The 225,693-nt window shown below is 58.9% G+C and carries 222 protein-coding genes, 1 tRNA gene, 1 pseudogene and 1 riboswitch (1 of these 225 only partly in view); of the genes and pseudogenes, 144 read left to right on the top strand and 80 right to left on the bottom strand.

Going from position 1 to position 225,693, the window contains the following annotated elements; translation table 11 throughout:
• Positions 1–1,076 carry the 5' portion of a metallophosphoesterase family protein gene (locus F1529_RS16885; RefSeq protein WP_083787473.1) on the bottom strand. Its footprint begins 493 nt before the window's first position, so only the first 1,076 of its 1,569 coding nucleotides appear in the window; the start codon lies at positions 1,074–1,076; its stop codon lies beyond the left edge, outside the window.
• Positions 1,077–1,313: 237 nt separating this feature from the next.
• On the opposite strand from F1529_RS16885, the gene rpmB reads away from it, so the two are divergent.
• The 13 genes from rpmB to F1529_RS16820 all read left to right on the top strand — a co-directional run bounded on the left by rpmB (position 1,314) and on the right by F1529_RS16820 (position 11,824).
• Positions 1,314–1,550, top strand: coding sequence for a 50S ribosomal protein L28 (gene rpmB, locus F1529_RS16880; protein ID WP_007149468.1), 237 nt, complete (start codon positions 1,314–1,316; stop codon positions 1,548–1,550).
• Positions 1,551–1,573: 23 nt separating this feature from the next.
• Entirely contained in the window at positions 1,574–1,741 is a 168-nt protein-coding gene (gene rpmG, locus F1529_RS16875; protein ID WP_007151127.1) for a 50S ribosomal protein L33, read from the top strand.
• A gap of 354 nt (positions 1,742–2,095) precedes the next feature.
• The gene (locus tag F1529_RS16870; RefSeq protein ID WP_230457827.1) at positions 2,096–2,326 is read left to right on the top strand and encodes a Flp family type IVb pilin; all 231 of its coding nucleotides are present in this window, start codon (positions 2,096–2,098) and stop codon (positions 2,324–2,326) included.
• Positions 2,327–2,363: 37 nt separating this feature from the next.
• Positions 2,364–2,798, top strand: a complete 435-nt coding sequence (locus F1529_RS16865) for a TadE/TadG family type IV pilus assembly protein (RefSeq protein ID WP_196220425.1) — start codon at positions 2,364–2,366, stop codon at positions 2,796–2,798.
• Between the two features lie 54 nt (positions 2,799–2,852).
• Positions 2,853–3,710, top strand: a complete 858-nt coding sequence (gene cpaB / locus F1529_RS16860) for a Flp pilus assembly protein CpaB (RefSeq protein ID WP_155136684.1) — start codon at positions 2,853–2,855, stop codon at positions 3,708–3,710.
• 31 nt (positions 3,711–3,741) lie between these two features.
• On the top strand, positions 3,742–4,872 hold the full coding sequence (locus F1529_RS16855; RefSeq protein ID WP_230457826.1) for a type II and III secretion system protein family protein: 1,131 nt from the start codon (positions 3,742–3,744) through the stop codon (positions 4,870–4,872).
• Between the two features lie 4 nt (positions 4,873–4,876).
• Positions 4,877–6,067, top strand: coding sequence for a hypothetical protein (locus F1529_RS16850; RefSeq protein WP_007148821.1), 1,191 nt, complete (start codon positions 4,877–4,879; stop codon positions 6,065–6,067).
• 68 nt (positions 6,068–6,135) lie between these two features.
• A complete protein-coding gene (locus F1529_RS16845) occupies positions 6,136–7,305 on the top strand; it encodes a CpaF family protein (protein WP_007151324.1) in 1,170 nt (389 codons plus the stop codon).
• Complete coding sequence (locus tag F1529_RS16840; protein ID WP_007151440.1) at positions 7,292–8,212, top strand: type II secretion system F family protein; 921 nt, start codon at positions 7,292–7,294, stop codon at positions 8,210–8,212. Before F1529_RS16845 ends, F1529_RS16840 begins: the two co-directional genes overlap by 14 nt.
• Complete coding sequence (locus tag F1529_RS16835) at positions 8,205–9,080, top strand: type II secretion system F family protein (RefSeq protein WP_290519263.1); 876 nt, start codon at positions 8,205–8,207, stop codon at positions 9,078–9,080. Before F1529_RS16840 ends, F1529_RS16835 begins: the two co-directional genes overlap by 8 nt.
• A gap of 14 nt (positions 9,081–9,094) precedes the next feature.
• The gene (locus F1529_RS16830; RefSeq protein ID WP_039926501.1) at positions 9,095–9,784 is read left to right on the top strand and encodes a tetratricopeptide repeat protein; all 690 of its coding nucleotides are present in this window, start codon (positions 9,095–9,097) and stop codon (positions 9,782–9,784) included.
• A complete protein-coding gene (locus tag F1529_RS16825) occupies positions 9,781–10,050 on the top strand; it encodes a hypothetical protein (protein ID WP_007149057.1) in 270 nt (89 codons plus the stop codon). The genes F1529_RS16830 and F1529_RS16825 overlap by 4 nt, the downstream gene beginning before the upstream one ends.
• On the top strand, positions 10,028–11,824 hold the full coding sequence (locus F1529_RS16820; RefSeq protein ID WP_155136678.1) for a hypothetical protein: 1,797 nt from the start codon (positions 10,028–10,030) through the stop codon (positions 11,822–11,824). The genes F1529_RS16825 and F1529_RS16820 overlap by 23 nt, the downstream gene beginning before the upstream one ends.
• Before the next feature lie 437 nt (positions 11,825–12,261).
• Here F1529_RS16820 and F1529_RS16815 read toward each other — a convergent pair whose 3' ends face one another.
• A complete protein-coding gene (locus F1529_RS16815) occupies positions 12,262–13,449 on the bottom strand; it encodes an acyl-CoA desaturase (RefSeq protein WP_155136675.1) in 1,188 nt (395 codons plus the stop codon).
• A gap of 142 nt (positions 13,450–13,591) precedes the next feature.
• Positions 13,592–15,568, bottom strand: a complete 1,977-nt coding sequence (locus tag F1529_RS16810; RefSeq protein WP_155136672.1) for a hydantoinase/oxoprolinase family protein — start codon at positions 15,566–15,568, stop codon at positions 13,592–13,594.
• A 124-nt stretch (positions 15,569–15,692) separates the two neighbouring features.
• Between F1529_RS16810 and mutM the strand changes: the two genes are divergently transcribed.
• Both mutM and F1529_RS16800 read left to right on the top strand, forming a co-directional pair.
• Entirely contained in the window at positions 15,693–16,502 is an 810-nt protein-coding gene (mutM, locus tag F1529_RS16805) for a bifunctional DNA-formamidopyrimidine glycosylase/DNA-(apurinic or apyrimidinic site) lyase (RefSeq protein WP_155136669.1), read from the top strand.
• Between the two features lie 176 nt (positions 16,503–16,678).
• Positions 16,679–17,059, top strand: coding sequence for a hypothetical protein (locus F1529_RS16800; RefSeq protein ID WP_007148517.1), 381 nt, complete (start codon positions 16,679–16,681; stop codon positions 17,057–17,059).
• Positions 17,060–17,137: 78 nt separating this feature from the next.
• Here the strand turns inward: F1529_RS16800 and F1529_RS16795 are convergent, their stop codons facing one another.
• A complete protein-coding gene (locus F1529_RS16795) occupies positions 17,138–17,899 on the bottom strand; it encodes a TetR/AcrR family transcriptional regulator (protein WP_230457825.1) in 762 nt (253 codons plus the stop codon).
• Positions 17,900–17,990: 91 nt separating this feature from the next.
• Positions 17,991–19,142: a radical SAM family heme chaperone HemW gene (gene hemW, locus F1529_RS16790; RefSeq protein WP_155136666.1), complete on the bottom strand. Its 1,152-nt coding sequence runs from the start codon at positions 19,140–19,142 to the stop codon at positions 17,991–17,993.
• 144 nt (positions 19,143–19,286) lie between these two features.
• Between hemW and F1529_RS16785 the strand changes: the two genes are divergently transcribed.
• On the top strand, positions 19,287–19,736 hold the full coding sequence (locus F1529_RS16785) for a YaiI/YqxD family protein (RefSeq protein ID WP_007149403.1): 450 nt from the start codon (positions 19,287–19,289) through the stop codon (positions 19,734–19,736).
• On the opposite strand, the gene F1529_RS16780 is transcribed toward F1529_RS16785, so the two are convergent.
• The 4 genes from F1529_RS16780 to F1529_RS16765 form a co-directional block, all read right to left on the bottom strand.
• Positions 19,727–20,446, bottom strand: coding sequence for a hypothetical protein (locus F1529_RS16780; protein ID WP_155136663.1), 720 nt, complete (start codon positions 20,444–20,446; stop codon positions 19,727–19,729). The genes F1529_RS16785 and F1529_RS16780 overlap by 10 nt on opposite strands.
• A gap of 86 nt (positions 20,447–20,532) precedes the next feature.
• Complete coding sequence (rdgB, locus tag F1529_RS16775) at positions 20,533–21,123, bottom strand: RdgB/HAM1 family non-canonical purine NTP pyrophosphatase (RefSeq protein ID WP_155136660.1); 591 nt, start codon at positions 21,121–21,123, stop codon at positions 20,533–20,535.
• Positions 21,124–21,255: 132 nt separating this feature from the next.
• The gene (metW, locus tag F1529_RS16770) at positions 21,256–21,846 is read right to left on the bottom strand and encodes a methionine biosynthesis protein MetW (RefSeq protein WP_155136657.1); all 591 of its coding nucleotides are present in this window, start codon (positions 21,844–21,846) and stop codon (positions 21,256–21,258) included.
• Positions 21,839–23,062, bottom strand: a complete 1,224-nt coding sequence (locus F1529_RS16765) for a homoserine O-acetyltransferase (RefSeq protein WP_155136654.1) — start codon at positions 23,060–23,062, stop codon at positions 21,839–21,841. Before F1529_RS16765 ends, metW begins: the two co-directional genes overlap by 8 nt.
• A gap of 263 nt (positions 23,063–23,325) precedes the next feature.
• On the opposite strand from F1529_RS16765, the gene F1529_RS16760 reads away from it, so the two are divergent.
• Together F1529_RS16760 and F1529_RS16755 are read left to right on the top strand one after the other, a co-directional pair.
• Positions 23,326–24,627, top strand: a complete 1,302-nt coding sequence (locus tag F1529_RS16760; RefSeq protein ID WP_155136651.1) for an MFS transporter — start codon at positions 23,326–23,328, stop codon at positions 24,625–24,627.
• An 85-nt stretch (positions 24,628–24,712) separates the two neighbouring features.
• Positions 24,713–25,327: an outer membrane beta-barrel protein gene (locus F1529_RS16755; protein ID WP_155136648.1), complete on the top strand. Its 615-nt coding sequence runs from the start codon at positions 24,713–24,715 to the stop codon at positions 25,325–25,327.
• Between the two features lie 71 nt (positions 25,328–25,398).
• Here the strand turns inward: F1529_RS16755 and trmB are convergent, their stop codons facing one another.
• The 8 genes from trmB to ftsY form a co-directional block, all read right to left on the bottom strand.
• Complete coding sequence (gene trmB, locus F1529_RS16750; RefSeq protein ID WP_155136645.1) at positions 25,399–26,118, bottom strand: tRNA (guanosine(46)-N7)-methyltransferase TrmB; 720 nt, start codon at positions 26,116–26,118, stop codon at positions 25,399–25,401.
• A 287-nt stretch (positions 26,119–26,405) separates the two neighbouring features.
• Positions 26,406–27,185, bottom strand: a complete 780-nt coding sequence (locus F1529_RS16745; RefSeq protein WP_155136643.1) for a thiazole synthase — start codon at positions 27,183–27,185, stop codon at positions 26,406–26,408.
• Between the two features lie 57 nt (positions 27,186–27,242).
• Positions 27,243–27,440, bottom strand: a complete 198-nt coding sequence (gene thiS, locus F1529_RS16740) for a sulfur carrier protein ThiS (RefSeq protein ID WP_007148846.1) — start codon at positions 27,438–27,440, stop codon at positions 27,243–27,245.
• An 8-nt stretch (positions 27,441–27,448) separates the two neighbouring features.
• Positions 27,449–27,817, bottom strand: coding sequence for a DUF423 domain-containing protein (locus F1529_RS16735; RefSeq protein ID WP_007151521.1), 369 nt, complete (start codon positions 27,815–27,817; stop codon positions 27,449–27,451).
• A 410-nt stretch (positions 27,818–28,227) separates the two neighbouring features.
• On the bottom strand, positions 28,228–29,091 hold the full coding sequence (rpoH, locus tag F1529_RS16730; protein WP_007149640.1) for an RNA polymerase sigma factor RpoH: 864 nt from the start codon (positions 29,089–29,091) through the stop codon (positions 28,228–28,230).
• Between the two features lie 267 nt (positions 29,092–29,358).
• A complete protein-coding gene (gene ftsX / locus F1529_RS16725; protein ID WP_155136640.1) occupies positions 29,359–30,411 on the bottom strand; it encodes a permease-like cell division protein FtsX in 1,053 nt (350 codons plus the stop codon).
• The gene (gene ftsE, locus F1529_RS16720; RefSeq protein ID WP_007150059.1) at positions 30,401–31,087 is read right to left on the bottom strand and encodes a cell division ATP-binding protein FtsE; all 687 of its coding nucleotides are present in this window, start codon (positions 31,085–31,087) and stop codon (positions 30,401–30,403) included. The genes ftsX and ftsE overlap by 11 nt, the downstream gene beginning before the upstream one ends.
• Positions 31,088–31,173: 86 nt before the next feature.
• On the bottom strand, positions 31,174–32,358 hold the full coding sequence (gene ftsY, locus F1529_RS16715) for a signal recognition particle-docking protein FtsY (RefSeq protein ID WP_155136636.1): 1,185 nt from the start codon (positions 32,356–32,358) through the stop codon (positions 31,174–31,176).
• Between the two features lie 219 nt (positions 32,359–32,577).
• Between ftsY and F1529_RS16710 the strand changes: the two genes are divergently transcribed.
• The 6 genes and pseudogenes from F1529_RS16710 (at position 32,578) to F1529_RS16685 (ending at position 38,708) form a co-directional block, all read left to right on the top strand.
• Positions 32,578–33,930, top strand: a complete 1,353-nt coding sequence (locus F1529_RS16710) for a pitrilysin family protein (protein ID WP_155136633.1) — start codon at positions 32,578–32,580, stop codon at positions 33,928–33,930.
• On the top strand, positions 33,927–35,369 hold the full coding sequence (locus tag F1529_RS16705) for a pitrilysin family protein (protein WP_155136630.1): 1,443 nt from the start codon (positions 33,927–33,929) through the stop codon (positions 35,367–35,369). Before F1529_RS16710 ends, F1529_RS16705 begins: the two co-directional genes overlap by 4 nt.
• The gene (gene rsmD / locus F1529_RS16700; RefSeq protein WP_007151586.1) at positions 35,359–35,976 is read left to right on the top strand and encodes a 16S rRNA (guanine(966)-N(2))-methyltransferase RsmD; all 618 of its coding nucleotides are present in this window, start codon (positions 35,359–35,361) and stop codon (positions 35,974–35,976) included. The genes F1529_RS16705 and rsmD overlap by 11 nt, the downstream gene beginning before the upstream one ends.
• A gap of 170 nt (positions 35,977–36,146) precedes the next feature.
• Positions 36,147–37,052, top strand: coding sequence for a metal-dependent hydrolase (locus F1529_RS16695; RefSeq protein ID WP_155136624.1), 906 nt, complete (start codon positions 36,147–36,149; stop codon positions 37,050–37,052).
• A 113-nt stretch (positions 37,053–37,165) separates the two neighbouring features.
• Positions 37,166–38,374, top strand: a pseudogene (locus F1529_RS16690) (NnrS family protein).
• Positions 38,375–38,411: 37 nt separating this feature from the next.
• Positions 38,412–38,708 (top strand): hypothetical protein, encoded by a 297-nt coding sequence (locus tag F1529_RS16685; protein WP_155136621.1) that lies wholly within the window; start codon positions 38,412–38,414, stop codon positions 38,706–38,708.
• A 12-nt stretch (positions 38,709–38,720) separates the two neighbouring features.
• Here the strand turns inward: F1529_RS16685 and F1529_RS16680 are convergent, their stop codons facing one another.
• A complete protein-coding gene (locus F1529_RS16680; RefSeq protein WP_155136618.1) occupies positions 38,721–39,524 on the bottom strand; it encodes a mechanosensitive ion channel family protein in 804 nt (267 codons plus the stop codon).
• Entirely contained in the window at positions 39,517–42,252 is a 2,736-nt protein-coding gene (locus F1529_RS16675; RefSeq protein WP_155136615.1) for an ATP-binding protein, read from the bottom strand. The genes F1529_RS16680 and F1529_RS16675 overlap by 8 nt, the downstream gene beginning before the upstream one ends.
• Positions 42,253–42,467: 215 nt before the next feature.
• On the opposite strand from F1529_RS16675, the gene F1529_RS16670 reads away from it, so the two are divergent.
• The 5 genes from F1529_RS16670 (at position 42,468) to F1529_RS16650 (ending at position 46,561) form a co-directional block, all read left to right on the top strand.
• Entirely contained in the window at positions 42,468–42,875 is a 408-nt protein-coding gene (locus F1529_RS16670; protein WP_155136612.1) for a CBS domain-containing protein, read from the top strand.
• Positions 42,876–42,996: 121 nt separating this feature from the next.
• Positions 42,997–43,488, top strand: a complete 492-nt coding sequence (locus tag F1529_RS16665) for a DUF962 domain-containing protein (protein ID WP_007150117.1) — start codon at positions 42,997–42,999, stop codon at positions 43,486–43,488.
• Between the two features lie 53 nt (positions 43,489–43,541).
• A complete protein-coding gene (locus F1529_RS16660) occupies positions 43,542–44,336 on the top strand; it encodes an AraC family transcriptional regulator (RefSeq protein ID WP_155136609.1) in 795 nt (264 codons plus the stop codon).
• 2 nt (positions 44,337–44,338) lie between these two features.
• On the top strand, positions 44,339–45,205 hold the full coding sequence (locus F1529_RS16655) for an enoyl-CoA hydratase-related protein (protein WP_155136606.1): 867 nt from the start codon (positions 44,339–44,341) through the stop codon (positions 45,203–45,205).
• An 84-nt stretch (positions 45,206–45,289) separates the two neighbouring features.
• Entirely contained in the window at positions 45,290–46,561 is a 1,272-nt protein-coding gene (locus F1529_RS16650) for an O-acetylhomoserine aminocarboxypropyltransferase/cysteine synthase family protein (RefSeq protein WP_155137690.1), read from the top strand.
• Here F1529_RS16650 and F1529_RS16645 read toward each other — a convergent pair.
• Positions 46,558–47,523: an AraC family transcriptional regulator gene (locus F1529_RS16645; RefSeq protein WP_155136603.1), complete on the bottom strand. Its 966-nt coding sequence runs from the start codon at positions 47,521–47,523 to the stop codon at positions 46,558–46,560. The two genes, F1529_RS16650 and F1529_RS16645, sit on opposite strands and share 4 nt — an antisense overlap.
• 162 nt (positions 47,524–47,685) lie before the next feature.
• On the opposite strand from F1529_RS16645, the gene F1529_RS16640 reads away from it, so the two are divergent.
• The 6 genes from F1529_RS16640 to F1529_RS16615 all read left to right on the top strand — a co-directional run bounded on the left by F1529_RS16640 (position 47,686) and on the right by F1529_RS16615 (position 53,182).
• Complete coding sequence (locus F1529_RS16640) at positions 47,686–48,987, top strand: NAD(P)/FAD-dependent oxidoreductase (protein WP_155136600.1); 1,302 nt, start codon at positions 47,686–47,688, stop codon at positions 48,985–48,987.
• A gap of 1 nt (position 48,988) precedes the next feature.
• Positions 48,989–49,894 (top strand): bile acid:sodium symporter family protein, encoded by a 906-nt coding sequence (locus tag F1529_RS16635; RefSeq protein ID WP_155136597.1) that lies wholly within the window; start codon positions 48,989–48,991, stop codon positions 49,892–49,894.
• Positions 49,876–50,814 carry an SDR family oxidoreductase gene (locus F1529_RS16630; RefSeq protein WP_155136594.1) on the top strand — a complete coding sequence of 313 codons (939 nt, stop codon included), beginning with the start codon at positions 49,876–49,878 and terminating at the stop codon, positions 50,812–50,814. Before F1529_RS16635 ends, F1529_RS16630 begins: the two co-directional genes overlap by 19 nt.
• On the top strand, positions 50,811–51,605 hold the full coding sequence (locus tag F1529_RS16625; RefSeq protein ID WP_155136591.1) for an SDR family oxidoreductase: 795 nt from the start codon (positions 50,811–50,813) through the stop codon (positions 51,603–51,605). Before F1529_RS16630 ends, F1529_RS16625 begins: the two co-directional genes overlap by 4 nt.
• An 8-nt stretch (positions 51,606–51,613) precedes the next feature.
• Positions 51,614–52,357, top strand: a complete 744-nt coding sequence (locus F1529_RS16620) for a sulfite exporter TauE/SafE family protein (protein WP_007149082.1) — start codon at positions 51,614–51,616, stop codon at positions 52,355–52,357.
• A 234-nt stretch (positions 52,358–52,591) separates the two neighbouring features.
• Entirely contained in the window at positions 52,592–53,182 is a 591-nt protein-coding gene (locus tag F1529_RS16615; RefSeq protein ID WP_155136588.1) for a GNAT family N-acetyltransferase, read from the top strand.
• Between the two features lie 296 nt (positions 53,183–53,478).
• Here F1529_RS16615 and F1529_RS16610 read toward each other — a convergent pair whose 3' ends face one another.
• The gene (locus F1529_RS16610) at positions 53,479–54,612 is read right to left on the bottom strand and encodes an alpha/beta fold hydrolase (RefSeq protein WP_155136585.1); all 1,134 of its coding nucleotides are present in this window, start codon (positions 54,610–54,612) and stop codon (positions 53,479–53,481) included.
• Positions 54,613–54,805: 193 nt separating this feature from the next.
• Between F1529_RS16610 and F1529_RS16605 the strand changes: the two genes are divergently transcribed.
• A complete protein-coding gene (locus tag F1529_RS16605; protein WP_007149500.1) occupies positions 54,806–55,039 on the top strand; it encodes a hypothetical protein in 234 nt (77 codons plus the stop codon).
• A gap of 89 nt (positions 55,040–55,128) precedes the next feature.
• Here the strand turns inward: F1529_RS16605 and F1529_RS16600 are convergent, their stop codons facing one another.
• Positions 55,129–55,836, bottom strand: a complete 708-nt coding sequence (locus tag F1529_RS16600) for a YHYH domain-containing protein (RefSeq protein WP_155136582.1) — start codon at positions 55,834–55,836, stop codon at positions 55,129–55,131.
• A gap of 283 nt (positions 55,837–56,119) precedes the next feature.
• Between F1529_RS16600 and F1529_RS16595 the strand changes: the two genes are divergently transcribed.
• From F1529_RS16595 to F1529_RS16575, 5 genes are all read left to right on the top strand, one after another.
• On the top strand, positions 56,120–56,731 hold the full coding sequence (locus F1529_RS16595) for a hypothetical protein (protein ID WP_155136579.1): 612 nt from the start codon (positions 56,120–56,122) through the stop codon (positions 56,729–56,731).
• On the top strand, positions 56,731–57,315 hold the full coding sequence (locus tag F1529_RS16590; RefSeq protein ID WP_155136576.1) for a hypothetical protein: 585 nt from the start codon (positions 56,731–56,733) through the stop codon (positions 57,313–57,315). Before F1529_RS16595 ends, F1529_RS16590 begins: the two co-directional genes overlap by 1 nt.
• An 86-nt stretch (positions 57,316–57,401) precedes the next feature.
• Positions 57,402–57,674, top strand: coding sequence for a hypothetical protein (locus F1529_RS16585; RefSeq protein ID WP_039926490.1), 273 nt, complete (start codon positions 57,402–57,404; stop codon positions 57,672–57,674).
• Positions 57,671–57,928 (top strand): hypothetical protein, encoded by a 258-nt coding sequence (locus F1529_RS16580; protein WP_155136573.1) that lies wholly within the window; start codon positions 57,671–57,673, stop codon positions 57,926–57,928. The genes F1529_RS16585 and F1529_RS16580 overlap by 4 nt, the downstream gene beginning before the upstream one ends.
• A gap of 13 nt (positions 57,929–57,941) precedes the next feature.
• A complete protein-coding gene (locus tag F1529_RS16575) occupies positions 57,942–59,555 on the top strand; it encodes a PepSY domain-containing protein (RefSeq protein WP_155136570.1) in 1,614 nt (537 codons plus the stop codon).
• A 244-nt stretch (positions 59,556–59,799) separates the two neighbouring features.
• Here the strand turns inward: F1529_RS16575 and F1529_RS16570 are convergent, their stop codons facing one another.
• From F1529_RS16570 to F1529_RS16560, 3 genes are all read right to left on the bottom strand, one after another.
• Positions 59,800–61,086, bottom strand: coding sequence for an OmpP1/FadL family transporter (locus F1529_RS16570; RefSeq protein ID WP_155136567.1), 1,287 nt, complete (start codon positions 61,084–61,086; stop codon positions 59,800–59,802).
• Positions 61,087–61,337: 251 nt separating this feature from the next.
• On the bottom strand, positions 61,338–61,964 hold the full coding sequence (gene ycaC, locus F1529_RS16565; RefSeq protein ID WP_007149077.1) for an isochorismate family cysteine hydrolase YcaC: 627 nt from the start codon (positions 61,962–61,964) through the stop codon (positions 61,338–61,340).
• 56 nt (positions 61,965–62,020) lie between these two features.
• Entirely contained in the window at positions 62,021–62,887 is an 867-nt protein-coding gene (locus tag F1529_RS16560; protein ID WP_155136564.1) for a pirin family protein, read from the bottom strand.
• Between the two features lie 102 nt (positions 62,888–62,989).
• Between F1529_RS16560 and F1529_RS16555 the strand changes: the two genes are divergently transcribed.
• The gene (locus F1529_RS16555) at positions 62,990–63,895 is read left to right on the top strand and encodes a LysR family transcriptional regulator (protein WP_155136561.1); all 906 of its coding nucleotides are present in this window, start codon (positions 62,990–62,992) and stop codon (positions 63,893–63,895) included.
• Positions 63,896–63,908: 13 nt separating this feature from the next.
• On the opposite strand, the gene F1529_RS16550 is transcribed toward F1529_RS16555, so the two are convergent.
• Entirely contained in the window at positions 63,909–64,931 is a 1,023-nt protein-coding gene (locus F1529_RS16550; protein WP_155136558.1) for an AraC family transcriptional regulator, read from the bottom strand.
• Between the two features lie 184 nt (positions 64,932–65,115).
• On the opposite strand from F1529_RS16550, the gene F1529_RS16545 reads away from it, so the two are divergent.
• A complete protein-coding gene (locus F1529_RS16545; protein WP_155136555.1) occupies positions 65,116–66,615 on the top strand; it encodes an NAD(P)/FAD-dependent oxidoreductase in 1,500 nt (499 codons plus the stop codon).
• Between the two features lie 25 nt (positions 66,616–66,640).
• Complete coding sequence (locus tag F1529_RS16540) at positions 66,641–67,468, top strand: alpha/beta hydrolase (protein ID WP_155136552.1); 828 nt, start codon at positions 66,641–66,643, stop codon at positions 67,466–67,468.
• Positions 67,469–67,513: 45 nt separating this feature from the next.
• Here the strand turns inward: F1529_RS16540 and F1529_RS16535 are convergent, their stop codons facing one another.
• Positions 67,514–68,425, bottom strand: a complete 912-nt coding sequence (locus tag F1529_RS16535) for a fatty acid desaturase (RefSeq protein WP_155136549.1) — start codon at positions 68,423–68,425, stop codon at positions 67,514–67,516.
• A gap of 106 nt (positions 68,426–68,531) precedes the next feature.
• Between F1529_RS16535 and F1529_RS16530 the strand changes: the two genes are divergently transcribed.
• Positions 68,532–69,542 (top strand): AraC family transcriptional regulator, encoded by a 1,011-nt coding sequence (locus tag F1529_RS16530; RefSeq protein WP_007149931.1) that lies wholly within the window; start codon positions 68,532–68,534, stop codon positions 69,540–69,542.
• Between the two features lie 144 nt (positions 69,543–69,686).
• On the opposite strand, the gene F1529_RS16525 is transcribed toward F1529_RS16530, so the two are convergent.
• Positions 69,687–69,763: transfer RNA gene (locus F1529_RS16525), tRNA-Arg, on the bottom strand.
• 418 nt (positions 69,764–70,181) lie between these two features.
• Between F1529_RS16525 and F1529_RS16520 the strand changes: the two genes are divergently transcribed.
• The 6 genes from F1529_RS16520 to F1529_RS16495 all read left to right on the top strand — a co-directional run bounded on the left by F1529_RS16520 (position 70,182) and on the right by F1529_RS16495 (position 76,114).
• Complete coding sequence (locus F1529_RS16520) at positions 70,182–70,511, top strand: multidrug efflux SMR transporter (RefSeq protein ID WP_007150444.1); 330 nt, start codon at positions 70,182–70,184, stop codon at positions 70,509–70,511.
• A 162-nt stretch (positions 70,512–70,673) separates the two neighbouring features.
• A complete protein-coding gene (locus tag F1529_RS16515) occupies positions 70,674–71,363 on the top strand; it encodes a response regulator transcription factor (RefSeq protein ID WP_007148755.1) in 690 nt (229 codons plus the stop codon).
• 10 nt (positions 71,364–71,373) lie between these two features.
• A complete protein-coding gene (locus F1529_RS16510) occupies positions 71,374–72,465 on the top strand; it encodes a FecR domain-containing protein (RefSeq protein WP_196220424.1) in 1,092 nt (363 codons plus the stop codon).
• Between the two features lie 3 nt (positions 72,466–72,468).
• On the top strand, positions 72,469–75,063 hold the full coding sequence (locus tag F1529_RS16505; protein ID WP_007151427.1) for a CHASE2 domain-containing protein: 2,595 nt from the start codon (positions 72,469–72,471) through the stop codon (positions 75,061–75,063).
• 224 nt (positions 75,064–75,287) lie between these two features.
• A complete protein-coding gene (locus F1529_RS16500) occupies positions 75,288–75,746 on the top strand; it encodes a cytochrome c5 family protein (RefSeq protein WP_007149004.1) in 459 nt (152 codons plus the stop codon).
• A 35-nt stretch (positions 75,747–75,781) separates the two neighbouring features.
• Positions 75,782–76,114, top strand: a complete 333-nt coding sequence (locus F1529_RS16495; RefSeq protein WP_007150859.1) for a cytochrome c5 family protein — start codon at positions 75,782–75,784, stop codon at positions 76,112–76,114.
• Between the two features lie 162 nt (positions 76,115–76,276).
• Here the strand turns inward: F1529_RS16495 and rep are convergent, their stop codons facing one another.
• The gene (gene rep / locus F1529_RS16490) at positions 76,277–78,298 is read right to left on the bottom strand and encodes a DNA helicase Rep (protein WP_155136542.1); all 2,022 of its coding nucleotides are present in this window, start codon (positions 78,296–78,298) and stop codon (positions 76,277–76,279) included.
• A gap of 73 nt (positions 78,299–78,371) precedes the next feature.
• Here rep and rsuA point away from each other — a divergent pair, with 73 nt between their 5' ends.
• Complete coding sequence (gene rsuA / locus F1529_RS16485; protein ID WP_155136539.1) at positions 78,372–79,103, top strand: 16S rRNA pseudouridine(516) synthase RsuA; 732 nt, start codon at positions 78,372–78,374, stop codon at positions 79,101–79,103.
• A 52-nt stretch (positions 79,104–79,155) separates the two neighbouring features.
• Here the strand turns inward: rsuA and F1529_RS16480 are convergent, their stop codons facing one another.
• Complete coding sequence (locus tag F1529_RS16480) at positions 79,156–80,094, bottom strand: IS110 family transposase (protein ID WP_370457064.1); 939 nt, start codon at positions 80,092–80,094, stop codon at positions 79,156–79,158.
• Between the two features lie 523 nt (positions 80,095–80,617).
• The gene (locus tag F1529_RS16475; protein ID WP_039926485.1) at positions 80,618–81,682 is read right to left on the bottom strand and encodes an acyl-CoA desaturase; all 1,065 of its coding nucleotides are present in this window, start codon (positions 81,680–81,682) and stop codon (positions 80,618–80,620) included.
• A gap of 147 nt (positions 81,683–81,829) precedes the next feature.
• Here F1529_RS16475 and F1529_RS16470 point away from each other — a divergent pair, with 147 nt between their 5' ends.
• The 4 genes from F1529_RS16470 (at position 81,830) to F1529_RS16455 (ending at position 85,667) form a co-directional block, all read left to right on the top strand.
• Positions 81,830–82,858, top strand: a complete 1,029-nt coding sequence (locus tag F1529_RS16470; protein WP_155136536.1) for an AraC family transcriptional regulator — start codon at positions 81,830–81,832, stop codon at positions 82,856–82,858.
• Between the two features lie 269 nt (positions 82,859–83,127).
• Positions 83,128–83,616, top strand: coding sequence for an NUDIX hydrolase (locus tag F1529_RS16465; protein WP_039926484.1), 489 nt, complete (start codon positions 83,128–83,130; stop codon positions 83,614–83,616).
• A gap of 73 nt (positions 83,617–83,689) precedes the next feature.
• Complete coding sequence (locus tag F1529_RS16460; protein ID WP_155136533.1) at positions 83,690–84,445, top strand: SDR family NAD(P)-dependent oxidoreductase; 756 nt, start codon at positions 83,690–83,692, stop codon at positions 84,443–84,445.
• Positions 84,446–84,467: 22 nt separating this feature from the next.
• Positions 84,468–85,667 carry an acyl-CoA dehydrogenase family protein gene (locus F1529_RS16455; RefSeq protein ID WP_155136530.1) on the top strand — a complete coding sequence of 400 codons (1,200 nt, stop codon included), beginning with the start codon at positions 84,468–84,470 and terminating at the stop codon, positions 85,665–85,667.
• A gap of 306 nt (positions 85,668–85,973) precedes the next feature.
• On the opposite strand, the gene F1529_RS16450 is transcribed toward F1529_RS16455, so the two are convergent.
• Complete coding sequence (locus F1529_RS16450; RefSeq protein WP_155136527.1) at positions 85,974–86,933, bottom strand: helix-turn-helix transcriptional regulator; 960 nt, start codon at positions 86,931–86,933, stop codon at positions 85,974–85,976.
• A gap of 148 nt (positions 86,934–87,081) precedes the next feature.
• Between F1529_RS16450 and F1529_RS16445 the strand changes: the two genes are divergently transcribed.
• Both F1529_RS16445 and F1529_RS16440 read left to right on the top strand, forming a co-directional pair.
• Positions 87,082–92,154: an autotransporter domain-containing protein gene (locus tag F1529_RS16445; protein WP_155136524.1), complete on the top strand. Its 5,073-nt coding sequence runs from the start codon at positions 87,082–87,084 to the stop codon at positions 92,152–92,154.
• A 10-nt stretch (positions 92,155–92,164) separates the two neighbouring features.
• A complete protein-coding gene (locus tag F1529_RS16440; protein WP_155136521.1) occupies positions 92,165–92,794 on the top strand; it encodes an OmpA family protein in 630 nt (209 codons plus the stop codon).
• A 106-nt stretch (positions 92,795–92,900) separates the two neighbouring features.
• Here the strand turns inward: F1529_RS16440 and F1529_RS16435 are convergent, their stop codons facing one another.
• Both F1529_RS16435 and F1529_RS16430 read right to left on the bottom strand, forming a co-directional pair.
• Positions 92,901–94,388, bottom strand: coding sequence for a YifB family Mg chelatase-like AAA ATPase (locus F1529_RS16435; RefSeq protein WP_370457063.1), 1,488 nt, complete (start codon positions 94,386–94,388; stop codon positions 92,901–92,903).
• A gap of 293 nt (positions 94,389–94,681) precedes the next feature.
• Complete coding sequence (locus tag F1529_RS16430) at positions 94,682–94,930, bottom strand: accessory factor UbiK family protein (protein WP_039926478.1); 249 nt, start codon at positions 94,928–94,930, stop codon at positions 94,682–94,684.
• Between the two features lie 311 nt (positions 94,931–95,241).
• On the opposite strand from F1529_RS16430, the gene glnK reads away from it, so the two are divergent.
• The 4 genes from glnK (at position 95,242) to F1529_RS16410 (ending at position 98,745) form a co-directional block, all read left to right on the top strand.
• Positions 95,242–95,580, top strand: coding sequence for a P-II family nitrogen regulator (gene glnK / locus F1529_RS16425; RefSeq protein WP_008930504.1), 339 nt, complete (start codon positions 95,242–95,244; stop codon positions 95,578–95,580).
• 73 nt (positions 95,581–95,653) lie between these two features.
• Complete coding sequence (locus F1529_RS16420) at positions 95,654–96,901, top strand: ammonium transporter (RefSeq protein WP_370457062.1); 1,248 nt, start codon at positions 95,654–95,656, stop codon at positions 96,899–96,901.
• 313 nt (positions 96,902–97,214) lie between these two features.
• Positions 97,215–98,411 (top strand): class I SAM-dependent rRNA methyltransferase, encoded by a 1,197-nt coding sequence (locus tag F1529_RS16415; protein ID WP_155136518.1) that lies wholly within the window; start codon positions 97,215–97,217, stop codon positions 98,409–98,411.
• Positions 98,412–98,421: 10 nt separating this feature from the next.
• Positions 98,422–98,745, top strand: a complete 324-nt coding sequence (locus F1529_RS16410; RefSeq protein ID WP_155137676.1) for a potassium channel family protein — start codon at positions 98,422–98,424, stop codon at positions 98,743–98,745.
• Positions 98,746–98,827: 82 nt separating this feature from the next.
• On the opposite strand, the gene F1529_RS16405 is transcribed toward F1529_RS16410, so the two are convergent.
• From F1529_RS16405 to F1529_RS16395, 3 genes are all read right to left on the bottom strand, one after another.
• Entirely contained in the window at positions 98,828–99,211 is a 384-nt protein-coding gene (locus tag F1529_RS16405) for a nuclear transport factor 2 family protein (protein ID WP_155136515.1), read from the bottom strand.
• Between the two features lie 27 nt (positions 99,212–99,238).
• Positions 99,239–100,204 (bottom strand): nitronate monooxygenase family protein, encoded by a 966-nt coding sequence (locus tag F1529_RS16400; RefSeq protein ID WP_155136512.1) that lies wholly within the window; start codon positions 100,202–100,204, stop codon positions 99,239–99,241.
• A 150-nt stretch (positions 100,205–100,354) separates the two neighbouring features.
• Positions 100,355–100,972, bottom strand: a complete 618-nt coding sequence (locus F1529_RS16395) for a TetR/AcrR family transcriptional regulator (RefSeq protein WP_155136509.1) — start codon at positions 100,970–100,972, stop codon at positions 100,355–100,357.
• Between the two features lie 137 nt (positions 100,973–101,109).
• Here F1529_RS16395 and F1529_RS16390 point away from each other — a divergent pair, with 137 nt between their 5' ends.
• Positions 101,110–101,553, top strand: coding sequence for a GAF domain-containing protein (locus F1529_RS16390; RefSeq protein ID WP_370457061.1), 444 nt, complete (start codon positions 101,110–101,112; stop codon positions 101,551–101,553).
• Between the two features lie 23 nt (positions 101,554–101,576).
• On the opposite strand, the gene F1529_RS16385 is transcribed toward F1529_RS16390, so the two are convergent.
• Complete coding sequence (locus tag F1529_RS16385) at positions 101,577–102,272, bottom strand: PadR family transcriptional regulator (protein WP_155136506.1); 696 nt, start codon at positions 102,270–102,272, stop codon at positions 101,577–101,579.
• Between the two features lie 119 nt (positions 102,273–102,391).
• Between F1529_RS16385 and F1529_RS16380 the strand changes: the two genes are divergently transcribed.
• From F1529_RS16380 to F1529_RS16370, 3 genes are all read left to right on the top strand, one after another.
• Positions 102,392–103,576 (top strand): oxygenase MpaB family protein, encoded by a 1,185-nt coding sequence (locus F1529_RS16380; RefSeq protein WP_155136503.1) that lies wholly within the window; start codon positions 102,392–102,394, stop codon positions 103,574–103,576.
• A 64-nt stretch (positions 103,577–103,640) separates the two neighbouring features.
• On the top strand, positions 103,641–104,639 hold the full coding sequence (locus tag F1529_RS16375; protein WP_155136500.1) for a putative solute-binding protein: 999 nt from the start codon (positions 103,641–103,643) through the stop codon (positions 104,637–104,639).
• Positions 104,640–104,662: 23 nt separating this feature from the next.
• Entirely contained in the window at positions 104,663–105,094 is a 432-nt protein-coding gene (locus F1529_RS16370) for a hypothetical protein (protein WP_155136497.1), read from the top strand.
• Between the two features lie 2 nt (positions 105,095–105,096).
• Here F1529_RS16370 and F1529_RS16365 read toward each other — a convergent pair whose 3' ends face one another.
• The gene (locus F1529_RS16365; RefSeq protein ID WP_155136494.1) at positions 105,097–105,459 is read right to left on the bottom strand and encodes an STAS/SEC14 domain-containing protein; all 363 of its coding nucleotides are present in this window, start codon (positions 105,457–105,459) and stop codon (positions 105,097–105,099) included.
• 73 nt (positions 105,460–105,532) lie between these two features.
• Here F1529_RS16365 and creB point away from each other — a divergent pair, with 73 nt between their 5' ends.
• The 5 genes from creB to F1529_RS16340 all read left to right on the top strand — a co-directional run bounded on the left by creB (position 105,533) and on the right by F1529_RS16340 (position 110,287).
• Positions 105,533–106,210, top strand: coding sequence for a two-component system response regulator CreB (gene creB / locus F1529_RS16360; RefSeq protein WP_370457060.1), 678 nt, complete (start codon positions 105,533–105,535; stop codon positions 106,208–106,210).
• A complete protein-coding gene (gene creC / locus F1529_RS16355; RefSeq protein ID WP_155136491.1) occupies positions 106,207–107,613 on the top strand; it encodes a two-component system sensor histidine kinase CreC in 1,407 nt (468 codons plus the stop codon). Before creB ends, creC begins: the two co-directional genes overlap by 4 nt.
• Before the next feature lie 214 nt (positions 107,614–107,827).
• A complete protein-coding gene (creD, locus tag F1529_RS16350; protein WP_155136488.1) occupies positions 107,828–109,204 on the top strand; it encodes a cell envelope integrity protein CreD in 1,377 nt (458 codons plus the stop codon).
• Positions 109,201–109,443, top strand: a complete 243-nt coding sequence (locus F1529_RS16345; RefSeq protein WP_155136485.1) for a hypothetical protein — start codon at positions 109,201–109,203, stop codon at positions 109,441–109,443. The genes creD and F1529_RS16345 overlap by 4 nt, the downstream gene beginning before the upstream one ends.
• A gap of 163 nt (positions 109,444–109,606) precedes the next feature.
• On the top strand, positions 109,607–110,287 hold the full coding sequence (locus tag F1529_RS16340; RefSeq protein ID WP_155136482.1) for a hypothetical protein: 681 nt from the start codon (positions 109,607–109,609) through the stop codon (positions 110,285–110,287).
• A 63-nt stretch (positions 110,288–110,350) separates the two neighbouring features.
• Here F1529_RS16340 and F1529_RS16335 read toward each other — a convergent pair whose 3' ends face one another.
• Positions 110,351–111,001: a TetR/AcrR family transcriptional regulator gene (locus F1529_RS16335; protein WP_155136479.1), complete on the bottom strand. Its 651-nt coding sequence runs from the start codon at positions 110,999–111,001 to the stop codon at positions 110,351–110,353.
• A gap of 138 nt (positions 111,002–111,139) precedes the next feature.
• Here F1529_RS16335 and F1529_RS16330 point away from each other — a divergent pair, with 138 nt between their 5' ends.
• Positions 111,140–112,348 (top strand): efflux RND transporter periplasmic adaptor subunit, encoded by a 1,209-nt coding sequence (locus F1529_RS16330; RefSeq protein ID WP_155136476.1) that lies wholly within the window; start codon positions 111,140–111,142, stop codon positions 112,346–112,348.
• A gap of 13 nt (positions 112,349–112,361) precedes the next feature.
• Positions 112,362–115,427, top strand: a complete 3,066-nt coding sequence (locus tag F1529_RS16325; RefSeq protein WP_155136473.1) for an efflux RND transporter permease subunit — start codon at positions 112,362–112,364, stop codon at positions 115,425–115,427.
• A gap of 280 nt (positions 115,428–115,707) precedes the next feature.
• Here the strand turns inward: F1529_RS16325 and F1529_RS16320 are convergent, their stop codons facing one another.
• Both F1529_RS16320 and F1529_RS16315 read right to left on the bottom strand, forming a co-directional pair.
• Positions 115,708–116,934 (bottom strand): PhoX family phosphatase, encoded by a 1,227-nt coding sequence (locus F1529_RS16320; protein ID WP_155136470.1) that lies wholly within the window; start codon positions 116,932–116,934, stop codon positions 115,708–115,710.
• A 175-nt stretch (positions 116,935–117,109) separates the two neighbouring features.
• Positions 117,110–117,592, bottom strand: coding sequence for a cupredoxin domain-containing protein (locus tag F1529_RS16315; RefSeq protein ID WP_155136467.1), 483 nt, complete (start codon positions 117,590–117,592; stop codon positions 117,110–117,112).
• 40 nt (positions 117,593–117,632) lie between these two features.
• Between F1529_RS16315 and F1529_RS16310 the strand changes: the two genes are divergently transcribed.
• Positions 117,633–118,694 (top strand): transporter substrate-binding domain-containing protein, encoded by a 1,062-nt coding sequence (locus tag F1529_RS16310; RefSeq protein ID WP_230457824.1) that lies wholly within the window; start codon positions 117,633–117,635, stop codon positions 118,692–118,694.
• Between the two features lie 149 nt (positions 118,695–118,843).
• Here F1529_RS16310 and F1529_RS16305 read toward each other — a convergent pair whose 3' ends face one another.
• The 4 genes from F1529_RS16305 to F1529_RS16290 form a co-directional block, all read right to left on the bottom strand.
• Positions 118,844–119,536 (bottom strand): hypothetical protein, encoded by a 693-nt coding sequence (locus tag F1529_RS16305; protein ID WP_155136464.1) that lies wholly within the window; start codon positions 119,534–119,536, stop codon positions 118,844–118,846.
• Positions 119,526–120,977, bottom strand: a complete 1,452-nt coding sequence (locus tag F1529_RS16300) for an ATP-binding protein (protein ID WP_155136461.1) — start codon at positions 120,975–120,977, stop codon at positions 119,526–119,528. Before F1529_RS16300 ends, F1529_RS16305 begins: the two co-directional genes overlap by 11 nt.
• Positions 120,978–121,016: 39 nt before the next feature.
• Entirely contained in the window at positions 121,017–121,484 is a 468-nt protein-coding gene (locus F1529_RS16295; protein ID WP_156496819.1) for a response regulator, read from the bottom strand.
• Between the two features lie 244 nt (positions 121,485–121,728).
• Positions 121,729–122,151, bottom strand: a complete 423-nt coding sequence (locus F1529_RS16290; RefSeq protein ID WP_155136458.1) for a PaaI family thioesterase — start codon at positions 122,149–122,151, stop codon at positions 121,729–121,731.
• A 164-nt stretch (positions 122,152–122,315) separates the two neighbouring features.
• Between F1529_RS16290 and F1529_RS16285 the strand changes: the two genes are divergently transcribed.
• From F1529_RS16285 to F1529_RS16245, 9 genes are all read left to right on the top strand, one after another.
• Positions 122,316–122,615 (top strand): hypothetical protein, encoded by a 300-nt coding sequence (locus F1529_RS16285; RefSeq protein WP_063519014.1) that lies wholly within the window; start codon positions 122,316–122,318, stop codon positions 122,613–122,615.
• Positions 122,616–122,725: 110 nt separating this feature from the next.
• A complete protein-coding gene (locus F1529_RS16280) occupies positions 122,726–123,967 on the top strand; it encodes a TolC family protein (protein WP_011589746.1) in 1,242 nt (413 codons plus the stop codon).
• A gap of 216 nt (positions 123,968–124,183) precedes the next feature.
• Positions 124,184–125,416 carry an efflux RND transporter periplasmic adaptor subunit gene (locus F1529_RS16275; RefSeq protein WP_230457823.1) on the top strand — a complete coding sequence of 411 codons (1,233 nt, stop codon included), beginning with the start codon at positions 124,184–124,186 and terminating at the stop codon, positions 125,414–125,416.
• Positions 125,417–125,427: 11 nt separating this feature from the next.
• Complete coding sequence (locus F1529_RS16270) at positions 125,428–128,565, top strand: efflux RND transporter permease subunit (RefSeq protein WP_155136452.1); 3,138 nt, start codon at positions 125,428–125,430, stop codon at positions 128,563–128,565.
• 326 nt (positions 128,566–128,891) lie between these two features.
• Positions 128,892–129,188 (top strand): hypothetical protein, encoded by a 297-nt coding sequence (locus F1529_RS16265; protein WP_155136449.1) that lies wholly within the window; start codon positions 128,892–128,894, stop codon positions 129,186–129,188.
• 135 nt (positions 129,189–129,323) lie between these two features.
• Positions 129,324–130,190, top strand: a complete 867-nt coding sequence (locus F1529_RS16260; protein WP_230457822.1) for a transposase — start codon at positions 129,324–129,326, stop codon at positions 130,188–130,190.
• A gap of 362 nt (positions 130,191–130,552) precedes the next feature.
• Entirely contained in the window at positions 130,553–131,443 is an 891-nt protein-coding gene (locus tag F1529_RS16255; protein WP_155136446.1) for a DMT family transporter, read from the top strand.
• Between the two features lie 151 nt (positions 131,444–131,594).
• Positions 131,595–132,743: a zinc-binding dehydrogenase gene (locus tag F1529_RS16250; protein ID WP_155136443.1), complete on the top strand. Its 1,149-nt coding sequence runs from the start codon at positions 131,595–131,597 to the stop codon at positions 132,741–132,743.
• A 122-nt stretch (positions 132,744–132,865) separates the two neighbouring features.
• Positions 132,866–133,288, top strand: a complete 423-nt coding sequence (locus tag F1529_RS16245) for a tetratricopeptide repeat protein (protein WP_155136440.1) — start codon at positions 132,866–132,868, stop codon at positions 133,286–133,288.
• Between the two features lie 60 nt (positions 133,289–133,348).
• Here F1529_RS16245 and F1529_RS16240 read toward each other — a convergent pair whose 3' ends face one another.
• Positions 133,349–134,329 (bottom strand): SDR family NAD(P)-dependent oxidoreductase, encoded by a 981-nt coding sequence (locus F1529_RS16240; RefSeq protein WP_155136437.1) that lies wholly within the window; start codon positions 134,327–134,329, stop codon positions 133,349–133,351.
• A gap of 189 nt (positions 134,330–134,518) precedes the next feature.
• Between F1529_RS16240 and F1529_RS16235 the strand changes: the two genes are divergently transcribed.
• The 3 genes from F1529_RS16235 to F1529_RS16225 all read left to right on the top strand — a co-directional run bounded on the left by F1529_RS16235 (position 134,519) and on the right by F1529_RS16225 (position 136,026).
• Positions 134,519–135,070, top strand: a complete 552-nt coding sequence (locus tag F1529_RS16235) for a TetR/AcrR family transcriptional regulator (protein ID WP_255446692.1) — start codon at positions 134,519–134,521, stop codon at positions 135,068–135,070.
• A gap of 61 nt (positions 135,071–135,131) precedes the next feature.
• A complete protein-coding gene (locus F1529_RS16230; protein ID WP_155136431.1) occupies positions 135,132–135,605 on the top strand; it encodes an NYN domain-containing protein in 474 nt (157 codons plus the stop codon).
• Between the two features lie 94 nt (positions 135,606–135,699).
• Complete coding sequence (locus tag F1529_RS16225) at positions 135,700–136,026, top strand: hypothetical protein (RefSeq protein WP_155136429.1); 327 nt, start codon at positions 135,700–135,702, stop codon at positions 136,024–136,026.
• A 34-nt stretch (positions 136,027–136,060) separates the two neighbouring features.
• Here the strand turns inward: F1529_RS16225 and F1529_RS16220 are convergent, their stop codons facing one another.
• Complete coding sequence (locus F1529_RS16220; RefSeq protein WP_155136426.1) at positions 136,061–136,429, bottom strand: DUF6164 family protein; 369 nt, start codon at positions 136,427–136,429, stop codon at positions 136,061–136,063.
• Between the two features lie 98 nt (positions 136,430–136,527).
• The gene (locus F1529_RS16215; RefSeq protein ID WP_155136423.1) at positions 136,528–137,028 is read right to left on the bottom strand and encodes a DUF2938 domain-containing protein; all 501 of its coding nucleotides are present in this window, start codon (positions 137,026–137,028) and stop codon (positions 136,528–136,530) included.
• Positions 137,029–137,092: 64 nt separating this feature from the next.
• Here F1529_RS16215 and F1529_RS16210 point away from each other — a divergent pair, with 64 nt between their 5' ends.
• Both F1529_RS16210 and F1529_RS16205 read left to right on the top strand, forming a co-directional pair.
• The gene (locus tag F1529_RS16210; RefSeq protein ID WP_370457059.1) at positions 137,093–137,533 is read left to right on the top strand and encodes a helix-turn-helix domain-containing protein; all 441 of its coding nucleotides are present in this window, start codon (positions 137,093–137,095) and stop codon (positions 137,531–137,533) included.
• A gap of 52 nt (positions 137,534–137,585) precedes the next feature.
• Positions 137,586–137,798, top strand: a complete 213-nt coding sequence (locus F1529_RS16205) for a hypothetical protein (RefSeq protein ID WP_155136420.1) — start codon at positions 137,586–137,588, stop codon at positions 137,796–137,798.
• A 51-nt stretch (positions 137,799–137,849) separates the two neighbouring features.
• Here F1529_RS16205 and F1529_RS16200 read toward each other — a convergent pair whose 3' ends face one another.
• From F1529_RS16200 to F1529_RS16190, 3 genes are all read right to left on the bottom strand, one after another.
• Complete coding sequence (locus F1529_RS16200) at positions 137,850–138,668, bottom strand: MipA/OmpV family protein (protein WP_155136417.1); 819 nt, start codon at positions 138,666–138,668, stop codon at positions 137,850–137,852.
• On the bottom strand, positions 138,665–139,432 hold the full coding sequence (locus tag F1529_RS16195; protein ID WP_155136414.1) for a DUF1223 domain-containing protein: 768 nt from the start codon (positions 139,430–139,432) through the stop codon (positions 138,665–138,667). The genes F1529_RS16200 and F1529_RS16195 overlap by 4 nt, the downstream gene beginning before the upstream one ends.
• Before the next feature lie 193 nt (positions 139,433–139,625).
• The gene (locus F1529_RS16190; RefSeq protein WP_155136411.1) at positions 139,626–140,573 is read right to left on the bottom strand and encodes an alpha/beta hydrolase; all 948 of its coding nucleotides are present in this window, start codon (positions 140,571–140,573) and stop codon (positions 139,626–139,628) included.
• Positions 140,574–140,670: 97 nt separating this feature from the next.
• On the opposite strand from F1529_RS16190, the gene F1529_RS16185 reads away from it, so the two are divergent.
• The 3 genes from F1529_RS16185 to F1529_RS16175 all read left to right on the top strand — a co-directional run bounded on the left by F1529_RS16185 (position 140,671) and on the right by F1529_RS16175 (position 144,017).
• Positions 140,671–141,216, top strand: coding sequence for a TetR/AcrR family transcriptional regulator (locus F1529_RS16185; RefSeq protein ID WP_007150516.1), 546 nt, complete (start codon positions 140,671–140,673; stop codon positions 141,214–141,216).
• A 185-nt stretch (positions 141,217–141,401) separates the two neighbouring features.
• On the top strand, positions 141,402–143,525 hold the full coding sequence (locus tag F1529_RS16180; RefSeq protein ID WP_155136408.1) for a patatin-like phospholipase family protein: 2,124 nt from the start codon (positions 141,402–141,404) through the stop codon (positions 143,523–143,525).
• A 231-nt stretch (positions 143,526–143,756) separates the two neighbouring features.
• Positions 143,757–144,017 carry a hypothetical protein gene (locus F1529_RS16175; RefSeq protein ID WP_007149947.1) on the top strand — a complete coding sequence of 87 codons (261 nt, stop codon included), beginning with the start codon at positions 143,757–143,759 and terminating at the stop codon, positions 144,015–144,017.
• A 188-nt stretch (positions 144,018–144,205) separates the two neighbouring features.
• Here the strand turns inward: F1529_RS16175 and F1529_RS16170 are convergent, their stop codons facing one another.
• Entirely contained in the window at positions 144,206–144,706 is a 501-nt protein-coding gene (locus F1529_RS16170) for a lactoylglutathione lyase family protein (protein ID WP_007150956.1), read from the bottom strand.
• Positions 144,707–144,818: 112 nt separating this feature from the next.
• Here F1529_RS16170 and F1529_RS16165 point away from each other — a divergent pair, with 112 nt between their 5' ends.
• The 4 genes from F1529_RS16165 (at position 144,819) to yghU (ending at position 148,725) form a co-directional block, all read left to right on the top strand.
• A complete protein-coding gene (locus tag F1529_RS16165) occupies positions 144,819–145,709 on the top strand; it encodes a LysR family transcriptional regulator (protein ID WP_155136405.1) in 891 nt (296 codons plus the stop codon).
• A gap of 168 nt (positions 145,710–145,877) precedes the next feature.
• A complete protein-coding gene (locus F1529_RS16160; protein WP_155136402.1) occupies positions 145,878–146,834 on the top strand; it encodes an MBL fold metallo-hydrolase in 957 nt (318 codons plus the stop codon).
• A gap of 58 nt (positions 146,835–146,892) precedes the next feature.
• Complete coding sequence (bla, locus tag F1529_RS16155) at positions 146,893–147,753, top strand: subclass B3 metallo-beta-lactamase (RefSeq protein WP_155136399.1); 861 nt, start codon at positions 146,893–146,895, stop codon at positions 147,751–147,753.
• 105 nt (positions 147,754–147,858) lie between these two features.
• Positions 147,859–148,725, top strand: a complete 867-nt coding sequence (gene yghU / locus F1529_RS16150) for a glutathione-dependent disulfide-bond oxidoreductase (RefSeq protein WP_155136396.1) — start codon at positions 147,859–147,861, stop codon at positions 148,723–148,725.
• A gap of 213 nt (positions 148,726–148,938) precedes the next feature.
• Here yghU and F1529_RS16145 read toward each other — a convergent pair whose 3' ends face one another.
• The 3 genes from F1529_RS16145 to F1529_RS16135 form a co-directional block, all read right to left on the bottom strand.
• Positions 148,939–150,393, bottom strand: a complete 1,455-nt coding sequence (locus F1529_RS16145; protein WP_155136393.1) for a YdiU family protein — start codon at positions 150,391–150,393, stop codon at positions 148,939–148,941.
• 45 nt (positions 150,394–150,438) lie between these two features.
• Entirely contained in the window at positions 150,439–151,641 is a 1,203-nt protein-coding gene (locus F1529_RS16140) for an integrase arm-type DNA-binding domain-containing protein (protein WP_155136391.1), read from the bottom strand.
• A gap of 200 nt (positions 151,642–151,841) precedes the next feature.
• On the bottom strand, positions 151,842–152,855 hold the full coding sequence (locus F1529_RS16135) for a putative solute-binding protein (protein ID WP_039926465.1): 1,014 nt from the start codon (positions 152,853–152,855) through the stop codon (positions 151,842–151,844).
• A gap of 302 nt (positions 152,856–153,157) precedes the next feature.
• Here F1529_RS16135 and F1529_RS16130 point away from each other — a divergent pair, with 302 nt between their 5' ends.
• Complete coding sequence (locus F1529_RS16130) at positions 153,158–154,546, top strand: cytochrome ubiquinol oxidase subunit I (RefSeq protein WP_039926464.1); 1,389 nt, start codon at positions 153,158–153,160, stop codon at positions 154,544–154,546.
• On the top strand, positions 154,546–155,544 hold the full coding sequence (locus F1529_RS16125; protein ID WP_155136387.1) for a cytochrome d ubiquinol oxidase subunit II: 999 nt from the start codon (positions 154,546–154,548) through the stop codon (positions 155,542–155,544). Before F1529_RS16130 ends, F1529_RS16125 begins: the two co-directional genes overlap by 1 nt.
• A gap of 333 nt (positions 155,545–155,877) precedes the next feature.
• Here the strand turns inward: F1529_RS16125 and F1529_RS16120 are convergent, their stop codons facing one another.
• From F1529_RS16120 to F1529_RS16105, 4 genes are all read right to left on the bottom strand, one after another.
• Positions 155,878–156,552 (bottom strand): type 1 glutamine amidotransferase domain-containing protein, encoded by a 675-nt coding sequence (locus F1529_RS16120; protein ID WP_155136384.1) that lies wholly within the window; start codon positions 156,550–156,552, stop codon positions 155,878–155,880.
• 70 nt (positions 156,553–156,622) lie between these two features.
• A complete protein-coding gene (locus F1529_RS16115) occupies positions 156,623–157,780 on the bottom strand; it encodes an iron-containing alcohol dehydrogenase (protein WP_155136378.1) in 1,158 nt (385 codons plus the stop codon).
• Between the two features lie 125 nt (positions 157,781–157,905).
• Positions 157,906–158,514: a TetR/AcrR family transcriptional regulator gene (locus F1529_RS16110; RefSeq protein ID WP_155136376.1), complete on the bottom strand. Its 609-nt coding sequence runs from the start codon at positions 158,512–158,514 to the stop codon at positions 157,906–157,908.
• Positions 158,515–158,548: 34 nt separating this feature from the next.
• Positions 158,549–159,571 (bottom strand): hypothetical protein, encoded by a 1,023-nt coding sequence (locus tag F1529_RS16105; RefSeq protein ID WP_155136371.1) that lies wholly within the window; start codon positions 159,569–159,571, stop codon positions 158,549–158,551.
• 156 nt (positions 159,572–159,727) lie between these two features.
• On the opposite strand from F1529_RS16105, the gene F1529_RS16100 reads away from it, so the two are divergent.
• Entirely contained in the window at positions 159,728–160,648 is a 921-nt protein-coding gene (locus F1529_RS16100) for a glutathione S-transferase family protein (RefSeq protein WP_155136368.1), read from the top strand.
• 11 nt (positions 160,649–160,659) lie between these two features.
• Positions 160,660–160,875 (top strand): VF530 family DNA-binding protein, encoded by a 216-nt coding sequence (locus F1529_RS16095; protein WP_196220422.1) that lies wholly within the window; start codon positions 160,660–160,662, stop codon positions 160,873–160,875.
• 202 nt (positions 160,876–161,077) lie between these two features.
• On the opposite strand, the gene F1529_RS16090 is transcribed toward F1529_RS16095, so the two are convergent.
• Positions 161,078–161,893 carry an arylamine N-acetyltransferase gene (locus F1529_RS16090; protein ID WP_230457820.1) on the bottom strand — a complete coding sequence of 272 codons (816 nt, stop codon included), beginning with the start codon at positions 161,891–161,893 and terminating at the stop codon, positions 161,078–161,080.
• 248 nt (positions 161,894–162,141) lie between these two features.
• Here F1529_RS16090 and F1529_RS16085 point away from each other — a divergent pair, with 248 nt between their 5' ends.
• Both F1529_RS16085 and F1529_RS16080 read left to right on the top strand, forming a co-directional pair.
• Entirely contained in the window at positions 162,142–163,323 is a 1,182-nt protein-coding gene (locus F1529_RS16085; protein WP_196220421.1) for a GGDEF domain-containing protein, read from the top strand.
• A 139-nt stretch (positions 163,324–163,462) separates the two neighbouring features.
• Positions 163,463–165,259, top strand: a complete 1,797-nt coding sequence (locus tag F1529_RS16080) for an amidohydrolase family protein (protein WP_155136356.1) — start codon at positions 163,463–163,465, stop codon at positions 165,257–165,259.
• 61 nt (positions 165,260–165,320) lie between these two features.
• Here the strand turns inward: F1529_RS16080 and F1529_RS16075 are convergent, their stop codons facing one another.
• Together F1529_RS16075 and F1529_RS16070 are read right to left on the bottom strand one after the other, a co-directional pair.
• Positions 165,321–166,211, bottom strand: a complete 891-nt coding sequence (locus tag F1529_RS16075) for a haloalkane dehalogenase (RefSeq protein WP_155136353.1) — start codon at positions 166,209–166,211, stop codon at positions 165,321–165,323.
• A 125-nt stretch (positions 166,212–166,336) separates the two neighbouring features.
• On the bottom strand, positions 166,337–167,290 hold the full coding sequence (locus tag F1529_RS16070; RefSeq protein WP_155136350.1) for an aldo/keto reductase: 954 nt from the start codon (positions 167,288–167,290) through the stop codon (positions 166,337–166,339).
• Between the two features lie 275 nt (positions 167,291–167,565).
• Between F1529_RS16070 and F1529_RS16065 the strand changes: the two genes are divergently transcribed.
• On the top strand, positions 167,566–168,462 hold the full coding sequence (locus tag F1529_RS16065) for a recombination-associated protein RdgC (RefSeq protein ID WP_155136347.1): 897 nt from the start codon (positions 167,566–167,568) through the stop codon (positions 168,460–168,462).
• Positions 168,463–168,620: 158 nt separating this feature from the next.
• Here the strand turns inward: F1529_RS16065 and F1529_RS16060 are convergent, their stop codons facing one another.
• Positions 168,621–169,187, bottom strand: a complete 567-nt coding sequence (locus F1529_RS16060) for an ATP-dependent zinc protease (protein ID WP_155136344.1) — start codon at positions 169,185–169,187, stop codon at positions 168,621–168,623.
• 248 nt (positions 169,188–169,435) lie between these two features.
• Between F1529_RS16060 and F1529_RS16055 the strand changes: the two genes are divergently transcribed.
• The 6 genes from F1529_RS16055 to F1529_RS16030 all read left to right on the top strand — a co-directional run bounded on the left by F1529_RS16055 (position 169,436) and on the right by F1529_RS16030 (position 174,153).
• Positions 169,436–170,149, top strand: a complete 714-nt coding sequence (locus tag F1529_RS16055) for an alpha/beta fold hydrolase (protein WP_007149884.1) — start codon at positions 169,436–169,438, stop codon at positions 170,147–170,149.
• Positions 170,146–170,361: a DUF1653 domain-containing protein gene (locus F1529_RS16050; RefSeq protein ID WP_155136341.1), complete on the top strand. Its 216-nt coding sequence runs from the start codon at positions 170,146–170,148 to the stop codon at positions 170,359–170,361. The genes F1529_RS16055 and F1529_RS16050 overlap by 4 nt, the downstream gene beginning before the upstream one ends.
• Before the next feature lie 201 nt (positions 170,362–170,562).
• Positions 170,563–171,915 carry a DEAD/DEAH box helicase gene (locus F1529_RS16045; RefSeq protein ID WP_155136338.1) on the top strand — a complete coding sequence of 451 codons (1,353 nt, stop codon included), beginning with the start codon at positions 170,563–170,565 and terminating at the stop codon, positions 171,913–171,915.
• 277 nt (positions 171,916–172,192) lie between these two features.
• Positions 172,193–172,810, top strand: coding sequence for a paraquat-inducible protein A (locus F1529_RS16040; RefSeq protein ID WP_155136335.1), 618 nt, complete (start codon positions 172,193–172,195; stop codon positions 172,808–172,810).
• On the top strand, positions 172,800–173,324 hold the full coding sequence (locus F1529_RS16035) for a paraquat-inducible protein A (RefSeq protein WP_155136332.1): 525 nt from the start codon (positions 172,800–172,802) through the stop codon (positions 173,322–173,324). The genes F1529_RS16040 and F1529_RS16035 overlap by 11 nt, the downstream gene beginning before the upstream one ends.
• The gene (locus F1529_RS16030; protein ID WP_155136329.1) at positions 173,311–174,153 is read left to right on the top strand and encodes an intermembrane transport protein PqiB; all 843 of its coding nucleotides are present in this window, start codon (positions 173,311–173,313) and stop codon (positions 174,151–174,153) included. Before F1529_RS16035 ends, F1529_RS16030 begins: the two co-directional genes overlap by 14 nt.
• Before the next feature lie 77 nt (positions 174,154–174,230).
• Here the strand turns inward: F1529_RS16030 and F1529_RS16025 are convergent, their stop codons facing one another.
• The 4 genes from F1529_RS16025 to F1529_RS16010 all read right to left on the bottom strand — a co-directional run bounded on the left by F1529_RS16025 (position 174,231) and on the right by F1529_RS16010 (position 177,177).
• Positions 174,231–174,626 carry an endonuclease domain-containing protein gene (locus F1529_RS16025; RefSeq protein ID WP_007150906.1) on the bottom strand — a complete coding sequence of 132 codons (396 nt, stop codon included), beginning with the start codon at positions 174,624–174,626 and terminating at the stop codon, positions 174,231–174,233.
• Positions 174,627–174,779: 153 nt separating this feature from the next.
• Entirely contained in the window at positions 174,780–175,532 is a 753-nt protein-coding gene (locus tag F1529_RS16020; protein WP_155136326.1) for an SDR family oxidoreductase, read from the bottom strand.
• A gap of 100 nt (positions 175,533–175,632) precedes the next feature.
• The gene (locus F1529_RS16015) at positions 175,633–176,310 is read right to left on the bottom strand and encodes a histidine phosphatase family protein (protein WP_007150275.1); all 678 of its coding nucleotides are present in this window, start codon (positions 176,308–176,310) and stop codon (positions 175,633–175,635) included.
• A gap of 3 nt (positions 176,311–176,313) precedes the next feature.
• Positions 176,314–177,177, bottom strand: coding sequence for an SDR family oxidoreductase (locus tag F1529_RS16010; protein WP_155136323.1), 864 nt, complete (start codon positions 177,175–177,177; stop codon positions 176,314–176,316).
• 106 nt (positions 177,178–177,283) lie between these two features.
• Between F1529_RS16010 and F1529_RS16005 the strand changes: the two genes are divergently transcribed.
• Positions 177,284–178,216: a LysR family transcriptional regulator gene (locus F1529_RS16005; RefSeq protein ID WP_155136320.1), complete on the top strand. Its 933-nt coding sequence runs from the start codon at positions 177,284–177,286 to the stop codon at positions 178,214–178,216.
• A gap of 239 nt (positions 178,217–178,455) precedes the next feature.
• Complete coding sequence (locus F1529_RS16000) at positions 178,456–180,348, top strand: amidohydrolase (RefSeq protein WP_155136317.1); 1,893 nt, start codon at positions 178,456–178,458, stop codon at positions 180,346–180,348.
• 124 nt (positions 180,349–180,472) lie between these two features.
• Here F1529_RS16000 and F1529_RS15995 read toward each other — a convergent pair whose 3' ends face one another.
• Positions 180,473–180,952, bottom strand: coding sequence for a helix-turn-helix domain-containing protein (locus F1529_RS15995; protein WP_155136314.1), 480 nt, complete (start codon positions 180,950–180,952; stop codon positions 180,473–180,475).
• A gap of 116 nt (positions 180,953–181,068) precedes the next feature.
• Here F1529_RS15995 and F1529_RS15990 point away from each other — a divergent pair, with 116 nt between their 5' ends.
• From F1529_RS15990 to F1529_RS15960, 7 genes are all read left to right on the top strand, one after another.
• Complete coding sequence (locus F1529_RS15990; RefSeq protein WP_155136311.1) at positions 181,069–181,794, top strand: SDR family oxidoreductase; 726 nt, start codon at positions 181,069–181,071, stop codon at positions 181,792–181,794.
• 209 nt (positions 181,795–182,003) lie between these two features.
• Complete coding sequence (locus tag F1529_RS15985) at positions 182,004–182,591, top strand: 2-hydroxychromene-2-carboxylate isomerase (protein WP_155136308.1); 588 nt, start codon at positions 182,004–182,006, stop codon at positions 182,589–182,591.
• A 156-nt stretch (positions 182,592–182,747) separates the two neighbouring features.
• The gene (locus F1529_RS15980) at positions 182,748–183,404 is read left to right on the top strand and encodes a glutathione S-transferase family protein (RefSeq protein WP_155136305.1); all 657 of its coding nucleotides are present in this window, start codon (positions 182,748–182,750) and stop codon (positions 183,402–183,404) included.
• A 313-nt stretch (positions 183,405–183,717) separates the two neighbouring features.
• Positions 183,718–184,563, top strand: a complete 846-nt coding sequence (locus tag F1529_RS15975; RefSeq protein WP_155136302.1) for a hypothetical protein — start codon at positions 183,718–183,720, stop codon at positions 184,561–184,563.
• Positions 184,564–184,958: 395 nt separating this feature from the next.
• On the top strand, positions 184,959–185,411 hold the full coding sequence (locus F1529_RS15970; protein ID WP_155136299.1) for a hypothetical protein: 453 nt from the start codon (positions 184,959–184,961) through the stop codon (positions 185,409–185,411).
• A 118-nt stretch (positions 185,412–185,529) separates the two neighbouring features.
• Positions 185,530–185,979, top strand: a complete 450-nt coding sequence (locus F1529_RS15965; RefSeq protein ID WP_155136296.1) for a hypothetical protein — start codon at positions 185,530–185,532, stop codon at positions 185,977–185,979.
• Between the two features lie 19 nt (positions 185,980–185,998).
• A complete protein-coding gene (locus F1529_RS15960) occupies positions 185,999–186,766 on the top strand; it encodes a hypothetical protein (protein WP_155136293.1) in 768 nt (255 codons plus the stop codon).
• Positions 186,767–186,823: 57 nt separating this feature from the next.
• On the opposite strand, the gene speE is transcribed toward F1529_RS15960, so the two are convergent.
• Positions 186,824–187,684, bottom strand: a complete 861-nt coding sequence (speE, locus tag F1529_RS15955) for a polyamine aminopropyltransferase (protein WP_155136290.1) — start codon at positions 187,682–187,684, stop codon at positions 186,824–186,826.
• Positions 187,685–187,967: 283 nt separating this feature from the next.
• Here speE and speA point away from each other — a divergent pair, with 283 nt between their 5' ends.
• From speA to F1529_RS15925, 6 genes are all read left to right on the top strand, one after another.
• Positions 187,968–189,848 carry a biosynthetic arginine decarboxylase gene (gene speA, locus F1529_RS15950; RefSeq protein ID WP_155136287.1) on the top strand — a complete coding sequence of 627 codons (1,881 nt, stop codon included), beginning with the start codon at positions 187,968–187,970 and terminating at the stop codon, positions 189,846–189,848.
• A 227-nt stretch (positions 189,849–190,075) separates the two neighbouring features.
• Positions 190,076–190,420 (top strand): Rieske 2Fe-2S domain-containing protein, encoded by a 345-nt coding sequence (locus F1529_RS15945; protein ID WP_007151020.1) that lies wholly within the window; start codon positions 190,076–190,078, stop codon positions 190,418–190,420.
• Positions 190,420–190,875, top strand: coding sequence for a DUF4112 domain-containing protein (locus tag F1529_RS15940; protein ID WP_155136284.1), 456 nt, complete (start codon positions 190,420–190,422; stop codon positions 190,873–190,875). Before F1529_RS15945 ends, F1529_RS15940 begins: the two co-directional genes overlap by 1 nt.
• A gap of 694 nt (positions 190,876–191,569) precedes the next feature.
• Positions 191,570–192,499: a metal-dependent hydrolase gene (locus tag F1529_RS15935; RefSeq protein WP_050760134.1), complete on the top strand. Its 930-nt coding sequence runs from the start codon at positions 191,570–191,572 to the stop codon at positions 192,497–192,499.
• Between the two features lie 57 nt (positions 192,500–192,556).
• Positions 192,557–193,405 (top strand): SDR family NAD(P)-dependent oxidoreductase, encoded by an 849-nt coding sequence (locus F1529_RS15930; RefSeq protein ID WP_155136281.1) that lies wholly within the window; start codon positions 192,557–192,559, stop codon positions 193,403–193,405.
• A gap of 2 nt (positions 193,406–193,407) precedes the next feature.
• Positions 193,408–194,937: an NAD(P)/FAD-dependent oxidoreductase gene (locus F1529_RS15925; protein WP_155136278.1), complete on the top strand. Its 1,530-nt coding sequence runs from the start codon at positions 193,408–193,410 to the stop codon at positions 194,935–194,937.
• Positions 194,938–195,098: 161 nt separating this feature from the next.
• On the opposite strand, the gene F1529_RS15920 is transcribed toward F1529_RS15925, so the two are convergent.
• On the bottom strand, positions 195,099–195,767 hold the full coding sequence (locus F1529_RS15920) for a DUF523 domain-containing protein (protein WP_155136275.1): 669 nt from the start codon (positions 195,765–195,767) through the stop codon (positions 195,099–195,101).
• A gap of 35 nt (positions 195,768–195,802) precedes the next feature.
• On the opposite strand from F1529_RS15920, the gene F1529_RS15915 reads away from it, so the two are divergent.
• On the top strand, positions 195,803–196,756 hold the full coding sequence (locus F1529_RS15915) for a 2-hydroxyacid dehydrogenase (RefSeq protein WP_155136272.1): 954 nt from the start codon (positions 195,803–195,805) through the stop codon (positions 196,754–196,756).
• A 154-nt stretch (positions 196,757–196,910) separates the two neighbouring features.
• Here the strand turns inward: F1529_RS15915 and F1529_RS15910 are convergent, their stop codons facing one another.
• A complete protein-coding gene (locus F1529_RS15910; protein ID WP_230457819.1) occupies positions 196,911–197,720 on the bottom strand; it encodes an SDR family NAD(P)-dependent oxidoreductase in 810 nt (269 codons plus the stop codon).
• 128 nt (positions 197,721–197,848) lie between these two features.
• Between F1529_RS15910 and F1529_RS15905 the strand changes: the two genes are divergently transcribed.
• Both F1529_RS15905 and F1529_RS15900 read left to right on the top strand, forming a co-directional pair.
• Entirely contained in the window at positions 197,849–198,817 is a 969-nt protein-coding gene (locus F1529_RS15905) for a ketopantoate reductase family protein (RefSeq protein WP_155136269.1), read from the top strand.
• A 19-nt stretch (positions 198,818–198,836) separates the two neighbouring features.
• Positions 198,837–199,256 (top strand): secondary thiamine-phosphate synthase enzyme YjbQ, encoded by a 420-nt coding sequence (locus tag F1529_RS15900; RefSeq protein WP_039926455.1) that lies wholly within the window; start codon positions 198,837–198,839, stop codon positions 199,254–199,256.
• 260 nt (positions 199,257–199,516) lie between these two features.
• On the opposite strand, the gene F1529_RS15895 is transcribed toward F1529_RS15900, so the two are convergent.
• The 3 genes from F1529_RS15895 to F1529_RS15885 all read right to left on the bottom strand — a co-directional run bounded on the left by F1529_RS15895 (position 199,517) and on the right by F1529_RS15885 (position 200,961).
• Positions 199,517–200,215, bottom strand: coding sequence for a DUF2057 domain-containing protein (locus F1529_RS15895; RefSeq protein ID WP_155136266.1), 699 nt, complete (start codon positions 200,213–200,215; stop codon positions 199,517–199,519).
• 90 nt (positions 200,216–200,305) lie between these two features.
• A complete protein-coding gene (locus F1529_RS15890) occupies positions 200,306–200,644 on the bottom strand; it encodes a hypothetical protein (RefSeq protein ID WP_155136263.1) in 339 nt (112 codons plus the stop codon).
• Positions 200,641–200,961 (bottom strand): BPTI/Kunitz domain-containing protein, encoded by a 321-nt coding sequence (locus F1529_RS15885; protein ID WP_155136260.1) that lies wholly within the window; start codon positions 200,959–200,961, stop codon positions 200,641–200,643. The genes F1529_RS15890 and F1529_RS15885 overlap by 4 nt, the downstream gene beginning before the upstream one ends.
• A 160-nt stretch (positions 200,962–201,121) precedes the next feature.
• Between F1529_RS15885 and F1529_RS15880 the strand changes: the two genes are divergently transcribed.
• Entirely contained in the window at positions 201,122–201,805 is a 684-nt protein-coding gene (locus F1529_RS15880) for a hypothetical protein (protein WP_155136257.1), read from the top strand.
• Between the two features lie 349 nt (positions 201,806–202,154).
• Here F1529_RS15880 and F1529_RS15875 read toward each other — a convergent pair whose 3' ends face one another.
• The gene (locus F1529_RS15875) at positions 202,155–202,688 is read right to left on the bottom strand and encodes a mechanosensitive ion channel domain-containing protein (protein ID WP_155136254.1); all 534 of its coding nucleotides are present in this window, start codon (positions 202,686–202,688) and stop codon (positions 202,155–202,157) included.
• 3 nt (positions 202,689–202,691) lie between these two features.
• On the bottom strand, positions 202,692–203,333 hold the full coding sequence (locus F1529_RS15870; protein ID WP_007148722.1) for an MBL fold metallo-hydrolase: 642 nt from the start codon (positions 203,331–203,333) through the stop codon (positions 202,692–202,694).
• Between the two features lie 177 nt (positions 203,334–203,510).
• On the opposite strand from F1529_RS15870, the gene F1529_RS15865 reads away from it, so the two are divergent.
• Positions 203,511–204,341 (top strand): mechanosensitive ion channel family protein, encoded by an 831-nt coding sequence (locus F1529_RS15865; protein WP_155136251.1) that lies wholly within the window; start codon positions 203,511–203,513, stop codon positions 204,339–204,341.
• A gap of 97 nt (positions 204,342–204,438) precedes the next feature.
• On the opposite strand, the gene F1529_RS15860 is transcribed toward F1529_RS15865, so the two are convergent.
• Entirely contained in the window at positions 204,439–205,803 is a 1,365-nt protein-coding gene (locus tag F1529_RS15860) for a cytochrome P450 (protein ID WP_155136248.1), read from the bottom strand.
• 315 nt (positions 205,804–206,118) lie between these two features.
• Between F1529_RS15860 and moaB the strand changes: the two genes are divergently transcribed.
• The 4 genes from moaB to cobU all read left to right on the top strand — a co-directional run bounded on the left by moaB (position 206,119) and on the right by cobU (position 209,114).
• Complete coding sequence (gene moaB, locus F1529_RS15855) at positions 206,119–206,631, top strand: molybdenum cofactor biosynthesis protein B (protein WP_155136245.1); 513 nt, start codon at positions 206,119–206,121, stop codon at positions 206,629–206,631.
• A gap of 32 nt (positions 206,632–206,663) precedes the next feature.
• Positions 206,664–207,905, top strand: a complete 1,242-nt coding sequence (gene glp / locus F1529_RS15850; protein ID WP_370457057.1) for a gephyrin-like molybdotransferase Glp — start codon at positions 206,664–206,666, stop codon at positions 207,903–207,905.
• Positions 207,906–208,017: 112 nt separating this feature from the next.
• Positions 208,018–208,596 (top strand): alkylphosphonate utilization protein, encoded by a 579-nt coding sequence (locus F1529_RS15845; protein ID WP_155136242.1) that lies wholly within the window; start codon positions 208,018–208,020, stop codon positions 208,594–208,596.
• Entirely contained in the window at positions 208,596–209,114 is a 519-nt protein-coding gene (gene cobU, locus F1529_RS15840) for a bifunctional adenosylcobinamide kinase/adenosylcobinamide-phosphate guanylyltransferase (protein WP_155136239.1), read from the top strand. Before F1529_RS15845 ends, cobU begins: the two co-directional genes overlap by 1 nt.
• Positions 209,115–209,340: 226 nt before the next feature.
• Here cobU and F1529_RS15835 read toward each other — a convergent pair whose 3' ends face one another.
• Positions 209,341–209,937, bottom strand: a complete 597-nt coding sequence (locus F1529_RS15835; protein WP_155136236.1) for a histidine phosphatase family protein — start codon at positions 209,935–209,937, stop codon at positions 209,341–209,343.
• A 55-nt stretch (positions 209,938–209,992) separates the two neighbouring features.
• Positions 209,993–211,048, bottom strand: a complete 1,056-nt coding sequence (gene cobT / locus F1529_RS15830; RefSeq protein ID WP_370457056.1) for a nicotinate-nucleotide--dimethylbenzimidazole phosphoribosyltransferase — start codon at positions 211,046–211,048, stop codon at positions 209,993–209,995.
• 112 nt (positions 211,049–211,160) lie between these two features.
• On the opposite strand from cobT, the gene cbiB reads away from it, so the two are divergent.
• From cbiB to F1529_RS15775, 12 genes are all read left to right on the top strand, one after another.
• Positions 211,161–212,090 (top strand): adenosylcobinamide-phosphate synthase CbiB, encoded by a 930-nt coding sequence (gene cbiB / locus F1529_RS15825; RefSeq protein WP_155136233.1) that lies wholly within the window; start codon positions 211,161–211,163, stop codon positions 212,088–212,090.
• The gene (gene cobD, locus F1529_RS15820; RefSeq protein ID WP_370457055.1) at positions 212,087–213,094 is read left to right on the top strand and encodes a threonine-phosphate decarboxylase CobD; all 1,008 of its coding nucleotides are present in this window, start codon (positions 212,087–212,089) and stop codon (positions 213,092–213,094) included. Before cbiB ends, cobD begins: the two co-directional genes overlap by 4 nt.
• A 72-nt stretch (positions 213,095–213,166) precedes the next feature.
• Positions 213,167–213,382, top strand: a riboswitch (cobalamin riboswitch).
• A gap of 133 nt (positions 213,383–213,515) precedes the next feature.
• Positions 213,516–215,369 carry a TonB-dependent receptor domain-containing protein gene (locus F1529_RS15815; protein ID WP_196220420.1) on the top strand — a complete coding sequence of 618 codons (1,854 nt, stop codon included), beginning with the start codon at positions 213,516–213,518 and terminating at the stop codon, positions 215,367–215,369.
• Positions 215,370–215,397: 28 nt separating this feature from the next.
• Positions 215,398–216,279, top strand: a complete 882-nt coding sequence (locus F1529_RS15810; protein WP_155136230.1) for a cobalamin-binding protein — start codon at positions 215,398–215,400, stop codon at positions 216,277–216,279.
• Complete coding sequence (locus F1529_RS15805; protein WP_290516622.1) at positions 216,266–217,246, top strand: iron ABC transporter permease; 981 nt, start codon at positions 216,266–216,268, stop codon at positions 217,244–217,246. Before F1529_RS15810 ends, F1529_RS15805 begins: the two co-directional genes overlap by 14 nt.
• A 51-nt stretch (positions 217,247–217,297) precedes the next feature.
• Complete coding sequence (locus tag F1529_RS15800; RefSeq protein WP_155136227.1) at positions 217,298–218,062, top strand: ABC transporter ATP-binding protein; 765 nt, start codon at positions 217,298–217,300, stop codon at positions 218,060–218,062.
• A 44-nt stretch (positions 218,063–218,106) separates the two neighbouring features.
• Complete coding sequence (locus tag F1529_RS15795; protein WP_155136224.1) at positions 218,107–219,471, top strand: cobyrinate a,c-diamide synthase; 1,365 nt, start codon at positions 218,107–218,109, stop codon at positions 219,469–219,471.
• Positions 219,464–220,075: a cob(I)yrinic acid a,c-diamide adenosyltransferase gene (gene cobO / locus F1529_RS15790; RefSeq protein ID WP_155136221.1), complete on the top strand. Its 612-nt coding sequence runs from the start codon at positions 219,464–219,466 to the stop codon at positions 220,073–220,075. The genes F1529_RS15795 and cobO overlap by 8 nt, the downstream gene beginning before the upstream one ends.
• A 228-nt stretch (positions 220,076–220,303) precedes the next feature.
• Positions 220,304–221,755: a cobyric acid synthase gene (locus F1529_RS15785; RefSeq protein ID WP_155136217.1), complete on the top strand. Its 1,452-nt coding sequence runs from the start codon at positions 220,304–220,306 to the stop codon at positions 221,753–221,755.
• 332 nt (positions 221,756–222,087) lie between these two features.
• On the top strand, positions 222,088–222,492 hold the full coding sequence (locus F1529_RS17640; RefSeq protein ID WP_230457818.1) for a hypothetical protein: 405 nt from the start codon (positions 222,088–222,090) through the stop codon (positions 222,490–222,492).
• A 48-nt stretch (positions 222,493–222,540) separates the two neighbouring features.
• A complete protein-coding gene (locus tag F1529_RS15780; RefSeq protein WP_370457054.1) occupies positions 222,541–224,148 on the top strand; it encodes an alkyl/aryl-sulfatase in 1,608 nt (535 codons plus the stop codon).
• Between the two features lie 187 nt (positions 224,149–224,335).
• The coding region (locus F1529_RS15775) for a DUF1254 domain-containing protein (RefSeq protein ID WP_155137641.1) at positions 224,336–225,693 on the top strand (1,358 nt) is incomplete at its 3' end.

Raw genomic sequence — 225,693 nt, 5'->3', positions numbered from 1 at the left:
AGGTTGGCGGGGCTGCGGCCATCCTGGTCGGTCCAGATGGGGTAGTGCTGGATCAGTATAATGAAGTCCAGTTCGCCGCGGGCACGCCGCAGTGCCGCTTTAGCAAGGTCGATCTCCAGGTTGATCAGTTCTTCGGCCAGGGTGAAGTCATCGATCAAGGCTCCTGCACTGCTGACAAAGAAATGCACCCGACCGATGTCAAAGCCATAGTAGGTACTGCCGGGGTTGGGGTTGAGGTTGTTCAGTAGTGGGTCAGGGTGAGTCAGGCGCGATTTGAAGGCCTTGCCGGATTGCAGGCCGTCGCCATCTTTGGACTCATGGTTGCCCGCCGCCGCCATGGTGATGGTGTTGGCCAGCAGGGGTTCCACCAAATCAAACCACGTGTCCCATACCGATTGCTCGCCGTCAGCATAGGAAAGATCGCCGGCGATGATAGCCAGGTCACGGGGTTGTTTGAGGATTTCTTCGGTAACCCGTTGGGCGCGAACGCTAACCCCTTGATCGCCGTAATGCACAAACGACCAGTTCTGGGTGTTGATGGGTGTTAACTGGTAAACGGGAGACCAGCCTCCGGAAGGGGAACCGACGCGGTAGCGGACGGGTTTATCCGGATCAAGCCCGTCTATTTTGATGCGGTGGGTTTGGGCGTCTACCCCGAAGGTGGCTTCAGAGCTGGCCTGGCGCTGATGGAGAAAAACAGGCGTGTTTTGCTGTCCTTCCAGCAGGGGTTCCTGGTCGTATTCGAGCCGCTGCGCCGGCGCATGGCTGGTGTCGGTAAACCAGGTAATAGACCGGGAGGTAAGGCTGCTCTCCTCAATGCTGGCGTGAACCCCCCGGGGCGGGAAGGGCGCAGGGGGTTCCGGGGGCTCCACCGGTGGATCAATGTCCGGCCCGGGATCGGGTTCCGTGGGCTGGTTCGGGCTCGCGATGTTATCGGAAGGCGAGCTGCTGCTGCCTCCACCACACCCCGACAGTACGGTGGCAGCGCCAGCCAGTCCTGCAAGGAAGGTTCGGCGGGAGGTGGAGTTCGGTCCAGCAGGGGCGGCCCCCGGGCTGTTTGATCGATAAGCGGGCATGGCAAAGGTGTCTTGTCTGAATGAGGACCCCATCAGTAACGGTAAAATATGAATATCGAGTGAATTTATTGTTCCGCTTACCAATCAACACATTAGGCTGCTTTTGTGGGGGCAGGAGGCGGGTTGGCAGGGAGCGTCAAGCAAAGAATACTTGAATCCTGATCGCCGTACTGGTATAAAACGCGCCTTTTCCGGGGCTCTACCGTCCCCCCGCAAGAAGATTTACGGAGCAAGACAATGTCCAAAGTTTGCCAGGTGACCGGTAAGCGCCCTGTAACGGGCAATCGCGTTTCCCACTCGAACATCAAGACCAAGCGTCGTTTCGAGCCGAACCTGCACCACCACCGTTTCTGGGTTGAGTCCGAGAAGCGTTTCGTGCGTCTGCGGGTGAGCTCTAAAGGTATGCGCATCATCGACAAGAAAGGTATCGACTCTGTATTGTCCGATATCCGTTCTCGCGGCGATCGCGTTTAAGGCTAACAGAAGGAGTTAAACCCATGGCCGGTCCTATTCGTGAAAAAATCCGCCTGGTGTCCTCTGCTGGCACTGGTCATTTTTACACCACCACCAAGAACAAGCGTCTCCATCCTGAAAAGATGGAAACCAAGAAGTATGATCCGGTCGTGCGTAAGCATGTGGCCTACAAGGAAGCGAAGATCAAGTAATGATCTTCTAGCTTGCCTGCCTGGCAGCGGACATAAAAGAACCCGGGATTTCCCGGGTTTTTTTATGTCCGGAGAAAAGTACACGCAAGATAAGCTGATTTGCATATCAAATCTGCGCGGGAAAAGCCCGTCTATCGTCTTTCCTGTCCCGCACAGAGGTTTGACCTGCGTCACAAAACGGCGCCGGTGCTAGCTTTACAGGACCGGGAGGTTTTGCAACAAAAGGCTACATGCCCGGCGTTGTGAAGGACATCACAGTTGCATAGGATTGAACCGTAAGTTCATATTTGCGCATATGTAATGGTTTTGGGATAAGTTTGGCAACCCGCACAAAGAGCGTGCACGGAGAGCACTATGAGTACTTTGACTATGATTTCTCAATTTATCTTTGCCCGTCTTTACACCCAGTTGCCAGGTCGCGCGCGTAAGCAGCGTGGTGCCAGTGCACTGGAGTACATTGTTCTGGCTGCGGCTATCATTGTGATAGTTGGTGTTTTGGCAACGGTGTTTGGTGGCGAATCAAATCCGCTTTCAGATGCATTTTCTGGGCTTTTTACTAGCGCACAAGATGTTGGTGGCGAATAGCAGGCAGAGCAGGAGGGCTGCGCATTTAAGTGAGCGCGTGGCAGGGGCAGTGGCGCTGGAGTTTCTGCTGCTATTCCCCTTCGTTGTCGCCATGTTATATGGCGCGGCGGTATACGGCCTGACATTCTTTGCCCAGTACCGGATGCAGGATGCGGTGGACAATGCGGTATCCACCGCCTTGTACATTGATCGCTCTGCGTTACAAGGGGCCGCCCTGGGGGCGTCGGTGACGCAGCGCGCCAATTCGGCGTTGGCCGGGCTGGTGACACAGCTACCGCCAAGCCTCAGGGGGCTGGATGCCAGCGGTGCCTGCAATCTGGAAACAGTGGGGGGGATAGAAATGCTCCACTGTCGCCTGGTTTACCCGAATTATCAGACCAATCCGGTGGTACCGGCGTTGAGCTTCGGTATGTTGGGGGAGTTTCCTCCCTTGCCGGACCGGCTGGATGCGGAGGCGCGGGCAGCATTCTGATTCTGCGCGCCCGCCACAAGAACCAGAAACAGACAGGGATGTTCCGGAGAGAACATGGGATCAAGACTGCTGTACATGTTGCCGGCGCTGGCAGTGGCGCTGGTGGCATTGATTTTGGCATTGGTGGGATTGAGTCGCGATCCGACACCGGCGTTGGTGGTGAAGGATGAGGGGGCGGATACAACGTCGTCCACTCAGGAGGCGCCCAGCTATCGCTATTGGGTGGTGACACAAAGCCTGAATGTCGGGGATACACTCGATGAAGAGTCCCTGGCGGTGGTGTCATCCCCTGCGCCAATTGCCAATGTGCTGACCGCCGATGAAACGGTGGTGGGCAAAGAGCTTCGCCAGTTTGCCCGTCCGGGTGAGCTGCTTTCCCGTAATCATCTTGAGCCAGGCGGCACGCTTCCCGGTGCCTTGCCCACGGGGTTCCGTGCGGTGGGCGTTGCTGTGGATGATGTGGTCATGGCGGGCGGCTTGTTGCAGCCCGGCGACCTGGTGGATGTGGTGGTGGCGTTTCGCAAGGCCGAGCGGGATAACCCGGCGGCGCTGGTGCTGCTGCGCAATATTCAGGTGCTGGCGGTAAAAGGCGCCATGGCCGCCGCCAGCAGTGAGCAGGACCGTGAGGCCCAGCGCCGTAACAATACGGTGGTGCTGGCGGTGCCCAGGGATAAAGTGCCTCCGCTGCTCCTGGCGGCGGAAGAAGGGTCGATGCGCCTGGCGGTGGTTGCCAGCGACGACAAGGACACCAACAAAGAGGCTGTGGCCAGCGCCAGCGATGGCAAAGGCAAACCGGTCTATTACAAGGATCTGTTCCCGGTCACCCGTGCGCCAGCGCCAAAGGCCAAGTCGCCGGGACAGCGAGTCGAAGTCTATGAAGGATCTGACTCAAGGAGCACTTATGTGCGTTAAGGGTGGGATGAAAGGGGCCGCTTGGGCGGTAATGGCAACGCTGCTGTGGCTGACGGCCACGGTCTCGAATGCACAGGACCTGACCGACTCCATGCGTTTGGCGCCCGGGGATCAGAAGGTGCTTACGTTCCCGGCGGCGGTGTCAAAGGTGGCGACCTCGGATCCGGGGGTGGCGGCACTGACTGTCACCGGCAGTGCCGAATTGTTGCTGACGGCCAAAGCCGAAGGGTCAGCGGTGCTATCGGTGTGGTTGCGCAATAGCAGCAAACCGCTGCGCAGCACGGTGGTGGTGGCGACAACCCTGGGGGATGCCTTGCCGTTCGGGACCCAGGTGCAAACGGATATCCGCGTGCTGGAAGTCAGCCGCTCCGAACTGAATCAGTTGGGCATGAGTTACAGCAACAGCTTTAACGGTGGACAGTCTGCGGTGGGTATTGCCGCCCCAGGCTCTGGATTCCAGGTGCCGGGGGCGGTGCCCACGCCGCTGGGCACCGAAGGCTTCAACCTGTTCGGCTTCGGCGCCAACTCCGTGCTGGCGATCAATGCTCTGGAGGCCGGAGGGTTTGCCTATACCCTGGCCGAGCCGTCGTTGACCAGCCTGTCCGGGCAAAGCGCCAGCTTCCTGTCCGGTGGTGAATTCCCGGTGCCCACCCGTAGCACCACCGATGGCGTGCAGATCGAATTCAAGGAATTCGGGATCGGCCTGAGCCTCACCCCCACCGTTATCGACAAGAGTCAGATTATTCTCAAGGTGGCGCCGGAAGTCTCCGAGCTGGATTTTTCTGCCGGGGTGGAAACCGGCGGTGTGGCGGTACCGGGCCTGCGGGTACGCCGGGCGGAAACCACCGTGTCACTGGCACCGGGGGAAACCTTCATCATTAGTGGTCTGGTGAGTCGTAACACCATTAACAGCAGTGACCGCTTGCCCGGTATCGGCAACATTCCATTGCTTGGCGCTTTCTTCCGCTCCTCGCGGATCCAGAAAGACGACAAGGAGCTGGTGATGGTGGTGACACCACATCTGGTCACGCCGCAGGAGGCCACCAGCCCGCCGGTGACCTTGCCGGGTGCTGGCTATCACTCCAGCAGCATGGGCTGGCTGGATATGGCCACGGAAAGCCGTCGCGGCTCCCAACCCATCCGCCATGGACTGAGCTGGTGATGCTATGAGTGACCACGACATTGTTCTTTCGGTTGTTGATGACGATGGCATCGAGGCCTGGCTGGAGCGGGTTGTCGAAGAACCTTTTCGGCTGGAACAGGTCAGCCGTTCCGACCTGACCCGGGTGCTGCGTCTACTGGAGGCCACCACCGCCCATGTGGTGATGGTGGAAATTTCTGAAGCGGATATGGACCAGTCTTTGGCCATTATCACCGCGCTGACCAGCGCCCGCCCCTGGGTCACTGTGATTACCGTATGCGCCCGGGCCAATCAGGAACTGCTGTTGCAGGCCATGCGCGCCGGTGCCCGGGATTGTTTCGTTGCCGGTACCGATGCCGGTGATGTCCGTGAGCGCTTGCGCCGCCACCAGTTATTGCGGGTGGGCCATTACGGTGACGAGGTACGTTCCGGCACCAATAATCTCACGCTGGTGGCCTCGGCGAGTGCCACGGTGGATACCCGCTTCCTGACGCAGAATGTGGCGCTGGCGCTGAACCGGCTGTTTCCCGGAGAGCGCTGCCTGGCCATTGATACCCAGCCGGGTGAGCGGGGGATTTTCTATCTGGATGTACATAACGAGTACAACCTGGAAAACCTGCTGGCCAGCCCTGAAACCCTGGATGAAACCCTGATCGGCACGGCGCTGGAAGAATACCGTCCTGGGTTACGGTTGCTTGCTGGTGGCGTGGACAGCGGCAACCTGCAGGGCGATCGCAGTGCGGACCTGTTCATTGCCCTGAATCACCTGATGCAGATGTTCGATCGCATCGTGATCAATGTGGGAACGCTGGAAAGTCGCCACTGGGTGCGTGCGCTGGGTATCCATGCCCGGCACCTGTTGGTGGCCATGCATCCTTTGGTGGATCAGGCCCATGCGGTGCGCAGCCTGGGTAACGACTGGCGCTCCCATCTGGGCCGCGAGAGCCAGGTGAGTCTGGTCGTCGATGGTGTGGACAGCCATGTACCGCCGGGATTGGACGAACTGGCAGACACGGCCGGGGTGCCGCTGCTTGGTGGCCTGCCGATGGATTGGCGGTACCGGCTGTTGGCCATGAACAGTGGGCTGCCGATCCATGAGCAGTCGCCGCGGTGCCGTTACAGTCGCACCTTGCAGGCGCTGGTCGGCAAGCTGGAAATGCAGCAGGACGATGTCACCAGTTCGAGCTGGTGGCAGCGCGTGCGCAGTAATGGGTAGCTGGCCTGCGCAATGAGCGTGGCGCCTGGCCCGAATAACAGTCAACGCAACGGATAGCAGGAGCAGTTGTGGCCGGACGGATCGATGCGGAATACCAGCAGCTCAAGGATCGCACCCATCGGTGGGTCGTAGAGCGCCTGGATGAAGAAGGGATCGAGGTCGGCAATGCCGGCAGCGACCAGCTGTCGGATTTTGTCCGTACCACCGTGGGTCAGTATATCGCCCTGAACCGGGTCCCTCTTTCCACCCAGGATCTCAATCAGCTTGCCCGCGATGCGCTGGATGAAGTCACCGGCTTTGGCCCGTTGGAGCCCTTGCTGGCGGATGAACAGATCAATGACATCCTGGTGAACGGCCCTGACAGTGTGTTTATTGAAGTGTCCGGGGTGCTGCAAAAGGCGTCGGTGCGTTTTATCGATGACGACCACGTGGTGAGAGTGATTCGTCGCATGCTGGCGCCGCTGGGGCGGCGGCTGGACGAATCCAGCCCCATGGTGGATGCCCGCCTGCCGGATGGCTCCCGGGTGAACGCCATTATCCCGCCGCTGGCGCTGGATGGTCCCAGCATCAGTATTCGTAAGTTCACGCGCAACCATCTGAGCGCCCAGGAACTGATCGATTCAGGTTCGCTGACCGAGGCCTGCCTGGACATCATGATCAAGGCGGTGGAGTCGCGCCGCAATATTATTGTCAGTGGCGGTACCGGTACCGGTAAGACCACCATGCTGAACCTGATCAGCCAGTACATTCCCCGCCCGGAACGCATCCTCACCATTGAGGATTCGGCGGAGCTGGTACTGAACCACCCCCATGTGGTGCGGTTGGAAACGCGCCCGGCAAACACCGAGGGAAAGGGGCGCATCAGTGCCCGTGAGCTGGTGATTAACGCCCTGCGGATGCGCCCGGACCGGGTGATTCTGGGTGAGGTGCGTTCCAATGAAGTCATTGAATTGCTGCAGGCCATGAACACCGGCCACGAAGGCTCCATGAGCACCATCCACGCCAACAGTTCCCGCGATGCGCTGGTGCGTATTGAGACATTGCTGGCGGTGAGTGGCTATGACGCCAGTGAAACGGCTATTGGCCGGCTGATCGGTTCTGCCCTGGATATTATTATTCAGCTTGAGCGAACGCCGGATGGCCGTCGCCGGGTGAGTGAAGTGGTGGCGTTAACGCCCACCAGCGATGACCTTTATCACATGGATTACCTGTACCGGAGCAATGATGAGCGCGGTTGAACTGCTCGGCATGGCACAGGTGCTCGGCATCATTGCCGTGCTGACGGTGTTGTTGCAGCTGGTCTGGTTCCGTTACCGGCAGCGCAGCCTGGTCAGCGACCGGGTGCGCCAGCGGTTACAGCAACGCACCGAGCTGGGTCAGGAGCTGGGGCAGACACGGGTGGTCAGCGGGCCGCTGGAGCGTCTGTTGCTGCGCGCAGATATTCGTTTGTCGCGTACCCAGTTGACGCTGATGGGCATTGTCATCTTTGTCATGCTGGCGCTGGTGCTGGCGTCGTCCGGTTTTATTGCGGCCGCCGTGGTCGCCCTGTTCATTATGGCGAGCCTGTGGCTGTACTGGCGTTTCCGGTTTCAGCAACAGCGCCGTGCCATTTTTGAATCCCTGCCGGGCATCATGGATTCGACCCTGCGTTACATGGGGGCGGGCCGCTCTCTGGAAGCGTCGTTGCTGGAGTCGTTTCAGGATGCGCCGCCGGTGTTTCAACCGCTGACATTCCGGCTGCGCAGTGCGGTGGAATCCGGGCGTGACTACACCGGCTTGTTTGATGATTTTGCGCGGCTTTATCGGGTGCCGTCACTGGTGCTGGTATCCATTGCCTTGCGCACCTCCGCCCGCTTCGGCTCATCCATTCGGCCGGTTCTGCAGCAAGTGGCCAATTCCCTGCGTTCGCAACAGGAACTGCGCCGTGAGTTTCTTGCGTCCACCGCAGAAACCCGTTTTACCGCAGGAGCCTTTACGCTGCTGCCCTTGGGTATGGCGGTGTACATGATGCTGATTAATGAAAAATATGCCGATGTGCTTTTGCGCACGGACACCGGGCACACCATGCTGATTATCGCCGGTGTGCTGCAGGGCATCGGTGTGGTGATTATCTGGCGCATGGTGCAGGGGGTGGGGCGTGAGTGATCTGTTTCTGGCGCTGTCCGTCGTCCTTGTGCTGGTGGCGCTGTGGCTGCTGTTGTTCAAGGCGCGGGAATGGGAAATGCGGGCACGAGTTCATGCCCGGTTGCACGACACTGCGGGTGTCCGTGCGGAAAATGACAGTGGCGGTTTCTGGCTGTGGCGTATTTCCGGGGCGTTGACAGAGTCTTCCCTGGCGGCCAGTGATTACGAAGATATTCGCCTTGCGCTGAAAGGCATGGGCAAAACCCGTGAACAGTCCCAGGTGATTTATTTATTGTCGTGTTGGTTGTTGCCGGTGTTGGTGGCGGCCATCGGGTTTCTGTTTTTCGGCGCGCTGGGCGGGCTGTTGATGTCGGCGGCAGGATTTATTCTGCCGCGCAGAACCATTCGTGGCATGGGGGCGCAGGCGGAAATGCGCCAGAACCTGGAAGCAGTGGAGCTGTGTCACATGACGCGCATGCTGATGGAGGCGGGGCTGTCACTGGAGCGCGTGCTGCGCATTATTGGTGTGCAGGGCAGGCCGTTGCTGCCAATCCTGATTGCCCGTATTGACCGGTTTAACCGGTTAATGAAATCCGGTGCGGAACGCACCCAGGCGCTGGATGAGCTGGGTGAAAATAAACGGATTCCGGTGCTGCGCAGTTATGTGGTGCTGATGAAACAGAGCAGCCAGTTAGGGGCCGGTGTATCGCACAGCCTGGACCAGATTATCGACGAAGCACAGAACGTGGAGCGCAACCGGATCCGGGAAGAAACCAACCGGATCGGGGCAAAAATGACGGTGATCATGATGGCTTTCATGCTGCCGGCGTTATTTATTCTGATTGGTGGCCCGGCGGTGGTGTCCATTGCCGAGGCGTTGACACGATGAAAGGGAGCAGGGACATGCGTGGCAGTAATTGGGGAGGTCTGTGTGCTGGGGCGCTGCTGACAGTGCTGGCGGGCTGCGCCCACCAAAGCGCGCCTGCACAGGCGAGCGGTACCGTGGATGTGTCTGGCATTGTCTGCAAGGATGCGCTGCAGCCAGAGCAAAGGGTGGACCTGGAAATGGTCGATACCCTGATGGCCAAAGGGCGCAACTATGCGGCGTTGGCGCAGCTGGAGAATGATCCGATGAACGCCATCGATCACTGGTTGCGTTACGGGCAGTTACTGGCGGCGTCCGGCAAACTGGAAGAATCGGAAGAGGTGTATCGGGCCATGGCCAACCGTTGTGGTGATGGCCGCAGTGAACATGGTCTGGGCATGGTGTTGCTGAAGCGCCATGAGGTCATGTCGGCAATTTCACATCTGGAAAAAGCCCGTGATATGGCACCAGCCACATCCCAGGTGCGCAACGATTACGGTTATGCGTTGTTGCTGGTTGGCCGTTATGACGATGCGGCATTTGAATTGCGCACGGCCTTGGAGCTGGCGAATGGCCAGGGGCCGGTTCGCCAGAATCTGGCAGTGGCCTACCTGATGAGTAATAACGAAAAAGGCATCCAGGAATTGCAGTCTCAATACGGTTTTTCCGAGGACGAAATGGCCTATGCGGAGAAACTCAGTCAACAGTTCGGGAGGGTCGCACCATGAATAAATGGCTTCTTGTGCTTCTTCTGCCGGGCCTGGCCGTGGCGGCCGAGCCCGAGCAGAATTATAGCTTCGGTGTATCCGATCAAGTGGTAAACAATGTGCCGGAAACAGTGACCGACTGGTTGCTGAACCAGCAGCGGGACTCTCGTCCGGCCGCAAAAAGTGAGCTCTCGGCGCCTATCTATGTGGATACCCAGCGTCGCCTGGCGGATTCATTCCGCACGGCCATACCGGACACCTTCGGTGAACAGACCCGCGACGAGTAATCGCCGGCGCCAGCAGGGCGCCCTGACGGTGATTACACCGCTGCTGTTGTTGATTGTCGTCATCCTGTCGGTGATGGCACTGGATGGCGCGCGCCTGTATATGCTGCGCGGCGAAATGCAGGCGCAGGTGAATGTGGCGGCGCAGGCGGGGGCATCGGCTACGCAAAGTTGTGGCGGCCAGGCGCCTGCCACGGCTACCGTCAGGCAGCGTGCGTTGGCTGCCGCACGGGCCCAGGGGTATACCGGTACGGATGACAGCCTGTTGATACAGACAGGTTTGATCGATAGGAGTGATGAAGACAATATCCTGACGTTTCAGGCGGTGAACTTTATCGAGGAAAGTAACGCTGTGCTGGTGTCTTATACCCGTAGCGAGCCCATTTCCATATTGTTGCCTGAATCGGTATTCGGCACCCTGGATATTACGGTCAATGCTGCCAGCCGCAAAGAAGTGACAGCGACGGTTAGCGCTGCCGGAGGTACTGTCGGGGTCGGTGGCGATGGCTCACTGTTGGGCTCACTGTTGGGTGTGGTCTTGAATCAGCCGGGCTTTTCTCTGGATCCAACCAGCCTGGATAGCCTGGAAAACGCCACCGTGCAGCTGGGAGATTTATTGTCCACGTTGGCGGTGGATGATCTGACGGAGCTGCTGGGGCTGGATGCCGATCAATTGGCATCGGCTATTGCTGATGTGGGTGGCGTTGCCGCACCGGTTGCTTCTTTGCTGGATGATATTGCTACCTCGCAAGGTATTGAAACCATCAAGGTCAGTGATGTCATTGAGGTGGTTGAGGCGACCTCAGTACCGGAAGACAGTGAGTTTCCGGTCTATGATCTGGTGATCAGCCTGGTGCTGAATCTGGCTGAGCAGCAACAGGCTGGTCAGGGAGGCGTGCTGGATCTGCCATTGAATATCAATGACCTCAATATCCCCCTGATTGCGGATATTGAAACGGTGGATCTGGGGCTACACGTGGGGGAACCTCCCACCGTGGCTATCGGGCCGGCGAGGCAGGATGCTGACGGTAACTGGAGGACACAGTTTTACGCACCGGATGTGACTTTGCAGTTACGAGCAAGAGCCGAGATTCTGCCGATCAATATATTGGGGCTTGTGACGTTTTCTCTGGCCGATCTGGAAATTCCCCTGGCAGTGAACGCCGGTGGCGGTCGTGGGTACCTGGTCGCAGCTGATTGTGCGGCAGGTTCTTCCAATACCGTGGAATTTACTGTCGAGCTGGAACGGGAAGTGGCCCGAATCGTGACAGGAAGCCTGGATAGTGATGGCGAATTGCAATCTTCGCCTCTGGATGCGGATGTGGGTCGACTCAGCCTCTTGTTCGGTTTGTTGTCGATTGATCCACTATTGCATCTTGATGCCGAACTGGATGGCACCGTACCGGGAGCAGAGGAAACGGTGGTTCTGGATCCTCGCTATGATCTTTATTGTGACCCGGTGGCTGGCTGTGCTGAGGTGGGCTATGAGGATCTGGGAAGTGGCTTGGCCGGTCTTAATCTTGGGCTCACGGTTAACGCAAGTTTGCTGGAGGGGACGCTGGGAGGGATATCACTTGGTCAGGTGCTGAATCCCGTGATCGATTTGATTGAGGATCTGCTTTCGGATGTGGTCGTCAGTCTGGGCGATGCTTTGATCAATCCTCTTCTGCGCACGTTGGGTGTGGGCTTGGGAGGAATTTCGGTGAATGTCTCAGCGGCAAATCAGGATGCCATTCAGGTGATTGAGAACATCACTGTTGCGTCTGCACAGGGCTGAGCATGTAAACCGGTATTCAATGCTGGCCGACCAAGAAAGGTTCATCACGGATTAGAGTGAATAACACGCTTCTTGCCGTTTGGTTAGCTTATAGCGAATCCCTCCGCACTTTGTTGCCAAACGCTCGACGCCGGATGCCTGACGTAGACCCCCATAGCCTGAGTGGCTGTCGCTATTGCGGTATTTCTTTTGAGGGCTCCAGGGCCATTATTCAGGGAATCATTGAGACATTCGTTTTGCGAAGATCGCATAGCGGCCATGGTTTGAAATGCAAGCGTCCGTCGTCGGGCATCTGGCGCCCAGCGATTGTCGAGGTTGGATAAAGAGGTAACGCCTGAAATCGACTCATCACTCCATTCCGCGATGAACCAAAAAAACGGGGAAAATGCTTGGAAAGAGATGAATGAAAAACGGCCGCATTAGCGGCCGTTTTCGTTTCAGGCAGTAGCGTGCCGGTAATGAGGTAACCGGTCGGCGAATTCCTGTAGCGCGTGGATGCCGGATTCGCGGGCGTCGTAGCACCACTTCTCCAATGCGTCCACCATTTCCGATGAGCTGCGGCTGGTCTGCGTCCAGATATCCTGCAGGCGCAGACGGAACTGGTAAATCGCTTCCAGGGTTTCGTTGTTCTCGGTCAGGCTTTTCAGGCGCAGTTCCTGATTGGGCTTGATCAGGGTGAGGTCCCGGTGCAGCAACGCCTTGGCGCGGCCGTACAGGTCGCGGGTGGCGTCACAGGCGCGGGCCTGTTCCTGTTTGAAGACCGGCGTAATCACGGTCTTGCGGTAATGGCGCATGACCTGAAAGCGGTGTTGCATGACGCCGCGAAGCGCGTCCAGGTCGATCCCGCGGGCGCTTTTTTCCAGGGCCGGTTTCGGGGCGACTTTCTTCACCTTGGCCAGTCTCAAAATCTCGAACAGGCGAATCCAGGCCCAGCCGGCATCGAATTCAAAGCGGCGTACGGATAGCTTGGCGGAGTTGGGGTAGGTGTGGTGATTGTTGTGCAGCTCTTCGCCGCCAATCAGGATGCCCCAGGGGGAGATATTGCGCGACGCATCGGCGCACTCGAAGTTGCGGTAACCCCAGTAGTGGCCCAGGCCGTTGATGACGCCGGCGGCGAACAGCGGGATCCAGATCATCTGAACGGCCCACACGGTAATGCCGGCGGCGCCAAACAGCAGCAGGTCGATGACCGCCATCAGGGCAATGCCGCCCATGGGGAAACGGGAATAGACGTTACGTTCCACCCAGTCGTTCGGGCAGCCAGCGCCATACTTCTTCAGGGTCTCTTCGTTTTCCGCTTCTTCGCGGTACAGTTCGGCCCCTTCGCTCAGTACCTTGCGAATGCCTTTCACCACCGGGCTGTGCGGGTCCTCTTCGGTCTCGCACTTGGCGTGGTGTTTGCGGTGGATGGCGGTCCACTCCAGGGTGTTCTGGGCGGTGGTGAGCCACAGCCAGAAACGGAAGAAATGCTTGAGCACCGGGTGCATGTCCAGCGCCCGATGCGCGGAATAGCGGTGCAGGTAAACGGTGACGCTGACAATGGTCACGTGGGTCATGGCCAGGGTGATCAGCACCAGGGCACCGAGACTCGGAGCCAGCAGGCCCTCACTCAGATAATTCAGCATAGATGTCGCACAGTAAAAAGACGGAGCCGCTATTGTGCCCTACCCGGGATGACGGACATAAGACACTAAACGGGTCAAATTCGGACTTTACGGCCAATCAGGGTCCCAAAGGTGCTTGCTGACTGACGAATGGGCACTGCTGTTATGCCTTCCGTTGCAGCAACAGGTGCCCCTGGGAATCGACGGAGGCATGCCAGTTTGCGGCCAGCCAGGTGGTGCCCACGGCTTCGTAGATCAGGGCAGGACCGGCGATACGCTGCCCGGCGCCCAGTGATTCGCGGTTATACACGGCCACTGGGGTGTCTATGCCGGGCAAGGTGATAAGGCGTTCTGCTGACGCTGACCGGGTATGGCGATCTGGCTGGGCAGGCGGGTTGTTTTGGGCCTGGCTCTGGACGCGCAGGTTGACCTGCTCAACGGGGAGCCCCAGCTGGTGACCGAAGCGTTGCTGGTGGGCGGTGTGGAAGCCGGTTTCCCGGTCGGCCAGCGTGGGCTCCCAGTTAATCTGCAGGACGGAAGATTGCCCCCGGTAGCACATGTCCACAAACACCCGGTGGCGAATCCGGTCTGCGCTGACGCCTTCGGCAATGAGCTCTGCCTGGCCCTGCTGTTGCAGTTGCGCAATGCGTTCGTGCAACAGGGGCTCGTCTACCTGTTCTGGCAGTGCCTGCAGCATTTCCCGTTTGCGCGGGGCGTAGACCAGCCCTTCGGCAGACAGGACGCCTGCCCGTTGCGGAACAATGGCCTGGGTCATGCCCAGGTTGTCGGCCAGCGCGCAGACATGCAGGCCGCCGGCGCCACCGAAGCTCATCAGTGCGAAGTCCGCGGGGTCGAAGCCTTTCTGGATGGAGATCACCCGCAGCGCCTGGGTCATGTGTTCGTTGGCCAGCGCCAGCACCCCGTCGGCGGCTTGCTGGCGAGTCAGGCCCAGGGCCTGGGCGAGCCTGTCCATGGCCTGTTCCGCGGCGGGCACATCCAGCGCCAGTGAGCCGCCGAGGGCAAAGTCCGGCTGCAGCCGGCCCAGCACCACATTGGCATCGGTGACGGTGACCTGTTGCCCGCCTTTGCCGTAGCAGGCGGGGCCGGGGTCGGCACCAGCGGATTGCGGCCCCACGTGCAGCAGGCCCGCGTCATCCACATAGGCCAGCGAGCCGCCGCCGGCGCCGATGGTGTGCATATCTACCATGGGAACGGCTACCGGATAGGGGCCAATGTGGCCCTGCTGGGTCAGGCGGATATCGCCATCAAGCAAGGCCACATCGGTGGAGGTGCCGCCCATGTCGAAGGTCATCAGCTGCGGTTGCTGCAGCTGCTGCCCTAGCCGCTGGGCAGCGGCGAGCCCACCGGCAGGGCCGGACAGCAGCAGGTTGACGGCCAGATCGGCCGCCTGCTGTGAGGCAATGGTGCCACCGTGGGATTGCATGATAGCCAGTGGCGCGGGGGCCGTGGCCTGTTGCAGGCGTTGCAGGTAGTCGGCGACGCGGGGGGCCAGCCAGGCATTCAGCCAGGTGGCCATGCCCCGTTCGTATTCGCCCCGGGTGGGCAGTATCTGGTGCGATGGGCTCACCGCAAAGCCGGCATCACACAAGGCGTCATTGAGCCGTTGTTCGTGTTCCGGGTTCAGGTAGCTGAACAGCAGGCACAGGGCGATGGATTCCGGGTCCAGCTCGCGGACGGCGCTCAACAGGGTGGCAATGTGGCCGTCGGTGAGCGGGGTCACGGGGTGGCCGGCGGCATCCAGCCGTGCCGGGCAGCCGAGCGCGGGCAGCAGGCTGACCGCAGAGGCGTTGCTGGGGGGCGTCAGATTGTAGAGTTCCGGGCGGTTCTGGCGGCCAATGCGGAGGATATCCTCCAGCCCTTCATTGGTAATCAGCAGGGTGCGGGCGCCCTTGCCTTCCAGGGCCGCGTTGGTGGCTACGGTGGTGCCGTGCACAATCGCCAACTGCCCGCTGGCCATGGCATCACTCAGGCCCAGGTCCCTGATGCCCTGCAGGATGGCGCGTTCCGGGGATGAGGGTGTGGACAGCACTTTGTGGATGCGCGGTTCACCGTCGCCCAGTAGAACAAAATCAGTAAAAGTACCGCCGGTATCGACGCCGAGCCAGTAAGTGAGAGACATGAGAGTAAATTAATAATGAATAATTGAAAAACGAGTTGCGGAAGCAGTGTAGCCTAAGACATGCATGCTTTTGGATGTTGTGTTGGTTTTCGCTATTCATTATTAACTATTTATTGCCTTTTTTATGCCTGAATTACCTGAAGTGGAAACCACCCTGCGCGGCGTTCGTCCACATGTGCAGGGACGTATTTTGACGTCGGTCACGGTGCGTGAGCCGCGCCTGCGCTGGCCGGTCAGTGAGGCCCTTTATGCATTGCGTGATTGCCCCGTTGTGGCCCTGCGCCGGCGGGCCAAGTACCTGTTGATTGAGCTGGAGCACGGGCAGGTGCTGATTCATCTGGGCATGTCCGGCACCCTGCGGGTGGTGGATGCGACCTTGCCATTGCGCAAACACGACCATGTGGACCTGCTGCTCGATAGCGGCAAGGCACTGCGCTTCAACGATCCGCGCCGGTTCGGCACGGTGCTGTTCCAGGCCGGCGAAGAGCCACACAGCTTGTTGCAGTCGCTGGGGCCGGAGCCGCTCAGTGAGGCGTTCAACGGTGAGGGGATGTTTGCCCGCTCCCGGGGGCGCAAGGTGGCAGTGAAGAGCTTCATCATGGATAACGCCACGGTGGTGGGGGTGGGCAATATTTACGCCCAGGAAAGCCTGTTCATGGCGGGTATCCATCCATCACGGGCGGCCGGGCGTATTTCCCTGGCGCGCTATCAGGCGCTGGCGGAGGCCATCAAGGTGGTGCTGGCCCGGGCGATTGAAGCGGGCGGGACGACTCTGAAGGATTTCACCCGCGCCGATGGTCAGCCCGGGTATTTTGCCCAGTCACTGAATGTGTATGGCCGCGCTGGCCAGCCCTGCCTGCAATGCGAAGCCATCCTGAAGGCGGATCGGCATGGCCAGCGCAGTACGGCCTATTGCCCGCAATGCCAGCGGTGACGGGGGGAAGGGTGGGGGGATCGCCTCGCGTCGGTGCTGATCAATGATTGAGCGCCTGACCTATTGCTGGCCTAAGAACAAAGGTGTAGATTGTGATGCAATTGTCGGAATATTAACGACTTAGCTGAAACAATGTCAGCGATACTTTAACTATAAAAATACAAGAGGGACTCACCATGAAGCGAGCAAAGCGCCCGGTAGTGGCATCCGTACTCGCCTCCACCATGCTGTTTGCTGCCATGGCGCCCGTCACGGCACAGGCGGCTGAATCAAAGCTGGATCGGCCGGGGGAAATGGCAATGATCGGCGACGCGGTTTTTGCGCGCCCATTGCTGCTGGTTTCCACGGTGGTGGGGGCTGGCCTGTATGTGGTTACGCTGCCGTTCAGTCTGCTGGGGGGCAATCCGGGAGAAGCCGGCGAAGTGCTGGTGATGAACCCGGGCAAGAATACCTTCGTTCGTTGTCTCGGTTGTACGCCGGCTCAGCATGAGAGCCTGAAGGCGGAAAAAGAGATGCAGAAAAGCGCAGAACAGGAAGCGGTGGCCAGCGCGGAATAACCGCCGGCCATTGTTCACCACAAAAAAGCCCCGCACTTGCGGGGCTTTTTTGTGGGCGAGTAAACGGTCGAGCCGGGGTCAGGCGCTGCCAAGCTTGAGGCAACTGCCTTTTTCCTTGCACAGATCCGCGAACAGGTAATCGCAGAGGCTGGTGACTTTGCTGCTCAGTGCGCCGTCATCAAAGGGGCTGTCGTCAAGCGGTTGCCACTGCATGGCATTGAGCTGCAGCTGTACGTTGCGCAGTAGCAACCTGTGAGGGTCTTTCAGGTCGTACATATCCAGGATGCCGTCGGCATGGATCAGCGTATGCATGCCCATGGCCATGGACCACTGGCCGATGCTGAATGTCAGCGGGTCCTGACCATGGTCTTCCAGTTCGTTATTGCCAATGGCATCGCGAACGACCTGTTCTACCATCCTGCCAATGGGCTGGGTGGCGGTCAGGAACTGCTCCCGACGGCTGGGTGACGACGCCAGCCAGACGACTTCTGTCATGATGTACTGTTCGAGCCGGAAGTGTTCAGGGTAGTGCTGGGCAAACAGTGAGTAGGCCAGGGAAAACCCCAGCATCTTGTCGCGACTGGACAGGTCGGAATGGGCGACTTTCTCGAAGTATTCCCGCCGTGTGGTGGTCAGCTCGGTGCAGACCGCGATAAGCAGGTCTTCCTTGGACGCGAAGTGGTGATAGAGCGTACCAGTGGCAAAATTGCAGCTGCGGGCAATGGCCGCCATCTGCACGCCCAGCAAGCCTTCATCGCAAAGCTGCTGTCGGGTTGCCTCAATAAAGAGCTGTTCTCTTTCTGCTAGCGCCTGTTCGCGCCCGCTGCGTGTTTTTGTCATAGTCATAATCTTTTGTGATCCCGCCATTCAGTGTGAATAGCCTTGCAATAGGGTTCAAGCGCTTTTGTCAGCGTGTAGACGGGCGTGCCGTTTACAAAAGCGCCGCCGCCAGTTTTTCCAGCAATCCGTTCAGGTGGCGCAAACCATTATCGGTACAGGCCAGCCGCTGGTCTGTGATGGCGAGCAACCCCTGCTGCTCCAACGGGGTCAGTGCGTTTTGCCATTGTGCGACCGGCTCTCCGGTGGCTTGCGCCAGCGTTTGCCAGGTGATGCCGTCCACCAGACGCAAGCCGTTTAACAGGGCCTCGAACAGGCGATCTTCGCGGGCAATGGGCTGGTGCTGACGGCGGGCATGGGCGGCGTCGGCCAGGTAGTCCTCGGGTTTTCGGGTTTTCTGGTACCGGTGCACGTGACCCTGCGAGGCCTGGGTGATCTTGCCGTGGGCGCCGGCGCCAATTCCGAGATAGTCCCCGAATTGCCAGTAATTGAGATTATGCCGGCAGCGGCGTCCAGATTGCGCGAAGGCGGAAATTTCGTAGCGTTGGTAGCCGTGCTGAGCGAGCAGGGCGAAGCCGGCCTGTTCGGTGTCGGCCATGGCGTCGCTGTCTGGCTGGACCGGCGGCGCGCGGTAGAAAACGGTATTAGGCTCGATGGTCAGCTCGTACCAGCTCAGGTGCGTGGGTTGCAGGGCAATGGCCTGCTGCAGATCGTCCAGGGCCTGGGCGTGGCTCTGCCCGGGTAGCGCATGCATGATATCCAGATTGAAATTGTCGAAGCCGGCGGCCCGCGCCTGGTGGGCGGCGTCGATGGCGGCGCTGGCATCGTGGATGCGCCCCAGCGCTTGCAGATGCGCGTTATTGAAACTCTGGACTCCGATAGACAGGCGGTTGATGCCCGCGTCGCGAAAGCCTTCGAAGCGGCCGGTTTCCAGGGTGCCGGGGTTGGCTTCCAGGGTGATCTCGGCGTCTGCCTGCAGGGTCAGCCGCTGGCGAATGCCCTGAAAGAGTTGCCGGTAAAAGTCGGCGGACATCAGGCTGGGGGTGCCGCCGCCGATAAACACCGTTTCCACCGGACGGTCACCGATCAGCGGTAAATCCTGTTCCAGATCGGTAAGCAGGGCCTGCAGGTAGGCGGCTTCCGGAATCTCGCCCCGCTCATGGGAGTTGAAATCGCAATAGGGGCATTTACGCACGCACCAGGGGGTGTGGATGTACAGCGAGAGCGGCGGGTTGGTCAGGGGCATGGAAGGGCAATGAATAATGAATAGTGAATAATTAATAGCGACAGATAAAAAACAGTGCCGGGTTGGAGTATGGTAACAGAGTCGGGTGACTAGGGGTTTTTCTTTAGTTGTTCACTATTAATTGCTCATTATTAACTGCCATTTATGCATATCTGGGTTGATGCGGATGCGTGCCCGCGTCCGGTGAAAGAAGTGTTATTCCGTGCTGCACAGCGGGCGCAGGTTCCCTGCACGCTGGTGGCGAATCAGCATATCGCCGTACCACGTACGCCGTTGATCCGTTCCATTCAGGTGGGGCAGGGCTTTGACGTGGCGGATAATGAAATCGTGCAGCGCTGTGAGGCCGGCGATCTGGTGGTGACCCAAGACATACCGTTGGCCGCTGAAGTGGTGGAAAAGGGCGCCGAGGCGGTGACGCCTCGTGGTCACTGGCTGGACAAGGATACCGTGCGCGAACGCCTGAATATGCGTGATTTCATGGAAGAAATGCGTTCGGCGGGGATGCAGACCGGCGGCCCGGCCAGCTTCTCCAGTCAGGACAAGGGGCGGTTTGCCAATGCGCTGGACCGGTGGCTGGCGCGGGCTCAGAAGTAACCCATCACCCCGACCTGTCCCCAGCTGAGGTCACCACCGCCGTCGCGGCGCACATCTTCTCCTGCCCAGCTGTGCTGCCAGCCGGCCCACAGGTTGACCGACCGGTGGCAGTGCCAGGTCAGCATCACACCCACTTCGCGGTGATTGGGGCCGTCATAGTCCTCGCTGGCGTAACCCTGATCATAGGCTTGCGTCAGCCGCAGTTGCGCGATGCCGGTTGCCCAGAGCTGCTGTTCCCCTACCAGTGATAGCGCATAGAAAGCGCCGTCGGCCTGCTTGCTCCAGGTGCCGTCTGCGCGCAGGGCCAGCCAGGGCTGCAGATGGGTGGCGATACCGAAGCCGGCTTCCACGTCATCAGGGGTGTCCAGTGCCGGGTCGTCCGCGTGGAATTGCAGGTAGGTCACGTTGAGGTACGGTTCCCAGCGGCCGATGCCCGGCGCGTATTCCGCGAACAGGTTGTTCTCCCGGTAGTCGCTGCTGCCAGCGCCCCAGGCTTGCCAGACTCCCAGGGCCCCGTGGTCTTTTGTCAGGTCGCCGCCCAGGCTATGCAGGCTGTGGCCATCGAGATTGTCGCGGCCTTCGCTCACATAGCGGCTGTGCCATTGCGTCTGCAGGCTGCCGTGTAGCGGGTTGGCCTCACTCAGGGCGGCAGGCAGTAGCAGGGCAAGGCAGAGGTAATGTTGCGGGGTAGGGCGGCGTGGGGTTGGCACCGAGCTAGCTCCTTGCTGACGGTAAACCCTGATTTTATCAGAGGGGAGCGAAGGCGCGGTGAAGGCGCTCACTCCCTGCGCGGTCGTCAGGCTTTCAATGCTTCGATCAGGAGAGCCATGGCCTTGCCCCGGTGGCTGATGGCATTTTTTTCCTCTGCGGGCAGCTGCGCGGCGGTGCAGCCTTTTTCTTCCACAAAGAAATGGGGGTCGTAGCCAAAACCTTGCTCGCCCTGGGGTTCCAGTACGATGCGTCCGTTCCAGCTGCCCTGGCAGATTAGTGGGGTGGCGTCGTCTTCGTGGTGCATCAATACAATCAATGCTACGTAGCGGGCCTGGCGAGCCTCTTCCGGAATCTCGGTGAGCATCTCTACCAGCAGGGCGTTGTTTTTGGCGTCGGTGGCACCGACCCCGGAAAAGCGGGCGGAGAAGATGCCGGGGCTGCCGTTCAGCGCGGCGACCTCTAGCCCGGAATCGTCGGCGATGGCGGGCAGGCCGGTGTGCTTGCAGGCATTGCGGGCCTTGATGATGGCGTTTTCCACAAAGGTGCTGCCGGTTTCTTCGGCTTCCGGCACATCGAACTCACTCTGGGCGACCACTTCAATGTTGAGCGGGGCCAGCAGGTGCTGCATTTCGGCGAGTTTCTTGGCGTTGCCGGAGGCGAGAACGAGTTTTTCCATGGGGAACTCCAGATGTGGTTAGCTGCGAGTATCTAGCCGCGAGCCACGAGAAAAAGATAAAAGAGTGGGAACCTGGACTACGAGTTCTGCACTGCCTAACTTCGTAGCTCGTAGCTCGTAGCTCGTAGCTGCTTAGCTTTTCACCCGATAAATAGCGATTTCCCCGAACAGATTTGGCCACCATTTGCTGAGCACGCTGGTGCGGTGATTACGGTTAATCACCTGGCGTTCGAGGATACGAATGCCGTGCTTTCGGCAGTGGGTTTCAAAATCCTGCACGGTGCACAGGTGAATGTTCGGGGTGTTGTACCACTCGTAGGGCAGCGCGGACGACACCGGCATGCGCCCTTTCAGGCCCAGGTAGGCGCGGACTTTCCAGTGGCCGAAGTTGGGGAAAGTGATAATCGCTTCGCGACCGACGCGGACCATTTCGTTGAGGATCTGGTCCGGGCGCAGCACCGCTTGCAGGGCCTGGGTCATCACCACGTAATCAAAGCGGTGATCCTGGAAATTGCCCAGCCCGCCGTCCAGATCCTGCTCCAGCACATTCACGCCCTTTTCAAAACAGGCGGCCAGGTTGTCCTGGTTGATTTCCAGGCCATAGCCGGCGGTTTGCTTGTGCGTTTTCAGGTGGGCCAGCAGGGTGCCGTCGCCGCAACCCAGATCCAGCAGGGTTGCGTTGTGGGGAATCCAGTCGCTGATTAGCTGCAGGTCATCACGCATCGGTGCTGGCCTCCACGTTTGTTGCCCTGTTTTCAGTCTCGTTGGCGCTGTTTTCCACCTCGTTGGCGACCCTGTGCATGTAGGCGCCGAACAGCTTGGTGTACTCGGGAATGTCCAGCAGGAAGGCGTCGTGGCCCTTGGGCGTGTCGATTTCCGCGTAACTCACATTGCGGCCGGCGTGGACCAGGCCGTTGACGATTTCCCGGCTGCGTTCCGGCGCGAAGCGCCAGTCCGAGGTGAACGACATGACCAGGAAGTTGCAGCTGGGTTTGGCCAGGGCCTGCTCCAGTGAATGGTCAAACTCCCGGGCCGGGTCGAAATAGTCCAGCGCCTTGGTCATCAGCAGGTAGGTGTTGGCGTCGAAGTTGCGCGAAAACACCTCGCCCTGATGGCGCAGGTAGGATTCCACCTGAAACTCCACATCGAAGCCGAAATGGAAACGCCCGGCGCGCAGGTCGCGGCCGAACTTCATGCGCATGGCGTCGTCGCTCAGGTAGGTGATGTGGCCGACCATGCGCGCCAGAATTAGCCCCTGGCGTGGGTAGGTATCGTGCAGGTAATAACGCCCGCCGTGGAAGTTCGGGTCGGTCAGAATCGACTGTCGCGCCACTTCATTGAAGGCGATGTTCTGGGCAGACAATTTCGGTGCGGCGGCGATGACCACTGCATGGCTGAGGCGTTCCGGGTAATCGATGGACCACTGCAGGGCCTGCATGCCCCCCATGCTGCCGCCGATGACCGTCGCCCAGTGCGGAATGCCGAGCACATCGGCCAGCCGTGCCTGGCTGTTCACCCAGTCCTTCACCGTCATCATGGGAAAATCCGGGCCCCAGGGTTGGCCGGTCTCCGGATTGATGGATGCCGGGCCTGTGGAGCCGTGGCAGCCGCCCAGGTTGTTCAGGCTCACTACGAAGAAACGGTCCGTGTCGATGACCTTGCCGGGGCCGATACAGGTATCCCACCAGCCCGGGCGTTTGTCGTCCGGCCGGTGATAGCCAGCGGCGTGATGGTGGCCGGACAGGGCATGGCAGATCAGCACCGCGTTGGACGCGTCGCTGTTCAGGGTGCCGTAGGTTTCATAAACCAGATCATAGGTCGGCAGCGTGCGGCCACATTCCAGCTCCAACGGGGTGTCGAAGTGGTGAACCTGTGGCTCGATCAGCCCTACGGAGCCGGCGGCGGCATGGGGCAAGACGTCGGGATTCTGTTGCGACATGATGACTCGCTAGCAAGAGATGTCGCAAAGTCTAAAGCCCGCCCGGTGGGGGCGCAATCAAAGCCCGGCCGTTGCCATGGTATCCTGCCGAATCGGGCACGGTATTTTCGCGGTTCTGTGCATCCAGTATGCCGGATGCTTTCACACAAAACCCCTGCGCGCCGCAAAACGGGGAAAGCGTCTCGGAATAGCGGCAGCATTTCAGGCCGCGTGTTTTTCGTCAGGCATCCGGCATTCGGCGTCTAGCGATTATCAGGAAGGGTATGAAGAAAGAATCGGTAGTGGACGCGTTGTATGAAAAAGTGGCCAACGATGAAGATGCGCGCACCTGTACGGACATTAGTGAGGACGCTTGCCGGGAGGTGCCGGGCAACTTCTTTCGCATTATCGCCGCCAATACCCTGACCAAGGTTGGCGACCTGTTGATCAACCCGAAAACCGTGCTGGCCTGGCTGATCAGTGCGGTGGGCGCGCCGGGCTCTCTGGCCGGCTTGCTGGTGCCGATTCGCGAGTCCGGCTCGCTGATCCCTCAATTGATGATCGGGGCGCTGGTGCGGCGCTATCCCGTACGCAAGGGTTTCTGGGTGCTGGGAGCGGCGCTGCAGGGATTGTCCGTGCTGGGCATGGCGCTGGTGGTCTGGTTGCTGGATGGCCTGGCCGCGGGGTGGGGGATTGTCGGCCTGCTGGTGCTCTTTAGCATCAGCCGGGGCTTCTGTTCCGTGTCCATGAAGGATGTGCAGGGCAAGTGCATTCCCAAATCCCGCCGTGGCCGGCTCACCGGACTGTCGGCCACGCTGTCCGGAGCGCTGACCTTCGGGCTGACGCTGCTGATCTTCCGTGGCGACAGCGACCCTTCCGTCCTGTTCTACAGTGCACTGCTGGCCGGTGCCGGTGCGGCCTGGTTGGTGGCCGCGCTGGTGTTTCTGTCCGTGGATGAATATCCCGGTGCCAGCGAGGGCGGTAGCAACGCCCTTCGCGAGGCCTGGAATAGCTTGTCCCTGTTGAAGGACGATGCGCCTTTTCGGCGTTTCGTAATCACCCGTGCCTTGCTGATGGCGTCGTCATTGGCGTCGCCGTTTCTAGTGTTGCTGGCGAAAGAGCAGTCCAGCCTGGCGTTGCTGCTGGGGAGTTTCGTGTTGGCGTCGAGCCTGGCCAGTGCGGTGAGTGCCACGGTGTGGGGCTATATGGCGGACAGCTCCAGCCGCACCGTGATGGTTCGCGGTGGCGCGCTGGCGGCGTTGGTGTGTGTGGTGGCGGGCGCGGTGTCGGTGTCCGGTGTGCAGGCAGAGGGGATGCACTGGTTGTACCCGGTGGCTTTTTTCATCCTGGCTATTGCCCATGCCGGCGTGCGTATCGGCCGCAAGACCTACATGGTGGACATGGCGGGCGGCACCAAGCGCACCGATTACACTGCGGTGAGCAATACCGTGATTGGCGTTCTGTTGCTGGCGGTTGGCGGTATCAGTGCGGCGGTGGCCATGCTGGGGAACGACTGGGCGTTGCTGGTGCTGGGCACGATGGGGGCGATGGGGGTTGCCAGTGCGACATCTCTCAAAAGCGTGTAAGCAATATCGCAACGATAAGAAAAAGATTTTCCATCTGCCGTTTAGCTATTAGTCTTGCCGCCTTTGCCAAAATAAGGGGGGAATCATGAAAAAAACGCTAGTGATGTTGCTGGTAACCTTGGCCACCGGAAATTCCTGGGCTGCCGAAGATAGCCTGAAAGGAGGCTTTCTTGTGGGTGGAGGCTTTGCGCGGGATACCGGCAATTTTGCTGATGAGCTGGAAGATGTACTGGGTAGCGGCTTCAACGTAGAAGATGATGGTGCCAGTACCGGCCCAGACCTGTACCTGGGGTATGCTTTTAGTGGCGCGTCTTCTATTCGGGTTGGGTATCGCCAATTCGGGGAGCAATCCGGAGAGGTGTTCACTGGTGGAATGAAGATAGGCGAATATGAGGTGGATGCCGATGGTCTGTACCTGGCTGCTGATATCATGTTCCCACTTGCGGACACCGTTTATTTGGGGGGGACATTGGGTTTGCAGAACTGGGATGGCGAATCCACTACTACCACTGCCCTCGGAACGTCTAAAGGCAGCAGCGATGGTCGGGATTTTTTCTATGGCCTGCGTGGTAAATTTCTCTTCAATCAGGGCAAAGGCGGTATTTTCGCCGGTTACACCTTCTACAGTTTTGAAGATGAAATGGGTGAAGAGCTGGAATACAACAGCTTAAGCTTGGGGGTGGAAGGCTACTTCCGCTGAGATCGAGCAAAGAAAAACCGCAGCCCACGCTGCGGTTTTTTTTGCCCGTTTGTAGAACGAATTCTTTCCTGTTAAGCGCTTTTCTCGAACAACAAGTCCCAGACCCCGTGGCCAAGTTTTTCCCCGCGGCGCTCAAACTTGGTTTCCGGGCGCCAGCTCGGGCGCGGCGAGAACCCGCCAGGCCCCGCCATATTGTTGAAGCCCTCGGCCGTGTTCATCACTTCCATCATGTGTTCGGAATAATTTTCCCAGTCCGTGGCCATATGCAGGATGCCGCCTGGCTGTAATTTGCGCTGCACCAGTGCCACCCAGGCGGGCTGGACGATACGGCGCTTGTGGTGCTTCTTCTTGTGCCAGGGGTCGGGGAAGTAGAGTTGCACCCGTGCCAGGCTGTTGTCGGGAATACACAGTTCAAGAATCTCTACCGCATCGTCACAGTAGCTGCGCAGGTTATTCAGGCCCTGCTGCTCGATTTCCATGAGCAGGGCACCTACGCCGGGACGGTGCACTTCGATACCGATAAAGTCCTTGTCCGGGTCGGCGGCGGCCATTTGTGCCAGCGACTGGCCCATGCCGTAACCGATCTCGAGCACCCGGGGAGCATCACGGCCGAAAACATGTTCGGGATCCAGCGTGCCCTGATCCCGCTCCAGCCCGAAGCGGGGCCACAGGGTGTCCAGAGCATTGCGCTGCCCGGCGGTCAGGCGGCCCTCGCGCAGGACAAAGCTGCGCACCTTGCGCATGACCTTGCCGGTTTCCGGATCTTTATCGTGGTTGATGAAATCGAGCATGGGGCCGGACTACCGTAGTGAAAGAGGCGGATGAAAGGGTGACGCTGTAGCAGTGGATTATAACAAAAAGGACCGGGTGGCGGTGAATGTGCCCTCTTCACGCCACCTTGATCAGGGATGGGTAAAGTGAACACAGAGATTCAATACAACTCTGCCTGAAGTGCACGAGCATCAACGGTTCAACACTTCCCCTTGGCGCCAACTCCCCCCAGAGTGGCGCCGTTTTTTTGCCTGCCGTGCAGGCGCGTTTAACATCGATCGTCTGGCATCCGGCGTTTGGCCTTTTATTAGCGGCTCAGGCCATCCAGCGGCGAAGAAGCCGAGGCGTAGGCCTTGCGCGGCATGCGCCCGGCCAGGAAGGCTTCGCGGCCGGCTTCGATGGCTTTCTTCATGGCGGAGGCCATCAATACCGGCTTTTGGGCATGGGCCACGGCTGAATTGAGAAGCACGCCGTCACAGCCCATTTCCATGGCCAGCGCCGCATCGGAGGCGGTGCCCACGCCGGCGTCCACGATGATGGGGACCTTTGCTTCTTCCATGATCAGCTTGATGTTGTGCGGGTTGAGAATACCCAGCCCGGAACCGATCAGGGAACCCAATGGCATCACCGCTACGCAGCCCATGTCTTCCAGTTCTTTTGCCACGATGGGGTCGTCGTTGGTGTAAACCATTACCTTGAAGCCGTCGTCGATCAATTCGCGGGCGGCGTGCAGGGTGTGGGTAATGTTCGGGTACAGGGTTTTCTGGTCGCCGAGCACTTCCAGTTTCACCAGGTCGTGGCCATCCAGCAGTTCCCGCGCCAGCTTGCAGCACCGCACCGCATCTTCGGCGGTAAAACAGCCGGCGGTGTTGGGAAGGATGGTGTATTTGTCCGGGCTGACGAAATGCAGCAGGTTGGGCTCGTCCGCGTTCTGGCCAATGTTGGTACGGCGAATGGCGACGGTGACGATTTCTGCGCCGCTGGTTTCGATGGCGTCGCGGGTCTCGTCAAAATCCTTGTATTTGCCGGTACCGATCAGCAGGCGGGAGGAGTAGGTGTTTCCGGCAATGGTAAGCAGATCGGACATTCTGGCCTCGATAATTCGGTGAGTAGTTTGCTGTCAGGGCAATTCGGGTGGTGCGGGTCAGCCGCCGCCGATGGCATGCACGATTTCCAGCACGTCACCTTCGTTCAGGGTGAAGTCGGCATGTTGGCTTTTCGGGATGATGTCCCGGTTCACTTCCACCGCCAGTCGACGGCCAGTCAGTTCCAGCTGGGCCACCAGGTCGGCAATGGTGTTGCCATCCAGGGAGAGCGTATCGCCATTCACAATGAGCTTCATGATCTTTATCAAGCGTGTTTGAAAAGGGACCAGGCCAGCATCAGCCAGCCGATGATCAGGGCGGTGCCGCCTAGCGGGGTAATGGCGCCAAGCCATTTCTGCCCGCTTAACACCAGTACGTACAGGCTACCACTGAATACCAGCATACCGGCAAACAATACCCACCCGGCAGTGACCATGCTGGAGGCGCCGAACGTTTTCGCCAGTAAACCCACCAGCAGCAGCGCCAGCGCATGAAAGAAATGGTATTCGCTGGCGGTGGCCCAGGTGGCGAGCAGGGATTCGTCCACGCGGGCTTTCAGTCCATGGGCACCGAAAGCGCCGAGCATGACGGCAAGGGCGCTGTTGAGGGCGCCGAGTACAAGCAGGGTTTTCATTCATTGCTCCGCAGTGGCGGTCGTAGAAGGGTGCCGCCTCGGGTTGCGTAGTGTACCGGAATTCCGTCGCCGTCGGGATATTCAAGGCCGCTGTAGGAGTACCTCTTGAGGTGCGAACCGCGCGTCAGCGTGGGAATCGACCGCAGGGCGATCAGGAATAACAGGGCTCGACAGATTTATACAAGAACGATTGCGATAAGCTTGGACTGTTGTCGCCTCGTTGCACTCGGTTCGCACCTCAAGAGGTGTTATTCGCTTCACTCCCCCCTTCGGGCCGCACTGCAATACGTGCGTTACTTCGCTACGCTCGTTCCTACAGGGAGCTACAGGAAAGCGCTGGGGCCTGAAAAAAGCCCCTCGAAAGGGGCTTTTAGCGTGTTGCTTGTTGCGTGAAGCATGCAGCGTCTCTTTTACGCTGCGATGGCGTTACGCAGCTTCTTGATGGCGTTGTTTTCCAGCTGGCGAATCCGTTCGGCAGACACGCCGTACTCGTCGGCCAGTTCCTGCAGGGTGGATTTCTGGTCCGCCAGCCAGCGGCGTTCCAGAATGTCGCGGCTGCGTTCGTCCAGTGCCATCAGGGCTGAGCTCAGCTGGCGACTTTCGCGCTGCTGCTTGTCCTGTTCCGCAAGCAGATCGGCCGGGTCACTATTGTCGCTGTGTAGATAGGCGGCGGGTGACACCACGGTGCTGTCGTCGTCATCGTTGGTGGGGCCATCGAAGCTGGCGTCGTAGGCGCCCAGACGGCCTTCCATTTCCTTGACCTGCGTGGCGGTAACGCCCAAATCGTCGGCGACCCGCTGGGCCTCTTCCATGGTCAGGCGGCCCAGCCGTTTTTTCTGGCCACGCAGGTTGAAGAACAGCTTGCGCTGGGCCTTGGTGGTGGCCACTTTCACGATGCGCCAGTTCTTGATCACGTATTCGTGGATTTCGGCCTTGATCCAGTGCACCGCAAAGCTCACCAGACGGACCCCTTTAGTGGGGTCAAAGCGCTTTACGGCCTTCATCAGGCCCACGTTGCCTTCCTGCACCAGGTCGCCCAGTGGCAGGCCGTAACCGGTGTAGCTGCGGGCGATGTGGGCGACAAAGCGCAAGTGAGACAGGACCAGGCTGCGTGCCGCATCCAGGTCCTGATCGTAATACAGTCGTTCGCCAAGGCGTTGTTCTTCCTCTGCGCTGAGTACCGGCACGGCGTTAACGGCTCGCATGTAGGCGTCCAGGTCGTTACCCGGTACGGCTAATGTGAGCGCCTGTGCGCGTTCTGAAAGGTGTGTCATGCGCGTGTTCTCCTCGTTGGCGTCGCTCGTTGACGAGCATCCCAATCCGTTTGAGTCCTGATATTAGCACTCGCATTCATAGAGTGCTAATAGGCGAAAAAGTTCCGTTTGATCGACTCAGTTGATCGCTGCTTAAGAGCATGCATCGCCCGTGTTAAGCACGGATGAACAGAGTATTAGAGGGGTTTGGGGCGATCAGGTTCCCTGGGCGTCAATTTGTCAGGCTACCCGCTTCCAGGCTTGAAGCCGGGCTGCGGGGCCTTTGCCTCAGAAATTCGGCTCGATATCGCCCAGGTGGCGGCCCACGGCCAGCCAGGCGCCCAGCAGGCCCAGTACACCGCTGAACAGGGGCAGGATGATCAGGCTGGATGCAGCCATGGAGGTCAGTGATTGCTCGCTGCTATAAAGCATCAGCAATTCATCAATGGGCCCGCCCAGCCACCACAGCGCAACCTGCACCAGAATGACTGCGGTGAGGCCGCCCGCGAAGCCGAAGCAAAAGCCGGTATAGAGGAAAGGACGACGGACGAAGCCGTCGGTGCCGCCGACAATCTTGACCACCACAATTTCTTCCCGCCGGCTTTCGATGGCCAGGCGGATGGTGTTCACCATGACCAGCACCACGGCGGCGGCCAGCGCCAGGGTGAGGGCGGAAATGAGTCGCTCTCCCAGCTCGATGAGGGCGTGCAGGCGGCGTACCCATTCCACGTCCAGCTGCACCAGATCCACACCATCAGCGTCGCCCAGGCGGTTCTCCAGGGCGCGCAGGGTCACCGGGTCGGTGCTGTCCGGGAAGACCACAATCAGCGGGGGAAGCGGGTTGTCCGGCAGGGCTTCGAGTACATCACCGAAACCGGACAGGGCCTTGAACTCCGCCAGCGCCTGGGCGCGGGTAATCACCTCGGTGCGGGTGATATTTTCGGTGCCTTTCCATTCCTCGGCCAGCGCCCGCTGGCGGGCCTCGCTAATATCCATGTCCAGGAACACGGACAGATGGGCATTGCCGTCCCAGCCCCGGGTGATGGCGCGGGCATTGTCCAGCAGCACGGCCAACCCGGCGGGCAGGGCCAGGGCGATGGCGATGACCAGAATGGTCATGGCGCTGCTGGCGCGGGCGGCATTGAGGCGTTGCAGGGCGTCGCGCAGGGAGTCGCGATGGTGCTGGCGCCAGCTGATAAAACGGTCTCTCAGGGAGGTCTGGGCGCTGTGAGCGCCGGCCACCCGACGTGGCCGTTCCGTTTTCTGGCGGCCGGGTTTGACCGGAGTGGCGCTGCGGGCGCCCCGGTTGCTTTTGCCCTTGTTGGTGTTGTTAGGCGCCATGGGCCTCTCCTGATTCGTCGCCGTCATGGATCAGGCGGCCTTCGCGCAAGGTCAGCAGGCGGTGGTTGTAGCGGGCGATCAGGCTCAGGTCGTGGGTGGCGATCAAGACCGCCACGCCGACCCGGGCGAAATCCTTGAACAGGTCCATGATCTCTTCGGACAGGGCCGGGTCCAGGTTGCCGGTGGGCTCATCGGCCAGCAGCAGCGGGGGTTTGTTGACCACTGCCCGGGCGATGCCCACGCGTTGCTGTTCGCCGCCGGAGAGCATGATCGGGTTGAGCTTTTCCTTGTCCAGCAGGCCCACCTTGTCCAGGGCGGCGCGTACCCGTTTGCCGATGTCGGCACGGGCATAGCCGGCGATGATCAACGGCAGGGCCACGTTATCAAAGACACTGCGGTCGAACAGCAGTTGGTGGTTCTGGTGAACCATGCCGATCTTGCGACGCAGCAGGGGGATGTGGCGATTACTGAAACCGTTCAGGTTCTGGTTATCAATCAGTACCTGCCCCTGTGTAGGGCGCTCAATCATCATGATCAGTTTCAGCAGGGTGGACTTGCCCGCCCCGGAGTGACCGGTGAGAAACGTCAACTGCCCGGCGGGGAGTGTGAACCCCACTTTGCTGAGCGCGTCTTTCCCGTTCGGGTAGCGTTTGCTGACCCGGTCAAACTGAATCATGGTGTCTCGCTTAGGCTCGACCGCTTCACGTAACACGCAGCAGGCTTGCACGCGGCGTGTTGCGTGAAGCCTGGGGCGTGCGGCGTTTAACCGGTCACATCTTCAAACAGTGCCTGCACAAACTCTTCCGCATGGAAGGGGCGCAGGTCTTCCAGTCGTTCCCCGACGCCGATAAAACGAATCGGCAGGCCAGTGCGTTTGGCCAAGGCAAACAGGATACCGCCTTTGGCGGTGCCGTCGAGCTTGGTGAGAGCCAACCCGGTCACGCCGGCGGCATCACGGAACTGTTCTGCCTGGTTGATGGCATTCTGGCCGGTGCCTGCATCGAGTACCAGCAATACCTCGTGGGGGGCATCCGGGATCAGTTTTTTCATCACCCGGGTCACCTTGGTGAGCTCTTCCATCAGGTTGCCACGGGTATGCAGGCGCCCGGCGGTGTCGGCGATCAGAATATCGGCACCGCGTGATTGGGCGGCCTGCACTGCGTCATAGACCACCGAGGCAGAATCGGCGCCGGTGTGCTGGGCCACCACGGGAATGTCGTTACGCTCGCCCCATACCTGCAGCTGCTCCACGGCGGCCGCCCGGAAGGTGTCACCGGCGGCCAGCATCACGCTCTTGCCTTCGGCCTTGAAGCGGCAGGCCAGCTTGCCGATGGTGGTGGTCTTGCCGACCCCGTTCACACCCACCATCAGGATCACGTAGGGCTTTTTGCTGCCGTCGATCTGCATGGGCTGGTCCACCGGAACCAGCAACTTGCGCAGTTCGTTCTGCAGGGATTCGTAGAGGGCGTCGGCGTCTACCAGCTCTTCGCGGGTTACCTGGTCGGTGAGGGCCTGAACGATCACGTCGGTGGCTTCCACGCCCACATCCGCCACCAGCAGCTGGGTTTCGATTTCCTCGAAGATCTCGTCGTCGATTTCCTTGGCGCCCACCAGCAGGTCGGCCAGGCCCTTGCCCAGTCCCTTGCGGGTCTTGCTCATGCCCTGCTTCATGCGGGTCCAGAAACCGCCGTCGCCGTCCTCATCCTGAGGGCTTTCCTCGGGGGCGGCTGGCGCAGAAGGTATGGGCTCCGGCGCTGCTGCTGGTGGCGGTGTGGCAGGCTCCGCGGGTGCCGGGGCGCTTTCTGCCGCGGGCTCGGGCGCTGCGGTGGGTGCCTCGTCGGCATCCACACCGGTAAACATGCGCTTCCAGAAACCGGTCTTCTTTTCTTCCGGTTTTTCGTCCGGTTGCGGGCGGTTGTCGTCGTCGCGGGAAACTTCGTCGCTCATGATCAGTCGTATCCAATCAAGAAGGGTGACCCTTCTTTTGCAATGAGGCTGCAAGAGCAGGGCGATAACCCGGTATGCTATGCCGGAGAAAAAAAGGACCTGCTTGCAGAGTTGCCGTTCGCGGGGGCGAACGCGCCGCTATCCTACCATTATGGGGAGAGGGGAGCAGCTTCGGGTTTGTGGTTCTCAACACAGGTGTGCCCCCAATAGAGGTATTTCATGAAAAGACTGATAACGGTACTGGCGCTGGGTCTGTGGTCGCTGACTGCCCAGGCGGCGCTGCCGACCCATGCCTTTACGCTGGATAACGGCCTGAAAGTGCTGGTGCGCGAAGATCACCGCGCGCCGGTGGTCACCGTGATGGTGTGGTTCAAGGCGGGCAGCATTGATGAAGCCCCTTTTGAGACTGGGCTGGCCCACGTGCTGGAACACATGATGTTCAAGGGCACCGAGAAGCTGGGCCCCGGCGATTTTTCCAGGCTGGTGTCCCGCTACGGGGGCAGCGATAACGCCTTTACCAGTTATGACTACACCGCTTACTTCCAGCAATACGAAGTGTCGCGCCTGCCGTTGGCGCTGGAGCTGGAGGCGGAACGCTTGGGGCACCTGGAAATTGACGACGCGGAATTTGCCCGCGAGCTGGATGTGGTGATGGAAGAGCGGCGCATGCGCACGGACGATAACCCCAATGCGCTGGCCTGGGAAAAATTCCAGGCGGTGGCCCGTCCGGGGACTGGCTATGCCCACCCGATTATTGGCTGGCGTTCGCTGCTGGCCCAGCTGCAGCCGGAGCAGGCGCGTAGCTGGTACCAGCGGTTCTATGTGCCGGGCAACGCCACCCTGGTGATTGCCGGGGATGTCACCCGCGAGCAGGTGGAGCCTCTGGTGGAGAAATTCTTTGCCGATCTGCCGGCCGGGCAGACCCCGCCACGGCCAAAACAGACGGTGAATCCGCCGGCCGGTGAGCGCCGTCTGGCGTTGAGTCTGCCGGTTAAAGTGCCCTCCCTGTACATGATGTACAACGTTCCGTCGCTGGTCACGCTGGAAGACAAGAGTGATTTCTACGCCTTGACCATGCTGGCTGGCGTGCTCGATGGCGGCATGAGCGCGCGTATCGAAACGGATCTGGTGCGTGGCGAACGGTTGGTGGCCGGCGCCGGTGCCAGCTACAGCGGGATTCAGCGGGGCGATGGTACCTTCACGTTGACCGCCGCTCCCAGCCCGGACGTGACTCTGGAGCAAGTGGAAAAAGCGCTGCTGGCGCAGATCGAACGGCTGCAAACCACGCTGCCCACCGACGCGGAAATGGCGCGGGTGCGGGCCGGGGTGCTGGCGGGCCAGGTGTACGAAAAAGACTCGGTGATGGGTCAGGCCATGGAGCTGGGGATGCTCAGCACCCTGGGGCTGGATATTGACCTGTCCGCCCGCTTTGCCGACAACCTGGAGGCAGTTACCGCCGAAGACGTGCAGCGCGTGGCACAGCAATGGCTGGTGCCAGAACGCCTGACCGTGGGCACGGTGAAACCGAAAGCGCCGACCTCTGATCAACCGCAAGCGGAGCCGCAACCATGAAGATGAATGCTTTCCGACTGGCCTGTTTGCTCGTTCTGGGCGCGCTGCTGAGTGCCTGTGCCGGGACCTTTTCGGGGGCTTTCCCCCGCACCGAAGCGCAGGTGGCAGCAACCGACCCGCAAGCGCCAGCGCTGGATATCCAGTCCTGGCAAACCGGGGACGGGGCGAAAGTCCTGTTTGTGGCCAGCGATGCGCTGCCCATGCTGGATATTCGTCTGGTCAGTGATGCCGGCTCCGCCCGCGATGGTGCGCACCCGGGCCTGGCGTCACTCACCAGCGCCTTGCTGGGCGAAGGCGCCGATGGCATGAGCGTGGACGATATCGCCCGCGGATTTGAAGATCAGGGCGCCAGCTTTTCCTCGTCCAGCTACCGGGATATGGGGGTGATCAGCCTGCGTACCCTGTCCGAGGCGCAGTACCGTGAACCGGTATTGGCGCTGTTCAATCAGGTGATCGGTAGCCCGACGTTTGAGCAGGACACCCTGGCGCGAATTCGTACCCAGATGATGCAGGGGCTGCGTATGGAAACCCAGGTGCCCGGCCCGCAGGTGAGCAAGGCGTTTCAGGCCACGGTGTTTGCCGGTCACCCCTACGGCCAGCCCAGTGATGGCACCCTGGAGAGTCTGCCGGCCATTGCCCGTGATCAACTGCAGAATTTCTACCGCACCTACTACGCGGCGGGTAACACCGTGATTGCCATGGTGGGTGATCTGGACCGCGCCCAGGCGGAGAAAATTGCCGCGGACATCAGCGCTGCGTTGCCGGAAGGTCAGGCGGCGCCGCCGCTGGAGCGGGCTGCGCCGCTCGCCGAGCGCCAACGCCAGCACATTACCTTTCCCTCCGCCCAGACCCATATCCTGCTCGGCAATCAGGCCACCTGGCGGGGCAACCCGGACCATGTGGCCCTGTATGTGGGCAATCAGGTGCTCGGCGGTGGTGGTTTTGCCTCCATTCTCACCGACGAAGTGCGGCAGAAGCGTGGCTACGTGTACGGTATCAGCAGCCATTTCGGCCCCATGGCCGCCGGTGGCCCGTTTCAGGTGCGCCTGCAGACGGGTAACGACAATGCCGACGACGCGCTGACCCTGACCCTGGATCTGATCGACCAGTTTGTGCAGGACGGCCCCACCGCGGAACAGCTGGAAGAAACCCGCGCCAGCATTCTTGGCAGCTTTGCCCTGGGCACGGCGGATAACAGCGACATCATCGGCCAGCTTGGCGCCATCGGTTTCTACGACCTGCCGCTGGATTACCTGCAGTGGTTCAACCAGCAGGTGCGCACGGTGACGGCGGAGGAGATTCAGGCCGCGTTCCAGCGCAACCTGACCCCGGACAATCTGGCCATCGTCAGCATCGGTCCCAAGGCGCCACAGATTCGTCCGGCCGATAGCGACGCTGACGCGGCCGCCGCCGAGGAGCCCGCCGATCGTGCCCCGTAAGCGTTCAGGTAAACGCCCCGTCGCCAGCGCCGGGGCGGCGCAGAAAGGCCAGGTGCGGATTATCGGTGGTGAACGGCGTGGCCATCGGCTGCACTTTGTGGACCACGGTGGTGATTTGCGCCCGTCTTCGGATCGTATGCGCGAAACTCTGTTCAACTGGTTGCAATTCGAGTTGCCGGGGCTGCGGGTGCTGGATCTGTTCGCGGGTTCCGGTGCGTTGGGGGCGGAAGCCCTGAGCCGGGGTGCCCGGGAGGCGGTGTTGGTGGAGAAGCAGCGTGACCGGAGCGCGGACCTGAACCGTCAGTTAACGCCCCTGTTCGAGGGGCGCATTACGGTGCATTGCGCCGATGCCTTGAGTTGGCTGCCTGCGCAACGGGAAGCATTTGATTTGGTTTTTATCGACCCGCCTTACGATCTGGGCTTGGTGACGCCGGCCTGTGAGGCGCTGGAAGCCCACGGGCTGCTGGCAGACGGGGCGATTATCTATGTGGAAAGTCGCCGCCAGGGCGAGGTGCCGGCGGTGCCTGCACACTGGGTGTTGTCGAAAGAAAAAAGCGGCGGCGATATTCATGCGCGGTTGTACCGGCGGGAAACCGGCGCGGTTTGACCCGTGCCGTGGCGGGATGGCGTGACGGCACAGTAAACCGGCGCCCGCGCACAGGCCTCATCTCATTGAGCCGGGCATGGGCAGGTTGCGCCAGCAAAATGGCACAACCTGCACTAGTGTGCCAGTTGTGACTGACAAATACTGTGTCCATGAGCAACGAGGACACCGCCATGAATGCCAATGCAGCCACTGCTATAACCACAGGGCAACGCGATCAAACGGCCAAGCGTCAGCCGCCGAAAAAAGTGAATAAAAGTGATATTCAGCCCCGCAAGATGGATTTTCAATTTGATCCGGCCATGCCCCGTTACTGGTTCGACAATGACCAGTTCAAGACCATGCTCTTGACGGCGTTGTCCTGCACTTTTCCTGAAGGTGAGCGCTTCTTCGTCCGTTCCGTGCGCCATTTCCAGAAGAACCTCACCGATCCCTTGCTGCGTGAGCAGGTGAAAGGGTTTATCGGCCAGGAAGCGCATCACGGCAATGAGCACGATGCCTTCAATGCGTTTATGGAATCCAAGGGCGTGCCCACCGGCAAGGTGGATGCCTATGTGAAGGATGGCCTGAAATTCATGGCCAAGTGGTTGTCGCCGGAGCGGCAGCTGGCCAAGACCTGCGCGCTGGAGCATTTCACCGCCATGCTGGCGGAAATGATTCTGGAACATCCGGAATTTATCGAAGGCATGGACGAGCGCATGGTGCCGCTGTGGTTGTGGCATGCGGTGGAAGAAAGCGAACACAAATCCGTGGCCTTTGATGTGTACCGCGATCAGGTGGACAGCTATTGGGTGCGGACGTCGGAAATGGCATTTACCACGGTGGAGTTTATTGGTTTTACCATTCTGCATTACAACCAGTTGCGCGCTGAAATGGATGATCCCACTGACTGGAAATCCGTGCGCCAGGGGCTCAACTGGCTGGTGGGCAAACCCGGCTGGCTGCGCAAGCTGGGCAAATCCTACCTGGCCTATTACAAACGCGATTTTCACCCTTCCAAGCGTGATAGTGCCCACCTGCGACAGCAGGGCCTGGAAAAACTGGCGCGGCTGATGAAGCGCCCGCAATTGCTGTCCTGATTCTCGCCTGACTGGCCGGGTCGTGATCCCGGTCAGTTTTACCGCGTTATTACCATCATGCTCGCCTGCAACCGGGTATATTCGAGGGTGTCTGTTCCGGCAGGGAGAGTCCGATGGCACCGTCAGATTCCACATCCGATACCCCCGACGCGCAAGCCCGGCAGTCCCCGCGTGGATTGCAGGCGCCGCTGTTTGCGTTTCCGTTTCGTCTGTTTTTTCTTTCCGCAGCCTTAATTGCAGCCGTGCTGGTGCCGTTGTGGGTGTTCCTGCTGACCCGGGGAGGCCTGGATAATCTGGTTTTGCCTCCCATGCTGTGGCACCAGCACGAAATGCTGGCGGGCTTTCTCAATGCGGCCATTGCCGGTTTTCTGCTAACGGCGGTGTGCAACTGGACCGGGGCGCGCCCGGTGGCAGGCGGGCGGTTACTGGCGGTGTGGTTGCTGTGGCTGGCCGGCCGGTTGGCAATGACGTTTGCTGGCACCTGGCCCATGGCGGCCAGTGTGATCGATCTGGCCTTTATGCCCGTGCTGGCCTAGTTGGCAGGTATCCGCATCTGGCATGCCCGCCAGTATCGGCAGCTGGTGCTGATGATGGTGCTGGCGTTCTGCTGGGTGCTGGATCTGTTGTTTCATTTGTCCGGGTCGCCGCATTATTTGCATGCCCTAGTGGTGCTGGCGGCGGTGCTGATCTTGATTATCGGTGGGCGCATTACTCCGGCGTTTACACGCAACTGGCTACAGGCTCGCGGCCGGGACAGTGCCCGGGTGCGCACTATCCCCTGGATGACGCCGGTGGGCTTGGGCCTGGCGCTGATGGTGGCCGTGCTGGTGGCGCTCGATATCAAGGGGACGCTGCTGGCAGTGCTGGCGCTGGCGGCTGCGCTCATGGCGTCGTTGCGGTTGGCGGGTTGGTCGTCCTGGCAGATCCGGGATGAGCCGTTGTTGTGGATTCTGCACCTGGGGCATGTGTGGGTGGTGCTGGGCTTTGTACTGCTGGCGCTGGCCCAGTGGCATTGGGTGGCCCCGACCAGTTGGTTGCATGCCTTGGGGGCGGGCGCCATGGGCACCACCATCATGGGCGTCATGACCCGTGTGGCGGTGGGGCATACCGGCCGTGCCGTGGCGCTGCCGCCCGGCGGAATCCTGCTGTATGCGCTGGTGCTGACGGCGGGTGGCTTACGGGTATTGACGGCGCTGGGCTGGTTGCCCTGGTTGTCCGGGGTGTGGCTGTCTGCGGGGCTATGGAGCCTGGCCTTTGCCGGCTTCCTGCTGCTTTATGGGCCGGTGCTGACGCGCCCGCGAGTGGATGGCAAGCCGGGATGATAGGGTAGGCAGAACAGTAACGGCCGGAGGAAAGAGTATGCACTGGCTGAAACGATGGCTTGCCGCCTGGCGCCAACGGCGTGGGGTGGCGCAGGAAACGGAGCGTCCGCAATCGGAGGGCGACAGCGCGCCCGGGCCGGCACTGGGTGAGCACCACGCAGCCCATGGCAGTGATGAAGACCCGGAGCCCTTGCACCGGGGGCGGCGGCGTTTGAAAGAAACCTACACCAGTCACTGGGACCTGGATTATATGCCCCGTGAGGAGCTGGAAGAGGTGCTGTCCGGCGAGGCCGACAAGCCCGCCAGTGATGATGGCAACAAGGATACTGAATAACGGCCCGGCAGATTATGCGGGCCGTGCCACCTGCATTTCAGTAAAGCGTTTGGAGACCCGCACTACGATATCGCTCTGAAATGCTTTCTCGTAATGCACATCCAGCACATAGGCCTTGGCGCGCAGCCGAATCGCCAGCCGGTAGCCCACTTCGATTTCTTCAATGGCAAAGGTGACCGGTTTTTTCAGGTAGGCGTAGCGGCTGGTGACGATGATTTCCTCCACGATGGCCTGGGCCTGTTCGATGTTGGCATCCAGGGCGACGTGGAAATCGGTGACGACCATCATGTCCAGCTCGCCGGCATTGCCGGAGGCGACCACGTCGGTGATAAAGCGTGAATTGGGGATGGTGACCAGGTTGTCGTCCAGGGTTTGCAGGCGCACGGTGCGCAGGCCGATGGAGACAATTTCGCCGTAGACATTATCGAAGCTGACCCGGTCGCCCACGCGGAAAGGACGATCGAACAGCAGGAGCAGGCCGGCCACCAGCGAGGCGGCAATGTCTTTCAGGGCAAAGCCCAGCGCCACGGCGATGGAACCCCCGGCGGCGAGCATGAATTCCTTGGGGGGTTGCAGCACCCCGATCACCAGCGCGATGGCGCCGACGGTGTAGAGCACAAAACCGATCAGGGTCGTGATCTGCAGAATCAGGAAGCGCCGGGTGGGCATTTTCTCGGTGATTTTCTGGCTTGCCTTGCTGATGCCCCAGTTCAGCGCCCACAGCACCAGGCCGCCGATAAACAGCAGCATCAATGCGTAGACATTGAACAGTTCCACCACGACGGTCAGGTCGTTGACGATATTTCCATCATTCATTGAGCAGGTTCTTCCGTGTCAGGTAACTGATCACCTGCTGGTACCACAGGGGCACCAGGCGGTAGCGGCTGTCTTCATCCTTGTGCAGAAAGCCGGCATCAAAGCCGCCTTTCAGGGCGTAGCGCACGATGTTCTCTGGCAAATGGGTGACCGCAGTGATTTCGTGGCTGGTCAGGTTTTCGTGGGTGGCAATGGCCGCGTACACAAACAGGGAGTTATCGCCCATGCCGTCGAGCAGGCTGGCAGAAGGTGGATTGGGCAGCCCCACGGTGACTTGTCGGCCCTTCACTTTGACTGAGGTCAGGAACAGCCGTAATGCCACCATGGGGTTACCGCGGCTGGCGTCCCACAGCAGGCTGAAATAGCGTTGTTCCGCGTTACGCAGATTGCCGGCCTCCGGCCCGCGCGAGGACAGCAACACTTCGTCGTAGCGTAGCTGGAAGTTGCTCAGGTGGTTGCGGCTAAGGATCAGTGAGCGAATGTCAGTCTGCCCCCAGTGTTTTACCCGGATCACATTGCGGAACTGGTATTCGCGGCCGAAGACGTTACACAGGTAGGCCCAGCTCTGGTTGTTGATCAGCAGTACCCAGAACACATTGTCCAGCCGCGCATTGACCAGATTCAGTACCGTGCGCCAGCCTTCCAGTCCGCCCAGCTGGGCCAGGAAAAAGTTCTGTGCTTCATCCAGAACCACCAGCGTGGGTTGGCGGTGTTCGTCTTCCTTGACCAGAGCGGCGGGGCCGTCGTTGACCAGATCCGAGCCCAGCGCATCGCCAATTAACCGGTGAATGGCTTCCGGTGTGCAGGTTTTCGCTGGCACTTTCAGGTGCAGGGTCTGCAGGGATTCACAGCTTTTCTCCAGCACCGCGTTGAGTTTGCCCAGCGAAACACTTTTGCCGCAGCCTTTCTCGCCGGCCACGACCAGTGCGTTCTCATCGGTCTTGTCTTCGTGCCAGCGCTGGATGCTTTTCTCCATGGCCGCCACCAGCCCGGTATCGATAAACGGGGTTTTGCTCGCATCGTCCGGCAGGGCGGAGGCAAACCAGCGCTCGTAGGACTGCGCCGCCGGTTGTTCAGCATCATCGGTCTCGTCTTCGTCGGTGGCCACCGTGGCACGGAATCGGAACCAGCGGGCCTTGAGGCGCATGTACCAGTCGAAGTCAGCCAGCACCCGGTCCACAAAGCCGACCAGAAAGCTGATCAGGGCGATGGGCAGCATCATCGGCGCAAACAGCCAGAAGAGCCGGGGGTGCAACAGGCGGGTAATCAGCGGGTCCAGCCGCGAGGGCATCAGGGTTTGCAGGCAGACCTGATAGTCCTGGTGACGCAATGCCAGTAACCGCCCCAGCCCCCAGTAAATGGCTACCAGCAGTACCCCGAAAAACAGGTAGTACATCAGCGATGGCCCCAGGCTTTCCCAGACCACAATGACCGGCACCCAGGGGACAATCATCCAGCGCGCCAGATTACGGGCGTGGCGTGTTACCTGTTGGGTCTGTCCACCGCCCAGGTAGGCATTGGCGCTTTGCGCAACGCGCATGACCAGCCATTCGCCGATCAGGCACAGCAGGCCGTAGATCACATATAGCTGCGCCAGAGGTAACAGCCATAACAGAATTTTGCTGGAGGGGGTGTCCAGCAACGGGTCCAGGCGCCCCAATACCAGCCAGATCAGGATCCACGGCAGAATCGGCGCCAGCCCGCTGATCAGGCGGCTGGCATTGAGCAGCCAGCGGCGCTCGCCACTGAGTTGCACCACCCGGTCATGTAGTGACAGGGCCCAGCGGCGGGTGCGCTGGGCAAGATGAATCAGTAACCAGAAGCCCACCACCCCGAGAATCAACGCCAGGATATTTTGTACCACCGGCATGAAGCCGCCGTTGCGGATAGGGCCATTCAGGTCGTAGCGCATCAACGCAACGATATCGAGCACGCGCAGGCCGATGCGCTGGCTTTCGTGCTGTAACAGCAGTGGGGCCTGGCCAAGGCCGCCCAGGTTGTTGATCTGCTCCAGCAGCGGGCGGTTTTCCCACAGTTCCGAGCGCAGCGCGCGGACGTCTTTCTGAATATCCAGCCGTGTCTTGAGCAGGCTGCGCCAGGCGGTGGAACGGGCGCCACTGGGGGCGCGCAATGCGGGTAGTTGCAGCCACAATTCATCCAGCGTTTGCAGGGCCTCTGCGGGGGCGCTCTGTAGCTGGCCCAGCACCGCCCACACCTGCTGAATGTGCCGCTGCAGTACCTGGCTCGCCTGGTGAATGGAGGGATCCGTCTCCGGGCTATCGGCCAGTGTCTGCAGTTTTGTATGGTGCGTTGCCAGGTTCAGAAAGGCCTGGCGCTGGGGGAAGTTGAGACCGAAAAACGCCTGCCGCAAGGTGTAGAGCGATTGCTCCAGCGTGTTGACCTGTTGGGTCAGGGTGTCGATATCGTTCTGCAGGGCCGGACATTTGCTGTCGACCACAGCAAGCGGTTGCGGCTCGATCAGGGGCAGTAACGGCCGCTGGTTCAGGGGGCGCCCCAGCAGGGTGTTGAGCTGGTGTGGGGTGGGGACGTCGCCATCGAAAATGGATTGCAGGGTGTAGCGGTCCGTACGCAGTTGCTGACGCTGCTGTTTCAGCTGGGCCAGTGTCAGCTCTGCCGCATCGCAGGCCGCATTTTCGGCGGCTTGCAGCGGGGAGATAATCAACAGGGCCAATAGCCCGAAAGCCAGCCAGACGCGGGGCGATACCATTCGCTGTTCCTCTGCTCCATGTGGGCCTGCGGTCAGGCTTCTTGTTGTCTTGGGAGCCATTGTAGGAAGGCGATGCCTGCATTGTATAGCGATTGCAGGAATTGATCGTTGGGATGGGCAAGAACCGCAGGCAGAGGCTCCTCGGGGGGTGCTATAGTCAAAACCATGAATCTGGACTGTTCCGGTAGTGGCCGGGCTGGCAGAAGGAGAGCGATATGCAAGAGATGACGGTACGTGCCCTGATGGCAAAGCACCCCATGGCAATCAAGACCGGCACCGAGCTGACCGAAGTGGTGGACGCGCTGTTGCAGCACAAGTTCACCGGGCTGCCGGTGGTGGATAGCCAGAACAAGGTGGTGGGGTTTGTCTCCGAACAGGATTGCCTGCGCAAGCTGCTGATTTCCAGTTATCACTGTGAAGGGGCGCTGGTGGTGGAAGACTTCATGCACGATCAGCCGCTGACGGTGAAAGAAGACGATTCGGCGGTGAACGTGGCGGAGCTGATGATCACGGAAAAACCCAAAATCTACCCGGTGGTGGATGCCCAGGGCATCCTGACTGGCCTGCTGACCCGCGAGCAGGTGCTGCGCGCGCTGAAGGACAGCCGCCGGGGCTGCGACTGACAGTCTCGTCTGCCTGCTTCCCAGGGGCCACCGCGCGGGATAACCCCTTCGTACAATTCCCGGGTGTGAGCTGCCGCTAAGCTGTGTGGCAGCTCAAAACAACAACTCGGGAGAGCTGTCCATGCGTGATCTCAATACCTTTCTGGCGGACTATGGCGATAGCCACCGCAATCCGGTCAATCAATGGGTACACATCCTCTGTGTGCCGGCCATTTTTGTGTCCACCCTGGGGCTGTTCTGGCTGATACCGCTGGGGCACTGGCTGGGGCTGGACGGCAGCCTGGCGTACTGGGTCAACGGTGGTACCTTGCTGGCCGCGATCTGCATGCCGTTCTATCTGCGCATGTCCGTGGGTATGACGGCGTTGATGGGGGTGTGGCTGGCCCTGTCCCTTGCCGCCGTGGTGGCGGTGGATCGCAGCGCCCTGTCGTTGGGCTGGAGTGCGGCGGCCTTGTGGTTGCTGGCCTGGGCCGTACAAGTGTGGGGTCACAAGGTAGAGGGCAAAAAGCCGTCGTTTGTGGATGATCTGGTGTTTCTGCTGGTCGGCCCCATGTTCGTCAGCATCGAGCTGGCCCACAAGCTGGGGCTGCGCCGCTCCGGTGTGGTGAATTGATCAGGCGCTGATGAACGTTGCCTGCCCGGCCCCGGGCGGGCACTATTTCCGGCATGTCCCAATCGTCGCCGGCTTCCGATCCTCGTCTGCTGACCCCGCTGTTTCTCTGGCGGGGCGGTTGGCTGATGGCGCTTTCCTCGCTGCACAACCAGCCCCACCAGCATGTGGCGGCGTCGTTACTGGTCGGGCTGGAAAGGGATATTCGGGTCACCCGTGACGGCCGGGTGCTTTGTGCCCGGGCCGTTCTGGTGCCCCCGGAGTGCCAGCAAAGTCTGCACAGCGATGGCCCGGTGGCTATTCTGCATCTCGACCCGGACGAGCCGGCCTGGCGATCCCTGGCCCTGCAGCAGCCGTTGTCGGCGGCGCACCAGCAGTGGCTCAGCGATACCTTGCGTGATTTATCGCGGGCGGCTCAGCCCGAAACCGGGGTGGTGACGTTTGTGCAGCAACTGCGGCAGCTGGCCTCTCCGTCGCCGCTGGATGCGCGCATTGCCGCCAGCTGTGCCTGGCTGCGTGATGCGCCGGAGCCGGCGCCCACCATGACCCATCTGGCGCAGCAGGCCGGGCTGTCCGAATCCCGCTTTCGCCACCTTTTCCGGGAGAAGATGGGGGTGACGTTGAAGCGTTACCAGCTGCATCTCAAGTGTCAGCGTGCCCTGTCGCTCTGGCAGAGCGGGATGAATTTTACCGAGCTGGCGGTGCTCGCCGGCTTTTACGATCAGCCTCACCTCAACCGGACACTTCGTGCCATGTTCGACGCCTTGCCGTCGGGGTATGCTCGGGGTCAAACGGTGCAGGTAGTGCCTCTGTCGATACCTGCTGAAAACCGCACAACCCCTGTGGAGTGACCATGGATTATCAGGACATCAAGACCGATCTGGCCGAGCAGATTCTGACCATTACCCTCAACCGCCCCGACCGTCTCAATGCTTTTACCCTGCGGATGAAAGACGAAGTGGTGCATGCGCTGGCAGAAGCGGACCGCAACGATGACATCCGCGCGGTGATTGTTACCGGCGCGGGCAAGGTGTTTTGTGCCGGCATGGAAATGCAGCCGGAAGATGGCGGTCACCTGTTCGGTTATGACGATGCGGAGGGGATGGATCCGCCGCTGGAAACCATTCGCGATTCCGGTGGTGAACTGTCGTTGGCGATTTATAACTGTCGCAAACCGGTGATTGCGGCCATCAATGGCGCTGCGGTGGGTGTGGGTATCACCATGACCCTGCCCATGGATATCCGTCTGGTGGCGGCCAACAGCAAGATCGGTTTTGTCTTTACCCAGCGGGGGATTACCCCGGAGGCCTGTTCCTCCTGGTTCTTGCCCCGAGTGGTGGGTATTCAGAAGGCGCTGGAGTGGGTAATCAGTGGCGACATTTTCATGGCCGAAGAAGGCGAGAAGGCTGGCCTGTTCCACAGTGTGCATGACAAGGGTGAAGTGCTGGACGTGGCGCGCTGTATAGCCCGCAAACTGATTGCCAAAAGCTCCCCGGTGGCCGTGGCGCTGGCCAAGCAGATGTTGTGGCGCAACCCCAATTTCTCCCATCCGGCGGAAGCCCATGTGGTGGAATCGAAAATGATTTACTGGTCCAACGAGTTCTGGGACGGCAAGGATGGTTTCACCGCTTTTCTGGAAAAACGCGATCCGCGTTTTGAGACCTCTCTGGCGGATGTGCCCAAACAGTTTGATTTCTGGAACGAACCCCCGATTAAATAGAGTGAACGATTTTTTCAGGCCGCCGTTTGGCGGCCTTTTTGCGTGTGTGTCGCCAGGCGACAATTTGATGTGAGGCAGGGAATGATGAAAAGAGAAACAATAGCCATTCATGGCGGTTTTGCCGGTGATCCGCAGACCCATGCGGTGGCTGTGCCCATGTACCAGACCACCAGCTACTACTTTGACGATACCCAGCATGGTGCCGATCTGTTCGATCTGAAAGTGCCGGGGAATATTTACAGTCGCATCATGAACCCGACAAACGGGGTGCTGGAAGAGCGTGTTGCGCAACTGGAGGGCGGCATTGGTGCGTTGGCCATGGCGTCAGGTATGGCGGCGATCACCGCGACGATCCAGACACTGGCGAAGGCCGGGGACAATATTGTTTCCACCAGTCAGCTTTATGGCGGTACCTATAACTTGTTCGCGCATACCTTGCCGAATCAGGGCATTGAGGTGCGCATGGCCGATGGCCGTAATCCCCAGGCGATTGCGGATGCCATTGATGAAAAAACCAGGATGGTATTCTGCGAATCCATCGGTAACCCGGCGGGCAACGTGGTGGACATGGGAGCCTTGGCCAAGGTCGCCCATGACGCGGGTGTGCCGCTGGTGGTGGATAATACGGTGGCAACCCCCGCATTGTGCCGGCCTTTTGAACACGGCGCCGATATCGTGGTGCACTCGCTGACCAAGTATATGGGCGGCCACGGCACGACCATTGCCGGTGCCATCGTGGATTCCGGCAAATTCCCCTGGAAAGGCAATCCGCGCTTTCCGCAGTTCAATGAGCCGGACCCCAGCTATCACGGTGTGGTGTACGTGGAAGCCATGGGTGAGGCCGCGTTCATCGGTCGTGCCCGGGTTGTGCCCTTGCGCAATATGGGCGCCGCGTTGTCGCCGATGAATGCGTTCCTGATTATGCAGGGCATTGAAACGCTGAGCCTGCGTATGGAGCGCCATTGCGAGAATGCCATGAAAGTGGCTGCGTACCTGCGCGATCATGCCAAGGTAAGCTGGGTCAATTTTGCCGGGCTGGAAACCGACAAGGATTATGCATTGGCGCAGCAATACATGGATGGCGGCGTGCCCTCGTCGATTCTCAGTTTTGGTGTGGAAGGTGGCCGCGAGGCGGGAGCGCGTTTTATTGATGCGTTGCAGTTGGTCAAGCGGTTGGTGAACATTGGCGATGCCAAGTCGCTGGCGTGTCACCCGGCCACGACCACGCACCGACAGTTGAATGATGAAGAGCTGAAAAAGGCGGGTGTCAGCGCAGACCTGGTGCGTCTGTCCATTGGTATCGAGCATGTGGACGATATCCTGGCAGACATCGAACAGGCGCTGTTGGCCGTTTAAATTTGTGCACGAAACTGGGCCGGCGTCATGCCGGTCCAGCGTTTGAAGGCTTTGGCAAAGGCGCTTTCATCGGAAAAGCCCAGTTTGTCGGCAATATCAAAGAGTTTTAACCCTTCCTTCAGCGACTGTTCTGCCATGCCCTGCAGCAGTGAATCGCGCAGCAGCTTGAAGCTGGTGCCTTCTTCGCTGAGTTTGCGGATCAGGTGGCGGCCGCTCATGGCCAGTTGCTCGGCCACTTTTTCCTTGCCCCAACGGGGATTCTGGCGCAGCAGGTCGCGCACACTCACACTCAACGACTGACTCCCCAGTTGCTCCAGCAGCTGGTCGGCCAGGGTGCGCAAGTGCTGGCACAGGGCCGGGTTGGCATAAATGAGTGGCAGCGATAGCGCAGAGGCGGGAATGCGCAAGGCATTATGGGGAGCGGAAAACGCCACGGGCACGCCCAGTAGCGCCTCATAGCGTGCCGGGGTATCCAGTGCCGGGTGGACAAAGGTAATGCTGTCGGCGTGGACCTGCTCGCCGGTGGACCAGCGGGTGAGCTGCAGCAAGGAGGCCAGCGCGGCTTCCACCCGCTCCGCCAGCCGGGTGGTGTATTGGGGCTGGTAGCGGATTTCGCACACATCACCTGCCACGGCATATTCAAAGGTGCCGCCCTCGCCAACAATGGGGTAGTAATCCATCAACGAGTCCAGTGCTTCGGCCACGGTGTCGCAACTCATCAGCACCATGCCAACGGTGTCCAGATGCCCTACCTGTATGGCCTGGCCGAACTGGATGCCAATCAGCGGATCGTTTGCCTGCTGGCAAAAGGTTTCCCAGATCTCCCCCTGCAACTCCAGGCTCACCCGTTCCTGCTCGGCAAAGGCGTTCTTCAGGGGCGCAGGCAGGGAGAATCCCAACTGCTCTGCGGCCTGACTGATGGCCTGGGTAAAGCGTACCGTGACGGTGGGGGTATGCGACATGGGTGTGAGTGAGGTCCCGAATTAACCGTGACAAAGTCCTGAAATAGCCGTGTGTCTATTGCTGGCCGACCCTAGAGTAGCAAGCATACCAAACTCTGTGCTCCGCTTCGCTTGTCGGGCACCGGTGACCGAATAAAAAAGACACAATAAAACGGGATAGCTATGTACGCAGTGATAGGGGCCGGCCCCATGGGGCTGGCCACGGCCAGAAACCTGAAGAAATACGGTATTCCTTTTGTCGGTTTTGACCTGAATACCGATGTGGGTGGCCTGTGGGATATCGATAACCCGCACAGCACCATGTATGAGTCGGCCCACCTGATCTCGTCGAAGGCGATGACCGAGTTCCGGGAATTCCCTATGGCCGATGAGGTGGCAACATACCCCCATCACCGCGAAATGAAGCGTTACTTCCAGCAATACGCTGCGCATTTTGGACTCTATGAGCACTACGAGTTTTCCACCCGGGTGGTCCAGGTGTTGCGTGATGGTGATGAATGGCTGGTGACCACCGAGGTAAACGGGGAAGAACAGTGTCGCCGCTTTTCCGGTGTGCTGATTGCCAACGGTACCTTGCATACGCCGAATCTGCCCAACCTGCCGGGCCGCTTTGATGGCGAATTGATGCATTCCTGTGAGTACCGCCATCCGTCCCGTTTCGATGACAAGCGGGTGCTGGTGGTGGGTTGCGGTAATTCGGCCTGTGATATCGCTGTGGATGCGGTGCACCGGGCGGCCAGTGTGGATATGTCCGTGCGCCGGGGTTATTACTTCCTGCCCAAGTTTATTGGCGGCAAGGCCACCGATTCCATTGGCGGCAAAATCAAGTTGCCCCGCGCGCTCAAGCAAAAGGTGGATGATCGCCTGATCCGCATGATCATCGGCAAGCCCAGCGACTACGGTTTGCCGGACCCGGATTACAAGCTGTATGAGTCCCACCCGGTGATCAACTCGCTGGTACTGCATCATATTGGCCACGGCGACATTGCGCCGCGTGGGGATATCTCTGCCGTTTCAGGCAAGACCGTGACTTTTGCCGATGGGCAATCACGGGAGTATGACCTGATTCTCATGGGTACCGGTTACAAGCTGGACTATCCCTTCATCGACCCGGCCGAGCTGAACTGGAACAACAGTGATGCCCCGCAGCTTTATCTGAATGTGTTCAATCCGGTGCACCGTAACCTGTTCATGATGGGAATGGTGGAGGCTGCGGGTCTGGGTTGGGAAGGGCGTAACGAGCAGGCCGAAATGGTGGCGCTGTATATCCGTGCCAGCCAGCAGGGGGCGCCCGCCGCAAAAGCCCTGGAAGAAACCGTACGCCAGCAGGCGGAAAAAAATCTGGATGGCGGTTACGCCTATCTGAAACTGGCGCGCATGGCGTATTACGTCAACAAGGACTGCTATCGCAAGGCGGTCAACACTCACATTGCCGAACTGAAAAAATTGAAGACGGAGGTGTGAGATGGAAATACACTTCGGAAGTGAAAATCTGCTGATCCTGAACGTCATTCTGGCGTTCATGATGTTTGGTGTTTCCCTGTCGCTTACCGGCGATGATTTCCGGCGGGTGCTGAAGCGCCCGGATGCTCCCATCGTTGGTCTGCTTGCCCAGTTTGTACTGTTGCCGGCGGCCACCTGTGTCACCACCTGGTATTTCGAAGTCGATCCGGAACTGGCACTGGGGATGATACTGGTAGCGTCGTGTCCCGGCGGTTCGTTTTCCAACATCATGACCTGGCTCGGGCGAGCCAATGTGGCTGTGTCGGTGAGCATGACAGCGGTGTCCAGCGTGGTGGCGATTGTTATGACGCCGTTCAACTTTTCGCTTTATGGCTGGCTGAACCCGATTACCCGACCCATCCTCACCGACATCCAGATGGACAGCATGAACATCCTGATTCTGGTGGCGCTGGTGCTGGGGCTGCCGCTGTTGGTCGGCATGTTGATGGGCAAGGCGTTTCCGGTATTTGCGGAAAAAGCCCAGAAGCCCATGCGTTATGTCACCTTGCTGGTGCTGTTGCTGTTCGTGGGTGTGGCGTTCGGCAATAACATGGATGTGTTTCTGGCCACGGCGAACCGTATTGTCGGGCTGGTGGTGCTGCAGAACTTTCTGGCGCTGGGGTTGGGGGCCATGGCCGGCATGATTACCGGGCTCCCCAGGGGAGATCGGCGTGCCATCACCATGGAGGTGGGTATTCAGAACTCCGGCCTCGGGTTGGCCATTCTGTTTACCTTCTTCCCGGACGCCAGTGAAATGATTTTGATCGCTGCATTCTGGGGTGTCTGGCATCTGATCAGTGGCTTGTTGCTGGCCTGGTGGTGGTCACGAAGCCCGGCGCAGGAGGACGCATGTCGCGACGCATTCTGATCACCGGCGCCGCTGGCTATATTGGCAGCCAGCTGGCCCGGCAGCTGCAGCAACATCATTACGTGGTGGGCGTGGATATCCGCGAGGATGAAAGTGCGGATTTCCCGTTTTATCAAATGGATATTCGTGATGCGAAGCTTGCCCTGCTGATGAAAGAGCATGGCATTCATCAGGTGGTGCATCTGGCCGCAGTACTGGAAGATTCCGGTGACCGAGCGCGTGATTTCGATATCGATGTGAATGGTACGCGCAATGTGCTGGATGCCTGTGTGGCCAGCGGTGCGACGCAATTGGTGGTGACCAGTTCCGGAGCGGCCTACGGCTATTATGCCGATAACCCGGCCTGGCTGGATGAGCAGGACCCCTTGCGGGGTAATCCGGAATTTCCCTATTCGGATCACAAGCGCCAGGTGGAAGAGTTGCTGGCGGATTACCGGGAAAAGTATCCCGCCCTGAAGCAGCTGGTGCTGCGCCCCGGCACCGTGCTGGGCGCGGACACTCGTAACCTGATTACCCGTCTTTTCGAGGGGGAACGGTTGCTGGCCGTGGCCGGTTCGCCGTCGCCGTTTGTTTTTATCTGGGATCAGGATGTGGTGGGTATTATCGAGCAGGGAGTCAATCAGGATCGTAGCGGTTGCTTCAATCTGGCCGGGGATGGCGCCCTGTCCATTGATACGCTGGGCGACTTGTTGGGCAAGCCGGTGATTCATGTGCCGGCCTGGCTGATTCGCAGCGGGTTATGGATCGGTAATCGACTGCGGTTGACCCAGTATGTGCCGGCGCAGGTGAATTTTCTGCGCTACCGGCCGGTGCTCAGTAATCGCCGGCTGAAAGAAGAGTTTGGCTATATTCCCCGCAAGACTTCCGAGCAGGTCTTCCGCTTTTTCATGGCAGCGGCCCGGCAGCGGGGGCAGTTATGAAAACGGTACTGATTACCGGGGCGGCTTCCGGTCTGGGGTGGGCCTTGAGCCGGCAGGCGTTTGCGTTGGGTCACCGGGTGATCCTGGTGGACATGAATGCTGCGTTGCTGGCATCGCGCGCCGATACGCTGGCCGCTGAAGATCCTGCCCGCGTCACCTTTCGGGATCTGGACGTCACCGATGGCGATGCCGTGCAGGCGTTGGTGAATTGGGTGCAGGATAACGAGCTTTCGCTGGATATTCTGGTCAATAACGCGGGCATTACCCACCGGTCGCTGGCGGAAAAAACCCGCATGGCGGTCTTTCGTAAAGTCATGGCGGTGGATTGGCAGGCACCGGTGGAGTTGGCGATTGGCTTCTTGCCGCTGCTGAAAAAAAGCCGTGGCGGCATTATCAATATTGGTTCCATGGCGGGCTGGATGCCGGTGTTGGGCCGTGCGGGTTACTGCAGTGCGAAAAGTGCCTTGAGCCAGTTTTTTGAAGTGTTGCGCGGCGAAGTGGCCCGTGATGGCGTCCATATTCTGATGGCGTACCCGAGCTTTCTGGATACCCCGATTGAAACCAACGCCCTGGGGCATGATGGACGCCCGGCCAGCCATAAACGCTCCATGGTCGGCGATATGCGCAGCCCGGAATGGATGGCTGAATTGGTGTTTGACGCTTACGCAAAGAAGAAGAAACGTTTGTTCCCGGATCGCTTCACCTGGTTTGCCAGCTTGCTCTGGCGACTGCTCCCGGATCTTTATCAGCGCATGATGCAGCGTAAATTCGCCAGCGAATTGAACCAGTAGGAGCCCCCGTGACGGACCTGATGACCTTGCCCTGGCTGTTGCTGGGGTTATTCATATTCTTTGCCTTTACCACCGAAGCCATGACCGGTTTCGGCAGTATCGTGATTGCCCTTTCCCTGGGGGCGTTGTTTCTGCCAATCCCGGAGATTCTGCCGGTATTGGTGCCGCTGAATATTGTCATGAGTGCGACCTTGAGCTGGCGTCATCGTCAGCATATTCACTGGCCCACCCTGTGGCGGCTGATTCTGCCGTTGATGGTGCTGGGTACACTGACGGGGTATGGCTTGCGTCCGTGGATGGGCGATCAGTTGCTGAAAAATGGTTTCGGGCTGCTGGTGGTGTGGTTCAGTAGCCGTGAGTTGTGGCGCATGTGGAAGGGCATCAAGGTGGCGCCCCATGGTAGCTGGTGGTCGCGCTGCTGGATGTTTCTGGCCGGGATCACCCATGGCCTGTTTGCCTCCGGTGGGCCGCTGCTGGTGTATGCCCTGAGTGGCCTGTCACTGGAAAAGAAAGCCTTCCGCGCCACCCTGATTCTGGTCTGGCTGTCGCTGAACAGCCTGCTCACCGTTGTGTTCCTGATCGATGGCACCCTGCTGCCGGCGGCGCCACGTATCGGGCTGCTGGTGCCCGTGGTTATTGCGGCGATACTGCTGGGTGAATGGCTGCATCACCGGGTGAATGAAGAGCGTTTCCGCCAGGCGGTGTTTATGGTGCTCTGGTGCACCGGGCTTATTCTTGCCTGGCCGGGGTGAATGTTGAGTTGAAAGTGTAAAGTTTAAAGTTCAAAAGCGCGAAGAATGTGTTTTGTATCGGGAAGGCCGTGCCCGCGTTCCCGTTTAGCGTAAAGCGCGGAGCAAAATATTATCCGGTTAGCGCTGTGCCAGCTTCGCGTTTGAACTTTTCACTTTTAACTCGTCTCCTCATCGCCACCAGGGCCCTGCCGTGGTATTCATGTGACTCCTTGTCGTAGACATTCAGGAGCGCCCATGTCCGCAGTGGAAATTCGTCCGGTTACCGGTATTGCCGTCGAACCCTGGCTGGATGCACTGGCGCAATTGCGTATTGAGGTGTTCCGGGATTACCCCTACCTCTATGACGGCGATCTGGAATACGAGCGCGGTTACCTGGACCGTTATGCCCAGTCTGACCGTAGCGTGCTTGTGCTGGCGCTGGAATATAACCGGCTGGTCGGTGCGGCAACGGCGCTGCCCTTGCGCGAGGCGGATGAAGCGTTTCAGACGCCGTTTCGGCAACTGGGGGCTGAGCTGGATTCGGTGTTCTATTTTGGGGAGTCGGTGTTGCTCAAGCCCTACCGGGGCGAGGGAGTGGGCCACCGGTTCTTTGACCTGCGTGAGCAATATGCGGCGGATTTCGGGTTTCGCCATACCGCCTTTTGCGCAGTAGCGCGGGAAGAGTCGCACCCCGCTCGCCCTGCGGATTACCAGCCGCTGGATGCATTCTGGCGCGCCCGGGATTACTTTCCGCAGAACCAGCTTGTGGCCCATTTCGACTGGACCGATGTGGGCGACACTGCCCCCAGCCGCAAAGCCATGCAATTCTGGCTGCACTCGCTGTAAAGCCCTGCTGGTCTATTGTTGCATATACCCCATTTGGGCGATTTGATATTGTTTTGACATCCCTATACTTCCTGTTTATTTGGGGAAATAGGGGAAATCAAATGCATCGTTATTACCGTTGGTCGCTCTGGCGTGAGCGCGCTATCCGCAATGGCATCATTATCCTTCCACTGGCGTTATTTGCGCTGGCTGTGGCGGTCCTGGTCGCTGGCTGACCCGGGCGGGCTCGCTGAAAGCGCAGAGCTGGAAAATATAACAAGCCTGCACTGCGTTTTTTGGCTGGTCTTGCCGTACTTTCAGGTGGCGGCTGATTCGTCCAGCCACCGCTGTACCCGTGCGTAGGTGCGGGTTTCCTCAATCATGGTCATGTGGCCCATCTGGTAAAACAGTTCCCGGGTCAGATGGTCCGCTTGCGGGTAGAGATGCTCCGCCAAAGCGCTATCAGTGGTTACCAGCCAGTCGCCCCGGGGCTGGGCATGGTTGGGCTCACTGACGCTGCCGGCGATAAACAGTTGCTGAACCTGCGGGTCCAGGGGCACCTTGCGGGTGGGGCGCGGGTCGTCCAGTGGGCGGTCCCGCCACTGGTCTTCCAGCACATAGCCAAAGCGCAGGTCACGGATGCCGTCTGAGCGCAGGTTGGCCAGGCGCATCAGGGGGCGGGAGTAGGGTGTGCGGCCCAGCAGGCGATTGGCTTCGTTACCAAACCGTTCCAGCAGGGCGCCTTGATGGGGAGAGCCGAGGCAGGCCAGGTGGCTGACCCGGTTGACCCAGCTGTCATCCCGCTCGCGCCCTTGATGCAGGGCACTGCGTGCCACCAGTCCGCCCATGGAATGGCCGATCAGGATCACGCGCTCGGGCAGCGCCGTGTGGGCCAGCAGCCCGGCCAGCTTGCGGCCATTGTCGGAAATATGCAGGCCGGTGTTGTAGCGCAGGTAGCGAATATCCGCGTTGAGATGCTGGCGCGCCCATTGGCAGAAGGCATCAGCGGCGGGACTATTCCAGCAGGCTTCATTCATGCACAGCCCGTGCAGGAAGATGACCAGCGTATCGGCCTCCGGTGACGGGGGCGCTTTGGGGAGCAGCGTCATGGGCAGGGCATAGCGGTTGTTCTGCTCGACCAGTAGCTGACCGAAAATGCCGTTGATGATGCTTTGCAGGTCCAGGCTGTCGCGCAGTTCCCGTTGTGGGTCCGCGAGCAGGTCGGCCATGCCGGCCAGGTTGCCGGCCTGGCGAAAGCCGTAGCGGATCAGGTTGTACACCATGGGAGCGGGGGTGTAATCGTGCCCGCGCAGGCTGAAGGGGTTGGCCACGGCGCCGTGAATATCCTGTACGACCTGGGTTATTTCGTTGCCGAAACGGGTGACCAGTTGTGCCAGACCGCCCACGTTCCTTCCCATGGTGCGGCCTGCATGCCTGCCGAGTTTTTTCATTTGTTCTCCTTGTTATGGGGGTATCTTACCCGGCGGAAGGCGCTGAGAAAGGAAAAACACTATGCCAATTGGCGCGCGCCCATCTGTAACTCTTCGTAAAATGGCCGCTAAATGTGCGAATCCGCTTGGCCAAGTGCCAGGAACATGCTTAGAGTGCTCACTGTCCGAATCAGTTAATTCAAGGAGTGATTCTATGCGTACTTTCGGTAAAGCGGCATTGGCCGCCATTTTCGCCTCTTCTGCCCTGCTGGCAGCCTGTGACGCCAACGATGGTCCGGTTGAGGACGCTGGCGAGAAGGTAGACAAGGCGGTAGAAAACATCACCCCGGATCAAGGGCCGATGGAAGAAATGGGCGAAGATATGGATAACGCCTATGAGAACGCCGAAGAGTCTGCTGAAGACATGAAAGACGCTGCCCAGCAGTAAGCCTGTCATGCAGTGAGCGCACCGTCTGCGGACGGGTGATGCGACAATCAAAACCCCGGCCTTGTGGTCGGGGTTTTGTCGTTTTGGGGTCAGGGATGTGCGGCCAGCGGGCAATGGCTTAACAGCTGTTTCAGGGCGTCGGCTTCCTGGAGTGTGACCATCAATTGGTAGCGTTGCTTGATCCGTTCCCAGTGCTGGCCGTATTCGCACCAGTAGCGGCGGTTATCGGGAAGCCACTGGTCCGGGCTGCGGGCGCCTTTGCTGCGGTTGGCGCTGGCGGATACCGGGATCAGGTTGTCCGGGTCGTTGGCAAATTGTCGGCGCAACCGCTCGTCCCAGTGGTCGCCGCCGTGACCGTGGGCATGGCGCAGAGGAACAAAGTGATCCATGTCCAGATCGCCGGCCCGGGTGAAGGTCTGGTTGGTGTAGGGGTCGTACCAGCGGCCGCTGGCCACGGTGCAGTGGTCCGGGCTGGTGAAGGTCACTGCAATTTCACTGGTGGCGATCAAGACTTCTGCCCGGGTGTCCTGGCAATCCCGGTCTGCGTCTATCCAGTGGGGCCAGTGGTCCCGGTCATAGAGTCCGCTGAAGGCGCGTTGGGTGTCAGCGGCCTCCTGTTCAGCCTGTTGCTGTTGGCGGTGCAGGGTGAGGCAGGGCTCCCGGTGGCAATGGTAGTCGCCGGTGCGACGGTCGGTGTGCCCGCCCTGTTGATCGAGCCCGCCGGGGTGGGCCTGAAGGGGCGCTGCGGGGGCAAGCAGGGCAAGGCAAAGCCAGAGCGAGAAGGGGCGTAGGTGCAAAGGGATAGATCCTGTCTGTGGTGACGCAGGAGAATAAGATATTCATGCATTTTGTTGTAGGTGAAATGATACAGCGATTGAAAGTGTGAACTGATTCCAAAACCTGTATCAGGAAGATACAAAACGGCTACGTGGCTACACGGAAATCGGACCGTTTTGTTCTGGGGTGGGCGCGGCTGCCTCGTTAGAGTTAGCGGTGCCGGGCTGAATCTGTTTCACAGCGGCGCCGGCTTCACTTTTTATGCATTGTCTTTGAGTAGTGGCTATGCAGGAGTTGCAGTTTATGGGCACACAGCAGGGCGCGGGGAAGTGGCGTCAGCAGGAGTTGGGGCTGGAAGCGGTGGAGACACGGCTGCAGGCCCTGCAGGAGTACCTGGCCGTTTACCGGGCGAGCTTTGCCTCGTCGGGCAGTGCGGATAGCCATGCCCGGGTGCGGGTGTTGCGCCGGGATGTGTCTCGTCTGCGGGCCTGGGGCTGGTACCTGATCGCGTGTCGCGATGGGGCTCGCTGGTTGCCTGTTGTGCAGTGGTTGGCGCGGGTTTTCTCTGTGCTGGTGGTGCCGCAAAGGCACCGTTCCCGGCGCCAGCAGCGCACGCGCACCATGCGGCATTTGTCCAGTTACAGCCTGGTCGAGCGCGCCTATGCGGCACAGGAAGATGATATCCAGGGGCGTTTGTTGACCTTGCGTCTGGCGCAACGTCAGAACCCCAATGACCTGCGGGCCCGGGAAATCAAGAGGCTCGAGCGTCAGGTCGACGAGGTGGTGCTGCTGCGATTGGCCGGCCTGCCGGAGGCCCGGCAACTTACGGTGATTTGCCATCTGCTGACGTGGACCATGGCCCTGCGTTCCTGCCTGGGCCTGCGGCTTCCCCTGGCGGATGTGGCGGACCGTTGATGCAGGCAATGACGATGTTGTCTCCCGCGCTGGATAGTTTGCCACGGGTTTTTACCCTCTCGGATCTCAAGCAGCTGCAACCGGAGGAAGCTGGTGGCGCGCTGGATACCGTGCTGCGCTGGCTGGAGGCTGGAGTGGTCAAGCAGGTGGCGCCGCCGCGACCGGTATTCTACAAGGTCGTGCTGGGCGAGCCGCTCACCGATGAAGACCGTTGCCGGGCATTGCTGCGGGCGTTTCCGTCGCTGGTCATGGTGGCCGGGTCGGCACTGTGGCGGCAGGGGTTGAGTCGTCAGCAGGACAGCGTGCTGGAATGCTGCGTGGCAGAAACCGAACTGAGTTGCCATTTGCCGGATGTGCGCCTGCACTGGCGGCCGCCGGCCTGGTGGTCGGCGATTCGCCGGGCCGGGGGGATGGCCGGTGATTACCACGGTGTGCCCATGCTCAATGCGGAGCTGGTGCTGGCGGATGCGTCCACGTTTTCCGGTGTATGGATGCCGGATCGCGAATCCGTGGATTGGGATCGCCTGTCCACGGCGCGTCTTAGCGAGGCCAGTGATTATTTGCGCGAGCTGCGCCCCCGCTGAGCCGGTGGGTGCCCTGGGCACCTTGACGAAAACACCCTGCTACTATTAAATGAGAACCATTATCATGGATTAATGGTTCTCTCCCTATGCTGGTTGCCGTTCTGGCCACACTTGCCAGTGTGTTGCTGTTTTATCTGTCGGATCGCCAGCAACGCTGGCTGGATCAGCCCCTTCCTGTCTTTACCCGCGTAATCGCGCTGGCCCTGCTGGCCGGCGGGCTGTGGCTGTTGTCACTGCAGTTGGGTGTCAGTGTGGGCCTGTTTGTGGGGTTGTGGGTGTTCACGCTGCCGGCCCTGCTGGTGCCGCTGCTGGTCAGCCATTACCGCGATAGCTATCAGCGCCGGGGGGGCAATCGATGAGAGCCTTTTTGGCGTTTTTGCTGAGCCTGCCGTTGTCGGTAATGCTGATGGGGTTGTTGGCGGCGGCGGTACCGGCGCCCTGGCAGTCCTGGCTGGTGTTGCAATTGTTGGGGGTGACCTTGTTGTGGATGCTGCTGGTGGTGCTGGTGGCGCTACCTGAGCGTACCTGGCCCCCGCTGGTGGCGTTGCTGGTAATGAATGGGGTCGCCTGGATGGCGCTGCAAACTACCGCCTTGTATGGGGGTGGAGCATGAAGGGAGGTGGAGCATGAAGGCGGACCGCTTGCGACGCTTTATCGACCTGCATGCCTGGCTGGGCATGGCCAGTGGCCTGGCTCTATTTGTGGCGTTTTTTGCCGGCGCCCTCAATGTGTTCCATCACGAACTGCATCACTGGCAGGCGCCGCAGGCTTCGGAGGTGGCATCGCAAGACGCCATCGATGGGCAAGCGCTTCTGGACCGTGTGACCGACCAATACCCGGATGCGCGTAAGCGCCTCTTTTTCCTGCCGGAGGAAGACCCGGCGGTAATGTGGTTTCAGTCCAGCGCTTCTGGTGTGGGAGAGGGGGGTGCCGGGGAGTGGCTCACCGCCCATGCCACGGATTTCGACGAGGCGGGCAAGTATGTTGAAAAGCCTCGCTCGGCGCTGGCGGATTTCATCAACCAGCTGCATTACCAGTTAGCGATTCCCAGTGGCGGCCTGCCCATCAACCTGGGCATGACCTTCATGGGGCTGATCTCGATTCTGTACGGCGCCGCCCTGTTCACCGGCCTGGTGATTCATTGGCCGAAACTGCGCAAGGAATTCTTTGCCCTCAAGCACGAGGGCAACATGCGCCGTTACTGGAAGAACATGCACAACCTGATCGGTGTGGTCAGCTTGCCCTTCCACTTGATCATGTCGGTGACCGGCGCCGCCATGGGCGCCTTTACGCTGGTCGCCGTGGTGCTGGGAACCCTGGTATTTGGCCCGCAGCTGCGTGGGGTTATTGAAGAGGAAACGGCGGTATGGCCCCCGGTGCAAAGCCAGGGTGAAAGCGTTGCCATGGTGCCGATGGCGGATTATCTGTCTGCTGCGGCCGATGCGTTGCCTGAGATGAGTGTGGATTGGGTGGAAATTCGCGGTTACGGCGATGCGGCCGGCTGGGTGGATGTGGCCGGTTCTGTGCCGGGGTATGTGGGGCATCACGCGCATGTGGTGCTGGACCCCGCGATGGGAGTCTTGAACGTGATCGCTCCGGGGCAGCGCAGCTTGAACTTCGATTCGTTCTCGCCGGTGTATTCCCTGCATTTTGGCGATTACGGCGGGATGCTGGTGAAATGGCTGTACTTCGCCATGGGCTTGCTGGGGGCGTTGTTGTTTGTGTCCGGTAATGTGCTGTGGTGCGAGCGTCGCAGTGATCGCCAGGGGCCAAGCCGTGGATCGGCGTTTCTGTTGCGCCTGACTCTTGGGCTTTGTTTTGGCGTTGTGATCGGCGTGGCGTGCAGTTTCCTGGTCAGCAAGGGGCTGCCGTATACGCCCTGGGCGGCCTGGGTTGCTACCGCGGAGCGAGCAATTTGTGGTGTGGTGGTTGTGCTGCTGGTGCTGTGGAGTTTGCGTGCTTCGCCGCTGCGGTTCAGTGGCCTGATGCTTATGGTGGCGCCGTTGTGTTACCTGGCGGTGCCGCTGTTGCAGGTGGTGCTGGAGGGTGGTCACGCTCTTGAGGCCGATAACCTGTTGATCAACGGTCTGTTGCTGCTGGTGGCGTTATCCCTGTGGGTGGTGCGCCGCCAGTTTCGCAAGCGTGTGCGTCTGGCTGAGCCTCATCCGCTCTGGGTGGGCAAGGTGACCGAGGGGCACCCCAGGCATCTCACCGAAACGGAACGGGAAGCGGTGAGCTGATTCGGTTGCCGATCAAGGGCTAATGCGGCGTTGCGTATTGGTTAAGTGGCCAGTGCTCAAAGGCTTGTCTTCATCGCTGCGGATTTGTCGGTTTACGGCTAAGCCTAAATCGACCTACCAGAGAGGGTGAAGAGTCATGTTTGGCGTTGGGTGCGTTGCGTGAACCGTGTTGCAGCCGCAGGGCGACATAAAAAAACGGCGCCCTGGGGCGCCGTTTTTTTATGTGACATTAGCGCATCTGAAATCAGAAGCGGTACGTCGCCTGCAGGGCCAGGCCGTGAGCGCTGTTTTCGAAATCGGCGCTGTAGGTGTCCTGGGATACGCGGCCTTTCTCTTCATTGATGTAGGCGTAGGCTGCATCAAAGGTCAGGTCAGCCGTGGGGCTCCAGCCGGCGCCCAGAGTGTAGATATCACGATCGCTCACCGGGATGCGCACGGTACGATCCGCATCGCTGGTGGGAGACTTGTCGGTGGCATAGCCGGCGCGAACCACCCACTTCGGGTTCAGTTGATAGGCACCGCCAACGGCGAAGGACCAGGTGTCCTCCCAGTTCAACTCTTCGGTGATGGTGCCGAATTGAGCCTGCAGAAGAGGGTTTACGCCACTGTTTTCTACTTCAATGCCTTCCAGTCGGCTCCAGCGAGTCCAGGTGGCGCCCATATACAGGTCCAGATTGTCTGTAGCCTGGAAGCTGACAGAGGTATCCACGGATTCCGGCATGGTGATGTCCAGCTCGGCATCGTATTCGCCATCCAGCACAGTGCCCAATGGGGAGCCGCTCACGGTGGTGTCGCCCTCCAGGGAGAAATCCATCTTGGAGTGATAGGTCAGGCCCCAGTCGAGACGGTCGTTGACCGCAATCAGCGTGCCCAGGTTGAAGCCGTAGGCAATATCGTCCCCTTCAATTTCCACGTCGCTGTCTGCTGCGTTAACGAAGGCGGGATTGATCTGTGCAAAGGCAGCGCCGGGAACCTTGCTGGTCAGTTCGCCGGAGATGTGGTTGATGGTCGGGCCAAAGCCCACAGAGACGCTATCGTTAAAGGCGTAACTGATGGTGGGCTGGATGGTGACAACCTGCACCATGCTGGTGACGCCTTGGTAGCGGCCCTGGAAGCTGTCTTCGTAGTCACTCTCTACGCCAAAGGGGGCGTACACGCCAATGCCGGCATGCAGTTTGTCGCTGATCGGGCTGACGTAGTAGCCGAAAGGAATGGTGGTAAAAGGCACCATGTCGCCATCGTTTGTGCCAGATACGGGGAGACCGGGGGCTAGCTGTCCTTCGGCATTGCTGATGTCAGTGCTGGCATCAATAAAGGCCAGGCCGCCGCTCACTTCGGCGCGGTCCAGGCGGCTCATGCCGGCAGGGTTGCCATACAGGGTGCTGGCGTTGGCAGCGGTAGAGGCGCGGCCTGCGTAGGCAGAACCGGCGCTGCTGGCGCTCTGTTCGTTCAGGGCCAGGCCATTGGCCATGACCTGGGTAGACGCAGCAGCAATCGCGGCTGCCAGCACGGCTTTGTTTGAATACTTCATGGTAACTTTCCCGAGTTATGATTTTGCCGGCGCAAGTTAACATTCAGTCACAAAATATTACAGGTTGTTTATCGTCATAATTAACGGTAAATCGTGCAAAAAACGACTATTTTCGGGAAACATGGTGTTTATTTCTGTGAAGAAGGTTCATGGATGAACGGTATGTTTACCCTGAGATGTGCAGATCTTCTCTTGCGGTGAGGTCTGCTGGCCGCCCTGTCAGGGGCGGCCAGCCGGTCGCTGCCTGTGGTCTATTTCCCTTCGGTGAGGGTGCTGTAGCTGGTGATCAGATTGCGGTAATCCGGGATGTGGTTGGAGAAAAGTGCCCCCAACCCGTCGATATCATTGCGCCAGTCACGGTGTAGCTCGCAGGCTGCGCCAAACCAGGTCAGCAGCTGGGCGCCGGCGGCGCTCATGCGGTCCCAGGCGGCGTCCCGGGTCATGGCGTTAAAGGTCCCGGAGGCATCGGTGATCACGAACACCTCGAAGTCTTCCTCCAGGGCCGAGAGGGCCGGGAACGCCACGCAGACTTCGGTGACCACGCCGGCAATGATCAGCTGTTTCTTGCCGGTGGCCTTTACCGCGGCGAGGAAGTCCTCGTTATCCCAGGCATTGATCTGTCCGGGGCGGGCGATATAGGGCGCATCGGGGAACATCTCCTTGAGTTCTGGCACCAGTGGACCGTTGGGGCCGGTTTCAAAGCTGGTGGTGAGGATGGTCGGCAGTTCGAAATACTTGGCCATGTCGGCCAGTGCCAGCACGTTGTTCTTGAACTTGTCCGGATCAATGTCGCGCACCAGAGACAGCAGGCCGGCCTGATGGTCGACCAGTAGTACCGCTGCATTGTCCTTGTCGAGTCTCTTGTATTGCTTACCCATGGTCTTTCTCCTGCGTGTGATGGGTGGCGCTGGGCGCGCCACCCGTTGGTTAAGGGTTAGGCCGGGATTTGGCCAAAATTGCCGCTTTGGAAATCGCGTATCGCCTGTTGAATCTCTTCCCGGGTGTTCATCACGAAAGGACCGTGACCCACCACGGGTTCATTCAGTGGTTCACCAGCAATCAGCAGCAGATCGCTGTCCGCCTCGGCGTGGAGCTGTACTTGCGTGCCCTTTGCGTCGAGCACCACCATCTGTGCCGCAGCCGCCCGGGTATGTTCGTTGACCTGAACATCGCCTTTGCGCGTGATGACCGCGGTGTTCCAGCCTTCGGGCAGGTCCAGCGTCACCGTGGCATGCGCCCGCAAGTGGATATCCCATACCTGCATGGGCGAATAGGTGCTGGCCGCGCCTGCGTGTTGTTGGAATTCCCCGGCGATGACGCGCACTTCCCCGGCGTTATCCGCCAGTGGTGCTACCGGGATCTCATCACTGCGGATGCCCTGATAGGACGGGGCGGTCATCTTGTCCGCGGCGGGCAGGTTCACCCACAGCTGGATCATTTCCAGTTCTCCGCCCTGATAGGTGAAGGCGGGGGAGTGAAACTCCTCGTGGAGGATGCCGGCACCGGCGGTCATCCACTGCACGTCACCCGGCCCAATCACGCCGCCTTGTCCGGTGGAATCCCGGTGAGCCACCTCGCCCTGGTAGACGATGGTCACTGTTTCAAAGCCGCGATGTGGGTGCTCACCAACGCCGCGAGGCTTGGTGGCAGGGGGGAAGCGTGCCGGCCCTGCGTAATCCAGCAGCAGGAAGGGGCTCAGCTGTTTGCCGTGGCTTTCGTAGGAAAACAGGGAGCGAACCGGGAAGCCGTTTCCTACCCAGTGCGGGGCGGGTGCGGAATACATACCGAGAATCTTTTTCATGGCGGGTTCCTCCGTTTTGGTCATGGGTGAATATTATGCGTGGAACGGATGGGCGGATAGATGGCAAAATTACAACTCAGCGTTGCAAAAATGGGACGATAGATGGTGGACCTTAACGACCTGTTCTACTTTGCCAAGGTGGTGGAGTTCGGTGGTTTTGCCCCGGCCAGCCGGGCGATCACGGTGCCCAAGTCAAAACTGAGCCGACGGGTGGCCGGGCTGGAGGAGCGGCTGGGGGTGCGACTGATCAATCGCTCAAGCCGGCAGTTCTCGGTGACCGAGGTCGGGCAGCAATACTATGAGCACTGCAAGGCCATGCTGGTGGAGGCCGAGTCGGCTCAGGAAGCCATTGATACAGTGACGGCGGAACCCCGTGGGGTTATTCGTCTGGCTTGCCCGATTACGCTGCTGCATGTGCATATCGGCTCTTTCCTGGCCGACTTCATGAAGCAGTACCCGGAAATCACCGTGCATCTGGAAGCCACTAATCGGCGCGTGGACGTGATTAGTGAAGGGGTGGATGTGGCGATCCGGGTTCGCCCGCCGGGTCTGGAGGACAGTGATTTGGTGGTGCGGGTGTTGTCTGACCGGCGGCTGGCACTGGTGGCCAGCCCGGAGCTGGTGGCGCAGTACGGTATGCCGGGCCATCCGCAAGAGCTGTCCAGCTGGCCGAGTCTCGGGCTGGGAACGCCGCGCCCGGATTTTCGCTGGTCCCTGCGCGGGGAAGATGGGAGTGAGGTTCGAGTGTTTTACCAGCCTCGTTATGTGACCACCGACATGATTGCCCTGCGCCGTGCGGCGGTGGCAGGTGTGGGGGTAGTGCAGCTGCCGGTTCTCACCGTGCAGCACCAGCTGGAGCGCGGTGAGTTGGTGCAGCTACTGCCCCGCTGGGCGTTGGCGAAAGATATTATCCATGCGGTGTTCCCGTCACGCCGGGGCATGCTGCCGGCGGTGCGTACACTGATTGATCGCCTTGCCGATTATTACGATTCCTTTGATGAGCTGTAAGCGCGTCGTCTGTCTAGGCCTGGCTCAATAGCTGGCGGCGATAGGCCCGTGGCGTTGTGCCGAGCCATTGGCGGCAGGCCCGGTTGAAGGCCGATTGCTCGGAGTAGCCCAGCAGCCCGGCGACCTGGCTGAGCTTCAGGTTGGGCTCCATCAGATATTCACGCAACAGTTTCAGGCGCACCTCTTCCAGCAATTGTTCATAGCTGACCCCTTCATTGGCCAGGCGGCGCTGCAGGGTGCGTTTATGCATGGACAGGTGTGAGGCAATGGCGGCGCTGGTGCACTGAGCGGTGGGGAGCAGGGTGGTGATCAGGCGGGTGACATCTTCGCTGAGCGTGATGGCGTTGGGGGCTTGCTGGGAAGCCAGATAACGCTCCGCCAGCTCCCAGGTATGGTGGTCGGCGCTGGATAGTGGCATGGCAAAGGCTGCCGCAGGCAAATAAAAGCCGCACCAATCCTGTTCGAAATAGGCGTCGCAGCGGAACACGTCGTGATACGCATCAAGCTCAGCCTGGCGTGCGTGCATGAAGTGGACACTATATAGGCGGAAAGTGTCCCCGCAGAGCAGCTTCATGACCTGTAGAGAGTTCGACAGGCTCAACTCATAGGCCTGAGGGCGATAGCCCCCGGAGCTGCTTTCATCAATGGTGAACTGAAAGCGGATACAGGGCTGCCCCTGGTGTTCGCACAAGGTGTTGCTGATGCCCAGGGCCGGGCTGTGCAGGTGCAGATAGCGGGCAATGCTGTCGATGGCGTCGCCTACCGTGGCCGCACTGCGCGCGATCACGCTAATCGGGCCAAGAATATCCATGCCCTGATACTCCGCCAGCTTGAGGCCGAGTTGCGGATAATTAAGGGTTTGGACGGTGTCTTCGAACAGCGCGGTCAGGTTGCGATAAAGCAGGAAAGAACTGTCATCCCGCCGTTCCTCCGGCGGAATATGGTAACGCTCCAGCAAGGGCAGAGGGTCGCCACCCAGTTGGCGCACCAGTTCGTCGAACCCCCACAGGTTGGTGGCGCGAATCAGGTCACTCATGGTGCGGCCGGGTGTTTGGGCGGTTGCCCTTTGATGATGTCGCTCGTTGCATATGGCGGGCTCAATAACGGACGACTTTGTCGCGTTATGTCAAAAATATGTCCACATGCGTCAATATTGTCAAGGGTGGCTTCTGAAATAGTGACTGGCATCAATATCCAATACTCACAACAAGGAGGCCGCCATGAGCGCCCAGCACTACGACATCGTGATCATTGGTGCCGGACTTTCCGGTATCGGAACCGCTTGCCACATCGCCCGCCAGTTTCCCAATAAGAGCATGGCCATTATCGAGCGACGGGAAAAGGTGGGGGGCACCTGGGATCTGTTCCGTTATCCCGGTATCCGCTCGGACTCCGACATGGCCAGCTTCGGTTTTGAGTTCAAACCCTGGTACTCCGAGAAGGTATTGGCCAAGGGCGGAGATATCCGTGAGTACGTGGCGGAAACGGCCCGGGAGTTCGGCCTCTACGAGAAAGTGCAGTACGGCTTGAAACTGGATAACGCTGACTGGTCCAGCAATGAGCAGCAATGGACACTCTATACACAGCATGAAGCCAGCGGCGAAAGCCGTGAATTCACCTGCGGGTTCATGGTGAATTGCGCTGGGTACTACAACTATGACCAGGGTTACCGGCCACACTTCGCCGGAGAAGAGAACTTCAAGGGCCAGATTATTCACCCGCAGCAATGGCCGGAAGAGCTGGACTACAGCGGCAAGAAAGTGGTGGTGATTGGCAGTGGTGCCACGGCGATTACGCTGGTGCCGGCGATGGCGGAAAAAGCGGCCAAGGTGACCATGTTGCAGCGTTCGCCCAGCTACATTATGGCCATGCCGGATACCGATAAAGTATCCATGGCGATGAATAAAGTGCTGCCGAAAAAGTGGGTGTTCAGCATGACCCGTGGGCGCAATATCCTGATTCAGCGCGGCCTGTATCTGGCCTGCCAGCGCTGGCCAGAGCGTGCCCGCAAACTGCTGATCTCCCACATGCACAAGCAGGCGCCAAACATCGATGTGCGCCACTTCAGCCCGAGCTATATGCCGTGGGATCAGCGCCTGTGTGCTGCGCCGGATGGAGACTTCTTTACCAGCCTGCGTTCCGGCAAGGCGGATATCGCTACCGATCATATCGAGCGTTTTGATGAAACCGGAATCGTTCTGAAATCCGGGCAGCACCTTGAGGCGGATATTATTGTTTCTGCCACGGGTCTGGATGTGCAGTTAATGGGTGGGCTGGAATTGAAACTGGATGGTGAGCCGGTCGCACTGCCCAGGAAGATGACCTACAAGGGTATCCTGATTCAGGATATTCCCAATTATGGCTGGATCTTCGGTTATACCAATGCGCCCTGGACGCTCAAGAGTGACATTGGTGGGCAATACCTGTGTCGCCTGTTTGCCTACATGGAAAAACAGGGTTTCAGCGCGGCGACGCCCGTGGACCATGGCGACAACATCACCGATTCCGGCATGCTGGATGGTTTTGCTCCGGGTTATATCAGTCGTGCGAAAGATCGCATGCCTCGCCAGGGCAAAGAGGCGCCCTGGGCGGTGACCATGCACTATGGCAAGGACAAAAACACCCTGGTCAATCAGGCCGTGGATGACGGCATTCTGGCTTTCTCTTCTCCTGCCGCCGCAGGCCGTGACAATGTTGAGCCGATCAAGGCAACGGCCTGAGCTGGGTCGGTATAAGGAGGCCATCATGACGAACAGTGATAACAACAAGGCTCCGGTGCTGCTGGTGCACGGCATGTGGAGCGATGCGAAGACCCTGCAGGACGTTCGTGATGCTTTTGATGATGCAGGCTACAGCGTGGAGGCGCTGACTCTGCCCTATCATCGCAGCAAGCAGGAGCACAGCTCATCCAGTCTGGCGGCGTTGGCCAGCGCTCGGCTGGAGGACTATGTGGATGCCATTGTTGAGGCGATACAGCATCAGTCCCGGCCGCCTATTCTGGTGGGCCATTCCATGGGCGGCTTGCTGGCGCAGTTGGCGGCAGCCAAGGTGCCTTGCGAGCGATTGATTCTGTTGTCGTCAGCGGCGCCGGCAGGGATTAATGGGCTGGGCATCTCGGTGATTCGGACTTTGGGGCGCAATATGCTGCGTTTCCCGTTGTGGAAAAAATTCACCGAGATGCGGCTGGCCAATGTGCAGTATGGCGTGGCGAATCGTCAGACGCCGGAAGTGCAGCAGGACATTACCGACAGCAGTACTTATGAATCCGGCATGGCGACCTTCCAGATCAGCATGGCGCCATTGCTGGGCCGCCGTTCCGCGGCCCATGTGGAGGTGAGCCGAATCCAGTGTCCGGTGTTGATTATGGGGGGCACGGAAGACCGCATCACGCCCTTGCGGGTGCAACGTAAAATTGCTCAACGGTTTGGTGATCAGGCCAGGCTGGTGGAAGTGCAGGGGTGTTGCCATTGGAGTGTTGGTGGCCGCTATTTCCCGCAAATCCGGGCGACCATGCTGGATTGGGTGGCCTCAGCGGATGCCCCCGCGGTGGCCGGGCGCGCGTCTGCGGCCTGAACTTGCATGGCCCACCCTGATGGTTACAGGGTGGGCCGTGGCATCTTAGGCGGCCTTGTCGGCTACGGGCTGACGGGAAAAAATACCGATAATCGGGGTGCCCTGGGCCTGCAGAATAGGCTCAATATCCCGGTGTAATGCGTGGTACTGGTAGAACGGCACCCGCGGGAACAGGTGATGGATGGAGTGCAGGTTCTGGCCCAGCCAGAACCATTCCAGTGGTTTCATCCAGCGCGGCATGATCAGGCTATTGGTATTGCGATAACGCTCATTCACCTTGTAGGGATGATGGGGGCGATAGGCAAACCAGTAGGCAGTGAACAGGCCGCCAGTGTAGTACCCCAGCAGGATGACGGCCGCGGTGCCGGGTTGGTCCACCATGAGCAAAAAGGCAACCCGCCAGCCGACGGAAAGTGCCAGCTCGCTGCTATAAATCAGCTTTTCCTTCAGTGACGCGCTGCCCCAGCTGTGTTGCACAAAAAACGTATTCTGTACCCACTGAAAGCGCAGGCCTGCGGCCAATAAACCCACCAGCCCTTTCTGCATGCCGCTGATAATAAAGTCCGGATCCTTGTCCGGCTGGTTGGTATAGCGGTGGTGGGTGAAATGCTCGATGCGGTGCGAGGCGTAGGGAATCGCAATAATGGGCGCCACCAGATACCCGCACAAATCGTTGACCCACTTGCGGCGGTCATTCTGCCCGTGAATATTGCCGTGGGCGGCCTCGTGCAGCGGTGTGTAGGACATGTAGGTGAGGGCAGCGACCAGTAGGTAGGCGCCCCAGGCCGGCAGGGTGCCATCGGCAAACAACGCGAGTGTGGCAACGAAAGCGATCAACACACCCGCCGTCAGTAAAATTGTCGGCCAGGCGGTTTTCCCCATATAGTGCTTGGCACAGGCAATGGCCTGCTTGTTCAATGCTGCCGCATCCATGGTGTTGCCTCTTGTTGGTCTCATCAGGGTAAACACTACGTCGACAGCGAAAAAACCAGAATAGCCACCGTGGCCAATCACCCTGCAGAAGTGGCCAGGGAGTGACAGGGCGGAACCAGCGGAACGGGCAATGCAGCACTCAGATGACAAATTGCACCCGGTGGCCATCAGTCAGGTCATGCTTAACTTTGCCTTGCGCAACGGCATCGACCAGCAGACCTGCCTGCTCGGCACCGGCATCTCGGAAACCGAATTGTCCAGTGGTGAAGGGTTGGTGACGCGGACCCAGGAAATGCGCCTGATCGAAAACCTGATGCTGGCTCTGCCGGAAGAGGGAGTGGGTGGCTTTGAACTGGGCCTGCAATACAACCTGGCCACCTTCGGTGTGTGGGGCTTTGCCCTACGTACCTGCAAGACCCTGCGCGATGCTGTCGCCCTGGGGCTGCGTTACCTGCCGCTAAGCACCGCCTACTGCCGCATTACTGTTTGCGAGGACGGTGACGCGTTCGGTGTGATCTTCGACCCGGACCCGATCCCCCCACACCTGCGCCAGTTTCTTCTTGAGCGCGACATGGCGACGGCCCTCAACCTGGTACGGGAAATTACCTTTCAGGGCGTGGAATTCAGAGGTGTCGAATTCACCGGTGAGCCGGATGTTGCCGCCTCGGCCATTGAGGCCCTGTGCGGCATGGCTCCCGGCATTCATGCCAGCGCCAATCGTATTCTGGTCAACCGGGCGGGGGCCAGTCAGCCATTCCCCGGCTACGACCCGGTGCTCACCCGCATGCTCGAACAGCAATGCCAGCAGCGCATGGACACCGTGGAAAACAGCGGCCTTGCCGGCAAGGTGCGCCAGAAACTGCTGGGGGAGCTGGGCCTTGGGGCCACCCTCAACGATATGGCCAGTGCGTTGGCCCTTTCCACCCGCAGCCTGCGCCGCAAGCTGGAGCAGGAGGGCACCAGCTACCGGGACCTGGTCGAAGAAGAGCGCCGCCAGCTGGCCCTGCAACTCCTTGACAGCACCACCATGAAAATCGAGGAGCTGGCGGCCCATTTGGGGTATACCGATGCGGGCGGTTTCGTGCGTGCCTTTCGGCGCTGGGAAGGGTGTTCGCCCAGCGCCTATCGCGAAAAGGCGTGAGGTTGTGTTCACGGCACGCGCGGCGTCGAACGCCCGGCAAAGTGCGGGGGATTCGCGATAAGCCAATCAAGCGGAGAGAAGGGTGTTTGTCACTCTAATGCGCGACGAATAAAAAAGGCCTCCCGTTTGGGAGGCCTTTTTATCTGGTACGCCCGAGAGGATTCGAACCTCTGACCTTTGCCTCCGGAGGGCAACGCTCTATCCAGCTGAGCTACGGGCGCAAAACTTTGACGTTCATATTAAGGGGTGTTGGCTAGCGTCACCACCTGACAGCGCGCTGCGCTGCTAACGCTCCCGGCGTTCGCCGGTCCGGCGAATTGCCCTGCATGGCAATCCGCGCTTCGCCGGGGGAAGCATGCTTCCCTTTTTCCGGCTACGCCCAGCTGAGCTACGGGCGCAAAACTTGAAGAACTTGGGGTTCAACGGGCGCGAATGATAGCGGGTTGCGGCGGTCTCGTCCATGGATTGGGTGCATCCTGTGGCGGGATCGCTATAATCGGCGCGCCGGGACCCTCTCCCGGTATCTGAATATGAGCAGGCTGTCTCTTTGCGGGTTTCCGACAGTACTGTTTTCCTGACGAGCCCGTGCCTGCCTCCGGTCACCGTACCGTGGTGGGCAAGTGTGTTGGAGAAAGCAGGATGAATCTGTATTGGGTGGTGTTGCTACTGGCCGTTATCGTGGAAATCGCCTGGGCCATGAGCCTCAAATGGATCCAGATTAACCCCGGGGTGCTGTCCATTGGCTCCTCGCTGGTGCTTACCGGTTTGAACATGCTGATGCTGTCTTATGCCATGCGCGGTATCCCCGTGGGCACGGCGTATGCGATCTGGACCGGGCTTGGTGCGGTGGGGATCACGCTGCTGGGGATCGTTTTTTTCAAGGATCCGGCCAATGCCTCGCGACTGGCCTTTATGGCGCTGATTGTGGTGGGTGTCATCGGCCTGAAATTGACCAGCGGGCCGGCCTGAGCGTCGCGCCAGCGGCATGGCAGGCGGTGAAGCATTGGACGTGGCCCCGGTTTTGGTGTCGAATCGTTCGTTTCGGCATTTTACAATCTTTTCCCGCTAATCCGTTGGTAGATCGGTACCCTTTGCGGGCAGATGTCGGCCTGCAACAGATGGAGTTTAACCGTGCGCATTGCTTATCTCGAAGATGACATGGCTCAGGCAGAGCTAGTCACTCACTGGCTTAAAGAGGCTGGCCATAACTGTATTCACATGGCCAGTGGCCGTGAATTCATGTCCCTGTTACGGCGCGACACTTTCGACATTCTGGTGCTCGACTGGGAAGTGCCGGACATGAATGGCTACGCCGTGCTGGAAGAAGTACGTGCCAGTGGTAACCGCACCCCGGTGTTGTTTGCGACCCAGCGTGATGATGAGTCATCGATTGTTGGCGCGCTCTCCCAGGGGGCGGATGACTACATGGTGAAACCGACCAAGCAAGCGGAATTGCTGGCCCGTATCAGCGCTCTCGGGCGCCGGGCAGGGGTATCGGAAATGGATGAAGAAACCGCCCTGAGTGTGGGGCCCTGGACCGTGGACCGGTCCCGTCGTCAGATCCTGTTGGATGAAGACGCAATCAAATTGACGGACAAGGATTACGAGCTGGCCTGCTATCTGTTCCAGAATGTAGGCAAGCTGATGAGCCGTGCGCACCTGTTGGAGAAGGTTTGGGGTATCATGACCCCGATCGAATCGCGCACCGTTGACGTGCATATCAGTCGGATTCGACGTAGCCTGCATATTCGCCCTGAACGTGGCTATCGAATTAAAACGGTGTACCAGCACGGATATCGTCTGGAGCCGATTGAAGAATAAGGACACATCTATGAGGGTCTGGTTGAGCACAGCCATGCTGCTGTGCCTTCTATCAACGGCCTGGGCCGGGGATGATTGGCATTACACCTTGCGTCCTGGCGATTCTCTATGGAAAGTCTGTCAACAGTTTGCCCAGTCTCCGCAAACCTGCTGGGGCGAACTGGCTCGTTATAACGGGCTGGACAACCCCCATTCCCTGCGCCCCGGTAATACCTTGCGGGTGCCGATCAGCTGGCTGAAAGAAAAGCCCATTCCCGCCACCGTGGATGCGGTTACCGGTGAAGTCATGTTGTACCCGGCCAGGGGCGGGGAGCCCCGTCAGCTGCAAAACGGTGATGCGGTGGCATTTGGTGATGCCCTGGAAACGGCTGCGAAAAGCAGTGCCCGCCTGCGCTTTGCCGATCAGTCCGAAGTCTATATCAAACCAGCCAGCCTGCTGGTGGTGACCCGTTATCGCCGCTTCCTGGATCAGCAGAATGAACGCACCGAGCTGCGTTTGCAGCGCGGTAATATTCGTAACAGCGTCACCCCCCGGCAAAGCGATGAAGCGTCTTTTGAAGTCTATACGCCTGGCGCCGTGGCGGCGGTGCGTGGCACGGAATATTACCTGGGTGTGGATGGCGCCGAGACCACGCGTAACGAAGTGATCGACGGGCGCGTGGATGTGGGCGCGCGCGGCACCGATCGCCAGATCGAGGGCGGCTACGCTACTCTGGCCCGCCTGGATGAAGCGCCCATCGAACCGGTGGAGCTGCTGCCGGCGCCAGCCATGGAGGTGAGCGCCTCGCACACCGATGTGGTGGCGGTATGGCCGACCCAGTCCAAGGCCCGTGCCTATCTGCTGGAGCTCTATAGCCAGCCAGCAGGTCGGTTATTGACCCAGGCCCACCTGTCTACTGGCCATTGGCAAAAAGATCTGCCCACCGGGGATTATCGTCTGCTGGTGAGGGCGATAGATGAAAACGGCCTGCGGGGCCAGGAAAGCTGGCACGCGTTTAGCGTAACCCCGGCACCGCCACCCCCTGAGCCCGAGCCGGAAAAAGAGTCGCATTGGGATCTGTGGGCCTTCGTCGGCGCGGCGGCTTTGCTGCTGGCACTATAAATCATGCGCAATCGTCTGAGCCCGGACCAGCGTCGTTATCTGGCAGAGCATGTATCGGTGTTGTGCCTGGTGGTGGGGCTGTGTGCACTGCTGACAATCAGCGGTGCGCTCTCCTTTGTCGACCGCTATATCTACGACAACCTGCTGCAAACGCTTCCGGATGATCCGTCCCAGGACGTGGTGATCGTCGGTATCGATGAATACAGCCTGCGTGAAATTGGCCGCTGGCCCTGGGATCGCAAAGTCCACGCACAGTTGATTGACCGGTTGACCGACATGGGCGCCCGTGCGGTGCTCATGGACCTGATTCTTTCCGAACCGGACCGCAATAACCCGGATTCCGACCTGGCCCTGGTACAGGCCATGGCGGCTAACGGGCATGTCTACCTGCCGGTACATGTAGAGCAATTGCGCGCCGGCGGGCAGCTGATCGAAGTGCTGCCCTATTCGCCGTTTGCCCGCGCCGCGGCCGGGCTGGGGCATGTGGACTTGGAGCTGGATACCGATGGCGTGGCCCGCTCGGTCTATATGCGCTCGGGGATTGGCCAGGCCTGGTGGCCCCATATCACCCAGACATTGCTGGTGCAGGAAGGCATCCTGTCTGAACAGGTCTTCCCGGCGGACAAGGGGGAAGAGTTTTCCGGGCTGGCCAATGTGCGGCGCTATCATCGCTATATACCTTTTGTCAGTGGGCCAAACAGTTACCCCCAGGTGTCGGCGGTGGAGCTGCTGGAAAACTTGATTCCCGAGCAACTGATCCGTGACAAGATCGTGTTGATCGGCGCCACCGCCGCCGGCCTGGGCGACATGCTGCCGACTCCCATGGCAAGCAAGGGCGAGCTGATGGCCGGGGTGGAAATCAATGCCAATCTGCTGGATGCCCTGCGCGCGGACCGGCTGGTGCGCGACCTGCCCATGCCCAGCGCACTGGTGCTGGGAGTGGTGCTGGCGTTACTGGCGCCCTTGCTGCTGCCCTATGTGTTGCCGCGCTGGAGCATGCCGTTGGTGTTTGCCGTGCTGTTGCTGTGCATGCTGGTGAGCATGGCCACGCTGATTTCCCTGCGGTTGTGGTTCCCGCCGTCTGCGGCCATGGCGTCCGCGATCATGGCCTATCCGCTGTGGACCTGGCGGCGGCTGGAATACTCCCTGTCCTATATGCGTAATGCCCTGGAACGGTTGTCGGAATACAGTGACCTGAACCAGCGCCTGACGCAGCCGTCCACGCTGGAGCAGATGGGGCGCATGCTGGAGCAGGTGCTGCCGGTGCGTTCCTGGCGTCTACTGGGCGGTGAGAAGCCCTTGCGTGGCGGCGACAGCCTGCCGGCGGCAACCTGGAAGGGCGCGCTGGCGCGCCAGTACCGGTTCCGCCACGAAGGTCGTCGCTATGAGCTGGATCTGGTCTGGGACCAGGCGCTGCACGCGGATACCTACGATTACTGGGTGCGCGCCATGCTGGTCCGTATCCGTACGCGGGCGCCCAATGTGGGGCCGCGCTATGAGGTACTGGAAAAGCACATCGAACGGTTGCGTCGGGAAGAGGAACGCCAGGAAGCCCTGACCCGTTTCTTCCAGGTCACCCTGGCGCAGATTCGCGAAGGGGTGGTGATCGCCGACGCCTGTGGGGTGATTGTTTACGCAAATCCCCAGGCGGCTTTCCTGCTGGGCCTGGAAATGGGCGCCCTGGATGCCGGGCAGCCCATGGTCACGGAGCTGGACCGGGAACTGGAACTGCGCGAGCAAAGCTGGGATGCCCTGCTGTGCCGGACCCTCGGTGAAGGCCGCACCCAGGTGGAGTGTCGCAACCGTCAGGGCACCGACCTGTATCTGGATATGTTGCTGGTGCATGCCGGCGACAACCCGGGCCGGATGATGATCATTTCCTTCAAGGACATCAGCGATGTGAAGCAGGCCATGCGGGCCCGTTCCGAAATGCTGGATTTCCTCTCCCACGACCTGCGCTCGCCCATGGTATCGGTGCTGGCGCTCACGGAAAAAATGCGCCAGAGCGGCGACCATCAGGGCCTGCCGGCCTTCCTCGACAATGTGCAGCACTATGCCCAGCGCAACCTGAATATTGCCGAGCAATTCCTGCAGCTGGCACGGGTGGAAGCGGTGGAATCCGTGGAAATGAACGAGCAGGACATGCTCGACGTGGTCGAAAGTGCCATCGATCAGGTACAGATTCAGGCGCAGCAGCGTGATATCACGCTGCGGTTTGAGTACGACCCGGACCAGGAGGTCTGGGTGCTGGGCAACAATGAGCTGCTGGAGCGCCTGGTCGTGAACCTGCTGACCAATGCGGTGAAATACAGCCATGAGGGCAGTTCCGTTGATGTGACCCTGTATGCGCAGGACAATCAGGTGGGCTGCGAAGTGCGTGACCGGGGGGTGGGGATTCCGCCGGAATTCCAGGAGCGGCTGTTCGATCGTTTCAGCCGGGCCAGCACCAGCGGTGGCGCCCGCACCCGTGGGGCCGGCATGGGCCTGCGTTTCGTCAAGGTCGTTACCGAACGTCATGGCGGCGAGGTTCGGGTGCACAGTGTGGTCAGCGAAGGCAGTCGCTTTACCCTGTTGTTGCCGCGTATTGAGCTGGCCTGACACCGGGTCGATAACGTTGCGTGAGGGGCTGTCTCCTCCGTCAGCAGATGCTCTGGCATGGCGGATTCCTGGCCCGGTATGCGCCGTCAAGCCTCCGGGGTAACATCAAGCGTTTTGTCCCTACGGCTGGAGCGGGTATAATCGCCAGCCGCAGCGCCCACAAGAGGCCGTTAAGGGCTTCCCGCGGCGAACCACAGAGAATTAGAGGTGTAATTGTGAAAAAGATGCTGACTGCCAGCCTGGTCCTGGTCGCTACCCTGTTTGCCGCCGGTAGCGTGGCTGCCAAGAGCACCAAGGAAATCTCCCCTTACCCGCTGGGCGAGCGCTCTGTATTTAGTGATCGCGCCATCGAAGAGCGTATCAAGCCGGTGGGCTCTGTGTGTGTGGAAGGCGACGAATGTGGCAGCGCTGCCGCTCCGGCCGAAGAAGTGGCCAGTGGCCCCCGTTCCGGTGAGCAGGTGTACAACGCCTCCTGTGCCGCCTGTCATGGCACTGGCGCTGCCGGCGCCCCGAAAGTGGGTGATGCGGCCTCCTGGGCACCGCATGTCGCCAAAGGCGAAGCCACCATGCTGAAGAACGCCATCAATGGCATCAATGCCATGCCCCCGAAAGGCATGTGCATGGATTGCTCTGATGACGAAATCAAAGACGCTATCGAATACATGGTCAGCAAGAGCCAATAACCTTGTTGAGGCTCCGCTGGTCCTTACCCGGAATCATGCTGTCAGCGCTGGTGCTGGCAGCCTGCTCTGACGACAGCGCCCCGGACACGACGGCTACCGACAAGGCAGCGGCGCGTGACGGGGCGCAGTTGTATAAGCAGTACTGTGTGACCTGTCACGGCTCCGGTGCGCTGGGCGCTCCCGGTGTCGGCAAGGAGCATCGCCTTTACTGGTCGCACGAGGTCGAAGAAGAAGGTTTCGATACCCTGGTGCAGGAAGCGATCAATGGCATCAACTCGATGCCGCCTCGCGGTGGCTGCTTCGATTGCAGTGACGACGAAATTCGCAGCACGGTGATTTACATGCTGCAAAAAAGTGGGGCGAAATAAGAGGCGCAGCACGCCACACGCTTCACGCAACAACGCGGGAACGCTCTACAGGCTCCCAAAGCAACGAGGCCGCGCTCCCGTTTGGGGCGCGGCCTCTTTGCGTTACAAGAGAGAAGAATTATTTCGCGTTGTTGCGTGAAGCGTGTGGCATGTTGCGTTGCTTTAATCCAGCAACGCCCGGAGATTGGCAATGCTGGCCTCGGCCACCTCTGCTTCTTTTGCTTCATCCTTCTGAATGCCGATGCCCAGGTAGTCGATATCGTCCTGGGGCATTTCGTCCACGAAGCGGCTGGCGGTGGTGTCGATTCGCTCGCCGTATTGTTTGCGCGTCAACGCCTGTGTCATGGCCAGGGTTTCCCGGGCGCGGGTGATGCCTACGTACATGAGGCGGCGTTCTTCGACGATGTTGTCTTCTTCGATGCTGGTGCGGTGGGGCAGGAACTCTTCTTCCACACCCATCATGTAGACGTGGGGAAATTCCAGGCCTTTGGAGGCGTGCAGCGTCATTAACTGCACCCGGTCGGAATCGTCTTCTTCCTGTTGTTGTTCGAGCATGTCCAGCAGCACCAGTTTCTTGATCACCGATTCCAGATCGCTGGCGCCTTCTTCCTCGTCTTCCTGTTTTTCCAGCATACGCTCGATGCTGCGCACCAGTTGCCAGATATTTTCGATATTCTTTTCACCGATGCGCGGGCTGGAGGCGTTCTGCATCAGCCAGCCTTCGTAATCCATATCGGTGATCAGTTCCTGCACTGCCTGCAAGCTGTTCTGGCCGAAGCAGAACTGGCGTTTGGCATCCAGCCAGGCCTTGAACTTTTGCAGCTTTTCGGCGGCTTTGGGATTCATCACTTCACTGAGCGCAAAGTCATCGCACACGTGGTACAGACCCTGCCCGCGCTTGAGTGCCCAGGTGGCCAGTTTTTCCAGGGTGGCCGGGCCGATTTCCCGGCGGGGAGTGTTGATGATACGCAGGAAAGCGTTGTCGTCGTCCGGGTTCACTAACAAGCGCAGGTAACACATCAGATCCTTGATCTCGCTGCGCGAGAAAAAACTTTTGCCACCGGAGACCTTGTAGGGAATCGACAGGCTTTGCAGTTTCATTTCCAGAATCCGTGACTGGAAATTACCGCGGTACAACACGGCGAAATCTTTCCACTGCAATCCTTTTTGCAGGCGGCGATGGAAGATATCGCTGGCGATCCATTCGGTTTCCGCTTCTTCGTCGCGCAGCGCGGAGAAACGAATCGGTTCGCCGTAACCGTAATCGGACCACAGGCTCTTTTCGAACTCGTGGGGGTTGTTGGCGATGACGGTGTTGGCGGCTTTGAGAATGCGGCCGGTGGAGCGATAGTTTTGCTCCAGTTTGACCACCTTGAGAGTGGGCCAATCTTCCTGCAGCTGCGCCAGGTTTTCCGGGCGGGCGCCGCGCCAGGCATAGATGGACTGGTCGTCATCGCCTACCACGGTGAATTTGCCCTCGGGCAGGGTGAGCATTTTCACCATTTCGTACTGGGCGCCGTTGGTATCCTGGTATTCATCCACCAGCAGGTACTGAATGCGGTTGCGCCATTTTTCCAGAATACGCGGCTGTTCGCGGAACATGCGCGCCGGCATCAGGATCAGGTCGTCGAAATCCACCGCATTACACACTCGCAGCATGCGATCGTAACCGCCATAGGCCATGGCTGCGCGCAGGTCGTCGTCGGTTTCAGCGGTGCTTACCGCTTCCTCGGGCAGCACCAGCGCGTTCTTCCAGTCGGAGATGCGTTTGTGGATCACGTCGACCGCGTCTAGGTCCCGTTCCGATTCGCCCTGGCGCAGGATCTCCTTGAGGATTTCCTTGCTGTCGGCACCGTCCAGAATCGAGAAGCCGTTGCGCAGGCCGCAGGCTTTCAATTCCGATTTGAGGATGCGCAGGCCCAGGTTGTGGAAGGTGGAGACAATCAGCCCCCGGGTCAGGTCGCGGCTGACCAGCTGCTGCACCCGCTCCTTCATTTCCCGGGAAGCCTTGTTGGTGAAGGTCACCGCCGCGATATGGCGGGCCGGAATACCCCGTTCCTGGATCAGCCAGGCGATCTTGCGGGTGATCACGCTGGTTTTGCCGGAGCCCGCACCGGCCAGTACCAGCAGGGGGCCGTCGGCGTAATTCACGGCTTCCTGCTGGCGGGGGTTGAGTTTGCTCATGGGGCTCCGGTAACGCTGGGGGTGAAATCGGGTCGCCATGATACCAGTGATGAGTCTGCACTCCAGACACCTTATGTCGGTTATCATGGTGGTTTCTCTGGAAACGGTTTTGCCCATGCGTCTGGACTATTTTCTCGCCCACAGTGCTGGCCTCACCCGCAAGGAGGCGAAAAAGCTGATCAGCGGCGGGGCGGTAACGGTAGCTGATGAAGCAAAACCCAAAGCCAACCTGCAGTTGCGCCCGGATCAGGTGGTGATGTTGCATGGTGAAGTCGTGCAGCTTCCCGGCCATCGTTATCTGATGCTGCACAAGCCCGTTGATGTGGTCTGCTCCACGGACGATCCGGAGCACCGCACAGTATTGGATCTGTTGCCGGCTGTGTTACGCGCCCAGGTGCACCCTGCCGGCCGGCTGGACCGGGATACCACCGGGCTGGTACTGCTTACCTCCGACGGGCAGTGGTCCCATCGCCTGACGTCCCCGAACCATGCCTGTGGCAAGTGCTATCGGGTGACCTGTGCGGATCCGGTCAGTGACGAGGATTTACAGGCCCTGGCGGATGGCATCCTGCTGCGCGGCGAGGACAGCCCGACCTTGCCGGCCCTGGCTGAGCGAGTGAATACTCACACCTTGCGGCTGACCATCACGGAGGGGCGCTACCATCAGGTCAAACGGATGCTGGCTGCCCGTGGCAACAAGGTGGTGGGCCTGCACCGGGAGCAGATCGGCGACATCGTACTGGATGCGGATCTGGCGCCAGGGGAGTTCCGGGCGCTGACAGAGGAAGAGGTCGCGGGCATCTAAGAGGCTTTCTGCAACGCCGCTGTAGGAGATTCTATGTTGTCCACCCCTGTCTTCATGAGGCAGGGGTCGGCTGATAGTCAGTGCCATTTTTCATAAGCGCGAAGGCGATACGAACCAGTTTGCGCGCAAGGATGACCAGCGCTTGGGTGGTTGCCAGCCCACGGTCCAGATAAGCCTGATAGACCCCTGCCCAACGCTTGCTCCGGCGAGCGGCCATGGCCGCGCAGTAAAGCAGCCTGCGAGCTTCTGAATCACCTTTCTTGGTCAGTTTTCGCTTGCCGGTCTTGGTGCCTGAGTCTTTCACGTGAACGTCCATTCCCGGGAAGGCCACGAACGCATCACTGTTCCTGAAGTCGCCTCGCAGGAAGGCCATGACAAGGGCATAGGCTGTCAGATCGCCCACGCCCTCCAGGGCTTTGCAACGCTTCACCTGATCACAGAGTCCTGCCTCTCTGGCCGCGTCGCGAAGGTACTTCTGGATCTGTGCATCGAGCGTGTTGATCTGAGAGATCAGCCTCTTTAAGCCGGCTTTGAGTAGCGGCTCTGCACCCAGGCTTTGCTGGATAATGGTCCGCGCCTTGACCAGTGCCGCACGGCGGCGCAGCAGGGTCTGCAGCGTCCGATACGCCTTGGGTGGCGGGCTCCAGCGGCGCAACGCCTCTTTTTCATGTTGCAGATGGCGGGCAAGTAGCTGTGCGTCAGAGGCGTCCGTTTTGGCGCGCCCTCCTGTGCCCTTGCGGTAATGGTGGAGGCGAGAACCATCAATCACGTAGATGTGATGGCCTTTACGGTGGGCCAGCTCGATAACATCCATGTGATAAGTGCCAGTGGCCTCGATGGCTATCTCGCAGTGGGCAGGCAGACCCTTGAGCCAAGCCCGAATGGCTTTAGGCGTGTTCTCAATGGAATAGATCTGGCCCTGGAAATAGATGACCAACTCAGCCTTGGCCACGTCGATACCGATAATGGAGGGTTCTACTTGCATTGCCACTGAACAGCCCCTTGCGCTAGGTTACACATGCTTGTCGGGGCGCACCTGAACGCTGGCTTGCTAGGTATCGTCGGTCTGAGGTGCCACTCAGCCGATGGATTCTTTATCGGCGTATGAATAGGTGCGAGGTGGGGCCAAATCTCCTACCGTCTGTACCTTAGGTCAGATGCCCCTTTGGTCCCTCCACCCCGGCAAGTCCTGCATGGTTGCAGGAGGGACATTCAAACATACAAGTTCCCTTCCAGGGGGCGAATCCGAGCCTGGGCGAGGAAACGGGCTATGCTGATGCTGCTGATCATTCTGACGACGCAGGCGCAGGACTCTCCTGATTGCCCCGCAGGCGATTTCCACGCTGACGCGTGATTCGTCCCTCAAGCGGAACTCCTACAGCGGCTTCGCTTTAGCCGTGTGAGTCGTGTTTTTACGCTGATGATCGCGCCACGAGTGACGTTATTCGCTTCGCTCACCCTTCGGGCCGCCCTGCGGGCGTTGCTTCGTTGCGCTACGCTCCTGCGGCGCCCGCTTAGTTCAACTGCCCCTGCAATTCCATCACATCCACCGTTCTTTCCGGGTTTAGCGGATCGATCAGCGTGTTCGCGTCTTTGTACACCCGCGGCGTCTGGTACAGCATCGCCACCGCTTTCACATGGCTGGGCGCCACGTAGCGTTCCGGCATTTCCTGTTCCAGCCAGGCGCGCACTTTCGGGGCCTGATCCGAACCCATTTTCGGGAACAGGTGATGCTCCACGTGGTGGCTGAAGTGAAAGTGCAGTGGGTCGATCCAGCGCCAGGCGCGCACGCTCATGGAATTGTCCACCGGGTGATTGTTGTCCATCTGCGGGCGCAGCATGTGGTTGGTGAGGATATAACCCTGGCCGATGAAGTTGATCATCATCATCGGAATCAACACGGTGAAGATGGCCAGCGGGCCGGACACGATGGCCAGCGTGATCCAGGCGGCCATGCACAGGTAGGACTGGCGGATGGCCTTTTTACGGTCGAAGCCCTTGAACTCTTCACGCTTGCGGGTCTGCAGGCGCAGTACCAGCTGGGCATGAAACATGAAGGAATAAAACAGGAACAGGTAGCTGTACCAGGTGCCGCCACCGGGGGCCAGCTTGGTGAAGTTGGCCGTCTTCGGGTGTTTCTCGTAGCGGTGCATGGTGCCGAAAGAGTCCGGGTCCTTGTCGCCCAGGTTGGTATGGGCATGGTGAGCCACATTGTGCCAGCGGCGCCAGAACTCCGGTGGCACCAGCGCCGGGCCGAAGCCGATCCAGCCCAGCGTGTTCTGCATGCGCTTGCTCATGCCCAGGGCGCCGTGCAGGACCTCGTGAGCCAACAGGGCCTGGCACGCCAGGGTGTGGCCGGCGAGCAGGGACAACAGCAGGTTGCCCCACCAGGGCAGGTTCAGCACCAGAATGGCGGCGATGCTGCCGATGATGACGATATTGAGGGGAATGAACCACAGCGCTCGCAGGGGGCGGGCCTTGAAGGCGCCGGGGCCCAGATCCTTCTTCACGGCATCGCGAATAGCGCGGGCATCATCGGCGCCGAACTGGCGGCTGTAAGCGGGTGAATCCGTCGTCATGGGGCTGTCCTTGGATTGTGCTGGCTGAATGCAGCCGGGAAATTCCGAGGCAGGCATTGTCGGAGAGAGGGGGCCAACGGCGAAGTGCAGGGCTGGACACTTTTCGGTCATTTCCGGACAGGTCAAAAAATAGCGTATGATGGACCCATGAACCGTGACCGCTTTATCCAGCTTGATCCGGGCACTGGCCGTTCGCCGGTGCCGGTGAACTACGTCCGCAATCTGGTCGAATTGATCAGTGATGTGGGCGTGGATACCCGGCGTTTGCTGCGCCAGGTGGGGCTAACGGAAGAAGAAGTTTATAACCCGGAGCCGGCGTTGCGTTTCGAGCAGTTCCGCCGGGTGATGGTTGGGGCCCGGGATATGACCGGTAATCCGGCACTGGGCCTGGCCCTGGGGCAGCAATTGACGCTGACCGCCCACGGCCTGCTGGGGTATGCGGCGATCAGCAGCGCCGACCTCGGCGATGCCCTGCGTTTGCTGGAGCGTTATTTCCGCACCCGTACCCGGCTGTGTGTACCGCGTATTGAGCCGACCACGGAAGGGGTGCGTTTCTGCCTGCTGGAAAGTGTGCCACTGGGTGATATTCGCGAAACCTACCTGGAAGTGGTGGTCGCCGCAGTGGTGGGTGGCATCCGCTACTTGCTGGGCGAGCGTTTCCGTGGCGCCGTACTGGAGCTGCCCTACGCGCCGCCGGCGCACGCGGAGCGCTACCGCGAGCTGCTGCAAATGCCGGTTGAGTTTGGGGCGGAGGTGGCCGCCTTGCGATTGCCGTATTCCTTGCTCAGTGAACCTTTCACCTTGTCCGACCCGGCATCCCGGCACATGGCGGCGCAGAAATGTGAAGAAGAGCTGCAGCGTCTGGAAGCGGATCAGGACTGGGCAAGCCGGGTCCGTGCGCGCCTGATGCAGGCAGAAGGTATGCTGCCCAGCCTGGAGCAGCTGGCCGGCAACTTTCATGTGACCTCGCGGACCCTGCGTCGCTATCTCAATGCGTTGGGCGTGAGTTATCGCTCCTTGCTGGAAGAAGTGCGCATGACCAAGGCCATGGCTTATTTGCAGGCCAATATCACCGTGCAGCAGGTGGCAATCAAGCTGGGCTACGCGGATCCCAGCAATTTCGCCCGCGCTTTTCGTAAATGGACCGGCCACCCGCCCAGTCATTTCCAGCCGTAATCCCAACCCATGCTCCTTTGTGTTGTAGGCGTTCCTTTCCAGGGGACGAACTGAGCGCTGCGAAGCAGTGGCCGCCGTTGTGCTGCTCGCCTTACAGGAAAAGGATCACCCGGTGAACAGAGGATTGGCTTTCGCCAATATCGCGCTAAGCGCGGTTCGTCCCCTGGAAGGGAACTCCTACAGCTGCGCCCTCGTCCCTCGCTCCATCTGGCAATCCCTTCCCCATAACGCTAGTGTTCCTCGTCTGTTTCAGCAAAAACAACACCCCTATGAGTAACCACGAACCCGTCCTGCTGGTCTCCCGGCATAATCACCCTCGCGGTAGTTGCCAGCGCGGGCGTATGCAGCGCCAGCGCCTGATTCATCGTGCCTCCTACGTGGTGGTACAGGATCTGGCTGGGCGCGTCTGTGTGCAAAAGCGGGCAGCGGACAAGCATTTCTACCCCGGTGGCTGGGATCTGGCGGCGGGCGGGGTGATGCGCCCGGATGAGTCCGTGGCTCAGGGATTGAGCCGGGAGCTGCACGAAGAGCTGGGGTTGCAGCGTCAGTTTTCCCGCTGGCAATGGTTCTGGTTCGCCAACCCCCATCACCAGGTCTGGGGTGCATTGTCATCGACGGTGGCCTGTCCGGATTCTGTTTCCCTCAGTGACGAAGTGGTCGCGGTGCAATGGTTGCCCGTTCGCCAAGCACTGGCCTTGCCCGGTACCACTCCGGATACCCGTCACGCCCTGTCCTTGCTGTTGTCATCGTCTTTCTGAGCGTTTTCGTCCTTGTGGCTGCCGGGCCGGATGGTTAGTTTCATTTCCTCATGCAAAGAAGGATGAGGAAGTTATGTCCCAGCGATTCAGTGTGGCCGGTAAGCGAATTCTGATTACCGGCGCGTCCAGTGGTTTCGGTGCGCATTTTGCGATGGCACTGGCTGAAGAAGGTGCGGATCTGGTGCTGGCCGCCCGCCGTGTGGAAAAACTGGAAGACACTGCCAGAGCCGTTCGTGATCTGGGCCGCGACGCCACGGTCGTGCCCATGGATGTGAGCGATCACGCCAGCGTCGAGGCCGCCTTTGCCGACATGCCGGCCCTGGATGTGGTGGTGAATAATGCCGGTGTGTCCCACGAAGGCCCCACCGAAAATATTGCCGAAGACGAATGGGACCGAGTGGTCGATACCAACCTGAAAGGGGTCTGGGCCGTTTCCAAGTTTGCCATCCAGCAATGGAAGCGCGATGAGCGCCCCGGCAGCCTGATCAACATCGCCTCCATTCTTGGCTTGCGAGTGGGAGGACGTGTGGCCCCTTACACCGCGTCCAAGGCAGCTGTTGTGCAGTTGACCAAATCTCTGGCTTTGGACTGCGCTCGCCACAATATTCGCTGCAATGCCATTTGCCCGGGTTATGTGGAAACCGATATCAATCGGGATTTTTTCAGCAGCCCGCTGGCTGAAAAAATGCTCAAACGCATTCCTTATCGTCGGCTGGGTGATATCGACGAGCTGGTTGGCCCGCTGTTGTTGTTGGCTTCCGACGCATCCTCCTACATGAGTGGAGCCATTATCGCCGTGGACGGCGGGCACCTCTGCAATACCCTCTAACTGAATTCACCGAGGACAGATCATGGATTTTTCCCTGAGCCCGGAAATTGAAAGCCTGCGGCAGAAAGTCGCCGCTTTCGTTGAAGCGGAAATCATGCCGCTGGAAAATAACAAAGCCAATTACGATGACCATGAAAATTTCAAGGAAAGCGTGGTTGATGCGCTGAGAGAAAAAGCCAAAGCCGCTGGGCTGTGGGGGTTTCAGTTACCGAAAGAACGTGGTGGCCTGGACGTGGGCGTGGCCGGCATGGCGGTGTTATATGAAGAGGCTGCACGTAGCCCGTTCGGGCCGGTGGTATTCAACTGTGCGCCGCCGGATGACGGCACCATGATTTTGCTCAACAAGATTCTCAACGACGAACAGAAAGAGCGCTGGCTGCAACCCATGATCGACGGCAAGGTGCGCTCGGCCTTTGCCATGACCGAGCCCGATGGCGGTTGCGGATCCGATCCGTCCCTGACCTACACCTCGGCTACCCGTGAAGGTGACAACTGGATCATCAAGGGTCGCAAGTGGTTTATTACCGGGGCTGAAGGGGCGCAGACGTTTATCCTGATTGCCAAGACCAGCGATGATCCGCGCAAGGGCCTCACCGCCTTCCTGTTCGATGCCGATCAGCCCGGCTGGGAAGTGGTACGCCGCATTCCCATCATGGGCCCGGAAGAGCACGGTGGTCACTGTGAACTCAAGTTCGATGGACTGGTGATTCCCGACGAGAATCGTCTGCTGGAAGTGGGCGATGGTCTCAAGGTAACCCAGATCCGTCTTGGTACCGCACGCCTGACGCATTGCATGCGTTGGCTGGGCCTGGCCAAGCGTTGCATGGAAGAAGCGGCGGGTTATGTGGAAAATCGCATGAGTTTTGGCACCACCTTGGCCGAGCATGAAGGCGTGCAGTGGATGCTGGGAGATGTGGCAAAAGAAATTGAAGTGGGACGTCTGTTAACCATGCAGGCGGCCTGGATGCTGGATCAGGGCGACTTTGCCAAGAAAGAAATTTCCATGGCCAAGATCCATGTGGCGGATACCCTGCACAAGGCGGCCGATACCGCCATCCAGCTGTGCGGTGCCCGGGGCTACTCCAAGGACACCCTGCTGGAGTGGATCTACCGCTACGCCCGCCAGGCCCGTCTGGTGGATGGCGCTAGCGAAGTGCACAAGATGGTATTGTCGCGTATTTATTTGAAAGAGAAGCGCGATTTCTTTAAGTGGGGAGTGTAAGGCTGCTCCGCAGCAGCAACACGTGAGATGCAACACGCTTCACGCAACAGGCACCACGCTATAAGCCCCGCTTCGGCGGGGCTTTTTTGTGCCAGAAGGGTGGGTGTCGCTCCATGGGTATAAAGCGATTTTTGTAGGCGTTCCGCTTGAGGGACGAACCGTGCGAAGCACGAAATCGGCCGAGGACGATCAGAGGCATCCGGGTTCGTTAGGTATGCACCGAAAACATCCTTCGCTCGCCTCGCTGTGCCCGGTTCGCGTCTCAAGCGACGCTCCTACAGGGAGCCAGATTTTTTCTGGGTGGTGTTACCCGTTGGTTGCCCGACGTAATGTTCGCGCCGGGGTTTCGCCGAACCGCGCACGGTAGGCGCGGGAGAAGTTGCTGACATGGCGGTAGCCGGTTTTTTCGCTCACTTCCTTCACGGACAGTTCGCCTTTTTCCAGCCAGCGATTAGCGGCAGCCATTCGTTCATTGCGGACGTACTCGGCACAACTGAGGTGAAACTTCTGCCGGAAAAGTTGATCCAGTCGATTTTCCGTCATGCCAGCCTGATTGGCCAGGCGGGCAATGGAAAGGTCGCCGCCCAAGTGGTTTTCAATGTGTAAAGTGATATCCGTCAATGCCTGCTTTTCCCAGACAATAATGCGATCTTCATTAAAGTCATCATCACAGAACAGCTCGATAATTTCTGCCAGAAACAGATTGGCAATGCCTTCCAGTTTCAGCTTGCGGGCGCTGCCGCGGGCGTTGTGATCAAACAGGTTTCCGCCCAGCTGTCGCAAGCGGCTGCTGGGGGAAAACGACTGGCCGATCTGGATGTCGCCAAATTTTTTATCGCGAAAAAGTGATAATTTTTCCGGAAGCTTACCATCAAAGCGTTCCAGCAAGGGGGCAAGCGTTGACGCTACGCCCACATGGCGAATCAGTTGCCCCTTGAATAACCGAAAGCGACTGCCCGAAGGATCCACGCGCATCAGCAAGGCAGAGTCGCTTGTCAGGCTGAAGGTATTGCCATTGGGGTGGCTCAATTCCGAACGGCCCTGCAGGTGCATGGCGGAGCCGATCCAGGGTTCACTGAAACTGTTCTGCACCTGCACATGGCAGTCATCCAGGGCTTCGTATTCCATGCGATAGAGCACCATGCCACTGGCAAACTCCAGTCGTTCCATGCGCCCGCGAATGCCGGGCAGATCAATGGCCTGGCCACCATTCATATGGGCTACTACCAGGCGAGATGGTGTCTCGTTGTTGTCGTGATTATCCATAATGAAAATGGCCTGAGATCATCAAAAAGAATGAGCGCCCCGGAAAAATGATAAAACCCCGGAAAATGACATAAGTGAGAAGTGGTTCTCACTCAAGCCTCTCTCTACCCTACAGCGCAGAAACAAATAAATCATGTCGGGGTGTGTCATGTCCTTGTTCCATCGGCGCCGTATTGGGGGGCGTTACTACGATCGCGCAGAATGGTTGGCTGCATTTGGTGTCGCGTTGGCCTTTCTGTTGTTGTTGCCGGCGCCGGTTCATGCCGCCCTGGACGGTGCCGATGGCAGCGGCCATGACGGTGTAACCGGCGGTCGCGGTGAGGATGGCGGTGACGGTGGGGCGTTTGATAATGGGGGCAACGGTGGCGATGGTGCCAGTCTGGTGTACGCGGACGCCCCTGCCTATGAAGCGTCGACCACAACCGGTATTGACGCGGACAAAACTGATCTGACTGCCGTGGCTGGCATCAATAATGGTGACCAGATCCGCGTCACTGTGGATGGTGTTGCGACCACTGTCACCATTCATACTGGCGACAAATTGATTGATTTGGCAGCGACCATTGAGCAGATCATAAGCCCGTTCGAGATGAGCGCCAGTGTGACTGACAGCGGGTCGGGTGGTGACCAGCTGATCATCGAGGGCGCGCAGAATTTCCTGGATCTGCAGATTATCAATATCACGGGCACGCCGATTTCGGCCACGGGGATTAATTTCGTGAACCTGCCGGGCACCTTGGGGGATGCGTCACGCCCCTTCAGTCATGGTGGTGATGGGGGGGATGGCGGCGCAGGCTCTATGCTGGCTCCGGGAGATTATTACTTCACGTTTTCTACCTCGGGTGGCGATGGCGGTGCGGGTGGCTCTTCCGATTACTTCTACGGTAATGGCGGTGCGGGAGGCAATGGTGGTCCGGGACTGCTTATCACCTCTCCGGGGGACCGCTTCACCCTGTCTAGCGGTGCGGAGTTCCACGGTGGCAATGGTGGCAATGGCGGCGCGGGCGGTGCAGAGGGCATTGGTGGCGATGGCGGAGACGGCGGCGCAGGCATTCAGGCCGATGCAGGTGCTGCAATCACCATTAGTGCCGGTGCGCTAGTGGCAGGCGGCGACGGTGGCCTGGGCGGTGCCGGTGGCACTCCGGGCACTGATGGTATCGGCGGCTACGGTATCAGCGGGTCCGATCTGGAGGTGACCCTGGCCGGCACGGTGAACCCCGGCGGCAACCAGACCACCGCCATTCACTTTGCCAGTGGCGATAACCGCCTGACCCTGGAAAGCGGCTACAGCCTGGGGGGCAATGTGGTGGCCAATGGCAGCAATGATGTGCTGGCGTTGGGTGGCGATGTTGACGGTAGCTTTTTTACGAGCGCTGTGGGAAGCACCTTTCAGGGTTTTGAAGGTTTTGAGAAAACCGGTGCCAGCACCTGGACGTTGACGGGCGCAAGCGCGCAGGACTGGTGGGTGCGGGAAGGAACACTGAGTGGTGAGCTGAGCACTCTTGGCGGGGATATCCGCAACGATGCCCATGTGCGAGTGATGGATACCCTGGGAGTATCAGATTACTTCGGCCAGATCAGTGGCAGTGGCGATGTGTCCTGGCAGGGAGGGCCGATCTTCGTCCGCAACCCGCAGACTTACACCGGGCTGACTCAGATCCAGAATGGCATGGTGAACGTGTTTTCGGCCAATACCATTGCCGGTGACATCCTTCTGGATGCTGGCTCAGCATTAACCTACTTCTACAACAGTACGGGCCGGTATGACGGCAGGATTTCGGGAGGCGGAGAGGTCCGCCTGCTCGACAGCCGCATCATCTGGACGGCGGATCATGACTTTACGGGGACGACCTATATCTCTGGAAGCACTGACAAGTTGTTTCAGCTGACACTGGGAAACGGGGGTAATACCGGATCTATCATTGGGGACGTGGTCTTCAATGGTTCAGCAGCCAGTAACCTCATTATCAACCGGGGTAACGACTATTACTATGATGGCGTGATCTCCGGCAACGGTAATCTCTTTAAATTCGGTGACGGCAATTACTATCTATCGGCAGACCATGCCATTAACGGCGAGGGTCGTGTCTATGAAGGCGGGATGTTCGTAAACGGTGCCATGAACGGCCTGGCGATGTTTGTTCGTAACGGCGGCCTGCTGGGCGGTAGTGGTTCGCTGGGCAACACTGTCGTTCAGTCCGGCGGCACTTTGGCGCCGGGGGATGGCCTGGGCGCATTGACCATCAATGGCAACCTGACCCTGGAGCAGGGCAGCCTGCTGGATTTCCAGTTCGGTGCGCCCAGTGGTGATTTTGTGACGCCGGGCTCCAGCGACAGTGTGACGGTGAATGGCGATCTGGCCATCAATGGCTCGACGCTGACGATCAACGATACCGGCAGCTTCGGCCCGGGCTTGTATCGCCTGTTCGATTACACCGGCACCCTTTCCGAAAGCAACGGTGGCCTGCAACTGGCCAACCCGGATCCTGCCTACGATCTGCAATACCTGGCCGGCGACAAGCAGATCAACTTGATTAATACCACCGGCACCACGCTGAATTTCTGGAATGCCAATGGCCTGGCCAGCGGCACCACCCAGGGCGGTGGTAATGGCACCTGGACGGCGACGAATCACGTCTGGACCGATGCCACCGGCTCCATCACCGGCCCCATGATTCCCAACCCCGGCTTTGCCATCTTCGCCGGCGATGCCGGTACGGTAACGGTGTCGGATGCGGATGGCGCGGTGGAAGCGCAAGGCATCCAGTTCGCCAGCGATGGCTATGTGCTCAGCGGTGATGCCCTGAACCTGACCGGCACGGAAGGGGAAATCCGCGTGGGCGATGGTAGCGCTGCCAGCAGCGGTTATGTGGCGACGATTGAGAATGACATCACCGCGACGAATGGATTGGTTAAAACCGGTGAGGGGACGCTGGTGCTGGCGGGCGTTTTGCCTCAGGCGCAGGACTGGTGGGTGCGGGAAGGCACGCTGCAGGGAAACCTCTATAAGCTGGGTGGCAATATTCTTAACGACGCTCATGTGTTGATTGACGATTACTCTGGTTCTCCTACTTATAAGGGGACAATCAGCGGTAGCGGCAGCGTTACCTGGGATTTAGGCGGCCCTACGAATTTGATCAACAAGCAAACCTACACCGGGCTGACCCATGTTCTGAATGGTGAACTTTATGGGGCGGCGGACACTTTTGCCGGGGACATCTTGATTGAAGCCGGGGGGCAAATCGTTGCCACTGGAGGGGTGGCGCCGGTTCAATATGACGGGACAATTTCGGGAGATGGGATTTATGACATATCCGGTGCGAATGTGGTCTGGACGGGGGACCATACTGGTTTTACTGGGTTAACGTTACTTAATAATGGCGCGCACCTTACGCTGGGCACGGGGGGCAACACAGGCTCCATCGTGGGGGATGTGCTGTTTTCTGACACTTCCAGCACCCTGGAAATCAACCGCGCCAACGACTACCTCTACGACGGCGTGATCTCCGGCACCGGCAACCTGATCAAGAACGGCGCCGGCAATTATATTCTCTCTGCCGATCATTCCATGACCGGCAATGCCACGGTGAATGCCGGTGGCATGTTGGTAAACGGTGCCATGAATGGCGTGGCCTTTACCGTGAACAACGGCGGCCTGCTGGGCGGCAGTGGTTCGCTGGGCGATACCACGGTGCAATCCGGTGGCACCCTGGCGGCGGGGAACTCCATTGGCGCCCTGACCATCAACGGCGACTTGACCTTCAACAGCGGCAGCCTGTTGGAACTGGAAGTGGATCCGACCAGCACCAGCAGTGATCTGATCACCGTCACCGGCCAGGCCAACCTGGCGGGTTCCGTACTGCATGTGGGCAACGATGGTGACTATCAGCCGTTCAGTACTTATACCTTCCTCAGCGCGGCCGGTGGCATCAACGGCCAGTTCGATGATGTGTCCTCCAACTATGCCTTCCTTGATCCGGTGTTGAGCTACGGCAGCAATACCGCATCGCTGGCATTGCTGCGCAATGACCTGTCGTTTTCCAGCGCGGCACTGACTGAAAACCAGCGAGCGGTGGCCAGCAACGTGGATGGCATGGCCATGACCCACAGCCTCTATCGGCAGGTGTTACAGATGAGCAAGACGCAGGCCGCCGATGCCTTCCAGGCGTTTAGTGGTGACAGCCTGCTGGCAGGTCTGACGGCCGGGCAGCAGCTGCAACAGCGGTTTGCCACCGGCATGCGCCAGCGCGGTCGCAACGCGGGCGGCCAGTCCGGTGGGGGAATGGATGCCCGTTTGTCACAGCAATTGCAGGCACTGGCCGCGCCGTCCGATCCTTATGCGCAGGCAGCCGCGGCCAGCCCGGTGGCTCAGGCCGCGGGCGGCGGTGCGGGGGGCAAGCGCAACGGTGTCTGGGTGCAGGCCCAGTCTTCCCGGTTTGAAGAAGACAGCCAGGGTGATATCGGCAATGCGGCCTATGCCTTCCGGGGGGACCAGTTGGCATTGGGCGTCGACCATCAGTGGGATCACTGGCTGTTGGGGGTTGCGGCAGGCAGTGCGGATGGCGCGCTGGATTACGACAATCGTCAGGCCGATGGCGACGTGTCCTCGTGGTTCGCGGGCCTGTATGGCCGCTGGAGCAGTGCGGGGCCCTGGTTCCTGCGCGGTGACCTGAGTTACGGCAGCAGCGATGTATCCCAGCAGCGCATTGTCATGGGGGCACCGGCGGAATCTGACAGCAGCGTGGACGCCCTGCGGGTGGCGCTGGAATCCGGTTGGGACCTGGCCTGGGGAGAAAACGGCCTGCATCCCTATGCGATGGTTTCCATGGTCCGTATCGAACGGGATGGTTTTAGCGAAACCGGCGGCGGTATTGCCGGCCTGACGGTGGACGACAGTGAGCTGAACAGCGGCGAAGCCTGGCTGGGGGCGGACCTGTCCCGCGCCTTCGTGGTGGGCGGCGACTGGTTGGTGGCAGAAGGCGGGCTGGCAGTGGTGCAACCCTTTGGCGATACCCAGGCAGAGCAGACCGCTCGCTTTGCCGGTGCTCAGCAGGGCTTCACTGTGTACGGCGCGGACCAGAACGACACCCAGCTGGCGGCGAATGCCGGGGCGGAATGGTTCATGACCGATGATTTTTCTCTGTGGCTGGGATACCGCGGGCGCTTTGGTGGGGATACCGAAAGCCACGGTGGGCTGCTCAGTGCCAACCTGACCTGGTAAGGAATTAACCATGAAAAAATGCAATGCGTTGGCCGTGGCGGCCAGCTGTGGCTTTCTCTTTCTGGGCGGTTGTGCGGGCAAGGTGCCTGATGATGCCTGGCCGGGGTATCGCACCGACGGGAAAGGGCAGTTGTTAAAAACCGCAGACGGCCATTGCTGGCGGACGGCGGACTGGAGCGAAGACAAGGCCGTGCCGGAATGTGATGTGGCCATCACCGGGGAGCCTGTCGCCGAGCAGGAAGAAAAACCATCAACAACGGAGGTGGCGTCGCCAGAGATTGTCGTACCAAAACCGTTGCGGGTGACCTTTGCGTTTGACTCCGCCGTCCTGACCGACGCAAGCCGGATTGCGCTGAAAGCCTGGTATCAGAATGTGGCAAACCTTGAAGAGCCTGTGGTCGAGGTGAATGGCTACAGTGATCCGCTGGGGCGTGCCGTTTATAACCAGAGCCTTGCCGACCTGCGTGCGCAGGCGGTAGCCACCTGGTGGAAAAATCAGGGTGACAGCATTGCCACGCTACAGGTGAAGGGGCACGGTGAAGATACGGCGGTTTCCGGATCGCGCTGTCAGTCGGTATCGGCTGGTGAATTGAAAGCCTGCTACCGGCAGGATCGGCGTGTTGAGTTGCAGGTTCAGTAACGTCGCGGGTTGCGCCTTCTCCCCTGCCGCAAAAAAGAAAAGGGGCAAGTTGTCGCAAGGCATGCTCCCCTTGGCCTTGCAAGCAGGTCTCAGGTAAAGGGCAGTGTCAGCCCTGCTGCACATTTTGTCTGTAGCTCAGCGCCTCGCGGAGGTGGTCCCGCTCCACCTCCGGACTGTTATCCAGATCGGCGATGGTGCGGGCGACCCGTGCGCTACGGTGCAGGGAACGGGCGGATAATCCCAGCCGGCTCATGACCCCCGCCAGCCAGTCCCGGTGCCGGCGCAGCATGGGTTCCAGTTTGTCGCTGCCTAACTCCCGGTTCAGGCGCTGTTGCCGGTGCCATTGTTGTTTCCACGCATGGCGAACCCGTTGGGCGACCGCCTCGCTGGTTTCCCCTTCCTTGTCGCCCAACAGCTCCTTTGCTTCTACGGCGGGCACATCCAGATGCAGGTCGATGCGATCCAATAGCGGGCCAGACAGCTTGCCCTGATAGCGCTTGGCTTTTTCACAGCGATAACCGCAGCTCTTTTCCGGATCTCCCAGATACCCGCAGGGGCAAGGGTTCATGGCCGCCACCAACTGAAAGCGGGCGGGAAAGGTGAGCTGTTGGGCGGCGCGGGCGATGCTGACTTCACCGGTTTCCAGCGGTTCACGCATGACTTCCAGCACTTTGCGGTCGAATTCCGGTAATTCATCCAGGAACAGAATGCCGTGATGGGCCAGGGAAATTTCCCCGGGCCGCGGGTAGCTACCACCGCCGACCAGGGCCGTTGCCGAGGAGGTATGGTGCGGTGCCCGGTAAGGGCGTTGATAAAAAAGCCGGCTGTTGCGGGGCTGTTTGAGTGAATGAATGGCTGCCACTTCCAGAGCCTGGGCCGTGCGCATGGGCGGCATCAATCCGGGCAACCGCGAGGCGAGCATGCTCTTCCCTGCCCCGGGAGGCCCACATAAAAGCAGGGAATGGCCTCCTGCCGCGGCAATCTCCAGCACCCGCTTGGCGGTTTGCTGGCCCCGGATTTCCGACAAACAGCCGCCCTGAAAAGGCTGGTTGGAGGGCGGTTGGCACTGATGGGGTTCCAGGGGTTGCTGGCCGGTGAGATGGGCGGCAACCCGGGCCAGCTGGTTGGCGGCCAGGGTTGGGGTGCCGGGCAGGCCGGCTTCTTCGGCGTTATCGGCGGCGACGATGAGAGTGCGGTCTTCCGCCAGGCAGGCAAGAGAAGAGGGCAGCATGCCGGAAACGGGATTGAGTCGGCCGTTCAGCGACAATTCGCCAATAAACTCGTAGTGGTCGGTGGTGATGTTACCCAGCTGCCCGCTGGCTATCAGGATGCCCAGCGCAATGGCCAGATCAAAGCGTCCGCCATCCTTGGGCAAATCTGCCGGCGCCAGGCTTACGGTGATGCGCCGCTGGGGGAAATCAAAGCCGCTGTTGACCAGCGCGGAGCGGACCCGGTCGCGGCTCTCGCGCACGGCGGTATCCCCCAGCCCCACGATGGTGAACGCCGGCAAGCCCGGCGCCAGATGGGTTTCTACCCGCACGGTGCGGGCGTCAATCCCTACCGGTGCCCGGCTGTACAGCAGCGCATGCGTCACGATTCCTCACAAATTCAATGGCTTGTGAGGCAGTGTACGGGGAGAGGGCCTGCGTACCTGTGCGAGGTTGGTGGCGGCAGATGTAGGAAATCGGATTGTCTGTAGAGGCGTTACGACGATCAGGCTTGGTTAGTTACGAGTTACGAGTTACGAGTTACGAGTTACGAGTTACGAGAAGCGAGAAGCGAGAAGCGAGAAGCGAAAACCTGGGGTGGGTTTGTTTTTCGATACTCGCTTCTCGTCACTCGTCACTCGCTTTTGGGCAGTGAAAGTTCGGTAGGCGCAAACGCGGATCAAGCGTCCGCTGACTTCTCCAGCTCGGCCACCTGTTTCTCCAGTGCTTCCAGTTTTTCGCGGGTGCGCAGCAGTACCTGTTGCTGGATATCGAACTCTTCACGGGTGATCAGATCCAGCCGGCTGACGGTTTCCGCCAGTACGCTGCGCACGTTGCGCTCTACTTCGCTACGCAGGCCGCCCAGGTCGGTGGGCAGGCGGCGGCTGATGTCGGCCATGAGGCGGTCGATAAAGGGCTGATCGGGCATGACAACGGCGTCCTTGTAATGATGCGCGGATGGTAGCACGGTGTGCGGGGGCGAGGCACCGGGTGGGGCGGGCAGACATTCTGCACCAACTTGGATCCCGCCCCATTGTGGTGCGCTATAATGGCGCGCCCGGGCTGGATGATGAATCCAGACCGTGATGTAAATCCCTGAAAATGCATGATTTTCTAAAACTGGCATGGGTCGTGCACTAATTGGGTCAGAGCGTTCGAGCAAGCTGTGGATCGGGAACCATAACGGGGCTCGAAGAGAAACGGACGTCACCGGACGCGGTGAAAGCTGAGGAGAAAGAAATGAAACTGGTTACTGCCGTAATTAAGCCGTTCAAATTGGATGACGTGCGTGAAGCACTCTCCGAGATTGGCGTGCAGGGCATCACTGTTACCGAAGTGAAAGGCTTTGGACGTCAGAAAGGTCACACCGAGCTGTACCGGGGTGCCGAGTACGTGGTGGATTTCCTGCCCAAGGTAAAAATCGAAGTGGCCATCGCCGAGTCCAGCCTGGACCAGGTGATTGAAGCCATCGCGAAAGCTGCGAATACCGGCAAAATTGGTGACGGCAAAATCTTCGTTACCTCCCTTGAGCAAGCGATTCGTATCCGTACCGGTGAAACCGGCGAGGACGCGATTTAAGTTTTACCGTGTTTTGAATTGACCCATGCCAGGGCTTTAGGAAAACACGCTTCCATTTTCGGAGGGTTGCATTGTGGAAAACCAAATTTTTGAACTGAAATACGCGCTGGATACGTTTTATTTCCTGATCTGTGGCGCGTTGGTCATGTGGATGGCGGCAGGTTTTGCCATGCTGGAAGCTGGCTTGGTGCGTGCCAAGAACACCACCGAAATTCTCACCAAGAACGTGGCCTTGTTTGCCATTGCCAGCACCATGTACATGGTATGCGGTTACGCGATCATGTATGACGGCGCCTTCTTCCTGTCCGGGATTGTGGGTGACGGGGTTGCTGGTGCAGAAGAAGCGGCAACCTACGCGCCTTCTGCTGACTTCTTCTTCCAGGTTGTGTTTGTGGCGACCGCCATGTCCATCGTATCCGGTGCCGTGGCTGAGCGGATGAAGTTGTGGGCATTCCTGGTCTTTGCAGTGGTAATGACTGGTGTCATCTACCCGCTGGAAGGCTCCTGGACTTGGGGCAGCGCTGATGTGTTCGGCCTGTATAACCTGGGCGACCTGGGCTTCTCTGACTTCGCGGGTTCCGGCATCGTTCACATGGCGGGTGCAGCTGCTGCCCTGGCCGGTGTTCTGCTGCTGGGTGCACGTAAAGGCAAGTACGGCCCGAACGGTGAAGTACACGCTATCCCGGGTTCCAACCTGCCGCTGGCGGCACTGGGTACCTTCATCCTGTGGTTGGGCTGGTTTGGCTTTAACGGTGGCTCCGTACTGGCAACCTCCAGTGTGGGCGACTCCAACGCGGTTGCGGTTGTGTTCATGAACACTAACGCTGCTGCTGCCGGTGGTGCCATTGCTGCGCTGATCGTTGGCCGCATCCTGTTCGGCAAAGCCGACCTGACCATGCTGCTTAACGGCGCGCTGGCTGGCCTGGTAGCGATCACCGCTGAGCCTTCTACTCCGACTGCCCTGCAGGCGACCCTGTTCGGTGCTCTGGGTGGTGTGCTGGTGGTATTCAGCATCCTGACTCTGGACAAGCTGAAGATCGATGATCCGGTAGGTGCGATCTCCGTGCACGGTGTGGTTGGTTTCCTGGGCCTGATGCTGGTGCCGATCACCAACCCGCTGACCGACGACGGTGGCGCCAGCTTCACTGGCCAGCTGATCGGTGCGCTGACTATCTTCACCTGGGTATTCGTCGCAAGCCTGGTGGTGTGGGGTGTCCTGAAAGTGGTAATGGGTATCCGCGTTAGCGAAGAAGAAGAGTACGAAGGCATGGATATCGCAGACTGCGGTATGGAAGCCTACCCTGAGTTTGTGAAGGGTTAATAAGAGACGCAACAAGCAACACGCGTCACGCAACACGAAAAGCCCCGGCCAGTTGGTCGGGGCTTTTTCAATTGTTGGTTCTCGAAAACCGACGAAAACGCTGTAGGAGTTCCCTTCTAGGGGACGAACCGTGAGAAGTCAGCCCGGCTCCAGCAAACCTTCGAGCATTCCTGTTAGCCGTTGGTTTGTCCCCTGGAAGGAAACTCCTACAGGATCTCTTTGTGTGTTCGTGCGCAGCTGCCTCTGTCGTTGATCGTGGCATTCTCTCCCTGTGTTATCATCCCTCCCTTTCCGGCCAGCTGATGTATGCACCATGACCGAACCGACTGTTATTCGCCTGCGCAAAAATGAAGAGCGCCGCCTCAAGGCGGGCCATCTGTGGGTATACGCCAACGAAATTGATACCCGTCATACTCCGCTCAAGGATTTGTCCGCTGGTACCTGTGTAGTGGAAGACAGCCGCGGCAAGCCGTTGGGGCGTGCGCTGCTCAGTCCCCATTCGCTGATCGCGGCCCGCCTTTACAGCCGTGATGTGAAACAGGAATTGTCGCGCAGTTTCTTCAAAAAGCGCATCGAGCAGGCGCTGACCCTGCGCGAGCAATTGTTTGATGATGCCTGCTACCGCCTGATCTACGGCGAAGCCGATGGCTTGCCCGGCCTGGTGGTGGATCGTTTCCACGATGTGCTGGTGGTGCAGACCGGTTCCGGCGCCATGGAAGCCCACCTGGATGTGATTGTCAGTGCCCTGGATGCAGTGCTGGCGCCCACTCACATCATCGCCAAGAACGAAGCGGCGGCCCGTGAAATCGAAGGGCTGGATCGTTACACCAAAGCATTGAAAGGCGAGATGCTGGACGAAATCAGCCTCACGGAAAACGGCGCAAAATTTGTGGCGCCGCTGGCGGAAGGGCAAAAGACCGGTTGGTTCTACGATCACCGGGCTGCTCGTCAGAAGATGCAGGCGTTGGCCAAAGGGGCCCGCGTACTGGATGTGTTCAGTTACTGTGGAGGTTGGGGTGTGCAGGCGGCACTGGCCGGGGCGGAATCGGTGACCTGTGTGGATGGTTCCGAAATGGCCACGGATTATGTGCACCGCAACGCCGAGCTGAATGGTGTCGCTGACGTGGTGGGCAGTATTCAGGGTGATGCGTTTGCGGCCATGAAGCAGCTGATTGCCGACGGCGAAAAGTACGACCTGGTGGTGCTGGATCCGCCGGCGTTCATCAAGCGCAAAAAAGATTTCAAGAACGGCCTCGCCGGTTATCACGCCATCAACGAGCTGGCCATGCGGCTGGTGAAACCCGGTGGTTATCTGGTATCGGCTTCCTGCTCCATGCACATGCCGGCAGAGCGTCTGCTGGATGTGGTGCACAGTAGCGCCCGGCACATCGACCGCAGTATTCAGGTGGTGGGTTATGAAGGGCAGGGCCCGGATCATCCGGTGCACCCGGCCATTGCCGAAACCGCTTACCTGAAAACCTGGTTCTGCCGGGTGCTGTTCAGCCTGTAGCGCCGTGACGATGGAGTTCGCCTTCGCATTTCTGGCCCTGTTCATCAAGGCGATGGTGCTGGTTGCGCCTTTCCTGGCAGGGTTTCTGGTGGTGATTGTCGGGCTGGGGCAATGGGTGGGGCGCCGTGAAGGCTGGAGCCGATTCGATGCGTTCTACTGGTCCATGATTACCGCGTTAACGGTGGGGTATGGGGATCTGCGGCCATCACACAAGAGCACCAAGTTCATGGCGATCCTGGTGGCCATTGTGGGCATCATGTTCAGCGGGGTCTTTGTGGCGGTGACGGTCGCCGCAGCCACCGAAGCCTTCAGGTCCTATATGATCGGAGCCTGAAGGCTGAGGCGGTTTTCGTCAGGTATCCGGCATTAAGTTTGCCGGACACCTGTTGTTCAGTCCTGTCCGCGGGGCTTCTTTTCTAGCCCAGTTTTTCCAGCATGGCCGCCATGTTAGTACGCACCACTTCAATGGCCTTGTAGGGGCGGATCATCACTTTGAAATCGATGATTTTTCCTTCCGCATCCCACTCAATCATGTCCACGCCGTTCACAGCGATGCCATCCAGTTCCAGAGCAAACTCCAGTACTGAGTTGTCCCCCTGATGCACTTCCCGCACATAACGAAAGCTGTCGTTAGCCAGCACGTGCAGCGCTGCGGTCAGGTAGGCGGTGGTCAGTGCCTTGCCCGCCTGTGGGGTGTGTACCAGCGGTGAGTGAAACACCGCGTCTTCGGCAATCAGGTCACTGAGTGCCTGGTTGTCGCGACTTTTGACTACCGCGTGCCATGCATCAATATTCGCCATGATTTTTCTCCTGTGTTTGATGTTGGCTCAGGCCGCATTCAGTGCGCGACGGGCTTGCTGATATTCCTCGCTGAGCTTGGCAATGGCGTCGCTGGCGCTTTGCACCGCATCCACCGCGCCGATGCCCTGGCCGCAGCCCCAGATATCTTTCCAGGCCTTCTTGTCGGAATTACCGCCGGACCCGAAGTTCATGGCCGAAGGATCGCTTTCCGGCAGGTTGGCCGGGTCCATGCCTGCCTTGACGATGGACGGCGCCAGGTAGTTGCCGTGTACGCCAGTGAACAGGTTGCTGTAGACGATATCGGAGGCGTTGCTGTCCACGATCATCTGCTTGTAGGCAGCGTCAGCGTTGGCTTCCTGGGTGGCGATGAACAGCGAGCCGATGTAGGCCAGATCCGCCCCCATGGCTTCGGCGGCCAGCACGGACGGGCCGCTGGCGATGGAGCCGGACAGGGCCAGCGGGCCGTCGAACCAGCTGCGAATCTCCTGCATCAGCGCGAACGGTGACAGCTGCCCGGCGTGGCCACCGGCACCGGCGGCGACAGCGATCAGGCCATCGGCGCCTTTTTCGATGGCCTTGTGGGCAAAGTGATTGTTGATCACGTCATGCATCACCATGCCGCCCCAGCCGTGTACTGCCTGGTTCACGTCTTCACGGGCGCCAAGGGAAGTGATCACCATGGGCACCTTGTACTTTTCACACAGCTCCAGATCTTTTTCCAGGCGGTCATTGGAGCGGTGAACAATCTGGTTTACCGCGAATGGTGCGGCGGGCTGGTCCGGGTGATCCCGGTCCCAGGCGGCCAGCTCTTCGGTAATGCGGTGCAGCCATTCATCCAGCTGTGACAGCGGGCGGGCGTTCAGGGACGGGAACGAGCCGATGGCGCCGGCCTGGCATTGGGCGATCACCAGGTCCGGGTTGGAAATGATGAACAGCGGTGAGCACATCACCGGCAGGCGCAGGCGAGAGCGGATTTCAACGGGTAAAGACATGACTGTGTCCTCATGCTGGGCCCCGATACTCACGCGGGGCAGGGTCCGGGCCACCGGGAAGCACGACCCGACGAGATAAATATACGAAGTAAAATTTATACTGTATATTTATAGAGTCAAGTCCACCAATGCTGAGAGTGAGCTAAACGGTCAGGAATCCAGAGTGGGCGGGGTGACCTGCATGCCGGCGTAGAGGGTGCGCATGATTTTCTCGCGCAGGGTGTCGCCGTCCATGCCGCGCAGGCCGCTGGCCAGTTCCAGCACCACGATGCCGTGGAGGGTTGCCCAGAACATATAGCCGATCAGTTGGGCGTCGCCCTTGAGCAGGCCCGCCTCAATCATCTCGCGCACATAGCCCACCATGGTTTCCTGGGCACGGCCGTTGGCGGCCTGCAGTTCCGGGTAACGGTCTTCGTCGGGCTGGGAAAAGGAAAAAATCAGCTGGTAGGCAGCGGGGTGTGACTTGGCAAACCCCACGTAGGCATCACCCACGGCGCGGCCTTTGCTGCGGGCGTCCGGGGCGCTGGCCACGGCGGTTTCCAGGGCGGTGGCGAAGCGGTTGAAGGCGGCGGCGCGAACGGTGGCCAGAATGTCATCCTTGTCGCGGAAATAGCGGTAGGGCGTCATCGGGCTCACCCCCACTTCGCTGGCGATCTGCCGCATGGTCACATTCTGGGGCCCGCGTTCGATGAACAGGCGAGTGGCTGCCTCGCACACGGATTCACGAAAGCGCGCGATCTCGGCCTCGGTTTTTGCTTTTTTGGCCAACGCAGGGCTCCACGGCAAGGGTACGCGTACAGTGTAAAGCATGTGGTGGTGATCTGCCTGAGGCAGCGCCAAGCAGGCACGGAAATTGAAAGGGAGAGAAGGTCCGCATTAACGCGGGCCTATAGAGAGGTAATCGCGTGCCCTTGCCCCCGAATTTCATGCATGCCCGCGTGGATGCAGTGAGAAACAAGCTCAACGTGCAGGTGTGCAGCCTGTATCAGGCTGATGGTCAGCAGCAGTGCCTGGAGATCGTCGCTACCAGTGGTCTCAATCAGCGAGTGCTGGGAGCCACCCTGACGTACAGCCAGGGGTTGACCGGCAAGGTGGCGCGCAGCCGCAGCGCCGTGGCGGCCCGGGATATCCAGGCGCATATGGATTACTTCTATGTGCCCGGCTCCGATGAAGAACATTTCCGCAGTTACCTGGGGATTCCACTGGAGTGCGACGGCGTGCTCTACGGTGTGTTGGTGGTGCAAACAAGGGTGAAGAAAACTTTCTTTCTGAAGGACATCAGGGAGCTGCACAGCGCCGGCCGGGATTTGCTGGATGCCCTGCTGCTGTCCCGCCGCCAGGCGGGCTGAGGAAGCAGGGTTACAGCCATTTTCTAGGTTTTCTTGCCACCGCGTTGGGGGCTTTTCTGGTTGCGTTTGGCTTTGGAGTCCGGGCGTTTGGCGGGTTGCCGGACGCTGTCCGGCTGAGGCAGCCCGTCTCCCTGTAGCGTTTCCAGAAACAGATGGACATCCGCCGGCGTGAGCTGCTGCCACTTGCGTGCGGCCAGCACGGTGTCCAGCTCGTCCGCCCAATCCAGCCAGCTTTCCGCCAGGTGGATGCCACGCTTGAGGGTGAGAAACACGCCCATGAATTTTTCCAGCACCGATTCCGGCAGGGACTCGAAGACTGCCCGTTTGCGATACAGATGCGCCAGGGTGTCCTGATAGTGTTGGCGTAACTGCTCCAGCTCGCCAGCCAGCACATCCGGGTCCTGAAGGTGTACGGCGGAGACTTTCACCATGAAGGCATCATTGAGCCGGGGAATCGGCGCGGGTTTGGCCAGCCATTCGAGCATGGCCTGCCAGCCAGTCTGGTTCAGATGGTAGACCTTGCGCGGTGGCCTGGGGGCATTGTCGACCATTTCGCAATCCAGCAACCCTTCCTCATGCAGCTTGCCCAGATCCCGGTAGACCTGTTGAAAACTGGCGTTCCAGAGGTAGCCATAAGTGTGCTGAAAACCTTTGACGATGTCGTAACCGGCGGCGCCCCCGCTGCCGAGATAGACCAGTAATACGTGGCGTAAGGACATGCTCTTTCTCCTGTCAGGGCAGTGTAACACGGCTAAACTTGATTAATACTCAACATGTTGAGTAAATTGAGAGGCAAGGTTAGGCTTTAACCAAGGGCAGAGGCCAGGGAGAGACCACCATGGAAACAGGTAGCAGGTCGGAGTTTCAGGGAAAGCCGGGGGCAGCTGCGGCAGGGCAGCGTTATGCGCGCATCCAGCCGCTGGTGGTGGGTAGCGGGCACGAGGCGGATGCCGGTGACGGCGAAGCCTGGCTGCAAAGCATGCTGCCCTGGCACTTCCAGGGCGATCCGCTGGCGGAAGAGGTGGTATGTGTATTGCGGCGGGAGTCGCGTTCCATGGCGCAGCCGGCGCTGGCCGTGACCGTGCTTGCCGAGCGGGGAGATGCGGCCTGCCAGGCCCTTCTGGCAGACATGCATGCGGTGCCTGGCTGGGTAGATTTTGCCTTGATGAAACAGGGCGGGGCCATGGCGCAACGTAATTTTCCGGCGCTGGTCATGGGGCTCACCTATGGTTGCCTGCCGCTGACGTTTGCGCACCCGGATGCGGCGGCCATTTTTGCGGGCACCGGGCGAATGGAAGCCAGCATTACCCGGCGCCTGAACGAATCGGCGGCGCTGTTTTTTGGCGTCATGGATAGTGACGCGCTGGCGCCACAGGAGCCCATGTGGGCGGCCTGTCTGCAGGTGCGTCTGGTGCATGCCATCGTGCGGATGCAGGCTCTGCAGCAAGGCTGGGATGTGGAGCAAAGGGGGATGCCGGTGAGTCAGCTTGCTACCGCAGCGGGGCCGGCCTTCTTCGGTTCCCATCTCCTCGAGGGCATGCGTCGCCTTGGGGTCAAGGCTAGTGAAGAGGAGGCGGCCGGGTTCTGCATGATCTGGCGCTATGTCACCCGTTTGATGGGGGTGCCGCTGGCGCTGCTCGGTGAGAGCCAGTTGCAGCAAGACCAGTTCGACCAGCAGATGATGCGTCAGTTTTTTGCCCCGGACACTACCGCCAAAACCATCATGGCCACCTTGCTGGAGGGGTTGTGCTCCCAGCGTCCCACCTCACGCCTGCCCCGGACACTACAGATTGCGTTGTTTCGGCGCATGCTGGGCGAGGAAATGGCCGATGCCTTTGCGCTGCCGGATGACAGGGCCGGTCGCCGCTCGCTGGCCTGGTTGGCGCCAATGCTGTCGGGGTATTCCCGCCTTGGCCGAGTGCCCGGTTTCTCGCTGGGTACCCGCTGGGCCGGCAGCCGCATTCTGGACACCCTGGCCGAGGAAGGGCTGATCGCCCTGGCGGTGACGGGTGGTTCCCGCTAGCCGGGGTTATGGAAAGAATAGCTGGAAAGTATTCGAGGCGGTTTTTTATGGTGAGAAAAAACGTATGACATTGCCAAAGCACTTTATTGCCGGCCTGTTGATTGCCCTGTTCTGTCTGCCGGTGTCGGCACTGCACGCGAAAACGCTTTGCGTATTCAGCCTGGTGGGTGCCCAGGGTGATTTATGGGAACAGATGCGCGATTACCAGGTCGCCGCCGCCGGGGAGGGCGAGGCCTTCTCGCTGCGTGTGTTCACCGATGAGCGGGTGGCGGCGGAGGATCTCAAAGCGGGCTTTTGTGATGGGTTGATGATGACCGGTATCAAGGCTCGCCAGTTTGTTCCGTTCTCCGGAAGTGTGGATGCCATCGGCGGGTTACAGCGTTACGAGAGCCTGGAAATCATGATCCGCTTGCTGGCGGACCCGCGCCTGAGCCAATCCATGCGCCATGGTGCTTATGAAACAGCGGGCATCCTGCCGCTGGGAGCGGCCTACCTGTTTATCAACGACCGGTCCATCAACAGCGTGGAGAAAATGGCGGGGCGAACCATGGCGGTGTTCGATAATGATCGCGCCCAGATGCTGATGGCGAAGCATATCGGTGTACGCCCGGAGCTGTCCGATGTGAGCAACTTCTCCAGCAAATTCAACAACGGCGTTGTGGATGTGGTGGCCGCGCCAGCAGTGGCGTACCTGCCGCTGGAATTGTACCGGGGAGTCGGGGTGAAAGGAGTGGTAGTGAAAATGCCTACGGCGCAGCTGACCCTGCAACTGGTCATGCGCCACGACCGCTTTTCATCCGACTTTATGGCCTGGTCCCGGCGTTACTTCGCGCAACAGTTCGATCGTGCCATGACGGTCATTCGCCGTGCCGAAGAAGACCTGCTGTTTTTCTATCCGCCGCCGGACAAGGATCGCCCCCGCTATGCGCTGATGATGAATGAGGCACGCACCTTTCTGGTGGAGTCAGGGGTGTACCACCGGGAAACCATGGCGTTGATGAAAAAGGTGCGCTGCAAGGTTGCCGCGCAACGGGCAGAGTGTGGTGACGGGAGTCAATGGTGATGCCAATACAGCGCAGGTTGGTTATGGCTTTTTTCATGTTGTTGTGTTGCCGCGCGTGGGCCGATGAAGGCTCGGCATGGGTGGAGCGTTATACGCAAGCCATGAAAGCGCAGGACAGTGCCGCACTGGCAGAACTGATTGCTGATCAGGCCACGGTGGTCGTGACCCTGACGCTGGGGCCGCAGGAAGCGCCCATGGTGGTTACACTGACGCGGGCGGAGTATCTGCAACAGCAAAAAGCGCTATGGCGCTTTGCGGCTGGCCAGACAATAGCGATTAGTGACGTGCGGCAAACGGTTAGCGATGAAGGGTTGAGGGTTTCGCTTCACCAGAGGGAAACCTATCAACTGTTCCAGCAGGCTTTTCATCAGGAGAGCGACATAGTGCTGACCCTGCAGCGATTTCAGGGGCGCTATCAGGTGGCTCATATCCGGACCCGTTCAAGGCAATGGTAGGGCTAGCCCGCCAACCAGCTTAGCGCATCTTTTTGTTCCGCCCATTCAAATACCCGGACCTCGCCGGGAATCAGCGCGCTGGCCTGCTGGACGGTGTTGCTGATCCAGTGGTGGCTGGTGACCACCGCAATGCGCTTCCAGCTCAGCGGGTGGCGCAGGCCGACCAGGGCGTCCTGCAACATGGCGCCGGCAGAAAATGTGTCAAAAGTCGGGCCGATTTCGTAGAGCACATTAATGCGCTCGTGCTGGCTTAGTGCTCCTTCGATGGCTGGCACCAGCACCTGGCGGTAGTCCTCGGCGGTGAGCTCGCCGTGGGCGCTGACCCCCACGGTGTCACCGGGCAGATTGTCGATCAGTTCCAACATAAACGCCTCCTGGCATGGGAACGCTCTCGTGGTCTGGTTATCATGCCATGGTTACTGGCCAGGAAGATTTCAAGTGCCCGCTGTACTGATCGTAGAAGATGAACCGCGTATTGCCGAGCCGCTGGTGTTTGCGCTGGAGCGTGAGCATTTCGCCGTGACCCACGTGACGCTGGGGCAGGATGCGCTGAATGCCGTGAATGGCCAGCCTTTCGATGTCATGGTGCTGGATGTGGGGCTGCCGGATATCAATGGCTTCGAGGTGCTCAAGCAGCTGCGCCAGCGCAGCGAATTACCGGTGCTTTTTCTCACCGCTCGCCAGGATGAAGTGGACCGTATTCTGGGGTTGGAGCTGGGCGGCGACGATTATGTCACCAAGCCGTTCAGCCCCCGCGAAGTGGTGGCCCGTATCCGTGCCATTCTCAAACGCAGCGCCCCCGCGACGCCGCTGTCCGCTCACGCGGGTGGTGAATTGTCCTGGCAGGTGGACGAAGTGGGCTTTCGCATTTTCTTCCGGTCCGAGCCGCTGACGCTAACGCGTTCGGAATACCGCATTCTGGCGGCCATGGTGCAGCGTCCCGGGCAGGTGTTCAGTCGTAGCCACCTGCTGGATATCTGCGATAGCGATGAAGACAGCTTCGAGCGCAGCGTGGATACCCATATCAAGACCCTGCGGGCGAAATTGCGTCCGCTGGGCGGCGATCAACTTATCGCCACCCGGCGGGGAATCGGTTACGTGCTGGAAATGCCATGAAGCTCGGTCAACGCCTGCTGGTCTTTTATTTTCTGATCCTGGGTCTGGTGGGCTGGTTCGTGCTGGATCTGGTGTTTGGCCAGGCCAAGCCGCTGGTGCGCCAGTCTGCAGAAGAGACTCTGGTGGATGCCGCCAACCTGCTGGCAGAAATTGTCGCCAGTGATGCGGCTAACGGGGAAATCGTGATCACGCCGGCGCTGCGGGATGCGCTTAACCGTTACGCCGGGCGCACTCCGGATGCGGATATCTGGGGTCTGAAGAAAACGCGCATCCACACTCATGTGTATATCACCGGCCCCACCGGCACCGTGCTGTTTGATTCCCGTGGCCAGGACGAAGGAAAAGATTTTTCCCGCTGGAACGATGTGCATCTGACCTTGCAGGGGCGCTATGGCGCCCGCACCACACGCAGTGATCCACAGGATCCATCTACCTCAATAATGTATGTGGCCGCGCCGATTCGTGATCAGGGCAGCCTGATTGGTGTCATCAGTCTGGGTAAACCCGGGCGTGCCATTGAGCCTTTTGTGCAGCGTGCGGAACGTTATCTGATGCTCTACGGCGGCCTGGCGCTGCTGGTCTGTTTGTTGTTGGGTGTGCTGCTGGCCTGGTGGCTCAGTCGCCGGGTCAATCGGTTGCGACGTTATGCCGAGGCGGTGGCCAACGATGAACGCCCGGCGCCGCCGCGCTTTCGTGGCCGCGATGAAATTCGCGACCTTGCGGATGCTGTCACCGCCATGCGTCGTCGCCTGGAGGCGCGGGCGCAGCTGGAAGATAACGTGACCCTGCTGACCCATGAAATGAAAAGTCCGTTGGCGGCGATTCGTGGTGCGGGGGAAATTCTGGCCGAGGAAGTGGACGACCCGTCCCTGCACCGTTTTACGGATAACGTGATACACGAAAGCATCCGGCTGAGTGATCTGCTGGACAAGTTACTGGCCATGGCGAGGCTGGAAAAACTGGAAAGCTTGCCGGCGCACAAAAGTGCGGTGTCGATTTCCGCTCTGGTGCAGGAATGGCAGCATAGCCGCTATGCGTTGCTGGCCGAGAAACAGCTGGATATCACCGTGAATGAAGGCACCCTGCTGGCGGAAGCGGAGACCCTCAAGCTGGCCCTGTTCAACCTGCTGGATAACGCCCTGCGTTTTGCCAATGAAAACACCGCCATCACGGTGCATGTTGAGGCGGCCGGCCTGACAGTAACCAACATCGGCCCCATGATTCCTGACTATGCGCTTGGACGCATCACTGAGCGTTTCTATTCCCTGCCGGCGCCGGGTCAGGAAAGAAGTTCCGGCCTGGGGTTGGCCATGGTCAGCGAAATTGCCAGTTTGCACGGTGGCAGCCTCAATGTGGAAAACACCCATCAGGGCGTTCAAGCCAGGCTAATTCTCCCCGAATAATCCCCTTCCGCAGGAGCGTCGCTAGCGGCGCGATAGAGCGAGAAGCGAGAAGCGAGAAGAAAAACCTCGCCCGGTTTTCGTAACTCGTTTCTCACAACTCACAACTCGCAACGGCATTTCCCCACACAATCCCCACAAAACCCTCAAACCGGTTTCGCACACTGGCCTCCCCTGTGAGGGAACCATTGTGGGTGTCATTTGTGGGAGAGAAGCCATGCGACCCAACCTGTTATTGAAAATGTTCACCATTGCCGGGCTAATGCTGGTGCTGGTCGTGCCGCTGTTGATGATTCAGGGAAAAATTTCCGACCGCAGTAATGAGGCGATGCACGTCAAACACCAAATTACCCGGCAGGTCAGTGGCGAGCAGCAGATCAGTGGGCCTCTGATCGTGGTGCCGCGAACCCGGAAACAGCTGGTGGAAAAACGTGATTGCCGTAGTGGCGAAACCTGTACAGCTATTGAACGGCGACAAGTGTTGGATAGCCAGATTCCGGATACGTTGAGTATTGATGGCGAGCTGCAAAGTGAAATGCGCTATCGCGGTATTTACGGTGTGCCGGTATACCGGAGCCTGTTGCACATCGAAGCCGTGTTTCCCGCCAATTGGCAGAAAGTGAGTCAGCCGGAACAGGTGGTGTCTTCACAGAAACCGTTGCTGCTATTGCAGATTCAGGATCTGCGCGGGCTGGTGGAGCGCCCACAGATTCTGGTCAACGATGTGCCGCTACCATTGGTGGAAACCGAGCAGTTGCCGGATGGCGTGGGCGGTAATGCGGTGGCCGTGGCGCTGCCCGACGATTTGGCCGGGGCCTTTACCGTCAAGGTGCGGTTGAACCTGAACGGCACGGAATCACTCGGTGCTCTACCGCTGGCCAAGGAAACCCGCATGGCGTTACGGGCCGATTGGCCGCACCCCAGTTTTGAAGGGCTGGTGTTGCCGGTGGAGCGGGAGATTACCCCGGAAGGGTTTACCAGCCAGTGGCGTACCAACAGCCTGGCGGCGGCCAGTGTGATTCATTGCGCCCGGGGTGATGCAGCCTGCGGTGACAGCGGCCAGGCATTGCGGGTGCGTTTGGTGCAGCCGGTGACAGGGTTGCTCTCCAGTGAGCGGGCGCTGAAATACAGCTACCTGATTGTGGGGCTGACCTTTGCGGCGTTTTTCCTTTTTGAAGTGCTGCGTCGGTACCCGTTGCACGCCATGCAATACCTGTTGGTGGGCCTGGCCCTGGCCATGTTCTACCTGTTGCTGGTGGCGCTCAGTGAGCATATCGACTTTCTGCTGGCCTATCTGGTGGCCGCGTTATCGTGCTGTGCATTGATAGGCATCTACCTGATGGCCGCCATGCGCTCCCTCAAGGCTGGCTGGACGTTTGCCTTGAGTCTGCTGTTGGTGCAAGGGTTGATCTACGGGATCCTCATGGCCGAAGACTATGCTCTGTTGCTGGGCGCACTGCTGCTGTTCGCCGCTCTGGCTGCCGTGATGGTGGTGACTCGCAAACTGGACTGGTACGCCTTCGCCGTGCCGGGCAAGGCTGCCGCCAAAGTGCAGCCGAATGCGGACAGTGCCCAGAACGGTGATGCACCGTGAGTGCCGATGACCTAGGGCATATCGCGACCCTGGTGCGGGCAGCCAAACGGTTCCCTGGCCATCGCCAGTGCTTGCTTGGGCGAGCTTTGCGCATCGCCCAGCAGGCTCTGTCCTGCAATGCCGAGGATCGCCTGGCGATTCGCTGGCTTGGGGTGATCTGGTGGCAACTGGGTGAGCGCCGTCGGGGCAGGGCACTGCTTTATGCGGCAGAAGTGAAAGCGTTGCGTGGCGTGTCTTGAATCAGTGTTGGCGGGGGAAGGGTCGTTGTGCCCTATTGGTGCGGTAAATATATTGTATATTGCGGTTTTTTTACAATTGGGCTATCAATGGTCTGGAGGCAGGGATGCCAGTGGTCGGGCTTAAGGCATCGTTGGCTCGTCTTTATATAACAGGGAGAAAGTTATGAACAAGAAAATTGCCACGCTTGCGTTTGCCACCCTGATGGGGGCCACGGGTCAGCATGCCTTTGCGGATGCGCCTTCTTTTAATTACGTGCAGTTCGATTATGTGGTGTCTGGTGATTCCGAAGTGAGCAGTGGAGGTGTGTCGGATTCACTGGATCTTCAGCGAGGGTTCGGGCTGCAGGGCGGTTTTGAAATCGGTGATTATGTGATGGTTTTGGGGCGGCATCTGTCGCTGGACTATGATGATGATCAGGGCTTTGGCCTCACCGGTGTTGAGAATACGGCGCTAAATGATATGACCTTTATTGGTGTGGGCGCCCATTTTCCGCTGGCCGATGTGGTGGATCTCTATGGTGCCGTAGGCTTTAGCCGTCCGACATTGGTTGCCATGGCGGGTGAAGGGTACGGTCTGGAGGTTGGTGCCCGCGCTAACTTTGATATGGTGACTGCATCGCTTTGGTACAACATGGGTGATACCGAGACTGATGCTAGCGTAGGGTCGGGTAGCGTTGATATTGACCCGGAATTGCTCGGCCTGGATGTGGCTATTTCCTTTGCGCCGGATGCGCCTGAACTGGTGTTGGGTTATGTGGATGCCACTCATGAAGCCGAGATCGGCACTACCAAGGTCGACGTGGATTACGACCACTTCTCCATCGGCGTCAGAAAATCCTTCTGATCTTTTCAGGGCGGGGCCAAAGGCCCCGCTGCCTTCAATGCATGACTACGCTGCTAAATCCGTTTATTCCCCTTCTTTCCCGTAAGCCCGCAGGAACATATCTACCACTTGTGCGGCATGGGGCTGCGCCTCGCTGGCCGTCATTGGCTGGTTACAGCCAATAATCACACGCATATGCTCGCAGCCTTGCAACAGGCTGAAAAAATTCTCCGCCGCCTGTTTGGGATTGTCTGCCTGCAATCGGCCTGTGTTATTGCCGTTACGCACCAGGTTTTCCATGGCGGTAATGGTGCGTTGTGGGCCGGCTTCGAAAAACAGCTGTGACATGGCCGGATCCTGTGTCGCCAGGCTGCTCATCAGTCGCTGTAATTCAATCACTTCCGGCGTATGGATCAGTTCCAGAAACGCCAGGCCAATCTTGGTCAGGGTGGTGCGAATCGGCAGGTCCGGTTCCAGTTCGAAGATCGGCATGGGGAGCAGGTTGTGACATTTCGCCTCAATGGCTGACGAAAATAACGTTTCCTTGTCACTGAAATGGCTATACACCGTGAGTTTGGAGACGCCAGCCTGTTTCGCCACGGCATCCATGCTGGTGCCGGCAAATCCCTGCCCGAGAAACAGTGTGGTGGCTGCTTGAAGGATGGCACTGCGTTTCGCCGGGTCTTTGGGGCGTCCGCGTGGGTTGGGCTGATCTGGGGAGGCAGAGTCGGTCATATTTCAATACTGGACGGTTCAGTTTAATAAAATTACTATACTGGCCAGTATAGCATGTCGGCAAGTCAAGACCGGCAAAATCCGCCGACTTAACGGGCGGATCCGTCTAAAGAGGTGGGGTCAATGAGGGAACCAGTCATGTTTCGTTCTGTATTGCTGTCGAGAGTGCTGTCGGGGCTGATCGCCACGGGCATGGCGGTGGGGGCGTTGTCCCTGCAGGGGTGTTCCGATCCGGAGTCGGAAAACAAGGCGCCGGCCCGCCCGGCACTGGTGGCCCAGCCGCTATCGGCGGATGCCAGTCAGGACGTGTTCCCCGGTGAAGTCCGTGCCCGCTATGAGCCGGAGTTGGGTTTCCGCATTGGTGGCAAGATCAGCCAGCGGCTGGTGGATGTGGGCGACCGGGTCAGTGAAGGGACGGTGTTGGCCAAGCTGGATACCGATGATGTGAGCCTGAAACTGGATGCGGTACGGGCGCAGATGGCCTCTGCCCAGGCCGACCACAACCTGGCCAGCAGCGAACTGGAGCGCTACCGCGAGCTGATGGAGCGCAATGTGATCAGCCGCTCCCAGTTCGATTCCTTTGAAAGCCGTTATGACGCCAGTGTGGCGCAGCTGCGCCAGGCTCGCGCGAACCTGAAGGTGGCCCGGAATCAGGCGGACTATGCCTCGCTGAAAGCGCCCCGTGACGGCGTGATTGCCCAGCGTCTGGCGGAGGCTGGCCAGGTAGTGGCTGCCGGCCAGGCGGTGTTTGTACTGGCGATCGATGGCGACCGCGAAGTGCGGATTGATTTGCCGGAGCAGGACGTGGGCCGCTTCAAGATCGGCATGCCGGTGGCGATTGAATTATGGTCGCGGCCCGGGCAGGTATTCGAAGGCAAAATTCGGGAGTTGTCGCCTGCCGCGGATCCCCGCTCACGGACGTTTGAAGCTCGGGTAGCATTCGAAAACGCCAGCGTTGGGGCGGATCTGGGGCAGTCTGCCCGGGTCTTTGTCAGCGGTGCCGCCAATGCTGACGTGCTCAGTATTCCCCTGTCTGCGCTCACCGCTGAGGAAGGTAATACCTATGTGTGGGTGGTCAACCCGGATGCGCTGACATTGCAGAAAACACCGGTGGAAGTGGGGCCCTATCAGGAACAGGTGGTGCCGGTGTTAAGCGGCTTGCAGCCGCAGGACTGGGTTGTGACCGCAGGCACGCAGCTGCTGCGCGAAGGACAGAGGGTTATTCCGGTGGATCGCCAGAACCGTCAGCTGGATCTGGCTGAGGCCGCACTTGCCGAGCAGGCGGCCCCGGAGGCCCCGGCTGATGACAGTGCAGACGCGACGCCAAGCCCAGACGCGGATCAATAAGGAGAGTATGACCATGTCGTTCAATCTCTCCGAATGGGCGCTGAAGAACCGCACCCTGGTGCTTTACGCCATGATTCTGCTCGGTGCCATGGGGGCCATTTCCTATGCCAACCTGGGCCAGAGTGAAGATCCGCCGTTCACCTTCAAGCTGATGACCATCAACACCCTGTGGCCCGGTGCCAGTGCCGAGGAAGTGTCCCGGCAAATCACCGAACGGGTGGAAAAGAAACTGATGGAGACCGGTGACTTTGAACGCATTACCTCCTATTCCCGGCCGGGCCAGTCATTGGTCATGTTCATGGCCCGGGATGAAATGCGTTCCAAGGACATCAAGGATCTCTGGTACCAGGTTCGCAAGAAGATTGGCGACATTCGCCACACCCTGCCCCAGGACGTACGTGGCCCCTTCTTTAATGACGAATTCGGTACCACCTTTGGCAATATCTATGCGCTCACCGGTGAGGGTTTTGACTACGCCATCATGAAAGACTACGCCGACCGCTTGCAGCTGGCGCTGCAGCGGGTGGACGACGTGGGCAAGGTGGAGCTGGTCGGCCTGCAGGACGAAAAAATCTGGGTGGAAATTGCCAACACCAAGCTGGCGTCCCTGGGCATTCCGCTGGTGACGGTGCAGCAGGCCCTGCAGTCGCAGAATGCGGTGGCCGACGCGGGTTTTTTTGAAACACCCAGCAGCCGCGTGCGCCTGCGGGTATCCGGTGAATTCACCAGCGTGGACGATATTCGCAACTTCCCCATTCAGGTGGAAAACCGCACTCTGCGTCTTGGCGATATCGCCAACGTTTATCGGGGCTTTAGTGATCCGCCGCAGCCGCGCATGCGTTTCATGGGCGAAAATGCCATTGGTATTGCGGTGTCCATGAAGGACGGCGGCGATATTCTCAAGCTGGGTGAAAACCTTGACCAGACCTTTGCCACATTGCAGGAAAGCCTGCCTATCGGCATGGAGCTGCGTAAGGTTTCCGATCAGCCGGCGGCAGTGGAAGCCGGTGTGGGGGAATTTGTTCAGGTATTGATGGAAGCCCTGGCCATCGTGTTGCTGGTGAGCTTCTTCTCGCTGGGGTGGCGCACAGGTCTGGTGGTGGCCTTCTCCATTCCGTTGGTGCTGGCGATGACCTTTGCGTCGATGAAATATTTCGATATCGGCTTGCACAAGATTTCGCTGGGTGCGCTGGTGTTGGCACTGGGCCTGATGGTGGACGATGCCATTATCGCCGTGGAAATGATGGCGATAAAAATGGAGCAGGGTTTCAGCCGTATCAAGGCTGCCGGCTTTGCCTGGACCAGTACCGCCTTCCCCATGCTCACCGGCACCTTGATTACCGCTGCAGGCTTTCTGCCCATTGCCACTGCAGAATCAAGCACCGGGGAATACACCCGGTCCATCTTCCAGGTGGTCACCATTGCGTTGCTGGCGTCCTGGGTGACTGCGGTGGTGTTCGTTCCTTATCTGGGTGAAAAGTTGCTGCCCAGTCTGGCCCGTCGTGATGCCAGCGGAGATGTACATGACCCTTACCAGAAACCGTTTTATCGTCGTTTCCGTGGCTGGGTAGAGTGGTGCGTGCGCTACCGGAAAACGGTCATCGGGCTGACCGTGGGCATCTTTGTTTTTTCTCTTCTTTTGTTCAGTTTTGTGCCCCAGCAATTCTTCCCGGCGTCCGGCCGGCTTGAGTTGATGGTGGATATGAAGCTGGAAGAAGGAGCATCGCTGACGGCGACCCAGGAAAAGGCGCTGCGCCTGGAAGCCATGCTTGGCGAAAACGACATGATCGAAAATTACGTGGGCTATATGGGCAGCGGCTCGCCCCGTTTTTATCTGTCGCTGGATCAGAAATTACCGGCCGCCAGTGTCGCCCAGTTTGTGGTGCTCACCCGGAATGTGGAAGAACGCGAACAGGTGCGTAGCTGGTTGATGGAGATCCTGGAGCGGGAATTCCCGGCCGTGCGTACCCGCGTATCACGACTGGAGAATGGTCCGCCTGTGGGCTATCCGATTCAGCTGCGTGTGTCCGGTGAGCATATTTCCCAGGTGCGTGAGCTGGCTCGCCGGGTGGCCGAGAAAGTGCGTGATAACGAGCACACCGCCAACGTGCATCTGGACTGGGAGGAGCCCAGCAAGGTGGTGCGTCTGATCGTGGATCAGGATCGCGCACGGACTTTAGGCATTACCACTTCGGATCTGTCCACTGCGTTGCAGGCGTCGCTCTCTGGTGTGGCGGTGAGCCAGTACCGGGAAGATAACGAACTGATCAACGTGGAAGTGCGCGGCGACAGCCATGAACGCCATGCGCTGGGGTTGCTGGGCAACCTGGCGGTGCAGACGGAGAATGGACGCAGCGTGCCACTGAATCAGGTGGCGACGCTGGAATCCGGCTTCGAGGAAGGCATCATCTGGCATCGCGATCGTTTGCCGACGGTGACGGTGCTGGCGGATGTGAAAGACGGCGCCTTGCCTGCCACGCTGATGCAGCAAATCATGCCGACCTTGTCCCAGGTGCAGGCGGATCTGCCGCCGGGTTATCTGCTACAGGTGGGTGGCACGGTGGAGGAATCGGCCCGGGGCCAGAAATCGGTGAACGCAGGGATGCCACTGTTCATTCTGGTGGTGATTACCTTGCTGATGTTGCAGCTGCGCAGTTTCCCGTTGTCGCTGATGGTCTTCATCACGGCGCCGTTGGGGCTGATCGGGGTGACCTTCTTCCTGTTGTTGTTCCAGAAGCCGTTCGGGTTTGTCGCCATGCTGGGCACCATTGCACTGGCCGGCATGATCATGCGTAACGCGGTGATTCTGGTGGACCAGATTGGTCAGGACATGGATCAGGGGCTCACTGCCTGGGATGCCATTATTGAATCCACAGTCCGTCGTTTCCGCCCCATTGCGTTGACCGCGCTGACCGCTGTACTGGCGATGATTCCGCTATCGCGCAGTGTCTTTTTTGGCCCCATGGCGGTGGCGATCATGGGGGGGCTGATTGTGGCCACCGCGCTGACCCTGCTGTTCCTGCCCGCGCTCTACGCGGCCTGGTTCCGGGTGAAGGAAGAGCATGCTGAACCGAACTGAAGAACGCTGAGTCTGTACCGGAATCCTTTCCGGTTTTCCCCTTGCCCCGGCACTTGCCGGGGCTTTTTTATGGTTTATGGCTGCTTTGCAGTAAGCGGAAGCAGGCTGGTATCGGCGGGGGGGGTTACGTTCTCCCAAAAGAAAGGAGCATGAGAGTCTGTTGCATAACGTAGCAGTTACGAGGTGCGAGTAACGAGTTTCGAAAGGCAAGACAGGAATCAAAAGACCGCTTGAGCTTAACCGTATCCGGGGTTTCTCTTCGTTACTCGGAACCGATGTTCTATAGCTTTACCCAATCCCGGAATGGTCCGGTGATTTCATAGGTGATTCCGAACCCTTTGCCGCCGCCGAAAATGGCGCTGCCGCGCTGGGAGCTGAAATACAGGCGGTTGCCGTCGGGACTGAAAGCCGGGCCGGTAATCTCTGAATCATTCTGGCCGGTGACCTGCAGCAAGGGGGCGACATTGCCCTGCGCGTCGATCACCACAATCTGCATGTCGCCGCCGTCTTCGGCCACCAGCACATCGCCGCCGCTGGAAACGGTCAGGTTGTCCACGCCGGTGAGTAATGGATTACCGGCGGTGGCGGCATCGTAAAGTACGCTGAGCTGGTTCAGGTTGGTGTCCAGTTGCCAGACCCGATTGTCTCCCTTGGTGGTGAAGTAAACCTGGCCATGGCTGTACCAGATGCCTTCGCCGCCATTGAATGCAGTGCTCTGGGGCAGTTGTTCACGGGTCGGGGTTTCCAGTAGCGAGGGCGTGGGGTTGGGCAGGTCCAGCCAGCTTACGAATCCTTGTTCGTCCACCGCGGCAACCTGCAGGATGCCATCGTCCAGATTCAGGTGGCCATCACGGTGCTGGCCTGCAGGGATGAACCGGTACAGGCGTCCGTCTGACTCGTCCTCGGTGAGATAAAGCATGGCAAACTGGTCGTCCACGGCCACCGCTTCGTGTTTGAAAAAGCCCAGCGCCGGGCGTACCTGGGCGGGCTGTTTTCCGAAAGGGTCGCATTCATAAACCCGGCCGAAATCAATTTCCTCGCAGGACAGCCAGGTATTCCATGGCGTAGGGCCGCCGGCACAATTCAGGTTGGTGCCACCGAGAATGCGGTAGGCATCGTTCACCGAGCCGTCTGCATGAAAGTGTATCGCGGATACCCCGCCACCCAACAGGCTGATGGTCTCGCTGTTGGACACATATACCCAGCCGCCATCGTCGGCGGGGAAGGTGGCGCCGCCATCCGGATAGCTATGCCAGCGGTAGGCCGTGCGGTTCCAGAAGCTGCGCCGTACCCGCTGCCCGGCAGCCGCGATGCAACGTGATGAAAACCCGGCGGGTAGCCGAATGCCGTTCTCGTCGGGTGCCTGTAACGGGCCGATCTGTGCCAGCGACTGGGCGGACAGTGGCCGACTAATGGATAGCAGGCTCGGGCCAATAGCCAGCGCGGCCATACCCAGAGAGCTCTTCCTGAGCAATTCGCGGCGCGACAGGGGGGCAGATTGTTTCATGGGGCTCCTCCTTGAGATTGATAACTGTGTTTCGGTTTGGGGTAGCGGAAACCGTTGCGCACAGGCAACTCGTCAGAGCCTGAACGATTAATGCGACAAAAAGGGTGCAGTAGCGCAATAACGGATAGGCCAATGCGCGATGTGTGTCACGTTTACGGCAACGGTAGCCGAAAGTTCATGGTTTCGAGGGGGGATCAACGATAATGGTCAGCGCGGGGCTGTGTTGCTGGTGCTCGGCGCGTACGCAGCGCAGGGAATACTCGCCGGGTTTGTCGAAACGCCAGGGCAGTTGCACACTGGTATCGGGTTCGCTCAGGCGAGTGTTGGGGTAGTCCTTGCGCAGGTCGGGCATCAGCCGGTGGATCAGGTTCTGGTCGCGCAGGGCTGTGTCATCGACCAGAGCAAGCAAATGCCACTCCGGGCTGGCATTCTCCAGAATCAGTAATATGGCCTGCCCTTGGGTGAAGGTCAGTGAGGCCGGCGTCCAGTGATCCGTGAGCACCACGGTTTGCGGTGCCAGATCGCCGGGGTCGCGCAGCGCTGTGCCGGCGGCCATGGGGATCTCATCCGGCAGGATGCCGTGGGCCTCGCCTGGTGACGACAGCAAGAATAAGTTAACGAGCAGCAACAGGCTCAGTGCTCGCGTGTGTCGGGGCATGGGCTACCGCGTTGGAGGTGAAAGAAAAAGGAGTAACACATTGAACGGCAGAATACTCGCACTGGTACTGGTTTGCCTATGGGGCCTGGTTTCAGCGGCGCAGGCCGCACCGTTAACGGTGGCGGTGAAAGCGTCGCCGCCTTTCAGTTATCAGCAAGGAGACCGCTGGGACGGCATCAGCGTGGAACTGTGGGAAAAGGTGGCAGAAAAGGCCGGCTACGAGTATCGCCTGCGGCCCTACGGATCGGTGTCGGAGATGCTGGCTGCTGTGGAGCAAGGGCAGGCTGACGTGGCGATTGGCGCAATCAGTGTGACTGCCGACCGGGAGCGACGTCTGGATTTTACCCAGCCCATGTTCCGGGCGGGCCTGGGGATTGCCACCCGTAACGAAGCCAGTGGCTGGGTGACCACCCTGCGTAATCTGTTCAGCTGGAAGTTTGTGTCGGCGGTACTGGCTCTGGTGTTGGTATTGCTGTTGGTGGGCTTGCTGATCTGGTTGCTGGAGCGGCGCAAGAACCCTGAACAGTTCGGTGGTTCCGCCAGCCAGGGTATCGGTAGCGGCTTCTGGTGGTCGGCGGTGACCATGACCACGGTGGGGTACGGTGACAAGGCGCCGGTGAGTACCGGGGGACGGGTTCTGGGGCTGGTCTGGATGTTTGTCAGCATTATCACCATTTCCGGCTTCACGGCGGCCATTGCCTCCAGCGTGACGCTCAATGAGCTGCAGTCGCGCATCAATGGCGCCGCCGATTTACCCCGGGTAAAAGTGGCGGCGGTGGAGGGCACCAGTGGTGCGAACTGGCTGGCAGGTCAGGGCACCACCTTTGTTCCGTATCCGAATAACCAGCAGGCATTGCGTGCGGTGGTGATCGGCGAGGTGGATGCGCTGGTGTCCGACGCACCGGTCATGCGTTATATGCTGCGCGAACGCGGTACCACCAATGCGCTGGTGTTGCCCGCCCTGGTCCGCGAAGAAAGCTACGCATTTGCCATGGCCAATGGCAGCGCATTGCGCGAATCGCTGGACCAGGCCATGCTGGAAATTCTCCCGACCCAGGAGTGGCGCACAGTGTTGAATCGCTACCTGGGTGCGGAAGAATAATCGCCCGTTATTGATTGAATGGGGGATTGCGTTTGCTGGTGTCAGGTTACGCCGCTACGCGGCTAACCTGACCTACACAGCTTTATTGTAAACGCTGTGCTTCGTGTAGGTCGGATTAGCCGCGTAGCGGCGTAATCCGACATCCCTAATTAACCGTCGCTCCCGGAAAACAGCGCCGCCAGGCTTTCCAGTTCTTCTTCCAGATTCCAGTGCATTTCCCGTGCGGTGACATGCAATAGCACCAGTGCATTGATCGGCGCATCGGATTCGCCGCGCTGGCGCAACCTTCCGGTAAAACAACGGTTCAGTTCATTGAGCGCGTTGTAGCGATCATTCAGTCCGTCCAGAGAAATGGTTTGTTCCGGTTGTTTGCGGTTGAGCAGGTAACGTTGCAACAAGTATAGGCTGGCGGTGCGCACCAGCGTTTCCGTGTCGCTGCTCAGTGGCAGGTGGAAGTGGGCCATGGGGCGCAGGAAGCGTGTGTGTGGGCAGTCGCTCAGGGCGCAAATCAGTCCGAACAGGGAACTGAGTGCCCGTTGCAGAGTGGTGTCTTGTTGGTAGCGTCGTTGCGGCGTTTCTACGTCCAGGTTGACCGCTTGAAACGAATCACCCAATGCGGAATCGGGCAGCAGGTAGGCCAGGTTACGGGCGATGGGGCAGTAGGGGTGTTCGTCGGGGTCCAGTGGGCAATGGCTGCATTGGTGATAGCGCAGCGCGGCCCAGTCCGGCGGCGTGAAGGTGTCGGGGACGGCGATGCTGCCGTGTTCCTCAACCAGCGTAATCGGGATGCGTTGCTGCACCCCGGCGGGCGTGGTGAGGGTGTACACGAAATCAGGCTGCATCGGCCCGGTCGGTCTGCTTCAGTGGCAGCCGGATGGTAAAGGTGGTGCCGGTGCCAAGCTGGCTTTTCACGGTCATGGTGCCGCCGTGGTGCTGGATGATGTCGTGGGAAATGGACAACCCAAGCCCGGTCCCCTGGCCGATGGGTTTGGTGGTAAAAAACGGCTCGAAAATTTGCTTCAGGGCTTCATCCGCAATGCCCGGCCCGTCGTCGGTGATGGTCAGGGTGCACCATTGTTCATCGCACTGGGCCGCAATGGCGATGCTGCCTTTGTCTTCGATGGCCTGGGCTGCGTTAACGAAAAGATTCATGAACACTTGCGATAGCTGGCTTGCCGATCCGCTGATCGAAGGCAGAGAGTCGGGGAGGGTGTGAGTAACCGTAATCCGGTTTTTCAGTTCATGTTTGGCCAGGTTGAGTGAAATGGCCAGGCAGGATGCGATATCGGTGGGGGAAAACGCTTCGGGTCGGTTATGGGAGAAATGTTTCAGGTCGCGAATAATTTTCTTTATTCGCTCAATTCCCTCATCGGTTTCATCCAGCAGGGCGGGGTAATCCGCCATCATGAAGGCCAGTTTCTTTGTGTCTATATTCAGTTTTTCTTCAGTATTCAGAAATTGCTGAAACTTCTCTTCGCTGATGCGTTTTTTTAGCCCCTGAATAACCCCGGCCATGGCGTCGAGGTAATCCCGGCTGCGATTCAGGTTGGAAGAAACATAGGCAATCGGGTTGTTGATTTCATGGGCAATGCCCGCCGAGATAGTGCCCAGTGATGCCATTTTTTCCGAGTGAAGAAGCAGTGATTCCACCTGATTCAATTTCTGGCTCTTGTCCTTCACTTCCTGCATCAGCTGGTTGTTTTCCGTTTTGATATCAGTGATATCGGTACCGAAATAAATATAGCCATCGTCTTCATCGGAAATGTAGGAAAGCGGGAACAGGAACATGTTCATCCAGTAACGGCTGCCGTCCGCATGGCGGTTGCAAACCTCCCCGTTCCACACCCCGGATAGCGCCTGGTCGCACTGCATCACCGGCAGTGAAGCATCGTCGGGGTGATTGAAGCTTTCGTTCTGGCCGATCAGGCGGGAAAAGGAATGACCGCTGAGGGCCAGAAATTTGCCGTTGGCAAAGGTGATGGTGCCGTGGCGGTCGGTGGTCAGCACACAGTACTCGTCGATGATGCGCGCCAGTGGGCCGAGCAGCGCCTTGTTGAGTTTGTATTCGTCTGCGTTGACCTCGATCAGGTGCATCTTGCGGCCAAAGCGGTTGTCCGTCAGCGACGAAAATTCGGCCAGTTTGGCTTCCACGTTGATGGAGGTGCGATAGGTTTTGTACAGAAAGAAAATAATGATCAGCAGGATCACAGTGGAAGAAACCAGGAACAGCCCCTGGGCTTCCATGCCAAAGCCGATGTCCGTTTTGTCGAGCAAGCTATTCATGCGCCGCGCCGTGAGTTGTTGTTTGTCGGGCTGAAAGGGCTAGCCTTCGTAGCCCATGCTGCGCAGGGTCTCGCGTTGTTCCCGCACGGTTTCCGCCAGAATACGGTTTTCCAGCAAAATATCGCGGAACTTCAGGCCTTCGCGGATATTGTCGAGTAACTGGTCGTCGTCCCAGGGTTTGGGGATAAAGCGGAATGCGCCGGCTTTGTTGATCGCGGACATGACCGTCTCGATGTCGATCACCCCGGTCAGCACAATACGAATGGTGTCGGGTTGCAGGTCGCGCAGTTCCTGTAGCAGTTCCAGGCCATTCATCTCCGGCATCATATAGTCGGTTATCACCGCATCGAATACGGTAGTGCGCGCCCGGCGCAGGGCTTCGTGGGGGTCCTGGTAGGTTTCCACTTCCCAGTCGGTGTAGGTATTGATAGTGCGCTTCAAGGCTTTGAGGATGTATTCCTCATCGTCCACGACCATGACCTGATACATGGTGAGTCCCTCATTCACGGCGTGCTACTACGCTGGCGTCCTGCCGGCGACTGCATGCGTTCAACAACATTGTGCCCACCCTTTTCCGCTAAGGGTGGGCACACGGGTATCAGGTTTTACGATACGCCCCGCTATAGGGGCTGACAATTGGTTCGGGCAACGGCAAGGAGCCGGTCATGCCGTCCGGATAGCCGTTTATCCGGCAGGGACGAAAACCGCACAATGGTGGGGAAAAACGCGGGAAAAACGCGCAAAAAAACGGCTACGCGGTTTGCACGATGGCTTTGGTCACCGATCCGGTGGCGATCAGGCGTTCCTGCTGCTGCGCGTTTATGGCATAGGCTTCAGCCCGCATGGCAGCAAGGGTTCGGCCCAGGCGGTCCACATGGGCGCGGATCACGACCTGTTCGCCCCGGCTGGCGGCACGCAGCACGCTGCTATGGGTTTCGATGGTCACCGCGTGCTGCTCGGGTGGCAGTCTGGAGGCCGCCGCAAAAAAGCAGGCCACATCCATCAAGGCATAAACGATGCCGCCATGCAGGGCACCCTGGGGGTTGGTGGTGAAATCATTCACCGGGAAACGCACTTCACTGCGGCCATCCACCGCGCTTACCAGTTCCAGTTCGCAGGCCCGGTGCAGTGGGTGGGCGAGAATGTCGTTTTTGATCTGGTCAATGTGGCTCATGGTTTTCCTTTTTCATTCCGGCGAAACGGAGCCGACACTATACGATGCCGATTCGGAAAACGGGATGACCGGATCGTACCCACAGGTGACGGGGAACCGATTGTCTTGACGGCGGTCTATGGGTATCGCAAGGTTGCGACTCTTCCCTCGTTAGCGGGCATCCCATGAAAGCACTGGTCTACACATTGCTGCTTGTCATCAGTACTCATGTACTGGTGCTGGATGCCATGCATCACGGGCACGATGGTGGCGCAGCTGCCTCGCTGGAACAGGTCCAGCAGGATCTGGTCAGTGCGGATGTGCTGGACAAAGGCGGCGACCATTGCTGTCAATGCCATGGTTTCATGGCCTCCACCGATTGTGAGCCGCTGCGCCTGGCCCCGCCCTCTGCAGGTCAAATGGCGTTGCGCCCCTTCCTGCCGGATGCCCCGGCCGATAACCCTTTCCGTCCTCCTATAGCCTGATCGTTTCTTCGTTTCCCCGACTTTGTTGCCTTGTCCATCGGTGAATGTGCGCCGTGGCGAGCGTCGGCATTGTTCTTGACGTAACGTTTTGAGACATCAGGAGTTTCCCCATGGGAATCCAGACCCCAGTGCGCATGGCCGCACTGTTACTGGCCGTGTGCGCGTATGCCAGCGCGTCGGCCGATTCTTCTTCCTCGCCCGCGCAGTGGGCGCAATGGGTGCAGCGCCAGGTCAGCCAGCTACCGGCCAGCCGGGCCATCCAGGCGGAGCAGGAACGGTTGCTGGCGCAAAGCCGGGCTTTATCGCAGCCGCTTTATAACCCTTCATTGAATATCGACTACGAAGACAGCCTCGATATCACCCAGACCGTGGGCCTCAGCCAGACGCTGGACTGGTCCGGCAAGGCCCGCGCCCGCCGTGATGCCGTGGCCGTACGGGATCAGCTGGCGCAGCTGCGTGGCGACAAGGCCCGCGCCCGCCTGCTGGCGGACAGCCTCAATGCGCTGGTGGCCCATGCCGCCGCCCGCGAGCAATTGGCGGCCGCCCGTGAGCAGGAACAGCAGCTGCGCGATCTCACCGACCTGATTCGCCGCCGCGAACAGGCGGGGGATGTGGGGCAGGTGGATGCGCAATTGGCCTACCTGTCACTGGGGCAGGCCCAGCAGGCCCTGGCGGATGCGGAAAGTGCCGCCACCCGTGCTGCCACCACATTGCGCCAGCAACTGGCCAGCCAACAACCCGCGGTGGCCTTGCCGGCGGCGGACCGTTGGCAGGCCCCGTCACTCACCCATGGTGTCGTGCAACGGCTCCCCACCAGCTTCGATTTGCAGTTGGCCGAGCAGCAACTGGCGCTGGCTGAGCGAGGGGTATCGGTGGCAGACAAACAACGCAACACCGACCCGACCCTGGGCCTGCGCGTGGGCCAGGAAGGTGGCGAAAATTTGTGGGGCGTGGATTTCAGCCTGCCATTGAAGTTCTTCAATACCGGCAAGCCAGGCTATGAAGCTGCCCTGGCGGACAGTGAAGAGCGGCGTGCACTGCTGGAGAAAACCCGCAACGACATTCAGGCCCGGCTGGACGGAGCGTTGAGCGATTACCAGCAGCGGCGCGAGCGCTGGGAAACCTGGCAACAACTCACCGGCGATAGCCTGGCGCGCAGCGACACCTTGCTCAAGCGCGTCTGGCAGCAGGGCGAACTCACCACCCAGAACTATCTGCAGGCCTTGAATCAGCGGCTCGATACCCGGCTGGCTGGCATCGCCCTGCGCGATGCCATGCAGCAGGCCTGGGTGCAGTGGCTCTATGAAAGCGCCCAGCTCAACGACTGGCTGAACCAGTTGGCCAACGAATGATTGTTCTGTAGGAACCGAGCTTGCGAGGTAACAGCCGCAGGCTGGGCCGAAGGGTGAGCGAAGCGAATAACACCGCTTGAAACGAGAAATTAAGCGAAAAATTACTGTAGGAGTGCCACTTGAGGCGCGAATGGTTTCTGCGACACGCGGTGCCAACTTCTTCGCGCCCTGAACGGCGCTCCTACAAAAAATGGAAAATTTTTTATGAAAGCGAAAATGACATTTCAAAAAACGCCGCTAGCCATTGCACTGCTGGCCAGCCTGTCTTTTCCCGTCTGGGCAGAAGGCGAACACGGCCATGATCATGAGGATGTGCCTGCGAAGAGTGAATCCCATGCGGACGAATCCCATGATGGTCATGACGACCACGATGCCCATGAAGAGGAAGAAGAAACCGCGCACAATCATGAAGCCGAACACGGCGAACATGACGATGAAGAAGCGGCACTGGAGCTGACCGCAGAACAACAAAAGACGCTTAACCTGCAGGTCATTACCCTGCAGCCTGATGCCGACGCTACCCGGACCCTGACCGTGCCGGCGGAAATTATCAGCAACCAGTACCGCACCTGGGTGGTGCCGGTGCGTATCGATTCCCAGGTGCAGTCTCGCAGTGCCACGCTTGGCCAGCACATGGAAAAAGGGGATGCCATTGCCACCCTGTTCAGCCCGGCCATGGCGCAGTTACAAAGTGATCTGCAAGTGGCAGCGGACGGCTGGCGGCGGGTTAAAAACCTCGGCCGGCGTACCGTGGGCAACCAGCGCTATCTGGACGCGCAAAGTCAGTACCAGTCCCTGCGAGCCCGGGCCAAGGGTTATGGCCTCAGTAACAGCGCCATCGCTGATATCGAAGCCGGAAAAAATGAAAAAGGGGTTTATACCCTCACAGCGCCGGACGATGGCCTGGTGCTGGAAGATGCCTTCCAGCAAGGGCAATGGTTAACCGCGGGCAGCGCCCTGGTCACGCTGGTGGATGAATCCGAACTGTGGGCCGAAGCCGCCCTGCCGCCGAGCCCCGGTTTGCAGATCAGCACCGGTACCCCGGCCCGCGTCATCGTGGGTGGCACATCCGTGGACGGCAAGGTGATCCAGTCTGGCCATCGCCTCAATCCCGTCACCCGTACCCTTGCGGTGCGAGTGGCGATTCCCAATGCGGGCCATCTGTTGCACCCCGGCATGTTTGCCGATGTGGCACTGGCGTTGGCGGCACCGGAGAACACCCTCACCGTGCCGGAAGAGGCGCTCACCCGTAGCGCCGATGGCGATTGGCAACTGTTCGTGGAAGAAGAGCCTGGCCACTACAAACCCGTGGAAATCCAACTCAATGGCCAGCTGGAAAACCGCCGCATCGTTACGGGTCTTGAACCGGGTACGCGCGTGGTCACTCGCGGGGCGTTTTTTCTGGCCAGTGAAATGGCTAAGTCCGGTTTCGATATTCACAATCACTGAGGATCACCGTCATGTTTAATCGACTTGTCGATTGGGCGGTGAACAACCGCCTCATTGTGTTGCTGTTACTGGTCATCACCATTGGCGTGATCGGCTGGCAATTACCCAACCTGAAGCTGGATGCCTTCCCGGATGTAACCAACGTCCAGGTACAGGTGAATACCGAGGCCGAAGGCCTGGCCGCGGAAGAAGTGGAGCAGCTGATCACCTATCCCATCGAGGCGGTGATGTACGCGCTGCCCCAGGTGGCCGAGGTACGCTCCATCTCCAAGACCGGCCTGTCCATCGTCACCGTGGTGTTCGAGGAAGGCACCGATATCTACTTCGCCCGCCAGCTGGTGTTCGAACGCTTGCAGGCGGCACGGGAGGATATTCCCGACGGCGTCGGCACCCCGGAAATGGGCCCCAACACCTCCGGCCTGGGTCAGGTCTATCAATACCTGCTCACCGCCGAGCCCGGCTCCAATGTGGATGCCATGCAGTTGCGCAGCCTCAACGATTGGGTGGTGAAACTGCTGCTCATGCCGGTGGGTGGCGTCACCGATGTGCTCAGCTATGGCGGTGAAGTGCGCCAGTATCAGGTCAACGTGAACCCCACCCGGTTGCTGGCCTACGACCTGAGCCTGCAACAGGTCATGGATGCCATCGCCGCCAACAACCGCAACGCCGGTGGCTGGTATCTGGATCGCGGCGCCGAGCAATTGGTGATTCGCGGCATGGGCTGGGTCGGCAGCGGCGAGCAGGGTCTCAATGACATTGGCGCCATTCCGTTGAAAGAAGTGGATGGCACCCAGGTGCGCGTCAGCGATGTGGCCAAGGTGGGATTCGGCGGCGAGATTCGACAGGGCGCCCTTACCATGACCCGCCGCGATGCTAACGGCGAACCGGAAGCCTTGGGTGAAGTGGTAGCCGGCATCGTGCTCAAGCGCATGGGCGCCAATACCAAGGCCACCATCGATGGCATCAAGGCTCGTGAAGCGCGCATCCAGCAGGCCCTGCCGGACGGTGTGCAGTTCGAGGTGTTCTACGACCAGGCCGATCTGGTGGAAAAAGCCGTCAGCACCGTGGTCACCGCCTTGCTGCTGGCCTTCGTGTTTATCGTCATCGTGCTGGCCCTGTTCCTGATGAACCTGCGGGCCACGGCGTTGGTGTTGCTGTCCATTCCGCTTTCCATTGGTCTGGCCTTGTTGGCGATGGCAAGCCTGGGCATGTCCGCCAACCTGATGTCGCTGGGTGGTCTGGCCGTGGCCATCGGCATGCTGGTGGATGGCTCCGTGGTGATGGTGGAAAACATCTTCAAACACCTGAGCCAGAAAGAGGGCGGTCACGATCAACAAGGCGGCATCGCCTTGAGAGTAAAAGACGCCGCCCAGGAAGTGGCGCGGCCGGTGTTCTTCGCCGCCAGCATTATCCTGGTGGTGTTCCTGCCCCTGTTCGCCTTCGAAGGGGTGGAAGCGAAAATGTTCGTGCCCATGGCCATCAGCATCATGCTCGCCATGACCGCCGCCGTACTGGTGGCGCTGATCGTGGTGCCGGCACTGGCCGGGTTCCTGTTCCGCAATGGCGTGGAAGAAAAGCCCAACAAGCTGATGCGCTGGCTGGAAGCCCGCTATCGCACCCTGCTGGGCAAAGCCATGCAGGCCCGTAAAGTGGTGGTCGGTGGCGCGGTGGGTTTGTTTGCCCTGGCACTGGCCACCACGCCGTTTATTGGCACTGAATTTGTGCCGGTGCTGGAAGAGGGGACGTTGGCGTTACGCGTAACGCTGGCCCCATCCTCCAGCCTCGATACTGCGTTGGACGTGGGGCAAAAACTGGAGAAGGAAATCATGACCTTCCCGGAAGTCACCTACGCGCTTAGCCGGGTAGGGCGTGCCGAAATCGGTGGCGACCCGGAACCGGTGAGCAACGTGGAAATCTATATCGGTCTCAAGCCTGTAGATGAATGGGAGAGCGCCAGCAATCGCCTGGAGCTACAGGAAAAGATCCAGAAGAAACTGGAAAAACATCCCGGCCTGTTGCTCAACTTTTCCCAGCCCATCGCCATGCGCGTGGACGAACTGCTCTCCGGCGTCAAAGCTCAGCTAGCCATCAAACTGTTTGGCCCGGATCTTAATGTGCTCCAGGAAAAAGGCGAAGCCATCACCCAGGCCGTCAAGGAAGTCGACGGCGCCACCGACGTGCAACTGGAACAGATCGCCGGTGAAGCCCAACTGGTCGTCACTCCGGACCGCAACGCCCTCAGCCGCTATGGATTGAGCGTGGATCAGGTCATGGATCTGGTCAGCAATGGCCTGGGCGGCGGCAGCGCCGGGCAGGTGATCAATGGCAACGAGCGCTACGACATCTACGTGCGCCTGGAGCAGAACGCCCGCAAGGACGCCGAAGCCATTCGCAACCTGCGCCTCAAAGCCGCCGACGGTGCCTGGGTGCGGCTCATGGATGTGGCGGACGTCTCCCTGGTCTCCGGCCCGCCCCAGATCAGCCGCGACGACGTGCAACGCCGCGTGGTCATCCAGGCCAATGTGGCCGGTCGTGACATGGGCTCAGTGGTGGCCGACATCCAGCAGGCCATCGACAGCGAAGTCGACCTGCCCGCCGGCTACAGCGTGGACATCGGCGGCCAGTACGAAAACCAGCAGCGCGCCCAGCAACGTCTGGCCATGGTGGTACCCGTGGCTGTGGGCCTGATTGCCCTGCTGCTCTACTTCGCCTTCGGCTCCGTGGCCCAGGCTGTCCTCATCCTGGTCAACGTGCCACTGGCCCTCATCGGCGGCATCCTCGCCCTGGCCCTCAGCGGCCAGTACCTGTCCGTGCCCAGCTCCGTGGGCTTTATCACCCTGTTCGGGGTGGCGGTACTCAATGGGGTGGTCATGGTGGAAGCCATCAATCATCGCCTGCGCGATGGCGAAGCCCTGGAGACGGCGATCTTCGAAGGCGCCGTCTCCCGCCTGCGTCCGGTACTGATGACCGCACTCACTTCCATGCTGGGGCTGATTCCCATGTTGCTGGCGACGGGAGTAGGCAGTGAGGTGCAGCGGCCACTGGCGGTGGTGATTGTGGGTGGGTTGGTGTCGGCCACGGCGTTGACCTTGTTGGTGTTGCCGAGTCTTTATGGGGTGTTTTCTAGGGAGAAGACTGCGGAATTGTAGCGGTGAGGTGGGCGATTTGACCCGCTATGAAGACTATCTAATAATCAAGTCACAACTCACCCTTCGCAGGCATTATTAAGTTGGTGTTTGCTTGGGGCGTAAAAGCCGCCGGTTTGGCGGCTTTTTCATTTAGGATTATAAAAAAAGGACACGCATGAATTGGAGTGCGTTAAGCAGGGATGTGCACATAGCAATAAGCTGCAATCCGACCGCTTTCGCGGCGGTTGAGCATGGCGTTAAATGGCTCTGTAATCCATGTATGGTTTAAATATGATCTGTTATCGTGGCAGTTGGAAATTTCACTTATTTTAATAAAAAGGTTTTTTATGGATAGTCTGATTAAGTATCCACTTATTGGTGGGGTAGCGTTTTCTTTTGGTGCAATCCTGGATGTGAATTTTGGTGGCTTTATAGATGATGTGGGCGAGTTTTTAATGGCTGCGGGATTCATTTATGGTATTGCCAGCTTTATTGTCATTTTTCTTTCTCGGGTAATAAAATATTTTGATAAGAAGAGTGCCATGAAAGATTTGGATAATCTCGATGTTTTATTGAGAAAGGGAGTGTTGTCAAAAGAGGAATATGATAGGAAGATTGAGCTGGTTAAGAGTAAAATCATTTAATTTAGGGACCTTTGGAAAAAAAATAAGGGACACGCATGAATGAGAGCATTTCTTACGTGTTCCTCGTGTGATCGCTGATAGTTAGTCCCTACTCTCGTCGCTAGTCTTGGAGTCATGGAAAGCAAGGAGGCTGCCATGACTCGAGCGCGTTATTCTCAAGTGTCTCTTGATGAAACCCCGTATTACCACTGCATCTGTCGCTGTGTGCGGCGGGCTTTTCTGTGTGGCAAGGACCATTATTCCGGGCAGGACTATGAGCATCGCCGCGAGTGGGTGGTGGAGCGTTTGACGGTACTGGTCGAAGTATTCGCGATTGATTTGTGTGCTTATGCGGTGATGTCGAATCACTATCATGTGGTGCTGAAAGTGGATCGTGAGCGTGCTGCGGACTGGCCGGACAGGGAGGTGGCGGAACGTTGGATGCAGCTGTTCTCTGGACACTTACTGGTTAAACTTTGGTTGAGAGACGAAACCAGTGAGGCGGAAACGATGAAAGCGCTGGAGATCGTCGCCGACTGGCGCGAGCGATTGTTCGACCTTGGCTGGTTTATGAAATGCCTGAACGAATATCTGGCCCGTCGTGCCAATGAGGAAGATTGCTGCAAGGGCCGGTTCTGGGAAAGCCTTTATAAGTGTCAGGCCTTGTTGGATGAGCAGGCGCTACTCAGCTGCATGGCCTATGTGGATTTGAACCCCGTTAGAGCGTCCATGGCCACGACTCCGGAAAGCTCTGATTACACTTCTGTGCAGCAACGTAGTGAGGAGGTGGTAGCCGGGAACAAGGTTCCTAATAAACCTAGGCTTTTGCCATTTGTTGAGTCAGGTGATGTTGAAAATGACGATGCTGAATCGTTGTGTCGATTTCGGTTGATGGATACCTCCAGCTCGTGGATGCTACAGGGCGAGTTGTGCGGGCGGATAAGCGTGGGGCGATTTCTGGTCACGCGGCGGATGTGCTTGAGAGGCTTGGCATTGATCAGCAAGCCTGGCTTCGCCATATGAAACCCAGAAAGCAGCGCCGCCCTGTGGCTCTGGGGGCACTGACTAAAGTAAAGGCTTTTGCCGAGGCGACAGGGCGTTGCTGGGTGTCGGGGCAGCGTACTTGGTTCGCTTGAGCCTGCATTATGGTATGACTATAAATTTATGCGTAAATTTATGCGTGTCCCGGATCTCGCGCCGGATCTCGCGACGCTACGCTCCTTTCCTGTTGCCCTCTTACCTCACTATTCTCCAGGTTCCCCAGCTCCATCATCGGCTCCCCGGGTTGCATGACACGCTTTTCTGCGATGGAGTGGGGCGGCGGGCTTGCTCGGCTCGCTGTGTTGTTCTCTGGCACAAACCAGGTGCCAGCAGCAGGAGGACCGATGACGCGCATCTCTACAATCCTGGTGATTCTGGCGGCACTTTGTTGGGGGCTCTCTGGCGGCATTGGCAGCATGCTGATGGAGGCGGGATGGGGTGTGTTTCTGGTGGCGTTTTATCGTGGTGCCATCGGGTTGCTGTTTGTGTTGGCCTGGCTGTGCTGTCGGCCGCTGAATCATGGCCTTGGTGATCGCCGGTTATGGGGCTGGTCGGTGGTGGCTGGCTTGGGGGTGGCCGGGAATTTTGCGTTCTATTTCTTGAGCATTTCCCACGGTGGCGTGGCCGTGGCGGCAACGCTGATGTACAGCGCGTCGGTCTTTGTCTATCTGCTCTCCTTTGCGCTCCGGCTGGAGCGTCCATCTACGGTAAAGTGGGTCGCCATTATGGTGGTCATGCTGGGCATTGTTCTGCTAACGCGGATCCATAATGTGGATGACGCGGGTGTCACCGTGTTGGGGGTGGTGGCCGGTTTGCTGTCGGGTTTGTGTTACGCGGTTTTTATTTTCGGTTTCAAGTATGCGGCGCCCCATGGCAGCCCCCAGGCGATTCTCTCCATTGCGTTCAGCGTGCTGGTGGTGGTGCTGGTGTGGCCTGCACAAACCGGTGAGGTGATGGCGGCGGCGCGTTCGGCAGAGTGGCCCTTGTTTGCCTGCCTGGGGGTGCTGGGGGCGGGGTTGTCGTTTGTGCTCTATGTTGTTGGCCTGAATCACACCGCGCCGGCGGTAGCCTCCATTGTGGCCATGGTGGAGCCGGTAACCGCATCCTTGTTCGGGGTGGTGGTTTTGCAGGAGGCGCTGGCCGCCAGTCAGGTTCTGGGGATGGGACTGATTCTTGTGGCGGTGACAGGGCTGAGTGTGTATTCAGCGTCTGACGCCCTGCGGCGCCACTGGTGAGGTAACAGGGCGGGCATGATCTGCCTGACCTGTTTTCAACAATCCCTGTCCTCTCTCGTCGAAATAAAAATGGCTCCGCCCGACCTGTTATTGTCTTGTGGCATAGTGAAACTGCTAGCTGACGTTAACGCAGACGGTGAGGGGAAAGGCCATGAAAGCAGTTGTATGTCATCACGGTGAATTTGAGGTTCAGGACCTGGCAGACCCGGCACCTGGTAAGGGCCAGATTCTGCTTAACGTGCTGCGTTGCGGTATTTGCGGGTCGGACCTGCATGCGCGCCATCACGCGGATGAGCTGGCAGAGGCCACCGAGCGTGTTGGTTATCCGCATATCATGCGCAGCCATGAGCATGTGGTGCTGGGGCATGAGTTTGTGGGGGAGATTGCGGATTACGGTCCCAAGACCCATCGCCGCTGGAAGGGTGGGCGGCGCATTGTGGCCATGCCGATGAGGCGGGGCAATGGCGTTGCTCACCTGACCGGGCTGTCGACGGCGGCACCGGGTGCATATGCAGAGCAAGTGGTGGTGGAGGAATCGCTGGCGTTCCCGGTCACCAACGGCATTTCTGACGATCATGCGGCGCTGACCGAACCCATGGCGGTGTCCTTGCATGCGGTGAATCGCTCCGGGATCAGTCGCCGGGATACGGCGATTGTGATTGGCTGCGGCCCCATTGGGCTAGGTGTGATTGCCATGCTGAAAGCCAAGGGCGTGCGGCATATTGTGGCCAGCGATTATTCCCCCACACGGCGCAAACTGGCCCAGGCCATGGGGGCGCATGTGGTGGTAGATCCGTCCCAGGGTAGTCCCTATGAGGGCCTGGCCAAGCGGGGCTTTGTGGTCAATGCGCCGCAGCTGTTCGACATGGCCCTGGATGGCATGGCCATGCTGCGCATGACGCCGTTGCCCTGGGAGCCCCTGTGGCGAGCGGCGGAAGTGGCCGGGGTGACCGAGCCCAAACGCCCGGTGATTTTTGAATGTGTGGGCGTGCCAGGTGTTATTAACAGCATCATCGCCGAGGCGCCGCTGCGTTCGTGTGTGGTGGTGGTGGGGGTGTGCATGAAGACCGACAACTTTGTGCCGGTGAATGCCATCAACAAGGAAATTGATCTGCGTTTCGTGCTGGGTTACATGCCTATTGAATTCCGTGATGCCCTGCATATGATCGCCGAGGGTAAGGTCAATGTGGACCCGTTGATTACGGGAACTGTCGGCTTGGCCGGTGTGGATGAGGCCTTCACGGCATTAGGTAATCCGGAGCAGCACGCCAAGATATTGATCGACCCTCGAAAGACTTAGCCGGCGTTACTGAATGCTCTCTGCCTACAGAGCGTTATGTGGCAGTGAGCACTGTTTTTGTCAGCCCAGGACAGGTAAGTTGAGCCGCCTGAACGGGGTTTGTTGATGGTAGTGGAGTCATAATGATTAATACCAAGATGCACAAGGCGGTTTACGGTCTGGCTGAGCAGCTGATGGAGGCTGACAGAAAAGGGCGTAAAGACAATTTTGAGTCGTTGTATGCCCAGCTGAAGGCGGTGTGTGTCGACAACGAAAAAACCGATAAAGATCACCCTGAGCAATGGGAAACCCTGGCTGACTTCACTGAAGAGCTGGACGTGGCGTTGAGCCTGTACGAAAAGGCGCTGGGCAAAGCCCGTGATATGAACGCGAAGGACTATCTTTCATCAATCGCGTTTTCCATGGCGACGTTGCAGGTTGAATTGGGGAAAACCGATGCGGCGATTCAGAGCCTGACGGATGCCAAAGTCAGCGCCAACAAGATTGAAGATAAAGAACTCAAAGCCGACATTGATGAATTGCTGGAGCGTTTGCAGGAGGGGTAGCAGCGGAGAATGGCTGCTCGTCTCGGTGAAGTGTCTGCTGGGGGTAGAAAAACGCCGCGCTTATGCGCGGCGTTTTTTTGTGCTGTCGGCGGTGGCGGTATTGGCCACAGTCCCTGCCCGCACTTTGCTGGAAACATAATTGGCGGGCGGCTCTTCATAGAGGCTCTGATAACTAAAATTGACGATGGATTCTGATGTTTTTGGCAGCAGGTAGTACATGGCAAGTGCGCCCTTCCCGAACACGCCCAGCTTGCGTTTGTCTTGGGTCACGACCATGTCCAGCATCCAGTTCACAGCGGTTTCCGGCGACATGACCGGCATGTATTTGTAGATTTTGGTCGGTGCAATCATAGGGGTGCGCACCAGCGGATAATTCAGTGAGGAAAAGCGCACCTTGGTGTGAGCGTATTCATTGGCGGCCACCCAGGTCCAGCCTTCCAATGCCCACTTTGACGCCAGGTAGGCGGAAAATCGCGCCGGGTTAGCCTGCACGCCCACGGTGGACACGTTGATGATATGGCCTTCGTTGCGCGCTTCCATGCCCGGCAGCAGATTCATGGCCAGCCGGATGGAGGCCAGATAGTTGAGCTGCATGGTCCGTTCGTAATCGTGAAAGCGTCCCACGGTGAACTTGATGGAACGGCGAATGGAGCGCCCGGCATTGTTGATCAGCACGTCCACCCGGCCATGGTCTTGCAGGGCCTGTTCGCAGAGGCGGTCGCATTCTTCCATATTGGACAGGTCGCCGGGGTACACGAACGCCTGGCCGCCCCGTTGATGGATGGCGTGGGCAATCGCCTCCAGTTTCTCCTGATTGCGGGCCACCAGCAGCACAGTGGCGCCGGCGTCAGCCAGCTTGTCTGCCACCAGGGCGCCGATGCCGGAGCTGGCGCCGGTGAGCAGAATCACCTTGCCGTTGACCCGCTGTTGCAATGCTTTGCCCGGCGCCACGGCACGCTTGAGATGCCAGGCCCAGTGATCCCGGAGCCTGTTTACATAAGGCAGGACTTTGGGGGTTCTGAATTTCACGGCATTGGACATGATGGGGTCTCGACTGGATCCATGGAATGAGCGAATACATCCAGTGTAACCTGAGCATATACTCGGAAATACTCGGGTTTCTCTGCTGGCAAGGTGTAGCGTTGTATGGGGCAGGTTCGCTGGAAAGTCTCTGATTTTACTGTCAAAAAAGAGCCCAGGCAGGCCCGCTCGAAAGCCTCGGTTCAGGCGATGGTGCAGGCATGTGCTCGGATTTTGGAAAGCCGGGGATACGCTGGCTTGAGCACCAATGCCATTGCGGAAGTGGCGGGGGTCAGCATTGGTTCGGTGTATGAGTACTTTCCCGGCAAGGATGCCATTGTGGCCAGGTTGGTGCAGGACATGGTGGCAGAGGTCAGGGCGATGCTGGAAGGTCGGCTGGCGCTGACAGACAGCCGCAATGACTTAAACAGCGCCATGCGATATTTTCTGGGCGCGATTTACCGGCTAATGCGCAAGCATCGAGAGTTATTGCGGGTGTTGGTTTTCCAGGTGCCTTACTTGCACCAGTTGCCAGCCACCCGGCAGTTGGAAATCGAATTACAGCAGGTTCTGATGGCAGGGCTGGATTATACGCGGGAGCAATATTCCCTGAACGCCCAGCAGCACACCTTGTACCTGATGACCACTTCCGTTGCCGGCACGCTGATGCACCTGGTGCTGGTGGCCCCGCCAGCCATGGACCCGGAAGGCATACTGGATGCGCTGGCAGAAAAAATGACAGCCTGGCTGATTGAGGGTTGAGGTTTTTATTGCCCAGTCTGTACACATTAATGACAAGCGATTGAGTGAAACCGGGAGCCCGATGAAAACAGTTTTAATACTGGTAGACGTGCAGAACGTGTACTACACAACACGGCAGGCCTTTAACCGCCGATTCGATTACAACACGTTCTGGTCCAGCGTGACGTCAGAGGGACAGGTGGTAAAAGCCATCGCTTATGCCATCGATCGGGGCGATAAAAAACAGCGTGAATTCCAGAATATTCTTCGTGTCATCGGTTTCGAAGTGAAACTAAAACCGTTTATTCAGCGCTCCGATGGTTCCGCCAAAGGCGACTGGGATGTGGGTATCGCCATTGATGCGCTGGAATATGCTGCGGAGGTGGACCGCGTGGTGCTGGTTTCCGGGGACGGTGATTTCGATCTTTTGGTGGATAAGTTGCGGGTGGGCAAGGGCAAGCATGTGGACGTCTATGGCGTCGCGCCACTGACCGCGGATTCATTGGCTCGCGCTGCCAGCCGGTTTATTCCGATCGAGGGCGAGCTTTTATTGTAAGGGCGTTCCTCTCTATCGGTGGCGGCGTGGTGGCCGGTAGTGGTGTCTTCGCGCAATTTGCTACCCTGTGCCGCTAACGTGCCAGGAGCCCCCAATGTCAGAAGCCGCCCTTGAAGCCTTGTCCGATATGATCACCGAAGCGCATACGCGCATCCAGCAGACCTACGAGCATATTAATCCAGTGGTGGGTGTGCGCCGTGGCATGCGTGATGTGGGTATTCCTGCCGATGCCATGACCATTGATTGCCTGCAGACGCGGGGACGCATTGTTCTGATACTGCATGATGAGCAGCCCGGTGTGCTTCTTTATCAATTTGGCACTATTGATGAGGACGCCGGCGAGGATTTTCAGCGCATGGATCTGGCCGAGGTGAGTGCGGAGACGTTATTTACCTGGATGCAGGATTATTTTTCCGCCTGAGTCAGTCGGCAGGCGTTGGGGCCATTTACCAGCGTCAGTATTCCCCCAGCGTCAAAAAGGGCACCAGTGTCACCAATATTAATATCGTGACGGCGATCAGCACACCCAGCGCGCGGCCGGGCTGATCGCGCAAGCGGCCGCCCAACGTTGGCGCGGTGCCATCCCGCTGGGCTTCCTCGAAGCGTTCCCTTTCCCGCCGGGTGCGTTGCTGCTGATAGTCTTCCATTAACGCCTTGGCGCGCTCACGGTCTGTCGGGTTGGTGAGCCAGATGCCCCCCGAAGAAATGCCCCACAAGCTCGGTGTCGTTTCGTAGAACGGGATCTGCTGCTCATTCAACAGAGTGCGCACTTCCTCGGCCTCGTCGTCCGGTACCTGGCGCAAATTCAGCAGTAGTGTGGTCATGGCGTATCACCGTTGGTGGGGCGTGGTCGTTGCTGTCTGTCTCGGTGGCCATTATCGCATTTTCCCGCGCGTTTTTGCTTTCTTCCTGTCAGGGCTCCCTAGTACAGGATGAAGTGGCTGGCCCAGCCGCCGATATACAGACCCACGCCGAACACGCCATGGTTGAGCAGGCTTTGCAGCCGGGCCTTGTTCGGTGCCGGGGTGCGCGAGGCGGCGATGCCGGCCCCCATGCCCGGCTGCATGAGCAGGAAAGGGGCCGCCACGGTAACCAGGCCGATCAGGATGGGTAGCCCGGCAGTAGGGTGGTCGATCCATGCCTGCCTTCCCGTGGCCAGTAGCAGGCTCGCAAAGACAATGCCGATCAGGTAGTGCGCCAGCCATCCGCTGACGGTTTCTCCTGCTACCGGTGGAGATTGAGTGATCGGGTTGTGCCGGAATTGGCCGTGGCGCATATGCAGTATCCAGCGCCCGACCAGCCCGTAGTTAGGGGCGGCAATGGCGAAGGCCCGTTGGCGTAGTACGCTCCAGCCATCCATGACCAGGGTGGCGGTGATTCCGGTGATCAGGACAGCGAGAAAACAGGTGGTGGTAGTGGCCATTTCAGGTGCCTCGTTGAGAGTGTGGTGGTAACGTACTTCTTCAAGTCAACTTGAGGTCAAGGCCGTGCTGGATATTTCAGAAGTGGCGCAGCGTGCTGGATTGCCTGCATCGACCCTGCGCTATTACGAAGAGAAAGGATTGATCATGTCCACGGGCCGGCGGGGGATAAAACGCCTGTTCGCGCCTGTGGTGCTGGATCAACTGGCGTTGATTGCGCTGGGCCGGTCGGCGGGGTTTTCACTCGATGAAATCGGCGCCATGTTTGATGCCCGTGGCGAGCCACAGATTGATCGTCAAACCCTGGTCGACCGGGCGGATTCGCTGGACGTCACAATTCGCCGGTTGTCTGCCATGCGGGACGGGCTGCGGCATGCGGCAAAGTGTCAGGCCCCCAGCCACCTGGAGTGCCCACAGTTTCGGCGCCTGATGACGGTGGCGTTGGCCAGGAAGAAGGGAGAAAAAGCGCGCGGGTCTGCGGGTGCGGGCCGGTTCGGAAAGCCGTGATGGTTCTGGCGTTGAGCAGCAAGCGTACATTGATGTCACCAGGGTGGTGAGTATGGATAGAAAAGAACGATCCCGCAGAATGCAGTATTCCAGTAACCGTGGAGGCGCTCGGCATACCGTGCGCTATGTGGAAAGTTCGGCGCCCCCGGAAGGCGAGTGCATGCTTTGTGTCGGCTCGCTGGCCGACGCTGAGCCGGTGCAATGGGTGGGGCCGGTGAGCGACCCGCGCCCTTTGCTCATGCAATGGTCGCGACGCCGCCTGTAGTGTCATTGTCGGGTGTTTTCTTGAGTGCTAATGCTGGCTTTCCCGGCCTTGTCACCAGAAATAAAATACCGCGCCCACTGCCACTGACGTCAGTGATCGCTCATCGATGATCGGGCTGTCTGTAATGCCCTCACCGAGATAGTCCTCTTTTACCACCGCCAACAGGTGCCAGTGCTTTCCCGGCGTCCAGATTCCGGTCAGGGCCGCCTGATAGTTCAATGAACTGTGCTCGCCATAAGCGGGGCGCCCCGGCGCTGTTTCGTCATCCGCCACACCGTAGAAATGTTCGACCAGTCGGCCGTCCTGCCATACCAGCCCCAATGATGGCGCGATGGTGAAGTCTCCCCAGTTGAACCCCCGGCTGACGGTCAGATTTGCTTCGGTGCCATCGCTTTCCCCGCCGACGTCTTTCAGGGCGTTGGCGGCTACCTGAAACAGCGCATGTTGGTATTGATAGGATACGCCGGCAAAGACGGTGCGGTGGGTGGTATCAATGCCATTGAGTTCACCGTCATCGGCAAAGCTGGATTTCACTTCATAAAAGCGGGGTGTCAGCAGCAGCCCAAAGACGCTGTTATCGTTTTTGAAAAGATCCAGCCCCGCATCAAGGCCTTCCACGCTAAAGCGCTTATAACGAATGGAGAAATAAGGAAGTCCTTCGTCCTGGCTGTCGACGCCAACAAAGGGGCGTTCGGTTGTCGAGGTGGTGGCGCCGATGCCGAAGTGGCTGGTGTCGTCCAGCGGTGCCCGTGATAGCGGGGTATTGATGGCCGTGGGAGCTGCTGAAACGGCAGTACTGGCACTCATAAGAAAAAGCAGACAGGAAAAGCGTTTCAATGTGCCAAGCGGGGCTTGTCGAATAGTGATCATGGTGACTCCGGGGAAGACGTTGAATTATTTTTTTGCGAAAGAAAGCCGCCCACAGCTTGTACGGGATGTGGGTCGGTGAGTTGACTGATCCAGACCACCAGCCCTGTTTGTTCCTGCCCTTTATCGGGGGGAGCGGGAAGTGGCAGCGTTAGCGAGGCCGTTGGCATTGGCTGATGACTCCAGTGCAGCACCACGAAATCATGCTTCAGGGTTTTTCCCCTGTTTTCGCCTCGACGGATCGAGGACTGCAGGCCGGAGCCAATCCAGGCCACGTTCAGGTTGGCGTTATCAGGCAGGGCGCCGTTGAAAGTGGCGTGGAGGGTATGGTTGGCATAGCGAATGGACAGATCTCCCACTTCTTCATGAGACAGCGCGCGCTGCCAGTGGCGGTTGCGCTGGAAGAAGCCGCGCCATTCCTTGCCATTGATAAAGAAGCCGGGCGTGTAGACGCGACCGGATTCGTGCAGCTGGGCATAGCGCCGCTGGCGGTTACTGTAATCCGGGCTGGCATAGGGATCGGCCCAGCCGATGTAATCCCAGTAGTCCACATGAAACGCCAGTGGGATAAAGGTTGTGAACGCCTCCTCCTGCTCTCCCAGTGAGGCCAGGAAGCGATCAGCGGGAGGGCAGCTGCTACATCCTTCCGAGGTGAAAAGCTCAATCAGAGACACCTTCTTTTCGCCGCTGTTCAGGATCAATGGTGTGCTGTCGGCATACAGCGGTGCAGAAAGCAGCAGCAGAGCCAGACAAAAAAATGAACGCATAACGAGCCTTTGCGCGTGTTCAGTTATTGCTTCGATGCGCAGGAGCCGTGTTCGTTACAGATGGTGGCAGGGTGTAATGGGGTGACTGTCTGCCACGGGAAACCCGTGGCGGGATGGATGTATTAAAGAAAAGGAAAAACGGAAAGAAGGGGCACGCATCCGTAAGAGAATGGAGAATAACAGCCCATGACGTTCAGGCACTCTTCCTTTGCGCCGGTTTGTCAAAACCGTTCAGTCCTTCCAAAAACAGCAGTTGCTGGCGGATCACGCCGCTGAATGTCGGCTCGAAATAGGGCTCGAAGTGGTTGGCGTCAATGCTGGCGATGGTCAGGTTGGGATTGTTGACGCCGCGGATGGCGCTTTCCACAAAGGGGGCAACAGAATCCTGGCTGGCGCCCAGCAACAGGGTGGAAATGCGGATATCTTTGAGACGCTTGAAAGGTCGGTAGGGCCCCATGGTCATCATGGAGCGGGCCGCCACGCGGTTGTCGTAGCGACGGCCGATGCTGGTTTCGGCCAGCTGCAGTGCCTTGCCGGCATCGTCCCGGTCCATGGAGGAAAACGCCCCGGGTTCGCTGACCACGGGCAGGTAGATCGGCTGGCCCGGCTTGAGCAGGTCGGCCGTGGCGTAGAGTCCAAAGCGCAGCAGTCGTGGCAAGGGGACGGCGCGCACCGCGGCCATGCCATCGAGCATGGGAACCTGGGCAATAGCCCCGGCCAGTTCCGGGTGTTCGGCGGCCAGCTCCACCACGTGGCCGCCACCAAACGACGAACCCCACAGCACGATGCGACGGGGATCGATGCCCGGGAGGCTTTTCAAGAAGGCCAGGGCGGCGTCGCCGTCGGCTACCCGCTGGCGGGCAGAAATTACGTGTCGCGGCAGGCCGGCACTATCGCCCCAGCCGCGATAATCAAAGGTCATCACCGCGTAGCCAGCGCGGGTAAATTCCTCATAGTAGGACACCGTTAGCGCATCCTGAATCCCGCCCCAGCCGTGCAGCATTAGGATAGCTGGCAGTGTTTCTGCCGTGGCCTTCGCTGGCCGGTGCAGGGTGGCTGCACACCAGGTCCCGCCAGAGTAAAAACCGGTTCGCTGGCTGTCACAGGTCAGGTCCTGGGGGCTATGTCGCAGGGTATCCATGGTCGGGCTCCAGTTGTCTTGTATGGCATTCAAGAGCAAAGACTAGCATTCTTGAATACCATACAAGATGACCGGACCGACTGTGGGAGAAGGCCCCTTGGCCAAGAATAAGCGCGATATTGATCTGAAGGTAAAGCAGGACGAACTGGAGAGCACAGCAGCCAGGCTGTTCTTGTCACTGGGCTACGATGGTACGTCCATGAGCCGTATTGCCAGGGAGCTTGGGGTCGCCCCGAATACCCTGTACTGGTATTACGCCAGCAAGGATGAACTGTTGGTGGCTGTACTCAACCGGCAGATGTCGCAGACCCTCGTTCACCTGCCGACCATCGTGGATGAACCCTTGAAGGACAAGATGGCCTGGGCGTTGCGGGAATTCGAACAGAGCCGCGAACTGGTCACCACGGTGCATGCCCGGCTGGAACAGTCCGCGGTGATCCGGGAATGGCATGACCAGTTTCACCGCTTTGTGGAGGCGGCGGTGATCCATACCCTGAAAGCGGACGGTGTGGCGCAGGAGCGCGCGACCATGCTGGCCACAGTGGGCACTTTTCTGGTGGAAGGGTTGTTGGCCCACCCTCACAGTAAGCGTCAGCGCGAGGCTATCCTGCAGTGGTTTGCTGACAGCGCCTTGCCTGCGTAGCCGTGGTGCCCGCTGGATTGTTCTCTGCGCACTCCTCATGAGGCATACCGAGATAGCTGTCTTCTCGGCGCAGGTGTTGCTCTTGGCTCTGATCGCCTCCCAATCGTCTTGGTCTGCCACCTTTATTTGCTGCCTTCAGGAGGAGCATACTTCTGTAAGAAAAATATAAAACGGGGAAGGACACCATGAAAAGGAACTTCACGGCCTGCCTGCTGGGCGGAATGCTGTATGCGGTCTTATCCGGCTGCGCCACACATGAAACTCCGGACCGGTTATCCCGGATCACCGGCGTGTCCGGGGACAAGGCGGTCACCGCAGAGGATCAACAAGGTTATTTGCGCAGCCGTTTCTGTCAGGAGCTGCTACTGCGCTTTGGTGTAAAAAGCTACGAGGGCGGCGGTCGCACCGATGCCTTGCAGCGCTGTCTTGATGACACGGCGTCTGCAACCCCTTATCCCAGGGATGCCTTTTCGATCGCGTTGTCAGGAGGTGGGGCCCGTTCGGCTTCGTTTTCCATGGGCGTTTTGAAGGCGCTCAATCACAGTGGTTTATTGGAAGAAGCGGATGCCATTTCATCGGTTTCCGGTGGTGGCTATACCTCCTACTGGCTGATGTCGCAGCGTTTCTACGGGACCATGTACGCGGAAAATCTGGATGGAAGCCTGGCAGAAAAACTTCCCGCTACTAACCGGGATTATTACGCCAACGTATTGAAAGGCATGGCGGGTTCCGCCGATGTGGCGGCCACGCCGTTTTGTCAACTGGTGGCAAGCAAGCACCAGGATGAGCAGAATGTGGACAATCTGTCTCCGCTTTTTCTGTCGCGAACTGATGGCAGCATTCTGGCGGATGACGCCTATCAGCGCCATATCGCGGCCCAGTCTGACATTATCAACTATTCCAGTAATGGTGCCGTACAGGCCCTCGAGAGCGGTGGGTTGGTTGCATCCCATGTGGTGTCGTTGCCTTTCTACTGGGTTACGGATGGTTTTCTGAATCTGCGACTGATCAATGGTTCGGTGTTTACCAATGCCTATAGAAAAGGGCTGGAGCGGGCTTACGGCCTGGCACCCAACGCCGACCATGATGAGTACGTTGACTACTTCGAGCATGAACCGGATCAGTTCATGAACGCCCAAAATGGCAGCGTGCTGTTTTGGCGCAAGGCTTCCCAGACAGAGGAGCTACATTTTAGCCATCTGCGGGAGTTTGCGCTGGCCTATAACAGCTGTGCGGATGCCCTGGTCGATGCCGGTCAAGCGGTGCCGCCATTGTCTCTGCCAATTATCAATACCAAGCTGATCCGGCCGTACAGTTTTATTGATGATGACGAAAATTATGATATGGCCTCACTGGAGAAAAGTGTCTTTACCTTCTCACCGGTTCAATGGGGGTCGGCCCATACCAGTTACCAGCCAGAGCAACAGCTGCTGGCCCCCATCTCCTTTTCGAAAGCGGTGGCTACATCCGGGGCGGCAGTGGATGAGGGGGCCAGACAGTTGCGGGGGCTGGGGGACTTTTTTGTGTCTGCGGCCAACATGAATCTTGGCTACGAGATGCGCAACCCCGCCACCCAGGAAGGGCCCATGGGGAACGTCTGGTTCTGGACCTACAAGCTGCTGGGCGGTTTCCCCCTGAAGTTCGCTGTGCCGGAGGATTACCACGCCACCTTGCGTATCAGTGATGGCGGCCATGCCGAGAACCTCGGCCTGTATTCCCTGATTGAACGCGGTACCCGGCGGATTGTAGTGGTGGATGCCGAGCATGACCCCGACTATGAATTCGAATCGCTCAAACGTATTCGGGCCAACCTGGATGCCAATTTGGGGATCGAGCTGAAGTGTGCCGAAGACGCGTGCCCCCTGGCTGGTGATTATATTCAGCGCCAGGGCGCCGGTGTGTTTGAGCTGACAGCAACCGGTTTTCCCTGGCAAGAGCCAAGCCAGATCATTTATGTGAAGCTGTCGCTTGATGAAAACAGGCTGGCTGACAATCTGGCCGTGCCGCCAGATCAGGCCTGCCTGACTTCGCTAGCGGATCTGGGGGAGGGGGCGGCCCATTACTCCTGCAATGTGGCCCGCTATTACGACAGTGAATCCGCCCAGCGCAATGCCTTTCCGCAGAACATCACGGCGGATATCTGGTACAGCGAGGAGCAGTACGCAGCCTATCGTGATCTGGCTTATTTTATCGGTGTTACCAAGCTGACTCCCAGGCTCAATGGCTGGAAAGCGATAATCCAGGCGGAGCGGGAACAGGCCCGGAATCTGGTCGACCAATACCGTGCTGGTCGCCCGGTTTCTCCCTGATGCAGAAAGTCCCGGCCAGGCAGAAGATGGGCCCACATTTGGCGGTTAGTGATTGACGGTTGCTGTTTTCATGGGGCGGGATTACTTCCCGGGTCAATGTAAGAAGGTCCCTTGTTGCCGGAGATGATGGAAAGGCAGGTTATACCGTGGCGTATAGCGAGGGTAGACTGGTTAGCCAATCTGGCACGGATCCTGTGGCAGCAATGAAAAGTCATCAAAGCGAGAGTCGGTATGAATGAAATGGAGCAGGCTGAAGACGAATTTGCCCAGAAGGCAATGGTTGAAGCCGTGGAAAACCAGATTGCGGATGGTCACCCCCGTGAGGCGGGGATGGTGATGATGGCATTGACGAAGAATGGTCTGGATCATGATGCCGCGCTGGAGAAAATGGCGGATGTACTGGCCAGCCATGTGGCGCTGACCATGGATGGCGAGACGCCGTTTGATATCAACGCCTATGCGCGGGATCTTCTGCAGCTGGCCAAGGACTGACGCCAAGGTGTTCGTCAGGCACCAGGCTCTCTGTGCAATGCGGTATGAGGGAAAGACACTGCTCCGTTCATGTCACTCCCTCAATGCCGCGATACATTTTTTAGGTTTGTCGCGGCATTGAGTGATCAGCCAGCTTCAGAACTTGTCGCATTATCCCGCCCTGGCAACCGCTGGACGCCGGATGGGCGCTAGCTGTATGCCCCAGCCGAGTAAGTCAGCTCATAGCTGTGGCTGTAGATTTCCAGAATGTTGCCGAACGGGTCTTCCATGTAGACCATGCGGTACGGTTTTTCGCCCGGGAAATATTCTCGCACGGGCATCCGTTGTTTGCCGCCGGCAGCAACGATCTTCTCTGCCAGGCCTTCCACGTCCGGATCCTGCACGCAGAAATGGAAGACCCCGGTTTTCCAGTATTCAAAATTATTTTCCGGCTTTTCCGCATTGTTGAACTGAAAAATCTCCACACCGATACGGTCGCCAGTGGAAAGGTGGGCAATGCGTAATGATGTCCAGCCAGCACCGAACACATCGGTACACATGACGCCGACGGCACTGTCATCTTCGCTGATGGTGGTGGGGGGCATGATCAAATACCAGCCGAGCACCTCCGTGTAAAAACGCACGGCAGCGTCCAGGTCGGTGACGGAAAGACCAATGTGAGAAAAATTGCGTGGGTAAGTCTGGCTCATGGGGGCTCCTCATGGTTGATGGTGATTGCTGTTGTCGAGCATGAGGAAAGCGTACGGGTGTCGTGGTATAAGTTAAACTGAGTGCTGCTTATTATATTGATAAGGTTTTCTTATGATGAATCCGCAATGGTTGCGTTCATTTGTGGTGCTGGCGGAGCGTGGCAGCTTCACGCGCACGGCGGACCAACTGGGGTTGACGCAGGCGGCGGTCAGCCAGCATATCCATCATCTGGAAGCGCAGCTGGGGCCGTTGCTGATTCGCCGTCCCCGTCAGGTTGAATTGACCCCGGCAGGCCAGGCGTTGCTGGGCTATTGCGATGATATGGAGCAGGCGGAAAAACGCTTGAATTTGCGGTTGTCAGGGGCGGACGACAGGCAGGGTGAAATCAGCCTGATCACCCCGGGCAGCATTGGCCTGTCGTTGTATCCGCTGCTGCTGGATTTGCAGGCCTCTTATCCGGGGTTGTCTGTGCGCCATCGCTTTGCACCGGATCAGGATGTGCTGGAGGGTGTGCGCAACAATCACTTTGAGTTGGGGCTGGTTACTCTCAAGCCGGATGACCCGCGCCTGGTGGCGTGCCACTTTGCCGATGAGCCGCTGGACCTGGTGGTGCCCGCCACGGCCACAGTTAACAGCTGGGAAGACCTTGAAAGCCTTGGCTTTATTGATCATCCGGATGGGCACGCCATGGCATCGCGTCTGCTAAGCCGGGTGTTTCCCGGTAATCGGGGTATTCGCAGTATCGCCTGCAAGGGGTTTGTGAATCAGGTCGGCTTGATTCTGGAGCCGGTGGCGCGTGGCTTTGGATTTACCGTGATTCCGCGTTACGCCCGTGAAGCCTATGCCCCGGGGGAGGCAATTCGGGTAGTGGAAATGGGCCCGCGTGTGGTCGATGCATTGTGGCTGATTTATCGCGCGGAGTGGCCACTGTCGGCTCGTGCCCGGTTTGTGGCGAGCGAGTTGGCATCCCGTCTAACGGGGGAGACGTTGGCGCTGGTTTAGGGAGGCAGCCAAGGTGGCGCCATGGATAACGCAAGCCTCTACACATCAAACATGTGTCATGCGTCATCCATCATGCTTCTTACGTCAACGTGGACTTGTGTCGAGTGCACCTTTGCCGCTAACTCCACTATAGTCAGTGGCTGTTGTTTATTCGCCAGGAGTCGCGCCATGTCATCCCAGCCCTACGCCGATATCGGCCATAGCATTACCCGTATCGACACCGCCATGATGCGCGAAGGGCTGGCGGCCTGTTATCTGCTACAGGGGGGCGACGAGTACGCCGTCATCGAGACGGGCACCCATAACACCGTGCCGATTATCCTTTCCTTGCTTGAGCAGCGGGGCATCGAGCGCGGACAGGTCAAATTTGTTATCCCTACCCATGTGCACCTTGATCATGCCGGCGGTGTGGGTGGCTTGATGCAGGCGCTACCGGCGGCAACCTTACTGGTTCATCCCCGTGGCGCCCGGCACATGATTGACCCTTCGAAACTCAAGGCCGGTGCCACAGCGGTATACGGTGAAGAGGCCTTTGCAAAAGTCTATGGGGATATTATTCCTGTGGACGCGCAGCGCGTGCGGGAAATGCATGAAGGGGACCACGTGATGGTCGGCGAGCGACGCCTGGATTTTTACGATACCCCGGGCCATGCCCGCCACCATTTCTGTGTCTATGACTCCCTGTCTGCCGGTATTTTTACCGGTGATACCTTTGGGCTGTCTTACCCGCCCCTGACGACCGAGCAAGGCCCTTTCATCTTGCCCACCACCACGCCGGTGCAATTCGATCCGCAGGCGTTGAAAGCGTCCATTCGCAAGTTGTTGGCGCTGAATCCCCGGCGCATGTTCCTGACTCATTATGGGGCCATGGATACGCCCCAAGAGCCCGGCGAACGTTTGCTGGCGATGGTGGATGATTACGTGGCGCTGGCAGAAGCCGCCGCTCCCGGCGATGACGCTACGTTGCTGCCGCGACTGGAATCTGCCATGCAGGACTATCTGTTTGCCAAGGCTCGCGACCATGGTGTCGCCCTGTCGGAGGATGAACTGCAGGATGCGCTCGGGTTTGATATCAATCTGAACAGTCAGGGCCTGCTGGTATGGCTTCAGCAGCAACAAGGGTAAGCCTTGGCGAACCAAACCCGGCCAGGTGCGTCCAACGGTTTTTCCAGGGAGAACAGCGATGACATTCATTCGATGCAGTGCGTTATGCGGGGTGTTGCTGGTCAGCGCGGCCCAGGCCGAACCGGTAACCCCGTTGCCGCAGCTGGAAGCCTACACGGTGCCGGAGGCCTGGCTGCAGCCCATGGCACCGCTGCAGATTGCCGATAACGTCTGGCAGATCGGTACCGACGAGCTGACCTCGCTGCTGCTGAAAACCCGCGACGGCGCCATCCTCATTGATGGCGGGATGCCCCAGAGTGCCGAGCATCTGCTGGCCAACATGGAGGCTGTGGGGGTGGCGCCGCAGACTCTGAAGTGGATTCTGGTCAGCCATGGCCACGGCGACCATGCCGGCTCGCTGGCGGCGATCAAACAGGCCACCGGTGCCCGGCTGGTGGCCAACGCTGAAACCGCCATGCTGATGGCGGACGGTGGCGCTAACGATATTCATTTTGGTGACGATATCCTTTATCCGCCAGTGCGGGTGGACCGGCAGATTCAGGACGGCGAACAGGTCTCTCTGGGCAACCTCACACTCACCGCCCATTTCATTCCGGGCCATACCCCCGGCAGCATGGCCTGGACCTGGCAGAGTATGCGAGACGGAGAAAAGGTGGATATTGCCTACGTGGACAGCCTGACAGCGCCGGGCTATCAGCTGGTGGATAACCCGCGTTATCCCCACATCGTTGAGGCTTTCACCGGCACCTTCAAAACCGTGAAGCAATTACCTTGCGACCTGTTGCTGACGCCGCATCCCGGTGCCAGTGGTTGGGATTATACCGATGTCACTCAGTCGACACGGATGGATTGTGCCGACTATGCGAAGAAAGCGGAAAAAACGTTACGTGAGCAACGCAAGACCCAGCAAGGGGATTGATTCATTTAGCTGAAGGAATCAATCGGCTGATTGCCCTTGTTCACGCCGGGGCGGCTGGCCATAGTGTCTGCAATAGTCGTTGCACTCATTCTGTTTGGAGCCAACATGTCTGACGATACCTACACGCCGCCCCGGGTCTGGAAATGGGACAAGGAAAGCGGTGGCAAGTTTGCCAATATTAATCGCCCCATTGCCGGCCCCACACACGACAAGACACTGTCGGTCGGTGAGCACCCCATGCAGGTGTATTCCCTGGCCACGCCCAACGGGGTGAAGGTCACGGTGATGCTGGAGGAGCTGCTTGAGAAAGGTCACCAGGGGGCTGAGTACGATGCCTGGTTGATCAATATTCAGGATGGCGATCAGTTTGGTAGCGGTTTTGTGGATGTGAACCCCAACTCCAAGATTCCCGCACTGATGGACCATAGCGTGAACCCGCCCCAGCGAGTGTTCGAGTCCGGTAGCATTCTGCTTTACCTTGCGGAAAAGTTCGGTGAGTTTTTGCCCCGGGACCCGGCAGCCCGCACCGAAACCCTGAACTGGTTATTCTGGCAAATGGGCAGTGCGCCGATGTTGGGGGGTGGCTTTGGCCACTTCTATGCTTACGCACCGGAAAAATACCAATACCCTATTGATCGTTACACCATGGAAATCAAGCGGCAGCTTGATGTGCTGGATCGCAGGCTGGCGGATAACGCGTATCTGGCGGGTGGTGAATACACCATTGCGGATATGGCTGTGTGGCCGTGGTACGGCGCGCTGGTCACCAACAAGGTGTATGAAGCGGCGGAGTTTATCGAAGCCCATACGTACACCAATGTATTACGTTGGACCCACCAGATTGCCGAGCGCCCGGCCGTGAAGCGTGGCCGCATGGTGAACCGGGCCTGGGGTGATCCGGCCAGCCAGCTGCTTGAGCGTCACGATGCCAGTGACTTTGAGTTGAAGACCATGGACAAGCTGCAAGGCTGAGGGCGTTCCTTGAGCGAGGAATGTCGGATTACGCCTTTCAGGCTCTCTGTGCCCTTGGGTAAATTCGACCTACAGACAATAGCGACCGTGTGACCACATCGGCCCCGTTTGTAGGTCGTGTTAGCCGCGTAGCGGCGTAACCCGACATTGAGCTTCGGATCGGTCGAATGAGGCGCAGCCGTAATCCGACAAAATGCCAAGATGCTGTCTCTTTCAGGTGCCGCAAAAGGTCTGAAACACTTGCTCGCCGGGTGCGGCTGATTGCCGATAAAGATCGTTACTGTCCCGGTCCGCATAAGGTTCGGCCAATGCATCTAATAACGCACGGGTTGGCGCCATATCGTTATCGTCGCTGGCGGCATTCAGCGCCTGTTCCACCAGATGATTGCGCGGTATCACCGCCGGGTTGTGATTACGCATCAGGCACAGTGATGACGCCAGGGGTTTGCTGTTGCGGGCCAGCCTCGCCCGCCACTGTTGGTGCCACTGCTGGAAGCTTTCATTCTGGTATTGCTCCCCGTCAGGCAGGCCGTCGTTGATCAGATCACGGAACGTATTGGTGTAGTCCGCGTTCTGCGCCTGCATCCAGGTGAGTAAATTGGCAATCAGCTTGTCGTCCTCAGCTTCGCTTCCGAACAATCCCAGTTTCTTGTTCATCATGGCGCGCCATTTTTCTTCGTAACGCTGGCTGAATGACTTCAGCGACGCGGTGGCTTTTTCGATGGCGGTGTCCGTGTCTTCGTCGATCAAGCCGAGCAGGGTTTCCGCAAAACGGCCCAGGTTCCACTGGGTGATGCTGGGCTGGTTTCCATAGGCATAACGTCCCTGGCGATCGATGGAGCTGAATACCGTGTTCGGGTCAAAATTGTCCATAAAAGCACAGGGGCCGAAATCAATACTCTCGCCGGACAGGGTCACGTTATCGGTGTTGAGTACGCCGTGAATAAAGCCCACGCGCATCCAGTTGACCACCAGATCTATCTGGCGATCCATCACCGCTTCGAACAGGGCCAGCGCCTTGTTCTCTGCCCCCTCCAGGGAGGGGTAATGGCGCGCGATGGTGTAATCCACCAGTTGTTCCAGCAGGGCGGGATCTTGTTGCCCGGCGGCGTATTGGAAGGTGCCTACACGAATATGGGATGTTGCCACCCGGGTCAGGATGGCGCCGGGAAGCAGTGTGTCCCGGTGCACCCGGTCACCGGTGTGGGTGACGGCCAGGCTGCGAGTGGCAGGAATATTCAGGGCGTGTAGCGCTTCACTGATTATGTATTCGCGCAACATGGGGCCAAGGGCCGCGCGCCCGTCGCCACCTCGGGAAAAGGGGGTGCGCCCGGCGCCTTTAAGCTGGATGTCGCGGCGTTGCCCGCTGTCATCAACGTGTTCGCCCAACAGGATAGCGCGGCCATCGCCGAGCATGGTCAGGTTGCCAAACTGGTGGCCCGCATAAGCCTGGGCAATGGGCTCGCTGCCATCCAGTAATGCATTGCCACTGAAAAATTCAGGGTGCGTCGACAAGGCCTCGCTATCGAGCCCAAGTTCCCGGGCCAGTGCATCGTTAAACAGGGCAAAGGCCGGTGTGCTGACCGGCTGTGGCGAGCAATCTGAAAACAGAGGCTCCGGCAGCCGGCGGTAGGTGTTGTCGAAACGAAAGCCGAACGGGCTTGGCATGCAATATCCTGAATGGTGGCAGTGAATGTGACTGCCCACAGGGTATCAGAGTCTGCGCGGCCGGGTGACCTTGCCGATGGCGGTATTGTCCAGATAGTCCGCCCAGGCCTGCAGCATCTCCCGGCGTTTATCCAGGTAGGTTTGACGGTCGGCCGGTTCGTCGCCGGTCTGGTTGAGCAGCTGGGATTGAATCTGCTCTGCCTGATAGCCCAGTTCGCCCAGTGCGGTGGCGGCCAGGGTGCGCAGGTTGTCGGTGGAAGCCGGTGTGGTCCGTGTGACTTTTTTCAGTGCCGCGGAAAGGGTGCTGGCGCCCAGGTGTTTTTTGCGATCGCGGGTGCCGGGAAAGATGTACTCCTGGCGGCCGGTGATGGGCTCGATTTCCCGCAACAGTTCCACCGCCTGGCGCGGCAAAGGCACGGTAATGATCTTGCTGCCCGTGGGGCTTTCGGTGCTGTTGCGGTGGATGCGCCACTCGCCGGCGTCCAGGTCCATGTCGGACCAGCGTGCGTTGACGATCTCGCTGGGGCGGGCCAGCAACCACACCGTGAGTTTGAGGGCGGCGGTAGTGGTGGTGCGGCTCCACTGGCCGAGAACGCCGCTGGCCAGATCGAGAATCTGCTCACGGGTGCTGAGCAAAAACTCCGGTTCGGTACCAGAACCAGTGAGCCGGCGGCGCAGGGCGCCGGTTTGCTGGTAGCCCGCCACGCCGGTATCACGGGCATGGGTGTAGATTCGCTTGCCGATGCCCAGAACACGCTTGCCCCTGTCCAGATGCCCCTCGGCGCCGAGGGCGGCCGCCAGGGATTTCAGGTCTTCGGGGGTCACTTCACTGACGACCCGTTTGCCAATGCTGGCAATCAGGTAGTTTTCCATTTGCCGCTTGGTGCGCCGGAATTGTTCTTCGGACACTTCCAGTCGATAGACGCGCTCCAGCCAGTCCCGGGCCACCGCTTCAAAGGTTTCCACCGAGGGGCTGAAGACTTCCCGCTTGACGCAACGGCTGATCGGGTCGATGCCATCGGCGATCAGTTCCCGGGCTTCATCGCGCAGCTGGCGGGCAAAGCTCAGGGTGACTTCCGGGCAAGGCCCCAGGGTGATGACTTTGCTGCGGCCGTCGAAACGGTAGCTGAGTTTCCAGGTACGGTTACCATCGGTTTCTACCAACAGGTAGAGCCCCTTGTCGTCATGGAGTTTGTAGTCTTTCTGGAGCGGTTCGGCGTTGCGAACATCCGCGGAAGTCAGGGCCATGGCTCGCTGCAGCTCAGAGTAAAAGTGGGGCGCCGCACTGGCGCTGCTTGTTCCAATAAACTACCCAGCTTTGTGGTGGCGTTCAATTGCTGTTCGGTCAGCGCAATGGCGCCTCAGGGTGAGCGATTTACACCAGTGTGTAACGAAAACGCCGCCAGGGATGCTGGCGGCGTTTTATCGGAGTCGTTTGTTAAAGGCGGTTATTCCACCGGGTTAACACACTCCGCCCGAGAGGGATCCTGCTTGCAGCGAACCTTGAGCAGCAGGGACATCATGTCTTTGCTGTATACCCCTTTCTTGGTCAGCTCGATGCGGGCTTCGCGCATCATTTCGTCATAACGCAGCTTGTCTTTCTCGGGAATGCGAATCCACCAGCGGTCGGCAATTTCATTGCTGGCGTTATCAATCAGCTTCATGGCGCGATCAAACTGGCTGAACATGAAGGCACGGGATTTCTGGCCATAGCCTTCCGGGAATTTATCCTTTTTGAGAATGACCTGGGCGCTCAGCTGACCCAGTACGTAGTCAAGGATACCGCCATCCGGCGCCATGCCCTTGTACAGTTCCAGTGCGGAGTAACCCATTACCGGGGCAAAGCAGATATCCACGGAACCGTTGTTGAAGCGGGTGGAGAAGTTGGTGATATCGGACATGACCGGCGACATGCCGACCCGGGAAGCCATGCTGGCCTGGGCGCTGTCATATTCCAGTACCGCGATGGATTTGCCCGCCAGTTCTTCAACGGTGTCGATTTCCTTGTCTTTCAGGAACAGGAAGGCCGCGCCGAGCGGGGCAACCCCGCCCACTTCATAGGGGCCGGAAACCAGATGCTGATTGACGCTGGGGCTGTTGCTGGCAATCACCGCAATCACTGTTCTCATGGCGTCGTAGCTGGGGATGGCACCAATGGAATCCATGCTGCCGGTGTAGCTGTTGAACTGACGCCCGCGAATACCGGTTAGCACGGCGGCATCACATTGCCCGGCTTTCAGGTCTTCAGAGGCAATTTTTTCATCGGTGTAGGGCTTCAGCTCTACATCCACGCCCCACTCGACAGCGGCAGTCTTGTAGTCGCGCATGATGTTGAAGGTGTCACCATTGGCGCCGATGATGTCGAAGACGCAAAAGGTTCGCTTGGTCAGTGCCATGGCATTGCCGCTCAGGGACAACATGGCTGCGGTGGCCAGGGCTACCAGCCCCATTCTTGTTTTCATGGTGTGCTCTCCAGAAAGTGAACTTGCTGGCATGACCAAAACGGATTGCCAGTTTCATGAAGTGCATTTTGTTGGCTAAACCCGGTGGATGCTGTGCATAACGTGTTGTGGACAGGGCGGGGAAATGTTGCAGGTGTATACAAAGTGTTAACACCTGTTGGTTCTTGTCGTTGTCTTCACGTGCGGTGGCGCCTTGCCCGGGCAACCGCATGGACCTTTTGTCTCATTTACCCTGCATCCCCCTGTGCTACTGTCTGGAGGAATGAAACCTCGTCACTGGACGAAAGGAAGGAGTCGCCCCGGTGGAATTTGATCCGTTCCTGTTGGCCCGGCTGCAGTTCGCCGCCAATATCAGCTTTCATATCCTGTTTCCTACTATCACCATCGGCCTGTGCTGGGTGCTGTTCTACTTCCGCTTGCGCTACACCTTCTCCGGTGACAAGGCCTGGGAATATGCCTACTTCTTCTGGGTGAAGATTTTTGCCCTCAGCTTTGCGCTGGGGGTGGTGTCGGGCATCACCATGAGTTTTCAGTTTGGCACCAACTGGCCCGGGTTCATGGAGCGGGCGGGGAATATCGCGGGCCCGTTGCTGGGGTATGAAGTGCTGACGGCCTTTTTTCTGGAAGCCTCATTTCTTGGCATCATGCTGTTCGGGAAAAATCGGGTGTCCAACCGCCTTCACCTGGTGTCCTGTGCGCTGGTGGCAGTGGGCACCAGTTTCTCCGCATTCTGGATTCTCAGCCTGAATTCCTGGATGCAGACTCCTACCGGGTTCCGCCTGGAAGACGGCGTATTCTTTGTGGAGAGCTGGTGGGAAGTGATTTTCAATCCATCGTTCCCCTATCGCCTTGCGCATATGTTCAACGCGTCTTTGCTGACGGCGGCGTTCCTGATTATGGGGATCAGTGCCTGGCGAGCCATGCGAGGGGTGGATGGTCCGGCCACCTGGAAAGTGATGCGCACCGGTGCATTGATGGCAGCAGTGCTGGCGCCCCTGCAAGTCTGGATAGGCGACCTTCATGGCCTGAATACCCTGGAGCACCAGCCAGCCAAAATTGCCGCCATGGAAGGGGTGTGGGAGACCGAGCGCAATGCTCCACTGACCCTGTTTGGCTTTCCCGATGAGGAGCAGCGCACCACCCATATGGCCATTAAAGTGCCTGGGCTGGCCAGCCTGATTCTTACCCACGAATGGGACGGTGAGCTGAAAGGACTGAATGAGTTTGACGGTGATCACCCGCCAGTGGCACCGGTGTTTTGGGCCTTCCGGGTTATGGTGGGAATCGGCGTGCTGATGGTTCTGGTGGGCTGGTGGTCTGTCTGGAAATTGTTTCGCGGCCCGCGTGAAAGTCGGGACGGTAACGTGTGGTTGTTGCGAGCTCTGTCGGTGATGACCTTCTCTGGCTGGGTGGCGGTATTGGCCGGGTGGTATGTGACGGAAATTGGCCGTCAGCCCTGGGTGGTCAGCGGCCTGCTCCGTACAGCCGACGTGGTGGCCGATCACAGTAGCGCGACGGTGGCGGGTACCTTGTTTGGCTATGTGCTGCTGTACCTGTTCCTGCTGGTGTCCTATATCGCGGCGCTGCGTTACATGGCGACCAAGCCCGCCCGCTCCTTGTCATTGAGCCCACAGCAACGGGCCATGGAGGCTGAGCTGGATGACGATGAACATGCAGAAGGAGAGAGATAATGGATCTTGGATACTGGCTTCCGCTGTTCTTTGCCGGCGCCATGGGGCTGGCACTGTTGATTTATGTCGTTCTGGATGGCTATGACCTGGGTATCGGTTTGCTGTTGCCATTCGCCAACGAGGAAGAAAAGGACGTGATGGTGGCCTCGATCGGGCCGTTCTGGGATGCCAACGAAACCTGGATTGTTCTGGGTGTGGGTATTTTGTTGATTGCGTTCCCGCAGGCCCACGGGCTGGTACTGACCGCATTGTATTTGCCGGTGACGCTGATGCTGATGGGGCTGATACTGCGTGGCGTCTCGTTCGATTTTCGCGTTAAGGCGGGCGACAAGCACAAGGCAAAATGGAACGCGCTGTTTGCGGTGGGGTCCCTGGTGGCTTCAGTGTCCCAGGGCTGGATGCTTGGCGCTTTCGTTACCGGCCTTACCGGGGATGCCACGAACACCTTGTTCGCCGCTTTGATTGCGTTGGCCCTGCCTGCGCTTTATATCATGCTGGGTGCTTCCTGGTTGCTGATCAAAACCGAAGGAGCCTTATTCGATAAGGCAGTGCGCTGGGGGCGCCTGGCAGTTTTGCCCATGGGGGCATTCCTGTTGCTGATCTCCATTGCCACGCCCCTGGTCAGCTCTACCATTGCGGCTAAATGGTTCACCTTGCCCAGTGCCATCGGTTTGATGCCCATTCCGATTGCCACGGCGTTGGCCTATGCCGGCCTGATTTGGGTTTTCAACAGTCGGCAGATTCTGGATAACGGCTATGGTTGGCTGGCGTTCCTGTCATTGATTGTCATGTGTGTGCTGGCCAGTATCGGGCTGGCGTACAGTTTGTTTCCGGACATCGTACTGGGGCGTTTGTCGATCTGGGAGTCTGCATCAGCAACGGAGTCACTGTTGTTCACGTTTTGGGGAACGGTGATTACTCTGCCAATGATTCTTTGCTATACCTTCTTTGTTTACCGGGTGTTCCGAGGCAAGGCGACCAACCTTAGCTACGAGTAAAAAAGGTTCTTCGCGGATTAGAGTGAATAACACGTTTCTTGCCATCTGCCTGGTTTATCCCGAATGCCCGGCACTTTGCCAAACGCTCGACGCCGGATGCCTGACGTAAACCGACATAGCCTGAGAGGCTGTCGTTATTCCGGTATCTCTTTTAAGAGGTGTCTTGAGGAATTGTCAGGGCCATCATTGAGGCAATAATCGGATAATGCATTTTGCACAAAAAGTATGGCGGACAAGGCGGGATCATGGGACAAGTTCTGACGCTGGCTGATCACACAATTCCGCGATGAACAATAAAAAAGGGCGCACATAGGCGCCCTTTTTATTGTTCCGTTACGCCAGCAGTTTCAGCAGGGCTTTTGCTCCGGCTTCCGATGAGGCCGGATTTTGCCCGGTCACCAGATTGCCATCGGTGACCACATGGCTGGCCCAGTCGTCGCCTTTTTCATAGACGCCGCCATTGGCCTTGAGCATGTCTTCCACCAGAAAGGGAACGATATCGGTGAGCTGCACACCGTCTTCCTCGCCATTGGTGAAACCAGTGACGGCACGGCCTTTGACCAGCGGTTCGCCGTTATGGCGAGTGTGACGAAATACGGCGGGGGCATGGCAGACAGCGCCGATGGGTTTGCCGCTGTTGTTGAAGGCTTCAATCAAGGCAATGGAGTGGGCATCTTCGGCCAGGTCCCAGAGCGGGCCATGGCCGCCCGGATAGAAGACGGCATCAAACGCCTGGGTATCCACCTGGGCCAGGGGCCGGGTGTTGGCCAGGGCAGCTTTGGCATCGTCATCTTGATTGAAGCGATCGGTGGCAGCGGTTTGTGCCTCCGGTGAGTCACTTTTGGGATCCAGTGGCGGCTGGCCGCCTTTGGGGGAGGCGAGGGTGATCTGTGCGCCCGCATCCTTGAAAACATAGTAAGGCGCGGCAAATTCTTCCAGCCAGAAACCGGTTTTGTGGCCGGTGTCGCCCAGTTGGTCGTGGGAGGTGAGAATCATCAGAATATTCATGGTTGCTCTCCGTCGGTTTCATCTCAGTGCCACCCCGAAGCCGGGGTGGGGTTGTGCAAGGGTGGGGAGGTTAGAGGCTGGCGTGCAGCACCCTCCGGCATACGTCAGGGGTGACGTCGTTGTGTTCGCCTAGCGCGGTCATGCCGTGTTCCTCGAGGCTCTTGATCAGCGGTTCGATATGTTCTTCAGCCAATTGGTAATCCCCGAGACGGGTCTTTACGCCCAGGCTTTCGAAGAAGGCGCGGGTTTTTTCAATCGCGGCCTCGGCCTGCTCTGACTCGCTGCCTTCATGGATAGACCAGACCCGTTGTGCGTACTGCACCAGCTTGCCGTGCTTGGCATCCTTGCGTTCTGTCAGCATGGCAGGGAGCACAATGGCCAGGGTCTGCGCATGGTCCAGGCCATGCAGGGCAGTGAGTTCATGGCCCAGCATGTGCGTGGCCCAGTCCTGGGGAACGCCGGCACCAATCAGGCCATTGAGCGCCAGGGTGGCGACCCACATCAGATCAGCGCGCACCGAATAGTTTTCCGGGTCGCTCAGGGCCTGCGGACCGATGTCGATCAGGGTTTGTAGTAAGCCTTCCGCGAAGCGGTCCTGTACCGGGGCACTGGCCGGGTAAGTCAGGTACTGCTCGACAATATGAACGAAGGCATCGACCACGCCGTTTGCGACCTGCCGGGGGGGCAGGGTGAAGCTTTTGGTGGGATCCAGTACGGAAAATTGCGGGAACACATGCTCACTGTGGAACGGCAGTTTGGCTTGCAGGGATTTGCGTGTGACCACGGCGCCCTTGTTCATTTCCGAACCGGTGGCGGGCAAGGTCAGGACCGAACCGAATGGCAGTGCACGGTGAATATTGGTGCCGCCCTTGAGCAGGATGTCCCAGGCATCGCCGTCGAATACGGAGGCCGCAGCGACAAACTTGGTGCCGTCGATGACCGACCCGCCACCCACTGCCAGCAGGTAATCGATGCCGTCGCGCTGCACTATGGTTACCGCTTCCATCAAGGTTTCAAAGCTGGGGTTGGGTTCAATGCCGCCAAACAATTGTACCTGGCGGTTACCCAGTGCGGCTTCGACTTCGCCCAGGGTGCCGGTGCGGCGGGCGCTCTCGCCGCCAAACAGAATCAGGACCTTGGCGTCGGCGGGCACCAGGGTGTCGAGAGCGGCAATTTTCCCTTCGCCGAAAGCAATGCGGGTGGGGTTGTAGAAATCGAAGTTGTTCATGGTGCGGTATCCTTGATTGATGACTCTTGATTCGGTTGATGGCTGTTAAATAGACCGGTCGTCTAGAGTTGATGGGTAAAAAAGCCCGCTTAATAGCGGGCACAGTTGTGTTCAGTGTGGTTGTGTCAGCGTGCGAGCATGCTCTGGGTCAGCGTCATGGCCTGATTCATGGGCTGCGCATTGCGGTGCAGCTTGGTCAGCAGGCTGGCGCCCAGCCATAGCTGGTACAGGTTGCCGGCGGTCTGCTGGGCTGGCTGCGGATGCAGGGAGCCATCGGCAATGGCGGCGTCGATGCAGTTGGCAATGCGCGCCATGACTTGCTCGGTACCATCACGCAGGGTGATGCGCATGGCTTCGGACAGGTCGGCCACTTCGGCGCTCAGTTTGACCACCAGGCAATCGCGCAGGCCGGCGGGGCCGCAGTAGTTTTCCTGCCAGTCCTGCCAGTACTGCATCAGCCGACTGATGGCCGGAGTGCCGTCATCGGCGAAGCGGGCATCCAGGTCTTGTACGTAGCTGGCAAAATAATCTTCCAGCAGCGCCTGGCCAAATTGCTCTTTGGACTGAAAGTAGTGGTAGAACGAGCCCTTCGGCACGCCGGCCGCTTGCAGGATGGCACTCAAGCCGACGGAGCTGAAACCGCGGGCAGCCAGAATATCGCGACCCGTATCCAGCAGGTGCTGGCGGGTGTCGCGGTGTTTGTCTGGCTGATTGATGGCGGTTTGTGTATTCATGGGCGGCACTCTAACACTTGATTAGACCGGTCGTCTAGTGATGCGCCAGCACCGCGGGTTTGTCCATGAACAGGGCGGTGCGGATCAGGTCCACATAGATCTGCTCCTTGCCGCCATGGCTGAGCAATGACAGGACCTCGCCGTTATTCAGGTTTAACTGAATCTGGCTGTTCAGGTAGCTGCGCTTGCCGGTGCTCAGTATCTGGTTGAGCTGAATGGATTCCACTTCCCTGAACGCAATGGTCCGGGGGCCCTCGGGCAGCGTGATGCGCTGTTCGCGACGATCGATGCTGGCCTGGCTGGTACTGGATGCCAGGAGGTAGAGGCCTACCAGGGTGAACGGGATCGACAGCATCAGGCTTTGCATCATGCCGCCCCATTCCAGTTGCTGAAACGGAGTATGGGCAACCATCAGCGCGTCGTAGAGGAAATACAGCTCTACGATCAGCCCGCCTTGTGGTGCGATGATAAAGCTCAACCCCATGGCGCTGAGTATGCCGCTGCGCTTTACCTGTAGCCGGTCGGCCTTCACGACCCGGATGCGCCCGGTCACAAAGTTGCTGGCATTGCGGGTAGGGGCCGTCACGTTGCGGTGCGCGCCGGGATCCAGCCTGAGTGAGGGAATGTCCTCCGGGCGGCTGGCCAGCCAGCGCTGCTCTTCCTTGTTCAGGGCATTCCCGGAGCGAGTGACAATGCCTAGCCCCAGGCCGGCCAGTGCAATGAACAGCACCAGGTTGCCGATCCAGGTGCGCAAGAAGCTGCGTTGCAGCCGGGAAACGCCGGACTGCTGGGTGACCAGTATCTTGTCCAGGCCGGCGCGGGTCTTTTCCAGGTGGGTAATCAACCAGCGGTCGTGGTCACTGAGGGTGGGTTTGGTCCGGGTCTGCGCAATGCGGTCGCTGAGTTCCTGCTGCTTTTGTTGTTGCTTGAGCAGGTTTTCCTGCATGCGGACCATGGCGTCCTGATGCATGCGCCAGTGGTCCTGGGCGGTAGAGATGGCGCCCCCCACAACCAGGGCAATAAAGGTGGCAATCAGTAAACGGTAAATCCATTTCATTATCTGCAGGTCCGTCGGCAGTGAGGGGCGCAAAGAGCAAAGAGTTGCGTATATTACAGGGTTGCCAACGCAGGGGTAGGGCAATGGGTGCTTGACCTTGTCGCGCGGGGATATGAGGCTTGCCGCCATATGGATCACTTAATTCAGGATGCTTTCATGTCAGAACTGATTCTGCACCACTACACGCTGTCCCCGTTTTCCGAGAAAGCCCGTGCCATGCTGGGGTATGCCGGCTTGCAATGGCAGTCGGTCACCGTGGCGGAAATGCCACCGCGCCCCAAGTTGGCGCCACTGGCCAGCGGCTACCGGAAAATTCCGGTGGCGCAGATTGGCGCTGATGTTTTTTGTGATACCCGCACCCTCAGCCGCGAAATTGCCCGGCTGGGCAACAAGCCTGAGCTGGTGGTGGAGAATTGCAGTGAAGAGGTGCAGGCCTTCGTCCGTGAGGTGGACCTGGAGATTTTCCTGGCCTCCATTGTTACAGCAGGGAATTTCACCCTGTTGCGCCTGGTGCTGAAAGAGTCGTCGTTGCTGGATCTGGGGCGCCTGTTGCTGGACCGGATCAAGATGGGCAGCAAGTCGAAAGTGAAAGCCGACAGCCCCCGCGAAATGCGTCGCAAGGTGGCCGCGCATCTGGATCATATGGAAACCCTGCTGACCGGGAATTTCCTGTTTGGCGATGCGCCCAATGCCGGTGACTTTTCCGCCTACCACAGCCTCTGGTTTCGCCGTGATCTGGCCGGGCGAAGCATTGCGGGTAGCCATCCGAAAGTGGAGGCCTGGATGAACCGCATGCAGGCCTTCGGGCAGGGCACACGCAAGGATATCAGTGCGGATGACGCGCTGGAGATTGCCCGCCAGGCTACGCCGCGGGCCCTGCCCGAACAGGTGGAGCAGGCGCCTTTGCTGGGTCAGGCCGTGCGAGTGGCACCGTCAGATTATGGCCGTGAGCCGGTGTTCGGTGAGCTGTGTTATTGCGATGATTGCACGCTGGTGGTTCGTCGTGATGATGCCGTGGTGGGGCAGATTCAGGTGCATTTTCCCCGCGATGGTTTTGTCCTTTCAAAAGCAGACTGACGGAAATATTGATGAGCCAACCCAATAATCCGTTGCATGGCGTCACCCTGGAAACCGTGGTGACGCAACTGGTTGAACACTATGGCTGGGAAGAGCTGGGAAACCGCATCCGCATCAATTGCTTTATCAGCGATCCGTCAGTGAAATCCAGCCTGAAGTTTCTGCGCAAAACACCCTGGGCGAGAGACAAAGTGGAAGCGTTATTTGTGGACACTTTTTCGCAATGAGCTGCCTCAATCTAGCGCAGAGAGTAGGTCGAATTTACCCAAGGGCACAGAGAGCCTGATGGCGTAATCCGACATTAGGCGATGAATCGATTGGCGCGGAAAAAATGTCGGGTTACGGCTACGCCTCTCTGTGCCCTTGGGTAAACTCGACCTACAAAATTCGCCTTGCTGGCACGGCCCTGATATGGGCGCGAGACACCCGTTAAAGCAAAGCCTTGTCGATCAGCGCAGCTTGCAGGTCTTGCTCCAGCCCTTGCAGATTAATCTGAAAGGTATCGGCTAGCAGGCGAGCCATCGCCTGTGGGTCGGTAATGTTTTGTTTGTCACTGCGCCCGTCCGGGTAGCGTACCGTATAGAGCCCGTTCAAGAGTGTGTGGCGGCGGTCTACGTCGGTGCGCACGGCCATCAGGTTATTGACAAATTTTGACGCCGGGTGGCACGCCACGTACCAGTTGGCCATGTCGAAATCGATGGGCCATTGCGTCATCAGGTCGAACCGGTAAAGCAGTCGCCATACGCTACCCAGCTGCACTTCAATACGGAAATGGTCGCTCTGGGGAAGAACACGAAAATTCTCCAGCGAAGTGCTTTGGGCTGCCAGGCTGTGCAGCCTCAATGGCGCTGTCGGTGTCATGCCTCCAAATCCTACGTCACTCAAGTATTCCTCATCCTCGATGGTTACCAGCAACAACATATGCGAGCGGGGTGGCTGTGCGTCCTCCGGTTGGTTCCAGTAGACCCGGGCGGTAATCCCCCGCACGGTAAAGCCAAGCGCCGTCAGCACCGCCATAAACAGCAGGTTGTTCTCGAAGCAGTAACCGCCACGGCCTTGATGAATCAGCTTGTGTTCCAGGCTGGCCAGATCCAGAGGCACCGGCTTGCCCAGCAGCGGGTTCAGGTTTTCAAAAGTGATATGCAGCAGGTGGCATTGCTGCAGGGCGCGCAGGGTTGCCAGGGTGGGTGTGCGTTCACCGGTGTAACCGACGCGTCGGCAGTAGGCATCCAGATCAACAGGCATGGCAGGCTCCGGGTTCATCAACAGAAAAAGGGAGAGTACGGCCTCAACCCCGGTTGAGGTAAAGGGGAAAAGGGGTATGACTCCGTCGCTGCCGCGATTCCGTTTCGGATGCGATGGCGATGCTCACATTATCGCCGCTTTCCGACCATTGGTAGCAATGGCTGCACCAGCGTGGTTCGTGCTGGCTCCGCTGTGGCTTGCAGGGTGACATAATTCCGAAACAGGCGTGAATTAGGTCACAGATGCGTATGCGAAAAGTCGCTTCGAAATCCCCTGCGATTTACCGGTTGCTCGACTGGAAGGACAGCGATAAATGCCTGCTGTTGTCGGTGTTGCTGTTCATTTACATGTCCTTCTATCTGGTCTGGCATCTGGTCACTGCGTTTTACACTGACTTCGGTGCGCAGTACGTCTCCCCGGTCGGCGCCAGGCAGCTTTCCTGGGTGCTGTTATTCAATTTGAGCGGCTATCTGCTGCTCATTCTCTGGGCTTTATTATTACGTAAGGTCCGGCGCCAATCGCCGCTTTTTGTACACTGCTTTGTGCAGTTTTTTGGGGTCAGCTTTCTGCTGCTGGGCCTGATGTTCGGGCTGTATAGCCCGATCACGGGAATGGTGCTGCTCGGTTCACCCCTGGTGGGATTCATCCTGTTCGGCTTCCGTCCAGTGGTCTGGGGCTTCACCGTGAGCACCGTGATGGTGTTGCTGTTGTCCTGGTTGGCGGCCCGAGGTCACGATATTTACGCGCTGTATTTCCGCACCGATCCGGCGGCCAAGGGCTCCCTGTCCTATTACTGGATTGCCAGCACCGTTGCTTTTTCGGTGCCCTTCGTGGCGGGGGTGCTGACGCTGGTGTCCCTGCTGCTGCGCCGCTGGGTATACCGTGAAGCCCAGGTGCGCGCCATGGCCGTGCAGGATCCGCTTACGGGGCTGTCGAACCGGCGGGCCCTGTTTGACCAGTTTGCCCATGAAATGGCTCGTGCCCGGCGCACCGGGGAAGCGCTTTCCGTGTGCGTCATGGACCTGGATCATTTCAAACAGATCAATGACCGTCACGGCCATGCGGCCGGCGATACCGTGCTGGTGCGAGTGGCGAACTTGCTGCGTGAATGCTTGCGCGAAACGGATCGCATAGGGCGTATTGGTGGCGAAGAGTTTGTACTGGTATTGCCCGATACCGGCCACGAGGGAGCAGAAAAAGTGATCGAACGGTGCCGCGCTGCCCTGGTCGGCACCCCGGTTATGCTTGATGTGGGTGAGCCGCTCACCGTCAGTGCCAGCTTCGGGGTGGTCACTGCGCTTGCCGGAGAGCAGGCCACGGAATCCCAGCTGGTATCCCGTGCCGATGATGCGCTTTACCTAGCCAAGAAACGCGGGCGCAACCGTGTGGAATTCTGGTCATCGGCCATGCTCGAGGTGGCCACAGCCTGACGCCTTGTCCCTGATTAACCAATTCCTGTCGCGTAATGGCCGGGTGCTGATCCAATGCCCGTTCTATGGTTGTTAGCAGGCTGGCGTTCGTGTGCGCCATTTTCCGTGCCATCCAACAACAACATCGCGGCGGGGCATCATGCAGCAATACGTTTACGACATTGTGATCAATCATGGGCAGTTCTTTGATGGCAGTTGCCGGGACGGCAGTATCCGGCATCTGGGGATTCGTGATGGGCGCGTTGTCACCATCAGTGATGTTCCGTTGCCTGACCATGCGGCGCCCAAAGTGTATGACGCCACCGGGCAATGGGTCACGCCGGGCTTTATCGAAACCCATAGCCATTACGATGCGGAAGTCATTGCCACGCCGTCACTGAAAGAGTCGGTGCGTCACGGGGTAACCTCGGTGCTGATCGGTTCTTGCTCGATCAGTATGATCAATGCCCAGCCGGAAGATTGTTCGGATCTGTTTACCCGGGTGGAAGCGGTGCCCCGTGAAGCGGTGCTGCCGATTCTGAAAGAGAAAAAAACGTGGCGTGACGCTGCCGGCTACCGGGGGTTTTATGACCGGCAGCCGCTGGGGCCCAATGTGGGTTCTTTTGTGGGGCATTCCGATATTCGTGTGGCGGTAATGGGGCTGGAGCGGGCCACGTCCCCGGCAAAACCCAGCGAACAGGAATTGCAGAAAATGGAATCCCTCTTGGAAGAGGCGCTGGATGCCGGCTGTGTCGGCATGTCGCTGATGACGACCCGGCTGGACAAGGTAGACGGAGATCGAGCCTGGTCACGGCCCTTGCCGTCCACCTACGCACGCTGGAACGAATTCAAACGGTTGTTCCGGATTCTGCGTCGCCGAAATGCGGTAATGCAGGGCGCCCCGGACGCGGTAAAGAAGGTCAACGTAGTGCGCTTCCTGTGGCAGGCTCACGGCCTGTTCCGTCGCCCCATGAAGTGCTCCATGCTTACGGCCCTGGACCTCAAATCCAACCCCTGGCTTAACGTGGTGACACGGCTGAGTGGTTTCGTGGCTAACCGCTTTTTGCGGGGCAACTTCCGTTGGCAGACATTGCCCGCACCGTTCACGTTGTATCTCAGTGGTTTGAATGTGAACGCCTTTGAAGAATTTTCCTCCGGTGAGTTGCTGCGTGACTACAAGGATGAAGATGCCATGTACGCGAAGGTGGATGATCCCGCCTTCCGCAAGCTGTTCAAGAAGCACGTCAACGCCTTGTTCACCAAGGGACTCTGGCACCGGGACTTCAGTGATTGCTGGGTGGTGGATTGCCCGGACACGTCGTTAATTGGCAAAAACTTTGAAGAAATCGGAGTGGTTGAAGGCAAGGATGCGGTGGATGCCTATTTCGATCTGGCGGTGCAGTACCGCAATGATCTGCGCTGGAAAACCAATTACGGTAATCACCGGCCGGAGATCATGCACAAGCTGCTGGCGAGCCCGTATACCCATGTGGGTTTTGCCGATTCCGGCGCACATCTGGAATCCATTGCCCAGTACAACTTCCCGCTACGGTTACTGAAATATGTTCGTGATGCGGACGAAGCCGGGTTGCCCTTTATGAGTGTGGCAGAAGGGGTAAATGCGGTAACCGCCGACCTGGCGGACTGGTTTGGTTTGCAGGCCGGCAGCTTGCGCCAGGGCTGCCGGGCGGATGTGGTCATCGTGAATCCGGAAGGGCTCACCGACGAGCTGGATGACGTGGCCTGGGCGCCGCTGGAAGGCACTTCGCTGAACCGTCTGGTGAAGCGCAACGATGACGCCGTGACGGCCACGATCATTAACGGCCGGGTGGCCTATGACCGCGTTCAGGGCTTTGATGATGAGCTGGGTCGTGAGCGGAATTTCGGGCAATTTTTATCGAGCATGGACGTGAAGACCCGGGTGCGCAGCACCGAGTCTGGCTTGCAAACTGCCTGACCGTTGTCAGGTGTGGGAGCCGCGCCTGCGGACTCCCACGAATCAGGTTTGCGTTTCCGGGTTAGCCCATTTTTTCAAGTAAGCCATTCACGGCCTGGGCAAACTGCACCGGGGAATCCTCCTGCAGGAAATGCCCGCCCACCAATGTTTGATGCGGTTGCCCCTGCGCGCCGGGGACCCGTTCCTGCATGTATTTGTCCCCGCCACGGGTAATCGGGTCGCCGTTGCTGAAGGTGGTCAGGAATGGCTTTTGCCATTGCTCCAGAATTTTCCAGGCCGCCCGGTTGGCGTCGCTGGCCGGATCGTTCGGTGTCACCGGTACCAGCTTGGGAAAGGCCCGCGCCCCGGCCTTGTATTTTCTGTTGGGGAACGGCGCGTCATAGGCGCGGATTTCGTCCGGACCCAGTTTGCGGAAGGTGGCGCTATTCAGAATGCGGGAAATGGGCAGAACAGGGCTATAGATCGCAAAGTTCTTCCACAGGTGAAAGGCTTTTGGTGCCTGCTGATCACCGGTAGGCAGCATGCCGTTGCCTACTACGATGGCGCGAAAGCGGGATTCGTTTTCTGCGGCCAGGCGCAGGCCAATCAATGATCCCCAATCCTGGCATACCAGCGTGATGTCGGTGAGATCCAGCTGATCGAGCAGCGATTTCACCCAATCCATGTGACTCTGGTAACTGTAGGCATTGATGTCGGTGGGCTTGTCGGATTTGCCGAAGCCGATCAGATCCGGGGCGATCACGCGATGGCCGGCGGCGGCGCAGATGGGAATCATGTGCCGGTACAGGTAAGACCAGGACGGCTCCCCGTGCAGCATCAGCACCGGTTTGCCGTCGGCCGGCCCCTCATCCACGTAGTGCATGCGTAATCCGCCCACATCCACGTAGTTCGGTTCGAAAGGGTAGTCCAGCAGCCGCTCGAAGCGGGAATCCGGGGTGCGCAGGTAATCCATGGCCGATCCTTGTCTGTACTGATAGCGAAGTGTGAGTAAGGAATACCAGTAGATGCCCGGATCGGCCATGTCGTTACAGGACAGTCTGCGTTTTGTTTTGTGTGAACAGGCCCTGGGGTATGGCCTTACTCATCCCAGAGATTGGCCAGGGTGTAATCGCTGCCCGGTTGGGCCCAGAAGCCACCGTCCACGTAGCGGCGGTGCTTGTCCAGGGTGCGGATGGCATCCATGTCCGCGTCACTGAGTGACAGCTCGGCGGCGGCCAGATTCTGCTTCAGGCGCTCCGGGTTCACGGATTTGGGGATCACCACGGTGTCACGGTGCAGTGCCCAGCTGATCAGCACTTGTGCCGGGGAGACGCCATGACGGTCGGCGATTTCCAGGATCACCGGGTCTTCGAGCAGCACCGGCTCGTCATCGGCTTTCATGCCCGCAGGGCGATCAAATGACCCCAGTGGAGAATAGCCGGTGAGCGCAATGCCCTGTTCCTTGCAGAAGGCCAGCATGTCGTTCTGTTGCAGATAGGGATGTAGTTCAATCTGGTTCATGGCGGGCTTGTAGCGTGCCTTGCCAAGCAAATCCTGCAGCTTTTTCACGCTGAAATTCGACACGCCGATCTGCCGCGTCTGGTTATTGTCCACCAGTGCTTCCATGGCGGCCCAGGTGGTTTCCACCGGCAGTTCCTTGAGAGGCACCATGTCGTCCGCGGATTTCGGGAACGGCACGCCAGGCTTCAGCGCTACCGGCCAGTGCATCAGGTAAAGGTCCAGATAATCCAGCTGCAAGTTACGCAGGGTGGTTTCCAGGGCGGGCTGTACGTCGTCCGGCGCATGGTCACTGTTCCACAGCTTCGAGGTGATCCACAGCTCTTCGCGCGTTACCGTCCCGGCGGCAAACACGTCACTGAGAGCCTGGCCGATTTCCTCTTCGTTGCCGTAAATATGGGCGCAGTCGATGTGGCGAAAGCCCGTTTCAATGGCGCTCTTCACCGCCTTGTACACTTCGCCGGGTTCGGATTTCCAGGTACCCAGGCCGAGCATGGGCAGGGTGTCGCCATTATCGAAGGTCAGCGTTTTCATGGTCTGCTCCTGTAAAGCGTACGACTCCCGGCTGGTTTGTGGCCGCCGGGACGGGAAACAATCTGCAACCCTACTACAGGGACTTTGCACCCCCCTGTTGGGTTCCCGCTGAATCCTTGCTCGATTCTCCACGGCGCTCCCTTATCCGGATTATTGGCTCCAGCGGTTTCCCTGCTTGAGCCGCCCCCGGCATTTCGCTACTGTGGCCGACCGGCGTTGGCCGCCCTCATTATCGGCAGTGCCTTTTCTCACTGCCCCTGCTTTTGGAAAACTCTATGTGGATCAAGAACCTGACTGTCTTTGTGGGCGAAGAAGCCTTCCCCTGTTCCGTGGCCGAACTGGATGAAATTCTGGACCAGAACCGCTGCCAGCCCTGCGGTTCGCAAACCGAACGCACCGAAGGCTTTGTACCGCCGCTCAAGGGGCAGGACCCCATGGCCTACGCGGTGGACGGGTTCATTTTCTGCACCTACCAGGAAACCGCTCGTCTGTTGCCCGGGCCGGTGATCAAGGAGCTGCTGGATGAAAAAGTGGAGCACATCCAGCAGGAAGAAGGCCGCAAGGTGGGGCGCAAGGAAAAGGCGGATCTGAAAGAGCAGATTACCTTTGAGTTGATGCCGCGGGCGTTTACCCGCTCACGCCGCACCTCGCTGCTGATCGATACCGAGCGCAAGCGGGTGATGGTAGATTCTTCCTCCGCCAGTCGCGGCGAAGAAGTGATCGCCTGCATGCGTAAAGCCATCGGCTCCCTGCCCGTGGCGTACCCGGCGCCGAATTCCGCCCCCTACACCAGCTTCAGTAACTGGCTGCGTGATACCAAGCTGTTGCCGGAAGGGTTCACACTGGGTGACCGTTGCGAGCTGAAAGGCGTCAAGGACGAAGGCGCGGCGGTGAAGTTCACCGCCGTGGATCTGGGGCAGGAAGAAATCCTCGCACACCTGGAAACCGGCATGGTTGCTACCCGCATCAATCTGGCGTGGCAGGATTCGCTGGAACTGGATATCAACGAAAAGCTGGAGATCAAGCGCATCAAGCCGCTGGATCTATTGCAGGAAAATATCGATGCGCTGGATGCGGACGATGCGGTAGCAGAGCTGCAGGCGCGGATCAGTTTGCAGGGCAAGGTGCTGCGCGAAGCGCTGGACAGCCTGTACGGCTATTTTGAAGTTTGAAAGAGACGCTTCACGCGGCATGCATCATGCAACAACGCGAAGGGTGTGATCTTGTTCAGTAACGCCGTGCCCGCGCTGAAGGTGTCAGCGCGGGCACAGTCTTTCAACATCTGCGAGAGTTGAACCGCGTTGTTGCGTGCAGCGTGAGGCATGCTGCGCTAATCATTAATGTCCTCATCGTCCTGCTGGTCCTTGTCCATCTTCACCGGTGAGTTTTTATCGCACTGCGGTGAATGCTGGAAGGTCTGGGTCACGTCCAGATAGCCCAGGTGGGAAATGGTGCGGCGACCCAGCAGAATCGGATAGATCATGTCCGAGCGGTCGTTCAGGGTGAACTGCTCTTCATATACGGTGTTGCCCATGCACACCTTCATCAGCACTACCGGGCGACGTTCCGTGCCGCCGGCACCGCGAATCAGCACCTTGCGGTAACGCGGCTTCTCGAAGGTTTTTTCCACTTTTTTACCGGTGGCTTCATCTACCACATCCACGGTAAAGCGGACCCAGTCCTCATCATCCTTTTCGTACACCTCCACATCGGTGGCATGCAGGGAAGAGGTAAGCGCGCCGCTGTCCAGCTTGGTCTTCAATTCCACACCCCAGGGCACCAGGGTGGATTTTTCCACCCAGCCAAACACTTTGGGGCTTTCCGGTGACTTGGCCATGGCCATACCGGTGCTGCTCAGCAGTGAGGCGGTAATAAAAGCGATGAGTCCTTTTTTCATGGGCGCTCCTTGGTCGTGAAAGCCTTGTGCGTAAAACGGGGATACCATTCGGCATCCTGTTGGCAGGGTATGACTGTGTTCGCCGCAGACCGTTCCCCGGCAAATCATTGACTCTCTGGCTGCAGGCTGTCGCCAGTCAGCCATCCCCGACCCCTCCTGACAGGTTACCATTGTTGCAAATGCGCCGTTGCCGGCAGGTTAATAACCGGCCTGCTGCAGGCGCCGGAAAAAGGGCCGGAGGGCCAGTGATGACAACAACGATTGCACCACCATCCATCAAGCTGCTGCTGGGTGAAAGCCGCGCCGCGTGGGCCTATGGACGCTATCTGCTGCGTGGGCTCGGCCATCGGCAGCTGCCGCTGGGCAAAGGCCAGCCAGTGCTTGTTGTGCCCGGTTTTGGCGCCAGCGATGCCAGTACGCGGCCACTGCGCAGGGCGTTGAGCAAGCTGGGCTATAACGTTTACGGCTGGGCCCAGGGCACCAACCTGGGCATGAACAGCAAACGTAAAAACCTGTTAGTTACCCAGTTGCAGGCGATCAATACCCGTCACGGGCAACCTGTGGCGCTGGTGGGTTGGAGCCTGGGCGGTGTGTTTGCCCGGGAGCTGGCGCGGGCCTTTCCCGATCAGGTGAGCCAGGTGTTTACCCTGGGCAGCCCCATCAATGGCGACCCGGAGGCCAACAACGTCTCCACGCTCTTCAACCTGTTTAACCCGAACCGTCCGCCGGCGGACCGGGATGCGTTCAATCAACGCATAGCGGCGCCGCCGGTGCCGTGCACGGCCATCTTTACCCGTGAAGACGGCATCGTGGCCTGGCAGTGCAGCCAGGAAGAGGAGGGCCCCATGACAGAAAACGTGGAAGTGCAGGGGACCCATGTAGGGCTACCCTGGAATCCCCTGGTGCTGGCGGCCATCGCCGAGCGGCTGCCCCGCACCCCGTTACCCGGAGAATTGCCATGAGTGACCTGAAACCCGGCCGCTACCGGCACTTCAAAGGCAATGAGTACCAGGTGATCGGCTTGGCGACCCATTCCGAAAGCGGTGAAACCGTGGTGGTCTACCACCCGCTCTACGGTGATCAGGCCCTGTGGGTGCGGCCCCTGGCCATGTTCACCGAAACCGTGGACCGCGACGGCAAGGTGCAACCCCGCTTCGCCCGGGTGGGGGACTGAGTTGAAAGTTAAAAGTTGAAAGGCGCGAGCTGGGCACTTGGTAGGCTGGATGGCGGAGGCCAGGTTCAAGCTCTGTTGCCAGCGCGAAGCAATAACTCCTCCGGCGGAGAGGTGCGGATCACCGCGTTTCAACTTTTAACTTTCCACTTTAAACCCCCTCGGATGCTACAATGGCGGCCTTATTTATGGAGTTAGCCCGTTATGTCTTCGTTTGCCGACCTGAACCTGCACGAGCGCCTGATCAAGGCCCTTGGCGAGCTGGAAATCACCACCCCGACCCCTGTTCAGACGGCAGCGATTCCGGCGGCGCTTGAAGGCCGTGATTTACGCGTGGTGGCTCGCACCGGCAGCGGCAAAACGGCGGCTTTCCTGCTGCCCATGCTGCACCAGCTGCTCCAGTATTCCCGTCCGCGCACCGATACCCGTGCCCTGATTCTGCTGCCCACCCGCGAGCTGGCTCAGCAGACCCTCAAGCAGGTAGAGGCACTGGGCCGTTACACCTTTATCAAGGCAGAGCTGTTGACCGGCGGTGAAGACTTCAAAGTGCAGGCCGCCAAAATGCGCAAGAACCCGGAAATCCTGATTGGCACCCCGGGTCGCCTGATCGAACATCTGGACGCAGGCAACCTGCTTCTGCAGGACCTGGAAATGCTGGTGCTGGATGAGTCCGATCGCATGCTCGATATGGGCTTCAACGATGACGTGCTGCGCCTGGCCGCGGAATGCCGGGCCGAGCGGCAGACCCTGCTGTTCTCCGCCACCACTGGCGGTAACGCCATGGAGAACATGATCAGCAGCGTGCTTCGTGATCCCAAATCGCTGGTGCTCGATTCCGTGCGTGACCTGAACGAGTCCGTCAGCCAGCAGATCATCACCGCCGATGACGTGAAGCACAAAGAGCGCCTGGTGCAATGGCTGCTGGCCAACGAAACCTACGAAAAAGCCGTGGTGTTCACCAACACCCGCGAGCAGGCCGATCGCCTTGGCGGGGTGCTGGTGGCCTCCAATCTGAAAGTGTTTGTGCTGCACGGCGAGAAAGATCAGAAAGACCGCAAGCTGGCCATGGATCGCCTCAAGGCCGGTGCCGTGAAAGTGCTGGTCGCCACCGACGTGGCTGCCCGTGGCATTCACGTGGACAACCTGGATCTGGTGATTAACTTCGACATGCCCCGCAGCGGCGACGAGTACGTGCATCGTATTGGTCGCACCGGCCGGGTAGGCGGTGAAGGCACCGCAATTTCCCTGATCGCCGCCCACGAATGGAATCTGATGGCCGGCATTCAACGCTACCTGCGTCAGAATTTTGAATACCGTTTGGTGGAAGCCCTGCGTGGCAACTTCCTGGGGCCGAAAAACCTGAAGTCCAACGGCAAGGCCGCCGGCAATAAAAAGAAAAAAATGAAGAAAAAAGAAGATGCCAAGAAAGGCATCAAGAAATCCGGTGCCAAGAAAAAAGCGGCTAAACCCAAACGCAATGCCAAACCGCCCACCCAGGACACCAAGGGCGGCTTCGCCACAGTGAAGCGCAAGAAGACCCCCGGGCCACTGGATTGAGAGACGCTGCACGCGCCACGCTTCACGCAACAGCGCGAAGCGGAGCCGTACAGGTTTCGATAGGTGAGAGGCCGCGCCCTTATTCCGGGCGCGGCCTCTCACGTTTATAAAACGGCAAGCCTTGATCGCGTTGTTGCCTGCAGCGTGTCGCATGATGCATCTCTTTAAAACTCCGTAAAATTCCCGCCTTCTTCACGTTCTTTCGGCGCTTTTGTCGTCATTCTGGTACGGTTATTCCAAGGAGGTGGCTGTGCCGGAACACAGGGAAGGGAAGTCCATGTCTGCTGACGCACTGCAGTGCCCGGATTGCGGCACTTCGCTTGCTGTGCCTTCCCGCCGTGCTCGTGGCGCCTGGCGCTGCCCCCGTTGTGATGCCCAGCTGAGTGGTGCCTGGGCGTTGCGTCCTGACTCCCTGCTTGCACTTACCGTGGCCACCGCCGTGTTGTGGTTGCCGGCACTGATCCTGCCGCTGATGCGTCTGGAAAACCTCGGCCTGGATCGTGAGGCCAGCCTGCTGGATTGTGTACTGCGATTGATGGAAGGCGTCTATTTTCCTGTCGGGGTCTTGCTGCTGTTTACCCTGGTCATCATGCCGTTGCTGAATTTGCTGTCAGCGGGGCGCCTGTTGTGGGCTGCCCGTGATCATACGCCGTCGACAGGGCAGCCCGACCCTTTCTGGATGAAGGCATACCGGCACAGTCGGGAATGGGCCATGACCGATATCTTTCTGCTCGGCATTCTGATCGCCATGACCAAGCTGGGTGACATGGCCACGGTCACCCCGGGGCCGGGACTGTTTTGTCTGGTGGTAGCGGTGTTGTTGCGGCTGATCGTGGAAACTCTGGCGCAGCCGGATCAGCTACAGCGGTTGCTGGAGGCGCGCAATGGCGACTAATGCACCCCCGGGGCAGCAGCGAGCGCTGGCCTGGTCATTGCTGATTGCCGCCGTCGTCTGGCTGGTGCCGGCCAATCTGCTACCGATCATGTCGGTCACTGAAACCGGCCGTGGCAAGGCCAGCACCATTGCCGATGGTATCTGGCAACTGTTTGAGGCCGGCATGCCGGGCATTGCCATTATTGTTTTTATCGCCAGTCTGCTGGTGCCGTTCTTCAAGGTGTTGGTGCTGGCGGTGATCTACTGGCGCGTTCCCCACGAAAATAATCCCCGCATCAGTACCCGGGCCTATCGTCTGGTGTACTGGATTGGCCGCTGGTCCATGCTGGATGTCTTCGTGGTGGCGCTGCTGGCAGCGGTGGTGGAATTCGGCAATCTGGCCCGGGTGGAACCGGGGCCGGGCATCATCGCCTTTGCTCTCGCCGTGGTGCTGACCATGTTGTCTGCCCACGCTTTTTCTCCCCAACAATTATGGATTCAAGACCCTGACGGAGCGGACCATGGACACCCCTGAAGTGAAACATTCCCGTTGGCCTTCCCCTATCTGGCTGGTGCCTCTGGTCAGCCTGTTGGTGGCTGGCTGGTTGTTGTACGACCAGCTGTTACAACGAGACGTACAGATTGAAATCACCTTTGAAAACGGCTCGGGTATCAAGCCGGGGGTAGACCTGCGTTACCGGGGCGTGCCCGTGGGCAGTGTGGATGAAATCGTCCTTAGCGATGACCTGAAACACGTGACGGTCCATGCCAGCCTGAACCAGGATGCAGAAAAACTGGCTCGGGAGAAAAGCCGTTTCTGGATTGTGGAACCGGAACTGGGCATCGCCGGTGCGCGCAATCTGGATACACTGGTGTCAGGGAAATACATTGCGGTAGAACCCGGTGAGGGCGAATCGCAAAAAGAATTTGATGGGCTGGAAACACCGCCGGAACAACAACCCAATCTAGGCCTGAAGATAACCTTGGTGGCCGATCATCTGGGCTCACTGAAGAAAGGTCGCAAGATTTATTATCGTGATTTGCAGGTGGGCACCATCGGTGAAAGCGAGCTGAGCGAAGGGGGCCGGTTCGTGGAAATTCAGGCCATCATCGAACCGAAATACGCGAGACTGGTACGCAGCAATACCCGCTTTTGGAACAGCTCCGGACTGACCGTGGACATCGGCTTGTTCAAAGGCGCAGAAGTGCAGGCCAGCTCCCTGGAAAATTTACTCCGTGGCGGCATCAGCTTCGCCACCCCTCCCGAGCCGGGTCCGCTGGCGAAAGCGGGGGAGCGGTTTGATCTGTACAAACAACCGGAAGACGACTGGCGCGAATGGGCGCCGATCATGAAGTGGAAATAGCCGCAGCACGCAACAGGTGGGTAGATGAGCAAGGCAGAGAGAATGTTTTTCCCGGGAGAGCGGGCGGAGCTGGAGTGTTAATCGTTTTCCCCAGGGTCTTTCTGGAGGGTTCCCTCTCCCTTGAGGGGAGAGGGACAGGGAGAGGGTGAGACGGCCTTGAAAATTTCTTCCAGAACCGCATCAGTGCTCTGCAGGATGTCATTGTTCCAGAATCGCATCACGCGATAGCCTTCTGCTTTTAGCCAGTCATCACGTTCCTGATCTGCCGCATCTCCATTGTGCTGACCTCCGTCAGCTTCAATAACTAGCCTCGCCCCCAGGTGAACGAAGTCAACAATGTAAGGGCCTATCGGTTGCTGGCGGCGGAATTTCTGTCCATTTAGTCGGTGGGCTCGCAGGTGTTGCCATAGCAAACGTTCGGCGTCTGTCATGTGGGTTCGCAAATCCTTTGCGAAGCGGTGGCGGTAGTCCATTACTCTGCCTTTTGTGCTTCCTGTGCGTTGTAGCTCCACCCTCTCCCTGTCCCTCTCCCCTCAAGGGAGAGGGGACCTAATAGATAGGCCAAGGTTTAATCATCGCTCGTCTCATCCTTTCAGCCAAAGCCAAACAGCTTTGAACGCTTTCCCTTACATTATCTTCCCGACCATTTTTAATGGCAGGTTGCGCATGGCGAAGCCCAGTGGGCCCCAGGGCCAGCCGGGAACGGAGGCGTTTTTGCTCTCTTTCTCGATGGCTTTCACCAGTGCCTTGCAGCCGGTTTCGGTGTCCACCAGGAACGGGGTGTTTTTCACTTTTTCGTTGATCTCGGAACGGATAAAACCGGGGAAGATCGTGGATACCTTGATCGGTGAATCCTGCAGTTCCACTTGCAGGCCTTCAGCCAGCATGGCCACACCGGCCTTGGTGGCGGCGTAGGTGGTCAGGTTTTTCTTCATGCCGCGCATGGCGCTGATGGAAGAAATCATCACCAGGTGACCGCTGTTCTGGGCGCGGAAAATTTCCATGGCCGCTTCGGTCTGTGCCAGTGCGGCCACGAAGTTGGTTTCGGCGGTTTGGCGGTTGGCGTAGAAATAGCCGGTGCCCAAGGGCTGGCCCTTGCCCATGCCGGCGTTGATGATAATGCGGTCGATGCCAGCCAGTTCCGTGCGGAAAGCATCGAACACGGCAAACACCTGATCGTAGTCGTTCACATCCAGCGGCTTGATCAGCACCTTGATGCCGGGGTGTTTTTCTTCCAGCTCGGCCTTCAATGTCTCCAGCCGATCCATGCGCCGGGCACACAACGCCAGGTTGCGCCCCATGGCGGCAAACAGGCGCGCCATGCCTTCGCCCAGACCGGAGCTGGCACCGGTGATTAGAATATTCTTGCGTGTCGGCATTGTTATCCCCGCTCTAAATGATTCGTTGTAGGAGCGTCGCTGGCGGCGCGATTTCCGTGCGCGTGGAATCGCGCCGCCAGCGACGCTCCTACAGGAAGGGTTATCGATACGTGACCTGTTCGCTGGGCAGGTGCAGGTGTTCGTTCACTGACACTAGCCGCAACTTGCCAGCGTTCACAAGCACGCGGGTCACACTGGTGTTGATCAGGTTGCGGTTATAGGTGATCAGCGCTTCCGCATCCAGAGCCATCAACTGTTGGATGATCACGCTGATGGCGCCGCCGGATGTGAACACCAGGGCGCTGTCGCCGCTGCTCAGGCTGTTGCCCAGGCTATAGGTGCTGGCCAGCACCCGCTCACGGAACGCGGGCCAGGTTTCGCTGTAGTCCCCTTCGCCACGCTGCCAGCGGCGCAGGGCCTGTTCAAAACGGGCCTGGAACACCTTGCGAGGTTGCTCCTGCTCCGCCAGCCAGGCGGTGAGCGCGGGGCGGTCGGTGGCCAGGGGCCAGTCAACGGCGAGCAACTCTTCGTGGTTGTACTCATTAAAACCGGTGTCGGTGTGCCACTCTTTTGGCAGTCCCAGTTCGCCCAGCGTAGCCTCTGCCGTTTCCCGGTGACGGCGCATGGTGCCGCAGATAGCCCGGGGAAAGCCCAGTGCCTGGTTCTGCAGGGCGCGGCCAAGAATACGGCTTTGCTCCCAGCCCGGCTCGGAAAGCTGGTCGTAATCTTCCTTGCCGAAACTGGCCTGTCCGTGGCGAATAAGATAAATCACCGGCATAAATCAGTGCTCTTTTTTCTGTTCGGTTTTTTCCAGCTTGCGCTGCAGGCGCACCGCGCCTTTCAGCATGATCCGGTTGAACACAAACGGCAGGAAGCGTTTGATCCAGTATGCGCGGCGGCCGCTTTTGTGAGGCAGCAGGAAAAACTGTTGTTTGGCCACCGCCTGCTTGATCATCTCGGCAATCTGGTTGGCGTTGAGCTCGTCGCTGGAAAGCAGCTTGTCCACGGTTTCGATCATGCCCGGTTCCGGGGTGCGCATGGACTCATGCAGGTTGGTGCGGAAAAAGCCGGGGCACACCACGGTGGTATGAATGCCATAGGGCGCCAGTTCGAAACGCAGGGTTTCCGACAGGGAAATGACGCCGGCCTTGGTCACGTTATAGCTGCCCATCACCGGCGCATGCAGCAGCCCGGCCAGGGAGGCGATATTGACGATATGGCCATGGCCCTGACGTTTCATCATCGGCACGAACACCTTGCAGCCGCGCACCACGCCTTTCACATTGATATCGAAAATCCAGTCCCAGTCGGCCATGTCGCCACGGTCGATGCGGGCAGCCCCGGCCACCCCGGCGTTGTTGACCAGCACATCCAGCCCGCCCCAGTTCTGTTCCAGCCATTCCCGCGAATTGTTGAAGCTGGCGGCGTCGCGCACATCCAGATACTGGTACTGCAATTCCCCGGGCAGATCCTTCAGGGCGGCCAGGGTTTCTGCTGCGCGTTCCTGATTCACGTCGCCGATCAGCACCCGGGCGCCCTCGCGAAGCCAGGCTTCGGCCATGGCGCGGCCCAGCCCGGAGGCGCCGCCGGTAATCAGTACCCGTTGCGTTTGGGAAGAAGTAGCCGTGTTTGCGGATGTGCTCATAGTTCGTCTGTATTACAAAAATGAATGATAGATGCCCATTGACCGATGCTAGAGACCGCGTTTCAATAAATCCAATGAATCATTGCAATAATTCTGGATAAATCTGATGCATGTTTCGCGATTCGATCTGAACCTCTTTGTGGTCTTCGATGCCATTTACACCGAGGGGTCGCTGACCCGCGCCGCCAAGGTGCTCAACCTCACCCAGCCGGCGGTCAGCCACGCCCTGGGGCGGCTGCGCGACCGTCTGGGTGACCCCTTGTTTGTCCGTCAGGGCAGCCGCATGGTGCCCACCGCCAGAGCGCGCGCCATGGTCAGCCCGGTGCGCCACGCCCTGGGAGGGTTCCAGCGCTGCCTGAGCGAAGAGGGTGGTTTCGATGCCAGCGAAGCGGAGCGCACCTTTGTGCTGGGCCTGCGTGACGGACTGGAAGGGCGCTTGCTACCGGCACTGATGAGCCAGTTTATGGATGAAGCACCAGGGGTGAAGTTGCAGTCGCTCACCGTGAGCCGCCGGCAAATGGCCACCGAGCTGGCCAGCGGCCGGCTGGATCTGGCCTGCGATGTGATGTTGGCGCTGCCGGAAGCCATCGAGCATCAGGCGGTGCTGCATGGCCCGCTGGTGGTGATGATGCGTGACTCCCACCCACTGGCCGAAGGCATGGATCTGCCTGACTATCTGGCCGCCCAGCATGTGTTGGTATCGTCCCGTCGCGAAGGACCGGGGCTGGAAGATTTCGGTTTGGCCCGGCAGGGCTACCGGCGTCATATCCGCTTGCGGTGTCAGCATTATCAGGCGGCGCTCAGCACCGTGCAGCAAACTGACTTGCTGCTCACCATGCCCGCCAGCCTGGCCGGGCAGTTGCGGCGTCAGGGGCTGGTGCTCAAACCGTTCCCCGGCGAACTGCCCGGCCTGGAAATGCACCTTTACTGGCACCGTGACCAGAGTGCTGACCCGGCGCACAGCTGGCTGCGTCAGCGGGTGCTGGCCCAGCTGCAAGGCATGCAGAGCGAAATCGAGTTAGATGCGCCTTCTGCATAGGCTCCATGTCGGGTTACGGCTACGCCTAACACGACCTACTAAAAGGGGGTGTTTGGTAGGTCGAATTAGCCTGAAAGGCGTAATCCGACACGCCCTCACGGTGCCCGTAAACGCGACGCCGTTCCTGCTTTGAAACATTTCTATAAGGTTCCGTTTATTGCTTCTCTCGCAGGCTTGCTAGTGTCAAAAGGCGCTACAACGTTTGCAAAACTTATAAGAAGTGAAAAAAAGGGAGAGTAATGAAACATTCAATCAGCAAGTGGCTGCCGGGTACTCTGGCAGTAACCGCCTTGTTCGGGTGTCAGACCGATCTGCCACCGCCGCCTCCGGTCGAAGCCATCTGGTTCAATGGCCCGGTGATAACCGTCGACGATAACGCCCCCGAGGCCCGGGCTGTTGCGGTGCGCGATGGGCGCATTGTGGCGGTGGGTGAAAAAGACGCGGTGCTGCGTTATCAGGGGGACAGCACCACCATGCACGATCTGCAGGGCAAGACGCTGCTGCCCGGTTTTGTGGATGCCCATGGCCATGTGTCCTTTGTCGGTTTTCAGGCCATGAGCGCCAACCTGTTGCCGCCGCCGGATGGTGGCATCAGCAGTGTGCCGGAGCTGGTGGATAGCTTGCAGGCCTTCGCCAAAACCTCGGAACTGAACAAGCAGTTCGGCATCATTTATGGTTTCGGTTACGACGATTCCCAGCTGGCGGAGCAGCGTCACCCCAGCCGCGCAGAGCTGGATCAGGTCAGTGCCGATACGCCGGTATTGATCGTGCACCAGAGCGCCCACTTTGGTGTGCTCAACAGCGCCGCGCTGAAAAAAATCGGCATCACCGCCGACAGCCCCAACCCGCCCGGCGGCGTCATCGTTAAAGACCCGAAAACCGGCGAGCCTACGGGCCTGCTGGAAGAAAATGCCTTCTTTATGGCACTGGGAAAGTTGTTCCCGAAAATGAACGGCGAGCAAGCCGTGGCCATGCTCAAGGAAGGCGAGCGGCTGTACACCCGCTTCGGCTACACCACCCTGCAGGATGGCCGCAGCTCGCCGCAGCACGTGAAGGTGGCCATGGGCGCTGCCCAGGCCGGCGTGCTGAAAGCGGATATCGTGTCCTACCCGGATATTCTCAATGAGGGCGTGGACGAACTGATGGTGCCGCCGTTCTACCACAGCGTGGACAGCACACCGCAGTACCATAACCATTTTCGCATCGGCGGCATCAAGCTGACCCTGGACGGTTCCCCCCAGGGCAAAACCGCCTGGCTCACCGAGCCCTACTACCAGCCGCCCCACGGCAAGGGCGATGACTATGCCGGCTACGGCGTGGTGAAAGATGACAAGGTGGTGGAGGTGTACACCAAGGCCCTGGAAAACGGCTGGCAAACGCTGACCCATGCCAATGGCGACCGGGCCATCGACCAGATGATCATGGGCTGGGAAAAAGCGGAAGCAGCGGTGCCCGGTGTGGATGTGCGCCCGGTGCTGATCCACGGCCAGACCCTGCGCAAGGATCAGGTTGCCGAACTGAAAACCCTGGGCATCTTCCCGTCCCTGTTCCCCATGCACACCTTCTACTGGGGTGACTGGCACCGCGATTCCGTGCTCGGCCCGGAGCGGGCGGAAAACATTTCGCCCACCGGCTGGGTCCGGGAAGCGGGCATGCGGTTCACCACCCACCACGATGCGCCGGTAGCGTTACCTAATTCCATGCGCGTGCTGGATGCCACGGTGAATCGCACCACTCGCAGCGGCAAGGTGCTGGGTGAAGCACAGAAGGTCAGCGTGATGACGGCGCTCAAGGCAATGACAATCTGGTCTGCCTATCAGCACTTTGAAGAAGCCAGCAAGGGCTCCATCGAAGTGGGCAAGTTGGCGGACTTTGTGGTGTTGTCGGAGAACCCGCTGGAAGTGGCGCCGCAAACACTGCACTCACTTACCGTGCTGGAAACCATCAAGGAAGGGGAATCCATTTATCAGCGCAGTGAGGATGATGCTGCCACTGCGCAGGTGGCGCCGCCGCTGGGCGTGTCTATGGCGCAGGCGCAGTGGCCGGCAAGTCATGGCCATTACGGTGCCGATGGCTGCTTCGGCCCGGCTCTGGAGCACATCTTCCATGCGCTTAACGGCACCGAGCACTGAGGCTTCCTCGCAACGCTCAATGTCGGGTTACGGCTGCGCCTCTCTGTGCCCTTGGGTAAACTCGACCTACCTGGAAAGTTGGGTAGGTCGAATTAGCCTGAAAGGCGTAATCCGACAAACTCTCTTACCCCGCCTGGGTCGGCAATAATTGCCCGGCCCAGTACGGGTTCTCTTCCAGACGAATGTCCTGCGCTTCCACGCTGTCACCACAATGGCCGCATTGCAGTTTGGCCTCCAGCGGTTCGCCGCATTGGCGGTGCACGCGCACCAGCGGTGGGCCGGCATCACCGGCCAGGTATTTGTCGCCCCATTGGGCCAGGTGGGCAATCACCGGGTAGAGGTCGCGGCCCATGGTGGTCAGCCGGTATTCGTGGCGCAGGGGGCGTTCCAGGTAGGCCACTTTTTCCAGTACCCCGCCATCGGCGAGCTTGCGCAGCCGGTCGCTGAGTACATGGCGTGTGACGCCCAGCCGTTGCTGGAAATCATCAAAACGGCGCACCCCGAGAAAGCAGTCGCGCAGCACCAGCAGCGTCCAGTTATCGCCAATAATGGCCAGCGAACGGGCCAGTGAGCAGGGCTGTTGATCGATGTCTTGCCAGCGCATAGTGAACCTCCGTGAATCGTTTTTGATCATACAGGGTTGACGAGTTCCTAAAAAGAACCGACCATCAGTTCCTAATTGGAACTAACTGTTTGCAGAACGAACCTGTTGGAGGCCCCATGCCAGAATCTGTTGCCGTTATCATCGGTGCCGGCGATGCCACCGGTGGCGCCATCGCCAAACGCTTTGCCCGCGAAGGCTACACCGTCTGCATCACCCGCCGTAATGAAGAGGCATTGACGCCGCTGGTGCAGGAGATCGAAGCCGCGGGTGGCAAGGCTCGCCCGTTCGGTTGCGATGCCCGCGATGAAGAGCAGATGGTGGCGCTGTTCGACACCATCGAAAATGAGGTCGGCCCGGTGGAAGTGGTGGTGTTCAACATCGGCGCCAACGTGTTCTTCTCTATCCGTGAAACCACCGCCCGGGTGTACCGCAAGGTCTGGGAGATGGCCGCCTTCGCCGGTTTCCTGGCAGGTCGTGAAGCTGCCCGCGTGATGGTGCCGCGCAACAAGGGCACGATCATCTTCACCGGTGCCACTGCGTCACTGCGTGGCGGAAAGGGTTTCTCCGCCTTCGCCAGCGCCAAGTTTGCGCTACGTGCTTTGGCGCAAAGTATGGCCCGGGAGTTGGGGCCGGAAGGCATCCACGTGGTGCACCCAATCATCGATGGCGCCATCGACACGGCGTTCATCCGCGACAATTTCCCGGCCAAGTATGCCCAGAAAGAACAGGATGGCATTCTCAACCCGGAACACATCGCCGACGCTTACTGGATGCTCCACCAACAACCCCGCGACGCCTGGACCCACGAAATCGACCTGCGCCCGTGGATGGAAACGTTTTGAGAGACGCAACACGCGACACGCAACACGTTTTTTGTGGGAAGTGATGCTTGCATCACGAAGGGGCCTGCCCGGAATTCGGCATGCAAGCATGCTCTCCCACACAAACCCAAAACCCTGCCGTAGGAGCGTCGCTGGCGGCGCGATAACCCAACGTCTGGAATCGCGCCGCCAGCGACGCTCCTACGAAACCCTTTGAAAGGACAAAACCAATGAGTAAAAAAATCGAATTTCTCTTCGACGTGGGTAGCCCCACTGCCTACCTGGCCTGGAGCCAGCTGCCTGCCATTTGTGAGCGCACCGGCGCCGAACTTGTGTATGTGCCCGTCCTGCTGGGCGGCATCTTCAAGGCCACCGGCAACAACCCGCCCGGTGCCGTGCCTGCCAAAGGCATGTACATGATGCGCGACCTGGCCCGCTACTCCGCGCGCTACCAGGTGCCGCTCACCATGAACCCGCACTTCCCGGTGAACACCATCACCCCCATGCGCATCATCACCGCCGCCATCGGCACCCCGGAACAGGATGCCGTGATCACCGCCCTCTACTACGCCATGTGGCGCGAGCCCTGCAAACTGTCCGAGCCGGAAGAAATCACCCGCGTCCTTACCGCCGCGGGCCTGGATGCACAAGCCTGGCTGGACAAAGCCGCTAGCGACGAAGTGAAAGAACAACTTAAAACCAACACCGAGGCCGCCATCAAACGCGGCGTGTTCGGCGCGCCAACCATGTTCGTGGGCAATGAAATGTTCTTCGGGCAAGACCGGCTGGATTTTGTCGAGGAAGAAGTCAAAAAATAGCTACGAGCTACAAGACAAAGAAAAGCCCGGGGCGCGCGTGACGTGTTCCGGGCTTTTGTCTTTTCGTGATGGGCAGGCGTGTTTGCTATGTGTGTTGCGCTGCGATCTTGTGTAGATTCAGGGTCTTAAAAAGAGACTAACGCGAGGGAGCGCGCTATGGCGGATCTTGTCCTTACCACCTATGACTGGGTGCCCGACATGCCACGGGGTTACGTGCGTGACCTGCGCGTGCGCTGGGCGCTGGAAGAGGCCGGGTTGTCGTATCGGGTGCAGAGTGTTCCGTTTCACGAACGGGGAGCCGAGCACTTTACGCATCAGCCCTTCGGGCAGGTGCCCTGGCTCACCGATGACGATCTCTCGCTGTTCGAAAGCGGTGCCATCCTCCTGCATCTGGCAGAGCGCAGTGAATCGCTGATGCCCACCGACCCGAACGCCCGCAGCGCGGTCATCAGCTGGCTGTTCGCCGCCCTCAACTCCGTGGAAGCCGCCAGCCTGCCCTGGTCCCTCTATCACTTCGCCGGCGATAACCAGCCAACCCCGGGCCGACAACACCTGGATGCCTTCCTCTCCGCCCGTCTCCAGCAGATGGAAACTACGCTCACCGGCCGCGAATGGCTCACCGATACCTTTACCGTCGCCGACATTCTCATGGCCGACGTACTGCGCCTGGTAGACCGCTTCGACGGCCTGGCAGATCACCCGGCCTGCCGGGCCTATATCACCCGCGCCACCGCCCGCCCGGCCTTTATCAAGGCCCACGCCGACCAAATGGCTCACTTCGCCGCCGCCGACAAGGCCGAGGGCCAGCCGTAAACAGACTTTTTCCCATGTGCATTTATTTGTGCGGGTGGATTGTGTAGATTCGGAACTGGATCACAAATAACAACCGGCCAGCCAGGGTGGCATGGCCTGCGAAAGCGAATCGGGGGAAGGGATGCCTGTCTGTTTATCTTTATGCTGGCCTGCGGCTGGTTTCTGCAGTTACTTCTCTCCTTCTCTGTCTGCGCACGGGTCAAGACTTTACCTCAATAGCGCGCGCTTCACTTTCATGACTATCGCATGGGGGAAACCTTGTGGGTCGTGATGGCTCCAGGTTGTTGAAATAAATCAAACTACGGGGAAAGAAATGATTGAAGGGATAAACGAAAGAACGGAAGCATTCGTTGTTGACTGCGTTAATCACGGTTTGGGGTTGGTGGACGAACAAAACGGAGAAGCATTCACCCCGTTCTTGAAGATAAAAACGGTATCAGGCGGCGATGCGACCCATGTTTTGATGGCCTCCGATATTCAGGAAGCGTTTGATTCGGCGGATCAGGTTATTGGGGAGAAAAAGAAGGACGTGCATCTTTACGGGCTGATTTGGGATGGCTACGTAACGATGGATGATGAGAAAACAGATTGTCTTTTCATTGAGCTGGGCGAGTTAGAGGAAGAGGCATCTATTCTTATTCAGCGATATGTTGTTGATGAGGAAAACAAAGTAAAGGCTAAAGGGGAGCCTTTGTTGGGAAAAAAAACAACTAATCGCCTGGATGCTGACGAGAGAGTGGGGCCCTTTTTAAGGAAGGAGTGGGATAAGCTTGTAGGCGCGCCAATAGTTACTTTCCTGATGGTTGCTGCTGCAGATGGCAGCATCGATGAGAAAGAAAAATCCGAATTCGTAAAAATAATGATTGATCGGGAAGGGGTGGAATCCCAGGCGTTGAAAGCGGCGTTAGGCGCTGCAGCAGAAAATATTGATGCCTTGATGAACCATTATTCCTCAAGTGGCCTTAATTTTGTGGAGCACTTGTCTGAAGCGAGGAGCATTATTTCGCAATATGCTCAAGATGGTGGTGTGCAGTTCTGTAAGGATTTATGCCAGATCGCGGAGCGTGTGGCTGCTTCATCAGGAGGTTTTTTAGGGCTTCGTTCGATCGGGAAAGAGGAGCGAAACGTTATCTCCTTTCTTGAAGAAATACTGCTATAAGATAGAGAATAAAATATAAAGTGGTTTTCATGGGAATTAGGTAAGCTCTTGCTCCGTGCGGTAATAAATTAAAGGTCACTGGGAAAGACCTGACCCAATCACCACGTGGATAAGTGATTATGGGAATTTATAGAAAGGTTTGAAATGAAGATTTTTTGTGGGAACTTTTGGTCTGCTGAAATAGATTTCGAAGGACAGTACTGGTTTGCTGGTTATATGCTTGTTCGTTATGACTCTACTAGTCAGAGAGTGCTGTTATCAGATTATCCATCATCATGTGATCCTGGGGGTGGTTTTTTTTCAAAATAAAAAAAGGAAGCCTTTTTGTTGTAAGTAGTGGTCTTTCAGTCCTCAGAAGCCTAGAAACTGAAGAGAATATATGTGCCTCTAATGAGGTGCTGAGCCTTCTTGCCCGTCATGATAATGGAGATTATCCTGCCTTTCTTAACAAGCGGTCACTTTTTGATCCAGAAGAACTTTGTGTTGTTGATGGTGAGAATTTTAATATAATTGAACGCTTCTCTTGCGGTGACGGTGTTGCATATCACTATAGAGATTATTTGCTAATGCATGATACGGTTCGTTCTCAGCTCCGCTGCTACAATGCAGCGATGTTGGAGTCCACTGAGGTTTGGTCGATAGAGTACTCTGATGAATATGGGGACGGGTTGCTTGGCCGGCAATCAGTGTTTTTTGACGATGGTTTAGCTGTTGTTTTGTGTGGTTCTTCGGAAAGAAAGGACTTGGCATACACCTCCTTCCGTCCTATGTGTAACTGCGACATTCTTGTTGTCAGTTTAGAAACAGGCAAAATTCAATACAGGCTTCATTTCGAAGATGATACCTAGAGTTAGGGTCAGGTCTCTCATTTCCCGTCGAGTGCGACCGCGGAACTTAGGGTCAGGTCTTGCCCCGTGCGTAATAGGTAATATGATTATCCATCAATGGTGAATTCGTGAGACATTGATGAAGCATCAGATCGATGAAGCCGTACTGGAAAGATACCAAAAGCGAGTCGAAATCACTTCGGCCTGCATTTTCTTTGCTGTCGCCGCTCTGCTCTACCTGATAACCGACAATTTCTGGGCTGCCTCTATCATTCCCCTCTATCCCCTGGCGGCGAAAATATTCTGGGAAGTATTGACCGCCTATCTCGATGATGTGGATGAGTGGCGCGACTGGGAAATAGAAAGAACCGCTGAAGGGCTGCGCTTTCACTATAAGAATACGGGAAGCAATGTGCTGTTTTCTGACCTTTCAAAGTTAAAGGTTGATTCAAAGAATGGCGAGATTGCTGGCCTGACACTGACATTGAAAAACGGGCAGCGTATAGGCGTGAACTGGTACAACGATATGAATGCTCTGTATCAACACCTGCTTTCCGGTGTCGATCACGGTGTGAAAATTATTATTTAGTAACTATTTTTGGATTTCCATGAGAATAATACGCATTGCTTTCGTTGCTATGTGCCTTTCAGGGCTTGTGGGGTTTTCTACGCCAAATAGACTCGACCCAAGCGAGGTGCTCCGAGAAGCGGAGAGAGATCATGATGAGGGCCGATACCCAGAAGCACTGGAAAAGCATATTTGGTTCTTTGATAACGCGCTCAAATATGAAAGTAGTTTGTATGGTGTGAGGCTTTCATTCGCGCTGGGTGATTGGGTGCTTCTTGCGAAGAAGTACCCACCAGCGTTAGAGGCACTCGAAGAAAAAGCCAGCGAGGCGGAGAGTAAAGTCAGGAGTGGAGTTGAGCCTTATAAATCATTCAATGATTTCAAATCTATTTATGAGGATATAGGTAGGGAGGAAAAAGTTGTATCGCTTTTTTCCTGGCTTGACAAAGAAGAACCTGATTTGGCTCGTAAAGTATATCGATTAGCCAGAAAATCTTTAGTCAAAGAGGAGCGGTATAAGTTGTGTAATGGTTATATCGATCCGGATAAGGAGTTTCAGGCGTATTTGAGCAATTTTCGGGATCTTCAAGCAAGAGAATCAAAGGAAGTAGTTCCAGGAAGAGTGAAAGAGTTTCGATACAATTACTTTTCTTATCATTCTTCGCTACTTGTCGCTCTGCTGGCGAAGAATGGCCGTTATTCTGAGGCGAACGCTATTTCGGAAATGGCGATGAAAGAGTGGAATGATGAGGCATTCAGAGTCAAATTAGAGAATGCCAGAAAAGGAATAATGCCAGCCCCATGGTGATAAATAATGCCCTTGCTTCCAACGAAGACGAGGGCATTATTTTTTTCAACTTTCAACTCATCCCTTAATCGCCGTCTCCATAAACGGCGGCATCACCAGTGCCCCCTTATGAACCGCCGCTGAATAATAGCGGGTATCAAACCCTTTCCCGGTGGCATCCGTCTCGCGGAATTCGCTCACGTCGGTGTTCTTGCCCGCCAGGGTGCAGCTCCACCAGCCGCTGGGATACACCGGCTGCGGGAAGGGCAGGGTCTGGGTGGTGGTGAAGCCGGCTTCACGCATGTTCTTGTGAAGATCCTTGATGATGGTATCGCTGTGCAGCAGCGGGGATTCGGACTGCTGCACGATGATGCCGCCTTCGGCCAGTACGCGGTGGCAATCGCGGAAGAAGTCGGCCTTGAACAGGCCTTCTGCCGGGCCCACCGGGTCGGTGGAGTCCACAATGATCACGTCCACGCTGCCGTCTTCACAATCGCGCATGTATTGCACGCCGTCTTCGAACAGCAGTTCGGCGCGGCTGTCGCCGTTGGACTCGCACAGTTCCGGGAAGTATTTCTCGGAGTAGCGGGTGACCATTTCGTCGATGTCGATCTGGGTGGCTTTTTCCACGCTGGGATGGCGTAGCACTTCACGCAGGGTGCCGCAGTCGCCGCCGCCGATGATGATGACGCGCTTGGGGTTGGCGTGGCTGAACAGCACCGGGTGCGACATCATCTCGTGGTAGAGGAAGTTGTCGCGGGTGGAGAGCATGGTGGCGCCATCAATGGTCATCAGGTAACCGAAGGTGTCGGTTTCCCACATCTCGATGTGCTGATACTCGGTCTGCACTTCTTCCAGCTTCTGCTTGAGGCGCAGGCCGAAGGCGGTGCCGGCGGTGTCGAAGTGCTCGTAAAACCAGTTGTCTTTGGTGCTGCTCATGGTGGTTCCCGGTGGAGTGGTGTGGGCGGAGTGATGGTCCTTCGTCATGCAAGCATGACTTCCCACAAAAAAACGGTGCCACCCTGGGGGTGGTGTTTGTGGGAAGCGATGCTCGCATCGCGAATGAGTTGCCACTCAAGGCTGGATTGTAAGACCTCCGGCCTCACTGTCAAAGCATGAAAAATGGGTGCTAGCGCCGCCTTCGGGCAGGCATAATGGCGGCAGTTAACCGCATGATGGCGTGCCCGCGTGTTGCGTGCAGGCGTATTTTTCAGGACCCGTAATGACCGACAGATCTCCCGTACCCGCCAGCGACATCTATAACGTGGATCGCTGGGGCGACAGTTACTTCCGTATCGACGACCAGGGCCAGCTGTGTGTGCGCCCCAATGGCGAGCCGGGCGGCCAGGCCACGCTGGAAGCGGTGCTGGAAAGCTGCCGGGCGGCCGGGTTGCGGGCGCCGGTGCTGGCGCGCTTTTCCGGGATTCTGCGCCAGCGGGTGAAGCTGCTGGCCGGTGCCTTCCGTGACGCCATCGCCGGGCATCAGTATCAGGGCGATTACACGCCGGTGTACCCGATCAAGGTGAACCAGCAGCGCCGGGTGGTGCACGAGATTCTGCGTGCCCGCGATGAGGGTGAGCGAGTGGGCCTGGAGGCGGGTTCCAAGCCGGAACTGCTGGCCGTGCTGGCACTGTCCAACCCGGGCGATACCATCGTCTGTAACGGCTACAAGGACGCGGAATACCTGCGTCTGGCGTTGATGGGCGAGAAGCTGGGCTTCCACGTGCAAATTGTGGTGGAGAAGATGTCCGAGCTGCCGGCGCTGCTGGCGCTGGCGGATGAGCTGGGCGTGTCGCCGCGTATTGGCCTGCGGGTGCGGCTGATGAGCATCAGCAAGGGCAACTGGCAGAACACCGGGGGCGAGAAGTCCAAGTTCGGCCTGAGTGCGCCGCAGTTGATGGCGGCCATCGAGCATTGCCGCGCCGCCGGGCGGCTGGACTGCGTGAAGCTGCTGCATTTTCACCTGGGCTCCCAGGTGGCCAATATTCAGGACATCAAGGCGGGCATGCGCGAAGCGGCCCGCTACTACACCGAGATGCGCGCCTTGGGCGCGGCGGTGGAAACCGTGGATGTGGGCGGCGGCCTGGGGGTGGACTATGAAGGCACCCATTCCCGGTCCTATTGCTCCATGAACTATGGCGTGGCCGATTACGCCCGCCATATCGTGCAGACCCTGCAGCAGCAGTGCGCGGAACACGGTGTGCCGGAGCCCAACATTATTTCCGAATCCGGCCGCGCGCTGACCGCCCACCATGCGGTGTTGCTGGTGAACATCACCGACCAGGAACAGATGGCGCCGGTGGCGGTGGAGGCGCCCACTGCGGATGACGCGGCGGAGCTGCAACAACTGTGGGAGCTGCAACAGGCGCTGGCCGGCGAGCCGGGCAATCTGCTGGAGCGCTTCTCGGAAGTGACTGGCGCCTGGCAGGACATTCACCAGCGCTATATTGCCGGGGATCTGGGCCTGGCCACCCGCGCCCGTGGCGAGCAGCTGTATATCAACTGCCTGCTGGCGTTGCGCGGCCGCCTGAATCCGCTGCGCAAACAGCAGCGCGAGCTGCTCGACAGCCTCAACGAAACACTGGCGGACAAGCTGTTCGTGAATTTCTCCGTGTTCCAGTCGGTGCCGGATGTGTGGGGCATCAACCAAGTGTTCCCGGTGCTGCCGCTGTCCGGCCTGGACAAGCCCGCCACCCGCCGGGCGGTGATTCAGGACATTACCTGTGATTCCGATGGCCGCATCGACCAGTTCGTGGATGGCGAAGGCGTGGAAGCTACCCTGCCGCTGCCGGAACAGCTCAACGGCCACCTGGGCATTTTCATGGTGGGCGCGTACCAGGAAATCCTCGGCGACATGCACAACCTGTTCGGCGACACGGATTCCGTGGACGTGGACGTGGATGACAACGGCAACATCGTGCTCGATCATGCCATTCACGGCGATACGGTGAGCTCGGTGCTACGCTACGTGAACTACGATACCGACAAGCTGCTGGCGTCCCTGGAGCAGCACTGCCGCCAGGCGCACTTGAATAATGCCGAGCAGGAAGGCTTTATCGAGCTGGTACGCGAGGGTCTGGCAGGGTATACGTATCTGGAGTAGCGAAGCGCGGTTCATGTAGGAGTTCCCTTCCAGGGGACGAACCTCGCGAAGCGAGGCGACAGAGGGTTCAGGGATTCCGCAATTCCATGAATGAAACCGTCGAGTGCGGTAAGGCCTGATCGCCCTGCGGGCAGGTTTCCTTGCTGCGCAAGGTTCGTCCCCTGGAAGGGAACTCCTACAGGTGCTTCGTCGTCCACAACAAAATTTCAGCCAGCCAGGAGAGCACCATGCGTTATGAACTCTGTGCCAGCCAGGATTTACCGGAAGGACAAAGCCGTGCCATGAAGGCGGGGGACACCAAGTTGGTGGTGTACCACCTGAGTGATGGTTTCTACGCCACCCAGGCCCGTTGCACCCATATGTTTGCCTCACTGGGCAAAGGCAAGATTCTCAAGGACCAATGTGTGCAGTGTCCGCTGCACCGGGCGAAGTTTGATATCCGCACCGGTGAAGTCTCCGAGTGGGCAAACTTCCCGCCGGGGGTGCAGATGCTGAATGTGGTGCGGGGCGAGAAAGCCCTGGAAACCTGGCCGGTAACCGAAGAAGACGGCCAGCTGTACGTGGAGATCTAATGGCAAACCCGAGTAAAGCGCAGCAGGAAGCCGCGCTGGAACGGCTGGAAAAGTTCAGTCGCTTCACTGATAGCAGTATTGGCATTCCCTTTACCAAGTTCCAGATTGGCGCCGAAGCGATCATTGGCCTGGTGCCGATCGTTGGTGATGCGGCCGGCCTGGTGCTGGGCAGTTATGTGGTGGTGGAAGCTCACCGCGCCGGCGCCAGCAAGGGTGTGAAGCTGCGCATGCTGCGCAATATGGGCATCGACTTCCTGGGTGGCCTGCTGCCGGTGGTGGGCGATGCCTTTGATGCCATCTACAAGGCCAATACCCGCAACACCAAACTGCTGAAAAATTATCTGGAAAAGCAGCTGGAAGTAGAGCCGCCCCCGCCGCCGTTCCCCTGGTGGACGCTGGTCTGGCTGACGGTGCTGTTCGCCGTGATCACCGGTGGATTGACCCTGATTCTGTAACCGGGAACCGGCGCGCCCGCGCCGGATAGCCCCTGTTTCGGTTCATCGCGGAATTAAGTGATCATCCGGCTTCAGAACTCGTCTCATTATCCCGCCTTGGCAGCCGCTGGACGCCGGATGCCCGACGAAGGACGCTTGCATTCAAAACCTGAAAACCTTTGCCGCCATACTCTCTGTGCAAAATGCATGACCCGATTATTGCCATCAATGATGGCCCTGGCCGTTCCTCAAAACACCTCTCAAAAGAGAGGCCGGGATAACGACAGACTCTCAGGCTATGGCGGTTTACGTCAGGCATCCGGCGTCGGGCGTTTGGCAAAGTGCCGGGTATTCGGGATAAGCCAGGCAGATGGCGAGAAACGTGTTAGTCACCCTAATCCGCGAAGAACCTTTTTCCTGCCCGAATGACCGGTGGCGGGCAAAGCTGTCCGACAATAATTGGCCCGAAATAACCGTATTTGTGTGCGCTTACTTACCCTGTAGGCGTTTATTTATGGTATTTCCCCGTTTTTCTGTTCCCGTTGTGTAGAGCGGTTTCTGCAAACAGAGCAATCCGAATTGAATCCGAACAAGCATTCGCTTTATTGTGCCATCAGTTAATGTAACGGTTGGTGGGGTAAGCAATGTGCTGCCTGCTTCTGCCTCCCCCTTTTTTTATTGGCTGGCGTTGGCCTTACGTGGACAGGTGACCTTTATGAGTACTGCAACCATTCATCAATACGCGCCGAAAACCGCCGGGAAAGCTCCCGAGGTGCCCATCCGGCATATGGATTTCAAATTTGATGCCAAGGATCTCGACACCACCTTCTTTAAAGATACGGAGTTTGCCACTGCGTACTTTCAGGCGCTGTCTATCTTCCTGACCTTTGGCGAAGAGCTGGTGATCGACACGGCCCGTTACCACCGCCAGTTTCTCAAGGACCCGGTGCTGAAGCAGCGGGTGACGGCGCTGATTGGCCAGGAAGCCATTCACTCCAAAATGCACGACGAGTTTAATGACACCCTCGCCGAGCATCGCTACCCGGTGGCGCTGTACCGCTTCCTGGCGGACAACGTGTTTGAGTACGGCTTCAAGAAACTGCCCAACCGCATGCAGCTGTCCCTGATGGCCGGGATTGAGCATTTCACTGCGGTACTGGCGGAATACATGATGAAGAACGAAGCCGTCTTCTACGAAACCGGAGATGAAAAACAGCGCGCCCTGTGGATGTGGCACATGCTGGAAGAGTCCGAGCACAAGGACATTGCCTATGATGTCTACGAGACCCTGTCCGGTAATTACCCGCTGCGGGTGAGCGGCTTTGCTCTGGCGGCTTTTACCATCATGTTCCTGGTGCCGCTGGGCGGCGCCGCTATTCCGGTGTATCGCAAGCCGACCAAGCTGTTGAGCCTGCGTTTCTGGAAAGACGTGAAAACCAGCCTGGTGTTTCTGGCCGGCCCGAAAGAGGGTGTTTACGGCAGTACGGTTAAGCACATTCTGGATTACATGCGTCGCGACTTTCATCCCAACGACCACGACACCACGGCCTACCTTGAGTATTACAAGGAGAAGCTGCTGAACCCGAAGACGGGTCTGTTATCGCCGTATCTGGTCAAGGAATTCGTGCCGAAACTGCGCGCCTGATTTTCGTGGCACGCCCGGTTAGGGGCGTGCCGTCGATAACCTGTTGAGATAATCAAGATGATGACTTTTTTGAAGCAGCGTTTTGCCAAACCCAGCAAGAACGCCTATGCGGTAGTGACCGGTGCCGGTAGTGGTATCGGCCGGAGTTTTGCACTGGAACTGGCCAAGCGTGGCGGTGCCGTGGTTTGTGCGGATGTGAATCTGGAAGCAGCACAGGAAACCGTGGCGTTATTGGAAGCCCAGGGCGCCAAAGGTTTTGCGGTTCACTGTGATGTGGGCGAAGCGGAGCAGGTCAAAAAACTGGCCGAGGAATCTGAAGCCTTGCTGGGACACCCGGTGACCATGGTCATCAATAACGCCGGCGTGGGCCTGGGGGGCAAGTTCGATGAGCTGAGCCTGGATGACTGGAAGTGGTGCATGCACGTGAACCTGTGGGGCGTGATCCATGGCTGCCACTACTTTGTGCCCGGTTTCAAGAAGCAGGGGCGCGGCGCCATTATCAATGTGGCATCGGCGGCGTCGTACACGGCGGCACCGGAAATGAGTGCCTATAACGTGACGAAGGCCGGTGTGCGTGCCCTGTCCGAAACCCTGTTCTCGGAACTGGCCAGGGACAACATTCGCGTGAATGTGCTGTGCCCGACGCTGGTGCCGACCAACATCATCAAGAACGGCCGCATCCCCGGCCGTTACTCCAAGCTGGCGGACCATGCGTTGATGAACTACGCCATGACCACCAGTGACGATGTGGCCAAGCTGACCCTGAACCGTCTGGACAAGGGCGAGCTGTACACCACGCCCCAGGTTGACGCCAAGCTGTTCTGGATGATGAAGCGGGCGTCGCCGAACTTTTACGCCAAGTTCCTGGGTTTTTCTTACCGCTTTGTCAGTAACAAGGGGGCATAACCATGGCCGCTGCAAAAAAGACCAAGACCACTGCGCGCAAGGCGACGGCAGAAAAAATTCATGATTCCTTTATCGTCGGTGCCGGCATTTCCGGTATTGCTGCAGCGATCAAGTTGAAAAGGGAAGGCTATAACGACTTCAAGATCATCGAGAAGGCAGACCGTGTGGGCGGCACCTGGCGGGAAAATACCTACCCGGGCTGTGGTTGTGATGTGCCTTCCTCGCTGTATTCCTATTCGTTTGCGCTGAGCAGCAAGTGGAGCCATCTGTTCGCCAAGCAGCCGGAAATTCTCGACTACCTGGAAGACGTGAGCGCCAAGTTTGGCATCACCCGGTTGATTGAATTCAATACGTCGCTGGACGGCGCCACCTGGGACGAAAACCGCCACCTCTGGGTGCTGGATACGTCCAACGGCCAGTACCTGGCGCGGACCGTGATTTTTGCCACCGGGCCGATTACAGAGTCCAAGATTCCTGCGCTGCCCGGGCTGGAAAGTTTCACCGGCGAGATGTTCCATTCCGCCAAGTGGAACCATGATTACGACCTGACTGGAAAGCGGGTGGCGGTGATCGGTACCGGTGCCTCGGCGATTCAGTTTGTGCCGCAGATTCAGCCCAAGGTAAAAGAGCTGTTCGTATTCCAGCGTACTGCGCCCTGGGTATTGCCCAAGCCGGACCTGCCGCTGGGTGACAGAAGCAAGCGCACCATCGAAGCGTTGCCGGTGATTCAGCGTGGCTGGCGCAAGGCGGTGGCCACTTCGTTGAATGTGATCAACTTTGGCCTGCGTAATCCCAATGTGTTGAAACCCATCAGCACGGCGGCAAAGCAACTGTTGCGTGTGCAGATTAGTGACAAGGCGTTGCGCAAGGCGGTAACGCCGGACTTTACCCTGGGTTGCAAGCGCATCCTGTTTGCCAACGATTACTACCCGGCCCTGCAGGCGGATAACGCCAACCTGATTCCCCACGGCCTGGTGGAAGTGGATGGCAACACGGTTATCGCCGCTAACGGTGAGCGCCATGAAGTGGATGTGATTATCTGGGGCACCGGTTTTGACGTGTCGCATCCGCCGATTGGCAGCAAGGTGGTGAATGCCAACGGTGACCGGTTGTCGGACCTGTGGAAAGACAGCTCGCCGGAAGCGTATCTGGGCGCGACCCTGGAAAACACGCCGAATGCCTTCCTGGTGCTGGGGCCGAACGTTCTGGTGTACGACTCCTTTATCGGCCTGGCCGAGGCACAGCTGGACTACATCATTGATGGGCTGAAGAAAGTGAAGGCCAATGATATTGGCAAAATCACCATTCGCCCGGATGTGCTCAAGCAGCACAACGACAAGGTGCAAAAACACCTGAAGGGCACGGTGTTCAACAGCGGTGGCTGCAAGAGCTACTACCTGGACCAGAACGGCCGTAACTTTGCCGCCTGGCCCTGGTCGCTGGCTGAGCTGAAGAAAAAGCTGAGTGCCTTCGAGCTGGATGACTATGAAGTGACGTACCGGAATGAAGAGGTGCTGCGCAAGGCATCCTGACAAGACGGTACGGGTAAAAAGAAAACGCACGGTCTTCGGGCCGTGCGTTTTTTTATGAGTGCGATGTCGGATTACGGCCTTCGGCCTAATTCGACCTACGGATGAAGCATGGGGATTGGTAGGTCGGATTAGCCTGAAAGGCGTAATCCGACATCTTGATTTCAATGCATGGCCTGCCCGAGCTTTTCCAGGTACTGGCGCATGCCGCTGAGTAGCGGTTCGTCCAGTTGTTCGGTTTGCTCCTGCATGTGATTGAGCCATTGCCCCTGGTGGTCGTTGTGGTGCCACTGGTGGTAGCAATACACGTGTAGCAGGAAGGCCTGCAGGAAGGCGGGTTTTTCCAGGTCTTCCTCGTTGGCCAGTGGAATGCGCGGGAACAGTTCGTGGAGCTTGCGGGCAAAGGCGCCGGAGGCCATGCCGATCTGTTGGCCCTGGGGGTTATGCACCGGGGTACTCAGGTAGCCGCAACTGGGCGAGCGGGCTTTCAACACAAAGCCACTCAACGGTTGTTGCAGGGTGGCGGCCACGTTTTCCAGGGCGTCGGTGACATCCTGCTGTGGCTGGTCCACGCCCCGCACCCGCAGGCGGTCGTCGAGCTGCACCACCTGGATGGGCGGGCGCGGCACGGGCAGGCCAATGGCCACTTCCGGGCAGGTTTCGCGAAAGCGCAGCAAGGGCCCCAGCTGGTGGACCAGAATGGCGTTGTGTTTGTGGTCGCCGTCGTAGCGCACTTTTTGGCCGGTGAGGCAGGCGCTGACGCCGACAACGGGTTTTTCCCACTCCTGCTGCGGCAGGTCGAAGCCCATTTTTTCCAGCAAATCCGTTAGCATGGCAGGTCTCCCTTCTTCCCCAAAGGTGACAGGTTATGCAAGGCGTTTTTCTGGATACCGATACCCTGGTTCCCGACGAGCTGGACTTCACCGCCTTCGACAATATGTTGTCGTGGACGCTCTACCCGCAAACCCGCCCGGACCAGCGTGAGGCCCGGCTGGACGGTGCGCAGGTGGTGGTGACCAACAAGGTGGTGCTCGATGCCGCCACGCTGAAAGCCTGCCCGTCCCTCAAGCTTATCTGCATTTGTGCCACCGGTACCAATAATGTGGATCTGGATGCTGCCGCAGCCCAGGGCATTACCGTCTGCAATGTGACGGGGTATGCCCGCGCGTCGGTGGCTCAGCATACGATGGCGTTGTTGTTGTCACTGGCGGCCCGACTGGTTCCCTACCATGAGGATGTGCGTTCGGGGCGGTGGAGTCAGGCGCCCCAGTTCTGCCTGCTTGACCATCCAATGACGGAATTGGCAGGGAAAACCTTTGGGGTGATTGGGTATGGGGATCTGGGGCGTGAAGCCGCCCGCCTGGCGGAGGCCTTCGGCATGACGGTGCAGATTGCCGAATCGTTTCAGGCCCAGGGCAATCAGTCCGGGCGGGTGCCGATGGCGTCGTTGTTGCCGGCGGCGGATGTGATCAGCCTGCATTGCCCGTTAACGCCGCAGACTGACAAGCTGGTGGATGCGGCGTTCCTGTCGCAGATGAAACCCGGCGCCTTGCTGCTGAATACCGCCCGCGGTGGTCTGATTGATGAACCGGCGCTGGCGGAAGCGCTACGCAGTGGCCAGCTCGGTGGCGCGGGTCTGGATGTGCTCAGCAGCGAGCCGCCCCCGGCGGACCATCCGTTGCTTGCGGACGGCATCCCCAATCTGCTGATTACCCCGCACAACGCCTGGGGCACCCGCGAATCCCGGCAACGGGTGCTGGAGGGCGTGGTAGAAAATATTCGCCAGTGGCAGGCAGGCTCGCCGATCAATGTGGTGAGTTGAAAGTTCAAAGTTCAAAGTTTAAAAGCGTGGGGCGGCCCTTCATATCGTAGACTGTCGTGCCCGCGTCCAGCGCGGAGTAAGGCGCTAACCGTTCCTCTTCGCCTTTTCTTCGCGTTTAAACTTTGAACTTTCAACTTTGAACTCGCTCCTGCCTTTAACGCTTCTTCTTTAACCGGTTGGCGAGCATTTTATCCATGCCGCGAAACAGGGGTTGGGGCAGGCGCGTTACCGGCCCCGGTGCGGCGGCAAGCAGGACGCTGCCAAGCTTGCCCATGGGGCGGGCGATACGCGCCGGGCGTTTTTCACAGGCTTCCACAATCCAGCCCGCCGCTTTTTCCACGTGCATCATTGGCATGTATTTATAAATAGCCGTGCGTGAGGACATGGGGGTGCGCACCATGGGGAAGTAGACCACGGTGGTGCTGACGCCTTGATGGCCCATCTCCGCTTCCAGTGAACGGGTGAAGGATTCCAGTGCACTCTTGCTGGCCAGGTAGGCGGAGAACAGCGGGATCGGAATCTGCGTGGACAGGCTGGAAATATTCACCGCATGGCCGTGGCCCTGCTGCACAAAGCGGGGCAGGAATTGCAGGGTCATGGCCACGGCGCCGATATAGTTCAGCTGCACGGTGCGCTGATAATCATGCAGGCGGTCGAAAGACTGCTCGATGGGGCGGCGAATGGAGTGGGCGGCGTTGTTCACCAGCGCATCAATGCGGGGGTGCTCATCGAGAATGCGTGCCGCGCAGGCTTCAATGGCCGTGTTGTCGCTGAGGTCGCAGGGGTAGATAAAGGCGGTGCCGCCCTGCTCCTGAATGGTTTGTTGGACCTCTCGAAGCTGCTCTTCCCGGCGCGCCACCAGGCACAGCGTGGCGCCTTTTCTTGCCATGATCCTGGCCGCTTCAGCGCCGATGCCACTGGAGGCGCCGGTGAGGACAATGGTCTGGTTCTTGAGTTTCATCATTCACCTTTGTTGTGTTTATGCCGATCGTGCCGCTGTTATTGGCCTGCTTGTCCCGTATCCGCTGGCCAAAGGAATGTCTAATCTGGGCAGCAAATGCCGAATGGCGCGTTGTTGTGTAGAGGTTGGCAATGAATATCCTGATTGTGGGCGCTGGAGCCGTCGGTCTGGTGTATGGACAGCACTTGTCCATGGCCGGACATCGTGTGACTTTTTTCGTTAAGGAGCAACACCGTAATGACCTGAAGTCCGGTGTCTCGATGATAAGAAAGCGCCGCCTGGTAAAAGATGAGGTCCGTCACTTCTCGGATTTTTCCCTGTTGTCACAGTGGGATCATGTGGCAGGGGAGGAGTGGGATTATGTATTTCTGGCGATATCCTCTGATGCACTGCGTGCATTGCCGTTTGGCATCGTTAAAGACGCGATAGCCGATGCCACCTTGCTGATGCTGCAACCCAGCGAAACGGATTATAAAGTGCTTGGTGAGTATTGGAGCGAGGAAAGTGTGGTGAAGGGGATGATCAATATGATCAGTTATTATCATCCTCTCCCCGGTGAAACACCCTTGCAGACGGGCGAGGTGATACGTGTGGCCTATTATCTGCCGCCTACGGCAATGCCGTTGTCTGGCGGCGCACGGGCGATGGGCGTGGAGGCGCTGTTGCGTGAATCTGCTATTGCCTGCAAGAGAGTCGACGATGCGGTATCGGCGTCGCGGTTACCCAATGCGATTCTGATGACGTTCCTGTGTGCTCTGGAAGACAGTGATTGGAACTTTGCCCAGCTGCGCCGCGACCGGCAGCTGTTGGCGCAATTGGTGACGGCGCAGAAGGCGCTTCTGACTTGCCTGGCTAAACAGGAAGAGCGGCCTCAGCAGCGGGCCATGCGCTGGACGTCGAAGGGTCTGTCCCGTTTTTTATACCAAGCTGGACTGATGGTTGCCCCGCTGGCTATGCCGTTTTCCCTACAGGCCTATTTTCGAGCGCATTTCATGAAGGTTCGCACCCAGACGCAACTGTACATGGAGGACTATTGCCACCAGTGTGATGATGAGGCATTGACGGGCCTGTATGACAGAGTCTTTGCTGTGTCTTCGTAAACAACGGGGAGAAAAGCCGATGTGGTTGCAACGGAATTTAACTTTGCCGGCCATGCCCCGGGGTTGCCATCTTATGACCAATGAGGTGTTGGGAGGCCTCCCGGAGCTGGCGGATCTGCAGGTTGGTTTGCTGCATCTGTTTATTCAGCATACCTCCGCCTCGCTGACCATCAATGAAAACGCCGACCCTGATGTGCGCGGTGATCTTGAGCGGCACCTGAATGTGATGGTGCCGGAGAACGCGCCGTACTATGAACATACCCTGGAAGGGCCGGACGATATGCCCGCGCATATCAAGAGTGTGCTGATCGGCCCGTCGCTGACGATCCCGATTCAGGCCGGGCGGCTGGCGCTGGGGACCTGGCAGGGCATTTATCTGTGCGAACACCGCGACCACGGTGGTGCCCGGCGGTTGGTGGCGACGATTCAGGGGGAGTGAGGGGGCGGGCGTTGTTACAACGACATCTACAAGGCCGCTGTAGGAGTGCCACTTGAGGCGCGAACCTTGCAAAGCAAGGGATCGCTCAAAGGACAATCATGGCTTGCCGAACCTGACAGGTTTCTCAAGATAGGCTTGGCATTCTCTAAAAGTTTTGTCGCCTCGCTGCGCTCGGTTCGCGCCTCAAGTGGCACTCCTACAGCGGCTTCGTATCGGGTGACGGAAATGGCGTTACGCCATTTCCGCTATCCGGTGGCCGGTTATTCCGCAATCCATTGCAGGAATTCGCGGCGTTCTTCTGCGGTGGCCTGTTTCCACTGGGCTTTCAGGGTGTCTAGGTAGTTGGCTTCCGGGGCCACGGTGGTGCTCTTTTTTGCGCTGGCAGCGGTGGCGCCGGCGGCAGCACCTGCTGCGGCCTGGGGGGCTACGCTGTTGCTGGTGGCAGTGGTCACTTCTTCGCCGGCGATGGGGGCCAGAAAGCCGCGGTTGAGGATCAGCCCGGATTCCTGGGCGTCCACTCGCTCACCAGTCTTGCTGTTTGCTACCCAGCCGCTGAAGCTGTCTTCCATGGCGCGGGCCTGCTCCACGTCTTGTGGCTGGTTGAAGCCCAGCTGCCATTGATCGCCGGCCTTGCCGTCGATGACAAAGTTGGCCGGATTACTTTTCACGATTTCATGGTTGTCCGCGTCCAGCTGCCACAGCTCCTTGTAGTAAGCGAGAATCTCATAGCGGCCGGGGGCCAGTTTCAGTTCCTTGAAGTCGGTGGCGAAGAAGGTGTTCACGCCTTCCACTTCCTTGCCGTTGATGGTGAATACTTCAATTTCGCTGGGCACCTTCACGGTGAGCACCTGGCTGTCGGCTTTGGCCGGGCCGTCGTACAGCTGGACTACCGGGCTGCGGGCGCAGGCGGCGAGAAACAGGGTGCAGAGGGTGAGGGTAAGCAGGCGCAGGGACAACATGACTTCTCCTTGGGAGCGGGTTGAGGGGCGCGAGCCGGCCAGTCTGGCCGGCATCTATGTCATTTATGTGACAGGTAGGCCGGGCGGGTATCAAAAGCCCCAGGTGTCGATCTTGCCGGGGGGCTGGTTGTGGTTCAGGGCGCTCAGGCCCCGGGCGCAGCGTACGATCCACCAGATGGTGATCACCACCATCAGCAGCCAGCCAATCAGGGCCAGGGTGGTGATGCCGGCAATGAACCAGTACAGCAAGCCGATCCAGAAGGTGCGGTACTGGAAACGAAAGTGTTCGCGCAGCGGTGGTGAGGCGTCGCCGGCATGAAGGTGGGCGATGATGACGCCGACGATGGCTGTGAGCCCGCCGGTGATCAGGCCGACCAGGTGCAGGACGTAGACGACACGTGCCAGGCTGGCGGTGCTGGTGTTACTCATTGTTGGGCCTCCTTGCTGACGGGGGCACCCTTGGCGGGAGCCGGACTGCCGGTGGCATTACAGGCCTGGGTGCAGGCCTCCAGGGTTTCAAACGGCACGCTACCCTTGCAGCCGCCCCAGATAAAGGTCTGGCAGCTGCCGGTGTCGGCATCGTAGTAATAGCGCTGGAATGCGGCTTTGCACATGCCGGATTCCGGCGGCTGGGAGCAGGCATCCGGGAGTGTGGCGGTGCCGGGTTCCTGATTGTTCTGGCAGCCACTGAGCAGGGCGGCTGCGGCAATCAAGGCGGTAATGAGGGGAAGCAGCAGGGTTCGCATGGCAGTTCCTTTGTGGGTTTCCGGTTTCCTCTGTGGGGCCGGGCATTCTCCGTTGCTGCTACTTTACCGGACTCTGAAAGCGGCGGTAACCGGTTCATGTTCTTGGTAGAAAATCTGCACTATGCTGTTGCTATCAAGGTGTTGCAGAGGGGGGAGACCGGTGAGACAAGGATTGCGGATTATCAGCCTGGTGGGTGGGCTGCTGGCGGCGCCGGCCTGGGCGCAGGATGCTCAATACATGTTCCTGCAGGCCGGCAAGCTGCAGCTGAACGATGAGGACACCACGGTGACCGCCAATGGCACCACGCTGGATGGGGACTACGATGATTTGCCGTTCTTCACCGGCGGGGTGCAGAAAATTCTGGGAGGCGGCGATCGTTTCCGTTACGGCTATGAAGGCGGTGCGGTGATCAGCTGGCAGAACGATTCGGTGAGCTATTCGGGGGTGGTGAATGGCGGCGCCACCGTGAACGTCAAGGTGGAGAATGAGATGTTCCTGTTCGGAACCCTGCTGGGTGGCTACGGGGATATCAATTTCAGTGATCGCGCGCGGCTGTTTGTTTCCGGTGGCCCCATGTTGCTGATGGGCTCCCTGAAGCAGGAACAGGAAAAGCCTTATCCCCAGCCGCTGAGTACGGCGGTGGTGGTGAACGGGGATGACCGGGATTTCAGTTTTGGCTATGGGGCTTACGCCTCGCTGGGGCTGATCTTTTCCGTGGGTGGCAATTCGGAGTTCGGCGTTGTGGTGCGCGAGCAGACCGTAGAGATGGATTTCAACGATGCCATCGCGGATTTCCCCTACGATGGCACCCAGTACATGCTGAGTTTTGGCTACAGGATGTAGTGACGCACTTGCTCGGCTGGATAGGGAAACAGAAAATTTCCCTCGGCATAGATCTTTCTACGAAGCGGCTGTAGGAGCGCCGTTTAGGGCGCGAACCGAGCACAGCGAGGATAACGCACGTAATTCGTGCGGCCCGAAGGATGAGCATAGCGAATAGACGCCTTCCAGGGGACGAACCGCACATCGTCTGCAGCTCGCTCTATCTTTTCTGCCCCATCAAGACCGCCTATCAAAAATGGAGTTTGAAAGCTTTTCGCCTCGCTACGCTCGGTTCGTCCCCTGGAAGGGAACTCCTACAGGGGGCGAATCGAACGCAGCGAGAATGTTTTCGGGGGTGAGCCTTTCAGCGTTAATCTACCCGCATGTGTTTTTGATCCCGGGGCAGGGTATCGCCGCGCAGGCGGATCACGGCTTTTTGCAGCAGCAGGTTGTTGGGCAGGGTGTAACGGTGGCCCAGCTCATCCTGAATGGTGATGAAGATCAGTCCCATGTGACGAATCTGCCCGGTGACGGTGTTGTCGCCGTCCAGCAGGCGAATGCGGTCGCCCACTCTGTAGGGGGCGCTGAAGAACAGAATGATGGCCGCGGTGGCGTTGCTGAGCATGGACCAGCTGGCAAACAGCGCCACGCCGAGCAGTGCCATCAGCGAGGTGGCAAATACCATCAGGCCGTCGCCTTTCAATCCCCACAACACCCCAATGGCGATCAGGCTGATAATCAGGCAGGCGCTGTTGATGACCACCGCTGTCTGGAAGATACGGGCGCGGGAGTAATTGCGGCGGCGACCCAGCCGCTTGGTGATGCCGCGCAGCAGGATGGACAGGGCCCAACCCAGAATCGCGATGACGACGGTGAGTCCCCATTTCATGACTACTGAATCCATGTTCTATCCGTGCTTGCCTGAAACAAAGGGGTTGTGGGTGCGTTCGTGGCCGATGGTGGACATGGGCCCGTGCCCGGGAATAAAGGAGACGTCGTCATCCAGGGTTAGCAGCTGTTCCTTGATGGCGGTGATCAGGGTGTCGAAATCCCCCTTGGGGAAATCGGTACGACCAATGGAACCGTTGAACAGCACATCACCGACCACGGCCAGTTTGCTTTCACGCTGATAGAACACGACGTGCCCGGGGGTGTGGCCGGGGCAATGGCGTACTTCCAGCTGGGTGCTGCCCACCGTGACGGTATCGCCGCCTTCCAGCCAGCGGTTCGGGGTGAACGGCGGCGAAGGCGCAAAGCCCATCATCTGTGCCTGCTGGGGCAACATGTCGATCCAGAACTGGTCATCGCGGTGCGGGCCTTCAATGGGCAACCCCAAGGTTTCGGCCAGCTCGGCCACGGCGCCCACATGGTCCAGATGGGCGTGGGTCACCAGGATCTTTTCCGGGGTGCCGCCCACCTGCTTCAGGGTTGCCAGTATCTGGTTCAGGTCACCGCCCGGGTCGACGATGGCGACCTTGTCGGTGGCTTCGCACTTCAGGAAGGAGCAGTTCTGCTGAAACTGGGTGACCGGCAGGATGGCGTATTTCATGGCTGTCTGTGCGGTGGAAAATGAGCCCGCAGTATAGCGTTAATCCGCCGGGGGATTCATTCCCCTGCGGGCAATGGGGCAAGGGTAAATATTGGCAAATTCTGACGTAGTGACGGTTTGCGGATGACGTCTTGGTGGTATTTTAACGGTCTACATAACTCACTAAGGAAGGGAATCATGGATATGGAGCAAATCCAGCCGTATCTGGACAAGGCAATCGAGCTGAGCATGGCCTATCTGCCGAAGGTGGTGCTGGCGGTGGTTACGCTGGTGGTCGGCTTCTGGATCATCAAGCGGGTGATCAAGGGCATGAACCGGGTACTGGGCCACAAGTCGGTGGACGACACCCTGCAGAAGTTCATGACCAGTTTTATCGACGTGCTGCTGAAAATCCTGTTGCTGGTGGCCGTGGCAGGTATGGTCGGGGTGGAGACCACCTCGTTTATTGCCATGCTCGGTGCCATTGGCCTGGCGGTGGGGCTGGCGCTGCAGGGCAGCCTGGGCAACTTTGCCGGCGGGGTGCTAATCCTGTTCTTCAAGCCGTACCGTTTGGGGGACATTATCGAGGCGCAGGGATATACCGGAAGGGTGTGGGATATCCAGATCTTCAACACCATCCTGATTACCTATGACAACCAGCGCATCGTGATCCCTAACGGCCTGATGTCCAACGGCTGCATCAAGAATATTTTTGTGGAGCCGCAGCGGCGGGTGGATATCGAATTTGGTATCAGTTACGGCGACAGCATTGAGCAGGCTCGGGCTGCGATCCAGTCGGTCATTGATAATGACGGCCGTATCCTCAGCGGTGAGCAATTCGACCCGAATATTTTTGTCTCCGCCCATGCGGACAGCAGCATCAATATGCTGACGCGGGTGTGGGTGAATTCGGAGGATTATTGGCCGGTGTATTTTGGTTTGTTCGAGCAGGTGAAATACGCCTTCGACAAGGCCGGCATCACCATTCCATTCCCGCAGCGGGATGTGCATTTGTTTCAGCAGTCATAAAGGCAGCTTCGAGCTACGAGCTGTCAGCTTTGAGTAAAAACTCGTAGCTGGTAGCTGGTAGCTCGTAGCTCGTAGCTGTAGGCGAAGCCGTGCTGATTTATCGCTTCTCCAGTACCACCGGTAACCCATCCTTCGGCATGATCAGCGGTACCTGTTGGGTGGGCAGTTCATAGCCGGGTTTGACGCTGACACGGTAACGTTTCAGAAACTGGAACAGGAAGGTCTTGGTTTGCAGTTCGGCGAAGTTCAGCCCCAGGCATTTGTGGTGGCCGCCGCCGAAGGGAACCCACTGGTAAAAGTGCTTCTTGTGTTCGGCACGTTCGTCGCTGAAGCGTTCTGGATCGAAGGTGGTCGGGTTGCTCCAGTATTCTTCCATGTAATGGGTGTAGAGCGTGGACACGTTGACCAGGGTGTTTTTGGGCAGGGTGTAGCCCTGGTATTCCACATCCTTGACGGTGCGGCGGGGGAAGGTGGTCAGTGCCGGGCGCATACGCAGGGTCTCGCGGAATACCCAGCCGGTTTTTTCCATTTTCCCCAGGTCGTCATAGTCCAGAGTGTCCTTGCCCAGCCCTTCCATTTCGTTGACCAGCACATCCTGCCAGTGAGGGTGTTTGGCCAGCATGTAGATAATGGAGCACAGGGTGCTGGTAGTGGTGTCGTGGGCGGCGAACAACAGGAAGATCATGTGGTTCATCACGTCCTGATCGGAAAGACCGCCTTCCTCGTCTGCCGCCTTGCACAGTTCGCTGAAGAAATCCGGGGTATCGCTGGCGCGTTTCTGCGGGATAAGTCCGGTGACAAAATTCTCCAGATAGCGGCGGCCCTTCATGCCGCGGTGCCACAGCAGACCGGGGATCGGCAGGCGCACAACCGCCAGGGAGGCGTCGGTGGCATCGATAAAAGACTGGTTTACCTTGTCGGATTCCGGGCCCATTTCCAGGCCAAAAAAGATTTGTGCGCCCACGTCCAGTAACAGGGATTTGATATGGTCCAGAAAACGCAGTTCTTCGCCGGTGGGCCAGTTGTCCAGCTCGCTGCCGATGTGGCTGTTCATGCGGTCCAGGTAGCTGGCCAGGGCCGGTTTCTTGAAGGCCTGCTGCATGATGCGACGGTGAAATTTATGGTCGGCAAAATCACGCAGCATTAGCCCGTCGGTAAACAGTTTTTCCAGAATTGGGTTCCAGGCGGCACGGCTGGAGAAGGCATGCTCAGGATCCTTGAGTACGAACTCGTTGGCGTCCGGGCCGAGCAGGGTCACACCACGCTGAAACAGTACCGAGCCTTTGAAGACCCGCCCGTGCTGCGCGGCGTGCTCGGTGACCATCTTTTGATAGTCCTTCAGGAACGGCACGGTATGCCCGAGTAACGGCCAGCCATAGTCACCGGGAATATCCTCCAGCTTGCGCTGGGGCATCCGTGGCAGTTGTGCGGCCTCTTGCTGGGCGACTTCCATACGGTTCATGACGGTTCTCCGATAAACACCTTGTATTGACCCGTTTCCATGGCCTCTGCGCGGCGCCTGGCTCAAGCCTTCACTACCACAGAACATCTTCTTTAATCGGAAGTAGACCAACTACATCTCTCTTGCAGAAAATGTCCTGTGGCAGCAAATTCATGCGCCATGCATCCACGCAGAGACCATGGAAACGGGTCCATTGAATCTACCCCCGGGATGTAATGCAGAACAGGGGGTGTCGGCAACGGTCAATCGGTGCTGTTCTGTCCAGCCCGGGGCGGTGAGCGTGGTAGTATTAGGCCATCTGAAAGGAGAGAGTCTATGTCCAAGCCTGCGGCGCAATTCGAGCCTCTGGCCGTGGCGGTGTTGACCGTCAGCGATACCCGAACCCCGGAAACCGATACCTCTGGCGACCTGTTGGTGCAGCGCCTGGAAGGCGCGGGCCATACCCTGGCCGCTCGCCAGATCGTCAAGGACGATGTATACCAGCTGCGCAAGGTGGTATCGGACTGGATTGCCGACGAGAACATCCAGATTATTCTCACCACCGGTGGGACCGGATTCTCCGGGCGAGACTCTACCCCGGAGGCGTTGTCGATCCTGTTCGACAAGCAGATTGAAGGGTTTGGTGAGCTGTTTCGTCAGGTGAGCGTGGAGGATATTGGCTCTTCCACTATCCAGTCCCGTTGCCTGGCCGGGCTGGCCAATCGCACGGTAATTTTCTGTCTGCCCGGTTCCAACAATGCCTGCGCCACCGGTTGGGACCGCATCATTCAGGAGCAGCTGGATGCCCGCCACCGTCCCTGTAATTTTGTGGCCCAGGTGCGGCGATAAAACTGCCGCTGCGACGGCACCATGGAGGAAACGTGCAGGAATCCAAACAGACATTGATGCCGGTGGCAGAGGCGTTGGCGCGCCTGCTGGATTCGGCGCGCCCCTTCCGGGCGGTCCGGGAGATCTCGCTGGCTGATTGTCAGGGGCAATATCTGGCTGAGGCGGTGACTTCCCGGGTGGATGTGCCGGCGTTTGATAACGCCGCCGTGGATGGTGTGGCGCTGCGCCATGCGGACCTGGACGAGCCGGGGCTGACCCGGCCCATGCCGCTGCGGGTGGCGGCGGGGGCTGCACCGGCCACCCTGGCGCCGGGGCAGGTGGCGCGGATATTTACCGGGGCGCCGGTTCCGGCCGGGGCCGATACCGTGTTGATGCAGGAGGACTGTGAGATCTCGGAAACCCGGGTACGATTGCCGGGCAAGGACACGGTTACTGCCGGACAGAATATACGCCCGGCGGGGCAGGATGCCCGTCGCAACGACGTGGTGATGGAACGGGGCGACAGGCTGACACCGCAAGCGGTGGGTCTTATTGCTTCGGTGGGGATCGCCACGGTAAAAGTGAATACACCCCGGGTGTTGATTCTGACCAGCGGTGATGAAATCCAGTCGCCGGAAGAGACGCCGCTACCGGGGAAAATTTTCGACAGTAATGGGCCGCAACTGGCGCAGCTGTTGCTGCAAAGCGGGTTTGTGAATGTACAGCGTGAGCACCTGCCCGATGATCCGGCCATTATTCGCAATACCCTGACCAGGGTGCTTACCGATTCAGCGCAGCGCCCGGATGTGATTATTTCCACCGGTGGCGTGTCCGTGGGTGAAGAGGATCATTTGCGTGCGGTGCTGGCGGAGCATGGTGAACTGGACTTCTGGCGGTTGGCGATCAAGCCGGGCAAGCCGTTCACTTACGGGCGTATTGATGACATTCCGTTTTTTGGCTTGCCGGGCAACCCGTCGGCGGTGCTGGTGTGTTATCTGATGCTGGTTTTACCCGCCCTGCGTCGTTCTTGCGGTGCCGATGCGGTGCTGCCAACCGCCATGCCGTTACCCGTGGATTTCACCATTAAAAAACCGGCCAAGCGGCAGGAGTATCTGCGCGTGCGGTGTGTGTATGAATCCGGCCAGCTGATCCTGAAAAAGCATCCCAACCAGAGCTCCGGCATGCTCAGCTCTGCAGTGTGGGCTGACGGCCTGGCGGTGGTGCCGGTGGGTGGCACGGTATCGCCGGGCGATACGTTATTGTTTTTATCGTTTTCCGGGTTGCTGGGCGGATAGACGCGAGAAACCTGTTACCGGGGCAGAAATGGCCAAAAACCATTGCTGTCACCTGCGCCCGGTTCGGGGCTACCAAATCCGCTATACTGCGCGCCCAACAAAGGAGTGTTACATGACCCTGGAATCCTCGCTGCTTGCCCGCGCCAATTCGTGTTGTGAATTGTGTGGCTCGGGTAATGCCCTGGCAGTGTATGCGGTGCCGCCGGAATCGGATGGCACCGCCGAGCAGAGTGTGCTGCTGTGTGAAACCTGCCAGACCCAGCTGGACAACCCGGGTAATGAAGACGCCAACCACTGGCGCTGCCTGAACGACAGCATGTGGAGCCCGGTGCCGGCGGTGCAAGTGTTGGCGTGGCGTATGCTGACGCGCTTGCAGGCAGAGGGCTGGCCGCAGGATCTGCTGGATATGTTGTATCTGGATGACGATACCCTGGCCTGGGCCCAGGCGACCGGTGAAGGCCAGACGGAAGAAGCGCGGGAATTGCATCGCGACAGTAATGGTGCCGTGCTGGAAGCCGGTGATTCGGTCACGCTGATCAAGGACCTGAATGTGAAGGGGGCCAATTTCACCGCTAAGCGTGGCACCGCGGTGCGCAATATTTCCCTGGTTCAGGATAACCCCGAGCACATTGAAGGCCGGGTAGAGGGGCAGCGGATTGTGATTCTGACCCAGTTCGTGAAGAAAAACTGATGCCACACAGTCTTATTCTCGGCGGCATTCGTTCCGGTAAAAGTTCACTGGCAGAAAAGCGGGTTACCGAGCAAAACGATCCGGTGGTCTATGTGGCCACGGCCACAGCGGGCGACGGTGAAATGAGCGACCGCATTCGCCGCCATCGCATGCGACGCCCGGCGAGCTGGGGGCTAGTGGAAGAGCCGATGCATCTGGGCGCCTTGCTTAACCGCCAGGCCACGTTGTCACCGGCCCCCTGTGTCCTGATCGATTGCATGAGCCTGTGGGTGAGTAATTTGCTGCATGCAGGGGACGCGGCGTTCGTCCGGGAGCGGGATAGTTTGCTTGGGGCGCTGGGGCAGTACCCCGGTAATGTGGTGATTGTCAGCAATGAAGTGGGGCTGGGGACCATTGGCATGGACCCGTTAACCCGTCGCTTTGCCGATGAGCTGGGCTGGCTGAATCAGTCACTGGCAAAAAAATGCGATACGGTGCTGCTGTCAGTGGCGGGGCTTACGCAGACGTTGAAAGGCTAGACTCCCTTCCCGTAGGAGCGTCGCTGGCGGCGCGAACAACACAGTTTTGAGTTACGAGTAGCGAGTCTCGAAAATCAAAACCCGGAAAGGTTTTGGTTTTTATTGCTTTTCGCAACTCGTCACTCGCTGACGCTCGGTTCGCGCCTCAAGTGGCGTATTCGCTTCGCTCACCCTTCGGGCCGACCTGCGGTCGTTACTTCGCTACGCTACGTTCCTACAAAAAATGCTAGCCGTGTGATAGCAGGCAGCTCAAGGTTCCAAATTCGGTGTCATCAATCCGTACTTGTGAGCGACAGGCGTAGGGCACCTGGAAACCGGCCATGGCCTTGCTGGGTGCCATGCTCAATACGTGGGCCAGCACCATGCGAATCACGCCGCCGTGGCAAACCAGCAGCACCCGCTGGCCTTTCAGCGTTTCCTGCCATAGCGCCCAGGCTTCACCAATACGTTGATGAAAATCCTGAACGGTTTCCGCATTACTTGGTGGATGGCTTTCTGCATCGCGCCAGAAGTTGGCCTGATGATCGCCGTATTCCTGCGCTACCTGTTCACGGGTTTTGCCTTCCCAGTCGCCGAAGCTGATTTCCTTGAAATCGTGAGCGACAGTGATCGGTACATTCTTTTCCCTGGCCAGTGCGGCGGCAAATTCCCGGCAGCGTAACAAGGGTGACGTGAGGATGTGGTCCCACTGATCCTCCGCCTGGATGGCGTCACGCATTTGCTGCCAGCCCAGCTCGCTCAGGGGGTCGTCCTTGTGGCCCCGATACATCTGACCGCCAGCCGGTTCACCATGGCGAATCAAGTCAAAAAACGTGGTGCTCATTGGTATCTATTCCCGCTCACGTAGGTCGTATTAGGCGTAGCCGTAATCCGACAATTTATCCGTTCTGATTACTCACACTGGCATCGGCAAAGGTCGCCATCCGGTTATGCAGCGCGCAGGCACTGCGTAATAACGGTACCGCTACAGCAGCACCACTGCCTTCGCCTAATCGCAAGGACAAATCCAGCAACGGATTGGCATCCAATGCTTGCAGCAGGCGCTGATGTCCGGGCTCCTGTGACTGGTGGGCGAACAGCAGCCAGTCCCGTAATTCCGGGCGGAGCCGGCAGGCGGCGAGGGCCGCAGTGGAGACAATAAAACCATCCACCAATACCGGGATGCCACGGACCGCGCAGCCAATAAAGGCGCCGACCAGAGCGACGATTTCAAAGCCGCCCAATGAGGCCAGTGTCGCCAATGGGTCGGATTGTTTGCCGTGGCGGGCCAGCGCCTGCGTAATCACGTCGATCTTGTGGGACACCCCTTCCGGTGTCAGCCCGGTGCCGGGTCCGGCGAGGACGGCCGCGTCTTCGCCCAGCAGCGCACAGGCCAGGGCGGTGGCGCTGGTGGTATTGCCAATCCCCATTTCGCCGCCAATAAACAGGTGAGCGTTACGCTCGGCGGCCCGTTGGGCGGCGCGATCTCCGGCGGCGAGAGCGGCCTGTAGCTGGGTGTCGGACATGGCCGCTTGTCGAGCCAGGTTGCGGGTGCCCGGGGCGATCTGTTCATCAATAACGCCGTTGCTAATGGGTGGTGGCGCGACGGTGCCCAGGTTGATGACTTCCAGATCGGCGTTCAGTTGTTCGGCCATAACACTGATGGCGGCCCCGCCAGTGACAAAGTTGGCAATCATCTGCCCGGTGACCACTTGAGGAAAGGCGGAAACGCCTTCTTCGCAGACGCCATGGTCGGCGGCAAAAACGGCCATGCTCACTTGTTGCGCCTGGGGCTGGTCCGTGGCCTGCAAGCTGGCCAGCTGGACGGCCAAAGACTCCAGGCGACCCAGGGATCCGGCAGGCTTGGTGAGCTGGGTCTGGCGGTGCAGGGCGGCTTGCCGATGGCTACCGCTGGGGGCGGTAATTGGCAGTTGCCAAGGCAAAGGCGTGCTCACGGGCGTCTCCGGTTAGGGCGGCACAGGGCCGGAAAGCGGCAAATCCTCTGCCCCGCAACCGGGAGTGTCAAGTACACTCCCCGCATCGATGCCGGACAATGACACTGAAATCATGCTTTCTGTTTCCCTGATTAGCGCTGCGGTGGCGGCGGTTTTGCTGGATGCGCTGGTCGGCGAACCGCGTCGCGGGCATCCGCTGGTGATGTTTGGCCGGTTGGCCGGGTGGCTGGAATTGCGCTGGAATGCGGACGCATCGGGCGGTGTGCTCCATGGGGCTGCTGCGCTGTGTCTGTTGGTGACGCCGGTGGTGTTGCTGATTGTGTTGCTATTGGTGGTACTGCCGGGATGGGTCGGCTGGCTGTTGCAGGTGGTGGGGCTGTGGCTAGTGATTGGCGCGCGCAGTTTGGCCGACCATGGCCGTGCGGTCGCCGCACCGTTACGGGCGCAGAATTTGCCCTTGGCCAGAGAGCAGGTGGCGCGGATTGTCAGTCGTGACACGCAAGCGCTGGATGCCAAAGGGGTGGCACGGGCGGCCACCGAATCCATACTGGAAAATGGTGCCGATGCGGTATTCGCGAGCCTGTTCTGGTTTGTGCTGGCGGGGTTGCCCGGGGCGGTGCTGCACCGGTTAGTGAATACGCTGGATGCCATGTGGGGTTATCGCACGGCCCGTTTCGAGCGCTTCGGTAAAGTGGCTGCGCGACTGGATGACGCGCTGGCCTGGCTGCCTTCGAGGCTGACGGCGTTGAGTTATGCGCTGGTGGGTGGATTGCATGGCCGTTGCCGGTTGGCGTTGCGCTGCTGGCGGCAACAGGCCGGTGCCTGTGACAGCCCCAATGCGGGGCTGGTGATGGCCGCGGGTGCCGGGGCGTTGGGGGTGCAGCTGGGCGGCGGGGCGCCGCATCACGGCGGCTGGAAAGACAAACCGTTGCTGGGCAAAGGCCGCACAGCAGATGCGAACAGTATCGACGCGGCCATTGTGCTGGTGCGGCGTAGCCTGGTGCTGTGGCTGGCGGTGCTTATCGCGGGGGCGCTGTTGTGAGTGTATTGCCGGAAGGGCTGGAACACGGTGGGCGCCTGAATCAGGCCGCCCGGCAATGGGGGATTCCGCGCAGCGACTGGCTGGATCTATCCACCGGCATCAGCCCGTATGGTTATCCCGTGCCGACTATTCCTGAGTCGGTCTGGCAGCGTCTCCCGGAGGACGATGATGGCCTGGACGCGGTGGCTCGTGACTGGCTGGGCTTGCCCGCGGGTGCCGGTTGTCTGCCGGTGGCGGGTAGCCAACCTGCGCTGCAAACCTTGCCGGCCCTGCGATCGCCCTGTCGGGTGGGCGTTGTGGCACCGGCCTACGCCGAGCACGCCCGCGCCTGGCAACGGGGTGGCCATGAGGTGGTGTTGCTGACCGTGGACGAGGTTGAGAAAGCACTGACAGGTCTGGACGTGCTGGTATGCGTGAATCCCAATAATCCAACCGGAACCCTGTTGCCGGGCGCCACGCTGCGGCGCTGGCACCAGCAGCTGGCCATTCGCGGTGGTTGGCTGGTGGTGGATGAAGCCTTTCTGGATGCCAGCATGGGGGAGTCATTGGCGACGGATGCGCACCTGACCGGCCTGGTTGTGTTGCGCTCCCTGGGAAAGTTTTTTGGCCTTGCCGGATTACGCGCCGGGCTGATGGTCGCCGAACCGGCGCTGTGTCACGCCTTGCAGCAGGCATTGGGCCCCTGGGCCATGAGCCACCCGGCGCGGTATGTGATGGCGCAGGCGGTTAAGGATCAGGCTTGGCAGCAACAGCAGCGCCAGCGGTTGCGTGAGGATCGCCTGCGCCTGGATGGGTTGCTGAATGATGCCGGGTTGTCTCCCCGGGGAGACAGCCATTTGTTTGCCTGGTGCCCCGGCGACCAGTCGCAGGTGCACTTCGAGGCACTGGCAAAGCAGGGCGTTCTGGTGCGCTATTTTGCCGAGCCGCAAGCCCTGCGGTTTGGCCTGGCAGGGAGTGAGGCGCAATGGGATCGTTTGCGCTCCGCCCTGTCTGCGTTGGCTTGAGGTTTTGCTCAAGCCAACGTGAGTTCCTTTCATGAAGCCTTTTTGTGTTTGCTTGTTCCCCCCGCCATTGGTATTTTCGCGCCACCTTTCGGTGCCTTCCCTGAACACAGGGCGGGTTAAACGGGAAGTCGGTGAGAGCCTCAGGCGCTAAATCCGACGCTGCCCCCGCAACGGTGATTGAGTAAACGACAGTCGAAACGCCACTGTGCTTTTGCATGGGAAGGCGACTGTCGAGAGGTTGCCCCTCGCTCATCAGCCCGGAGACCGGCCAGAAGGTAAGGAAGTTCTCTGCGACTTCCAACCAGGCGTTGCGGTGGGCGATGCGGGGTGTGTTGGCGCGATGGCGCCTGTCTCCCTGTGCTTGTTCTGCTGCGGCTAAATCCAGGCCGTGCGGGTGGGCACGGCAGAGGGGGATCTTCCAATGTTGTTTCGTTCCGTTGCGGCCTGCGCCGCGATGTCTTTGTCTGTGTGGCCGCTGTTTGCCTACGCTGAGCCCGCACAGTCCGATCATTCTGCCGCCCTGCGCGTTTCCATGCTCGATCCGGTGGTGGTCACGCCGACGCTGACCAGCCGCACCACGGAGGCCTCGTTGTCGTCGGTGACGGTGATCGATGAAAAGCAATTGCGTGAGCGCCAGCCGCAGGACATGACCGAGATGCTGCGCGGGCAACCCGGCGTGGATATCACTGGTAACGGTGCCTTCGGGAAGGCAACCAGTGTGTACCTGCGAGGCACCGGTAGCAGTTCCACATTGCTGATGGTCGATGGGGTGCGGTTGCGTTCCGCCACCGCCGGTAGCCCCTCCTGGCAGTTTTTGCCCACCACGCTGATTGACCGTATCGAAATCGTGCGCGGCCCCCGTGGCAGCCTGTATGGCGCCGATGCGGTGGGCGGTGTGGTGCAGGTCTTTACCCCGGGAGCCCGCAATCTGAGCAATGAGCAAAGCGGCTGGATGGAATTGGGCGGGGGTTCCTTCAACAGTCGCCGGGTCGCCGCCGGCGCCCAGGGCGAGCAGGATGGCACGCGCTATAACGTGGCCGTGGACCGCTTCGATACCGATGGCACGGAAATCCGTGAGGGCAGCGAAGATCGCGGTTACGACAACACGTCTGCGGTAGCTCGCCTGACCCACCGTTTTGATAACGACGCGGAAATCGGCGTGTTCGGTTTTCGCGCGGCGGGCAGTACCGAATTTGAAGGCAGTACCCCCGAGCAGGAAAAAGTGACTGACTACGCCATGCAGATTGCCGGTGTGAAGGGGCAGCTGTGGGTGACGGAAAACTGGCTGAGCAAACTGATTCTCAGCGATGCCCGTGACGACAATGAAAACTTCACCGACGGGGACCGGGACAGCATCTTCAACACCCGCAGCCGGGCGGCGAACTGGCAGAACGTTTTTGCGCTGGGGGACCACCAGCTGGTGGTGGGTGCCGATTACCTGCAGGATCTGGTGGACAGCACGACCCTGTATCTGGAAGACGAACGTGAAAACACCGCCGGTTTTGCCCAGCTGTTGCTGAACTTTGGTGACGTCGATGTGCAGGCCAGCGGTCGCTACGATGACAACGAAGCCTACGGCAGTGAAACCACCGGAGGCCTGGCGCTGGGCTACAAGCTGGACAGTCACCATCGGCTCCGGGCCAGCTATGGCACCGCCTTCCGTGCGCCCACCTTCAATGATCTGTACTTCCCGGGCTTTGGTAATGATCAACTGGACCCGGAAAGCTCAAAAAGCACAGAAGTGGGGGCAAGAGGCCAGTATCAGCACTGGTTCTGGGACATCGCCGCCTACCAGACGGAAGTGGATGACCTGATTGCCTATGCCTTGCAAGGAGGGCGGTACGCACCGTTCAATGTGAACCGGGCACGTATTCGTGGTGCCGAAGTGGCCGTTGGCATGGAGATCAACCAGTGGCGTGCCGGCGCGGCCTTTACGGCTCAGGATCCGGAAGACCGGGACACCGGTTTGGTGCTGCAGCGTCAGTCCCAGCGCAGTTTCCGTTTTGACCTGGACCGGGCCCTGGGCGAGTTTTCCCTGGGCGGCAGTGTGGTCTTGCAGGGACACCGTTATAACGATGCCGATAACGACGTGCGGCTGTCCGGCTTCGGTCTGCTGGATCTGCGGGCGGGCTGGGATTTCGCACCCAACTGGTCCACACGCCTGGCGGTGAAAAACGTGCTCGACAAGGAATACACCACCGCACAGAACTTTGGTGGCTGGAACTATATGAACGCAGGGCGTTCGGTAATGTTGAGCCTGCGCTACGATAGGTAGTGCAGGGAACATCAGATGGAGTGAGTGGATGCGCGTTTTACGCTGGGGGTTATTGCTGCCAATGCTGGCCCTGTTTCACACGGCCATGGCGACGGTGTGTGTCACCGACGATACCCAGCGTGAACTCTGCCTGGAAAAACCGGCCAGCCGCATTATCGCCTTGTCTCCGGGAGCCACCGAACTGCTGTTTGCGGCCGGGGCCGGTGAGCAGATGGTCGGTGCAGTGAGTTTTAGTGATTACCCTCCAGCGGCGAAAAAATTACCGCGAGTGGGGAGTTACAAACGCCTGGATCTGGAGGCGGTGCTGTCGCTGGAACCGGATCTGATTGTGGCGTGGCACAGTGGCAATCCGTTGCCCCAGGTGGAACGTCTGCAGGCCCTGGGTTTGCCGGTGTATTACAGCGAACCGCGCCGGTTTGCCGATGTGAGCACCACACTGGAACGGTTTGCCCGGCTGGCCGGGACGGAACAGGTTGGCCAGGGTGCGGCGGATGCTTTCCGCGCCGGCATTGATGCCCTGCGTGAACGTTACGCGGATGCGGCGAAAGTCAGCGTGTTCTATCAGGTGTGGGAAGAGCCGTTGATGACGGTGAACCGCGAGCATCTGATCAGTGAAGCGATTCAGGTTTGTGGCGGAGTAAACGTGTTCGCCGATCTACCCACGCTGGCGCCGCGTATCAGCAAGGAGTCGGTGCTGGAGAAAAACCCGCAGGCCATCGTTGCGGGGGGCATGGGCGAAGATGACCCCGGCTGGCTGGATCCCTGGCGGCAGTTTGCCACCCTGCAGGCGGTGAAAAACGACAATCTGTTTTTTGTTTCGCCCTCCACATTGCAGCGGCCCACGCCGCAAATGCTGACCGGTGCCCGTACCTTGTGCCGGCATCTGGATTCTGCCCGTGCCCGCCAGTAAGCAGCGGGCGCTTCCCGCCCTGTTGGGGCTGACGGGTTTGGGGCTGCTGGCGCTGTTGCTGTCGGTGGCGGTGGGCAGTGTGTCGATTTCGCTACAGGACCTGTGGGCGGTGGCGACCGGTGGCGGCAGTGAACTGTACCGGGAACTGATCGTGTCGCTGCGTGCCCCCCGTGCGCTGGCGGCCTTTTCTACCGGGGGGCTGCTGGCGTTGGCCGGGGCCCTGATGCAGGTGCTGTTGCGCAATCCGCTGGCGGATCCTTATGTGCTGGGTATTTCCGGTGGTGCGGCCGTCGGCGCGCTGGGGGCCATGTTGATTGGGGGTGGGCTGGCGCTGGTGTCCGGCTCAGCCTTTGCCGGCGCCCTGTTGTCCACCCTGCTGGTGTTTGGTCTGGCGCAAGGTGGCGGTGGCTGGACCCCGACGCGACTGTTGCTGACCGGCGTGGTGGTGGCCGCCGGTTGGGGCGCAGTAATTACCTTCATGTTGACCATGAGCCCGGCGGATCGACTGCCGGGCATGCTGTATTGGCTGATGGGCGATTTGAGTTACGCCCGGGCGCCCTATGGTGCCTGGCTGGTATTGGTTCCGGCGGTGCTGCTCACGTTGCCGTTGGGGCGCAGCCTTAATGTGCTGGCGCGGGGGCCGTTGCAGGCGGCTGCGTTGGGCATTGCGGTAAAGCCGCTGGAGTGGCTGGTGTATATCCTCGCCAGCCTGCTGACCGCGGTGGCAGTGACCACGGCCGGTAGTGTGGGCTTTGTCGGCTTGATTGTGCCGCACATGCTGCGGCTGCTACTGGGCAATGATCAGCGCATCATCCTGCCGGCCAGTGTGCTGGCCGGCGGTACCCTGCTGACCGTGGCCGATACCCTGGCGCGCACGGTGATGGCGCCGGAACAGTTGCCGGTGGGGGTAATTACGGCCCTGTTGGGGGTGCCCACTTTCCTGTTTTTGCTGCATCGAAACCGCTGATGGATCGGCAAAGACATTGCCCGGAACCTGTGACACCAAACGGAGAGCGCCATGGCGGTGCTGGACATTGAAAATCTGATTGTCGATATCCCGGGTCGTGCGGATGGTGAGCCTCTTGGTTTGCAGGTGAAATCCGGCCAGCGTTGGGGTGTATTGGGACCGAACGGGGCGGGCAAAACGTCGTTGCTGCATACCCTGGCGGGTTTGCGGCCACCGCGACGTGGCAAGGTGAGTCTCAATGGTTCGCCACTGGCAAACCTGTCGCGCCGGGATGTGGCCCGGCAAGTGGCGGTGGTGTTCCAGGAGCGCCAGGACAGCTTCCCTGCCACGGTGATGGAAACGGTTTTGATTGGTCGCCATCCTTTTTTGGCTGCCTGGCAACGCGAGAGCGCCGAGGATATTCGCTTCGCTCAAGAGGCTTTGTCTGCGTTGTCGCTGAACCTGCTCAAGGATCGCCTGGTGAGTACCTTGTCCGGCGGCGAGCGGCAGCGGGTGTCCATTGCCACGGCGCTGACCCAGCAACCCACGATTTGGTTGGCGGACGAACCCACCAATCACCTGGATTTACATCATCAAGTGGCCGTTATGGAACTGTTGAATCAACAGGCCGATAACGGCGCGGCGGTGTTTATGTGCCTGCACGATCTGAACCTGGCCGCCCGCTGGTGTGATCACCTGCTACTGCTCTATCCGGACGGCGAGCTGTGCTTCGGCCCGGCGCACGCCATGCTGGTGCCGGAGGCGCTGGAACGTCTTTACGATCAGAAGCTGGTGGTGGCACAAGTGAATGGTGCGCCGGTGTTTGTCCCCGGCTAGCGCATTCGGCGTGGCTGGAAAATCAAACGAGAATGAGTTCTACGATGGCAACCTTATTGAATGCCACGGTGCCGGCGGCGCTGATTAGCGCACCGGGTTCCGGGCAGGGTAAATCCCTGATTACCGCAGCGCTGGCCCGGCTGCACCGCAATGCGGGGCGCCGGGTTCGCGTGTTCAAGTTCGGCCCGGACTATCTGGATCCGATGATTCTGGAGCAGGCCAGCGGCGCGCCGGTGTACCAGTTGCAACCGTGGATGACCGGTGAGGATGAATGCCGCTGGCGGCTGGCGCAGGCCGCGCAAGAGGCTGATCTGATTCTGGTGGAGGGTGCCATGGGACTATTCGACGGCACGCCATCCAGTGCGGATCTGGCGGTGCTGGCGGGTATCCCCGCCTTGCCGGTGATCGACGCCTGGGGCATGGCGCAAACGTTCGGTGCCGTCGCGTTGGGGCTGGCCAGTTATCGCGATGACCTGATGGTAAATGAAGTGATCGCCAACCGGGTGGCCAGTCAGCGCCATGGTGACCTGGTACGTGAAGGGATGCCGGCGGGGGTGACCTTGCTGGGCTCGGTGCCACGGCACGCGGCCATGACATTACCTGAACGACACCTTGGGCTGGTGCAGGCGCATGAGTTGGCCGATCTGGATGCGCTGTTGGATGAGGCTGCAGCGGTGTTGCAAGACGCCGGCCTGGACCGGCTGCCACAGGCGGTACGCTTTTCTGCGCCCGCTCCCGAACCGTTGCCGCCCTTGCTGGAAGGTTGCCATATCGGTGTTGCCCGTGATGCCGCGTTTGCGTTTATTTATCCCGCCAATCTGGATGTGCTTCGTCAGATGGGGGCAACCCTGACGTTCTTTTCCCCATTGCAGGATGCCGCGTTGCCCCAGGTAGATGCGCTATGGCTGCCGGGCGGTTACCCGGAACTGCACGGGGAAGCGTTGGCGATGAATACGCTCATGGGCGACGCCATTCGCGACCACCACGCTGCTGGCAAACCGATTCTGGCCGAGTGCGGCGGCTTGATGAGTTGCATGGCAACCCTGATCGATGGTGACGAAAAACGCCATGCCGGTTTCGGGCTGTTGCCGGGTGAAGCGACGCTGACGAAAAAACTGCAGGGGCTGGGCATGCAGGCGCTGGCCACTCCACAGGGGGAGCTGCGCGGGCATACCTTCCACTATGGCTGTTTGTCGACGCCGTTAACGCCCACTGTTTTCAGCCAGAAACAAACCGGTACGGAAGGCGAGCCGGTCTATCAGGACCAGGGCCTGGTGGCGAGTTTCTTCCACGGCTATTTTCCGTCGGCCCCGCAAGTGGTGGCGGATATCTTTAACGGCCATTTTCGAGCTGAAGCGATTTTTTCCGATCAGGATTCCCTTTCCCGCACAGGAGACGACCATGCGTGACGATGCGAAAACCCCCGAACGCCATGCCTGGCGCATGGCCAAAAAACAGGAAATCATGCGCGACCGTATCGCCAATGCCGACAAGGAGCAGGGCATCCTGCTGGTGTTGACCGGGTCGGGCAAGGGCAAAAGCAGTTCCGGTTTCGGGATGGTGGCGCGGGCGTTGGGCCATGGCATGAAAGTGGGCGTGGTGCAGTTTATTAAAGGTGCCTTCAGTACCGGCGAAGAAGCATTTTTCCGAGAACTTCCCAATGTGGATTATCACGTGATGGGCGAAGGCTATACCTGGGATACCCAGGACCGGGAGCGCGACGTGGCGGCCGCCAATGCTGCCTGGGATATCGCCAGTGCCATGCTCCAGGACGATAGCTACCACATGGTGCTGCTGGATGAACTCAATATCGCATTACGCTACGAATACCTTGATCTGGATCGGGTGCTGGACGACCTGCAAAATCGCCCGGCCATGCAGCACGCCGTGGTCACCGGTCGCTATGCGCCGAAGGAACTGATTGAACTGGCGGATACGGTGACCGAGATGAAAGTGGTGAAGCATGCGTTCAAGGATCTGGGGGTGAAAGCGCAGAAGGGAGTCGAACTTTAATTAATAGTTAATAATGAATAATTAATAGCGAAACCAGGTAAGCCGAAGGGGAGGGGCTGTGAGGAAAGCTGCAAGCTACAAGCTACAAGCTGCAACGCGAGAGAGGTGTTGCAAGCAGGTATGTCATGCCACACGAATAACCTCTAGCGTTTGCGACGCGGCGATAGTGCTGCGGTCTTCTTCATGGTGTTCTTCATGTTGTAGCTTGCGGCTTGAGGCTTGTCGCTCATGATTGCGCTAATGGTGCAGGGCTGCACCTCCGATGCGGGAAAGAGCACGGTGGTGGCGGCGTTGTGCCGGTGGTTTGCCCGGCGCGGTTATTCGGTGGCGCCGTTCAAGCCGCAGAACATGGCATTGAACAGTGCGGTGACCGTGGATGGGGGCGAGATCGGCCGATCGACTGCGTTGCAGGCACTGGCCTGCGGGGTGGAGCCACACAGTGATATGAATCCGGTGTTGCTCAAACCGCAGACCGACATGGGTGCCCAGGTCATTATTCGCGGCCAGGTGCTGGGCAATATGCAGGCGCTGGATTACCACGCCTACAAGGCGACCGCCCGGCAGGCGGTGCTGGCGGCCTGGCAGGATTTGTCTTCCCGGTTCGATGTGATCATCGCCGAAGGCGCGGGCAGCCCGGCGGAAATCAATCTGCGCGATAACGACATTGCCAACATGGGCTTTGCCGAAATGGTGGATTGCCCGGTAATCCTGGTGGCGGACATCGATCGCGGCGGTGTCTTTGCGCACCTCACCGGTACGCTGGATCTTTTGTCGAAAAGCGAACAGCAGCGCACCCTGGGGTTTGTGATCAACCGTTTCCGGGGCGATATTTCCTTGCTGCAAGGCGGCCTGGACTGGCTGGAAGCGCGCACCGGCAAACCGGTGTTCGGAGTGTTGCCCTATCTCCATGGCCTGACCCTGGATGCGGAAGACGCGGTGGATGAACAGGGCGAACACGAAAGTGATGCGCTCAATGTGGTTGTCCCGCTGTTGCCGCGTATGAGTAACCACAATGATTTTGATCCCCTGCGTCTACATCCGCAGGTCAACCTGCGTTTTGTGAAAATGGGCGAGCCCTGGCCGGCGGCGGATCTGGTGATCCTCCCCGGCAGCAAGGCCACCCGTGCGGACCTGGCTTTCCTGCGTGAACAGGGGTGGGACAAACAGATCGAAAGGCACTTGCGTTACGGCGGCAAGGTGCTGGGTATTTGCGGTGGCTTTCAGATGCTCGGCGAACGGATTGATGACCCCCAGGGGCTGGAGAGTGACCCCGGTAGCAGCCAGGGGCTGGGCTGGCTGGCCATGAGCACCGAGTTGATAGCGGGCAAGCAGCTTGCCAATACATCGGGAAAGCTGCTGGCCTCAGGTTCGCCTGTTCAAGGTTACGAAATTCATAACGGCATTACCCGCGGAGAGGCTCTGAGCCGCCCCATGCTGATGCTGGGTGACCGATACGATGGGGCCATGAGTGAGGATGGCCAGCTGATGGGTTGTTACCTGCACGGTTTGTTTGATGTGGCAGACAGTGGCAACGCCATCCTTGCCTGGGCCGGTCTGCACGATAATCGCGGCGTAGATTATGCCGCTCACCGGGAGCAGCAACTGGACCGGCTTGCCGATATGGTGGAGAGCCATATGGACATGACGATATTGCAGGAAACCATCTCAAGGGCGGACTAGGCCGTCCCTCCCCTCCTTCAGGCTGCAGTCCTGACCATGAAGCCAGAGCATTACGCTCAAGCGGTTCGTCTTTTGCTTTTCGTGAACTGGCTCTCTGTTCAGGGCTATTCACGGTGATTCACTGCATTGAAATAACCGTGCTGGATGCTGGGATCCTTGTTGCATACCTTCCCGCTAGCGCCGGTATTCCCTGGCTATCAGGCTGGCTGGAGGGCGCAAATATCAAATCTTTACACCCTGAATACCTTTCGGGATGATGGATTTTCAGGTGGGCATATGGGTACAGCTATTGCCGGACCTTGATCAAGGACTCTCCAACAAGGAATGCTGTTATGAAAAGCGTACTGCTCTACTCCAGTCTCACAGCCTGCCTGATGCTTGCAGGCTGTGGTGACGAAGGCGAACAATCGGCCGGGCAACAGAAAGAGGCCGGCCAACCGGCGGTAGCGGAAAAGGCGCCGCAGAAAAAATCTGACAAGGCTCCGGCAGAGAAAGAAGGCCCCAAGCCCGCTGAGGCCGCTACCAAGGAAAGTAATCAGGCGCTGAAAGACTATCTGCCTTTCTCGGATAACACCTCCTTCGAGCTGGCCAACAAGGGCTTTATCGCTCCGTTGCCGCAAGCCATGATCAAGGGTGAAGACGGCAACCTGATCTGGGATCCGGCCAAGTACGATTTCATCAAGGAAGGCGCCGATGCACCGGACACCGTCAACCCCAGCCTATGGCGCCAGTCCTAGCTGCTGAATATTTCCGGCCTGTTCGAAGTCACTGAGGGCATTTATCAGGTGCGTAATCAGGACCTGTCCAACATGACCATCGTGGAAGGTGACAAGGGCCTGACTATCATGGATCCGCTGATCTCTGCGGAAACAGCCAAGGTGGCTCTGGATCTCTACTATGAGCACCGGCCGGAAAAACCGGTCGTGGCGGTGATCTATACCCATAGCCATGTGGATCATTACGGTGGCGTGCGTGGTGTGGTTGACGAAGCCGATGTGAAAGCCGGCAAGGTAGAAATTTACGCTCCGGTGGGGTTTCTTGAGGCTGCCGTTGCCGAGAATGTCATGGCCGGTAACGTCATGAGTCGTCGTGCCAGCTACATGTATGGCAACCTGCTGCCGCCCAGCGAGGAAGGCCAGGTTGGCGCCGGCCTGGGCTCCACGACCTCTGCCGGTACGGTCACCCTGATCCCGCCCACCACGATCATTGAGAAGACCGGTGAAGTGCACAAGATTGACGGGCTGACTTATGAATTCCTCTATGCGCCGGGCTCCGAGGCGCCATCAGAGATGCTCTACTACATCAAGGAAAAGAAGGCGCTGAACACGGCCGAGGATTCCTCCCATACCCTGCATAACACCTACTCGCTGCGTGGCGCCAAGATCCGCGATCCGCTGGCCTGGTCCAAGTACCTGAACCAGGCGCTGGACATGTGGGGCGACGAGGTGGAAGTCATGTACGCCATGCACCACTGGCCGGTGTGGGGGCAGGACAAGGTAAACGAACACATTGCCTTGCAGCGCGATATGTATCGCTTCATCAATGATGAAACCCTGCGCATGGCCAATCAGGGCTACACCATGTTGGAGATTGCCGAGCAGATCAAAGTGCCCGATGCCATCGCCAAGAACTTTTCCAACCGCGGTTACTACGGCTCCATCAGCCACAACGTGAAGGCCACCTATGTTATGTACCTGGGCTGGTTTATCGGCAACCCGGCGACCCTGCACGAACTGCCTCCGGCGGATGCGGCCGAGCGTTACGTGGAGATGATGGGCGGTGTGGATGCGTTGCTGGACAAGGCCCGTGACTACTTCGAAAAAGGGGAGTATCGCTGGGTGGCGGAAGTGGTCAATCATGCCGTCTTCGCCGACCCGGATAACCAGGAAGCCAAGAACCTGCAAGCCGACGCGCTGGAGCAGATGGGGTATCAGGCAGAAAGTGGTCCGTGGCGTAACTTCTACCTGAGCGGCGCCCAGGAACTGCGCAATGGTGTGGCGCAATTGCCGACGCCCAATACCGCCAGCCCGGACACCGTTCGTGCCATGGACCTGGGCCTGTTCTTCGATTTCCTGGCCGTGCGCTTGAACAGCGACAAGGCCGAAGGCAAGCATATCAAGCTCAACTTCGACTTTACCGACATCGAGCAACAGTATGCGGTGGAAATGGTGCATGGGGTGTTGAATCACACCGAAGGTCGCCAGTTTGATGAGGCGGATGCCACCGTTTCACTGAGCCGTGAGACACTGGATGCATTCATGCTTCAGCAGATCACCCTGGAAGAAGCCATGGAGAAGGGCGATGTGACGGTCTCCGGGGAGCAGGGCGCACTGAATGAAATGATGTCCTGCCTGGATGACTTCGAGTTCTGGTTCAACATCGTAACGCCATAGCGATGATTGAGAGCGTGCAAGAGACATGCGCGTGAAGTAGCAGAGACGCCCGATTTCCGTGTCACCGGAGTCGGGCGTTTTTATTTATGCGAAAGCTGGAAGGGAAAAGAGTGTCTTGTGGCCGTGATTTTCAGGTATGAGTTCGCTGCCACCGACTGTTGGCGTGATTTAAAGTAAGGAGAATGATATGAAATGGAACGGTTCGGGTGCTCTGCTGGGAGCGGGTTTCTTTCTTGTTCTGGCCGGCCTTGCCGGATGCTCGCAGGGGGAAGAAAAAACCGTGCCCTTGGGGGAAGCCACCTTGCATGGCGATGAAGTGATCGATACGCCCATTGGCAATATCGAACTGGTTGACAGTTACTTCGATGAAGATGTCTCTCAGCGTTTGTACGATGAAATGGATTTGCAGCGTGCGTCCCAGGCATATATCTGGAGCACCCCCATGGTCAGCGTGGTGGCCCAGAAAAAAGGGCTGGTGGATGCCTACGGGCTGGACTCAGAGCACGATATTGTTGTGTTGAGTTCGCTCAAGGAAAAGCGCGGTATCGTTACCGGGAACCTGACCGTTCCCTACATGTTTGGCTACGTAGACCTGAAAGCGGGCCCGGTGGTGTTTGATTACCCGGCGGGTGCAACAGCGAGCGGGTTTGTGGATGTTTGGCAGCGAACGGTAACGGATATCGGGCAGACCGGTCCGGAGAAAGCCCAGGGCGGCACCTTTATTATCGTTGGGCCAGAAGATGATGTCAGTCAGTACGAGAAAGAGGGTGTCTACACTTTCCAGAGTGTTTCCAACTTTCTGGTCATTGCCTTGCGAATCCTCGATCCTGATCCCGAGTACATGAAAACCTTCAAATCGGAATTCAAGATGGGGCGGGTTGGCGAAACCCTGAAACCGTTCAATTACATCGAGAACAAGGATGTGGAGTGGAGCGGAACGGCCCCGCGTGGCATGGCCTACTGGGAATCCCTGGCAGACATTATCAATCATGAGCCGGTGCGAAAAATCGACAAGGCCTGGACGGCAATGCTGAAACCCCTGGGAATAGAAAAAGGGCAGCCGTTCAATCCCACGGAGCGGCAGAAAGAGATCTTGCTCAAAGGGGCTGCGCTGGGTGAATTGATGGCGCGCAACATCCAGATTACGCCGCGTTACACCAAGCCCTGGTGGGATGGCACTTACTGGTACAAAAGCTATGACTTTTCCGTGCCGCAGGAAACCGAGACGCGAGTTGAGCTGGATGAACGAACCACGTGGTTCTATGAGGCGGTTTACAGTTCCAAGGGGATGGTGAACCCGCCGGTAGGGGCCGGGCAGGTTTACATGACCACCAAGCGAGACAGTGAAGGTAATCTTCTGCGTGCCGACAAGACCTATAAAGTGACAGTGCCGAAGGATGTGCCGGTCAAGCAGTTCTGGTCGGTGACCCTGTATAGCGAAAACACCCGTCGCCCCTACGACAATGGTGGAACCGAGCTCAAGGATGTGACCCTGGGAAGCCGCAGTGAGCAGTTGCAGTATAACGACGATGGCTCTGTGGACAT

Origin of the sequence: Alcanivorax sp. VBW004 (assembly GCF_009718865.1) — a bacterium.
In the GTDB taxonomy this organism is placed as follows: domain Bacteria; phylum Pseudomonadota; class Gammaproteobacteria; order Pseudomonadales; family Alcanivoracaceae; genus Alcanivorax.
Note: the sequence above shows the minus strand (reverse complement) of the source record. Positions and strands in the feature narration are given on the sequence as shown.

Excerpts from the sequence above, each read along its gene's own strand:
- rpmB (WP_007149468.1), top strand. The coding sequence starts at position 1,314 with ATGTCCAAAGTTTGCCAGGTGACCGGTAAGCGCCCTGTAACGGGCAAT.
- rpmG (WP_007151127.1), top strand. The coding sequence starts at position 1,574 with ATGGCCGGTCCTATTCGTGAAAAAATCCGCCTGGTGTCCTCTGCTGGC.
- F1529_RS16870 (WP_230457827.1), top strand. The coding sequence starts at position 2,096 with ATGAGTACTTTGACTATGATTTCTCAATTTATCTTTGCCCGTCTTTAC.
- cpaB (WP_155136684.1), top strand. The coding sequence starts at position 2,853 with ATGGGATCAAGACTGCTGTACATGTTGCCGGCGCTGGCAGTGGCGCTG.
- F1529_RS16855 (WP_230457826.1), top strand. The coding sequence starts at position 3,742 with ATGGCAACGCTGCTGTGGCTGACGGCCACGGTCTCGAATGCACAGGAC.
- F1529_RS16850 (WP_007148821.1), top strand. The coding sequence starts at position 4,877 with ATGAGTGACCACGACATTGTTCTTTCGGTTGTTGATGACGATGGCATC.
- F1529_RS16840 (WP_007151440.1), top strand. The coding sequence starts at position 7,292 with ATGAGCGCGGTTGAACTGCTCGGCATGGCACAGGTGCTCGGCATCATT.
- F1529_RS16830 (WP_039926501.1), top strand. The coding sequence starts at position 9,095 with ATGCGTGGCAGTAATTGGGGAGGTCTGTGTGCTGGGGCGCTGCTGACA.
- F1529_RS16825 (WP_007149057.1), top strand. The coding sequence starts at position 9,781 with ATGAATAAATGGCTTCTTGTGCTTCTTCTGCCGGGCCTGGCCGTGGCG.
- F1529_RS16815 (WP_155136675.1), bottom strand. The coding sequence starts at position 13,449 with ATGCTGAATTATCTGAGTGAGGGCCTGCTGGCTCCGAGTCTCGGTGCC.
- F1529_RS16810 (WP_155136672.1), bottom strand. The coding sequence starts at position 15,568 with ATGTCTCTCACTTACTGGCTCGGCGTCGATACCGGCGGTACTTTTACT.
- mutM (WP_155136669.1), top strand. The coding sequence starts at position 15,693 with ATGCCTGAATTACCTGAAGTGGAAACCACCCTGCGCGGCGTTCGTCCA.
- F1529_RS16800 (WP_007148517.1), top strand. The coding sequence starts at position 16,679 with ATGAAGCGAGCAAAGCGCCCGGTAGTGGCATCCGTACTCGCCTCCACC.
- F1529_RS16795 (WP_230457825.1), bottom strand. The coding sequence starts at position 17,899 with ATGACAAAAACACGCAGCGGGCGCGAACAGGCGCTAGCAGAAAGAGAA.
- hemW (WP_155136666.1), bottom strand. The coding sequence starts at position 19,142 with ATGCCCCTGACCAACCCGCCGCTCTCGCTGTACATCCACACCCCCTGG.
- F1529_RS16785 (WP_007149403.1), top strand. The coding sequence starts at position 19,287 with ATGCATATCTGGGTTGATGCGGATGCGTGCCCGCGTCCGGTGAAAGAA.
- rdgB (WP_155136660.1), bottom strand. The coding sequence starts at position 21,123 with ATGGAAAAACTCGTTCTCGCCTCCGGCAACGCCAAGAAACTCGCCGAA.
- metW (WP_155136657.1), bottom strand. The coding sequence starts at position 21,846 with ATGCGTGATGACCTGCAGCTAATCAGCGACTGGATTCCCCACAACGCA.
- F1529_RS16765 (WP_155136654.1), bottom strand. The coding sequence starts at position 23,062 with ATGTCGCAACAGAATCCCGACGTCTTGCCCCATGCCGCCGCCGGCTCC.
- F1529_RS16760 (WP_155136651.1), top strand. The coding sequence starts at position 23,326 with ATGAAGAAAGAATCGGTAGTGGACGCGTTGTATGAAAAAGTGGCCAAC.
- F1529_RS16755 (WP_155136648.1), top strand. The coding sequence starts at position 24,713 with ATGAAAAAAACGCTAGTGATGTTGCTGGTAACCTTGGCCACCGGAAAT.
- trmB (WP_155136645.1), bottom strand. The coding sequence starts at position 26,118 with ATGCTCGATTTCATCAACCACGATAAAGATCCGGAAACCGGCAAGGTC.
- F1529_RS16745 (WP_155136643.1), bottom strand. The coding sequence starts at position 27,185 with ATGTCCGATCTGCTTACCATTGCCGGAAACACCTACTCCTCCCGCCTG.
- thiS (WP_007148846.1), bottom strand. The coding sequence starts at position 27,440 with ATGAAGCTCATTGTGAATGGCGATACGCTCTCCCTGGATGGCAACACC.
- F1529_RS16735 (WP_007151521.1), bottom strand. The coding sequence starts at position 27,817 with ATGAAAACCCTGCTTGTACTCGGCGCCCTCAACAGCGCCCTTGCCGTC.
- rpoH (WP_007149640.1), bottom strand. The coding sequence starts at position 29,091 with ATGACACACCTTTCAGAACGCGCACAGGCGCTCACATTAGCCGTACCG.
- ftsX (WP_155136640.1), bottom strand. The coding sequence starts at position 30,411 with ATGGCGCCTAACAACACCAACAAGGGCAAAAGCAACCGGGGCGCCCGC.
- ftsE (WP_007150059.1), bottom strand. The coding sequence starts at position 31,087 with ATGATTCAGTTTGACCGGGTCAGCAAACGCTACCCGAACGGGAAAGAC.
- ftsY (WP_155136636.1), bottom strand. The coding sequence starts at position 32,358 with ATGAGCGACGAAGTTTCCCGCGACGACGACAACCGCCCGCAACCGGAC.
- F1529_RS16710 (WP_155136633.1), top strand. The coding sequence starts at position 32,578 with ATGAAAAGACTGATAACGGTACTGGCGCTGGGTCTGTGGTCGCTGACT.
- F1529_RS16705 (WP_155136630.1), top strand. The coding sequence starts at position 33,927 with ATGAAGATGAATGCTTTCCGACTGGCCTGTTTGCTCGTTCTGGGCGCG.
- F1529_RS16695 (WP_155136624.1), top strand. The coding sequence starts at position 36,147 with ATGAATGCCAATGCAGCCACTGCTATAACCACAGGGCAACGCGATCAA.
- F1529_RS16685 (WP_155136621.1), top strand. The coding sequence starts at position 38,412 with ATGCACTGGCTGAAACGATGGCTTGCCGCCTGGCGCCAACGGCGTGGG.
- F1529_RS16680 (WP_155136618.1), bottom strand. The coding sequence starts at position 39,524 with ATGAATGATGGAAATATCGTCAACGACCTGACCGTCGTGGTGGAACTG.
- F1529_RS16675 (WP_155136615.1), bottom strand. The coding sequence starts at position 42,252 with ATGGTATCGCCCCGCGTCTGGCTGGCTTTCGGGCTATTGGCCCTGTTG.
- F1529_RS16670 (WP_155136612.1), top strand. The coding sequence starts at position 42,468 with ATGCAAGAGATGACGGTACGTGCCCTGATGGCAAAGCACCCCATGGCA.
- F1529_RS16665 (WP_007150117.1), top strand. The coding sequence starts at position 42,997 with ATGCGTGATCTCAATACCTTTCTGGCGGACTATGGCGATAGCCACCGC.
- F1529_RS16660 (WP_155136609.1), top strand. The coding sequence starts at position 43,542 with ATGTCCCAATCGTCGCCGGCTTCCGATCCTCGTCTGCTGACCCCGCTG.
- F1529_RS16655 (WP_155136606.1), top strand. The coding sequence starts at position 44,339 with ATGGATTATCAGGACATCAAGACCGATCTGGCCGAGCAGATTCTGACC.
- F1529_RS16650 (WP_155137690.1), top strand. The coding sequence starts at position 45,290 with ATGAAAAGAGAAACAATAGCCATTCATGGCGGTTTTGCCGGTGATCCG.
- F1529_RS16645 (WP_155136603.1), bottom strand. The coding sequence starts at position 47,523 with ATGTCGCATACCCCCACCGTCACGGTACGCTTTACCCAGGCCATCAGT.
- F1529_RS16640 (WP_155136600.1), top strand. The coding sequence starts at position 47,686 with ATGTACGCAGTGATAGGGGCCGGCCCCATGGGGCTGGCCACGGCCAGA.
- F1529_RS16635 (WP_155136597.1), top strand. The coding sequence starts at position 48,989 with ATGGAAATACACTTCGGAAGTGAAAATCTGCTGATCCTGAACGTCATT.
- F1529_RS16630 (WP_155136594.1), top strand. The coding sequence starts at position 49,876 with ATGTCGCGACGCATTCTGATCACCGGCGCCGCTGGCTATATTGGCAGC.
- F1529_RS16625 (WP_155136591.1), top strand. The coding sequence starts at position 50,811 with ATGAAAACGGTACTGATTACCGGGGCGGCTTCCGGTCTGGGGTGGGCC.
- F1529_RS16615 (WP_155136588.1), top strand. The coding sequence starts at position 52,592 with ATGTCCGCAGTGGAAATTCGTCCGGTTACCGGTATTGCCGTCGAACCC.
- F1529_RS16610 (WP_155136585.1), bottom strand. The coding sequence starts at position 54,612 with ATGAAAAAACTCGGCAGGCATGCAGGCCGCACCATGGGAAGGAACGTG.
- F1529_RS16605 (WP_007149500.1), top strand. The coding sequence starts at position 54,806 with ATGCGTACTTTCGGTAAAGCGGCATTGGCCGCCATTTTCGCCTCTTCT.
- F1529_RS16595 (WP_155136579.1), top strand. The coding sequence starts at position 56,120 with ATGGGCACACAGCAGGGCGCGGGGAAGTGGCGTCAGCAGGAGTTGGGG.
- F1529_RS16590 (WP_155136576.1), top strand. The coding sequence starts at position 56,731 with ATGCAGGCAATGACGATGTTGTCTCCCGCGCTGGATAGTTTGCCACGG.
- F1529_RS16585 (WP_039926490.1), top strand. The coding sequence starts at position 57,402 with ATGCTGGTTGCCGTTCTGGCCACACTTGCCAGTGTGTTGCTGTTTTAT.
- F1529_RS16580 (WP_155136573.1), top strand. The coding sequence starts at position 57,671 with ATGAGAGCCTTTTTGGCGTTTTTGCTGAGCCTGCCGTTGTCGGTAATG.
- F1529_RS16575 (WP_155136570.1), top strand. The coding sequence starts at position 57,942 with ATGAAGGCGGACCGCTTGCGACGCTTTATCGACCTGCATGCCTGGCTG.
- F1529_RS16570 (WP_155136567.1), bottom strand. The coding sequence starts at position 61,086 with ATGAAGTATTCAAACAAAGCCGTGCTGGCAGCCGCGATTGCTGCTGCG.
- ycaC (WP_007149077.1), bottom strand. The coding sequence starts at position 61,964 with ATGGGTAAGCAATACAAGAGACTCGACAAGGACAATGCAGCGGTACTA.
- F1529_RS16560 (WP_155136564.1), bottom strand. The coding sequence starts at position 62,887 with ATGAAAAAGATTCTCGGTATGTATTCCGCACCCGCCCCGCACTGGGTA.
- F1529_RS16555 (WP_155136561.1), top strand. The coding sequence starts at position 62,990 with ATGGTGGACCTTAACGACCTGTTCTACTTTGCCAAGGTGGTGGAGTTC.
- F1529_RS16550 (WP_155136558.1), bottom strand. The coding sequence starts at position 64,931 with ATGAGTGACCTGATTCGCGCCACCAACCTGTGGGGGTTCGACGAACTG.
- F1529_RS16545 (WP_155136555.1), top strand. The coding sequence starts at position 65,116 with ATGAGCGCCCAGCACTACGACATCGTGATCATTGGTGCCGGACTTTCC.
- F1529_RS16540 (WP_155136552.1), top strand. The coding sequence starts at position 66,641 with ATGACGAACAGTGATAACAACAAGGCTCCGGTGCTGCTGGTGCACGGC.
- F1529_RS16535 (WP_155136549.1), bottom strand. The coding sequence starts at position 68,425 with ATGAGACCAACAAGAGGCAACACCATGGATGCGGCAGCATTGAACAAG.
- F1529_RS16530 (WP_007149931.1), top strand. The coding sequence starts at position 68,532 with ATGCAGCACTCAGATGACAAATTGCACCCGGTGGCCATCAGTCAGGTC.
- F1529_RS16520 (WP_007150444.1), top strand. The coding sequence starts at position 70,182 with ATGAATCTGTATTGGGTGGTGTTGCTACTGGCCGTTATCGTGGAAATC.
- F1529_RS16510 (WP_196220424.1), top strand. The coding sequence starts at position 71,374 with ATGAGGGTCTGGTTGAGCACAGCCATGCTGCTGTGCCTTCTATCAACG.
- F1529_RS16505 (WP_007151427.1), top strand. The coding sequence starts at position 72,469 with ATGCGCAATCGTCTGAGCCCGGACCAGCGTCGTTATCTGGCAGAGCAT.
- F1529_RS16500 (WP_007149004.1), top strand. The coding sequence starts at position 75,288 with ATGCTGACTGCCAGCCTGGTCCTGGTCGCTACCCTGTTTGCCGCCGGT.
- F1529_RS16495 (WP_007150859.1), top strand. The coding sequence starts at position 75,782 with ATGCTGTCAGCGCTGGTGCTGGCAGCCTGCTCTGACGACAGCGCCCCG.
- rep (WP_155136542.1), bottom strand. The coding sequence starts at position 78,298 with ATGAGCAAACTCAACCCCCGCCAGCAGGAAGCCGTGAATTACGCCGAC.
- rsuA (WP_155136539.1), top strand. The coding sequence starts at position 78,372 with ATGTCGGTTATCATGGTGGTTTCTCTGGAAACGGTTTTGCCCATGCGT.
- F1529_RS16475 (WP_039926485.1), bottom strand. The coding sequence starts at position 81,682 with ATGACGACGGATTCACCCGCTTACAGCCGCCAGTTCGGCGCCGATGAT.
- F1529_RS16470 (WP_155136536.1), top strand. The coding sequence starts at position 81,830 with ATGAACCGTGACCGCTTTATCCAGCTTGATCCGGGCACTGGCCGTTCG.
- F1529_RS16465 (WP_039926484.1), top strand. The coding sequence starts at position 83,128 with ATGAGTAACCACGAACCCGTCCTGCTGGTCTCCCGGCATAATCACCCT.
- F1529_RS16460 (WP_155136533.1), top strand. The coding sequence starts at position 83,690 with ATGTCCCAGCGATTCAGTGTGGCCGGTAAGCGAATTCTGATTACCGGC.
- F1529_RS16455 (WP_155136530.1), top strand. The coding sequence starts at position 84,468 with ATGGATTTTTCCCTGAGCCCGGAAATTGAAAGCCTGCGGCAGAAAGTC.
- F1529_RS16450 (WP_155136527.1), bottom strand. The coding sequence starts at position 86,933 with ATGGATAATCACGACAACAACGAGACACCATCTCGCCTGGTAGTAGCC.
- F1529_RS16445 (WP_155136524.1), top strand. The coding sequence starts at position 87,082 with ATGTCCTTGTTCCATCGGCGCCGTATTGGGGGGCGTTACTACGATCGC.
- F1529_RS16440 (WP_155136521.1), top strand. The coding sequence starts at position 92,165 with ATGAAAAAATGCAATGCGTTGGCCGTGGCGGCCAGCTGTGGCTTTCTC.
- F1529_RS16430 (WP_039926478.1), bottom strand. The coding sequence starts at position 94,930 with ATGCCCGATCAGCCCTTTATCGACCGCCTCATGGCCGACATCAGCCGC.
- glnK (WP_008930504.1), top strand. The coding sequence starts at position 95,242 with ATGAAACTGGTTACTGCCGTAATTAAGCCGTTCAAATTGGATGACGTG.
- F1529_RS16415 (WP_155136518.1), top strand. The coding sequence starts at position 97,215 with ATGACCGAACCGACTGTTATTCGCCTGCGCAAAAATGAAGAGCGCCGC.
- F1529_RS16410 (WP_155137676.1), top strand. The coding sequence starts at position 98,422 with ATGGAGTTCGCCTTCGCATTTCTGGCCCTGTTCATCAAGGCGATGGTG.
- F1529_RS16405 (WP_155136515.1), bottom strand. The coding sequence starts at position 99,211 with ATGGCGAATATTGATGCATGGCACGCGGTAGTCAAAAGTCGCGACAAC.
- F1529_RS16400 (WP_155136512.1), bottom strand. The coding sequence starts at position 100,204 with ATGTCTTTACCCGTTGAAATCCGCTCTCGCCTGCGCCTGCCGGTGATG.
- F1529_RS16385 (WP_155136506.1), bottom strand. The coding sequence starts at position 102,272 with ATGTCCTTACGCCACGTATTACTGGTCTATCTCGGCAGCGGGGGCGCC.
- F1529_RS16380 (WP_155136503.1), top strand. The coding sequence starts at position 102,392 with ATGGAAACAGGTAGCAGGTCGGAGTTTCAGGGAAAGCCGGGGGCAGCT.
- F1529_RS16375 (WP_155136500.1), top strand. The coding sequence starts at position 103,641 with ATGACATTGCCAAAGCACTTTATTGCCGGCCTGTTGATTGCCCTGTTC.
- F1529_RS16370 (WP_155136497.1), top strand. The coding sequence starts at position 104,663 with ATGGCTTTTTTCATGTTGTTGTGTTGCCGCGCGTGGGCCGATGAAGGC.
- F1529_RS16365 (WP_155136494.1), bottom strand. The coding sequence starts at position 105,459 with ATGTTGGAACTGATCGACAATCTGCCCGGTGACACCGTGGGGGTCAGC.
- creC (WP_155136491.1), top strand. The coding sequence starts at position 106,207 with ATGAAGCTCGGTCAACGCCTGCTGGTCTTTTATTTTCTGATCCTGGGT.
- creD (WP_155136488.1), top strand. The coding sequence starts at position 107,828 with ATGCGACCCAACCTGTTATTGAAAATGTTCACCATTGCCGGGCTAATG.
- F1529_RS16340 (WP_155136482.1), top strand. The coding sequence starts at position 109,607 with ATGAACAAGAAAATTGCCACGCTTGCGTTTGCCACCCTGATGGGGGCC.
- F1529_RS16335 (WP_155136479.1), bottom strand. The coding sequence starts at position 111,001 with ATGACCGACTCTGCCTCCCCAGATCAGCCCAACCCACGCGGACGCCCC.
- F1529_RS16330 (WP_155136476.1), top strand. The coding sequence starts at position 111,140 with ATGTTTCGTTCTGTATTGCTGTCGAGAGTGCTGTCGGGGCTGATCGCC.
- F1529_RS16325 (WP_155136473.1), top strand. The coding sequence starts at position 112,362 with ATGTCGTTCAATCTCTCCGAATGGGCGCTGAAGAACCGCACCCTGGTG.
- F1529_RS16320 (WP_155136470.1), bottom strand. The coding sequence starts at position 116,934 with ATGAAACAATCTGCCCCCCTGTCGCGCCGCGAATTGCTCAGGAAGAGC.
- F1529_RS16315 (WP_155136467.1), bottom strand. The coding sequence starts at position 117,592 with ATGCCCCGACACACGCGAGCACTGAGCCTGTTGCTGCTCGTTAACTTA.
- F1529_RS16305 (WP_155136464.1), bottom strand. The coding sequence starts at position 119,536 with ATGCAGCCTGATTTCGTGTACACCCTCACCACGCCCGCCGGGGTGCAG.
- F1529_RS16300 (WP_155136461.1), bottom strand. The coding sequence starts at position 120,977 with ATGAATAGCTTGCTCGACAAAACGGACATCGGCTTTGGCATGGAAGCC.
- F1529_RS16290 (WP_155136458.1), bottom strand. The coding sequence starts at position 122,151 with ATGAGCCACATTGACCAGATCAAAAACGACATTCTCGCCCACCCACTG.
- F1529_RS16285 (WP_063519014.1), top strand. The coding sequence starts at position 122,316 with ATGAAAGCACTGGTCTACACATTGCTGCTTGTCATCAGTACTCATGTA.
- F1529_RS16280 (WP_011589746.1), top strand. The coding sequence starts at position 122,726 with ATGGGAATCCAGACCCCAGTGCGCATGGCCGCACTGTTACTGGCCGTG.
- F1529_RS16275 (WP_230457823.1), top strand. The coding sequence starts at position 124,184 with ATGACATTTCAAAAAACGCCGCTAGCCATTGCACTGCTGGCCAGCCTG.
- F1529_RS16270 (WP_155136452.1), top strand. The coding sequence starts at position 125,428 with ATGTTTAATCGACTTGTCGATTGGGCGGTGAACAACCGCCTCATTGTG.
- F1529_RS16265 (WP_155136449.1), top strand. The coding sequence starts at position 128,892 with ATGGATAGTCTGATTAAGTATCCACTTATTGGTGGGGTAGCGTTTTCT.
- F1529_RS16260 (WP_230457822.1), top strand. The coding sequence starts at position 129,324 with ATGACTCGAGCGCGTTATTCTCAAGTGTCTCTTGATGAAACCCCGTAT.
- F1529_RS16255 (WP_155136446.1), top strand. The coding sequence starts at position 130,553 with ATGACGCGCATCTCTACAATCCTGGTGATTCTGGCGGCACTTTGTTGG.
- F1529_RS16250 (WP_155136443.1), top strand. The coding sequence starts at position 131,595 with ATGAAAGCAGTTGTATGTCATCACGGTGAATTTGAGGTTCAGGACCTG.
- F1529_RS16245 (WP_155136440.1), top strand. The coding sequence starts at position 132,866 with ATGATTAATACCAAGATGCACAAGGCGGTTTACGGTCTGGCTGAGCAG.
- F1529_RS16240 (WP_155136437.1), bottom strand. The coding sequence starts at position 134,329 with ATGTCCAATGCCGTGAAATTCAGAACCCCCAAAGTCCTGCCTTATGTA.
- F1529_RS16235 (WP_255446692.1), top strand. The coding sequence starts at position 134,519 with ATGGTGCAGGCATGTGCTCGGATTTTGGAAAGCCGGGGATACGCTGGC.
- F1529_RS16230 (WP_155136431.1), top strand. The coding sequence starts at position 135,132 with ATGAAAACAGTTTTAATACTGGTAGACGTGCAGAACGTGTACTACACA.
- F1529_RS16225 (WP_155136429.1), top strand. The coding sequence starts at position 135,700 with ATGTCAGAAGCCGCCCTTGAAGCCTTGTCCGATATGATCACCGAAGCG.
- F1529_RS16220 (WP_155136426.1), bottom strand. The coding sequence starts at position 136,429 with ATGACCACACTACTGCTGAATTTGCGCCAGGTACCGGACGACGAGGCC.
- F1529_RS16215 (WP_155136423.1), bottom strand. The coding sequence starts at position 137,028 with ATGGCCACTACCACCACCTGTTTTCTCGCTGTCCTGATCACCGGAATC.
- F1529_RS16205 (WP_155136420.1), top strand. The coding sequence starts at position 137,586 with ATGGATAGAAAAGAACGATCCCGCAGAATGCAGTATTCCAGTAACCGT.
- F1529_RS16200 (WP_155136417.1), bottom strand. The coding sequence starts at position 138,668 with ATGATCACTATTCGACAAGCCCCGCTTGGCACATTGAAACGCTTTTCC.
- F1529_RS16195 (WP_155136414.1), bottom strand. The coding sequence starts at position 139,432 with ATGCGTTCATTTTTTTGTCTGGCTCTGCTGCTGCTTTCTGCACCGCTG.
- F1529_RS16190 (WP_155136411.1), bottom strand. The coding sequence starts at position 140,573 with ATGGATACCCTGCGACATAGCCCCCAGGACCTGACCTGTGACAGCCAG.
- F1529_RS16180 (WP_155136408.1), top strand. The coding sequence starts at position 141,402 with ATGAAAAGGAACTTCACGGCCTGCCTGCTGGGCGGAATGCTGTATGCG.
- F1529_RS16175 (WP_007149947.1), top strand. The coding sequence starts at position 143,757 with ATGAATGAAATGGAGCAGGCTGAAGACGAATTTGCCCAGAAGGCAATG.
- F1529_RS16170 (WP_007150956.1), bottom strand. The coding sequence starts at position 144,706 with ATGAGCCAGACTTACCCACGCAATTTTTCTCACATTGGTCTTTCCGTC.
- F1529_RS16165 (WP_155136405.1), top strand. The coding sequence starts at position 144,819 with ATGATGAATCCGCAATGGTTGCGTTCATTTGTGGTGCTGGCGGAGCGT.
- F1529_RS16160 (WP_155136402.1), top strand. The coding sequence starts at position 145,878 with ATGTCATCCCAGCCCTACGCCGATATCGGCCATAGCATTACCCGTATC.
- bla (WP_155136399.1), top strand. The coding sequence starts at position 146,893 with ATGACATTCATTCGATGCAGTGCGTTATGCGGGGTGTTGCTGGTCAGC.
- yghU (WP_155136396.1), top strand. The coding sequence starts at position 147,859 with ATGTCTGACGATACCTACACGCCGCCCCGGGTCTGGAAATGGGACAAG.
- F1529_RS16145 (WP_155136393.1), bottom strand. The coding sequence starts at position 150,393 with ATGCCAAGCCCGTTCGGCTTTCGTTTCGACAACACCTACCGCCGGCTG.
- F1529_RS16140 (WP_155136391.1), bottom strand. The coding sequence starts at position 151,641 with ATGGCCCTGACTTCCGCGGATGTTCGCAACGCCGAACCGCTCCAGAAA.
- F1529_RS16135 (WP_039926465.1), bottom strand. The coding sequence starts at position 152,855 with ATGAAAACAAGAATGGGGCTGGTAGCCCTGGCCACCGCAGCCATGTTG.
- F1529_RS16125 (WP_155136387.1), top strand. The coding sequence starts at position 154,546 with ATGGATCTTGGATACTGGCTTCCGCTGTTCTTTGCCGGCGCCATGGGG.
- F1529_RS16120 (WP_155136384.1), bottom strand. The coding sequence starts at position 156,552 with ATGAATATTCTGATGATTCTCACCTCCCACGACCAACTGGGCGACACC.
- F1529_RS16115 (WP_155136378.1), bottom strand. The coding sequence starts at position 157,780 with ATGAACAACTTCGATTTCTACAACCCCACCCGCATTGCTTTCGGCGAA.
- F1529_RS16110 (WP_155136376.1), bottom strand. The coding sequence starts at position 158,514 with ATGAATACACAAACCGCCATCAATCAGCCAGACAAACACCGCGACACC.
- F1529_RS16105 (WP_155136371.1), bottom strand. The coding sequence starts at position 159,571 with ATGAAATGGATTTACCGTTTACTGATTGCCACCTTTATTGCCCTGGTT.
- F1529_RS16100 (WP_155136368.1), top strand. The coding sequence starts at position 159,728 with ATGTCAGAACTGATTCTGCACCACTACACGCTGTCCCCGTTTTCCGAG.
- F1529_RS16095 (WP_196220422.1), top strand. The coding sequence starts at position 160,660 with ATGAGCCAACCCAATAATCCGTTGCATGGCGTCACCCTGGAAACCGTG.
- F1529_RS16090 (WP_230457820.1), bottom strand. The coding sequence starts at position 161,893 with ATGCCTGTTGATCTGGATGCCTACTGCCGACGCGTCGGTTACACCGGT.
- F1529_RS16085 (WP_196220421.1), top strand. The coding sequence starts at position 162,142 with ATGCGAAAAGTCGCTTCGAAATCCCCTGCGATTTACCGGTTGCTCGAC.
- F1529_RS16080 (WP_155136356.1), top strand. The coding sequence starts at position 163,463 with ATGCAGCAATACGTTTACGACATTGTGATCAATCATGGGCAGTTCTTT.
- F1529_RS16075 (WP_155136353.1), bottom strand. The coding sequence starts at position 166,211 with ATGGATTACCTGCGCACCCCGGATTCCCGCTTCGAGCGGCTGCTGGAC.
- F1529_RS16070 (WP_155136350.1), bottom strand. The coding sequence starts at position 167,290 with ATGAAAACGCTGACCTTCGATAATGGCGACACCCTGCCCATGCTCGGC.
- F1529_RS16065 (WP_155136347.1), top strand. The coding sequence starts at position 167,566 with ATGTGGATCAAGAACCTGACTGTCTTTGTGGGCGAAGAAGCCTTCCCC.
- F1529_RS16060 (WP_155136344.1), bottom strand. The coding sequence starts at position 169,187 with ATGAAAAAAGGACTCATCGCTTTTATTACCGCCTCACTGCTGAGCAGC.
- F1529_RS16055 (WP_007149884.1), top strand. The coding sequence starts at position 169,436 with ATGACAACAACGATTGCACCACCATCCATCAAGCTGCTGCTGGGTGAA.
- F1529_RS16050 (WP_155136341.1), top strand. The coding sequence starts at position 170,146 with ATGAGTGACCTGAAACCCGGCCGCTACCGGCACTTCAAAGGCAATGAG.
- F1529_RS16045 (WP_155136338.1), top strand. The coding sequence starts at position 170,563 with ATGTCTTCGTTTGCCGACCTGAACCTGCACGAGCGCCTGATCAAGGCC.
- F1529_RS16040 (WP_155136335.1), top strand. The coding sequence starts at position 172,193 with ATGTCTGCTGACGCACTGCAGTGCCCGGATTGCGGCACTTCGCTTGCT.
- F1529_RS16035 (WP_155136332.1), top strand. The coding sequence starts at position 172,800 with ATGGCGACTAATGCACCCCCGGGGCAGCAGCGAGCGCTGGCCTGGTCA.
- F1529_RS16030 (WP_155136329.1), top strand. The coding sequence starts at position 173,311 with ATGGACACCCCTGAAGTGAAACATTCCCGTTGGCCTTCCCCTATCTGG.
- F1529_RS16025 (WP_007150906.1), bottom strand. The coding sequence starts at position 174,626 with ATGGACTACCGCCACCGCTTCGCAAAGGATTTGCGAACCCACATGACA.
- F1529_RS16020 (WP_155136326.1), bottom strand. The coding sequence starts at position 175,532 with ATGCCGACACGCAAGAATATTCTAATCACCGGTGCCAGCTCCGGTCTG.
- F1529_RS16015 (WP_007150275.1), bottom strand. The coding sequence starts at position 176,310 with ATGCCGGTGATTTATCTTATTCGCCACGGACAGGCCAGTTTCGGCAAG.
- F1529_RS16010 (WP_155136323.1), bottom strand. The coding sequence starts at position 177,177 with ATGAGCACATCCGCAAACACGGCTACTTCTTCCCAAACGCAACGGGTA.
- F1529_RS16005 (WP_155136320.1), top strand. The coding sequence starts at position 177,284 with ATGCATGTTTCGCGATTCGATCTGAACCTCTTTGTGGTCTTCGATGCC.
- F1529_RS16000 (WP_155136317.1), top strand. The coding sequence starts at position 178,456 with ATGAAACATTCAATCAGCAAGTGGCTGCCGGGTACTCTGGCAGTAACC.
- F1529_RS15995 (WP_155136314.1), bottom strand. The coding sequence starts at position 180,952 with ATGCGCTGGCAAGACATCGATCAACAGCCCTGCTCACTGGCCCGTTCG.
- F1529_RS15990 (WP_155136311.1), top strand. The coding sequence starts at position 181,069 with ATGCCAGAATCTGTTGCCGTTATCATCGGTGCCGGCGATGCCACCGGT.
- F1529_RS15985 (WP_155136308.1), top strand. The coding sequence starts at position 182,004 with ATGAGTAAAAAAATCGAATTTCTCTTCGACGTGGGTAGCCCCACTGCC.
- F1529_RS15980 (WP_155136305.1), top strand. The coding sequence starts at position 182,748 with ATGGCGGATCTTGTCCTTACCACCTATGACTGGGTGCCCGACATGCCA.
- F1529_RS15975 (WP_155136302.1), top strand. The coding sequence starts at position 183,718 with ATGATTGAAGGGATAAACGAAAGAACGGAAGCATTCGTTGTTGACTGC.
- F1529_RS15965 (WP_155136296.1), top strand. The coding sequence starts at position 185,530 with ATGAAGCATCAGATCGATGAAGCCGTACTGGAAAGATACCAAAAGCGA.
- F1529_RS15960 (WP_155136293.1), top strand. The coding sequence starts at position 185,999 with ATGAGAATAATACGCATTGCTTTCGTTGCTATGTGCCTTTCAGGGCTT.
- speE (WP_155136290.1), bottom strand. The coding sequence starts at position 187,684 with ATGAGCAGCACCAAAGACAACTGGTTTTACGAGCACTTCGACACCGCC.
- speA (WP_155136287.1), top strand. The coding sequence starts at position 187,968 with ATGACCGACAGATCTCCCGTACCCGCCAGCGACATCTATAACGTGGAT.
- F1529_RS15945 (WP_007151020.1), top strand. The coding sequence starts at position 190,076 with ATGCGTTATGAACTCTGTGCCAGCCAGGATTTACCGGAAGGACAAAGC.
- F1529_RS15940 (WP_155136284.1), top strand. The coding sequence starts at position 190,420 with ATGGCAAACCCGAGTAAAGCGCAGCAGGAAGCCGCGCTGGAACGGCTG.
- F1529_RS15935 (WP_050760134.1), top strand. The coding sequence starts at position 191,570 with ATGAGTACTGCAACCATTCATCAATACGCGCCGAAAACCGCCGGGAAA.
- F1529_RS15930 (WP_155136281.1), top strand. The coding sequence starts at position 192,557 with ATGATGACTTTTTTGAAGCAGCGTTTTGCCAAACCCAGCAAGAACGCC.
- F1529_RS15925 (WP_155136278.1), top strand. The coding sequence starts at position 193,408 with ATGGCCGCTGCAAAAAAGACCAAGACCACTGCGCGCAAGGCGACGGCA.
- F1529_RS15920 (WP_155136275.1), bottom strand. The coding sequence starts at position 195,767 with ATGCTAACGGATTTGCTGGAAAAAATGGGCTTCGACCTGCCGCAGCAG.
- F1529_RS15915 (WP_155136272.1), top strand. The coding sequence starts at position 195,803 with ATGCAAGGCGTTTTTCTGGATACCGATACCCTGGTTCCCGACGAGCTG.
- F1529_RS15910 (WP_230457819.1), bottom strand. The coding sequence starts at position 197,720 with ATGATGAAACTCAAGAACCAGACCATTGTCCTCACCGGCGCCTCCAGT.
- F1529_RS15905 (WP_155136269.1), top strand. The coding sequence starts at position 197,849 with ATGAATATCCTGATTGTGGGCGCTGGAGCCGTCGGTCTGGTGTATGGA.
- F1529_RS15900 (WP_039926455.1), top strand. The coding sequence starts at position 198,837 with ATGTGGTTGCAACGGAATTTAACTTTGCCGGCCATGCCCCGGGGTTGC.
- F1529_RS15895 (WP_155136266.1), bottom strand. The coding sequence starts at position 200,215 with ATGTTGTCCCTGCGCCTGCTTACCCTCACCCTCTGCACCCTGTTTCTC.
- F1529_RS15890 (WP_155136263.1), bottom strand. The coding sequence starts at position 200,644 with ATGAGTAACACCAGCACCGCCAGCCTGGCACGTGTCGTCTACGTCCTG.
- F1529_RS15885 (WP_155136260.1), bottom strand. The coding sequence starts at position 200,961 with ATGCGAACCCTGCTGCTTCCCCTCATTACCGCCTTGATTGCCGCAGCC.
- F1529_RS15875 (WP_155136254.1), bottom strand. The coding sequence starts at position 202,688 with ATGGATTCAGTAGTCATGAAATGGGGACTCACCGTCGTCATCGCGATT.
- F1529_RS15870 (WP_007148722.1), bottom strand. The coding sequence starts at position 203,333 with ATGAAATACGCCATCCTGCCGGTCACCCAGTTTCAGCAGAACTGCTCC.
- F1529_RS15865 (WP_155136251.1), top strand. The coding sequence starts at position 203,511 with ATGGATATGGAGCAAATCCAGCCGTATCTGGACAAGGCAATCGAGCTG.
- F1529_RS15860 (WP_155136248.1), bottom strand. The coding sequence starts at position 205,803 with ATGAACCGTATGGAAGTCGCCCAGCAAGAGGCCGCACAACTGCCACGG.
- moaB (WP_155136245.1), top strand. The coding sequence starts at position 206,119 with ATGTCCAAGCCTGCGGCGCAATTCGAGCCTCTGGCCGTGGCGGTGTTG.
- F1529_RS15845 (WP_155136242.1), top strand. The coding sequence starts at position 208,018 with ATGACCCTGGAATCCTCGCTGCTTGCCCGCGCCAATTCGTGTTGTGAA.
- cobU (WP_155136239.1), top strand. The coding sequence starts at position 208,596 with ATGCCACACAGTCTTATTCTCGGCGGCATTCGTTCCGGTAAAAGTTCA.
- F1529_RS15835 (WP_155136236.1), bottom strand. The coding sequence starts at position 209,937 with ATGAGCACCACGTTTTTTGACTTGATTCGCCATGGTGAACCGGCTGGC.
- cbiB (WP_155136233.1), top strand. The coding sequence starts at position 211,161 with ATGCTTTCTGTTTCCCTGATTAGCGCTGCGGTGGCGGCGGTTTTGCTG.
- F1529_RS15815 (WP_196220420.1), top strand. The coding sequence starts at position 213,516 with ATGTTGTTTCGTTCCGTTGCGGCCTGCGCCGCGATGTCTTTGTCTGTG.
- F1529_RS15810 (WP_155136230.1), top strand. The coding sequence starts at position 215,398 with ATGCGCGTTTTACGCTGGGGGTTATTGCTGCCAATGCTGGCCCTGTTT.
- F1529_RS15800 (WP_155136227.1), top strand. The coding sequence starts at position 217,298 with ATGGCGGTGCTGGACATTGAAAATCTGATTGTCGATATCCCGGGTCGT.
- F1529_RS15795 (WP_155136224.1), top strand. The coding sequence starts at position 218,107 with ATGGCAACCTTATTGAATGCCACGGTGCCGGCGGCGCTGATTAGCGCA.
- cobO (WP_155136221.1), top strand. The coding sequence starts at position 219,464 with ATGCGTGACGATGCGAAAACCCCCGAACGCCATGCCTGGCGCATGGCC.
- F1529_RS15785 (WP_155136217.1), top strand. The coding sequence starts at position 220,304 with ATGATTGCGCTAATGGTGCAGGGCTGCACCTCCGATGCGGGAAAGAGC.
- F1529_RS17640 (WP_230457818.1), top strand. The coding sequence starts at position 222,088 with ATGAAAAGCGTACTGCTCTACTCCAGTCTCACAGCCTGCCTGATGCTT.